This is a genomic window from Emticicia sp. CRIBPO, assembly GCF_009905725.1.
Classification (GTDB): domain Bacteria; phylum Bacteroidota; class Bacteroidia; order Cytophagales; family Spirosomataceae; genus Leadbetterella.
Genome location: NZ_JAAAKV010000004.1, coordinates 286850 through 499767 on the forward strand (window position 1 = coordinate 286850; position 212918 = coordinate 499767).

General features: G+C 43.6%; 190 protein-coding genes (1 of these 190 cut by a window edge). 73 read left to right on the forward strand and 117 right to left on the reverse strand.

Annotation, left to right across the window (positions count from 1 at the left end; genetic code table 11):
* From GVN16_RS10255 to GVN16_RS10305, 11 genes are all read right to left on the reverse strand, one after another.
* Window positions 1-1202: the start of a CusA/CzcA family heavy metal efflux RND transporter gene (locus GVN16_RS10255; RefSeq protein WP_166563788.1), read on the reverse strand. It extends 3145 nt beyond the left edge of the window; 1202 of the gene's 4347 nt are visible here — the first part of the coding sequence; its start codon is at window positions 1200-1202; its stop codon lies off the left edge, out of view.
* A gap of 85 nt (window positions 1203-1287) precedes the next feature.
* Window positions 1288-1683, reverse strand: coding sequence for a hypothetical protein (locus GVN16_RS10260; RefSeq protein ID WP_166563789.1), 396 nt, complete (start codon window positions 1681-1683; stop codon window positions 1288-1290).
* Window positions 1684-1817: 134 nt separating this feature from the next.
* The gene (locus GVN16_RS10265; RefSeq protein WP_166563790.1) at window positions 1818-2051 is read right to left on the reverse strand and encodes a (4Fe-4S)-binding protein; all 234 of its coding nucleotides are present in this window, start codon (window positions 2049-2051) and stop codon (window positions 1818-1820) included.
* Window positions 2048-2440: an OsmC family protein gene (locus GVN16_RS10270; protein WP_166563791.1), complete on the reverse strand. Its 393-nt coding sequence runs from the start codon at window positions 2438-2440 to the stop codon at window positions 2048-2050. Before GVN16_RS10270 ends, GVN16_RS10265 begins: the two co-directional genes overlap by 4 nt.
* 9 nt (window positions 2441-2449) lie before the next feature.
* Window positions 2450-2875 carry an SRPBCC domain-containing protein gene (locus tag GVN16_RS10275; protein ID WP_166563792.1) on the reverse strand — a complete coding sequence of 142 codons (426 nt, stop codon included), beginning with the start codon at window positions 2873-2875 and terminating at the stop codon, window positions 2450-2452.
* Between the two features lie 64 nt (window positions 2876-2939).
* Window positions 2940-4373, reverse strand: coding sequence for a S41 family peptidase (locus GVN16_RS10280; protein WP_166563793.1), 1434 nt, complete (start codon window positions 4371-4373; stop codon window positions 2940-2942).
* A gap of 111 nt (window positions 4374-4484) precedes the next feature.
* A complete protein-coding gene (locus GVN16_RS10285; protein WP_166563794.1) occupies window positions 4485-6002 on the reverse strand; it encodes a glycoside hydrolase family 32 protein in 1518 nt (505 codons plus the stop codon).
* Between the two features lie 123 nt (window positions 6003-6125).
* Window positions 6126-6677 (reverse strand): CopD family protein, encoded by a 552-nt coding sequence (locus GVN16_RS10290; RefSeq protein WP_166563795.1) that lies wholly within the window; start codon window positions 6675-6677, stop codon window positions 6126-6128.
* 72 nt (window positions 6678-6749) lie between these two features.
* On the reverse strand, window positions 6750-7139 hold the full coding sequence (locus GVN16_RS10295; protein ID WP_166563796.1) for a VOC family protein: 390 nt from the start codon (window positions 7137-7139) through the stop codon (window positions 6750-6752).
* Entirely contained in the window at window positions 7114-7818 is a 705-nt protein-coding gene (locus tag GVN16_RS10300; RefSeq protein ID WP_166563797.1) for a phosphoribosylanthranilate isomerase, read from the reverse strand. Before GVN16_RS10300 ends, GVN16_RS10295 begins: the two co-directional genes overlap by 26 nt.
* A 109-nt stretch (window positions 7819-7927) precedes the next feature.
* Complete coding sequence (locus tag GVN16_RS10305; RefSeq protein WP_166563798.1) at window positions 7928-9589, reverse strand: AMP-binding protein; 1662 nt, start codon at window positions 9587-9589, stop codon at window positions 7928-7930.
* Between the two features lie 123 nt (window positions 9590-9712).
* Here GVN16_RS10305 and GVN16_RS10310 point away from each other — a divergent pair, with 123 nt between their 5' ends.
* On the forward strand, window positions 9713-10360 hold the full coding sequence (locus tag GVN16_RS10310) for an acetoacetate decarboxylase family protein (RefSeq protein ID WP_166563799.1): 648 nt from the start codon (window positions 9713-9715) through the stop codon (window positions 10358-10360).
* On the opposite strand, the gene GVN16_RS10315 is transcribed toward GVN16_RS10310, so the two are convergent.
* Window positions 10357-11994 (reverse strand): amidohydrolase, encoded by a 1638-nt coding sequence (locus tag GVN16_RS10315; RefSeq protein WP_166563800.1) that lies wholly within the window; start codon window positions 11992-11994, stop codon window positions 10357-10359. The two genes, GVN16_RS10310 and GVN16_RS10315, sit on opposite strands and share 4 nt — an antisense overlap.
* A gap of 188 nt (window positions 11995-12182) precedes the next feature.
* Here GVN16_RS10315 and GVN16_RS10320 point away from each other — a divergent pair, with 188 nt between their 5' ends.
* Window positions 12183-13451 carry a replication-associated recombination protein A gene (locus tag GVN16_RS10320; RefSeq protein WP_166563801.1) on the forward strand — a complete coding sequence of 423 codons (1269 nt, stop codon included), beginning with the start codon at window positions 12183-12185 and terminating at the stop codon, window positions 13449-13451.
* On the opposite strand, the gene GVN16_RS10325 is transcribed toward GVN16_RS10320, so the two are convergent.
* The 13 genes from GVN16_RS10325 to GVN16_RS10385 all read right to left on the reverse strand — a co-directional run bounded on the left by GVN16_RS10325 (window position 13448) and on the right by GVN16_RS10385 (window position 25036).
* Window positions 13448-13987: a DUF5004 domain-containing protein gene (locus GVN16_RS10325; RefSeq protein WP_166563802.1), complete on the reverse strand. Its 540-nt coding sequence runs from the start codon at window positions 13985-13987 to the stop codon at window positions 13448-13450. The genes GVN16_RS10320 and GVN16_RS10325 overlap by 4 nt on opposite strands.
* 104 nt (window positions 13988-14091) lie before the next feature.
* Window positions 14092-14616: a hypothetical protein gene (locus GVN16_RS10330; protein WP_166563803.1), complete on the reverse strand. Its 525-nt coding sequence runs from the start codon at window positions 14614-14616 to the stop codon at window positions 14092-14094.
* Between the two features lie 118 nt (window positions 14617-14734).
* Window positions 14735-15262 carry a hypothetical protein gene (locus GVN16_RS10335; protein WP_166563804.1) on the reverse strand — a complete coding sequence of 176 codons (528 nt, stop codon included), beginning with the start codon at window positions 15260-15262 and terminating at the stop codon, window positions 14735-14737.
* Between the two features lie 211 nt (window positions 15263-15473).
* On the reverse strand, window positions 15474-15980 hold the full coding sequence (locus GVN16_RS10340; protein ID WP_166563805.1) for a lipocalin family protein: 507 nt from the start codon (window positions 15978-15980) through the stop codon (window positions 15474-15476).
* A gap of 59 nt (window positions 15981-16039) precedes the next feature.
* Entirely contained in the window at window positions 16040-16996 is a 957-nt protein-coding gene (locus tag GVN16_RS10345) for a glycosyltransferase family 2 protein (protein ID WP_166563806.1), read from the reverse strand.
* Window positions 16997-17023: 27 nt separating this feature from the next.
* Window positions 17024-17728 (reverse strand): tRNA1(Val) (adenine(37)-N6)-methyltransferase, encoded by a 705-nt coding sequence (locus tag GVN16_RS10350; RefSeq protein ID WP_166563807.1) that lies wholly within the window; start codon window positions 17726-17728, stop codon window positions 17024-17026.
* On the reverse strand, window positions 17728-18354 hold the full coding sequence (locus GVN16_RS10355; protein ID WP_166563808.1) for a viroplasmin family protein: 627 nt from the start codon (window positions 18352-18354) through the stop codon (window positions 17728-17730). The genes GVN16_RS10350 and GVN16_RS10355 overlap by 1 nt, the downstream gene beginning before the upstream one ends.
* A 6-nt stretch (window positions 18355-18360) precedes the next feature.
* Window positions 18361-20130 (reverse strand): D-alanine--D-alanine ligase, encoded by a 1770-nt coding sequence (locus tag GVN16_RS10360; RefSeq protein ID WP_166563809.1) that lies wholly within the window; start codon window positions 20128-20130, stop codon window positions 18361-18363.
* Between the two features lie 117 nt (window positions 20131-20247).
* Window positions 20248-20496 (reverse strand): NifU family protein, encoded by a 249-nt coding sequence (locus GVN16_RS10365; RefSeq protein WP_166563810.1) that lies wholly within the window; start codon window positions 20494-20496, stop codon window positions 20248-20250.
* 57 nt (window positions 20497-20553) lie between these two features.
* On the reverse strand, window positions 20554-21105 hold the full coding sequence (locus tag GVN16_RS10370) for a CAP domain-containing protein (RefSeq protein ID WP_166563811.1): 552 nt from the start codon (window positions 21103-21105) through the stop codon (window positions 20554-20556).
* A 40-nt stretch (window positions 21106-21145) separates the two neighbouring features.
* Window positions 21146-22249, reverse strand: a complete 1104-nt coding sequence (locus GVN16_RS10375) for an Mrp/NBP35 family ATP-binding protein (RefSeq protein ID WP_166563812.1) — start codon at window positions 22247-22249, stop codon at window positions 21146-21148.
* Between the two features lie 70 nt (window positions 22250-22319).
* Complete coding sequence (locus GVN16_RS10380; RefSeq protein WP_166563813.1) at window positions 22320-23306, reverse strand: GSCFA domain-containing protein; 987 nt, start codon at window positions 23304-23306, stop codon at window positions 22320-22322.
* Window positions 23307-23308: 2 nt separating this feature from the next.
* Window positions 23309-25036: an IlvD/Edd family dehydratase gene (locus GVN16_RS10385; protein WP_166563814.1), complete on the reverse strand. Its 1728-nt coding sequence runs from the start codon at window positions 25034-25036 to the stop codon at window positions 23309-23311.
* A 112-nt stretch (window positions 25037-25148) separates the two neighbouring features.
* Between GVN16_RS10385 and GVN16_RS10390 the strand changes: the two genes are divergently transcribed.
* On the forward strand, window positions 25149-26396 hold the full coding sequence (locus tag GVN16_RS10390) for an OmpA family protein (RefSeq protein ID WP_166563815.1): 1248 nt from the start codon (window positions 25149-25151) through the stop codon (window positions 26394-26396).
* Window positions 26397-26398: 2 nt separating this feature from the next.
* Here the strand turns inward: GVN16_RS10390 and GVN16_RS10395 are convergent, their stop codons facing one another.
* Window positions 26399-27106 (reverse strand): NrtR DNA-binding winged helix domain-containing protein, encoded by a 708-nt coding sequence (locus GVN16_RS10395; protein WP_166563816.1) that lies wholly within the window; start codon window positions 27104-27106, stop codon window positions 26399-26401.
* Between the two features lie 244 nt (window positions 27107-27350).
* Between GVN16_RS10395 and GVN16_RS10400 the strand changes: the two genes are divergently transcribed.
* A complete protein-coding gene (locus tag GVN16_RS10400) occupies window positions 27351-28313 on the forward strand; it encodes an ABC transporter ATP-binding protein (protein WP_166563817.1) in 963 nt (320 codons plus the stop codon).
* Window position 28314: 1 nt separating this feature from the next.
* On the opposite strand, the gene hpt is transcribed toward GVN16_RS10400, so the two are convergent.
* The gene (gene hpt / locus GVN16_RS10405) at window positions 28315-28809 is read right to left on the reverse strand and encodes a hypoxanthine phosphoribosyltransferase (RefSeq protein WP_305040899.1); all 495 of its coding nucleotides are present in this window, start codon (window positions 28807-28809) and stop codon (window positions 28315-28317) included.
* A 307-nt stretch (window positions 28810-29116) separates the two neighbouring features.
* On the opposite strand from hpt, the gene GVN16_RS10410 reads away from it, so the two are divergent.
* Window positions 29117-30337 carry a lipopolysaccharide assembly protein LapB gene (locus GVN16_RS10410; protein ID WP_166563819.1) on the forward strand — a complete coding sequence of 407 codons (1221 nt, stop codon included), beginning with the start codon at window positions 29117-29119 and terminating at the stop codon, window positions 30335-30337.
* A 44-nt stretch (window positions 30338-30381) separates the two neighbouring features.
* On the opposite strand, the gene GVN16_RS10415 is transcribed toward GVN16_RS10410, so the two are convergent.
* Window positions 30382-30852, reverse strand: a complete 471-nt coding sequence (locus GVN16_RS10415) for an Lrp/AsnC family transcriptional regulator (RefSeq protein WP_166563820.1) — start codon at window positions 30850-30852, stop codon at window positions 30382-30384.
* Window positions 30853-31216: 364 nt separating this feature from the next.
* Between GVN16_RS10415 and GVN16_RS10420 the strand changes: the two genes are divergently transcribed.
* Entirely contained in the window at window positions 31217-32191 is a 975-nt protein-coding gene (locus tag GVN16_RS10420) for a T9SS type A sorting domain-containing protein (protein WP_166563821.1), read from the forward strand.
* Window positions 32192-32430: 239 nt separating this feature from the next.
* Here GVN16_RS10420 and GVN16_RS10425 read toward each other — a convergent pair whose 3' ends face one another.
* From GVN16_RS10425 to rimP, 24 genes are all read right to left on the reverse strand, one after another.
* Window positions 32431-32727: a hypothetical protein gene (locus GVN16_RS10425; RefSeq protein WP_166563822.1), complete on the reverse strand. Its 297-nt coding sequence runs from the start codon at window positions 32725-32727 to the stop codon at window positions 32431-32433.
* A 101-nt stretch (window positions 32728-32828) separates the two neighbouring features.
* Window positions 32829-33416, reverse strand: a complete 588-nt coding sequence (locus tag GVN16_RS10430; RefSeq protein ID WP_166563823.1) for a hypothetical protein — start codon at window positions 33414-33416, stop codon at window positions 32829-32831.
* Window positions 33388-33891: a hypothetical protein gene (locus GVN16_RS10435; RefSeq protein ID WP_166563824.1), complete on the reverse strand. Its 504-nt coding sequence runs from the start codon at window positions 33889-33891 to the stop codon at window positions 33388-33390. The genes GVN16_RS10430 and GVN16_RS10435 overlap by 29 nt, the downstream gene beginning before the upstream one ends.
* Window positions 33892-33896: 5 nt before the next feature.
* Window positions 33897-34883, reverse strand: coding sequence for an RHS repeat-associated core domain-containing protein (locus GVN16_RS10440; protein ID WP_166563825.1), 987 nt, complete (start codon window positions 34881-34883; stop codon window positions 33897-33899).
* Window positions 34884-35056: 173 nt separating this feature from the next.
* Window positions 35057-35383 (reverse strand): hypothetical protein, encoded by a 327-nt coding sequence (locus tag GVN16_RS10445; RefSeq protein ID WP_166563826.1) that lies wholly within the window; start codon window positions 35381-35383, stop codon window positions 35057-35059.
* 526 nt (window positions 35384-35909) lie between these two features.
* The gene (locus GVN16_RS10450; protein ID WP_310587428.1) at window positions 35910-36851 is read right to left on the reverse strand and encodes an RHS repeat-associated core domain-containing protein; all 942 of its coding nucleotides are present in this window, start codon (window positions 36849-36851) and stop codon (window positions 35910-35912) included.
* Window positions 36852-36956: 105 nt separating this feature from the next.
* Window positions 36957-37442 carry a hypothetical protein gene (locus tag GVN16_RS10455; RefSeq protein WP_166563828.1) on the reverse strand — a complete coding sequence of 162 codons (486 nt, stop codon included), beginning with the start codon at window positions 37440-37442 and terminating at the stop codon, window positions 36957-36959.
* A 189-nt stretch (window positions 37443-37631) separates the two neighbouring features.
* Complete coding sequence (locus tag GVN16_RS10460; protein WP_166563829.1) at window positions 37632-38477, reverse strand: hypothetical protein; 846 nt, start codon at window positions 38475-38477, stop codon at window positions 37632-37634.
* Between the two features lie 134 nt (window positions 38478-38611).
* Window positions 38612-39004: a hypothetical protein gene (locus GVN16_RS10465; RefSeq protein ID WP_166563830.1), complete on the reverse strand. Its 393-nt coding sequence runs from the start codon at window positions 39002-39004 to the stop codon at window positions 38612-38614.
* A gap of 220 nt (window positions 39005-39224) precedes the next feature.
* Window positions 39225-39575: a hypothetical protein gene (locus GVN16_RS10470; protein WP_166563831.1), complete on the reverse strand. Its 351-nt coding sequence runs from the start codon at window positions 39573-39575 to the stop codon at window positions 39225-39227.
* Window positions 39572-39994 (reverse strand): hypothetical protein, encoded by a 423-nt coding sequence (locus GVN16_RS10475; protein WP_166563832.1) that lies wholly within the window; start codon window positions 39992-39994, stop codon window positions 39572-39574. Before GVN16_RS10475 ends, GVN16_RS10470 begins: the two co-directional genes overlap by 4 nt.
* A gap of 428 nt (window positions 39995-40422) precedes the next feature.
* A complete protein-coding gene (locus tag GVN16_RS10480) occupies window positions 40423-40656 on the reverse strand; it encodes a hypothetical protein (protein ID WP_166563833.1) in 234 nt (77 codons plus the stop codon).
* Between the two features lie 153 nt (window positions 40657-40809).
* Window positions 40810-41142, reverse strand: coding sequence for a hypothetical protein (locus GVN16_RS10485; RefSeq protein ID WP_166563834.1), 333 nt, complete (start codon window positions 41140-41142; stop codon window positions 40810-40812).
* 10 nt (window positions 41143-41152) lie between these two features.
* Window positions 41153-41842, reverse strand: coding sequence for a hypothetical protein (locus GVN16_RS10490; RefSeq protein WP_166563835.1), 690 nt, complete (start codon window positions 41840-41842; stop codon window positions 41153-41155).
* Between the two features lie 119 nt (window positions 41843-41961).
* Complete coding sequence (locus tag GVN16_RS10495) at window positions 41962-42228, reverse strand: hypothetical protein (RefSeq protein ID WP_166563836.1); 267 nt, start codon at window positions 42226-42228, stop codon at window positions 41962-41964.
* A gap of 6 nt (window positions 42229-42234) precedes the next feature.
* Complete coding sequence (locus GVN16_RS10500; protein WP_166563837.1) at window positions 42235-48597, reverse strand: RHS repeat domain-containing protein; 6363 nt, start codon at window positions 48595-48597, stop codon at window positions 42235-42237.
* Window positions 48598-48615: 18 nt separating this feature from the next.
* Window positions 48616-49620: a M43 family zinc metalloprotease gene (locus tag GVN16_RS10505; RefSeq protein ID WP_166563838.1), complete on the reverse strand. Its 1005-nt coding sequence runs from the start codon at window positions 49618-49620 to the stop codon at window positions 48616-48618.
* 362 nt (window positions 49621-49982) lie between these two features.
* The gene (locus GVN16_RS10510) at window positions 49983-50303 is read right to left on the reverse strand and encodes an MGMT family protein (RefSeq protein ID WP_166563839.1); all 321 of its coding nucleotides are present in this window, start codon (window positions 50301-50303) and stop codon (window positions 49983-49985) included.
* Window positions 50290-50859, reverse strand: coding sequence for a DUF3109 family protein (locus GVN16_RS10515; RefSeq protein WP_166563840.1), 570 nt, complete (start codon window positions 50857-50859; stop codon window positions 50290-50292). Before GVN16_RS10515 ends, GVN16_RS10510 begins: the two co-directional genes overlap by 14 nt.
* Window positions 50860-50934: 75 nt before the next feature.
* A complete protein-coding gene (locus tag GVN16_RS10520) occupies window positions 50935-53136 on the reverse strand; it encodes a LysM peptidoglycan-binding domain-containing protein (RefSeq protein WP_166563841.1) in 2202 nt (733 codons plus the stop codon).
* Window positions 53133-53780 (reverse strand): O-methyltransferase, encoded by a 648-nt coding sequence (locus GVN16_RS10525; protein WP_166563842.1) that lies wholly within the window; start codon window positions 53778-53780, stop codon window positions 53133-53135. The genes GVN16_RS10520 and GVN16_RS10525 overlap by 4 nt, the downstream gene beginning before the upstream one ends.
* A gap of 140 nt (window positions 53781-53920) precedes the next feature.
* The gene (gene infB, locus GVN16_RS10530) at window positions 53921-56953 is read right to left on the reverse strand and encodes a translation initiation factor IF-2 (protein ID WP_166563843.1); all 3033 of its coding nucleotides are present in this window, start codon (window positions 56951-56953) and stop codon (window positions 53921-53923) included.
* Window positions 56954-56997: 44 nt separating this feature from the next.
* Window positions 56998-58242, reverse strand: coding sequence for a transcription termination factor NusA (gene nusA / locus GVN16_RS10535; RefSeq protein WP_166563844.1), 1245 nt, complete (start codon window positions 58240-58242; stop codon window positions 56998-57000).
* Between the two features lie 35 nt (window positions 58243-58277).
* Complete coding sequence (rimP, locus tag GVN16_RS10540) at window positions 58278-58733, reverse strand: ribosome maturation factor RimP (protein WP_166563845.1); 456 nt, start codon at window positions 58731-58733, stop codon at window positions 58278-58280.
* Window positions 58734-59058: 325 nt separating this feature from the next.
* Here rimP and GVN16_RS10545 point away from each other — a divergent pair, with 325 nt between their 5' ends.
* A complete protein-coding gene (locus GVN16_RS10545) occupies window positions 59059-60024 on the forward strand; it encodes an endonuclease/exonuclease/phosphatase family protein (protein WP_166563846.1) in 966 nt (321 codons plus the stop codon).
* Window positions 60025-60027: 3 nt separating this feature from the next.
* On the opposite strand, the gene nadE is transcribed toward GVN16_RS10545, so the two are convergent.
* Together nadE and GVN16_RS10555 are read right to left on the reverse strand one after the other, a co-directional pair.
* A complete protein-coding gene (nadE, locus tag GVN16_RS10550; RefSeq protein ID WP_166563847.1) occupies window positions 60028-62052 on the reverse strand; it encodes an NAD(+) synthase in 2025 nt (674 codons plus the stop codon).
* A gap of 798 nt (window positions 62053-62850) precedes the next feature.
* Window positions 62851-63003 (reverse strand): hypothetical protein, encoded by a 153-nt coding sequence (locus GVN16_RS10555; protein ID WP_166563848.1) that lies wholly within the window; start codon window positions 63001-63003, stop codon window positions 62851-62853.
* 661 nt (window positions 63004-63664) lie between these two features.
* On the opposite strand from GVN16_RS10555, the gene GVN16_RS10560 reads away from it, so the two are divergent.
* Window positions 63665-64192 (forward strand): gamma carbonic anhydrase family protein, encoded by a 528-nt coding sequence (locus tag GVN16_RS10560; RefSeq protein WP_166563849.1) that lies wholly within the window; start codon window positions 63665-63667, stop codon window positions 64190-64192.
* Window positions 64193-64203: 11 nt separating this feature from the next.
* Here GVN16_RS10560 and GVN16_RS10565 read toward each other — a convergent pair whose 3' ends face one another.
* The 6 genes from GVN16_RS10565 to GVN16_RS10590 all read right to left on the reverse strand — a co-directional run bounded on the left by GVN16_RS10565 (window position 64204) and on the right by GVN16_RS10590 (window position 69705).
* On the reverse strand, window positions 64204-64926 hold the full coding sequence (locus GVN16_RS10565; RefSeq protein WP_166563850.1) for a carboxypeptidase-like regulatory domain-containing protein: 723 nt from the start codon (window positions 64924-64926) through the stop codon (window positions 64204-64206).
* On the reverse strand, window positions 64926-65759 hold the full coding sequence (locus tag GVN16_RS10570) for a phosphatidate cytidylyltransferase (protein WP_166563851.1): 834 nt from the start codon (window positions 65757-65759) through the stop codon (window positions 64926-64928). The genes GVN16_RS10565 and GVN16_RS10570 overlap by 1 nt, the downstream gene beginning before the upstream one ends.
* The gene (locus tag GVN16_RS10575) at window positions 65743-65961 is read right to left on the reverse strand and encodes a DUF2007 domain-containing protein (RefSeq protein WP_166563852.1); all 219 of its coding nucleotides are present in this window, start codon (window positions 65959-65961) and stop codon (window positions 65743-65745) included. The genes GVN16_RS10570 and GVN16_RS10575 overlap by 17 nt, the downstream gene beginning before the upstream one ends.
* 11 nt (window positions 65962-65972) lie before the next feature.
* Window positions 65973-66569: a gliding motility lipoprotein GldD gene (gene gldD, locus GVN16_RS10580; protein WP_166563853.1), complete on the reverse strand. Its 597-nt coding sequence runs from the start codon at window positions 66567-66569 to the stop codon at window positions 65973-65975.
* 208 nt (window positions 66570-66777) lie between these two features.
* Window positions 66778-68292 carry a hypothetical protein gene (locus GVN16_RS10585; RefSeq protein WP_166563854.1) on the reverse strand — a complete coding sequence of 505 codons (1515 nt, stop codon included), beginning with the start codon at window positions 68290-68292 and terminating at the stop codon, window positions 66778-66780.
* Between the two features lie 102 nt (window positions 68293-68394).
* On the reverse strand, window positions 68395-69705 hold the full coding sequence (locus tag GVN16_RS10590; protein WP_166563855.1) for a hypothetical protein: 1311 nt from the start codon (window positions 69703-69705) through the stop codon (window positions 68395-68397).
* Between the two features lie 277 nt (window positions 69706-69982).
* Between GVN16_RS10590 and proS the strand changes: the two genes are divergently transcribed.
* Together proS and GVN16_RS10600 are read left to right on the forward strand one after the other, a co-directional pair.
* Window positions 69983-71455, forward strand: a complete 1473-nt coding sequence (gene proS / locus GVN16_RS10595) for a proline--tRNA ligase (protein WP_166563856.1) — start codon at window positions 69983-69985, stop codon at window positions 71453-71455.
* Window positions 71456-71582: 127 nt separating this feature from the next.
* A complete protein-coding gene (locus GVN16_RS10600) occupies window positions 71583-72002 on the forward strand; it encodes a peptidylprolyl isomerase (protein ID WP_205748830.1) in 420 nt (139 codons plus the stop codon).
* 55 nt (window positions 72003-72057) lie between these two features.
* Here the strand turns inward: GVN16_RS10600 and GVN16_RS10605 are convergent, their stop codons facing one another.
* The gene (locus tag GVN16_RS10605; protein WP_166563857.1) at window positions 72058-73017 is read right to left on the reverse strand and encodes a methylenetetrahydrofolate reductase; all 960 of its coding nucleotides are present in this window, start codon (window positions 73015-73017) and stop codon (window positions 72058-72060) included.
* Between the two features lie 154 nt (window positions 73018-73171).
* Here GVN16_RS10605 and GVN16_RS10610 point away from each other — a divergent pair, with 154 nt between their 5' ends.
* Window positions 73172-74017 (forward strand): hypothetical protein, encoded by an 846-nt coding sequence (locus GVN16_RS10610; protein ID WP_166563858.1) that lies wholly within the window; start codon window positions 73172-73174, stop codon window positions 74015-74017.
* 66 nt (window positions 74018-74083) lie between these two features.
* Here the strand turns inward: GVN16_RS10610 and GVN16_RS10615 are convergent, their stop codons facing one another.
* From GVN16_RS10615 to GVN16_RS10670, 12 genes are all read right to left on the reverse strand, one after another.
* Complete coding sequence (locus tag GVN16_RS10615; protein WP_166563859.1) at window positions 74084-76387, reverse strand: TonB-dependent receptor; 2304 nt, start codon at window positions 76385-76387, stop codon at window positions 74084-74086.
* Window positions 76388-76562: 175 nt separating this feature from the next.
* Window positions 76563-78278, reverse strand: a complete 1716-nt coding sequence (gene lysS, locus GVN16_RS10620) for a lysine--tRNA ligase (protein ID WP_205748831.1) — start codon at window positions 78276-78278, stop codon at window positions 76563-76565.
* Window positions 78279-78460: 182 nt separating this feature from the next.
* Entirely contained in the window at window positions 78461-79567 is a 1107-nt protein-coding gene (locus tag GVN16_RS10625; protein ID WP_166563860.1) for a hypothetical protein, read from the reverse strand.
* Between the two features lie 147 nt (window positions 79568-79714).
* Window positions 79715-80899 carry a histidinol-phosphate transaminase gene (locus tag GVN16_RS10630; protein WP_166563861.1) on the reverse strand — a complete coding sequence of 395 codons (1185 nt, stop codon included), beginning with the start codon at window positions 80897-80899 and terminating at the stop codon, window positions 79715-79717.
* A 27-nt stretch (window positions 80900-80926) separates the two neighbouring features.
* A complete protein-coding gene (locus GVN16_RS10635; protein ID WP_166563862.1) occupies window positions 80927-81406 on the reverse strand; it encodes a hypothetical protein in 480 nt (159 codons plus the stop codon).
* A 27-nt stretch (window positions 81407-81433) separates the two neighbouring features.
* A complete protein-coding gene (locus GVN16_RS10640) occupies window positions 81434-82900 on the reverse strand; it encodes a SusD/RagB family nutrient-binding outer membrane lipoprotein (RefSeq protein WP_166563863.1) in 1467 nt (488 codons plus the stop codon).
* A gap of 34 nt (window positions 82901-82934) precedes the next feature.
* A complete protein-coding gene (locus GVN16_RS10645) occupies window positions 82935-86102 on the reverse strand; it encodes a SusC/RagA family TonB-linked outer membrane protein (protein WP_166563864.1) in 3168 nt (1055 codons plus the stop codon).
* Window positions 86103-87056: 954 nt separating this feature from the next.
* Window positions 87057-88826, reverse strand: a complete 1770-nt coding sequence (gene ggt / locus GVN16_RS10650; RefSeq protein WP_166563865.1) for a gamma-glutamyltransferase — start codon at window positions 88824-88826, stop codon at window positions 87057-87059.
* Between the two features lie 185 nt (window positions 88827-89011).
* Window positions 89012-90094 (reverse strand): hypothetical protein, encoded by a 1083-nt coding sequence (locus tag GVN16_RS10655; RefSeq protein WP_166563866.1) that lies wholly within the window; start codon window positions 90092-90094, stop codon window positions 89012-89014.
* Between the two features lie 104 nt (window positions 90095-90198).
* Entirely contained in the window at window positions 90199-90735 is a 537-nt protein-coding gene (locus GVN16_RS10660; RefSeq protein ID WP_166563867.1) for a hypothetical protein, read from the reverse strand.
* A gap of 15 nt (window positions 90736-90750) precedes the next feature.
* Window positions 90751-91311 carry an RNA polymerase sigma factor gene (locus tag GVN16_RS10665; protein WP_166563868.1) on the reverse strand — a complete coding sequence of 187 codons (561 nt, stop codon included), beginning with the start codon at window positions 91309-91311 and terminating at the stop codon, window positions 90751-90753.
* A 257-nt stretch (window positions 91312-91568) separates the two neighbouring features.
* Window positions 91569-93929, reverse strand: coding sequence for a M1 family metallopeptidase (locus GVN16_RS10670; RefSeq protein WP_166563869.1), 2361 nt, complete (start codon window positions 93927-93929; stop codon window positions 91569-91571).
* A gap of 398 nt (window positions 93930-94327) precedes the next feature.
* Between GVN16_RS10670 and gltX the strand changes: the two genes are divergently transcribed.
* Window positions 94328-95827 carry a glutamate--tRNA ligase gene (gene gltX / locus GVN16_RS10675; protein WP_205748832.1) on the forward strand — a complete coding sequence of 500 codons (1500 nt, stop codon included), beginning with the start codon at window positions 94328-94330 and terminating at the stop codon, window positions 95825-95827.
* A 15-nt stretch (window positions 95828-95842) separates the two neighbouring features.
* On the opposite strand, the gene GVN16_RS10680 is transcribed toward gltX, so the two are convergent.
* The 4 genes from GVN16_RS10680 to GVN16_RS10695 form a co-directional block, all read right to left on the reverse strand.
* Window positions 95843-96601 carry a hypothetical protein gene (locus tag GVN16_RS10680; RefSeq protein WP_166563870.1) on the reverse strand — a complete coding sequence of 253 codons (759 nt, stop codon included), beginning with the start codon at window positions 96599-96601 and terminating at the stop codon, window positions 95843-95845.
* A 495-nt stretch (window positions 96602-97096) separates the two neighbouring features.
* The gene (locus GVN16_RS10685) at window positions 97097-97879 is read right to left on the reverse strand and encodes a hypothetical protein (protein WP_166563871.1); all 783 of its coding nucleotides are present in this window, start codon (window positions 97877-97879) and stop codon (window positions 97097-97099) included.
* 3 nt (window positions 97880-97882) lie between these two features.
* Window positions 97883-98653 (reverse strand): hypothetical protein, encoded by a 771-nt coding sequence (locus tag GVN16_RS10690; RefSeq protein ID WP_166563872.1) that lies wholly within the window; start codon window positions 98651-98653, stop codon window positions 97883-97885.
* A gap of 415 nt (window positions 98654-99068) precedes the next feature.
* Window positions 99069-99833 (reverse strand): hypothetical protein, encoded by a 765-nt coding sequence (locus tag GVN16_RS10695; RefSeq protein WP_166563873.1) that lies wholly within the window; start codon window positions 99831-99833, stop codon window positions 99069-99071.
* Between the two features lie 196 nt (window positions 99834-100029).
* On the opposite strand from GVN16_RS10695, the gene GVN16_RS10700 reads away from it, so the two are divergent.
* The 5 genes from GVN16_RS10700 (at window position 100030) to GVN16_RS10720 (ending at window position 106043) form a co-directional block, all read left to right on the forward strand.
* Complete coding sequence (locus tag GVN16_RS10700; protein WP_166563874.1) at window positions 100030-100218, forward strand: hypothetical protein; 189 nt, start codon at window positions 100030-100032, stop codon at window positions 100216-100218.
* Window positions 100205-100984, forward strand: a complete 780-nt coding sequence (locus GVN16_RS10705) for a TIGR00266 family protein (protein WP_166563875.1) — start codon at window positions 100205-100207, stop codon at window positions 100982-100984. Before GVN16_RS10700 ends, GVN16_RS10705 begins: the two co-directional genes overlap by 14 nt.
* A 144-nt stretch (window positions 100985-101128) precedes the next feature.
* Window positions 101129-101959, forward strand: coding sequence for a sugar phosphate isomerase/epimerase (locus GVN16_RS10710; protein WP_166563876.1), 831 nt, complete (start codon window positions 101129-101131; stop codon window positions 101957-101959).
* A gap of 182 nt (window positions 101960-102141) precedes the next feature.
* Complete coding sequence (locus tag GVN16_RS10715; protein WP_166563877.1) at window positions 102142-104124, forward strand: DUF3857 domain-containing protein; 1983 nt, start codon at window positions 102142-102144, stop codon at window positions 104122-104124.
* Window positions 104124-106043 (forward strand): DUF3857 domain-containing protein, encoded by a 1920-nt coding sequence (locus tag GVN16_RS10720; protein ID WP_166563878.1) that lies wholly within the window; start codon window positions 104124-104126, stop codon window positions 106041-106043. Before GVN16_RS10715 ends, GVN16_RS10720 begins: the two co-directional genes overlap by 1 nt.
* Before the next feature lies 1 nt (window position 106044).
* Here the strand turns inward: GVN16_RS10720 and GVN16_RS10725 are convergent, their stop codons facing one another.
* Window positions 106045-106434 carry a VOC family protein gene (locus tag GVN16_RS10725; protein ID WP_166563879.1) on the reverse strand — a complete coding sequence of 130 codons (390 nt, stop codon included), beginning with the start codon at window positions 106432-106434 and terminating at the stop codon, window positions 106045-106047.
* Between the two features lie 181 nt (window positions 106435-106615).
* Here GVN16_RS10725 and GVN16_RS10730 point away from each other — a divergent pair, with 181 nt between their 5' ends.
* Both GVN16_RS10730 and GVN16_RS10735 read left to right on the forward strand, forming a co-directional pair.
* Window positions 106616-107773: a DNA polymerase III subunit gamma/tau gene (locus GVN16_RS10730; RefSeq protein WP_166563880.1), complete on the forward strand. Its 1158-nt coding sequence runs from the start codon at window positions 106616-106618 to the stop codon at window positions 107771-107773.
* 110 nt (window positions 107774-107883) lie between these two features.
* Entirely contained in the window at window positions 107884-108351 is a 468-nt protein-coding gene (locus GVN16_RS10735) for a hypothetical protein (RefSeq protein ID WP_166563881.1), read from the forward strand.
* A gap of 117 nt (window positions 108352-108468) precedes the next feature.
* Here GVN16_RS10735 and GVN16_RS10740 read toward each other — a convergent pair whose 3' ends face one another.
* On the reverse strand, window positions 108469-109194 hold the full coding sequence (locus GVN16_RS10740; protein WP_166563882.1) for a TIGR00730 family Rossman fold protein: 726 nt from the start codon (window positions 109192-109194) through the stop codon (window positions 108469-108471).
* Between the two features lie 83 nt (window positions 109195-109277).
* On the opposite strand from GVN16_RS10740, the gene rpiB reads away from it, so the two are divergent.
* Window positions 109278-109712, forward strand: a complete 435-nt coding sequence (gene rpiB, locus GVN16_RS10745) for a ribose 5-phosphate isomerase B (RefSeq protein WP_166563883.1) — start codon at window positions 109278-109280, stop codon at window positions 109710-109712.
* A gap of 154 nt (window positions 109713-109866) precedes the next feature.
* Here the strand turns inward: rpiB and GVN16_RS10750 are convergent, their stop codons facing one another.
* Both GVN16_RS10750 and GVN16_RS10755 read right to left on the reverse strand, forming a co-directional pair.
* Window positions 109867-110274: a hypothetical protein gene (locus tag GVN16_RS10750; RefSeq protein ID WP_166563884.1), complete on the reverse strand. Its 408-nt coding sequence runs from the start codon at window positions 110272-110274 to the stop codon at window positions 109867-109869.
* The gene (locus GVN16_RS10755; RefSeq protein WP_166563885.1) at window positions 110271-110522 is read right to left on the reverse strand and encodes a hypothetical protein; all 252 of its coding nucleotides are present in this window, start codon (window positions 110520-110522) and stop codon (window positions 110271-110273) included. Before GVN16_RS10755 ends, GVN16_RS10750 begins: the two co-directional genes overlap by 4 nt.
* 328 nt (window positions 110523-110850) lie before the next feature.
* On the opposite strand from GVN16_RS10755, the gene GVN16_RS10760 reads away from it, so the two are divergent.
* Window positions 110851-112326 (forward strand): glycine--tRNA ligase, encoded by a 1476-nt coding sequence (locus tag GVN16_RS10760; protein ID WP_166563886.1) that lies wholly within the window; start codon window positions 110851-110853, stop codon window positions 112324-112326.
* Between the two features lie 77 nt (window positions 112327-112403).
* On the opposite strand, the gene GVN16_RS10765 is transcribed toward GVN16_RS10760, so the two are convergent.
* Both GVN16_RS10765 and GVN16_RS10770 read right to left on the reverse strand, forming a co-directional pair.
* Entirely contained in the window at window positions 112404-112622 is a 219-nt protein-coding gene (locus tag GVN16_RS10765) for a hypothetical protein (protein ID WP_166563887.1), read from the reverse strand.
* 31 nt (window positions 112623-112653) lie between these two features.
* Window positions 112654-114000 carry a hypothetical protein gene (locus GVN16_RS10770; protein ID WP_166563888.1) on the reverse strand — a complete coding sequence of 449 codons (1347 nt, stop codon included), beginning with the start codon at window positions 113998-114000 and terminating at the stop codon, window positions 112654-112656.
* Between the two features lie 186 nt (window positions 114001-114186).
* On the opposite strand from GVN16_RS10770, the gene rbfA reads away from it, so the two are divergent.
* From rbfA to GVN16_RS10830, 12 genes are all read left to right on the forward strand, one after another.
* A complete protein-coding gene (rbfA, locus tag GVN16_RS10775) occupies window positions 114187-114564 on the forward strand; it encodes a 30S ribosome-binding factor RbfA (RefSeq protein ID WP_166563889.1) in 378 nt (125 codons plus the stop codon).
* 14 nt (window positions 114565-114578) lie between these two features.
* Window positions 114579-115796, forward strand: coding sequence for an FtsX-like permease family protein (locus GVN16_RS10780; RefSeq protein WP_166563890.1), 1218 nt, complete (start codon window positions 114579-114581; stop codon window positions 115794-115796).
* An 89-nt stretch (window positions 115797-115885) separates the two neighbouring features.
* A complete protein-coding gene (locus tag GVN16_RS10785; protein ID WP_166563891.1) occupies window positions 115886-116353 on the forward strand; it encodes a hypothetical protein in 468 nt (155 codons plus the stop codon).
* 30 nt (window positions 116354-116383) lie between these two features.
* On the forward strand, window positions 116384-118879 hold the full coding sequence (locus GVN16_RS10790; protein ID WP_166563892.1) for a M1 family metallopeptidase: 2496 nt from the start codon (window positions 116384-116386) through the stop codon (window positions 118877-118879).
* A gap of 183 nt (window positions 118880-119062) precedes the next feature.
* Window positions 119063-119212: a hypothetical protein gene (locus tag GVN16_RS10795; protein ID WP_166563893.1), complete on the forward strand. Its 150-nt coding sequence runs from the start codon at window positions 119063-119065 to the stop codon at window positions 119210-119212.
* Complete coding sequence (locus GVN16_RS26200; RefSeq protein ID WP_255490260.1) at window positions 119193-119675, forward strand: DUF6169 family protein; 483 nt, start codon at window positions 119193-119195, stop codon at window positions 119673-119675. The genes GVN16_RS10795 and GVN16_RS26200 overlap by 20 nt, the downstream gene beginning before the upstream one ends.
* A gap of 100 nt (window positions 119676-119775) precedes the next feature.
* Window positions 119776-120786: a radical SAM/SPASM domain-containing protein gene (locus GVN16_RS10805; protein ID WP_166563895.1), complete on the forward strand. Its 1011-nt coding sequence runs from the start codon at window positions 119776-119778 to the stop codon at window positions 120784-120786.
* A gap of 102 nt (window positions 120787-120888) precedes the next feature.
* The gene (locus tag GVN16_RS10810) at window positions 120889-121290 is read left to right on the forward strand and encodes a nuclear transport factor 2 family protein (protein WP_166563896.1); all 402 of its coding nucleotides are present in this window, start codon (window positions 120889-120891) and stop codon (window positions 121288-121290) included.
* The gene (locus GVN16_RS10815; protein WP_166563897.1) at window positions 121290-121889 is read left to right on the forward strand and encodes a GNAT family N-acetyltransferase; all 600 of its coding nucleotides are present in this window, start codon (window positions 121290-121292) and stop codon (window positions 121887-121889) included. Before GVN16_RS10810 ends, GVN16_RS10815 begins: the two co-directional genes overlap by 1 nt.
* Before the next feature lie 10 nt (window positions 121890-121899).
* Window positions 121900-122802, forward strand: coding sequence for a carbon-nitrogen hydrolase family protein (locus tag GVN16_RS10820; RefSeq protein WP_166563898.1), 903 nt, complete (start codon window positions 121900-121902; stop codon window positions 122800-122802).
* A gap of 186 nt (window positions 122803-122988) precedes the next feature.
* On the forward strand, window positions 122989-124656 hold the full coding sequence (ade, locus tag GVN16_RS10825; protein ID WP_166563899.1) for an adenine deaminase: 1668 nt from the start codon (window positions 122989-122991) through the stop codon (window positions 124654-124656).
* Entirely contained in the window at window positions 124653-125552 is a 900-nt protein-coding gene (locus GVN16_RS10830; RefSeq protein ID WP_166563900.1) for a serine hydrolase, read from the forward strand. Before ade ends, GVN16_RS10830 begins: the two co-directional genes overlap by 4 nt.
* Here the strand turns inward: GVN16_RS10830 and GVN16_RS10835 are convergent, their stop codons facing one another.
* Complete coding sequence (locus tag GVN16_RS10835; protein ID WP_229244123.1) at window positions 125553-126734, reverse strand: MFS transporter; 1182 nt, start codon at window positions 126732-126734, stop codon at window positions 125553-125555.
* 280 nt (window positions 126735-127014) lie between these two features.
* On the opposite strand from GVN16_RS10835, the gene GVN16_RS10840 reads away from it, so the two are divergent.
* On the forward strand, window positions 127015-128160 hold the full coding sequence (locus GVN16_RS10840) for a glycoside hydrolase family 88 protein (RefSeq protein WP_310587425.1): 1146 nt from the start codon (window positions 127015-127017) through the stop codon (window positions 128158-128160).
* On the forward strand, window positions 128157-130271 hold the full coding sequence (locus tag GVN16_RS10845; protein ID WP_166563901.1) for a hypothetical protein: 2115 nt from the start codon (window positions 128157-128159) through the stop codon (window positions 130269-130271). The genes GVN16_RS10840 and GVN16_RS10845 overlap by 4 nt, the downstream gene beginning before the upstream one ends.
* 100 nt (window positions 130272-130371) lie before the next feature.
* Here GVN16_RS10845 and GVN16_RS10850 read toward each other — a convergent pair whose 3' ends face one another.
* The 6 genes from GVN16_RS10850 to GVN16_RS10875 all read right to left on the reverse strand — a co-directional run bounded on the left by GVN16_RS10850 (window position 130372) and on the right by GVN16_RS10875 (window position 136928).
* On the reverse strand, window positions 130372-130821 hold the full coding sequence (locus GVN16_RS10850; RefSeq protein ID WP_166563902.1) for a VOC family protein: 450 nt from the start codon (window positions 130819-130821) through the stop codon (window positions 130372-130374).
* Between the two features lie 74 nt (window positions 130822-130895).
* Window positions 130896-133544: a hypothetical protein gene (locus GVN16_RS10855; protein WP_166563903.1), complete on the reverse strand. Its 2649-nt coding sequence runs from the start codon at window positions 133542-133544 to the stop codon at window positions 130896-130898.
* A 40-nt stretch (window positions 133545-133584) separates the two neighbouring features.
* The gene (locus GVN16_RS10860; protein WP_166563904.1) at window positions 133585-134856 is read right to left on the reverse strand and encodes a rhamnogalacturonan acetylesterase; all 1272 of its coding nucleotides are present in this window, start codon (window positions 134854-134856) and stop codon (window positions 133585-133587) included.
* Window positions 134853-136208, reverse strand: coding sequence for a glycoside hydrolase family 105 protein (locus tag GVN16_RS10865; RefSeq protein WP_166563905.1), 1356 nt, complete (start codon window positions 136206-136208; stop codon window positions 134853-134855). The genes GVN16_RS10860 and GVN16_RS10865 overlap by 4 nt, the downstream gene beginning before the upstream one ends.
* Before the next feature lie 35 nt (window positions 136209-136243).
* Window positions 136244-136558 (reverse strand): L-rhamnose mutarotase, encoded by a 315-nt coding sequence (gene rhaM / locus GVN16_RS10870; RefSeq protein WP_166563906.1) that lies wholly within the window; start codon window positions 136556-136558, stop codon window positions 136244-136246.
* 205 nt (window positions 136559-136763) lie between these two features.
* A complete protein-coding gene (locus tag GVN16_RS10875) occupies window positions 136764-136928 on the reverse strand; it encodes a hypothetical protein (RefSeq protein ID WP_166563907.1) in 165 nt (54 codons plus the stop codon).
* Window positions 136929-137141: 213 nt separating this feature from the next.
* On the opposite strand from GVN16_RS10875, the gene GVN16_RS10880 reads away from it, so the two are divergent.
* Window positions 137142-138125: a GntR family transcriptional regulator gene (locus GVN16_RS10880; protein ID WP_229244124.1), complete on the forward strand. Its 984-nt coding sequence runs from the start codon at window positions 137142-137144 to the stop codon at window positions 138123-138125.
* 68 nt (window positions 138126-138193) lie between these two features.
* Here GVN16_RS10880 and GVN16_RS10885 read toward each other — a convergent pair whose 3' ends face one another.
* Window positions 138194-139540 carry a Gfo/Idh/MocA family protein gene (locus tag GVN16_RS10885; protein ID WP_166563909.1) on the reverse strand — a complete coding sequence of 449 codons (1347 nt, stop codon included), beginning with the start codon at window positions 139538-139540 and terminating at the stop codon, window positions 138194-138196.
* Window positions 139541-139780: 240 nt separating this feature from the next.
* Here GVN16_RS10885 and GVN16_RS10890 point away from each other — a divergent pair, with 240 nt between their 5' ends.
* From GVN16_RS10890 to GVN16_RS10910, 5 genes are all read left to right on the forward strand, one after another.
* Entirely contained in the window at window positions 139781-140059 is a 279-nt protein-coding gene (locus GVN16_RS10890; protein ID WP_166563910.1) for a hypothetical protein, read from the forward strand.
* Window positions 140060-140183: 124 nt separating this feature from the next.
* A complete protein-coding gene (gene rluF / locus GVN16_RS10895; RefSeq protein ID WP_166563911.1) occupies window positions 140184-141215 on the forward strand; it encodes a 23S rRNA pseudouridine(2604) synthase RluF in 1032 nt (343 codons plus the stop codon).
* A gap of 35 nt (window positions 141216-141250) precedes the next feature.
* Window positions 141251-141664, forward strand: coding sequence for a VOC family protein (locus tag GVN16_RS10900; protein ID WP_166563912.1), 414 nt, complete (start codon window positions 141251-141253; stop codon window positions 141662-141664).
* 24 nt (window positions 141665-141688) lie between these two features.
* On the forward strand, window positions 141689-142090 hold the full coding sequence (locus GVN16_RS10905; protein ID WP_166563913.1) for a hypothetical protein: 402 nt from the start codon (window positions 141689-141691) through the stop codon (window positions 142088-142090).
* A gap of 249 nt (window positions 142091-142339) precedes the next feature.
* Entirely contained in the window at window positions 142340-143119 is a 780-nt protein-coding gene (locus tag GVN16_RS10910; RefSeq protein WP_166563914.1) for a DUF1080 domain-containing protein, read from the forward strand.
* A gap of 105 nt (window positions 143120-143224) precedes the next feature.
* On the opposite strand, the gene GVN16_RS10915 is transcribed toward GVN16_RS10910, so the two are convergent.
* From GVN16_RS10915 to GVN16_RS10925, 3 genes are all read right to left on the reverse strand, one after another.
* Window positions 143225-145078, reverse strand: a complete 1854-nt coding sequence (locus GVN16_RS10915; RefSeq protein ID WP_166563915.1) for a RagB/SusD family nutrient uptake outer membrane protein — start codon at window positions 145076-145078, stop codon at window positions 143225-143227.
* Window positions 145079-145109: 31 nt separating this feature from the next.
* Window positions 145110-148349, reverse strand: a complete 3240-nt coding sequence (locus tag GVN16_RS10920; protein ID WP_166563916.1) for a TonB-dependent receptor — start codon at window positions 148347-148349, stop codon at window positions 145110-145112.
* Window positions 148350-148611: 262 nt separating this feature from the next.
* Complete coding sequence (locus GVN16_RS10925; protein ID WP_166563917.1) at window positions 148612-148848, reverse strand: hypothetical protein; 237 nt, start codon at window positions 148846-148848, stop codon at window positions 148612-148614.
* A 429-nt stretch (window positions 148849-149277) separates the two neighbouring features.
* Between GVN16_RS10925 and GVN16_RS10930 the strand changes: the two genes are divergently transcribed.
* Window positions 149278-150054, forward strand: a complete 777-nt coding sequence (locus GVN16_RS10930) for a rhamnogalacturonan acetylesterase (RefSeq protein WP_166563918.1) — start codon at window positions 149278-149280, stop codon at window positions 150052-150054.
* 46 nt (window positions 150055-150100) lie between these two features.
* Here GVN16_RS10930 and GVN16_RS10935 read toward each other — a convergent pair whose 3' ends face one another.
* Window positions 150101-150505, reverse strand: coding sequence for a VOC family protein (locus tag GVN16_RS10935; RefSeq protein WP_166563919.1), 405 nt, complete (start codon window positions 150503-150505; stop codon window positions 150101-150103).
* 224 nt (window positions 150506-150729) lie between these two features.
* Here GVN16_RS10935 and GVN16_RS10940 point away from each other — a divergent pair, with 224 nt between their 5' ends.
* The 3 genes from GVN16_RS10940 to yiaA all read left to right on the forward strand — a co-directional run bounded on the left by GVN16_RS10940 (window position 150730) and on the right by yiaA (window position 152550).
* Entirely contained in the window at window positions 150730-151293 is a 564-nt protein-coding gene (locus GVN16_RS10940; RefSeq protein WP_166563920.1) for a hypothetical protein, read from the forward strand.
* 166 nt (window positions 151294-151459) lie between these two features.
* Complete coding sequence (locus tag GVN16_RS10945; RefSeq protein WP_166563921.1) at window positions 151460-152140, forward strand: TIGR02117 family protein; 681 nt, start codon at window positions 151460-151462, stop codon at window positions 152138-152140.
* A gap of 8 nt (window positions 152141-152148) precedes the next feature.
* Complete coding sequence (gene yiaA, locus GVN16_RS10950; protein WP_166563922.1) at window positions 152149-152550, forward strand: inner membrane protein YiaA; 402 nt, start codon at window positions 152149-152151, stop codon at window positions 152548-152550.
* A gap of 23 nt (window positions 152551-152573) precedes the next feature.
* Here yiaA and aat read toward each other — a convergent pair whose 3' ends face one another.
* Both aat and pyrR read right to left on the reverse strand, forming a co-directional pair.
* On the reverse strand, window positions 152574-153200 hold the full coding sequence (gene aat / locus GVN16_RS10955) for a leucyl/phenylalanyl-tRNA--protein transferase (protein ID WP_166563923.1): 627 nt from the start codon (window positions 153198-153200) through the stop codon (window positions 152574-152576).
* Window positions 153201-153259: 59 nt separating this feature from the next.
* Entirely contained in the window at window positions 153260-153799 is a 540-nt protein-coding gene (pyrR, locus tag GVN16_RS10960) for a bifunctional pyr operon transcriptional regulator/uracil phosphoribosyltransferase PyrR (RefSeq protein WP_166563924.1), read from the reverse strand.
* A gap of 65 nt (window positions 153800-153864) precedes the next feature.
* On the opposite strand from pyrR, the gene pth reads away from it, so the two are divergent.
* The 3 genes from pth to GVN16_RS10975 all read left to right on the forward strand — a co-directional run bounded on the left by pth (window position 153865) and on the right by GVN16_RS10975 (window position 156005).
* Complete coding sequence (gene pth, locus GVN16_RS10965; RefSeq protein WP_166563925.1) at window positions 153865-154425, forward strand: aminoacyl-tRNA hydrolase; 561 nt, start codon at window positions 153865-153867, stop codon at window positions 154423-154425.
* Window positions 154426-154667: 242 nt separating this feature from the next.
* A complete protein-coding gene (locus GVN16_RS10970; protein WP_166563926.1) occupies window positions 154668-155129 on the forward strand; it encodes a hypothetical protein in 462 nt (153 codons plus the stop codon).
* Window positions 155130-155450: 321 nt separating this feature from the next.
* Complete coding sequence (locus GVN16_RS10975; protein ID WP_166563927.1) at window positions 155451-156005, forward strand: hypothetical protein; 555 nt, start codon at window positions 155451-155453, stop codon at window positions 156003-156005.
* Window positions 156006-156014: 9 nt separating this feature from the next.
* Here GVN16_RS10975 and GVN16_RS10980 read toward each other — a convergent pair whose 3' ends face one another.
* The 3 genes from GVN16_RS10980 to GVN16_RS10990 form a co-directional block, all read right to left on the reverse strand.
* Window positions 156015-156848 carry an SDR family oxidoreductase gene (locus tag GVN16_RS10980; RefSeq protein ID WP_166563928.1) on the reverse strand — a complete coding sequence of 278 codons (834 nt, stop codon included), beginning with the start codon at window positions 156846-156848 and terminating at the stop codon, window positions 156015-156017.
* Window positions 156849-156979: 131 nt separating this feature from the next.
* The gene (gene clpB, locus GVN16_RS10985; RefSeq protein ID WP_166563929.1) at window positions 156980-159616 is read right to left on the reverse strand and encodes an ATP-dependent chaperone ClpB; all 2637 of its coding nucleotides are present in this window, start codon (window positions 159614-159616) and stop codon (window positions 156980-156982) included.
* Between the two features lie 295 nt (window positions 159617-159911).
* The gene (locus tag GVN16_RS10990) at window positions 159912-160760 is read right to left on the reverse strand and encodes a WbqC family protein (RefSeq protein ID WP_166563930.1); all 849 of its coding nucleotides are present in this window, start codon (window positions 160758-160760) and stop codon (window positions 159912-159914) included.
* A 647-nt stretch (window positions 160761-161407) separates the two neighbouring features.
* On the opposite strand from GVN16_RS10990, the gene GVN16_RS10995 reads away from it, so the two are divergent.
* From GVN16_RS10995 to GVN16_RS11015, 5 genes are all read left to right on the forward strand, one after another.
* Entirely contained in the window at window positions 161408-162610 is a 1203-nt protein-coding gene (locus tag GVN16_RS10995) for an acyl-CoA dehydrogenase family protein (protein ID WP_166563931.1), read from the forward strand.
* A 6-nt stretch (window positions 162611-162616) separates the two neighbouring features.
* On the forward strand, window positions 162617-163699 hold the full coding sequence (locus GVN16_RS11000; RefSeq protein ID WP_166563932.1) for a phosphotransferase family protein: 1083 nt from the start codon (window positions 162617-162619) through the stop codon (window positions 163697-163699).
* Between the two features lie 66 nt (window positions 163700-163765).
* Window positions 163766-165160, forward strand: coding sequence for a glycoside hydrolase family 140 protein (locus GVN16_RS11005; protein WP_166563933.1), 1395 nt, complete (start codon window positions 163766-163768; stop codon window positions 165158-165160).
* Between the two features lie 32 nt (window positions 165161-165192).
* Window positions 165193-166500, forward strand: a complete 1308-nt coding sequence (locus GVN16_RS11010) for a serine hydrolase (protein WP_166563934.1) — start codon at window positions 165193-165195, stop codon at window positions 166498-166500.
* Between the two features lie 54 nt (window positions 166501-166554).
* Entirely contained in the window at window positions 166555-168513 is a 1959-nt protein-coding gene (locus GVN16_RS11015; RefSeq protein WP_166563935.1) for a sialate O-acetylesterase, read from the forward strand.
* A 60-nt stretch (window positions 168514-168573) separates the two neighbouring features.
* On the opposite strand, the gene GVN16_RS11020 is transcribed toward GVN16_RS11015, so the two are convergent.
* The 4 genes from GVN16_RS11020 to GVN16_RS11035 form a co-directional block, all read right to left on the reverse strand.
* A complete protein-coding gene (locus GVN16_RS11020; RefSeq protein ID WP_166563936.1) occupies window positions 168574-169143 on the reverse strand; it encodes a hypothetical protein in 570 nt (189 codons plus the stop codon).
* Window positions 169130-169633, reverse strand: coding sequence for an RNA polymerase sigma factor (locus GVN16_RS11025; RefSeq protein ID WP_166563937.1), 504 nt, complete (start codon window positions 169631-169633; stop codon window positions 169130-169132). The genes GVN16_RS11020 and GVN16_RS11025 overlap by 14 nt, the downstream gene beginning before the upstream one ends.
* Complete coding sequence (locus tag GVN16_RS11030; RefSeq protein ID WP_166563938.1) at window positions 169630-170469, reverse strand: alpha/beta fold hydrolase; 840 nt, start codon at window positions 170467-170469, stop codon at window positions 169630-169632. The genes GVN16_RS11025 and GVN16_RS11030 overlap by 4 nt, the downstream gene beginning before the upstream one ends.
* 70 nt (window positions 170470-170539) lie before the next feature.
* A complete protein-coding gene (locus tag GVN16_RS11035) occupies window positions 170540-170998 on the reverse strand; it encodes an Lrp/AsnC family transcriptional regulator (RefSeq protein WP_166563939.1) in 459 nt (152 codons plus the stop codon).
* Between the two features lie 407 nt (window positions 170999-171405).
* Between GVN16_RS11035 and GVN16_RS11040 the strand changes: the two genes are divergently transcribed.
* The 7 genes from GVN16_RS11040 to GVN16_RS11070 all read left to right on the forward strand — a co-directional run bounded on the left by GVN16_RS11040 (window position 171406) and on the right by GVN16_RS11070 (window position 179696).
* Entirely contained in the window at window positions 171406-174216 is a 2811-nt protein-coding gene (locus tag GVN16_RS11040; protein WP_166563940.1) for a pitrilysin family protein, read from the forward strand.
* A 339-nt stretch (window positions 174217-174555) separates the two neighbouring features.
* Complete coding sequence (gene rplS, locus GVN16_RS11045; protein WP_166563941.1) at window positions 174556-174909, forward strand: 50S ribosomal protein L19; 354 nt, start codon at window positions 174556-174558, stop codon at window positions 174907-174909.
* Window positions 174910-175039: 130 nt separating this feature from the next.
* On the forward strand, window positions 175040-175807 hold the full coding sequence (gene dapF, locus GVN16_RS11050; protein ID WP_205748833.1) for a diaminopimelate epimerase: 768 nt from the start codon (window positions 175040-175042) through the stop codon (window positions 175805-175807).
* 239 nt (window positions 175808-176046) lie between these two features.
* Window positions 176047-177738, forward strand: a complete 1692-nt coding sequence (gene rho / locus GVN16_RS11055; RefSeq protein WP_166563943.1) for a transcription termination factor Rho — start codon at window positions 176047-176049, stop codon at window positions 177736-177738.
* Between the two features lie 123 nt (window positions 177739-177861).
* Window positions 177862-178407, forward strand: a complete 546-nt coding sequence (locus GVN16_RS11060) for an OmpA family protein (protein WP_166563944.1) — start codon at window positions 177862-177864, stop codon at window positions 178405-178407.
* A gap of 107 nt (window positions 178408-178514) precedes the next feature.
* Complete coding sequence (locus tag GVN16_RS11065; protein WP_166563945.1) at window positions 178515-178982, forward strand: hypothetical protein; 468 nt, start codon at window positions 178515-178517, stop codon at window positions 178980-178982.
* Window positions 178983-179177: 195 nt separating this feature from the next.
* The gene (locus tag GVN16_RS11070; protein WP_166563946.1) at window positions 179178-179696 is read left to right on the forward strand and encodes an HAD family hydrolase; all 519 of its coding nucleotides are present in this window, start codon (window positions 179178-179180) and stop codon (window positions 179694-179696) included.
* Window positions 179697-179744: 48 nt separating this feature from the next.
* On the opposite strand, the gene GVN16_RS11075 is transcribed toward GVN16_RS11070, so the two are convergent.
* The gene (locus GVN16_RS11075) at window positions 179745-180647 is read right to left on the reverse strand and encodes a hypothetical protein (protein ID WP_166563947.1); all 903 of its coding nucleotides are present in this window, start codon (window positions 180645-180647) and stop codon (window positions 179745-179747) included.
* A gap of 163 nt (window positions 180648-180810) precedes the next feature.
* Here GVN16_RS11075 and GVN16_RS11080 point away from each other — a divergent pair, with 163 nt between their 5' ends.
* A complete protein-coding gene (locus GVN16_RS11080) occupies window positions 180811-181479 on the forward strand; it encodes an FKBP-type peptidyl-prolyl cis-trans isomerase (RefSeq protein WP_305040900.1) in 669 nt (222 codons plus the stop codon).
* Window positions 181480-181548: 69 nt separating this feature from the next.
* Window positions 181549-183621 carry a carboxy terminal-processing peptidase gene (locus GVN16_RS11085; protein ID WP_166563948.1) on the forward strand — a complete coding sequence of 691 codons (2073 nt, stop codon included), beginning with the start codon at window positions 181549-181551 and terminating at the stop codon, window positions 183619-183621.
* Window positions 183622-183996: 375 nt separating this feature from the next.
* Here the strand turns inward: GVN16_RS11085 and GVN16_RS11090 are convergent, their stop codons facing one another.
* From GVN16_RS11090 to GVN16_RS11100, 3 genes are all read right to left on the reverse strand, one after another.
* Window positions 183997-186357, reverse strand: a complete 2361-nt coding sequence (locus GVN16_RS11090) for a M1 family metallopeptidase (protein ID WP_166563949.1) — start codon at window positions 186355-186357, stop codon at window positions 183997-183999.
* 25 nt (window positions 186358-186382) lie between these two features.
* The gene (locus GVN16_RS11095) at window positions 186383-186976 is read right to left on the reverse strand and encodes a HupE/UreJ family protein (RefSeq protein ID WP_166563950.1); all 594 of its coding nucleotides are present in this window, start codon (window positions 186974-186976) and stop codon (window positions 186383-186385) included.
* 201 nt (window positions 186977-187177) lie between these two features.
* Window positions 187178-188056: an AraC family transcriptional regulator gene (locus GVN16_RS11100; protein WP_166563951.1), complete on the reverse strand. Its 879-nt coding sequence runs from the start codon at window positions 188054-188056 to the stop codon at window positions 187178-187180.
* A gap of 140 nt (window positions 188057-188196) precedes the next feature.
* Here GVN16_RS11100 and GVN16_RS11105 point away from each other — a divergent pair, with 140 nt between their 5' ends.
* The 4 genes from GVN16_RS11105 to GVN16_RS11120 all read left to right on the forward strand — a co-directional run bounded on the left by GVN16_RS11105 (window position 188197) and on the right by GVN16_RS11120 (window position 195130).
* Window positions 188197-189027: a sugar phosphate isomerase/epimerase gene (locus GVN16_RS11105; RefSeq protein WP_166563952.1), complete on the forward strand. Its 831-nt coding sequence runs from the start codon at window positions 188197-188199 to the stop codon at window positions 189025-189027.
* A 2-nt stretch (window positions 189028-189029) separates the two neighbouring features.
* On the forward strand, window positions 189030-190151 hold the full coding sequence (locus GVN16_RS11110; protein ID WP_166563953.1) for a Gfo/Idh/MocA family protein: 1122 nt from the start codon (window positions 189030-189032) through the stop codon (window positions 190149-190151).
* Between the two features lie 20 nt (window positions 190152-190171).
* A complete protein-coding gene (locus GVN16_RS11115; RefSeq protein ID WP_166563954.1) occupies window positions 190172-193828 on the forward strand; it encodes a PVC-type heme-binding CxxCH protein in 3657 nt (1218 codons plus the stop codon).
* Between the two features lie 138 nt (window positions 193829-193966).
* Complete coding sequence (locus tag GVN16_RS11120; protein ID WP_166563955.1) at window positions 193967-195130, forward strand: MFS transporter; 1164 nt, start codon at window positions 193967-193969, stop codon at window positions 195128-195130.
* Here GVN16_RS11120 and GVN16_RS11125 read toward each other — a convergent pair.
* Window positions 195124-196035 (reverse strand): patatin-like phospholipase family protein, encoded by a 912-nt coding sequence (locus tag GVN16_RS11125; protein WP_166563956.1) that lies wholly within the window; start codon window positions 196033-196035, stop codon window positions 195124-195126. The two genes, GVN16_RS11120 and GVN16_RS11125, sit on opposite strands and share 7 nt — an antisense overlap.
* A gap of 290 nt (window positions 196036-196325) precedes the next feature.
* Here GVN16_RS11125 and GVN16_RS11130 point away from each other — a divergent pair, with 290 nt between their 5' ends.
* On the forward strand, window positions 196326-197300 hold the full coding sequence (locus tag GVN16_RS11130) for a polyprenyl synthetase family protein (RefSeq protein ID WP_166563957.1): 975 nt from the start codon (window positions 196326-196328) through the stop codon (window positions 197298-197300).
* 157 nt (window positions 197301-197457) lie between these two features.
* Window positions 197458-198285 (forward strand): serine hydrolase, encoded by an 828-nt coding sequence (locus GVN16_RS11135; protein WP_166563958.1) that lies wholly within the window; start codon window positions 197458-197460, stop codon window positions 198283-198285.
* A 1-nt stretch (window position 198286) separates the two neighbouring features.
* On the opposite strand, the gene GVN16_RS11140 is transcribed toward GVN16_RS11135, so the two are convergent.
* Window positions 198287-198745, reverse strand: a complete 459-nt coding sequence (locus GVN16_RS11140; RefSeq protein ID WP_166563959.1) for a sterol desaturase family protein — start codon at window positions 198743-198745, stop codon at window positions 198287-198289.
* Between the two features lie 108 nt (window positions 198746-198853).
* On the opposite strand from GVN16_RS11140, the gene pafA reads away from it, so the two are divergent.
* Window positions 198854-200470 carry an alkaline phosphatase PafA gene (pafA, locus tag GVN16_RS11145; protein WP_166563960.1) on the forward strand — a complete coding sequence of 539 codons (1617 nt, stop codon included), beginning with the start codon at window positions 198854-198856 and terminating at the stop codon, window positions 200468-200470.
* A gap of 22 nt (window positions 200471-200492) precedes the next feature.
* On the opposite strand, the gene GVN16_RS11150 is transcribed toward pafA, so the two are convergent.
* From GVN16_RS11150 to GVN16_RS11170, 5 genes are all read right to left on the reverse strand, one after another.
* Window positions 200493-201116 carry a PD-(D/E)XK nuclease family protein gene (locus GVN16_RS11150; RefSeq protein ID WP_166563961.1) on the reverse strand — a complete coding sequence of 208 codons (624 nt, stop codon included), beginning with the start codon at window positions 201114-201116 and terminating at the stop codon, window positions 200493-200495.
* A gap of 33 nt (window positions 201117-201149) precedes the next feature.
* Complete coding sequence (locus tag GVN16_RS11155; protein WP_166563962.1) at window positions 201150-202061, reverse strand: ROK family protein; 912 nt, start codon at window positions 202059-202061, stop codon at window positions 201150-201152.
* A 225-nt stretch (window positions 202062-202286) separates the two neighbouring features.
* Entirely contained in the window at window positions 202287-203036 is a 750-nt protein-coding gene (locus GVN16_RS11160) for a LytTR family DNA-binding domain-containing protein (RefSeq protein WP_166563963.1), read from the reverse strand.
* Between the two features lie 26 nt (window positions 203037-203062).
* Window positions 203063-204124 carry a sensor histidine kinase gene (locus GVN16_RS11165; protein WP_166563964.1) on the reverse strand — a complete coding sequence of 354 codons (1062 nt, stop codon included), beginning with the start codon at window positions 204122-204124 and terminating at the stop codon, window positions 203063-203065.
* 99 nt (window positions 204125-204223) lie between these two features.
* Window positions 204224-204862 carry a histidine phosphatase family protein gene (locus GVN16_RS11170; RefSeq protein ID WP_166563965.1) on the reverse strand — a complete coding sequence of 213 codons (639 nt, stop codon included), beginning with the start codon at window positions 204860-204862 and terminating at the stop codon, window positions 204224-204226.
* 67 nt (window positions 204863-204929) lie between these two features.
* Here GVN16_RS11170 and GVN16_RS11175 point away from each other — a divergent pair, with 67 nt between their 5' ends.
* A complete protein-coding gene (locus tag GVN16_RS11175) occupies window positions 204930-205352 on the forward strand; it encodes a hotdog fold thioesterase (RefSeq protein ID WP_166563966.1) in 423 nt (140 codons plus the stop codon).
* Window positions 205353-205397: 45 nt separating this feature from the next.
* On the forward strand, window positions 205398-206207 hold the full coding sequence (locus GVN16_RS11180) for a porin family protein (protein WP_166563967.1): 810 nt from the start codon (window positions 205398-205400) through the stop codon (window positions 206205-206207).
* Window positions 206208-206289: 82 nt separating this feature from the next.
* Here the strand turns inward: GVN16_RS11180 and ftsH are convergent, their stop codons facing one another.
* A complete protein-coding gene (gene ftsH, locus GVN16_RS11185) occupies window positions 206290-208320 on the reverse strand; it encodes an ATP-dependent zinc metalloprotease FtsH (protein WP_166563968.1) in 2031 nt (676 codons plus the stop codon).
* A gap of 25 nt (window positions 208321-208345) precedes the next feature.
* The gene (gene rsfS, locus GVN16_RS11190; protein WP_166563969.1) at window positions 208346-208744 is read right to left on the reverse strand and encodes a ribosome silencing factor; all 399 of its coding nucleotides are present in this window, start codon (window positions 208742-208744) and stop codon (window positions 208346-208348) included.
* Window positions 208745-208842: 98 nt separating this feature from the next.
* On the opposite strand from rsfS, the gene GVN16_RS11195 reads away from it, so the two are divergent.
* Window positions 208843-209607, forward strand: coding sequence for a biotin--[acetyl-CoA-carboxylase] ligase (locus GVN16_RS11195; protein WP_166563970.1), 765 nt, complete (start codon window positions 208843-208845; stop codon window positions 209605-209607).
* A 68-nt stretch (window positions 209608-209675) separates the two neighbouring features.
* Window positions 209676-212333, forward strand: a complete 2658-nt coding sequence (locus GVN16_RS11200) for an MGH1-like glycoside hydrolase domain-containing protein (protein WP_166563971.1) — start codon at window positions 209676-209678, stop codon at window positions 212331-212333.
* The last annotated feature ends 585 nt before the right edge of the window (window positions 212334-212918 follow it).

Here is a 212918-nt window from a genome sequence, read left to right on the forward strand (position 1 = left end):
TCCAGGGCTCCCAGACTCATCAGGTTGCCGCTGACGCCAAACTGGTTCATCAGGATAATGGCAAACAACATAGATAAAGGTATGACGGAAGCAACCAGCAGACCCGCCCTGAAATTTCCGAGAAACAATACCAGGATAAAAACGACGATCAATGCTCCTTCCAGCAGGTTTTTCTCAACGGTACCAATGGCATTTTCCACCATCTTGGTGCGGTCAAGGAACGGCTCGATGATTACCCCCTCCGGCAACGTTTTTTGTATCTGGGCCACTCTTTCCTTTACATTTTTGATGACCTGGTTGCTGTTGGCTCCCTTGAGCATCATGACTACCGCTCCGGAAACTTCTCCCTGGTCATTGTAACACAAGGCTCCGTAGCGGGTCGCATGACCGATGTTCACCTGGGCCACATCCCTGATAAAGAGGGGGTTGCCACCCCGGGTAGATTTGACAGAGATGTTCTCTATGTCTTCTTTGTTTTTGATCAGTCCTTCTGTCCGGATAAAAAGAACGGCGGGACCTTTTTCGATGTAAGCTCCCCCGGTATTCTGATTGTTCTTTTCCAGGGCTCCGAAAACGTCGGATATACTCAGGCCATAAGCCTGCAACTGCTGAGGATTGACGGCAATTTCATATTGTTTGAGTTTACCGCCAAAACTGCTGACTTCAGCCACACCTTCCACGCCGAGCAATTGGCGGCGAACGATCCAGTCCTGGATGGTCCGGAGTTCTGTAGCATCAAATTTATTTTCATACCCAGCCTTTGGTCTGACGACATACTGGTAGATTTCGCCGAGACCGGTGGAAATCGGCCCGAGTTCAGGTACACCGATGCCGGGAGGAATTTCCGTCTGCACTTTCTGAAGCCGTTCAGCCACCTGCTGTCTGGCCCAGTAAATGTCAATGTCGTCTTCAAACACAATGGTGACCAATGACAAACCGAAGCGGGAAAAACTACGGATTTCTTTGAGTCCGTGAATATTGCTGTTGGCCTGTTCAACCGGAAAGGTAACCAGGCGTTCGATATCCGTAGCTCCGAAAGAAGGGGCGATGGTAATGACCTGTACCTGGTTATTAGTGATATCAGGTACGGCATCTATAGGCAATCTGGTGGTTTCATAGGCACCATATCCTATCAGGGCCAGCGTAAACAGCCCGATGATGAGTTTATTCCGGATGGAAAACCCAATGATTTTGTTTAACATGTGTCTGTCGATTTTTGAGAATAGAAAAAATACACGAAATCACAAGCACCTTGTGGTGTTTGCCATCATGATCAGATCAAAAAAATCAACAGAACTTAGGAGGCTGCCAGATGTTGGAAGAGTAGGAAGAGGGGATAAATACCTTTTCATAAATGGTGCAGGTAGTTAAACCTATGGCAACGGCATCAGCAGGTAAATGCAGAATGGTGGTCACCGGCTCTGCAATAAAGGCCAGAATATTTAAGGTGATATAACCATCATTTGATTTGAAAGGAAGCTGCATATCTTTCGCATCATCATCGTCTCTGAGATCGTCACCAAAATAATGAAGGGTCATAAACTCCCAAACCGTAAGATTATGGTTAAGTCCCCTGTGTTCAATATAATGCTCGACAAAAAAAGGAATTTTAAGCAACTGATAGAGTTCAGTTGTAGAAATCAGGTAAACTGACAATAATGATATGGAGATCCATTTTTTCACCAGCTCAAAAATAAGGTGAAAATCATGTTTTTACAAGCGATAGCAGACAAAATAGCTTAGAATATGGGATCAAAACCCGGTGTCCGGAGTTTTGGTATCCGTAAAATGCAATGGGCAGCTATTTAAAAAGGGTTTTACTTATCTTCATTCATAAAATAACTCAAAGCCCCGCTCGGGCATCTTTGTACCTGGGTGATGATTTTCTCCGTGGGAGCACCTTCCGGCACGATCCAGGGTTTTTCTCTGGGTTTAAATACTTCCGGGAGGGCAGCTTCGCCTCTCCAGCAGATGGTCGAATGAATACACATGGAAGGTTTCCAGACGATGGTTACTTCTCCGTTGCTGTATTTTTTAGTGATGTCTTTCATTGCAGTCCGGTATTGATGAGTATGGGGTTACTGAGTGTTTTATGAATGAAACATTGATTGGCAATCTGGAGCAGACGTTCTCTTTGTTCGTCTGTCAGGTCACCTTTCAGGCTTATTTCACGGTTGATCCTTGAAATGTTCAGGGCCTGATCTCTTTCGAAAGTTACAATGGTTTCCACACTTTCCAAAGGAAAATTTTTCCGGTCGGCGTACATCCTCAGGGTAACGGAAGTGCAGGTGCCCAGGGCAGAGGCGAGTAGTTCGGATGGCGAAAATCCAAGGTCTGTCCCTCCGTTTTCGACAGGCTCATCGGCGATGAGCTGGTGATTATGGGCTGTGAGTGTCGTCTGATAATGTTCTTTACCGATGTTTGCTTTGATAGTGGCCATGTTTTTGGGTTATAAACTTTCTGATAATTCCTTGATTTTACGGGCGGAGGTTTCTGCAAATTCAACCGAGGCCTGGTGATACTCCTCTGCCTTGGGCAGGGGCGAAAAATCTCCGATGGTGATCAGCAGGATGGTTTCTCCCTGCCCGGCTTTTAACTCATATGCATAGGAAACGTCATAGGCTTCTGGTGCCAGGGCCACTTTCGGAAGATAAAGACCAAACTTCAGCAAATGAGGAGGCTCAAAAACTGTGACGGTCATTTTTGAATAGCCTATCCATTCAATCACCGAACCCAGGGCCACTGTCTCTTCCTCAAAATCTTCCGGAACCTCGTCCCATTGCCTGATATACTTCGTTTTTGACAATACTTCCCATACTTTATCTGCCGGGGCATGTATAATGATGGAATGACTTACGATCGATGGAGCACTCATGTTTTTGTCATTGATGATATCCAAAGATCGTAAAAAACAGGAACTAAGTAAAGAGGAAAAGGAGTTATTTCCGGCTCTGTAAATCCTTCACTATAAATTTAATCCACTGATCCTGGGGTAGATTGACTTTTACCTGCGGTGCAAACCCGGTTTGATCAATCGGATGGGTATCTGTCCAGTTCGATTTTGAGTTGGGAATGGTCAGGTAGAACTGTTTCAGCGGGAGTGGCGTCGGGACAGACATGCCCTCATAGTCCATCATGCCCACGGTATTGAGACCGTAGGTTGTGGTCTTTTTACTCTGCCTGGACAAATAAAAAAAGTATTCGGCTGAGCTTCCGCATAAGTCATCGACGATCAGGGCGATTTTTTTGGGATACCGGGTTATTGAATCCAGGGGAATCGTCACACCCGGGGTTTCGTAAAAGGTCTTTTTGGTTACGGGGATTTCTTCATAGGCTTTTGTGAGAGAAGCCATGTAGCTGTCTGTAAAATACTTTTTCATTTCTGCCGGAACGGGATTTTTGACTGTCGGTTCCATCTCTGCAATTTTCATTTTTACGTTGTCTTCCGAGATTCTCAGAAAACTGTTACCCTGAGCCACCGGGTTGGTCATAAAATAAGGGAGAAAGTAAATCCAGCCGGTATTGCCGCCGCCGTTTCCCCGCAGGTCCACAATCAGGTTTTCAGTTTTCCTGATCAGGGCATCATTTTTATTGACCAACGCTTCAATTTTATTGTCGTTGTTCATGAAAGTGGGAATTTTGAGCAAGGTCGTTTTCGCGTCAACCTGCTGAAAGTCAAGGCCGTTGTTGTTGTTCGCCCACAAGCTTAACTCTTTCTCTTCGGCGGCTGTCATTGTTTTCGGATATATCTTGCCCCAAAGTTCAAAATTCCAGAGCTGAAGCAGATTTCCACGTTGTTTGGCGAATCTTTCAGTACTCGTAAAAACATTGTACTGATTCAGTGAAAAACCTTTGGCGTGCCTGGTCAAAGTGAAATAAACGAGGCCCTGCTTCAGGTCTTTCCTGCTTGTTTCGAGAATAATTGCTTTGAATACGTCTTTTGAGGTTTTCTTAACTGCCAGCTGAATGGATGAGTCGGGGCTGATCCACACACCTTCCACAGGATCAAGGCCCTTCACATCAAAATAATTCCTGCTGATGGTGACAAACTCTTCAGTGGCATCTTCACGGTTCCGGTAATTAAATCCGAAGTGTTTGTCTTTAAAAAATTTAATGTATTCAGAAATGATGTAAAAGCATTTTTTGGCGGAGGTTTCCGGAGCGGCTTTTTCCTTCAGTTTCTTTACGAGGGTTTCATACGCCGGGCGGGTCTTGGTGTTTATTTTTGTCGGGAAACCTGCGTAGTTCAGTTCTGTTTTTTGTATCGTAATGTCAAGGTTTTCAAGGCATTGGCATTGAAGGTCTTTCTGGCTGTAGGCAGATAAAGTAAAAGTCAGACAGGCGAAAAGCATGCCGGTAAAGCGTAATTTCATATGATTTTTTTATAAGGTTGTACAACTGCAGGTGGCAAGATAGCAAAATGATGTAATTCTTCAAACGTCCGTTGAACGTTTGAAGGAGAGATTATTTTACAAAATGAGCTGTTACCATGTCCCTTTTAACTCAAAGCCTTCAGCTTTTATGACTTTAAGAGAACCGGTATTCTGAAGTAATTTCAGTGTTTTGAAATCTTCGTTCGGGAAGAAAATATCACTCATCACCACCGAACCGTCGTCAGCAAAAAGCTCGGCAGTGGAAGTATCGAGCAGCAGTCTCATTTTCATAATATTACTTCCTGAGACCCTTTTGGCGGTATGTCTGGCGGCAAAAACATCAGAAAAAGTCCTTTTGCCCGCTTCTGTCCTGTCTATATAAAACTGACCAGCCTTAACGTCAAATCCGACAATGATTTTTTCGCCTTTTTTATTGGAGATCTCAAGGCCTATATCGGTTGAGGTGGTTTTGGAAAGGTCTATTTCCAGTAAAACCTCCTGAAGGGCTGAGGTGGCATGGTATGGCTTCTTCATGTCCAGAACAAACCGCGATTTCCTTAGTTTTTCGACTTCTTTCACGGGTTTGGAAGCTAAAAGCGTCAGGTTGCCTGATTTGAAAAGGCTCAGTTCACGGGGCAAGGTCATCACACTCCGCCACTTTTCGGTGGGCACTTTCTGGGAATAAGCCCAATTGCTCATCCATCCAATAAACAGACGTCTGCCGTAGGGAGCATTGTTCCAGGTTACACCGGCATAATTATCGGTTCCATGATCCACCCAAAGTGTGGTAGAGGCCGGATTGTCGTTCTTGAAAGTCTTTCCGTCAAATGTCCCTACAAAATACTCTGTTCCCGAGCCGCCGTTTGGAGCACCGTTGCCCAGACTGACCAGCATCACCCATCTGGATTTGCCATCTGCAGTCAGTTCAAACAGGTCGGGGCATTCCCAGGGTTTGCCGGGGGCTCCTTGTCCCGGCCCGAATTCGCTGGCTTTTGTCCAGGATTTCAGATCGGGCGAGTTGTAAATATGGGCACGGTCGCCGGCTGCCAGGATCATTACCCATTGGCCGGAAGCTTCATGCCAGAACACCTTGGGGTCGCGGAAATCCCTGATGCCTGATTCATTTCTGATCACCGGATTGCCTTCATATTTGGTCCAGGTCCTTCCTTTATCGTTGCTGTAGGCTATTCCCTGGGTCTGAAAATCCGATTTACCTGCTTTTTCACCTTCCATGAGGTGATAGGTAAACATAGCGACCATAGGGGCATTTGGCCCCTGTTTAAATCCTGAAGTGTTTTTGGAGTCGATCACCGCACTGCCCGAGAAAATATAGCCGTGTTTATCCGGAAACAAAGCTATGGGAAGATTCTCCCAACGCAACAGGTCTTTACTGACGGCATGGCCCCAGTGCATGGGCCCCCAGACCGTGGCCTCCGGATAATATTGATAAAAAAGATGATATTCACCCTCATAATAGACCAGTCCGTTGGGATCGTTCATCCACTTGGCGGGTGGCGAAAAATGGAACTGCGGTCTGTGTTCTTCGCGGTAGTCGGCAGAAGGGCTGTTTTGAGCCAACACCTGGATCGTGATAAAAAGGCAAAGAAAAAGACAGGCTGAAATTTTCATGTTGTACCGGGTTGAATGATGAACCGCCGGGTTAAGGGGTTTAAGCTTCAATTTAGGACAAATTATTCAGCCGGGAAAATTTCTTGTGACGATATTTTTAAAAAATGAAACGGAGACGGGAGATCACTTGCGGTTCTTTCTTTCCCTGGAAATCTTGACCAGTTTAACCGCCGACATGATGATCACGGCAAACGCTATGAGCCCTGCGACTCCCCAGAGAAAATCGATGGTGTTTTTGAGGACTACGAGGAAAACGATGGCAAACAGCAGAATGGTAGCCACTTCATTAAAAAGCCTCAGCTGAAAGCCTGAAAACCGGAATTTGCCTTCTCTCACTTCAAAAAGGAGTCTTCTTAAGGTAAAATGGTAAGCCACCAGCCCGAGTACAAAGAGCAGTTTCAGATGCAGCCATGAATACGAAGCAAAGGCATCCCACCAGAGCCAGTAAACCATGATGGTGCCGGAAATCAGGGTCAGCCACATGGCAGGCACCATGATGGCGTTGAACAGCAACTTCTGCATCCTGATGTATTCTTTTTGCAGAATGTCTCTTTCGTTGGCGGGTCTGGCATTGCTTTCAGTGTGGTAAACCAGCAGACGGGGCAGATAGAAAAGCCCGGCAAACCAGCTGACAACAAATATAATATGGATGGCTTTGACGTGATCGTAGGTCATTAATTTACTGAGTTAGAAGTGCAAAAGTAGGTACTCAGAGGCCAAAGAAAAAGGCGTTAAGGTATTTTCTCATCATTGGCCGGCAAAGGGCAAATCAGAAGAGGGTCCGGTGCCGAATCTGAGCACGTGCCCGTCAGGGTCTTCAACCAGCATTTCGAAAGCCCAGGGGTAATTGACTGGCTCTTCCCTGATGATGGCCCCGTTGGCTTTTAATGCTTTATGAAGGGCATGAATGTCTCCGTCAAAACCTACCCAAAGCCAGGTGCCGGCTTGTCCCTGGTCGCCCTGGCACAGGTAAATACAAAAACCGTCGCGGCTGATGCAGGTGAAATCTACGGCATCTTTACCCCATTCTTCCTCTTCAAAGCCAAGAACGTTAAGGTAATACCCGCGGCTGATGTTCAGGTCTTTGACATTCAGCACCGGGTTGATGCATTCAAGCCGGATATTTAGCTTTTCCATGATGGAGATGGGTTTGGTCGTTTTCAACCGCCTCAAAAAACTTCTCGAGTTTGTAAGGATCAAGTTTCCCCTCCGTCCGGACGCTGCTGCAGAGATCGAGTCCGAATGGCTGAACATGCTCAATAGCCAGGCGGACATTCTCAGGATTCAGCCCACCGGCCAGGAAAAGCGGGATGTCTATGCTTTCCCTGATCTTTTTACTGAGGTCCCAGTTGTGTACGCGGCCTGTTCCGCCCAGCTCTTTTACCGCCAGGTTGGGGTTGCCGCTGTCCAGCAAAAGACAATCTACAAAGGCAGATATTCTGATGGCTTCTTCCACCGTTTTTTCGTCAATCACGTGGATCACCTGCACGAGTTTTATGCCCGGCAGGGCATCTCTTATCTGCTGGTAAGTGCCGTCACTGAGTTCATCCACAATCTGCACCGTATTGGTTTTTACCTTTTGCTGATGTCTTATAATGGCAGAGGCTGAGGTCTCACTTGTGAGCAGAAATGTGGCAACCGGCGGCGGAACAACGGCCGCAATCTCAGCAATCATCTCATCTGAAATAACGCCCGGACCGCTGGGCATACGACCCACAAGACCCAAAGCCGAAGCTCCGTATCTGATAGCGGTCAATGCTTCTTCCCGGCTGCTGATGCAGCATATTTTTACGCGTGGTTTCCTCGTGCCGTACATATTTTAGTAAGATTTATGCCCAAATATGTGACAAAATCTGAAACCGATCAAACGGCCATTGTTATTTTATTCAGGAAAAACAGGCCGGGTTTTAATTTCAGATCATTTTTTACTTAAAAACAACCTCTCCCGAAGCATTGTACCAGCTTTCGAATTCCGGACCGAATTCTTTTTCAATAACCCCCCTTTTGATTTTGAGGGTGGGGGTGAGTTTGTTGTTTTCTATGGTCCAGGGTTCGTTTAATACAATTATTTTATTCAGTTTTTCGTAGGATTTGAGTTTGGTGTTTAACGTCCTGAGGTTTTCTTCCAGGTTTTCTGTGATTTCCTGTTTCGACAACTTTTTACCGAGATCTGATAGCACCACCAGGGCCATGGATTGCGGCAGGTTTTCACCCACTACGCATACCTGCTCAATATTGGGGTTGATCGCAAAACCCACTTCAATCTGGGTGGGAGCCACATATTCACCTTTGGAGGTTTTGTATAATTCCTTGATTCTGCCGGTAATGGTCAGGTAATTTTCGTCATCCAGTTCACCCACGTCGCCCGTGTGGATCCAGCCTTCCGCATCAATGGTTTCGGCGGTCATTTTGGGTTCTTTATAGTAGCCGATCATGTTCCAGGGCGATCGGGTCTGTATTTCATGGGTGCCTTCAGCAATCCTGACTTCTATTCCCGGATAAATCTTGCCGACAGTGCCGTCTTTGATTTTGTCTTTAGGCATGATGCATACCACACCCAGGTTTTCGGTCATGCCGTAGGCTTCCTGTATAATGATGCCGAGTTTTCTGAACCATTTGATCAGGCTCGAAGGCATGGGAGCCGCCCCGGTTACGGCCAGTACCGTATCACTCAGCCCCAAGCCGTCCCTGATTTTCTTTTTGACAAGGCCATTGATCAGCGGAATTTTTAACAGGAAATCAAGTTTTTTCTGTGACATCTTACCCAGTATACCCAGCTGGAATTTTGTCCATATCCGGGGCACAGCCAGAAAGTGGGTTGGACTGGCCGACTTAAGGTTTCTGGCGAAAGAGTCAAGGCTTTCGGCAAAATAAATGGTGCCGCCTGAGGCGATGCCAATGGCTTCCACGATGTTTCGTTCTGCGATGTGAGACAATGGCAGATAGGAGAAAAAACGGGTCTGGGGAATGTCCAGTTTTGAAAAATCACGGGTATAGTAAATGGCCTCAGACATGGCTTTGAAGGCCAGCATCACACCTTTGGGGTTTCCGGTAGTGCCTGAGGTATAGATAATCGTAAATAAGTCGTCAAGCTGGGGATAATGGTTTTCGGTCAGTGGCTGATGTTTGCTCAGAAGATCATTCCATTGCCAGTGCTCCGTGTCCAGGTTATAGGTGGGAAAAGAAATGCATTGGACGTTTTCGGGGATACCAGGCTTCATGGCCGCCCAGTCGTCCAGTTTGCCGACAAACAGGTAGGTACATTCTGAGTGGATCAGAACCTGCCTGATCTGATCCCCGGCCAGGGTAGGGTAAAATGGCACAGACACATGTCCTGCCATCATGATGGCCAGGTCAGTGATGATCCATTCTGCACAATTTTTTGAAACCAATCCTATATTACTTTTATCCGGCAGTCCGAGGCTTTTGAGAAAAGCTGCTATCCGCCTGACCTGGTCTCCCGTCTCCTGCCATGTGAAATCTTTGAAAGTATCTCCAAAAGGCTGCCTGAGGAAAATATCCTCTGCTTTGTTTTTTTCAAAATGATAGAAATAGTCAAGAAAGGTCTTGTTTCGGGTAATTTCCATGGGGTTTATTATATGATTTCGTAAAATAATTATAAAATTCCGGGAAAATGCTCAAATGAAGGCATTATTTTATATTTTAACAGGATGAAGACTAATCTTTCCTGAAAAACTGAAACTCTTAAAATGAATAAACCGGATATTCTGGCCAAAGCCCCGTGGAATCTCAGGGGGCGGGGATATATATTTTTGTACTACTTTTCGAAGGAGTTTGTGAGGAACCACGGCTTTCTGGCAGACTATCAGAAAGACTCATTTAAGGGTGGTTTCGGTACCGTCATGCTGGTTGACTATGAAACCTCGGACGCAGGGCCTTACCAGGAGTTGCTTTTTGTGCCCGGGAAATTCAGCCTGGCCTCTCAAAAGCAATATTCGATATCCAAAATCTATGTTTCGACTTATAACAGCCTTTACAACGGCATCGAAAACTGGGGTATCCCCAAAGAGCTGGCAGACTTTAAATTCTCCCCTGATCAGAAAAATGAGGTCGTAGAGGTCAGTCGTGAAGGCAGGGTGTTTTTCAGGACCAAAATAAGAAAACCCGGATTTTTCATCCCGGTTTCTACGCGTTTTTTTCCGCTGGTCCTGATACAGAAATTACGGAACGTATTTCTGAAAACCACCTCTTCTGCTAACGGAAAAGGCGGTTTGGCCAGAGTGGAATCTTTATTTTCAGACCCCGGATTTTTCCCTGATATCACACAGGGAAAACTATTGGGGACGCTTTATGTTAAAGATTTTCAGATGAATTTCGGAGTGGCCGAAGTCATTTAAGGTTTGCTTTGGTAAACTTTCTCTCCGCCTACAAAAGTGAAGAGAACTTTGGTTTGTCTCATTTTCTCTTTAGGCATGGTCATCAGGTCCGAATCGAGGATCACGAAGTCGGCCATCTTGTTTTTTTCTATGCTGCCGCGTTCTTTTTCTTCAAAATTGGCATAGGCACTCCATATCGTCATGGCCCTTAATGCATCTGAGCGGGTAAGGGCATTTTCCATCTGAAAGCCTTTCGCAGGCCAGTTTTTGCCATCCTGACGGGCCACAGCGGCATGAAAACCATAAATCGGATTGACATGTTCTACCGGAAAATCACTGCCGTTGGCAATCAGGCCGTTTTGTTTTTTAAGCTCATTGAAAGCGTAAGCCGATTTTACTCTTTTCTTGCCCAGCCGTGCCTCAGCCCAATACATATCGGAGGTTGCGTGCGTACCCTGAACAGAAGGGATGACACTGTACTTCCCAAACTTATTCATATCGTCAGGATGAACTACCTGGCAATGTTCAATTCTCCATCTTCTGTCGTTTTTACCCTTCAGTAATTTGCCATAAAGATTCAGGATCAGCCTGTTGGCTGAATCTCCGATGCAGTGGGTATTGGCCTGGTAGTCAGAGTTATAAATGAGGGCAAGGTTACGTTCCAGTTCGGCAGGACTAAGCAGCAGAAACCCTGACTTGGAAGGTTCGTCGCTATATGGGGCCAGTAAGCTAGCTCCCCTGGAGCCCAAGGCACCATCTGCATAAAGCTTAAATGACCTGACGTTCAGGCGATCGGTTTTGATGATGCCTTTTTTGATAAAATATTCCACATTTCTGATGCCCAGTGACACCATCACGTAGTTTCTTATTTTCAATATGCCCTCCTTATTCATTTTATCGATCAGCTCAATATCATCCTGGCTCAGTCCGGCATCAGATACGGTCGTTAAACCATATTTAAAACATTCGGCCTGGGCGTCCAGTATCATTTTTCTTTTTTCAGTTTCATCAGGCTGGGGAATGATACGGTCCACAAAACCCATGGCATTGTCGATCAGGATCCCGGTAAGTTGCCCGTCCATTACTTCAACATCCCCACCCGATGTTTTGGTTGAAGGCGTGATTTTTGAAAGCTGGATGGCTTTTGAATTGACCAGGGCTGCATGACCGTCGATCCTGGTCAGGAAAACGGGTTTGTTGGGGAAAAGAGCGTCCAGCTGGTCTTTGTTCGGGAATGATTTGACGACCCAGTCATTCTGATCCCATCCGCGGCCTATGATCCAGTCATTGCCGGGGTTCTTTTTGGCAAACTCACCAAGTTTCTGCAATATTTCTTCAAAAGATCTGGTGCCGCTGAGGTCGCATTGGTTAAGCATTTCGCCCAAACCCAGGAAGTGGGAGTGAGGGTCATACAATCCCGGAAAAACAGGTTTGCCTTTGGCATCAATCTGGTTTTTTGACTGGTATTTAGCCAGGATATTTTTGTTGGTGCCGATTTCTACAAACACCCCGTTTTGTATAGCAAAAGCCTCTGCTTTTGAATATTGGGCATCTACAGTATACACAACGGCATTTTTGACAATCAGGTCTACTGTTTTCTTTTGAGCTGAGGCATAAAAACAGGATATAAAAACAAGAAAAATAATTCGTTTCATTTGGTTGATGTAATTTTCATCAAATATAATTAAAAATCTCGTGGGTCCGAGCCTCGAGGCTCGGACGTACAGGAGTTTGGTTTGAGGCACGCACCCACCGGCAAACATAATATTTTTAGCATTTTGGATGATTATTGGTGTGGGAAGGGATAAATGCAGATATTTGTGTTTATCAATCATCCAAGGCATTGAATCCAAACGCCCCCTTAGCAGAAAGACTCCGTCCGAGAAATCTCGATCAATACATCGGACAGGAGCATATATTGGGTAAAAACAAACCGCTCAGAAGAGCTATCGAAGCCAATCTTATTCCTTCGATGATCCTTTGGGGGCCGCCGGGTGTGGGCAAGACCACCCTGGCCCTGATGATGGCCGAACTGACCAAAAGGCAGTTTTACAGTCTGAGTGCTATCAGTGCCGGAGTCAAAGACCTTCGCGAGGTGCTGGCCCGCCCCTCAGGCCTTTTTCCCCCGGTTTTGTTTATTGATGAGATTCACCGTTTTAATAAGTCCCAGCAGGATTCTTTGCTGGGAGCCGTAGAAAAAGGACAGGTGACCCTGATAGGTGCCACTACCGAGAATCCTTCATTTGAAGTCAATTCTGCCCTGCTTTCAAGGTGCCAGGTCTATATCCTCGAGTCTTTTGGAAAGGCGGAGCTGGATAACCTGCTTAACAGGGCTTTGAAAGAAGACGTTATTCTTAAAGAAAAACCGATCAGGGTGGAGTCTGCGGATTCTTTGTTCAGGATTTCAGGCGGAGACGGCCGTAAGCTTCTTAATCTGCTTGAGCTGGTGGTTAATGCCCAGTTCGGACAGGCAGAAGTTGTGATTTCCGATGACCTGGTGGAGGACGTAGTCCAGAAAAACCTGGCCAGATATGATAAGTCAGGAGAGCAGCATTACGATATCATTTCGGCATTTATTAAATCAATCCGGGGTTCAGACCCCAATGCCGCCTTGTACTGGATGGCCAGGATGATTATGGCCGGTGAAGACCCTAATTTTATTGCCAGAAGACTTTTGATCCTGGCTTCTGAAGATATCGGGAATGCCAACCCTACAGCCATGATCATGGCCAACGCCTGCATGGAAGCCGTTAAAAAAGTGGGATATCCTGAATGCCGGATCATCCTTTCACAGACAGCCATTTACCTGGCTACTTCGCCGAAGTCCAATGCATCTTATGTAGCGATAGCCAATGCGATGGCTCTGGCCGAAAATACTTCGCATTTGCCTGTGCCTGTTGATTTAAGAAATGCCCCGACAAAACTGATGAAAGAAATAGGGTATGGAAAGAATTATAAATACTCTCACGACTTTGATGGCAATTTTGCCAAACAGAACTTCCTTCCTGATGAACTGAAAGGGCAGAAGATTTTTGATCCGGGAAATAATGCCAGGGAAAATGAAATCAGAAGATCATTGCAAAACTGGTGGAAAGACTGGTATGAGTATTAAATTCTCTCAAATTTATACGTCAGGTCGTAACGGATGATGTTGTCTTTGAACGTCTGGATGAGGGCCCTGGAGAACGCATCCACATTGCCTGATATCTGGTCAAGGGCTTTGCCAAAATTGTCCTTGTTGAAGAACAAAGTAAGGTTATTGCCGGAGAGTCCATAGATCATAAAACTCATTTCGGCTTTTTTGTCCATTTCTGCATCATAAAATTCCAGGACGGCCTGTTCTCCTTCAATTCTGAATTTTCCTGTAGTCTGAGTTTTGTTTTCAACAGCAATCTCTCCCACAGTGAGGGCAGAGCTGTACGTAAATGTACCATCCGGCCTGAAGTTAAAAACCAACTCTGCTTTCGACACATCAACGGTCTCTTTTTCAGGCTTTTGTCCTTTGATTTCCACATTGGATTCTGCAGAAACCATTTTCCACGAACCTTCCAGTTGCTTAGGTGTAACATCTCCTACTTCACATGAAGTGAATACAAAAAGATTGATAAAAGCCAGGGTAATACAAAAAAGTGATAAGGATTTTTTCATACAGCAGGTTGTTTTACTGTACAAAAATAATTATTTATTCTGATTTTGCAAGCATAATGTGTTGTAAGTTATTGACCTGAAGTGAGTTAGCCTGCACTCTTTTATCAGCTTTTTTCGAAATTCAGCGTCAGTTTGTATTGTTCAATGAGTGCCAGCAGTAAAGCTACCCTGGCAGCATCCTCACTGCTGACCGCAGTGGCTTCCACGGTTTTAATAAGGGCCTCTTTGTCAATCACGAGAACCAGTTTATTCTTAGATACAGAAGAAGCTTTGATAAAGAAATGTACGTCAGTTTTGCTGCTTTGATCTGCATATTTGAAGTCAAAATACCCGTCAGCGATCGTGTAAGTGCCTGAAACGGTATCTTTGGCAGAATAGTCTTCCAGCGACATGGAGAACAGGGAGTTGGAACTGAAACTTCCGTTGGAGTTCATGTCCAGGAACAAACCCTTTTTGGAAAGGTCCTCACTTTTCTTCTCAGCAGGTTTTCCAGCATATTTTAATTCAAGGTCGGTAGATTGAAGTTTCCAGGAGCCATCTGAATTGCCGGGTGTAACGTCGTCGCTTTGACAAGAAACGGATATCAGAGCCGCCATAAAAAAGGTAAGAAGTAATTTTGTTGTTTTCATGAGTCTGGTGTTTCAGGATTATCCCAGATAACGCATAAAAACATCAAAACGTGTAAACAAAAAGAAAACCGCTCCAGACCAGTTCTGAAGCGGTTTCCCCTTGAAAAATTAGCCAATATTATGCTTTCTTATACTTGAATGTAATTTCAAGTTTTTCAACCAATAAAAGGATAAGAGTGATTCCTTCAGCTGTTTCCGGATCTGTTGCGGAAGAAGCTTGTGCTGTTTTCAATAAAGCATCTTTATCGATAACCAATACCAGTTCGCTTGAAGTTGAGGTTTTTACTTTAGAGTAAAAGACAACATCAGCTTTTGTTTCAGGATCTTTATATTTCAATACAAGAAAACCATCTTTGAATTCATATTTTCCGCTTATAGATTCATTTGAAACTACATCTTCTACAGAAAATACCGAATTTGAAGTGAAAGTACCATCAGCGGCAAGGTTCATGAAAAGCTTTGAAGCCGATACATCTTCTCCGTCTTTTTCGCTGTCTTCTCCTTTAACTTTTATTTCAGATTCATAAGACTGTAATGACCATGAACCTGCAACGGCAGATGGAGCAACTTCGTCATCATTTTTACAAGAGGTGGCAAAAAAAGCGGTGGAAATGGTTAATGCAATTAGAATAAGTGTTTTTTTCATTTTTCTTTTTATATGTTTAGTGAGCTGCAAATATACGAAAATAAGCCCCCGTATACAAATGAGCTACTGAACAAGCAGATCAGGGAAGTGTTAATGAAATGTTAAAAGAGCCTTTTTGATGCTATCTGAGAGGGTTGTTAAAAAGTAATGAAGGTTTTGTAAGTGTTTTGCCGCCTTTTCAGACAAAAAAATGAGCGGACACCGTTATGGTCTAAAGTTTGCTTTTCTTGTATTTGAAGGTAATGTTTACACTCTCTGCAGATTCCAGGTAGAAGAGTAAAATCGGCTGGTCTTCGACGGCAGAAGCCTCTGTATATTTCGTGAGAGATTCCTTGTCCATGCTCAGAATCAGTTCATCATCCGTAGCCTTGGTGACCTTTATGAAAAATTTAACGTCCTTATATCCGTCATGGTATTTTTCAATCAGATAGCCGTCTTTGACTTCATAAGTACCGGAAATGGAATTTTCATAAATGAACCTGATGAGAGAGAATTCGGTGTTGGAACTGAACTTGCCATCCGGTGAAAAATCAATAAAGTAGTTGGCCTTACTGACTTCCGTTGTACTTTTTTCATTATCCGAGCCGATTAATTTGAAGTCGATATCGATCGTTTGGAGAATCCATGAGCCTTTGAGGTTGTCAGGGCCTATTTCGTCCTCTTTACAGGAGAGCATAAGAAAAGCAAGAAAACAAAACAAAGTAAAGGTAGTTTTCACAGGCTCAAGGGGTTATATAACCAAATGTAACTATTCCTTAGCCTGAAAACAACCTTTATTTATAATTCCTCTTCAATACCATAATCATGCTTTGAAACCGTCTGCTTGACAAACAATTCACCGAGGAATCCCGCCAGAAACAACTGAACACCAATGAGAACCGCCACAAGTGCCAGAAAGAACATCGGATTGTCTGTTACATTCCTGTATTTGGTATGGGTGTAGATGTGATAAAGTTTTTCACCGATCAGGTAAAAAGTCAGGAAAGATCCCAACACAAACGACAATACCCCGAACGTTCCGAAGAAGTGCATGGGCCTGCGGCCAAACTTGTTGATAAACGTAATAGAGAGCAGGTCCAGGAAACCGTTGATAAAACGCTCCAGGCCAAATTTGGTGTGACCGTATTTTCTGGATTGGTGCTGTACTACTTTTTCGCCTATTTTTGAATAACCGTTCCATTTGGCGATAACCGGAACATACCTGTGCATTTCTCCGTAAATCGTAATGTTCTTCACTACTTTCGACTTATATGCTTTCAGTCCGCAGTTGAAATCATGCAGATAAACATTGGAAATAGACCTGGTTACGGCATTAAAAAGTTTGGTAGGCAAGGTCTTGGAAATCGGATCGTATCTTTTTTGCTTCCAACCTGAAACCAGGTCGAAACCGTCTTCTTTAATCATTCTGTAGAGTTCCGGAATTTCATCAGGACTGTCCTGCAGGTCAGCGTCCATTGTAATGATCACATTTCCCTTTGCGGCATTGAATCCTGTTTGAAGTGCCGCTGTTTTTCCATGGTTTCTTGTAAAACGAAAACCCCTTACCTTCTCATTCTGCTTTTTCAGATTCCTGACGACCTCCCATGAATTATCCGTACTACCATCGTCAACAAATAGTATTTCGTAAGAAAAATTATGCTCGTCCATTACCCTTTTGATCCAGTCGTGCAGTTCGGGAAGTGATTCATCCTCATTATATAAAGGAATAAGCACTGAAATATCTATTGCGTCCATAGTGTCATCATTTGAAATGCAAATCTCTTAAAAAATTGTGTAATAATCCTTTAAAAGTGCTTTAAATCTTGGGGTATAGGTTTTATTATCTTCTTCATAAATCCTCAGTTCATCAGTAACCGTATGCTCAGCAGGCTTCCTTTTAAATGAAGCTATGGCCCTGAAAGGCTTTTTAAGGGCGTGGTGTCGCACTTCAAGTATGCTTTGTACATAAAGGGAGCGGTCACCGGCTTTGGCTGTAAATGTTTTCATTTCTTCAGGGGGAAGCAGAATCCATAAAACACCGTTATCATTCAGCAGTTTTTCAGCCACGGCCACAAGTTCATCAAAATTAAGATAGGTATCGTGGTGAGCCACATTTTTATCTGCCTTCGGAGATTTGAGGTCGTTCTGAAAAAAAGGAGGGTTAGAAACAATGACGCCGAATTTTGTGTCTGATTTCGCTGCAAAGTCCTGTACCGGTTCATTCACCAGCCTGATCCGGTCTTTATAGCTGCTGTTCTCAAAGTTGCGGGCAGCGTCCATGCAGGCCATTTCATCAATCTCAACAGCGGTGATGTTCAGCCCGGTGCGTTGGGCCAGCATAAGCGATAACAGGCCGGTCCCTGTCCCGATGTCCAGCATGTTGGTATGATTTTCAGGATCAATATAAGCTCCGAAAATACAGGCGTCGGTACACACCTTCATGGGTGTATGTTCCTGGTGTATTTCAAATGATTTGAATCTGAACATTATTTCCGGCCGAAATCTGCAGGGTTTTCACCCCAGTGTTCTGTCTCCCACTTGAGAATTTTGTTCGTATAGGTATTGGTTTTCAGCCAGCTTTCCGCCCTGTCAATCAGCTCAAAAAGCTCCTTGTTTCTTGGGGTCGGGTCCAGTTTGGTGTTGGCTTTTTTACGGCTCACCCAACTGATCGCTGTTTTTGAATCTGAATAGACCGGAAGATCGGATTTGTGTTTTTTGAGAAGGGCCAGGGCATGGACCACCGCCAGAAACTCGCCGATATTGTTTGTTCCGTCCTGAAAAGGTCCTTTTCTGAAGAGCAGGTTACCGGTCTTATAATCAAAACCCTGGTATTCCATATCGCCGCTGGCTGTATTCCAGGCGGCATCCACAACGATCGATTCTTTGATGGGAGGGGGGACTTTGCCTTTGAAAATGGAAACACTCTTTTCCTTTTTGGCTACTACCGCATAATAATTTTTAGACAGGGCTTCGTGTGCTTCTTTTTCTGTTTCGAACGACTTGTACTTTGCACCCTCAAAGCCGTCTATCTGTTTCTTGCATTTTTCCCAGGTATCAAATACCCCCTGCTCGCGGCCTTCCCATACCGCATAATATTTTTGCTTTTTAGCCATGAAGATCTATATTTCTATCGTCGTGCCGGTCTTGCTGTCGAATAACAGGTCGAAATTGGCAGACAGCGTAAGTTTGTCGAGTTTTTTTACTTCGAAATCAACCTCTCCAACATACTTTTCCCTGAGTGGTTTAGTGTTTTCTATGATACCGGCCACAAAAGGGTGTTTCTGTTTACCAACGGATTCACCAAACTCCTGGATACCGGCTTTAAACATCAGATTGAGGGGGATGCTGTACATATTGCCATTGCCTGCGGCACATACCGGAACCGGATTAAAGTCGGGATCAGCTCCCAGTTGCCCGTATTTTTTCTGGGCTACTTTATATTCCTCTTCGTTTTCACCGAAAACCACAGCCACATTCTTCTTTTTTGCTTTTTTACCTGATTCTATCAGCGAATCCGCCTTTTTGAGCAGTTCTCTGAGCAGGAAAGTTTCTTTACCGGACTTTATTCTTTCCCTGATCGATTGTCTGATCAGGTAAGTAATGGTATTGGTAATATTGAAACCGATCTCCGCCATTTGTTTGAAAATAAATGAAGTAGGAGACATCCCCGGTATGGTATTCGGGTCGTGGAGGATCACTTCGTCTTCAGCAGTCAGAAAGCCGTCAATACGGCCGATAACGCTCAGGCCTGTGATTTCAAAAACTTTGAGTATATTTTCGTGAATCTTGTTCAGATTCTCAAAATGAGTATCCACCGGAATCCTTTTCCGGGTAGCGGTTGACTGGTATTTAGATTTGAAGTTGAAAGTACTGATGTCGCCGTAAACTTCGGTAGGAGGGAGTGCGTACGCTTTTCCGCTGTCGTCCTGTATTACCCCACACGAAAACTCCTGGCCTGATATGTATTCTTCGATCATCACATAATCTTCAGAATGCAGAGAACTGACCGCCAGTTTTTCCTTAACCTGGAATTCCAGGTCAAGTTTTTTCAGCAGGTCTTGCGGATGGTAAATGACCTCATTTTTAACCACCACCGGAAACCCGATGCCTTCGTCCAGGTTGGACATTTTCTCCATCTGGTTCTTTTTCTGGCGTTGGGTCAGTCTATCCCATTCTTTTTTGTAGAAGGTTGTCTCAAAAAAACACTGACTCATGCCCTTTGTAAATTCTTCGAGACTCCTCTTTTTAATGATGGCCACACCGATGGAAGAACCCTGGTGCGGAGCTTTAACCACAAAAGGGAAACCGATGTCATTGATAAGCTCGCTGAAAAGGTCGGACTTGTCTTTCTTTTCCCATTCATCTTTGCTGATGGTACAGAATTTCTTTTTCTGACCTGTGGCAGAAGCCATCAGTTTGTTTTGTTTGGGTTTGTTTATGCCTACGGCAGAACCCAGCAGGCCAGGTCCCATATACGGAATCCCGTGCCACTCCAGCAAACCTTGTATATTTCCGTCTTCAGCATACGGGCCGTGCATGACGATAAACGCAAAGTCCATGATTTCATGAAACTTTTCGGGTTTTATCTGCGAGCCTATTTTGTAAATTAACTTGTATAACTGCGTGTCTCTCAGTTTCCCAAGTGACTCAATATATATTCTGTAGCCGTTATTGTGGTTTTTAGAAGGATAAAAACTCCTGATATCTTCTTCATAAAGGATTTCAGGGTCGACCTGGATGAAGTTTCCGATGCTGTCGACAAAAATAGGAATCGGATCAAATAATCTTCTATCGATATGCTCAAAGGCAGTTTTTCCGCCAAGAAAGGAGATTTCCCTTTCTCTGGATTGTCCGCCAAAAAAAATTCCGACTTTGATTTTTTTATCCATGGTCAATTGGACGTATAATAAATTAGTTTAAGGTACGATTTGGCCCGCAATTTAATAAAAAAGCCATTTGTTTTTTCAAATGGCCTGAATAATAAGGATATTTTTGACGTAAACAGGTCAGAAAGCCATATTTACGTTTACTGCTTCTACTTTAGTAATTTCCGGGACTGCCTTAAGTATGGCTTCTTCGAGTCCTGCTTTAAAAGTCATAGACGACATCGGGCAACTGCCACATGCTCCCAAAAGTTCTAACCTCACTACAAAATCATCCGTAATTTCAAGAACCGAAACGTTCCCGCCGTCAGCCTCAAGATAAGGCCTGACCGAATTAAGAGCTTGTTCTACCCTGTCTTTTATATTCTCCATCTTTATCGTCAAAGTGTTGTTATACAAAATTAAAAAAACTAATCTGAAATTACTAATTTACTGCATTTTAGTTGCAAAAACCTGCGTCCATTTCCCTTTATATTTTCCGATACCCATTTCTTTGAAGTCAGGGCTCATCATATTTTTACAGTGCGGAGGGCTCTTCTTCCAGTTATCGATCACAAATTCCTCCGTTGGTTCAAAACCCTCGCTGCTGAAAATGTTCTCGCCGTAAGCCGACCACTCGTAACCTTCTCTTTCAATCCTGTCCCCGGTATTTTTTCCTCTTTTGGAAGTATGTGAAAAATAATTATTCTTCTCCATGTCTTCACTATGCCTCAAAGCCGCTTTTTCAAGCTTCTCATCCCAGGTAAGGGGGGCTACAGGACGAAAGTACTGGTTGCCGCATTTGCAGCCTTGTTTCCTGATCGTGTTCACAAGACTCAAAAGATGTTCAGGGCCGGTCACATTTTTAGGGTTCACCTGCAGAGGAGGATTCACCCGTTCCTGTTTTACCTGCTCACGGCTTGCAGGCTGGCAAGCCATAATGAAGAGTATCAGCCATGCTGTCAATAGTTGCTCCAGTTTGATTTTACACAATGAAAACATGGCTTGACAGCTAAATATTGTTGATAATCTTCTTATTTTTTCAGACGATATCCACCTTCTCCGTTTTAGGGAGCTCCGCATTTCTGATGGCGATAAGTCTGGCTAAGGCCTCAGCTGCATTTTTAAATGCACTATTGGTGATTTCGTCGGAATCCATCACGATCGGACGGCCTTCGTCACCACCCTCCCTGATTTTCTGAACCAGGGGAATCTGACCGATCAGAGGCACATTGTATTTATCAGCCAGCATCTGCCCGCCACCTTGTCCGAAGATATAGTATTTATTATCAGGTAGTTCTGCTGGTGTAAAGTAAGCCATGTTCTCGATGACTCCCAAAAGAGGCACCTTGATCTGAGCCTGGTTAAACATCGCCATTCCTTTATTGGCATCTGCAACAGCCACTTTCTGAGGAGTAGTTACGACAATGGCCCCAGTTACCGGCACCGTCTGTACCAGTGTTAAATGGATGTCACTTGTACCAGGAGGTAAATCTATCAGGAGATAATCCAGTTCGCCCCAGTCCACATCTCCGAAAAACTGACGTAAAGCCTGACTGGCCATAGGCCCACGCCAGATCACCGCACTGTCTGCGGGGGTCAGAAAGCCGATAGAGATCATTTTAATACCGAACTGCGAAATCGGTGAAATCATGTTTTTGCCGTTCTTGACTGCAATCATCGGTTGCATGTCTTCGGCTCCGAACATGATCGGAATAGATGGTCCGGAAATATCAGCATCGATAATCCCTACCTTAGCTCCTGATTTTTTCAGGGCCATGGCCAGGTTAACGGTTACAGTTGACTTTCCAACACCGCCTTTTCCGGACGAAATGGCAATGATATTTTTTACACCTGATAACAGGGATGTATTGGTCCGGATAGACGTCACATCGGCCGTCATGTTGATGGTTACTTCAATATCATCTCCGCAATCCCGGTGAATGGCTTCAATACAACGGTTCTTAATGAGTTCTTTCAAAGGACAGGCCGGAGTAGTGAGCACCACCGTAAAACTTACCTGGTTCACTCCGACTTCAATATCACGAATCATGTTTAAGGTTACCAAATCTTTCTTAAGGTCCGGCTCCTCTACCGTTCCCAATGCCGCTAAAATCTTTTCTTTGTTAACCCTTACTTCTCCCATATATAAAATTTCTGATTCATAGTGTTGAACACCTTTTTCTGTTTTTAAGTTTTACCCTGCCGCAAAATATTCATGAATCAAGGTGTATTATTCTTTGATTTAAATCGTTGATCTCCGCTTCAAGGTTGACTGTATCGTTCAGATTTTTCATTTTGACCAGGATTTTCTTCAATAATTTCTGATGTGCCTCTCCTTCCGGGTTAAAAGGCCTGTGCGTAAGCGAAGCCCTGATTTTTGACCATTCAATGATGAAATCTTTCAACCCTTTGTCGAAGTAAGTTTCTGAAAAATGCTGAAGGATGTATTCCTCAGCCATTTCATTCGGATGGATCAGGTCGGATTTGTAAAAACGGTAATCCCGCAGGTCATCCATCATGATTTCGAAAGAAGGGAAATATTCCACGTCATCAAAATCACTTTCGAGCTCATGACACAGCCATCTGAGGGCCGATTTACTTGCGGCATTTAATTTAATGGAATCTTTGATATGCCTTACCGGGCTTACAGTCAGTATAAATCTGATGTCCGGGTTGAATTTTTTCAGGATTGACCGGATATTCCGGAAGGCCGCTTTTTGTTCTTCCAGGCTCAGGAGTCTTTTTTCGAAATGTTCTGCGGGTTGCTTGTGGCAATTGGAAACAATCGTGGCTGAATCTTTTAATGCATAGACCCAGGCGGTGCCCAATGTAATGATGAGATAATCTGCCGGCTTTAATTTCTTTGCGGCTTCCTGTTCAGCCGATTTTATCTTTTGCCGAAGGTCCGGAACGTCTTTTCCCCAAAAAGAAGAATGATATAGATAATGAAAAAACTGCCCGCTGTGTGCTGTAATGAGTGATTCATCCATGTTTTTTTCTTCCAGGGCATTGAGCACAAGGTCCTGGATCGAAACCAGGTTATAGACAGTACCAAACGGATTGGAAAGGCAGTCACGCTTATTTGAAACAAGGTAGTCCCCCAGAACATCAGAAAAACAGGAACCGATCGTTACGATTCCTGTTTTCAATCCTATTTTATGAGGAGAATGTCCGGATTCTATCTCGGTTCTGAATTTCATTCTTAATGTGATTCTCTCTTAACTTCACTGCCAGAGTGCCCGATAAGGAAATCCAGGTCGGCTCCTTCGCTGGCCTGGTTGACAGTTTCTATATACATTTTGGTATAGCCCCGGTTGTAGCCCAGATCAAGAGGCACCCAGGCTTTTCTCCTTTCTGCCAGCTCTTCGTCAGAAACATGCAGGTGTATTTTTTTGGCTCTTACGTCGGTTTCAATGATGTCACCATTTTGTATCAGGGCAAAAGGGCCGCCTACAGCAGATTCAGGGGAAACGTGCAGGAAGCAGGTCCCGTAGGCCGTTCCGCTCATTCTGCCGTCCGAAATCCGCACCATATCGGTCACGCCTTTGTCTATGACTTTTTTCGGCATTGCCATGTTGCCTACTTCAGGCATACCCGGGTAGCCTTTCGGTCCGCAGTTTTTCAGGACCATCACAGAGTTTTCATCAATATCCAGGTCAGGATCATCCACTCTTGCATGGTAGTCTTCGATCGTTTCGAAAACCACGGCTTTGCCTTTATGTTTTAATAAATGTTCAGACGCCGCCGATACTTTGATTACCGCTCCGTCCGGGCAAAGGTTGCCTTTCACAACGGTTATGCCCCCTTCCTCTATCAAAGGTTTTGAAGCAGGTGTAATCACCTCTTCATTCCAGTTACGGGCATTTTTAGAGTTTTCTACGATGGTTTTGGTATTGACAGAAATCGCATCGTTTCTTAATTTATCAGCTATTTCCCTGATCACTACAGGCAATCCTCCGGCATAGTAAAAATCTTCCATCAGGTATTTTCCTGAAGGCATCAGGTTGACTAACAGCGGTATACTGCTGCCAAATTTATCAAAATCATCAAGGCTCAGATCAACACCGACACGCTTGGCAATGGCCAGCAGGTGAAGGATCAGGTTCGTGGAGCCCCCTACAGCGGCATTTATTTTGATAGCATTTTCAAATGCTCCGGGCGTTAATACTTTAGAAATGGTGAGGTTTTCTTTGACCATTTCCACAGCCCTGATGCCTGACATGTGTGCCAGCATCTTTTTCCTCGAGTCTACAGCCGGAATCGCCGAAATGCCCGGCAAGGTTAAGCCGAGGGCCTCTGTCATGACAGCCATGGTCGAGGCCGTGCCCATTGTGGAGCAATGTCCTGCACTCCGGCTCATACACGATTCTGCTTCGTCAAATTCTTCTGCTGTCATTTTTCCGGTCCTGAGGTCATCTGCAAAACGCCAGACATGCGTTCCTGAACCAATGATGCCCCCCTGGAAACGGCCGTTAAGCATCGGTCCGCCGGGTACTACAATCGTCGGGAGGTCCACACTTGCTGCTCCCATAACCAGCGAAGGTGTCGTCTTATCACATCCTGTCAGTAAAACCACCGCATCAAAAGGATTGCCCCTTATACTTTCTTCTACGGTCATCGCAGCCAGGTTACGGTAAAGCATGGCTGTCGGGCGGATGATCGTTTCTCCGAGCGACATGACCGGAAACTCCAGAGGAAATCCTCCGGCCTCATAAACCCCGTTTTTTACAAATTGGGCAATCTCCCTGAAGTGCCCGTTGCAGGGTGTAGTTTCAGACCAGGTATTACAGATCCCGATCACAGGTTTTCCTTTAAACTGATGGGAAGGGTATCCTTGATTCTTCATCCAAGAGCGGTAGATCATACCGTCTTTGCCACCTTTTCCGAACCAATCCTGACTTCTTAAACTCGTTTTTTGATCATCTGACATTTCCTTCCTGCGTTTGGTTGAATAATATTAATGCCCTAAAGATAGGGAAATCGGTCTTTTTTTCGTTTTTTTGCAAAAAAATTTATGCAAAATATTAATTATAAATCGTGCTATGAACCTATTTGAAAGTTTTGATGAAATTGTTTCAGGCGATTTCTACAAGCAAATAGAACTTAATACAGAAGATCAACTGGGAGATTTCCCGGCCGCACTTAACGGAATCTTTTACACCCTGGTAGCTGGTTTGATCAGAAGGTCAAACAGTGACATGAGCTCCAGCATGCTCTTCAATCAGATACAGGAAAAGTACCAGAAAGTATCACAGATCGGTGAGCTGTCCGAACAAATAGAAAAGAAGGAAGGTTTTCAGAAAATCGCTGCTGAGGGTGGTAGAATCATCAGCCAGATATTCCCTGCCTTCAAAAGTCCGCTGGTGAGCATGATCAGTTCTTATGCCAACACCAGCAAGAATTCCACTGTTTTGTTTTCCGGTCTTACGGCTTCTATACTGATCAGTTTATTAGGTAAGAAAATCAAGAGTGATAAATTCGATAAAGACGATCTTGTTAATTTCCTCAAGCAGCATCACGAGCCTTTGTTTGCCAAAGCTCCTGCCAGCCTGATGGAAAAAATGATCCCGGCCCTGGGTCTTCAGGAATTGAGTCTGATGAAATATGCTCCGAGCAAGAAAACAGAGAGCAGTTCTAAAAATACAGAGAATAAGGCAGTAGAGGAAACGAAATATACAGACCATAGCCATGATTCTGACGGAGAATCAGCCGTCAGTAAAAAAGTGGTGATCATCGGTCTTATTGTGGTGTTCCTTGGTGTGGTAGGCTATCTTCTGTACAGCAAAGGCATCGTTAATTTCGACACTTTGTTCAGTAAGTCGGAAACCCCGGCTGAAACCGTGGATGAAGATGCTGTTGGGGAAGACTCCCTGGCGTTTCAGAGCTCTGTAGATACGTCTTTACTGGCTACCGACACCACCGCCAAGGCCGCTGTAGTTGCGACGCCTCCTGCGGCAGGTGCGGGCTTAAAAGAATACCTTCAGGATCCTGCTGCACCAGCTGGCAAAGAGTTTGAATTGAAATCGGTGAAATTTGCTCCGAATTCTTCAACACTTAATGAATCGACCAACCCTGAAGTATCGGAACTTTCAGGACTTATGCAAGCAAATTCGGGCATTGATATCAAAATCATCGGCTATGAGGAAAACGGCGATGCCAAGATTGCTTTAAGACGTGCTTTTGCCATCAAAAGAATCCTTCTGGCAAACGGCATTAAAAACATCAGAATGGATGCAGTTTCCGGCGGAGCCGGTAAATTCTCTCCGAAAGTGGTGGTTTTAAGAAAGTAATATCAGATCAGACTTTCGACATTCGGTACAAAATATAAGTTGTAAGAGGTGTTTTTCTCATATTTGGATTTGTCCAGGGTATAGAGGAAAGCACCTTTTTTCGAAAAGCCCCTCTGCTTCTCTTCCAGTTTAACCAAAAGCCCCGAAGCCAGTATCTTCCTGCTGAAATTTCTCTTATCAAATTTTGAATCAAAAATAGCCTCATAAAGGGTCTGTATCTGCGGAATGGTGAATTTCTCGGGAAGCAGTTCAAAGCCGACCGGATGAAACGCCGCCTTGCTCCGCAGCCTGTCTATGGCATGCCTGACAATTTGTTCGTGGTCAAAAAGCAGTTCAGGAAGTTTCTTCAGAGAAAACCATCTGGCCTGGTATTTTTCTGAAATATTGAGGTCGTAGTCAGATACATTGATCAGTGCTTTGTAAGTGACGGAAACGGTCCGTTCAACAGGGTCACGCTTCGGGTCTCCGAAAGTAGATAATTGTTCAAGGTAGATATTGTTAAGGCCGGTCAGTTCAAAAAGTATCCTTTCTGCTGCTTCATTCAGGCTTTCGTCGGGTTTCAGCCACCCACCCATGAGCGACCAGACATCTTTTTCCTGTTCAATACCTCTTTTTACGAGTAAAAGTTTAAGTTCTTCGCCGTCAAATCCGAAGATAATGGAATCCAAAGCTACCAGGCATTTGGTCTGTTTTAAATAAAGGTCGAGCATCTTTGTCAATTTGAGGGGCAATTTATTCAAAAATAAACAAATTCTCTGAAATAAGAATATTTTGAGAAAGTGTTTGACTTAAATTTCAATATTTAGATTTTTTCTCGATGATTATACGAGCTTTCAGGCATGACAGAAACAGAAACGAATCAGATGCTTGGGGTTCCTGAGGGCATTCCGGGATAAAATTGAGGTACTCTCAGTATGACCATGTATCTTTGTTTTTATTTAAGCAGAATTTTTGATGATAGAACTCCGGAATCTTTCTTATGAAATTGGCCCATTGTCAATTTTGAAGAATGTTTCTTTGACCGTCGGCAAAGGAAGTATTTTAGGACTGATCGGTGAAAGCGGATCCGGGAAATCGAGCCTGTTAAAGCTGGCGGCAGGTTTAAATGAACCTTCTTCCGGGGAAGTACTGCTTGACGGGCAGAAAATCGACCCGCCTTCAGAAAAACTTATTCCCGGACATCCTGAGATCAAGATCGTTACCCAGCATAATTCCCTGTTTCCCAATGTCACCATCCGGGAGAACGTGGCTTATGAACTGCGTTTTTTTAAAAAGGAATACACAGAAAAACGGGTAAAAAAGCTTTTGCAAATGACGGGCATCGCCCACCTGGCCGACAGGTATCCGCGTGAAGTTTCAGGCGGAGAGCTGCAAAGGGCCCTGATTGCCAAATCTGTCGCTGATGAGCCGAAGGTTTTATTGCTCGATGAACCCTTCAGTAACCTCGACAGGAATATCAAGCGTAAAATCAATATCGCCCTGCAAAAAATTATCAGGGAGGAAAACATAGCCTGTATTTTCGTCACCCACGAAATCGCCGATGCTTTCGGTATGGTAGATGAACTGGTCGTGCTCAGAAAAGGAAAGATCATCCAGAAAGGGAAGGTGGAGGAATTATATCATCATCCTAAAAACTTCTATGTGGCCAACCTCACCGGGGCAGGAAATTTTATCAAAAATAGCAGACTCAATAAAGATGAAGAATCCGGAAACCTGCTCATCAGGCCTGAGGATATTTCTTTATCAGATTCCGGCGAATTCGAAGGGGTGATCAAAAGAAATATATTTTTAGGCCCGTTTTATGAAGTCCACCTCGAGTGGGACGGAACTGAATTGTTTTTTTTCTCAAAAGAAAAACTGGAAGAAGGTGCTATCCTGAAGTTTGACATTCTGAAATCCGTCGGCCTGGGAGCCTGATTCAGTCGGCTTTGACCAGTATCTCTTCGCTGTTGCGGCCATAGCCATTATAATCGAGACCAAAGCCTACTACAAATTTATTTTCAATTTCAAACCCGAGATAATCGATTTTATGATCGAATTTCATGGCTGAAGGCTTATGCAGCAAAGTGATGGTCCTGATAGACGCAGGGTTGCCTTTTTGAAGGGTATTGATCAGAAAATCAAGGGTAAAGCCCGTGTCCACAATGTCTTCGACGATCACCACATGCCTTCCTTCAATGGGCGTACTTAAGCCGATCAGCTCCCTGATTTTGCCTGAAGAAGCCATGTTATGGTAAGAATTAACCTTAAGAAAACTCACTTCACAAGAAACATTGATTTGCTTGAACAGCTCGGAAAGAAACATGAATGAGCCGTTCAGTATGCCCAGGAACAAGGGATTCTGACCTGCCATGTCGTGATTGATCTGTGTGGCGAGCTCAGTTATACGCTCCCGGATTTGTTCCTTGTTCAAAAAGGTTTTAAACTTTAAATCCTGAATGGTGATCATCGATTGTTTTCTGAAGGTTTATTTTGGAGTGCAAATAAAGATAATATTTGTTAAAAGTTAATCTTTTGATGGAAAACTATCCCTTATCAGTTAATTTTGAGCCTGTTTCTTTGACTTAAGAATATTTTAACCGGGAAACGGAAACCAGGTGAATTACATTCCCCCTTTTTCTTTACTCCTCCGGAAGAAGTTTCTCTTAAGTAAAAATGACATTGAATTTTAAATCACAATTTCGGATAATCAAAAGCGTTTTTCATTAAAAAGTATAATAATGCCCAAAAGAATCATTTGGTTGGTGTTTTTTCTCTTATGTGTGAGTGTTCAGGGATATTCTCAGTTGTTTTCATGGCTCGGATCGGATAAAAACAAAGCAAAACCTAATTTTTTATTGATGGACAGGGGGATTCAGATTGAAACCACAGTGGCCATTAATAACATGTATAATTTCAACTTTTATGAAGCAGAAAAAGACTTCAAATGGTTGAAGCTCAAATATCCCGATCACCCCATCGGTAGTTTCCTGTTGGGCCTGAATGACTGGTGGAAGATCGTTCCGGATACAAAAAATACCTCTTTTGACGAATCGTGCCATACCCATATGGATGATGCCATTGATAAGGCTGAAGAGTTGTATGACGACAATTCGAAAAACAAGGAAGCGGCCTTTTTCCTGGCCGCTGCTTATTCTATCAAAGGCAGGCTGTATTCAGAGCGTGAAAGATGGGTAAAAGCCGCCTGGGCCGGGAAGCAGGCCCTGAAATACCTGGATTACAGCAGGGGAGAGGAAAATATCAATCCTGAGCTGCTGTTTGGTGACGGGGTCTATAATTATTACTCCAAATGGATCAACGAGAATTATAAGTCGTTAAAACCCCTGCTGACCTTTTTCAGAAAAGGAAACAAAGCTCTCGGGATCAAACAACTGGAGTACGTTTCCAACAATGCTTTTTATTCAAGAATGGAAGCCCGCTACTTCCTGGTACAGATATATTCGATGGAGGGACAGCCGGCTAAGGGCCTGACCATGGCCCGGCAGATGCATGCTTTGTATCCTAATAATGCTTTTTTTCATCGCTATGTGGCCCGTAATTCCTTTGCTATCGGTCGCCTGGATGAAGCCGAGACTTATGCCAGGGAACTGCTCGACCGCCTGGACACCAAAAGCTATGGTTATGGTGACGTAGACGGCAGGTATGCTGCCTACATCATTGCTTATATCAACGAGCATATGAGACGTGATTACGCTCAGGCCAAAGTATACTACATGAGGTGCATCAATTACGCAAAAAACAATAATTCAGAAGATTCGGGTTATTACCTGGGTTCTAACATGGCCCTGGGGAGAATTGCCGAGTCGGAGTCTGCCTGGGCAGATGCGGCGTCTTATTATAAGGAAGTAATGGACAAGGCAGATAAGAAGTCGGATAGCTACAAAGAGGCAAAAAAAGCGGCAGGTGAATTAAAAGCCAAGCAGAAGAAAAAGAAAAAGTAGGAGCGTTGCTGCCCCTACTTTTACATTCTTCCGTTCCGGATTTCTCAGGGAATAGGAAGTACCTTCGTGTTTTTGAAGGTCGATAAGATCACCATGGTCTGAGTGCTGGCCACTACCTCAATTTCATTGATAGTTTCCATGATCAGCCTTTGATAAGAGGCTATGTCTTTTGCTATAACTTTCAACAGGAAGTCGCAAGACCCTGTCACGTGATGACATTCTATAATTTCGGGTACACGCTCAATCGTATCTACGAAGGCCTCTGTGATCGACTTACGGTGACCTGACAAGGTTACCTGTACGAAGGTCATGACACCCAGTCCTACTTTCTCACGGTCTATCTGTGCATGGTAGCTTTCGATGATGCCGGAGTTTTCCAGTTTCTTTACCCTTTCGAGCGTAGGTGCAGGAGAAAGCCCGATTTCTTTAGACAATTGAGCATTCGTAATTTTTCCGTTGCTTTGGAGGATCTCGAGAAGTTTGTGATCTATCTGGTCTAGTTTATTAACAGCCATCTTTTTGAGTTATTTGTTGATATCAAAATATAATTTGGTGCAAATTTATAAATTTAAATTTTAATTCTACAATATGAGCCAATTATAAATTAAAATAACTGAAAAATTCTTTCTGTTTTTTTCTTAAAGAATGTTAAAATCCGGTGCTTCAGAAGCAATCTTTCCTGATTCTGAATACGTCTCCTTCTCTTTGTGTGCAATGCCTTCCCATACGTCATAATTTTTTGTCTTTTTTATTTCGTTTTTTATTATAAGATGTTTATTTTCGTATGTGATAAAAAGAAACAATAACTATGGCTGATCTTCAGCGTTATTGAAATTTTGATCTGTTACTTTTAAGTCTCAAACAAATCCATTTATTAACATGAAAAAATATTTTATTCTCCAACTGCTCTTCATTTTCTGTCTGTCTGCAAAGGCACAAATTTCTTATAATTATGATGCTTCCGGCAACAGAATAAAAAGGACTTCCGGAGTTGTCACCTGTCCCACACTCAGTTGGGTCAATGCGTCCGTATGTAATTCCGGTGGAACTACAAAGTACCATGCAGAGGTCAGTGGTTTGACTGCCGGACAAACTGCCGAGTTTTCGATGGATGGCGGAGCCTGGACTCCCGCAAATATCGGTAGCAATGGTATTGATTATTATAAACCCGGAACAAGCTCTACACCTGTTTCTTTTCAGGCCAGACCTCAGGGGACGTCTTGCACACCTATTTCCGGAGCTTTGTCCGGACCGGGAAGTACTTGCGGCACTCCGATTTGTGGTACACTCAACTGGATTAATGCGGCAGTCTGCACGACTGCCGGAGTTACCAAATTCCATGCAGAGGTAAGTGGGTTGGTTACAGGGCAAGTTGCAGAGTTTTCAATGGACGGCGGAGCATGGACCACAGCCAATTACGGAACCAACGGTATCGATTATTATAAATCCGGAGCGGGCTCAACCCCGGTTTCATTTGAAGCCCGTATCAAATCGACGAGTTGCAGTTCAATTTACGGTTCACTGGCCGGACCGGGTGGCAGCTGTTCAGGAGCACGTATGGCAGTAACAGAGATGGGAGTTGCAGAGAGCAAAGAAAACTTTAAATTGAAAGCATATCCAAATCCGGTCGAGCATATTATGTCTTTTGAGTTCGCCGCATTAAATGATCAGCAGGTCGAATTGAATCTTTTAAATGTCAGTGGTAAAAAATTGCTGACAAAAAATATAAAAGCCAATAAAGGATTTAATAAGATTCAACTGGACCTGGGCACTTACCCATCAGGTGTTTATTTTGTGACCTTTTATCTTAATCAGAAAAGAGAAAATATAAGAGTTGTAAAGTCAGGCGAATAAATCATTAATTACTGCATTGATGTTTTGTACTGGTCTTTCAAAGGAATCATTAAGATACCTTTTGAAAGATCAGTAGCAGTTTATGTAGTTGGACTGGAAAGAGGTTTGTCTTGAGATAGTAACTCCCTGTAAAAGAGTATATTATTATACTGATATCATTTGGGGTGTAAAACCACAATGTATTATTCAGCTGCTGGTCTTCCGTTAATAACAAGTCTGATTTTTCCGGGAAATGAGACTTAATCTTCCACATTCTCATTATTATATTTTTTTCTTAAGTATCTGAAGGCTAATAACCAACAGAATAAAAAGATGATGAACTGCACAAACAGCACAATATTGTAAGCATCCGCTTCTGCGTGCATAATGCCAAAACTTAATATGCTGACAGGGAAAGTAACTAATAAACCTATCAGAACCCAGTCACCGTAGTAGGGAGGATAAACACAAAGTACGGAAACGGTTCCCAGGCCCACATACCCAAGCGAAATAAGAAAGGCGTTTTTAAGGGCTCTTTTTTCTGAGTCTGACTTCATTTGATTTTTCTCATTGTTGGATTTCAGCAGTTGACATAACGGGGGTAGCTAAAAGCAAAGTTTTTTAAGAATTCCTGTGCCTATGTCAAATGCCTGATCTTTTAGTCATTATTTACGAAGAACTCATACCAGTAAGTTTCTTTTTTACTTTTAACCCCAATCTGCTTTTCAAGTTTGATTATGATTTCATTATAAAACCGGTCTTCAATTCTCTTTATTTCCTTATCGTTATGTTTAATATTTTCTGAAGTATTCCATCTTCCTTCCGGTGTCAGGTTATGAACAGCCCTTATAGCGATAGAAGTGGTTTTTGAATCTTTTTCATCTTCAAAACCTTCTACATAGGTGAAATACGAAACATAGTACATTTCTTCCGGATGATCTTTGAAATAAAAGATCTTACCATCAAGGAATCCATATCCTCTGTCTTCCCAGTCATCCAAGTCTTTCAACTCATCCGGAATCAGGTATTCCGGATGGTTTTTGAATAGAATATTAACTGCATGGTCCATTTTTATTTTCTGAACAGGGAATGTCCACTGCCTGAATGCCCCTAAAGTACCGGCAAGCATACCGCAGGAAACAAAGATTAAAGCTAAAATTAATATGGATATTTTTTTCAAATTAAACATATAAAGCCTTTTGTTGTTGTGTAGGCTATTATTCATACCAATGACTATACTTCTCACTTTTTACATTTGCCTGTTTCTCGAGTTTAGTAATAATCTGTTTATAAAAACGGTCATTAATTCTATGTATCTCTTTTTCGTTTTTTTCTAAATCTTCTACTGTGGCCCAGGCTCCTTCTTCTCCCAAGTTAATTGCTCTTACAGAAACTGTCGTTGATTTGGATTTTTTTTCGTCTTCAAATCCTTCCACATCTGCAGAATATGAAACATAATAAATTTCTTCGGGATGGCTGCTAAAATAAAAAATTTTACCATTTAAAGAACCATAACCGTTTTGCTTCCAGGAATCTAAATGTTCCCATTTTTCTGGAATAAGATACTGAGGATTATTTTTAAAAAAAGCATTGACTTCTGAATCAAATTGTTTTTGAGGAATCGGAAATCTCCATTTTTGAAAAGAACCTAGGGTGCCGGGGCTGAATGTATTGCAGCTCGTTAAAAGTAATACAAAAAGAGATATCAGGTTTTTTTTCATAATAGTTAATTTTTAATAGCTGAAGCCCCTTTTCCTATAGTTCTTGACATAGTTTTCAACCCTAGGAACATATAGTAAAAGCCAGTTTTTGGAGTTGCGGCTAATCCGAGACCTATTCCTAAAACTTTTGCTTCAAAACGTGAAATGGGATCTAGTCTTGGATCATAAGATAGAGAAATTTCTTGTGCAACAAAGGCCCAATCATCTTTAATAACTTTTGTATTAATCAAAAGAGAAGCCGCTCCTCTGGCTTCTTTACGATCGTAGGCTAAGTCATGAATCATTCCAGGATACTCAATCGGATTAGTTGGTAAATAAGAATAATCATCTTTACCATTATATTTTTTAGGATTTGATGGGCCTGGATAAGTTTTCCAAAAGATGTTATGTCCAATTGTTCTTGGATCAAGTGCTTCTGGAGTTAAATCACCTTGAACTTCATGCCATGCATTATCAACAGATTCTTTATCAAGATACCACTCAACTCCTCTTCGACTTGGATACCCGGTCTCTTTAATCTCCGAAATTAGCCTTCCTCCGTTACTAAGGGTTCCCAGGCCGGCTCCGGACATTTCTCCCTTTACAAAATCAGCCATTTGATTTGTTGAAGGATTATTGTTTAAAGCTTCATTTTCAAAGCTCATATAACTCATATAGCGTTTTATATCTTCTTTATCAGTCGTTGAATAACCGGTTGATGTAACTTCCCACAGTCCAAATGGGTCAATGTAACGAATAGGGTTATTTAGAACATATTGATAAGGTGACTGAGGATAATTACCAGCAGTTGCCGGATCCACTTCCCACCAACTCCCCATACCTGCATCATACCATCTGGCACCGTAGTCATAGAAGTTCAGGCCGAATTCTTCGTTGAGCTCTTTACCATTATAAAGATAACGGAATTTCGGTAAAACCGGGTCTTTGTACCAGGCCCCGTTCATCACTTTTCCGAAAGGATAGTAATGAGTTTCACTGATGACAGTAGTCATTTTTTAATAAAATATTTAACTAAAGCTTTAAACCTGTTGATTTAAAATCGTCAATACAGTGAAAATTATCTTAGTAGTTTCATTTCCTGGATTTGTACATCCATTATCGATTTTCAACCCGCTTTCCCACTATATACAAAAGGATTAAAATTAGAACTAAAACTACAGCGACTTTAATAACAGAAGAATTCGTATCTTTGGGTACATTGTGTCCGCTGGCATGAAGGGCAAACCAGAAGAGAACGTCCAAAATTAGCAAAATAGATGTCAACCATTTTAAAACTATTATATTTATTTTCATCGTCTTGATTCGTTTTGATATGTCCTTGAAAACACTGCTTTACTAACAAATTCAGAACTTGTTCAAGTTGCCCTCCTGACATACCAGTAACATTTAACTTATCTCCATCTTTTAAGTTAACTGGGTTTCTTTGTAGCAAATCTGGCACAATAAGAGCAGACTTAGGAAGATTTGATGCGTCCTGAATAGAACTGTACATATCAGTAAGCAAAGTTTGTTTTACGCATGTCTATCGTCTCGATCTATCATATTAACTGGATTGTCATTACTAAAGACCTATGGGCTGAAACTCAGAGTCTTCATCGCCAAAGGGTCAATTTGTCAATAAGAAAGCCCCATCCTTGGGGCTTTTTGTTACTATCTATTAAAAATTAGAATATATACAACTGCTGGAATTATAATCGTAGCCCAAAATACCCAGATCATTTTGTTCAAAATTTCGTCATTTTCATTATCATTTATAAATTCTTCTACTTGGTTTATTGTCCAGGTATATTTATTTAAAAAATAGAAAATCATAATAACCAAAAGAATGTAGAGCCACGTAAGAGAAGTTTCTAAGCCAATATTAAGGGCTATTCTTAAAAAATACAGTAATACATAAAACCATAAAAGTATTATTAAACTTACGGATATTTTTGAAAAATAGAAGTTGGATAGACTGGGTCTTATGTTACCGAATGCAAAATTGGCGTACAATTTACAAATCAAATAATTTATAGTTCTCATCGGATTCTGATTTTAGAGGTATCAACTTGTTGTGATTCAATTACTTTATTAGATTGATATTGTTCAACCTTATTATCCACTGCTTTAAAAATAGCATCTTTTGCACCTGTTACGCTCAATAATCCGTCAGCAATACCAATCGCTGCACCAGTTAAAGGATTTACTTTTAAGGCAGCTAAACCAATATCGACACCGGCTTTTAGCATATTTCCTGCCGTTGGGTTTTCAATGGCTTGTGCAGTAGAGATGATTGCTCCCGTTATTCCTAAGCCTTTTCCTATATCATCTAATACATTTATTACTGGGGCAGCAGCATCAAGTGCATTGCCAAGTTTTGAAGCCCCTCCAACAACACCTGTATTTAAGTTGTTGCTTAAATCAACAGCATTAATAAGATTATCTAGTGTACCTGATAAACTACTTCCTGATTTTCCCGTAACAGTTACCTCACTCAACATGGTTGAACTTGTAGCAGTACCATTGGCATTTAAATTTACCTGTTCCCCTTGCCCATTCATGTATGTGCCAGACTTTCCTATGTCAGTTGCACCATTTCCGTATTTGGCTGTTGCTTCGGCTTGGTTGTTTACAGAGAAGTCAAAGGTTACACTTCCGTTTTGCTGTTTTATCCAATCAAATGGTAATCTACCGTCGGGGTCTGTAAATCGAATCGGATTGTTATTTGAAAATACATAAGGCGAGAACCTTAATTGCTGTGGTTGATCCGCCAACGGATCCACTTCCCACCAACTCCCCATTCCTGCATCATACCATCTGGCACCGTAGTCATAAAAGTTCAGACCGAATTCTTCGTTGAGCTCTTTGCCATTATAAAGATAACGGAATTTCGGCAAAACCGGGTCTTTGTACCAGGCCCCGTTCATGACTTTTCCGAACGGATAGTAGTGGGTTTCGCTGATGATCTCCGAGTTGTCAATACAATCGCAGTTTCATTGGATATGTGTATTTTTTAATAATATAATATTAAAATGCTTATTGTATTCTCACAATTCATTGCATTTTTCAACAGGGTTGTCATAAGATTAAATAAGTCCAAAACTTCTCTCTAAAATCGTAGATTTTAAATCATCATCCAAAGTATAAACACACTCAAATCCAACAGATCTAATGAGTACAGAGATTTGGACCAGATTATCTTCTTTGTGCTTTATACTACATTCTATGTAGAACTTAGGTGATTTCCAATTTGATTTAAAACTATTTAAGTTACTAGAGTCAATCTTTGAATACATTACCTTTTGATCACGGTAGTGTAGTTCTGTTATTTCTTTTTTGTTCAAAAACTCATTTTCTACAACATAGGGGCGTTGATCTCTAACTACGGTAGACAAATTTTCATAAAATAATTTATCATTTAGTACCCTGTTAATTGCCTCTACTTTGTTGAAATTATGGCTATTACACCTCCAGAACAAAATGGAAATACAGAGTAAAAACAATATTGGTCTCATGTCTTGAAATAATTTCATTGCACTTTCTTTTTTGGTTTCAACATTATGCACAGGCATCTGTGTTGTTATTTTGTCAAAACACAATCTTAACTTAATATATACTGAGTAATCGTTAGCTTTTTTTCATCATCACCATCATTTAACCGGAGAATTTCTGCTACTTCAATTAGTCTTGATATAGAATGTTTATTAACGGATTCATGATATTATTTAACTGAAAAGTTGTTGTATTTAAGAATCGGTCATTTATAAGTGCCTAATAATTAGATTGTCCTCAATGTTTGTGATAATCTTCATTCTATTTCCTACTTCCTCTTTTAAGAGACCGTCTTCTACATCGAATTTAACATCTTTCTGATTAATTATTATCTTCCTTTTTATTGTATTCCTTTTTGCTGCACTTTGATCTATTACAATCAGGTGAATATCAATACTTAATTCGTCTCTTTTATCATTATACTGAAAATTATTATCACCAAACGATTGAAACGATCCATCTGCTATATAAGCATACTTTAAAATGCCTATAGATCCTATCTTATTCATTGATTTATCAAAAACGAAAAATAGATCCCTATCATAATATGTGTCATATAATTCTCTTACTTGCAATAAGTACAAATCTTTAAAATGAAATGACTTAATCAATGATTGATTCTTTAAATGAGAACCAAATTTAATTCCATCAACTTTGAATCCTGATTTATTAACTTTATTTAATAAGAGCAAAGAATAAGGATTTCCAAAAAGGAGGATGTTGTTGTTTTCCGAAATAATTGCATTGTCCTTGTCAAGAAATAATTGTTCCAAAGATTTTCCTTTGAAATAGCCTGTTTTATGTTTTTCTTTTTTTTGTACTGATTTAAATTCTAAATGATATTTTCTTAACACTTCAAAAATATTGTAATGAAGCTTGAAATTTAAAGAGCTATCTATTAAATCTAAATTTATAGACTTTGAATTGCCTGGGCTGCGGGCTTTCTTTTTCAAATCCGAACTCTCTTTTGCAATTTGCTTCGAATCGCTCGATTGGCTGCAAGAGTTTGAATTATAGAATAAGAAAAGACCAATAAGCAAAGTGATACTTTTCATATGATTAATCTTGTAATAGCTCAATACAGAAATACATTTATATTTTTCTGTATGGTTTTTTTGTAATAAATTGTACTCGAATCTCTATTATTATATTCATATATTTTCAATAACTAAAAATCAATGTTTTGCATTTAAAGGCTTCCTGCTATCTCATTTTGACGACCTTTTGATTCATATCCCAAGCTTGTTTCATTAAACTCAAGCTCGTTTTCAAAGATTTTCACAAAAGAGGCTGCTATATAATATTTTTCTCCTTCGCTTTCTATTTCAAATAAATTATTTTCTTCATAGCTCAGATATTTTTTTACAGCAGTATAGGTCGTAATACTGTTACTATTTACCAAGCGTATGGTAATGCCAGACAGCGTTGTAAATAATTGCATAAATGAGGTGTCAAAAAAAATTATATCGATATTTTCTTTACTTCCTTTTCTTTTGTCTGATCTTATTAAGAGTTGTCCATGACTAACTAAATAGTCAAAAACTGTAAAATAGCGGTCTGATTTGAAAATCTCTTTGCTCATTGTTTTTGTTTTAAAATGGACCGGGCACTACTTTCTGTTTTTAATAAAATGTTGTTCTTTTTAATGCTTCAGGATTAGAATACAACTATCCCCTTGCTGAAACCTTTTTGCACCCTGAGTAAATGCACTCTATGGACCACCCGGATAATCATGCAATAATCAGCTTACTTGAACAAAAGAAGGGATAATCATCAGAATATATTAGAAAATAGAATGTTCTTTAGCCCAAGTCAATAAGAGTTAAGATTGTATCCTCATTTATTTTATAAGGATAAGCTAAATTGGTAATAGTCTTGGATTTGACGTTTTTATCTAATTTTTCCCAACTGGTTATGTTTTTAATATGCCACCTTATCTTTTCTAAACTTTTAGGATATTTTTCAATATTACCCCACTCTGACTTTTGACCATTTCCAAATTCTTTTTCGAGCTCATCTGTGATTTGGTCTAATATCTCTCCAATATATGGGCTACTAGCAACTTCGGTGAAGAGATCTTCGTCCCCACCCCATTTAATAAGGATTAGAGCTTTTCTAAGAATAACAAGGTCTCTTATGTTTATTATATTCATTTTTTTTGCTTTGTTAAATTTGGGCCTCCGTAAATTACTTTTTCTAACTTAAGTGTGCCTTTTGGGTATACAAATTCAAGATATTCTCTTCCGTTGGTTTCTAGGTGGGCGACTTGATATGAATTAAGTCTAAATACTACCACATCATCACCACGATTTGCATGAGTAGCTTGTCCATTAAACAAATTTTGAAAAGCTTCAGAAGGAGCCATTGCTATGTTTGTTAAATAAACTTTGCCTTTATTGTTAGGTAATATTTTATGTGTAGCCATGATTCCTGCTAATCCAACTTGATCGGTGTAATGGTAAAAAGTATAACCATCGTCATTCGACTCTTTCCTTGGTGTATCTCCTTCAACTAAAGTGATTAAGGATAGTATTGACCCAGCTCTTAATGCAACACGACCTAAGCTTTCCAATATACTTTGCCATGACAGTCCTGTCGTTCATCCTATTGTTCCTGCAGTGCCTAGTAGCGGTACAGCTGAGGCAGATTTCTCTTTCGAGTTAGAAGCTTTTGACGATTGAGATTTTTGCTTTTCCTTTTCATCTTTTTTCTCTTTATCGCGATCTCTATTAGCAAACTCTATCTGAGCAGTCTCATGTCGACCGATCATATCATCAAAGGAAGTCATTCCACCGAAAGCCAGACTCTCTAAACTATCGGGGTCAAGAAAGTGGGCTATTGTTTTCGTATGTAATACTGCTCGCTTGTCTGGGTAACTCTGGTAAGAGATCGAACAAAATCAAACTTAGAAAACTCCTTATTCGTTTTTTATTTTATTTTTAATCATATATTCAAATAGCATCTGAATTGTAAGTTCCTCATTAATTTTCCGTTGTTTTTTTAAGTTAAATAATGTTTCCAGGTCATAGTATTGAGTTCTGCTTCCTCCAGAAAGTACTTTTGAAAATCAAAATTTTTAAAAGTTACGCCAAATTTTTTTGATAAATGCTCCAACAAATCAACGGCACCTATACCATCATCTATTTCCCTAATGACATATTGTGGGGAAAAGTTAAAATCATAAGGATATTCTTTTTCTAGAAATGAAATGAGGTTTTCAAGTGTTAATTCCATAACTATTCTTTTGTTTTATCATAAATGGCTTGTCCTTCACAAGGATTTACTAAAATGTAAGGAAGCATCGAGAAGTAGGACAGAATACCAAAAAGCACTCATTCTTTCTTATTAAGAAAGTTGCTCAAAACTGTAAGAAAAAAGAGTTTTTGCTTATAATAAGTTCAATGCGTTTGTAGCATACTCTCGCACTAAATTCCACGCATCATCACTTTCAAAACTTTCATCAGTTTGCATTTCTTCAATGGAAAGATTAAGTTCTATAAGGTTATTGCATTTCAAAATATCAATAACCGCTTCATAAGAAACAATTCTTGCTTCCATCAGACTAGGCAGTAATCTGAATGCATTATCAAAGTCAGAGATAACTTCATCAAATACATCAACATAATCAGGAAAAGTAGCTACTTGTTCCTCGTATGATTTCGACAAACAGACTAAGCTATTTTTCAAGAGAGATAATTTATTATTTATATCTAATGTCATAATTAAAATTTTAGTTTGCTGCTGGAAATCTGAATGTATTGGCACCATCAGATACTTTCCAATATGGAGCTCCTCCAAAATGCCTACGTGAACCTGGATGATATTGAATTAATCTACCTGTTTCTTCTCCTCGATTATTAACCTGACGTAACACCCACCCTTTGTCCGAACCTCTGGTTTTAGTCATAACGCTATTTACCCAGCCTTCTGACTTGCCCAACATATTGCGAACATATCCATAGGATTGACCTTGCAATAAGCTAGGATTAGTAAGAATATCATCGACACTTTCTAAAACGGATCCAACTTTGCGTATTGCTGTTGTCCCAGTCCTAGCGGCTGCTTTACTCGCTCTGTAGGCGAGGATTTTTCCAGATAAATATAAGTTAAGTTTTGTTACACCGGAGCCTATTGCTTTAATTCCAGAAATTAATCCGAAGGTTTCAAAGAGATTGGCTACCAGAAATTGTTTATCTACAGGGTCTATCCCATTTTCAAATGGACACGGTGGTTGACCAGGTCCGCCACATTCTACCGTCGCGTCAAAGGATTTGGCAGATTCATTTGATGTTGCATTTTGTTCTGTATCTTGTTGAGCCCGTATTTGGTCACCCTGAGTAACGAAACCAGAAGATTGGTTGCCAAAGTCTTTAATTTCTTTTTGACGAACCATACTCATTAACTCGTCCACGGACATCATACCATCCGGATCAACAAAGCGAACCGGGTTATTGTTCCCATATGTATAAGGCCCCCACCTTCTACCTGAGTCTGCTAACCCAGATAACCAGGCTATCAGAATGTACTTAATTTAAGGCGTCAAATTACTAATATTAATTTTAGTTTGTCTATAACTTTTTCAGCGTCGTAAATTTTTTCATCAGGTATATTGTCAAATCCAAGATTATTATCAGTTATTTCAGAGAAACCAATAAAAGTATTTTCAAATTGTAATACATAGAAACTATCATTATGCCATATATCTAACATAATGACCCCAGAAGGAAAATTATGTGTTTCATGTTTTACTCCTAGTTTGTTAAGAAGCTCAAGTGTTTGATTATATATATTTATTGTTTTTATCATTTTGCCTTATTTTGAGAAAAATAAATTACCAGTTTTTCTTTCAAAAATACTGAAAGCCCCATTGGACTGAATTTCAATTCGATGTCCTTTTGTTAAAGCAGTCACATTACCGTTGGGGTGATAAGTTACGTATTTGTCATCTAAAATTCCAAACATTCTATCATTTGCTCGAGCATGTACTCTCTCAATAGCATCGAGACTTTTATTGATTAATTTCAAAGCTTCTTTTGGATTTTTAGGGCTAGGAGCATTTTCTAAAGCATTTTTAAACAGAGACAATCTTTCTACACGAGAAAGTAAACTCTTAGCCGTAATTTTTAAGAATTTTGCATATTCAATACCTCGAAAAAAGGAACCCCAAGGGAAAGTTTGCCATGGGTCATTCCATGAAGATTCCAGGCTTGCTGTGAGATAATCTGAGAAAGTTGAATTTGAGAAACCGTTTACCACAGTTCTTATTAAGGCCTGTAAAGAACGTTCGTCTCTTTGTAAATTGACTACATTTTCATGAATTAACAAAGAACCTCTTGATCTCCAAACATTATTCCATAATTGGCTGTCGGTTCCTTCACCAGAATTGTTAGCACTCAGCTGAAAAGTTGGAACATCTTTCCATTCTATTTGATAAACATCATTTCTTCCGTCATTAGTATTGAGTAAAGTATGGCCAGAGGGGTCTACAAAACGTGTAGAAATGGATTCGCTTTGTTGACCATTTGGGTCGATATTTGAAACTGGATTATTTTCTCCATAATTGAAAGGGCTTGATTTATAGTACTCGTCGGCCAACGGATCCACTTCCCACCAGCTCCCCATTCCTGCATCATACCATCTGGCACCGTAGTCATAGAAGTTCAGACCGAATTCTTCGTTGAGCTCTTTGCCATTATAAAGATAACGGAATTTCGGCAAAACCGGGTCTTTGTACCAGGCCCCGTTCATGACTTTTCCGAACGGATAGTAGTGGGTCTCGCTGATGATCTCCGAGTTGTCAATGCTGCCGCTGCCGTTTTTGTCTGAAAATACCAGCCGGGTATTGCCCAGGTGGTCTTTCAGCGTGTATTCATACCTGAATGTCCCGGCATTGTTTACCGCCCGGCCTTCTTCATTATAAACGGCTTCCACCACATTATTATTGAGTTCTATTTCACCCAGGTAGTCCTGGGTCAGCGTTACGGTTCCGGCTGTTTTTACGGTTTTACGTAGCTTATTGCCTGTGGCGTCATAAAGTAATTCAATCGTGTTATTGCCTCCGAAATCGAATTTAGAGGGCAGATTCAGAAAATTATGAGGGGCGTCCATGTTCACCCTGGCCGGGTCAATACTCGTTGTGCCTGAGCTCCCCGTGGTTTTATTGGTACCCGAGGATATGGTCAGCGTCTGATTGTCTATCGTGGTGTTGGTAAAGGCCCCGCCGCTGCTTACCATGCCTTTGCGGTTAATGCTCTGGATGTTGCCCCTGGCATCAAAACTCCGGGTTTCGGTAAAATAGTCATTGTTGCTGATCGTGCCACCGGACGTGTAATCAGAATACCGGGAATTGGTGAGCCTGTCAAGGTGGTCATAGGTGAAACCATAAGCCTGTGTGCTGCGTCCTTTGACCTGCCAGAGCATCTGCCCGATGTTGCCGCTTTGCTGCACTGTGCCGTTGAGCCCGGCCGTGAGACTGTTGTATTGCAGCACTTCTCTGAAAAGATCATCAGTAGTGGCCCCGAAGCTTGGCACAGCTGTACTGCTCAGCATATTGCTCACAGCGTAGGTGCTGCTGCTCAGGTCGGAAGTACCGTTGATGTCAGACAGCAGACCGTTAGACAGGTAATTGTAATCTACCTGCTGAAGACCGTTCGTTCCAGGACCCAATTTTTTCCAGGCCAGCTGGTCTTTGGCAGTATAAGCCAGCCTGCTGACAGTGTTGGCTGAGCCTCCGTTAACAGACTGGGTGGTTTGGGTGAGTCTGCCCCAGGCATCAAACTGGCGTGCATTGACAATCGTCGTGGTGCCTGCACTGTGCGTACTGCTCCGGGTCTCGCTCAGGATATTGTCACCGAAATCATAGGTGTAACTTACGGATTCTGCCGTGGTGCTACCCAGTGCGGTATGGTTATTTCCTGTCTGGTTGCTTACCCTGCCGTAGCTGTCGTAATTGAAAGTACTTTGTAAAACACCGTTGGCAGCCCCGGGAGTCACTACAGGATCAGCGACATTCAAAACCATCGTTTTGCTCGTTTTGAGTTTATCGGTCTCTATGCCTGAGGTAGCGGTGCTGTAAATGTTTTCAATGATCTTGTTGCTGAGTGTAATGGCATCCCCACTTCCGCCGGCATATACTCCTTTTTCAGTTAATCTGCCGTAATCATCATATTTACTGGCCATCCACCTGCCGTTGGTTTGCAGAAAAGCATCCTGAAAACGTACGGGAAGGTCTCGGCTGTTGTATTCATACAGTTCGGCTGCCTTGCCCGGTATTTTTTTCTGAGAAATGAGGTCATTGTTCAGGTAAGTGTAGCCGAAGGTAAGGTCAGCATCACTCCATGAAGCTCCAGGCGGAATGACCTTCACGAGCCTGTCTTTATCGTCATAAACATAGTAGGTATCAGACCTGCTACCGGTTGATTCGGCCGCATCAGTTCTTCTGCTCAGCAGCATTCTTCCTTTTTTATCTGTAAACTGGAAGGTCTTGTTGCCATTGCCGTCTGTAACGGTGCTTTTGCTGAGTTCACCTGCTGCAAACGACGAAGTGCTTCCAGTGCTGAAATTGTAATTCAGTACACCATCTCCTGTTAGGTTGGAGCTGAACCCGTTGATGGTCGCAAACCACGAAGGCGGCGTAACTTTCCAGGTCCTGTTAAGGGAGTTGGCTTCGTATTCTGTCAGGGTATATGGGGTGGCTCCCGGGTTTTGATAGCTCCCGTCGGAAACTCCGCTGGCAAATGGTTCAAAAGTCTTGCTTACGCGTCCCTGAACATCATAACTAACCGCCATGACCTGGTCGAGTGCGTTGGCCTTGCCTTTGGCAACGGTTTCGATCACCCTGCCTAGCCCGTCAAAATATTGGAAGGATTCCTGCGTGCCCAACCCGCTGCCAGCCACTGTTGTGTAGGTAGTAGTTGATTTTATTTTGCCATAGCTGGTAATGATTCCTGAAACATTGACCGTAGGGTAGGTATAGGCATAATTGATTTTTACATTGGAGCTTCTGGCCTTAGACTCCTGGAGTCTCATAAGCGGGTCATAAAGAAAATCAGAGAATTGCCCGTCAGGCCCTGTGATTTTACTGACCAGGGGAGTGTTGGTGAAATACTCGTATTTCCAGAGAAAGTCTTTGAACTTCCGTTGTTTGATCAGGCCTGTACTGTACCATTCGTAGGTTTCCGGCAACCAGCCTGTTTTGGTGAACTGACGTGGAAGACCCGCCCTTCCTGTGACGGAGGAGGTGCCGTGATAACTGTCAATGCTGCCTTTGATTACCCAGCCGGCTTCGTAGTTTTTAAACTGGTAGGGTCTTAAAAACTGACCTGCAGATGGTCCGGAAGTGCTTACGAAATTGCCTGAAGCATTATCAAAAGAAGCAAATTCTATTTTGGAGCCTTTTTGCTGTATACCGGCTACTTTGATCCTGGTCTCAAGAGGAATGATGATATTCAGGCGGTTGAATTCTGCCAGTTGGCCGGAAGGGAGACCTGATACCTCCGCCGGATACACATATTCAGTTTCAGTGACTTTCCCATCTGAATTGGTCAGGCTTTCCTTGGTCACCATCAGGTGGTTGGTGCCGTTGTATTCTTTGGAAAGTGTTGTGATCTGACCATCTCTATAGGATTCAATGGTGGAATATCTGAAAGGAGTTGTTTTGATGGTATATAATTTCCAGAAAGTAATAGGTGTGCCATAGCCACCTGTTTTGTAAGTATTAAATTTAATGAATTTTCCCTGGACATTCTGGTAAACCTCTCCTCTGAGAGAATAGTTGTCATAAGAATATATATCTTGTCCGGTTACATCCCTGTGGGATTTTGACATCAGCTCTCCGGACTGAATTCTGGGTTGTGGTGGTACAAGAGGAATACCTTTAAATGGTTCGGGAGATTCATTATAATATCTGTAATAATTGTAATATCCGGTTGCCGATGCGTTGAAATATTCCCTGACGGCTGAATATCCGATATGATATCCTTCAAAGGAAGAGAGCGGAACCAGTGAGTTTTCAAAGAAAAAATGGTTGATATAAAGAAAACCTCCAGCATTACAATCCTCTGCAATCAGGTTGCACATTCCTATGCAACCTTTATGGACATAACCATAGATAGGCATATTATAAAGTATTGCACTTGATCTGGAAGGAGTCCAGTTGTCTTGATAAGTATAACTTCTTACCTGGTCGTTGGCTGAACTTATGCCGTCAAAATTGGTAATTTTCTTGATACGTAGTCCACCGGCTAAGAAATTACCAGTAAGTGTGGTAGAAGTGAGTTTGTTGAGTACAAACTTTGAGGCAATGTTGCCGCCTTTCATTTCAAACCTGAGAGCCACACCTACAGGCAGACTGGGGAACAGGGTCACCAGTTTTCCTTCTGCAGTGGTAATATTGTCATCTGTACAACCAGTGTTGGTGCTGGCCGAGCCTACCTGCGAGCCATCTGACACTTTGAAGACCCTGATTTCAATAAACGGTGTAGGGCTGCAGCAGGATGGACTGTACTGCGGACCCCGCTTTTTACTCCAGGTATAATAGAGGTTATTAAGATCCGTAGAAGAGCTGATAGTCAGGTTAAAAGTGGCGGTTGGGGTGCCATCTATCATACATTGCCCTCCCGGCCAGTATCTGCTGAGACTGTCTACCGGACCATAATTCAAAGAATCCCTTGTTCCCCAATAAGTGTTGGCTTCATATTCAAAGGATGTTGAACCTCCGGTAGGATAAGCAATTTTTTTGAGCGTACCGAGTTTCATGGAAGCTTCATTCGGATGGCGGTTAGAATTTCCCTCCACCTCATTTACCGGGGTTGAGAAAAACATGTAACTTACCCTTGTAGTGGGAATATTGAGGGCAGTGTTAGTCGGATTGGTGGTAACTCCGTTGTAAAAACCCCAGTGGTCGATACCCGAAGAAAAACGGTTGGGCAAAAAGCCTGTGTTGCCAGACAATTCGTAATACTCAAAGGTATATGGATTGGCGGAAACGGTATTGTCACAGGATTTTTCCTGAACGCTTAATAGTTTCAGGGTTTTGTCTGAATACATCCCCGATTTCTGAGCTGAAGCATCATCATAATAAGTTTGGGCCAGGTCAAAGACTTTACAAAATGAACCTGACTGCACCTGGATTTTGTCGAGCTCTTTAGACTCATAACCTGAAACATCATTTAATATATCACTCCTGTTTGCACCGGCAGTGAATGATACTGTAGCGGTTGAGCTTACAATAGAAGAAATCCTCCAGCCCATAATATCCACTACATGTTGGAGGTATCCTCCCGAGGTGGTGGAAGATGGGTAACCTGTTGTGGTAAGTCCCGCTGCAGCATAATTGGAACGATAGTTATAACGATATCTTTCTTCTGCATAATTCAGAGTAATGTTGAAAAGGTCATCAGGCGAAGAGATTTTCCTTAGATACCAGCCATTGGCATACCAGAACCCCACATCGTCTGTTTCCATTACTTCTATTCCATGATTATTGGCACTGTTATCAATGTTACCGAAGAGGTATTTGGTCCCGTCTGGTGTAATGATAGTAAACTTACTTAATCTGTAGGCATTGGAACAGTTAGAAGGGGCAGAAGCTTCATAGGTAATCCTGACATCCTGCTGCGGAATCAGAATAACCTTGCCATTGACAACACCATCATTTGTCATATCAGCTTCAATAAAGAATTTTCCGTTATATCCTCCTACAGAAAACGAGAAAATATCAGGCTCAGGGTCTTTGGTCCCATTTACAAAATCCTGATTGGTGTGCGGGCCAGTGATGCAGGAATCAGTAGTGGCCGCAATTTCACTGCCAATAGAAAAATATCCGTTACAACTTTCATCTGCTTTTCCCTGCACCGTCCTGCTGATCATTCCTCCTGCCTGCAAACTCCAGCCTGCTCCGACCCAGCTGGCGGTTTCAGCTACTTTTTTGCCACTGGAATGGTAAGAAAGTGCAACCGGAAGACTTACAGAGCCTTCTTTTACAGTGTAAATAGGGATACCTATGTTAGGTACGCCGGTGTAATAACTCACCGGGATATCTCCGAACTTGCCCAGACTGGCAGCATTGGGAGAGGGCATGACCACATCTTTGATCTGGCTGTTGACCGGTTGGGCCTGAACTAATCCTGCACAACATGTGAGGACTAACATGAGGATGGTAAATCTTTTATGCATGGTTTGGTTGTATTTATATTATTTCCGGATTTGATTTTTGATGTCATTGTTGAGTTTACCCCTCGGACCTTCCTGAGAGAGAACAGCTCGCATACGGGTAATCTGACCTTTGGTAAACAGCGAAAGCTGATGGTCCCTGGTGTTGTCCATAAAGTTCATATACATGGCTACCGGCGATCCCAGACAAAAACAGATCTGCCTGTGATTCTTTTCAGTTAAAACCACATCGCTCGGATAATCATGTAACGGGGTATCAAATACTTTGTCATCTTCACAGGGTGTGGTTTCATTCCATAATTCATAAAGGCCGAGATAAGTACCCATGAGATGAACCAGGGTTTTTCCCTGGCTGTAAGGAGATTTATCCTCCCGGGTTTCCGCCCACAGGTAATCAGGGTCTATAATGATGCCGTCAAGATGCTTCGGAGAACCTGGCATATAAGCAAAACCGGCATTGGAATCTCCCAGTTCGGCTATCCATATGTTGATGAACTTTTCCGGTGTTTCAGGAGCAGAACCACCTGCTTTGCTGTCCTGGATTTCATTTTTGATTCCCCATACATCCCTATCCGTGTTGACGATTTTGATACCTGAACTGACAAGTTCAGAACTCCCTAAATAGAATTGTATTCCCGGATTTCCTCCGGATTCAAGATAGCGTTTTACTTCTTCATTCGGCACGTCTTTATCTTCCGGAGTAAACACTCCAAAAGCCTGATTAAGAATCTCTATCTGCTTGGCTATTTGTTCTTTCCCGGGAACAGAGCCGTCTTTTTTTGCAAGAACGTGAAAGACCAGCGGGATATTAATGACGTTATTTTCTACAGCATTTTTATAAGAATATTCCGTGATGGTACTTTCTATATTCTCTTGTTCTTTGACGAAATCAGGAAATTCTTTTTTTAAGTTTTCCAGAACTACCTGGGTGATGTATTTCCTGCTTTGCCCAAAAATATCAGAAAGACCGGAGGCCATCAGGAAAAGTAGAAGTACTGTTTTAATGAAAAAAGTGCGTCTGTTCATTGTTGAGTTTGTTTGTGTTTGATATTGCGAATTTAAATGTCCGGTAAAAACTAAATAGCTGTTATGTCAAACCTGAAAGTTTGATAGCAGGAGTAAACTAGGCTTACGATAAGAAACAACCTCTTTCGAAGGGAATATTGTAAGGATAAAGCTTCTTTTCATATTGAAACTGGATTTAATAAGGTTCTGAAAAAGTGTGACGAATAAATACAGTCGAAATCTATAAAAAAGTTTTTTTATTCAAAACATTTTAATGAAATCTTTATTAAAGGGTGACGTTTATTAATGCCTGACACCTCAGGATAATCAGAAGTATGACCTTTTACCAGGTCTTTTGACGTCAATTTTGGAATATGATCGTATCAACCCAACTCCACCGAAGGATCCCAAAACACCTTATCGAAGTCCCGGATCTGGTCTTTTTCTATGGTGATGCCCTCTGATTCGAGGAGTTGCTGCATTTTGTCCGGGGTTTCGAAGAAGTTTTTGCCGGTCAGGACGCCGTTGCGGTTAACTACCCGGTGTGCAGGTACGTCGTCTTTGGTGTGGGCTGCATTCATGGCCCAGCCTACCAGCCTGGCTCCGCCTTTGCTGCCCAGGTAATTGGCTATGGCTCCGTAAGAGGTGGCTCTGCCGTGTGGAATTAATCTGACTACCTGGTAGACTTCATCAAAGTTTTGCATCTTCGATCTCTTTTTCCAATTGCTGATACCAGTTTTCACCATAAGCCCTGATGAGCGGTGCTTTCAGGAATTTATATACCGGTACCCCCAATGACTCACCCAACTCACAAGCCGGACTGCAGATGCTCCATCGGTCGTAATTGATGGCGTGGTAATGTTCATATTTGGTGATCCTGATAGGGTAGAGGTGGCATGAAATCGGCTTCTTGAAACCAATTTTCCCATCGTTATAAGCTTGTTCAATCCCGCATTTCAGGATGCCTTTTTCGTCATAAATGGCATAGGCACATTCTTTTTCATCAATGGTGGTGGTAGAGTAATCCCCTTCCCAGTCTTTGATATATTTGCCTTGCTTTTCTATGGCAGCAATACCCTCTCTCGAAAGGTAGGGTTTTACGGTTTCGTAGATTTCTTCCAGTACCGGCAGTTCGGAAAACTCCAGCGGAGCACCCAGGTCGCCTTCCACACAGCAGGCTCCTTTACATTTATCGAGATTGCAGACGAAAAATTTTTCGGCTATATCGTCACTTACACAGGTATCTTCTATAAGAATCATGATCGTAATTTTTTACAAAAATACAAAAAGGCAGGTCAATATTAAATTAACCTGCCTTCAATACTTCCGAATATTTTATTTTCTGATGATCAGCACATTGCCCAGCTGTACATTGCCGCTCTGCAAATCATTCAATTCTTTGATTTCATTCATCGTAACGCCGTATTTCTTTGAGATGCTGTATAAGGTGTCACCTCGCTCCACTTTGTGCTTTACAGGCCTGTTTGAGGCTTTGGTCGAGCCTTCATCAGAAGAAGAGTCGCTTCCGCCGGCATTGATTTTTAATTTCTGGCCCGCATCCACCGATTTCTCCGTCATGTTGTTCCATTCCATGATCTCTTTCATGGTTACGCCGTATTTCCTGGAAATACCGAATAATGTTTCTCCTCTGCCTACTACGTGGGTTTTGGTGGCATTGTTCCTGACTTCAGATGCCTTAGGCTCAATCACCCTCGGTTCAGCTACCCTTGGCTCTGGTTCTGCGACTTCCTCTCTGGCGGTTTCTTTAGGATATGGCTGTACACCACTCACCACCAGCGTCTGACCGTATTTCAAAACATCAGACGGGGTCAGGTTATTGAGTTTCCTGATTTCTGAAAGGGTCAGGTCATATTTTTTAGCGATGGAGAACAAAGTTTCACCTTGTTTTACCTTGTGTTTTTTTGCCGCAGAAGGTATCCTGGTTTCAGGGAAATTGTCGTTCCTTTTAGGATATAAAACTGGCTCTTCCACAGGTTTTTTCTCTACAATAACCGGTTTATTTGCCGGTTCGGAAGGATAGGTTCTTGCCGGTTTTTTATCTTCAATAACGGGTCTGCTCACAGGTTCTGCAGGTTTTTCATAGACAATCTCTGCAGGTTTTTGAGATACTACCGGTCTTTCAGGCTCAGGTTCCCTTCTTTCCTGTACGGGCTGAGGGGCTCTTGTCACAGGATCATAATTGTCTCTTACCGGAATTGGTGTTCTTTCCTGGATGGCATCCTGGATGATTTCAACCGGGGTGCTCTTAGGTCTTCTTTTTTGCATCCAGACGATCCTGCCCGTTTGAAGCGGCTCGTCTTTTTTCATCCGGTTGTATTTAAGAAGATTTTTGAGTCTTACGCCATAAATCTGTGAGATTTCCCACATGGTCTGCTGATTTCTGACCGTGTGAAAAGGTATTTCGGCTTTGGTGTTTTTCTTCTGAAGATAATAGATCTGCCCTTCACGGGTAATGTCCTTATCCGTCATATCATTGTTTTTCAGGAAACTCCTGATCTTAACTCCTGCTTTCTCCGACATCTGGGCTACTTCATCACCCGGCTGAGCCAGGATTCCTTTCTTCCCGTTGATCTCATATAAGATCGGGTCGTCAGGTGAGGTAGAAACCACCGTCAGTCTTTTCAGGACAGGGTAGCCCACGTCCACGCTTTTCAGGTCTGATCTTTTCTTGATTTTGGTGATGACATCTTCCACATCTTCCACCCTTACCGGAACCAGCACGAGGTATTCTTTTTCATCAGGGATGCTCGGTGCGTACAGCCAGCTGTTGTATTTCCTTAATTCGTTGATATCAACTGTAAGTTCCACGGCGATTTCGGCGAGCGATTTCCCTTTGGTGTAATACTCCACAAACTTTCTCGGAGAATCTTTCATCCTGTTCAGTCTGTGTTCGTACGCTATTCTGTGGGCTATGGCTTTGATCAGGTATCTCTGGGTATTGCCGCTGAAGCTGATTTCGTTGGCAAAAGACCATTCTACAGGCACCACATCTCCGGCACCGCCAGGTCCCATGCCGTGAGCCAGCATGCTGGAAACCCAGTTTTTGAAAAGGAGATTGTTCTTCTTCAGATATAAGGCCGCAGCTTTGGTAGAAAGGGAGACGTGTTTTCTTTCATCCACACGATTATCTACTCTCAATCCCAGGTCTTTTCCCGTAGCTTCTTTAAACTGCCAGAATCCAATGGCATTGGAGCTGGAGATAGATTCGGGAAGTAGTGAGCTTTCCAATACGGCAATGTACTTGAAGTCTTCCGGTACATCTTCTTCTTTCAGGATCTTTTCAATGAGGGGGAAATACAATTGCATCCGCTCAAGTTTCAGATCAAGGTAATTGTTCTGAGGGAGCAGCAAGGCAGAAATTTCCTTGTTGACCAAGGCCTGTGCTTCAGGGCTGAGTTCAACGATGATGTTGGCAAATTCTACCTTTTTAGGAGCTTCGGGAATACTGGGTTGTATCTGGGCCAGGGCTGTGAAGCTGGCCATAGTAAGCCAAAGGCAAATAATAATGTTTCTCATAAATCTTTAATTTTTCTGGAAATGAACAAACCATCCCGGACGGGTAACAATATTTTTTGTGTACGCCGGTCGTTTTTGAGGAATTCGTTAAATGATCTTATATACTTAGTGGTGGCGTCGTTAAGGTTTTCATTGTAAACTTTCCCATCCCACAGCACATTATCGCTCAGAATAACGCCGCCGATGTTCACTTTACTGAATACTTTTTGGTAATAATTCAGATAATTCATCTTATCTGCATCAATAAATACAAGATCAAATTGAATGTCCAGGTCATCAATGACTTCCAGTGCATTTCCGATTTTCAGATCAATTCTGTCAGATACTCCTGCGAGTTCAAAATTTTTCAGTATCCTGGTTTTGAATTCTTCATTGGCCTCAATAGTCGTCAGTTTGCCACCTTCTGCCAGTCCTTCTGTCATACATACGGCAGAATAGCCGGTATAGGTGCCTATTTCTAAAATATTTTTTGGCTGCAGGAGTGTAGAGATCATAGACAACAGTCTTCCCTGCAAATGCCCGGAGAGCATTCTTGGATGGAGTACATTGGCAAAGGTATCCCTGCTGATGGCCTGTAAAAAAACAGATTCCTCATCAGAGTGATCTTCGCAGTATTTTTCTGTAATTCTATTGGTTAGACTCATTGTGTTTTATTGTACACCCAAATTAAAAATAATATTCTATAAATTCCAAATATATTATCTAAATTATATTTTCAGAAAATAATGAAAATTAATTAACTTAAATAAGCCTGCTCGCTAAAGCAGGCTTATCCAGGTATATTTTATGCTAATTTACGCTTAACTTCTTTGATTTCGAAGCTTTCAACAACGTCGCCGATCTGTATATCGTTGAAGTTCTTGATGCTCAAACCACACTCATATCCGGTTTTAACTTCAGATACATCGTCTTTGAAACGTTTCAGCTGAGCAATCTCACCTTCATGAACCACGATACCTTCTCTTACGATCCTCACTTTGTTGTTACGTTTCACAACACCGTCAAGGACATAACATCCGGCTACAGTTCCGAGTTTACTGATCTTGAACACCTCTCTGATCTCAATGTTACCCATGATGATCTCTTCCTCTTTCGGAGCAAGCATACCTTCCATGGCGGCTTTGATTTCATTGATAGCGTCGTAGATGATCGAGTAAAGTCTGATTTCAATTTGTTCAGCATCGGCAATCTTACGGGCATTGTTTGATGGTCTTACCTGGAACCCGATCACGATGGCATCGGCTGCAGAGGCAAGCGTTACATCAGATTCGGAAATCTGACCAACGGCCTTGTGTATGATTCTTACCTGAACTTCGTCAGTTGATAGTTTCAGTAATGAGTCAGAAAGGGCTTCTACCGAACCGTCCACGTCACCTTTAACAATTACGTTAAGCTCTTTGAATGTTCCGATCGCTTTTCTACGTCCGATTTCATCCAGTGTGATGTGTTTCTTGGCTCTGATGGACTGCTCTCTGATGATCTGCTCTCTCTTGTTGGCAATCTCCCTGGCTTCACGGTCGGTTTCCATGACATTGAACTTGTCACCCGCCTGAGGAGCTCCCGGGATACCGAGAATCTGAACAGGAGATCCCGGACCGGCTTCTTTGATTCTTTCGCCGATGTCGTTCACCATGGCTCTCACCCTTCCGAAGTATTGTCCTGCAAGGATGATATCACCTACTTTCAGCGTTCCGTTCTGAACCAGTACAGTAGAGACATACCCTCTGCCTTTATCCAGCTCGGCCTCAATAACACTACCTACGGCAGATCTGTTAGGATTGGCTTTCAGTTCAAGAAGTTCTGCTTCAAGCAACACCTTGTCAAGCAGGTCATCAATACCTATACCCGACTTGGCTGAAACTTCCTGCTCCTGGAATTTACCACCCCAGCTTTCAACCAGGATGTTTTCTTTCGAAAGATCCTGACGTATTTTCTCAGGGTTTGCACCCACTTTATCAATTTTGTTTATCGCAAACACGATAGGAACACCTGCGTTCTGAGCGTGGTTGATAGCCTCCCTGGTTTGTGGCATCACACTGTCGTCAGCAGAGATCACGATAATAACAACGTCCGTTATTTTAGCACCACGGGCACGCATCGCAGTAAAGGCTTCGTGACCCGGTGTATCCAGGAATGTGATCGATTTACCTTTGTTGCTACCTTCTTTGATCTTCACAGAGTAAGCTCCGATGTGCTGGGTAATACCCCCGGCTTCGCCTGAGGCCACCTTGGTTCTTCTGATGTAATCGAGCAATGAAGTTTTACCGTGGTCAACGTGACCCATGATCGTTACGATAGGGGCCCTGTCTTTCAGGTCGGCTTCTTCATCAACAATTTCAAGGGCTTCAACATTGGCGTCTTCTTCTGCCGAAATGAACTCAACGTCATAATTGAATTCCAAAGCAATCATCTGAATGGTTTCAGCATCAAGACGCTGATTGATGGATACAAAAATACCCATTTTCATACAGGTAGAGATCACCTCGTTAACAGACACATCCATCAGTGATGAAAGTTCGGATGCCGAGATAAACTCGGTTACTTTCAGGATGCCGCTGTCGTCCAGGTCCTGCTGATCCTGCTGATCCTGCTGTTCGGCTCTGGTCTTTCTTTTCTCACGTCTGTATTTTGCACCAAAGTCAGGGCCCTTGCTTTGCATTTTGGCCATGGTTTGTTTGATGCTGTCTTTTACGTCAGTCTGAGAAACGGCTTCTTTTCTGTCTTTGCCTCCGCGTCTGTTGTTATTGCTGTTATTGTTCGAGTTGTTGTTATTATTGCCGGTGTTGTTACCTGTATTGTTACTGGTATTACCGGTTTGTGGTGTACCAGGCTTTCTGGTGTTGTCACCAGGTTTGTTAGGCTCAGGCTTCCTGTCTTTATTTCTGTCGGCAGGAGCAGCATCCTTAGCGTTTGGATTTACTTTCTCAGCTACAACAACCCTCTTTCTCTTTCTTTTTTTCTTCAGTTCTTCTTTGCTGAGCGGTTTTTTCTCAACCGGCAGCTCAATTTTGCCAAGTACTTTCAAGCCCTGGAGCTTTTCGCCCTGAGCTTTGATCAGTTTCGGAGGAAGTATCTCGATTAACTTATCGTCATCAATTTTAACCTTTTTCTCTTCGATGATTTCAACAGGTTTGACCTCATCTTTAACAACCTCAGGATGATTCACAACTTCGTTTTTAACGGGTAATATCTCTTCTTGTTTCGGCTCTTCTTTTTTCGGAACCTCAACAACAGGTTGTTCGGCTACAGGAGCAGGTGCTTCGGCCTGTGGTTCAGGCTTAACTTCTGCTTTCGGAGCCTGAACAGGTTCAGGAATTACTACCACAGGCTCAGCAGCCACAGGTTTTTCTTCGACCTTTTCTATTTTTGGTTCTTCAGCTACTTTCTCTTTTTCCGGTTCAATAACCACCGGAGCTTTTGGTTTAGGATTAAGATCAATCTTTCCTAAAACTTTCGGGCCTTGTAAATTGTGTTCGATTCTGATAATTTCAGGCTCCTCCGCTTTTGGTTCCGGTTTTGGTGCTGCAGAATGATCCTCTTTCACGGGCTGAGTTTCTCTGAAATAAAGAATATCATCATCCGAGGAAGAGAAACGCGTAGGCTCGTTCTCCGTGAAACCAGTACCTGTGGTTTCGCCGAGAAGGTCGCTGTTATTATATTCTTTAGCAAGTATACCTAACTGCTCAAGGGTTAATTTGGCGTTTGGATTACTATCGATACGATGACCTTTAGAGCCAAGAATCTCTGTAACTGTAACGATACTTACGTTAAGTTTTCTTGCCGCCAGGCTAAGTCGCATCATTTTTTCTTCTGCCATAAAATCGGTTTCTCCTTATTGTTTAAATTTTTGCGATCAGGTTCTTATTCAAATTCTTTGGTAAGAATCTCAAGTACCTCATCTATTGTTTCTTCTTCTAATTCTGTTCTTCTGACTAAGTCTGCTTTAGAAACTCCCAATACGGTTTTGGCAGTATCAAGACCTATTTTTCTGAATTCGAGCAATATCCACTCTTCGATCTCGTCAGAGAATTCCATTAAGTCTACATCTTCTTCTTCCACTACTCCGTCAATATCCCTGAAGACGTCTATTTCCATTCCGATCAGCTTGCTGGCCAGTTTGATGTTAAGCCCGCCTTTACCGATGGCAAGTGAAACCTGGTCAGGCTTCAAAAATACTGATGCTCTTTCGTTGGCCTCATCAATCCTGATGTTGCTGATTTTGGCAGGGCTCAAAGCCCTTGAAATAAACAGGTTGACGTTGTCTGTCCACTGAATAACGTCGATGTTTTCGTTTTCAAGTTCACGAACGATTGAGTGGATTCTTGAACCTTTCATACCCACACAGGCTCCTACCGGGTCAATCCTGTCATCAAACGACTCCACCGCTACCTTGGCTCTTTCACCCGGTTCTCTGACGATCTTTCTGACCGAAATCAGACCGTCAAGAATCTCAGGGATTTCCTGCTCGAACAAACGCTCGAGAAAGACCGGCGAAGTACGCGATAAGGTCAGTTTAGGATTACCGTTGTTGATTTCAACTTTGTGAATCACGGCCCTGGTGGTCGTTCCTTTTCTGAACTTATCTTTCGGGATCTGCTCAGTTTTAGGAAGTGACAATTCATTGCCTTCTCCATCCACACAAATGATCTCACGGCTCAGAATCTGATAAACCTCAACGGTCACCAGTTCACCCACCTGATCTTTGTACTGATTGAAAAGCATTTCTTTTTCAAGATCCTTAACTTTCTGGATAAGGGTCTGGCGTGCGGTTTGAACGATTCTGCGACCAAAGTCTTCAATTTTCACTTCTTCAGCCACCTCTTCACCGATCTCGAAATCGGGTTCGATTTTTCTGGCTTCAGTCAGAGGAATTTTATCGGTATCCCAAATGTCTTCTGAATTGTCATCTACAATCTCACGTGTACGCCACATTTCCAAATCACCGCTTTCGGCGTTCAGAATGATGTCAAAATTATGGTCATCACCGTAGGCTTTTCTGATCATCGTTCTCAGAACATCTTCCAGAATGGCGATCATGGTTGGCCTGTCGATGTTTTTTTCTCGGGCAAATTCTGCAAAGGATGCAACTAAATCTCCACTATGCATACGTACTTAAATTATCTTTTAATTCTAAATTCTTTTTATTTAAACGTGATCACCACTTTAGCCTCTTTGATGTCTGATTGCTCAATTTTAACCGGCTCCGGTGTGATCTTTTTTATTTTTTCGGGCTGAAGGACAATGGCTCCGTCTGCTACAGATACCAGGTCTCCTTTGATTTCTTTTCCATCGTTAAAAAGAACTTTCAGCTTTCTGCCAATATTTTTCACATATTGCCTTTCAAGCTTAAGAGGTGTATCTACGCCCGGAGAAGAAACCTCCAGTGTAAATGCCTCATCAACGATCTCTTCCAGCTCATCACCGAGATTTCTGCTGATCGTGCTGCACTCGTCAATTTTGATTCCCTCGTCAGAATCCACAAGGACAGTAATCTTTTTTCTTATTTTTGATTGGCTCGTCAATACGTCGACAATATAGAATGGAGACCCACTTAATTGATTTTTAAGAATATTTTCGACCGTATTTTTTAATTGCATTTCAAGAACAAGAATATTAGTTAAGACGAGTAATAACAAAAAAGGAGGATTCTGCCCCTCCTTTGTTTTTCAAAATCTTACGCAAAATTAAATTTTTTATTTTAAATAATGCAATTTTTGTTTATAAAAATGCTTGTAATATGTCAGAAATATTTTTTTTTGATTTATTATTGTAGTTACGATTAAATATTTCTCTGTGGCAAAAGTCATTCGTTTTATAAGGAAATTCTTTTTTCTCATCAATCTGATTTTTGTTTTATATTCACTATTAGTTTACCAGTTAATCCTTTCAGTAGATATAAAGCATTGGTTAGGTGGTTTTTTGATGCTTTCCTTCCCGGTAGTTCTCTTTTTTAATATTTTTTTTGTCTTTTGCTGGATTTTTGCAAGATCGTGGAAGTTTCTTGTTTCTGCCATTTTCCTCGCAATTACCTATCCGATCATTAACCGGACCATCAAAATTCTTCCTGAAAATATTGACCGTTCTCCAAGATTTTCTTTTTCGCTGACCAGCTATAATCTCATGTACAGTGATTATGCGGCCTTCGCCACGAAAAAAGATGACTGGAGTGCCGTAGGTATTCTGAAAACGCTGGATACACTCTCTTCGGATATCAAGTGCTTCCAGGAGCTGTATAATGATGAAAGAGAAGAGTCGTTTGATGTCCTGAAACATCTCTCCAAACGGTCGCCATATTATATTTATATGCACTCAAGTCCCGGCAACCTCAGAGGGAAGGGGGAAATCGGGCTGGCTATTTTTTCCAGGTTTCCAATCATCTCGAAAAAGGAAGTGTACTGGAAAATGAACAACAACGGCCTGCTTGCCGCCGATATCGTCATTGACCGTGATACCATCAGGGTGATCAATGTCCAGTTGCAATCCATGGGGATCAGGGTGCAGAAAGTGTTTAACTCGCACAAGGAATATAACCCGCAGGAAGCCCGGAACGTCCTGAGCCAGCTCAAACATGGTTTTGAAAACAGGGCCATCCAGGTCAATGAACTCGAAACCTGGATCAGTGAAAGCCCTTATCCTGTCATTGTAGCCGGTGATTTTAACGAGTTGCCCTATGGCTATGCCTACGGAAGAATCAGGAGACAGCTGAATAATGCTTTCGAAGAAAATGGCTTTGGCTTCGGTTTTACCTATCATAAAATCCTTGGTTTTCTCCGGATAGACAACCAGTTTTATGATCCGAAAAGCATCACCAATGTCACGTTCAATACCTACAGAAATGTTCCGTATTCAGATCATTATCCGATCAAAGCCTGGTATTTACTTCATTAAGTTTTAAAAACCTATCCTCTTTTTGGGTTTGCCTTCATGGCCTTCAAAGTAATCTTTGAGTTGCTGAAGTTCAAGGTCATAACCACCGCTCAGGATCGGGAACCTGCACCAGCTCCTCGGGTCAAGGTTGTGATCGTCCAGGTGAAAACCGGGTGCATAACGCTCTCTTTTCCACTGATTCCTGCTCCAGAGTCTGAAAAACCGCGTTACCCAGAGGTATAGTTGTTCCCTTTCGAAACGTTCTCCGTAAAGCACTTCAATATGGATAAAGGAGTCTTTGGGCGATTTTTTATCTTTCACAGCCAGTTTTTCAATGTCATTCAGCACTTCATAAGGCATAAGATCGGCTTCGTCGGTTTGTTTTTTGTCTAAGGGACGCAGTTCCGCAGTAGGAGCGAGCTGGTTTACCTTATTGAGGCCTTCTATCCTGATGTGCTTGCCTTTTACTTCACAGCCTGTTTTTTCCAGCCAGATCAGCCAGGTCCTCAGCCAGGATTTGTTGATACCGGCTATCGGGCTGATGCTTCCGGCGGTGTCACCATCCATCGTACAATAGCCTACAGCGACTTCTGAGCGGTTGGAGGTAGCCAGGAGCAGGTGATTGCTCAGGTTGGCCAGCAACCAGACGCCCGGGGCCCTTACCCTTGCCTGTATATTTTGCAGGGCAATGTCGTTTTTCTGCCAGGTCAGTTCTGTTCCCAAAGCTCCTTCGATCAGCTGGGTGTAAGATTCGACCAGCGGGTTGATATTTATCGAATAAAAACGGGCTCCGATAGAGTCAGCCAGTGATTTTGCCGAGTTCAGCGTGTCGGATGAGCTGTTTTCGGTGCCCTGATAGATCGTGGTGATCAGGTTGGCCGCCAATTCAGACTCATTTTTTGAAGCCGCAACAGCGGGAATATAGTCCAGTTTCTTTTTGAAATTTTCTAAGCCGATGCTTTCGTCACCCAGTCTGATCATCAGACCACACAAGGCCGTGCAGGCACAGGAATCTGCCCCTCCCGAGAGTGAAATGGTAAACCCTGCAGAACGTGATTTCCGCAGATAATCAAATAAACCAAGGCAAACTGCCCGTGCAAATTCTTCTTCTTTCAGAAAACCGCCTTTCTCAAAAGGTTCTAATGCAGCTTTCTGAAACGTAGGTTTTACCTGATCGTCAAACTCAAAATGGCCGTAAATATATTTTTTGTTGGAGGGTATCGGAGACTTGATTTTTGATTGTTCAATACGTGTATTCTCAATGTCGATCACGGCGGTCGTCAGAGTGAAGCTGGCATAACTGAACCTCGAGCTCGAGGCTAAAAGTTCTCCGTTCGAAGCAATCATGGCGTCACCGTCAAAGATCAGCCTGCCTGATTCATTTCCTAAGAGGTTTGTGTAAATGTATGAGCACCCGTAGGTCCTTGAAGCATCAATAACCAGTCTTTCGCGGGTTTCGAATTTCCTGAATGAAAAAGGGCTGGCACTCGGATTGAGGATCACATCTACACCACGGTCATAGAGTCTCACTGCCGGGCGGCTGGCTACCCAGCCATCTTCACATATCTCAAGGCCGATTTTTATGCCTCCCAGGTCAAAGATGAGGTCACCGACCGGGTACTTAAATCCTTTTATCTCTATTTCTTCCGCCACACCCGCAGGCCATCTCTGGAACCAGCGGTCTTCATAAAAAATGCCGTAGTTGGGCAGGCTTTGTTTACAGACAAAACCCAGGATTCTTTTGTCGGCGATCAGGCAGGAAGAATTGTATATTTTATTGTTAAACCAGATGGGCAAGCCCACTGTGGTAATGATGGAAGAGCATTCTTCCGCAATATCAGATAATAAATCAAGACAGGTCTTATAAAGATCAGGAGCATAAAACGCATCATCACAGCCATAACCTGATATGCATAATTCAGGCAGGCAGAGTATACTTACTTTTTCTTTCTGGGCCTGATGGATGGCATCGATAATATTTTGTTTGTTATTATTCCAATCCAGTGGTGTTTGGTTTAATGCGGCGGCTCCTGTTTTTATTAACTTCATTTTATCATTAATTTGAGGTCAAAATAAGGTAAAAGATTTAAAATTTGAAAGAGAAAGTACGCTTAAGGATTCTCAGCGTCATTTTACGGGAAACAGAGGATGGCAGTCTGGTAGTTATATTTATTTTAGTCAATTTAATCTTTTTATAATCCTTTTTTATGAAATGAAGAAGAATACCCTCTGATTGAGGCGGGCAATAATTTAAAATATGCGTCACAGAGCCATTCAAGGCCGGTTTTTTGTTATTTTTTCTTCGTTTTTTGTTTTTTACGGCCCCTTTGTGAAATGTCGGAATGTATCCATTTAATAAGTTTTTAGCTTGTTGATAAAAAATTATTTAATGGTATCATATTGTTGTTAATGTATTTATAACAAGTAATTTATATTTTTTTATTTGAATTGATTTATGTCAATTTTTAAAGATTCAGGATATTTTCATTTGGAGATAAATTATTAGATTTGCACTTGATTTAAATCAAGCGACTATCTATTCTAAATACAAAAAGTAAACAATCTAAACCTAAAAATTTCAATGCAAGTTTCTTCAAGTTTTTTAACCGGAACTAAAAAATTATCAGAAGTTCCTAAAGACAAGACCAACGTTTCTAACACTTCCACTACATTCGCCGGTTGTTACTCAGTTCACAAAATCCAGGAAAAACAGATCTGTCTTGTTTTCGACAGAGGATTTGTTTATTGATTTTCCTGAAATTTTAAGAGATAATTAACAGAAAGTAGTACCATCACCCTGCGGTATTCAGCAAGCCTTCCTAATTTTATTTAACATTTCTAATTGATTCAGATAACTTGTTTCAGGGTTTTATCTGTTTCCGGACTTACAGTATTCAGAAGGTCATTCCGGGTTACTGTAAACTGAGCTGACGTCATGTTGTTTTGCATGGAGATTGAGTCCGTTTGCAATGCAGACCTGGTATGCAGGGTCTGAAGCATTTTTTTGATTTGACCTCCCGCACTGTTTACTATTTGCCGTATTTTCTATTGAGCGAAAGAATCGAAAGAAAATTGTGCCGTTCCTGATAAATTTGAAACCAGTATAAAAAGAAATAAGGATAGAAAATCTACCCTTATTTACCGATTGCTATTGAGTGAAAAATTTACTAAAATCTTTGTGTTGATGTGAATTTCCGAGCTGTTTTAATATTTAGACGGGGCTATTGATCATTGGTCACTTTTATTAAAGAGAATTTCATGCCATTTAAATTCTCCTGATCTGTTTTGTCATCTGAAAATGGCTTTTTGTATAAGTATAATCGAATTTTTTGCCGGTAAAATGCTATTAAATGTCAAATTTGATACCTTTTAATCATTTTGATACCCTTTAATAAGTTTTCGGCGGGTAGACTTATTTTTTTGTGACTGCACTGAAAAAAGATTTTAATCCAAATTTTTTGTACCCTCTTAATAACTTATTTTTACTGATGTTATTTCTGGCATCATTGTTGTTGAAGTGTCTCCCGTTTTACGATGAAATCATTCACCTGCTCATAACGCTTTTTAGGTTACGAAGGATTTTTAATCGGTTTTCCTGACAAATCTTTTATACTTTTGTAGCATAACGATTTTGTCAAACCTTTATTTTTAAATTCCGATTATGTCTCTTATACTGCCCGTTAATGGCGTTCGTCCTTCTTATGGTAACAACTGCTGGTTTGCCCCAAACGCCACGCTCGTGGGCGATATTACCATGGGTGATGACTGTACCGTTTGGTTTAATGCCGTCGTCAGAGGCGATGTCAACGCCATTGTTATGGGAAACCGGGTAAATATCCAGGATGGGGCAGTGATCCATTGTACCTATCAGAAAACCAAAACGATCATCGGAAATAATGTGAGTATAGCCCACAATGCCATTGTTCACGGATGCGTGATAGAAGACGAGGTGCTGGTTGGGATGGGTGCTATCATCATGGACGGAGCCAGGATCGGGAAAAACGCCATCATCGCCGCAGGAGCTATTATTACGCAAAACATGGTTGTTCCTCCCGGAACTATTTATGCGGGTAATCCCGGTAAATATTTAAAAGATGTCAGTGAAGGGCAGGCCGAAGTATTTATGAGAACAGCCAATAACTATGTATTCTATTCGGGCTGGTTTAAAGATGAAGCAAAAGGTAGCTGACCTTAAGGCCGCTAATTGTTGCCGCCATTCCGGAATATATTGTCCCTGCTGCCACCTTTTTCGGTAGGTACGTAATCAGCTCCTTTCCATGATTTATCCTTGAGGGAGCCGTTCTTGACCGACTTGATAAAGTTAGCCCAGGCAAAAGGGTTGAGCAAAGGGTTCATGGTAGTCGTTCCCCTGGCCTGTAGCTGCATGAGTTGCTGGTCCATGGCATACCGGTAATTGGCCCCTGATCCCATGGCCTGCATGGACATTGATCTCTTGACACTTTCGCTGCTGAAATTCTTCTCCAGGTTTTCACGTTCCTTGGCATCCGGAAGCTCCATTTCAACGAGGGCAAGTTTAAATTCTTCTTCCGTTCTGAAAGGATAAACTTTAACTTCTTTTAACATTTTAGCATCCTCACTCAGCTCTACAACAGCAGAATAATTGAGGTCGACGTTTCTAGGTATGATATGGAATTGTTTCTTGAATCCGAGGTAGGAAAACAGGATGGAGTCGCCCGGAAAAACCTCTATGACGAAATAACCCTTGGAGTTGGTCAAAGTACCTCTTCCGGCCCTGTGATTGATGATGTAAGCCCCCGGAAGTGCCTCATCGGTCTTTCCGTCAATGACAAAACCTGAGAAAGTTACGAATTTTTCTTCGCCCTGGGCAAAGGCATCAGAGCTCAGCAGAAAGGATAATCCGATCAGTACAAGGCAGGTATATTTTATATTTTTAATAGTCATCACGAGAAAAATTTCAGAAAAGTAACAATAAATGGCATAGAAAGCAATAGGCCGTCGAATCTGTCTAAAAAACCTCCGTGCCCCGGTATCAGGCTGCCTGAATCTTTGATGGCAATACTTCTTTTGAAAAGAGATTCAACGAGGTCGCCCAATGTACCTGTTACAACAATAATTACGGCAATTGAGATCCATAAATAGAGATCATAAAAATCATGGTACCTTGAAAAAATAAACGCTGCAGCAAGTGCAAATATTGCCCCGCCGAAGAATCCCTCCCAGGTTTTCTTAGGCGAAATCCGCTCGAATAATTTCCTTCTGCCCAGAAACCTGCCCGCAAAATAGGCCCCTGAATCATTGACCCAGAGGATCACCAGGATGCCGATCACCAGGTAGGGCCTGTAAATGCCTTTCTCGATGACGATTTCGTTCAGCAGGGCAAACGGGATGGCTACATAGATAACCCCCAGGAACGTGTACCCGAGGTTTTCAAAGGGTTTATTGTCCTTTTTCTTGTACAACTTAATAAAGAAAGTGGCCGTAAGAAGCGGAATAATAAGATAATAGAATACAAACGGAACTTTATCGGTTTCAATCAGGAAAGTGAGGGCGTTGATGAAAATGCCACAGAAAGTGCCATACGATGAAAGCGGCAGGTTGCCGTTTAAACCCAGGAGTTTGTAAAATTCATATTGCGTCAATGCGGAAATCAGCAAAAAAAGGGCCCAGAAAGTATATGCATCGAAAAGTATACAAAAAATGATGAGCGGCACAGCCACCAGAGCGGCTATAATTCTTTGCGTAAGGTTTGAATACTGATCAATTTTTTTCTTCATTTTTTATAAAATCATTAATTATAGTTAGGGCAATATCTTTTTCGGTGACCGATACCATCAGTTCACTTAATCCGAAAACCGGATAGTTGTGATCTACTTTGTTGAGAATAACGGCCTGGATGTCGTGGTTAAGCAGCTCGTTTTTAATCAGTTCTACTTTGTACTCGTTGTTGTCGTGATAAATTTTAATCCAGTTATCCATAAGGTGGGCGTTTATTTGTTTTTCCAGTTAAGGGTTTCCATCAGGTGTATACAGTCTTTTTTCAGGTAATTGATAACAGGCAGCAGCGAATCATTCATTGTCGCTTGCTCAAGATAGACAGCTCCGCGTAAAAAATGCCTGGTGGTATCGGTCAGGTAAAACTGAAAGTGGCTCGGCACTTCGCCTTCCAGCTCAATCACGATGGCACTTTTACCGTTTTTCAGATTTATTTTCTTCTCTTCTTTATAGTTGGCCTTGACCAGGTGTCTGTAAGCCAGTTTGTAGGCATCTGCTATGTGGTGATCCAGTTTATCCGTATCGCCGTTGAGCGGTTTGTAGGTAAATTGTATCCTGGCGTCGAGTTCAGGATAATAGACAATGATCCAGTGAGGTTCTGCCTGCCCGACCGTATCAGGCTGGATAATGGCATGTTTTGAGTATTGGAAAGTATAGGGATGATCCTCAGTAAGTTGCTGATATTCATGTTTTGGCAACTCAATCCTGTTAAATCCCTTGGGCTTCGGGGTATAATCCGAAGAGCCGGTTGCACAAGAAATAATCAGGGCAGAAAATAAAATAAAATGTATAACCCTAGGCAAAATCCGCATCCTGAAAAGTATTTTAGATGGTAGCAAATATAATTTATTTTGACTTAATACACTAAAAATTTGCACTCCCCCGGAACATTAACACTTAAAATAGCTTAACGGCTTTTTGGATAAGCCCTGTTGACAAAAGCTAATGATCTTAATATTAAAGTAATAAAGCCTGGCAATCATCAGATTGCCAGGCTTTAAAATAGTGTTTTTATACTGCTCAGAAGAAAGTACCGACGGTTACCGATACCACACCCTGGGTTCTTGAAAGTGCTGCTGAAGCATAGTTTTCAGGATTGCTGATGGTGTATGGGGTAAAGGCTGACTTCGAGGTCATTCTTGAGTATCCCAGGTCGGCAAAGAAGTTCTGGGCCCTGTAGCCGGCTCCCAGCGACAACTGTACCGTTGATTTGCTGTTGGCTGATGATTCGTTTCTGTAAGGGGTGTTTAGCAGGTTTACTCCTCCTCTCAGACGAATGTTACTCACCCTGATTTCAGCCCCTGCTTTCAGGTTCAATACATCTTTGTAAGTATCCTGGATGCCGCTTTTCTGATCACTTGACCATCTTGCATCTTCAGAGTCTTTGATGCCCATTTGTCCGTATCCTATATATTCAGCTTCCACGTTGATCACACCCAGTTTGGAGGGAAGAAAAACCGCCGCTCCGAGGTTTCCTCTTAACGGAGAAGTCAGTCTGTATCTGAAGTCGTTTTCTACGGTGTACAGGGTTTTGCGGTCAACGGTAATTGTGCCAGGCAGCGGATCGATCGTAACTTCAGAACCGATAGATTCCCTGATTCTCATGGCAGTAGGAGTGGTAACGTTCAAACCGATACTGAGTACTTTAGAGGCTCTGATGATTCCGCCTAAGGTCAGGTTAATCCCTGTTCCGTTTACGTAGAGGTCGTCACCATATAAAAAGCTTCTGAAAAGCTCTCCTTTCGGGAAACTTTCAGCGTGATCGGTCAGCTGGTTGAAATTCAGGTTCTGAATCCCTACAGAAGCTCCCAGGTAGGTCTTATCGTCGAAATTGATACCGTAGCTGATGTTGAATTGTCCTAATGAACCGGTTTCCCGTACTTTTCCGGACTGGACCACCGGAACGCTCAGTTCGCTGGCTACATAGTTATTGTTTCCCGTATGATCGATCAGGTAGGCCTGATAATACATGGAGGTAGGGGTCTGGGCAATGCCGGTGCTTCCGTCATACTCATCTTCCAGCACCTGGGTGGAAACATTTTCAGAAGTGGCTTTTTCTGCAAAGTAATCAGAAATAGAGCTTTTGTTATTGCTTCCGTTGTAGACAAATTCGTTGTTGAAGTTGGCCAGGGTATTGTAAGACAAGCCGAAAGCACTTCTTTTTTTACGGGTACCTACACCGTTGTTACTGAATACAACTGCGGCCTGGCCGATATTCAGCCTGGAGCTCGAAAGTGGGCTGCTTTGTCCTATGTATTCTGATTTGACGTTCTGAGTGTTGTAAAGCGGTGTAATACTGAACTCAGATTTGTTATAAAACCCTAAGCCTGCTGGATTGAGAAAGATGTTGCTCGCATCTCCGCCCAGGGCAGAAAAAGAGCCTCCCATACCACGCGTTCTTGCCGTTCCGAAAGAATTATAGTTAGAGAATTTAAACGCATCTTCGCCGTAGAAATGACCATTGATTGATAACTGGGCATGGCTGTTAAAACTAAAGCCGAAGGCTAAAATTGAAAGAACGGTTATCCTTTTCATAATTGTAAACTGAAAATATGGTAGATTTTGAAAAAAGAATCCCCGCCAATACAATTTGGTAATCAGCGGGGAATAAAATTTTATTTCAAGCCGTTTAACGGATTATCTCGGACCTCTTGAAGAGCCACCTGATGATGATCCGCCGCCGGAGCTGCCTCTGCTACCTCCTGAACTTCCTGATGAGCTCGGAGAAGGAGATGAGCTTCTGCTGCTGTTCCAGCTGTTGCTGTTTGATGAGCTCGAGCCACGGCTGTTGCTGTTATCGTATGATGACGACGGACGGCTGTAGCCTGTTGAAGAACTTCTCGACGAGCTCGACGATCCTCTTGAGTAGGACGACTCAGAAGCAGATCTTGACATTCTTGACGGGTTCGAATAAGAACCGGCGTTTGAAGATGATGATCTGTTGTTGTCAAAGCTTCTTGAAAGTGAACTGCTGCCTGGGTTAGATGATGAACCTCGGGCATAAGAGTCGTAGCTGGCCGGTCTTCTTGACGAAGGATCGTAGCTGCTGCGGGTGTTGGCTGTACCTCTTGAAGATTCAGAAGTGCCGCCTGTCCACGAACCGTTTTTACGATCTGCAGGTCTTGAATTAGTGCCTGTGTAGCTATCTCTGCTTACACCGTCTGAATTTCTTCTGCCGCCGTTGCTGGCTACTGAAGGTCTCACAGTGTTGGTAAATCTGTCGTTATAAGCAGCGGTGTTTCTGCCGCCTTCTCTTGTTCCGTAAGTTCTTTTACCGGTGGTGTAACGGTTGTCACCCCAACTGTTGCCGTAATAAACCGGCTGGTATCCGTAATAAGGAGAACCATACCCGTATCTTGAGCCCCAACCGCCATAATAGGCCATTGAGTTGTATCCCCAAGGTGAATAGCCCCACGAATTGTAACCCCACGGAGAATATCCCCATGAATTACCGAAGAATGGATCCATCATACCCCATGACATGTAAATGCCGCTGCTCCACGGAGAGTATCCCCATGAATTGTAACCCATTCCACCCCAGCTGTTATATCCGCCCCAGCTGTTAAATGAATTCCAGCCGAAAGGAGAGTAAGCAAAACGGTTGAAAGGAGAATTCCAGCCCATCGGTTGGGTCCATGAATTGTCGTTCCATCCCTGACTGTAACCATCTGCATATCCGTCTGAGTATCCCGGAGTCGGCGTATTCGCTCTTTTCAGACTGCGGGAGGTAAGGTATTCTTCATCGAAGTATTCTTCAGAGCTTTCTGCCGGTTGTCCTCCGTAAACCCTGTCATAAGAATCATCATATGGAGTGGATTCAACAGAAGGAGATGCCTGTTTCGAATACGCCTGGGCGTAAAGAACCGGAGCATCTGCTGATGAAGCGTACATATCGTCATATTCACCTTTGGTGGTGATAGACTTGTTTGTACATGCAGAAAATCCCATTAACGCAACAATGGTTAAAACATTTATTGAATTCAGGCTTTTCATTATAATAGTATTTTAAAGTGTAATAAATTCCGATTAATACTTAGATACATTTTATAGGGCTAAGGTTGCATTGTGCACCCAAGTATTTTTTCATTTTAATAACGAACTTAAACGTTATTTAGTTACAAAACTAATGGAAAAACTTATATTTGCAAGATAATTCGGAAGTGTTAACATTTAAATTAACACATGAAATATTTCAAACTAATTCTTAAAAGGTATTCGATAAAAGATGGCAAAAGGACTTCCAACACGTAGTGAAAATTATTCAGAATGGTACAATGAATTAGTTAAAAAGGCAGATTTGGCTGAAAATTCGGCGGTAAGAGGCTGTATGATCATCAAACCGTACGGTTATTCAATCTGGGAAAAAATGCAGAGGGCTTTAGATGACATGTTCAAGGAAACAGGTCATTCGAATGCTTATTTTCCTTTGTTTATACCCAAATCATTTCTTTCCAAAGAGGCTTCCCATGTGGAAGGGTTTGCCAAAGAATGTGCAGTGGTAACGCATTACCGTTTAAAAAATGATCCGGATGGCAAAGGTGTGATTGTAGACCCGGAAGCCAAACTGGAAGAGGAGCTGATCGTGAGACCAACCTCTGAAACCGTGATATGGAGTACTTATAAAAACTGGGTCCAGTCTTACAGGGATTTACCGATATTAATCAACCAGTGGGCGAACGTGGTGCGTTGGGAAATGCGTACGAGGATTTTCCTGAGAACTGCCGAGTTCCTGTGGCAGGAAGGGCACACCGCACATGCTACCCAGAAAGAAGCGGAGGATGAAACCCGCCAGATGCTGGAAATATATGCCCAGTTTGCTGAAGAGTGGATGGCTTTGCCGGTGATCAAGGGGGCCAAAACTGCCAATGAACGTTTTGCCGGAGCAGAAGAAACCTTGTGTATTGAGGCGATGATGCAGGACGGAAAAGCACTTCAGGCAGGTACTTCTCACTTTTTGGGACAGAACTTTGCCAAAGCTTTTGATGTGAAGTTTCAGGATAAAGCCGGGAACCTTGAACACGTGTGGGGTACTTCATGGGGTGTGAGCACCAGGTTAATGGGTGCTTTGATCATGGCTCACTCGGATGATAACGGATTGGTACTGCCTCCGAAACTGGCTCCTATCCAAGTGGTGATCGTGCCGATTTTCAAAGGTGATGAGCAACTGGATGCCATCAGCGAAAAAATTGACCCGTTGGTGAAAGTACTGAAATCTAAGAAAATCAGTGTGAAATTTGATAAGGATGACCAGGCTCGTCCGGGCTGGAAATTTGCCGAATATGAATTGAAAGGTGTGCCTGTAAGGGTGGCTGTAGGGATGAGAGACCTCGAAAGCGGTACTGTTGAAGTAGCCAGAAGGGATACCCTCGAGAAAAGCGTCGTGCCGATCGAAGGTCTTGATGCTTATATTGAGCAATTGCTGGAAGATATTCAAACCAATATATATAAGAAGGCCCTGGATTTCAGGACGGAGAATATTTTTAAGATAGATACCTGGGATGATTTCCTTGTTCAGATTGAAAAAGGTGGCTTCCTGAGTGCTCACTGGGATGGTACTTCTGAGACGGAGGAAAAGATCAAGGAACTCACCAAAGCGACAATCCGTTGTATACCTTTGGATACTGAGGAAGAGGCCGGATCTTGTGTGTTTTCGGGAAAACCTTCTGCTCAAAGGGTGGTTTTTGCGAGGGCATATTAACAGGAGAAAGGAGAACGGAAAACAGGAGAAGGGAAAAAGGAGGACGGAGATCGGAACACGGAAAAACAGCAGGGGGAAGACCTGTCCGGCAAGTAAATTTTTTAGAGTAACAAATTAATAAATACATATGGTTAAGAGTGGCAACACGGTGTCGGTCCATTACAAAGGCACACTGAATGACGGAACTGTTTTTGATAGTTCAGAAGGAAGAGAGCCGCTTCAGTTTGAAGCAGGTAGTGGTATGGTAATCAAGGGATTCGACGAAGGGATTCTTGGCATGCAGGTAGGAGAGAAGAAAAATATTCATATTGCGGTGGAGGATGCCTATGGTCCGGTAAATGAGCAGATGCTGTTCAAGTTTGACCGCTCAGAAATTCCGGGTGATATTCCCCTGGAAGTAGGTGGTACCCTTAACATGCATAACGGAGAACAGGCTATTCCTGTCATTATCAGGGAAGTAACTGAAAGTGCGGTGTTGATGGATGCCAATCATCCGCTGGCAGGGCAGGAGCTCAATTTTGAGCTGGAGCTGGTAGCCATTTCATAAAAATCAAAAGAGGCTGTCTTTCCCAGGGCAGCCTCTTTTCTTCATAAAAAAGTCTTTAAAAAACTTTCCTCGCCACAGCCATGGTGGTGGTCGATTTGCTCATCGTGTAAAAGTGAAGAGCAGGCACTCCGAAAGAAATGAGTTCCTTACACTGCTGCACACACCATTCCACACCGATCTGACGGGCAGTTTTATCATCTTTTGCTTTATCAATTTCACTTCTGAATTCCTCCGGCATATCCAGGTAAAATAGCTTGGGCAGCACGTCCAGTTGTTTTTTAGTGGCCAGTACTTTCAGGCCTGGGATGATCGGAATATTAATGCCGTTTGAGCGGCATTTTTTAACAAATTCAAAGTAACGGTTGTTGTCAAAAAACATCTGAGTCACCAGGTAATCCAGTCCTGCATCTACTTTTTCTTTCAGGAATTTAAAGTCAATGTTCTGATCATCAGCTTCATAATGCTTTTCCGGATAAGCCGCTCCGCCTATACAGAAATCACTCTTGCTGAGATACTCAGACTCTTCGTGAAGGTATTTGCCTTGATTCATTTCCCTGATCTGCAACACCAGTTCGGAGGCATATTTATGCCCTTCTTTCATCGGTTTGAAATAGGTGTAAGGCTTGGCAATATCGCCTCTGAGGGCCATCACGTTTTCTATGCCCAGGTAATTAAGGTCTATCAGGAGGTCTTCTGTTTCGTCTTTGGTAAATCCGCCGCAAAGTATATGAGGAACAGGGTCAATATGGAATTTGTGCATGATAGCAGAGCACAAACCTACTGTTCCGGGTCTTTTTCGTGTTTTGATCTCTTTAACAGAGCCGTCAGCCTGTTCTTTGAGCAGGTATTCTTCACGATGATAGGTGACGTCAATAAACGGTGGTTTCAGCTCCATCATGGGTTCAATGGCATCCAGCAATTCGTCGATCTTTCCTCCCTTGGCGGGTGGGATAATTTCTATTGAGAAAATGGGTTTGCCTTTTGAAGCAGCCAGGTGTTCTGTTACTTTAGCCATAAAATTCGATTTACATAATACCGGTGGATTACCGATGTCTCCGCAAAAATAAAAAATTCAATAAGCTTAACAGAAATTATGCAGAAAGATTAAATCTAATTTTCTAATTTTAGAAAAATTATCTAAAATCAAACAAAAAAAACCTCCTTAAAAGATGAAAAAACTATTATTTGCACTGGCCATTCTGGCTGTGCCCATGTTAACTAAAGCCCAGGACCTTAAAAATTACGCCGGAACTTATACATTTGAGAATGCGTCTTTTTCCAAAGTTGAAGTGAGTGTTGAAAACGGAAAGCTTTTCGGATATGAAGAAAGTGCCGGAAAACACGAACTGAAGCCGGCGGGAACTGCCGATGTTTATAATATTGACGGCATGGACGGACAGTTCATTTTTGGCAGAAATCCTGCTAAAGTGGTTGTCAGGGCTACGATTAAGGTAGAGGGTAATCCTTTTGAAGGGAAAAGGGTATTTCCTGCCAAAACAGATTATACAGGCGTTTATACCATTTCGGGAGCTCCTTTTGAGAAATTAACGATTACGGTTGAAAACGGGGCTTTGCAGGCAGATGCTCCGGGTGTAGGTAAAGGTGAGCTGCTGGAAACTTCCAATATTGACGAATTCCTTGAGCCGAACAATGACGCCATTATTTCATTTTCAAGAGAGAATAAGGAAGTAACTGCCTTGGTTATAGCGGTTCAGGGGTCTTCGATTCCGGGGACAAAACAAAAAGCCGGTAGTAACACTGGTAATGAATATGCAGGTAAGTATGTCTTCGAGGAAGGCTCTCCGATTGACGCTGTAATGGTGGAATTGAAGGATGGTAAATTGTACGGAAGCACCTCTCAAGGGTCTGCCGAATTGAGACCAACCAGTACAAAAGACGAATATGATGTGATAGGATATGACGGCAAAGCCACCTTTAAAAGGGACAGTACGCAGAAGATTTCGGGACTGACACTGGCTGTTCAGGGGGCAAGTCTTAATGCTACCAAGAAATAAAGCCAATCCATAAGTAAAAAATTAAGAGGCCTGAAATTGATTTTTCATGGCCTCTTTTCTTTTTTATCAGAACTCTATCCGGTAATTCAGCATCGGTACGAGTCCCATCTGGTATTTGGTGATGACTTTTTTCTGGTAAGTGTCATAATAAGAAAACGCCACGTTTTTGTATCCGGCAACATTCTGGAGGTCAACAGACAGCGTACGCGAAAACTTAGTTCTTGACCTTTTAAAATAAACTCTCAGGTCGGGTCTGAAATAGTCGGGATTTTTGACGGTTAACGGACGAGTGTAATCAAAGCTTGTCGTCTGGTTCTGTTCAGACTTGGCCAGGTCTATGTTGTAATCCCTGAATCCTCCCAGCCATACGACGCGGCCGTTAATGCCCAATATTCTTGATTTAGTCCTGGCCCATTCTTTCCCCAAAGTGAGATTTACGATGTGGTTGCCGCTGAAACGGGTTTCGTAATATTTATCGTCAAATGCCAGGAACTGGGCTTTATACAAAGTGGTATTGATCAAGGCAAAGAAGCCTTTTGATAAGTATTTCTGGTAGGTAAGCTCGATGCCGAAATTGCGGCCTTTGCCTTCATTAACAAAAATAAAAGGTCTGGCAAAAGAAACCACCTCAATGTCATTCAATGTAGAATAGTAGCTTAACTGCGGAGCACTCGAAATAGGGTTGACCGGGTCCGGTACATTTGATATCCCCTGGTAATATAGCTCTGTTTTCAGAAAAGAAGCATCCTTGAAATCAATTTTATACTGCAAGACATAGTGCTGAGACTTGATTGGCTTGATATCTTTTGCCAGATAAAGTACAGACGCAGCAGGTGTCTGGCTGTGCAGGCCATAAGCCAGGTTAATGTTCTGGCTGGAAGTTAGCTGGTAACCTACAGAAGCCCTTGGCTCAAGGGTGGAGGTATTGTTATACGTGTAATTCAGGTTGTGAAGACCAACGTTGAGGCTCAGTTTGTCATTAAATGACTTGCTGAGGGATACAAACGGCTGAATGACGACAGATGAATAATCAAATGAGGCATTCATTTTATCGTAACTTAACTGGTCATATTGCCTTGTCAGGAAAAGCCCGGCTTTGAGGCTGGTTGAGCGGTTCAGTTTTCCATTGATGATTCCTGAATAAGATATCCGGGTTTTGATGGTCGAATCAAATTCTGCAGTTGGTTTTAATCCTGTGCTGAAACGGGAATTGTCCAGCCCTGACATGACCAGTACATTTTTAAGGTTCCAGTTTTTGTTCAGGTTTTTGCTTTGGGAAATACCTGCTACACCCATTTTACTTTTAAATGTGATGTTCTGAAGGTCTTTTTCTGATTCCCAGGTCGTGGCATCCGGGTCAGATTTGAAAATATTGCTGCTATTCCCGCCCATAGCAAAGACGGAGATTTCTCCCAGTCTTTTTGTAGGGAAGTTTAGTTTGAGAGAAAGATCTTGGAAAGTGATGCTCTCTCCGCCGAAATCAATGCCCATCAATCCCAGTAAACCTGTAAATGAATAACGGTAGTTAATGAGGTAGCTGCTGCCTTTCTGACGGTTTAAGGGGCCTTCAGAGGCGATATCCACACCCACAAGCCCTGCCTGGACGGTGTGCTCATATTTCTTATTGTTACCTTTTCTGAACCGCATGTCCATAATGCCGGAAAGGGCGTTGCCGTATTCGGCCGGGAAAGCACCGGTCAGAAAATTCATGCTGCCCAGCAACTGGGCCGATAATATATTGGTTCCGCCACCGGTTTGGGTAGCTCTGTCTCCGAAAGTTCCGGCGTTGCTGAGGTGATTGGGATTGACGATCTCAACGCCTTCGAGTCTCCACTGCATGCCGTTGGGCGAATTACCCCTGATAGCCATGCCGTTGGCCTGGTCGTTGGTGTTGGCTACACCTGCAAACGAAAATGCCAGCCTGGCAGGATCAAGGAAGGTTGCCGGAAAACGCTGCACCTGTTCCATCGTGATGGTGTTCAGACTCGTCAAAGCCCCGGAAAGGTTAGGGGAAGCCGCCTTCACGCTGATTTCGTTGAGATTGGTCAGCGAGGGGGTAAGGGCTATTTCTAAAACCAGTTCTTTCGATGACTCCAGCAATAATTCTTTGATGGTCTGCGGAGCATATCCGACAGAGGTAACCAGCAGTTCGAGTCTTCCAAGGGAGACTTCCGTAAAGGTAAAATTACCCTGGTTATCAGTTTGGACGGTTTTTCCCGTACCGGCAATACTGACGGTAGCCGATTCCACAGGAGAATGTGACTGGGCATCGCTGATCCTGCCCCTGATGGTTTGTGTCTGCTGTGAAAAAGCACAGAAGGTAAAAGTCAGGTAAGCGAGCGTCAGAAGTATTTTTTTTATGAACATCATCAGGGATTATTAAGATTGGCGACTATGGAAGTCAAAAAAACAAAATTATCGAATTATTCGGTTGATGCAGCCTTTTATGAGGATGATTGTCGTCATAAATCCGGTTTATGGCGAAAAAAGAAGGGTTTCTAAGTATGATTTAGAAACCCTCCGGATTTATTTAGGAAGAAATATCTCAGGCCACCCAGGCTTCAACTTCTTCTTTAGATGGCATTTTTTCGTCGATTTTCAGTTTCTTACGCATGCCACCCAGGTCATTGAATATCTTGTTGGGATTGGCTCCTTTCAGTCCTTCGATGGTCAGAAAGCCCATTTTCTGCAGGGCCGGAATCCAGACTTTAGGAACACCCACTGCTTCATAATCTGCTTCCGTGGCTTGTTCGGCTTTTTTCTCCGGTCTCATCTGAGGGAAGAACAATACTTCCTGGATGCTTGAATTGTTGGTCAGCAACATCACCAGGCGGTCGATACCGATGCCGATACCGGCTGTAGGCGGCATACCATACTCAAGTGAACGGATAAAGTCTTCGTCCATCGCCATGGCTTCTTCATCTCCTCTTTCGGCCAGTTTCAGTTGTTCCTCGAACCTTTCACGCTGATCAATCGGGTCATTAAGTTCCGAATAGGCGTTTGCCACTTCCTTACCATTAACAAACAATTCGAAACGCTCTACCAGACCCGGTTTGCTTCTGTGTTTTTTGGTCAGGGGCGACATCTCAACCGGGTAATCAATGATGAACGTCGGCTGGATCAGGTGAGCTTCCACTTTTTCGCCGAAAATTTCGTCGATCAGTTTGGCTTTGCCCATGGTGTCGTCGATTTCCATGCCCCACTCACGGCAATATTTTCTCGTTTCTTCTTCAGAAAGCGGGGTAATGTCCACGCCGGTATATTTTTCAATGGCTTCCAGGATGCTCAGGCGGGCAAACGGGCCTGCAAAATCAATTTCATTTTCACCTACTTTAAATTTGGTGTCTTCATGAACCGCCAGGGCTACTTTTTCAAAGATTTCTTCGGTGATCTGCATCATCCATTCGTAGTCTTTGTAAGCCACATAGAATTCAAGGGATGTGAATTCGGGGTTGTGGGTCCTGTCCATACCTTCATTTCTGAACATCTTTCCGAACTCATAAACACCTTCAAAACCACCGACAATCAGTCTTTTAAGGTACAATTCATTAGCAATACGCATATAAAGCGGCATGTCCAGTGAATTATGGTGTGTTTTGAAAGGCCTCGCAGCGGCTCCTCCGTGGATAGGCTGCAGTATTGGTGTTTCCACTTCCAGCCAGCCTTTGTCATCAAACATCCTTCTCATGGTGCTGATAACTTTGGCTCTTTTGATAAATGTATCTTTAACTTCCGGGTTAACGATCAGGTCAACATAACGCTGACGGTAACGGAGCTCCGGATCTGTGAATCCGTCAAAAACCTGTCCCGACTCGTCTCTTTTAACCACCGGAAGTGGTTTAAGCGACTTGTTAAGGATCGTGAATGAGGTAACATGCACAGAGATTTCGCCGGTTTGGGTAGTGAAAACATAACCCTTCACCCCGATGATGTCCCCGATATCCAATAGCTTTTTGAATACGGTATTGTACAAGGTCTTATCTTCTCCCGGGCAAAGATCATCTCTTCTGAAGTAAAGCTGAATGCGGCCTGTTGAATCCTGTAATTCGGCGAAAGAAGCCGAGCCCATGATCCTGAACCCCATCAGACGGCCTGCCATGCTGATGTCTTTATATTCTATCTTCTGCTTTTCGTAGTAATTGTGAATTTCACTGGTGGTAACATTTACCGGAAACAACTCTGCAGGGTAGGGATTGATACCCATCTGCATCAGTTCTTCTCTTTTTTGTCTTCTTAATAACTCCTGTTCGCTTAAAAGCATGATTCTGTTTTTTATGAATGAGATCAACCCGGATAAGCCATCCGTGTTTAATAAAATGCAAAATTAGCTAAAAGAGTGTAAATCATAAGGATGAATAAAAAAATAAACGGCGACAAACCTAAATTTGCCGCCGCTATCGGATCAGATAAGGGTTTTATGTGATATTCTTGAAGTTAAATTTATTAGTTTTTCATCATGGGGTCTGAGATTCTTACAAAAACACGGCCTAACAGGTTCGGAACAATACCCAGCAGGATCAGGATAAATCCTGAAGCTACAGTAACCGTCGGATTTACAAATAATTTACCGGCTGATAGAATGCCCAGAATTAATAAAGTCGAGAAAGGCAGCGAAAATGCCAGGATCAATACGGCCAGCTCCAGGTTGAAAGTCCTTTTTTCTTTCGGAAGTTCCAGGCTGTCTTCTTTGGCATTGAAGGCTGAAATGTGAGCAAACGGCCAGAAACTGGCAGAACTTTGGGGAATGACCGTGGCAATCAGCACCATGGTCGGATCTGTGATATGCAGCAACTTGATGACAATGGCACTGAAAAGCAAGGTGATTCCGGCCCTGAAAGCCAGGATGGAGAACACCATTCTTTTGTTGCCTTTTTTCAGCTGAACGGCCAGTCCGATAAAAATCAGCACCAACGGTGTCATCATGGCACTGGTTTTGTCAAAAAGGTCAGCTACAATGGGAGGGACAGACTTGTAGTTATAGCCGAAGCCCAGCAAAACAAGGGCCGCGATCATGATCAGGTTAATGGGCTCTTTGAAAAGGCTTATGATCAGACTTTTGATTTTCTCACCCACACCGCTGCTTTCTGATTTGGTGTTGCGTAAAAACATGTTCATAGCTACCAGGTACAGGAATATAAGCACGAAAAACTTATTTCCCACATCGGCCAGTGCACCCATGGCCAGGCTTTCTTCTCCTAAAAATTCAGAAATAAAAGGAAAGCACGACAAGCCGGGAGCAAGGGAAGGAACCAGCATGGTGACGGTTCTTCCGACAGAACTGTTTTTATCCACCCCAAAGAAACTGAGCAATGGCGGAGTAATAAAAAACATGAAAAAGTTGAAAACAATGGTCAGAACTGGCACAAAGATCATCTTCGAGTCGATATTGATCTTCATTAAGGCAATAAAAATGGTAGATGGCAGGGCCACCGATAAGACAATCTCCTTTATGCCGTTGGTTTGGTCTTTATTGCTGAATTTAGATTTTAACAGTAAACCTAAAACAATCAAAAGAATCAAAGTTATGGTTTTTTCTAGAGCACCATTCATTTTGTTATACTTTAATTTTCTTTGGAGGTTAATTGAAATTGGAAATAACCATAGCAAAGGTGGAACATGGATTCATACCTTCAGATTATTAAACAGGAAACCCGGGCTGCGGTGTAAAATCTGCCACAGCCCGGGTTAAAAACCTTATCAGCTGATTTCGCCGAGGCTTTTGATAAATAGTTTCATCTCGTCCATTGTACCGATACTTACACGGCAGTAAGTCTGGTTCTGGATATCAAACGAACGCACGCCGACGCCCTTCGCAGTCATTTTGGAAAGCATGTCCTTGCCGTTCATTTTGATCGGGAACAACACGAAGTTGGTATAAGAAGGAATGTAGGTGTATCCTAATTTACCCAATTCGGCATAGATATAATCTTTGGCTTCAGAGTTTAACCTGATGGTCATTTCCTGGAATGCAAGATCGTCGATAGAGGCAGTGGCAGCCGCTATGGAAGTATAGGCAATGCCCATTCCGCCACGGGTGATCTTGTTGATGCTCTCAAGGAACGACGGCAAAGCAGCGATATAACCGATTCTTAATCCGGCCATACCCATTACTTTAGAGAAAGTACGGGCGATGATCACATTTTTCTTTTTAGAAAGAAGAGAAACCATGCTTTCGGTACCTTTTCCGGCAGCCAGCTCAAGATAAGCTTCATCGATGAAAATAGGCACTTTTTCAGATACTCTTGAACAGAAGTCAGTCAGCTCCTGGGTAGAAGTGATGGCTCCGGTCGGGTTGTTCGGGTTACAGATATAAACCAGTTTGGTGTCTTTATCTATAGCCGCTTCCATGGCTTTCAGGTCATGCGACCAGTCTTTTTTACATGGCACAGCTTTCCAGGTAGCTCCTACAGATTCAGCCACACGGATCAATGACATATAAGTAGGATCAGCAGAAACGATATTGCCACCTTTCATGAAAAGTACCAATGCCACTTTTTCAAGCAAATCTGAAGAACCAGGTCCCATCATGATATGATCAGGAGTAACGCCCTCTTTTTTGGAAATTTTTCCGATCAGGTCGAACATTTCTTTCCAGGCATAACGGTTACCGCCACCTACGGACTCAACCACTGCTTTTTTAGCACTTTCAGGCGGACCGTAAGGGTTTTCGTTAGAATTCAATTTTGCTTTCATTACCGGCGGAAAAGGCTCAGCCAGGAAATGCTCTCTCACAAACGGACTGTAAATGATTCTGTTTTGTGCGTCAATCTGCACAGGTGCGTTTGAGAATGCACCCATACTAAGGTGAGGAGCAAGTGCGATACCGCCTAATGTCATCAGGCTTGATTTTAGAAGACTGCGTCTGTCCATTTTTTGGTTCATGATAAAAGAAAGATTAAGATTGATTTGTTAATTTGACCCTGCTATTCTGAAATATTTTGTAAAAGACACCCCTTTGTGGGTACCCGAAGCCATCATTAAAACGGAGGTGCTCGTTGTAGGTGTAGCTACTCCCAAAGCACTCCATGCCACTGTCAGGGGAGCCACGCCGTTAGCGTTGGTGCTCGACTGACCAACCGTCGCCCCTGTTGCTCTCAGTTTGTAGGTAATCTGCAATCCTGAAACAGGGATAGAATCAATACCCACTTTATAATCAAGCAAGCCGGTTTTGTCAAGTTCAAAGATCACCAGACCCACATTGGTTGAAGCAGAAATGGGAGAAGTGACGGACGGTTCGGTAGTAAGTCCTGAACTCAGTACACCGTTGGCACCTTTGACCAATACCAGTACCGGTGAAACTGTTCTGTCAACAAACGGGTCGTCTACTTTGCAAGACGCAGCAAGAGCAACCACTGCCAGTAAGAATAAGTATTTTATCGATTTTTTCATTTTTCTGTCGTTTAAATTTTTCCTTGATTACTCCACCCACCACAATTTAACCTGCATATTGTCTGTTCCGACCAAACTTATCGCTGCATCGAGCTTCGCTTTGTTCAGAGAATATTCACTGGTCGGGTAAGGCAACCTGGTTGGGATAACCCCGTTGTTTTCAAATACTGCACGCAGGTCTTTGGCCGGCATCACCGGAAGTCCGGTCCTGCGGTATTCTGTCCAGGCTTCTATGCCCTGGCCAAACAAAGCGATCCATTTCTGATCCATGATCTTGGCCTTGGTGACTGCTCCCACTGTGGTGTAATAATCAGCAGGCATCGTGGCTTTGAACTGGGCAAATGATGCTGCAATACCGTCTTTGAAGTAAGTTTCAGCACTTCCGGAAATGTCACCGTCTATTGCTGCTTCAGCCAGGATAAATTTAAGTTCAGCATAAGTCATGATCACACTTGGTGCAGCATCAGCTACAAAGGCGTTTCCGATAGTAGAAGCCGAACTCAGGTACGTAGTGGCAATGGCATCAGGCAATCCGTTTGGAATTCCTGTGAAAGATCCTCCGACAGGGTTTCCGAAAACTGAAAGACGGGTGTCTTTTAGTGCTGACAGCTTATCTACAAGTGTCTTACTGAGGTTCCAGTCAGTACGGCCGTCAACGATCATTACCTGGTTCCATACATTATTGCTCGGGCGTGTAGCCGTATTCTGAAGCAAAGCATTGTCGGCATTCGAAGTGAAAATAGGGTAGGTAGTAGGATTTCCCAGTATTTCCGCGAAGATGGCCTTTGATTCTGCACTTTTCTTGGCAGCCTGACGGTTAGCCAGACGAAGACGCAGCGAGTTCGCAAACTTTTTCCACTTCAGGATATCTCCGTTGAAAAGGATGTCTCCTGAAACTGTAGGGCCGCCCACTGTCAGTTTTTCGTTGGCACTTTTCAGATCTGCCAGCAAACCTGCATAAACCACTTCCTGAGAATCATATCCCGGAGTATAAACCGGCTCTGCTGAGGTACCTTTCAGGGCTTCTTTATAAGGAATAGGGCCATAAAGATCGGTAAGCAACGAGAATACCCATGAACGCATTACCAGGGCAATTCCCTCATAGTTGGTATTCACCATCGTACCACCGGCTTTTGACTGGGAAATGACCCTTTCAAGGTTGACCAGGGAATTGTTATAAAGGATTGTCCAGTTATTGGTATAAAACGCCGGGGTGATACCGTAGCTGTCGCCTTCGTTAGAATAGATGTTCCTGGCAAAATACTGTGTCCATAGCATCGCTCCGTCAATGTTGAGACGCTGAAAACGGGTAGTGCCACCCCAGTAGTTGTCAACACTTTGCTCAATGGCATAAGGCAGCAGGTACTGAGGGCTGATATTTGTCGGGCTATTCGGGTCTATATTCATTTTGTCGAAGTCGCCTGTACACGATATCGAAGTGAGTACGCCCAGAACAGTCACTAAAATCAATATTTTTATTTTTAATTTCTTCATGATCATTCAAAATTTAGTTGTTCAAATACCTTAATTAAAATCCAAGAGACAGGTTAAAGCCGATACTTCTTGAAGATGGCAGGTTACCATAGTCAAATCCCTGTGCGTTACCACCATAGGCATCCACTTCAGGATCAATATGAGGGTGGTTGCTGAACAGCATCGCCAGGTTACGTCCGACCACTGAGATCTTGGCATTCTGAATTTTCAGTTTATTCAATGCACTTTCAGGTATTCTATATCCGAATGAGACTTCTCTCAGTTTCACATAGCTCGCGTCAAAAATGGCAGCTTCGTGGTATCTTCTCGGGTTGTTATAGGCAATCAACTGGTTTGTTGCTACGATCACATCATTCGGTACGTAATTCGGGCTTTCAGCCGTTCCGATGTTCATCACACCCTTACCGATGATGCCTTCCTCGCGTCCAAGGGCTGTTTCCGCATACTGGCCTGTCCAGCGGGCTGTTCCGGTCCCTTCGTCAAACATATCACCGCCGATTTTGGCATCAATCAGTGCACTCAGTACAAATCTCTTATAGCTGAAGGTATTTGAGAAACCTCCGATCCAGTCAGGCTGAATATTTCCGAGTACCCTTGGGGTGCTGCTTACCATAGGAAGACCGTCTTTGTAAATGATCTGTCCATCAGGAGCATGTTCGAATCCGATACCGAAAAGAGAACCATATGCATCGCCTACACGGGCCAGAGACGATAGTCCCTGTCTTGTGACAAGGGTATAAGTCGTCAGGCCTTCTGCCAGTTCAACCACCTTGTTCTTGTTTTTGGCAAAGTTCAGACCGACTTCCCATTTGAATCCTGAAGAGATTTCAAGCGGCGTACCGGTTAATGAAATTTCAATTCCTTTATTCGTGATCTTACCTGCATTCAGGGTTCTTTGGTTATAACCGCTGGCTTTAGAGATTTCTACACCAAGAATCTGGTTTTCAGTCGATTTGGTATAGTATGTCACATCCAGGCCAAGCTTGTTTCTCAGGAATCTTAAGTCAACTCCGAACTCAACTCCGGTGGTGATTTCAGGTTTAAGAGTAGCGTTGGCAATGGTCAGGTTTTCATAATATTCAGGAGTAGATCCATTCCATGACGTTCCGGCGTTGAATGTCGGGGTCAGCTGATAAGGAGAGGCATCGCTACCCACCTGGGCCCAGCTGGCTCTCAGTTTACCAAAAGACAAGATGCCTGTAGGTACTGAAAGCAGATCAGTGATTACAGCACTTCCCGAAACCGAAGGATAGAAATATGACCTTGCGTTGGCAGGTAAGGTACTTGACCAGTCATTACGTGCTGTAACATCCAGGAACAAAGCATTTTTATAACCGAACTGAGCAGAGCCGTACACACTTTGTACTTCAGATTTCATAATTCTGCTGGCCACTGTGTTCTGAGAAGGGTTGGAGTTGGCCAGGTTGTAAACCCCGTCTACCACCAGTTGACCTACGTTGGTATAGTTCCTTTTGTAATAATTCAGACGCTGAGCACCACCGGCCTGTACCACCACTGAAAATTCTTTACCGAAAGTTTTGTCATAAGTAAGCAGGAAATCATGGTTGGTTTCCTGGCTTCTCAGGATTTCTTCAGAATAAGCACCCGGAGTCCAGTTACCGTTTCTTACACGCTCAAAGTTTCCGATGTTGATACGGGTATCAGACCATACGTCAGTACCGGTTCTGAGCATGGCATTCAGGTTTTCGGCTAATTTTATGTTCAGGGAAATGTTTCCAAGCAAACGATCCTTGTCGTTGTCATTCGGTAACATCTCGTTGGTATAGAATGGGTTGGTAAAGAAAGTATGCTGCCAGTTAGGCGGATCTGTGTCCGGTAATTTACCGGCAACTACCCTGTTGATGCTGATGCCAGTGTAATCTCTCCAGTTGGCCAGCTGATCCCACGAAACGTGTCTGTGCGACCAGATGAAAGTCTGGCTGGAAGCAAAGTTTCTGTTTCCACCCGACTTGATATATTCACCGGAGCCTGTCACCGTCAGGAATTTATTTACCTTATAATTGGTGTTCAGTCTGAAGTTATTTCTTTTAAACGTGTTGAACGCTGCAATACCTTTCTGATCCACATTGGAATACGCCAGTCTGAAGCTACCCTTGTCGTTGCCACCCGAAAGTGCCAGCGAGGTGCTCAAAGTCTTTCCTGTATCCCAGAACTCATCCCAGTTATTAGGCTGAGGTGTTAAAGGAGCTACATCTGTGCCGGTAAACCACTGTCTTACGAGTCTGCCGTCCATCGGGGCTCCCCAGCTTTCATCTGTACCGTCGGTACCTGTAGTCGAAGCAGACACTGAGCCGTAGGCAGCCTTGTATTGCTCATAAGCATCAGGCTTGATCACGCCGCTCCATCCGTCCGAATACCAGGTTCTGTAGCCGTTACCGCCACCGTAAGTATTCTGGAAATTGGGTTTGATGAAAGGTCTTTCAAAAGTATAGCTTGTGTTGAAGTCTATTCCGAGGCCTTTGGTTCCTGCACCATTCTTGGTAGTAACGAGGATTACACCGTTAGATGCCCTGGAACCGTACAGAGCTGCTGCGTTTGGTCCTTTAAGAACAGATATCTCTTTAATATCATCAGGGTTGATTTCAGACAGACCACCACCTTTGGTTTTATCGTATTGCTGCTGAAGAGGCACACCATCCACTACGTAAAGTGGTTCGTTGTTGCCTGAAACGGAAGAGGAACCCCTGATCTGGACTGTTGATCCGCTACCCGGGCCACCGTTTGAGGTAATTCTTACTCCGGCGATTTTTCCGGACAGGGCGTTCACAACGTTAGTCGAGCGTGACTCTGTCAAGCTTTCCCCTTTGACCTCTTGCTGTGAAAACCCCAAAGACTTTTTTTCGCGTGAAATACCTAAGGCTGTTACTACTACTTCACTCAATAGTTTGGTATCGGGGGCCATGATAACATCAAGCTTGGATTTGTTTTCAACTTTAATTTCAATGCCGGCATAACCGATGGCACTGAAAACCAAAACCGCATCTGAAGAAGGTACTTTGATCGTAAAAGATCCTTCGGCGTTGGTTATGGTACCGATACTGGTACCTTTAACAAGGACGGAAACTCCGGGTAAAGACCCTTCGCTGGCAGAACTTACAACTCCTGAAACCACTTTTTCCTGGGCGAAAACAAAAGAGGAAAAAGCAATCAGCATGTAAATCAACGGTACAACTCTCTTCATAATCATCTTTAGTTTAGTTTAATTCACGTTATTTTAGATTTACCACCAACCTAAACCATATTTATCTCCGACCGCTCAGATATAAGTCTATAGTTTAATGTCGGTGGCAATGAGAACGTCTCCCTGAACCTTTCTTCCGGAAACGCACATTAATTGTGGTCAAACGAAACCATCGCCAAAAACTACGACAGTCTCATCACTTAGTGCTTTGTTGTACTACCTTTTTACATTTGATCTTAATAAACAGGAATTTATCAAGTCCGCGTTGTGGCCGGAATCCAGCCATCTTATTTTGTATCAGCTGTTCACTTTTTGCGGTCGGAAGTAAACAGTAGAAGAATTCTTAATTGTATTATTTTAATAAATACAATTCAATGTTAAAAATAAAAATTAATTAATGGAAAATAATTTGGCAAAAAGATAAAAAAAATGAAAAAAAACATAATAATGTTAAATGCAAGATAGAAATTATGCAATTTTTTTTGATTTTGAAGAATTTTATACTTTTTGCTTTAAGTTAATTTTAAGTTTAAAAATTGCTAGTTATGTGTTTAAAAATTAAAATTTTGTTGATTTTTGGTTTAATATTATACGTATTCTTATGGTATTTTTATTAAAATGATAAAAATAAGTTTGAAAATAATTTTAAAAACTTGTTTGATAATTGTATTTATTATAGTTTTGCTGATGTATTTCATCAATCGCCTAAGAATCATTATTTGTTCCCTAAACTATAAGCAAAAAGAAAGCCCCGGATTTCGGGGTTTTTTCTTTTATACCCCTTTCCGTTTGTTTTGATCTGGTAATAATCCGTGAAACGGACCTTTGTGACAGAATGCCCGCAGAGCCGGTTTTTGCGGCAGGCAGGTCTTGACATAGTATAATGCTACCTTTAAATAAAAAAGCCGCTGATCTGTTCAGCGGCTTTTCAATGGTATTAAACAAAGGTGAGTCTCAATATCCTATACTCGTGTTGTCAGCCCGTGGGTCAGAGGCTCCTTCAAGGACGCCCCCGGGGTGTAGCATAATGCAATCCATACGGCCCAAAGTGCCTTTCTGGGCGTCAATGATATAGCCCCTGGCCCTCAGTTTCTCCACCGTCTTGTCTGAAAAGGCATTGGGTTCATAGACCGTCCTGTCAGGAAGCCACTGGTGGTGAAATTTCAGGGCATTTACGGCCTGTTGCATCGTCATGCCATGTTCTGTTACATTCAATATCGTCTGGAACACTGAAGTGATGATGGTAGATCCCCCCGGAGTACCTACGGTCATGAAAAATTTACCGTCCTTTTCAACGATGGTGGGTGTCATGGAAGAAAGCATTCTTTTCTCCGGCTGAATTTCGTTGGCTTTGTTGCCGATCAGCCCGAACATGTTCGGTACACCGGCTTTGATGCTGAAGTCGTCCATTTCATTGTTCATCAGGAATCCGCCGCCTTTTACAACTACTTTACTGCCATATCCCCCGTTGAGGGTGGTGGTGATTGAAACAGCGTTACCTTCCTTATCTACCACAGAATAGTGGGTGGTTTCATCTGATTCGTATCCCGGCACATCACCGCCGCCTACATCCTTGCTGTCTGAAGCCTTCGCAAAATTAAAATCGGCCCAGCGTTTATTCAGGTATTCATAACTGATCAGTTCTTTGATCGGCACTTTTACAAAATCCATGTCACCCAGCCATTTGGAGCGGTCGGCATAGACCCTTCTTTCGGCTTCTATCATCACCTGGACGGTTGAATCGGAGTTCCAGCCCCATTTTTTCAGCGGAAAAGGCTCGACTGTTCTCAGCAATTGCATCAGGGCAATTCCACCGCTCGAAGACGGTGGCATGGTAATGATCTTATAGTTTTTATAGGAAGCAGCAATAGGCTCTCTCCATACAGAATGATATTTTTTCAGGTCTTCGTGAGAGATGATGCCACCTCCGTTTTTCATTTCACTGACAAGTAGGTCGGCCACTTCGCCTTCATAAAATCCCTCACGGCCTTTTTTCTGTATCAGTCTCAATGTCTTGCCAAGGTCCTGCTGAACCAGCAAGTCTCCTTTTGCCCACGGTCTTTTATCCGGGTGTATAAAATAAGTGGTGTTGTCACCATTCACTTTCATGAAATTGCTTTTCTGGTTGTTTAGTCCCAAAGCTTCCCTGTCGGTCAGTACAATGCCTTTTTCTGCAAGGTCAATAGAAGGCTGGACGATTTTTTCCCAGGACAGTTTTCCGAATTTTTTATGCATTTCGGTCATCCCGTCTACAGAACCCGGCACACCGCTCGCGAGGTGTCCGAGGAGGCTCAGTCCCTGTATCACCTCACCTTTGGCATCAAGGTACATGTCCCTGCTGGCTTTTAAAGGGGCTTTTTCTCTGAAGTCCAGGGTGTAGGCCTTGCCGTTTTTATCCCTGATTACCGCAAATCCGCCCCCGCCAAGGTTACCCGCAAAAGGAAAAGTGACCACCAAGGCAAAATGCGTGGCGATAGCGGCGTCAATGGCATTACCACCGGCTTTGAGTATTTCTACACCTACTTTGGAGGCTTCGGGATGGGCTGAGGCCACCATGCCGTTTTCACCGGTTACTCCTTTTTTATCCGAAAAGAAGGGCTTCTGATCGGGGTCTTCAACAAACAGGGAGAAGAGGTCTTTTGGCTCAGAGCTTTTTACCGGTTTCTGACCTGTTTTACAGGATATTACAATAGACAGAACTACAAGGCAGGTAATTTTTTTCATAGTTTAGAATTATAATGATGAATGTACAAAATTTTCAGAAGACACAAACAACCGGGCCTTGTTTTGTCGAAAAAGTAAAGGTAAATATTAGAATAATTTAAAAACAGGAAAATGTCGGATTTTGATAAAAGCAAAAAAGCCCGGCTGGAGTTTTCCAGGCCGGACTTTCAGCGTATCTGTAACTTTTACTTTATTTTGACATCCCCGTAGTTCGAAACGATGGTGATCCTGGCGTCTGATGTTTTGGTGCCGATTTTGCCCACATAGTTGTTAGACATGCGTTGCACTACTTTTCCGGCTTTTTTAGCGTCCTGTTCAGTATTTTTTACAAATCTCACGGTTCTTTCATTGTTGATCTTCAAATCTGAATTTGTCATTTTGATGTCAAAGTCAGCATTGAAGTTCTCGCCGAAAGGCAGATCAATGGTCGTATAATTACATTTTATTTCAACATCCTTAACCTTGTCGTCAATTTTAGTGATCTTCAGGTCATCGGAATAATTCAATTTAAGTTTTACCGCTTCCTTGATCGTGCCGATGATGCCTTCGGAATAGTTGAGGATGCCCTGAATGTCGGTGATCTGCCTGATGTTCAGATTTCCGTGGTTATTATTCAGGATCAGGTTGCTGGCGTTATCAATGTTCAGAGAGGCGTAATTGGAGCGGAGGTCTCCGCCGTTCATAGAGTGAATATTGGCCTTACCGAAATTCACGCTCACTTTTGACAGCCCGTTGCTGATATTGTCGGCGTAAAGGACGCCGTAGCTTTGATTCAGATTAAGAACCGAGCTGAATTCCGGCAGGTAAACATCACCAAATGAGTTGTTCAGGTTCAGCTCGTTTTCCTGGGGCATATACACCACATAGTCAATCCTGAGGTTTGTTTCTTTGCTTTTATCTTTCGACAGAGCGTTTGACAATTTGAATTTTGAGTAAGACGGATTGATGTTCGTCTTGAAAATCACATTGCCGGCTTCCTTATTGTTACTTACCGACACAAGGTTCAGAAAAGAGCTCGCTTTTTCTTCACTGGGCGAATTCGCGATGATGGTGATGTCTACTTTTACGACATTCTTGTTCCAGAATTTAACCCTGACATCTCCAAACTGGTTGTCAATATTGATCCTGTCTCTTGAAGTGATGGTGTAGGAATAAGAAAGTTGTTTTCTTTTTTCCAGCATGGTTATCTCGGCCCGCTCGCTGGCCAGAAGCGGAGTCATACTGCCGCTTGCAGAGAATAACAACACCCATATGATTATTTTTTTCATCTTTGGTATTTTTAAAATTTGATATCTGGTGATCTTCTTCGTTCCTGCCTGCACATGTCCGGACCACCGTGAAATATGATCATTGATTATAACTGACGTTGCGTTTAAATCAGTCCCGGTTTTTCTTTTTCTTTAAATTTCTCACCTATCTGGTTTTGCTTGTTTAAAAGCTCAATCTGCCATTGAAGGTTTTGTATCATGGCCTTGATCAGCTCTTCCTGGTTCGGATTGTTCGGAAGCTCGGCTTTCAAAGTCTTATAGTTTTCTTCCAGCACTATCAGGTCTCCTAAAAACTCATTATAAAGCTCCGGAGCGGCGGTTTTGATAAATTTCAACTCATCTCTTTTCTTTTCGATCATCGAGGTATAAGAGATCAGTGTGTTGGCCGAATTCGGGTCCATGAGGGTATATTCGGGATTCTGAGAGGCCGGTTTTGCATATCTTCCCAACAGATAACCAATAGACAGCACAATAAGAATGCCCGCTGCCATACTGAAGTTAAACTGCATTTTTCTGAAGATTTTGAATTTGCCGGATTCTTTGGTTTTCATCTTCTTCTCCATCCTCGCCCACAGTTCTGCCGGAACTTCACGATCATCAAACGCACTTCTGTTTTCTTTTACGAAATCTTCTATTCTCATAATACTTACGGTTTATCAACCCATTGTTGACATAATGGACAATAATTTTTGTTTTGCTCTCAGGTACTGGCTTCTTGATGTACTTTCATTGATAGACAGTATCTGACTGATTTCATCGTGGTCATATCCTTCAAAAAGATAAAGTGACAGCACCACCCTGAAACCCTGGGGAAGCTGCTCCATTCCCCTTTTGATTTTTTGAATCGTTTCCTGCTTTTCTTCAAAAATGAACTCGTCATTTACTTCATCAGGCCTGCTCTCGATGATCTTGTCGTCTATTTCTGTCAGGCTGAGTTTCTGGCTCCTGAGCTGGTTGATGGCTTTGTTGATGACGATGGTCTTAAGCCACGCCCCGAACGCCGATTCAGCCCTGAACGAGTTGATCTTGGTGAAAGCATCCAGGAAAGCTTCCTGCAGCACATCTTCCGCTTCAGTTTCATTGTTTAATATCCTGATACATACATTATACATAGCCTTCGAGTAAAGCCTGTAGATTTCATACTGGGCTTTTCTGTCGCCTTGCTTGCACAATTCAATAAGCTCTGAATTTTTTTCTATGTATTCAGCTATTTTCAATTAATTGATAGTTTTAGGAACAATGCTGCTTAAAAATCTTATCGATAAGCGATTCAAAAAATCTGGTTTAACTTAAATTACAACTCAATGACAACATGCTCACCAAGATGTTGCATATTTCTTTTAAAATTTCTTAATTAAAGTGAAATTTATCACTATTTACTGCGTTGCCGTCTTTCAGGGCCGGTTCTATGCAAAAAAGAAGCCCTCTTTCCGGTTTAGAAAGAAGGCTTCTTTTTATATTCATCTGAAACAGCTTAGTTATTTCCACTGCTTTGGGTAGAGGCCGGCTGGTTCTTTCTGGCTTCCTGCATAGGGTTGGCCGGAGCGGTAAACGGTCTCTGCTTGAACAACTGGAATTTGGTCGGTTGTTCAGGCTCACGCGGGAACACGTTATTGGCTGTGTCAATATCTGCGATTTCATAGAAAGGATCCAGTTTGAATTTCTTCACTTTCTGTTTGGTAGAAATCGTTTTAGAAATTTCACCGTCGTTCATTCTCCAGATTTCTGCAGGGTATCTCAATACCTCTGAAGTACCATCTTCATATTCCAGCTGAATGATCACCGGCATCACCAGACCACCTTTGTTTTTAAGTTTGATGCTGTAGAAGTTCATACCTGAGCTCAGCAGTTTCTGGTCTTCTTCTGAAAGCGAGGCTTTGTATGCATCGAATTTCTTTTTATCGGCATCCGTTACTTCAAAAGGATCATAAGAGTTGTAGAAATCCTTCATGGTCGGATCAGCTTCCACTACCGACTGCGGAATATCCTTTTCGTTGCGGATATTGCTCATGGTTTTCTTTTTGGCTTCTGCTTCTTTCCTGGCTTCAGCTTTGGTGATTTCCGGATTCTGGGTGTCCAGGGCATACCATTGGATTTCGGCGATGTCCTGATCTACCGCGTCAACGGTATGGAACCAGCCTTTCCAGAACCAGTCAAGGTCAACGCCCGAGGCGTCTTCCATTGTTCTGAAGAAATCAGCAGGCATAGGGCCTTTGAATGCCCATCTCCTGGCATATTCTTTAAACGCCGCGTCAAACAGTTCGCGTCCCATGACGGTTTCACGAAGGATGTTCAAGGCCGTAGCCGGTTTGGCATAGGCATTGTTACCCAGCCCGATCACGTTATCAGAAGAGGACATGATAGGCACCTGCTGGCTTGGGTCTGTTTTCATATAAGCGACAATGTTCTGAGGCTCGCCGCGTCTTGAAGGATAATCTTTGTCCCACTCTTTTTCTGCCAGGTACTGACAGAAGGTGTTCAGGCCTTCGTCCATCCAGGTCCATTGTCTTTCATCAGAATTGACGATCATCGGGAAGAAATTATGGCCTACTTCGTGGATAATTACCCCGATCATGCCGTATTTTACCTGCTCAGAGTAGGTTCCGTCAGGTTGCGGACGGCCACCGTTAAAGCTGATCATCGGATATTCCATTCCGCCGCCCGCAGTGGCGTGGCACGAGATGGCTACAGGATAAGGGTACTCGATCGTACGTTTTCCATAAGATAATAAAGTATGCTCCACCACGCGGGTTGAGTATTTTTCCCAAAGCGGGTTGCCTTCTTTAGAGTAGAAAGACATGCTCCAGATTTTTCTGCCGTTGTTGTACACATCGGTTTGCATGGCGTCCCAGACAAACCTCCTGGAAGAAGCAAAGGCAAAATCCCTTACGTTTTTGGCGGTATAAATCCAGGTCTGCTTTTTAGTTGATTTGTTTTTCAGTTTTTCTTCAGCTTCTGCCTGGGTAGCAATGATGACCGGTGTTTTTGAAGTAGAAGCCTCCTTCATTCTCGCCTGCTGGGTTTTGGTCAGTACCTTGGCGTAGTTCTGACATTCGCCGGTAGCACCCACCAGGTGGTCATCAGGTACAGTAATTTCTACTTTATAATCTCCGAAAGGCAGGGTAAACTCTCCCTGACCCAGGAATTGTTTGTTTTGCCATCCGCTTACATCATCGTAAACGCACATTCTCGGAAACCAGTGGGCGATGAAATAGTTGTAGTTGCCGTCAGCAGCAAAAAACTCATACCCCGAGCGGCCGTAATAGGCGGTGATGAAATATTCCCAGTCAATTTTGAAAGAGAAAGCCTGGCCTGTTTTCAGAGCCACAGGAATGTCAACCCTCATCATGGTTCCGTTGATCGTAAAAGGAATATTAGCTCCTTTGAGGTCTTTGACCAGTTTGATGTTGTATCCGAATTCTTTTTCAGCCTGTCCCGTAATGGCTTTGATCTGCGTACCACTCATCTGGGTACTGATGTCTCCGGTTTTGGTCAGGTTACTGGTCGAATTGCCCTTAAAAAGGTTCTGGTCCAGCTGCAGCCACAGGTATTTAAGTTCATCCGGCGACTGGTTGGTATAGGTAACCACTTCAGACCCGATGATTCTCTGGTTGGCGTCATCCAGCTCAACTTTGATGTCATAGTCGGCTTTGTTCTGGAAGTAATCTCTGCCGGGAGCCCCTGAGGCCGTTCTGAAAGTGTTTGGGGTCGGTAATTCGGTCCCCATCTGTTCGAATTTGGTATTGGCATTGAAAGAGCCTCCTGCGGGCCTTTGAGCAAATGCTCCTGTAAAAATACCAAAAGCCAGGGCAATGGTGGTAAGCTTTTTAAACATTGTTGATCCTTTAAATGAAGTTTAGTTCAGGTAAAACCATAGGAGATAGGGATGTTTCAGACATCAGTTTCTCTGCGTTGCGAATTTAAATGAAATAGAGCAATTGACACTCATATTATAGACTATTTTGTTTATTCAGGCGATCAATATCCCGGACAAATCGCCGGCCGGCTTTTTTTGACATCAATTTCAGGTTTCCTGTATGCCTTTGCGAAAGAATTTCGCCGGTTTAAAGGCAAAAGCCCTTTTCCTTTCATCTGTTCTCCATTTTCCTTCGCAGCGAATATTTATAAGGGAAATACTGTCCTGACGCCCAAAATATTTGTAATTTTGCAGCCTCATTTTTAAAATTAACCATTGTTGCAACGTGAAATCCGCTGCGACAAACCATCAGCATCATGAGCGTAAGAGTACGATTTGCCCCAAGCCCTACAGGGCCGTTACACATCGGGGGAGTAAGAACAGCCTTATATAATTATCTTTTTGCCCGTAAGATGGGCGGGAAAATGCTTCTCAGAATCGAAGATACAGACCAGACCAGGTTTGTGGAGGGAGCGGAAAAATATATTCAGGAAGCCCTTGAATGGATCGGAATTAAAATAGATGAGGGTGTGACAGAAGGCGGGCCTCATGCTCCGTATAAACAATCCCAGAGGAAGGATATTTACAAACAATATGCACAGCAATTGCTTGACGAAGGCAAGGCGTATTATGCCTTTGATACGGCAGAAGAGCTGGACGCCATGAGAAAAAGCCTGGAGGAAGCCAAAGTAGACAACCTGTCTTATAATGCCGTGACCCGTATGCAGATGAAAAACTCCATCACACTCTCAAAAGATGAGGTGGCGGAGAGGATCGGATCCGGCGAACCTTATGTGATCAGGTTGAAGGTGCCTCTTAAAGAAGAGATCAGGTTCAAAGACATCATCCGCGAATGGGTGGTGGTGCATTCTTCTACCATAGATGATAAAGTTTTGATGAAGTCAGACGGAATGCCGACTTATCACCTGGCCAATATTGTGGATGACCACCTGATGGGCATTACGCATGTGATCAGGGGAGAAGAATGGCTGCCGTCTGCTCCGTTGCATATATTGTTATACAGGGCTTTCGGCTGGGAAGCTCCCCAGTTTGCCCATTTGCCACTTCTGCTTAAGCCAGAGGGCAACGGAAAGCTGAGCAAAAGAGATGGCTTACTGGGAGATTTTCCGGTGTTTCCGCTCGAGTGGAAAGACCCTCAGAGTGGCGAAACTTCAAGAGGTTTCAGAGAAGACGGCTATTTGCCGGAGGCTTTGCTTAACTTCCTGGCCTTTCTGGGCTGGAATCCGGGTACAGACCAGGAGTTTTTTGGTCTGGATGAAATGGTCGAGGCCTTTTCACTGGAAAAAATACATAAAGCAGGAGCCAGGTTTGATGTCAATAAAGCCAAATGGTTTAATCAGCATTATTTAAGACAGATGTCTGATGAAGAGCTGGCTGAACAGGTTTCGATGAAACTGGAAAATAAGGCCCTGGCACCAAAGCTGGTCAAACTGATGAAAGACCGCGTAACTTTCACGAAAGAAATCATCACGGAAGTTCCTTATCTGTTCAATCCTCCAATGGAGTATGACCAGGAAGTGGCTCAGAAAAAATGGGATGACCTGGCTAAAAAAGCCATCCCGGTTATCGCCGATATCCTGGGTAATATTCCTGATGCCGATTTTGAAGCACAGAAAATCCATGATACCTTGTTTGAAAAACTGGAAGCAGAAGGTATTAAACCCGGCAAAGTCATGCAGGCCTTCAGGCTGGCGGTCACAGGCGAAGGAAAAGGCCCGGACCTGATGCTGATCCTGGAAATTCTTGGAAAACAGACGGTGCTCGAAAGGATCGCCAAAGCACTCGCTACCTTATAATATTTTTAAAGCCGGTTAGTCAGACTCTCCGGCTTTATTTCTTACAATATCTTCGTTGGCAAAGCCCCACAGGAAAAACAGCGGGCTGAACATATTCAGAAAACAAATCAACGGGTAAGAGTACGGGATCTTCTCAATGAAGATGTTGTACGTATTGACCGCCGTCGTAAAAGACACCAGGGCCAGGGCCATCAGGATGATGGATTGACTTCGTTTGGTGAAATTCAGATTACTCCCCGTCAGCATCATCGCAATAAAAAATACGGTATAGGCGATCGTCAGGATAAAATAAGACCTGTTTAAAAGGGTCTGATAAACCACAAAGTAGTAATAGGCCAAGGGAATGCCGATATAAAGGAAGTAGCGGTTGAACAGTTCTCCGGGGCTTTTTTTTATGGTTGATATTTTCCGCTCCCTCAGAAAAACAATGATCAGTAAAATATTGGTAATAAAGGGCAGGATGATTTCAAGGTAAGTTTCCGTTTCCGGATCACCGAAAAACCGGGATTGGAAAGGGTAGGCGATCAGGACAAAAACCGAAATTAACATCAGGATGTTCCTGGTTGCAAAGGGGGCGGGTGACGCCCTGACAAACCACGCCAGGAGGATTAAAGTATGAACGGGCCTGAATATGAACTCCATCAGGGGAGTGGTGTAGTAATGAAAGAAAAGGTCGAGGACATAAAGCGGGATACTGAGGATAAAAATGGTGCTGAGGTCTTTAATTTTCACTCCGGGGACGCTGTCTGTTCTTTTTTTGAAAAAGGAATTCATTGTATGTCGTTTTAATAGGGTGGCTGATGGGTGCTGACAGGCATCAGCTCGAAATAAAGGCTATTTTTGGATGGACCGGAAGGTTTTTAATGACAAAATCACTCAGAATTAAAGACCGGTAAAAATAATGGAGACAGATCCGGAACGGCCGGATTTGTATTTTGAGGCCTTTTTGTAAGGCAAATATGCAATGGTAAAGAAAACAGAACGGAAAGGTCCGGTTCACTGATTTTTAACAGGGCAGCTGATTTTCTGTCAAGAGTTGATTCCATCCGACGAATAAATCTGAGTTATAAAGTTGTTGCGATTTTAATATTACACAACGGGTTGAAAAAGATAGTTTCTTGCTGGAAACAAAGGCAAAATGGGTGTTAACAGGGCATTAAGTGACTCACAATGAAATTGTTTACGTCACAAAGTTAATTAAGATTTGCTTTAAAAAAAATATAATGCAGATAGAAATGCTTTTGGACTTTAAGGGGAAGTTTGTTTTTTTCAGTGCAGAAACTCACGCGATTTCCTGTACTGGTCTTCTATCGCAAGACCATAGAAAAGAAGTACCCGTGAAAGCAGGGCCAGCAGGATGGTGAGCTCAACCCACCAGTCGGGGTGCTCAACAAAACTGTAGTAAGAAATGGCAATATTGGTGATGGCCATCACTGCCATACTGGCAAAGACCAGACTTTTGGATTCCCGGCAGAAATTGACCTCCATGCCATAGTAAAATACACCTACAAGTGAACAAAAGTAGGCCACATGCAGGGGAAGATAGGGGCTTTCAATGATGTAGGGATACAATACAAAGTAGGAGAAGAGTACAGGCAGGAAAATAAATATGAACAGGAACCTGAAAAAGTGAAAGAAACCTTTGTCTTTGATCTTCAGGTTTTCAAGCCTGAATGCAGTCAGCAGAAACAAAAAGCCGACGTTAGGCAAAATCATCATCAGGTAATATTCGAGTATCTGGTGTTGAAAAATATTGGACCAGGCAGGATAAATATGTGTAAAACTTATAGAAATCATGATCATGATGTTTCTTTGAGAAAACGCGTAGGGTGAGTTTCTGATAAGCCACCCGATTAAGAACAGGAAGATGATGAGCCTGATAATGAGCCTGCTCCACGGCCATTCATAACGGAAACACAGAGCATCGGCACACCCCATCAAAAGGCAGAACAGGCAATAGTAAAGAAAGCGGAGATCGTTTATCTTAAGTGGTCTTTTAGAATAGATATGTGATGCTTTTGGTTTTGACATCATCGCTTTGTTGGTAGTCATAGCTTAATGATAGTAGTTTGTAGCTTCCTTTTGTCTGAATATATCCTCACTGGCAAAGCCACAAAAAAGCAATACTCTTGAAAAAATAGATAAAAAGCAGACGATTTCGAACATCCAGTCGAAGTGCTCAACAAAAAAGTTATAGGCATTCAGCTCGTTTGTGAGGGTGATCAGGGCCAGGCTGTAGAACACCAGTTTTTTGCTGTTTCTTGAGAAATTAATGTTGATCCCGTAATAAATCATCACCAGCAAAACCATCAGGTAAACGATCACCATCAGCAGGTAATCATTTTTTTGCTGCAGGGCCTGGTAAAGCACAAAATAGAAAAACAACACCGGTACGAGGATGAAAGGAAACAGGAATTTAAAAAAGAAAGTGATCCTGCCCTCTTTTCTTTTGATCTCCCTGTTGATTCTGAAGGCTAGAATCAGGAGAAAATAAGAAAGCATGGGCAAAAGCATCGAAATTTTTACTTCCAGGTCGCGGTTGTTAAGGAAGCCGGAATCATAAGGATAAGTATTGGAAACCAGCAGGGAAAATATCAGGATGTAATTTTTGAGGTTGCCCGGGGTAGGAGAGACCCTGATAAACCAGAATATCATGACGAGCACATTGAGGGTCTTAAAAAGAAACTCATGAAGGATATTGTCGCCCTGATGGAGGCGGATTTCAACAAAATAAGAAACAAGATTAATCGAAAAAAGAAACACAATATCCTGAACTCTCAGGTTTAGAAATGTTTTCGACTTCTCAAAAATTGAAAAGGCTCTCATTATGGTTTTGTTGTAGGTTCTTTTTAGATATGGGTCAAATTTCTCTGTTGCCGGACAACGCTCCATTCAAGCAAGTGCTCCATTCAGAATACATACAATAAATGTACCTACATATTTAATGAGGGGAAAGAATCCTTTTCATTTAAAAATGCAGTGGTATTCTAAAATTTATGCTGGAATTTGCAGGATCGGTTAAAGTTATTTTCTTACAACCTTTTTTGTGAAGGTAGTTTACAGGCAATCAGATTTCATGACAAATGTATATTTTTTTTAGAAAAAATAAAAGAAGAGGGGCTTTTTATATCCTTTTTTGATATTTAATGTATATTTATTTGCAGTTTCTGGCTATTCAGAAGGGCATCAGGTACTTAATGATGTGTTAATTTTTTGATGACACTGCCTCAGCAATGAGAGGTTAATAGGAGTAAGGAGGGGTTAAGGTGTCTCTTCTCCGGTAAAGTTCCTCATTAACAAAACCGCCGGTAATCAGAATCCTGGATAAATGAGAAAGCAAACGGCTTACCGGGAAAACCCATGGTATGTGCTCTACCAGCAGATCATAGGTGTTGATTTCATTGGCAACGGTAATCATGACGAGACCCAGGGTGACAAGTAACCTGCTGTACCTGCTGAAGCGGAGGTGTGTTCCGTAAAAAAGCATAACCACTATGACAATCATATAGAAGGTCATGAGGTTAAAATAAGGAGAATGAAAAATTCCCTGAAAAACGATAAAATAGAAGAACAGGGAGGGTACAATGATAAAAATGATCACATTTAATACATAGTCCTGTCTTTTAAGGAGTTTTATATTTGACTTTTCATGCATAAAAACATAGGTCATCAGGATATAAGAGGCAGACAGCAGCAGCACAGGCACAATGATGCCTTCCGAATCTTTCATGTCGGTAGGATAATACGGAACGACATTGGCCAGTACAACAGAAATACCAAGCAGGCAGTTTTTAAGGCTTTTGGGCCGGGGTGACATCTTGATGAGCCACAGAAAGACCAGTAATGAATGCAGAATACGGACCAGAAAGCTGCTGAAGTATTCCCTGGAATAATAAAGGGTGATTTCGAAAACATAGAAGGAAAGGCAAACGGCCAGAAGAGTCAGGAGGTCAGTGTAGTGAATCAATAAATAGGTTTTTGACCTTTTATCTAAAAATGAGTCCATTTAGTTTAAAATGTTAAAGTTATTAGGTTATTTTGTTTAATGTTGTGGCCTTTTCAGGGTAAAGTAAAGGCCATTTATTTTCGTGAAGATTCCGATTTCATGGACAGGGTTAAAAGATTTTGAAAAAGTTTTTGAATTAATCCGAAGATTACTAAATATTTACCGGTTTTTCGAATATTTGAAAAAATAAATAAAGATGTCAAAGAAAAAAGTAGTTGAAAAAGATCTGCCTAAAGTGCATAAAGACCTCGAAGGTTTTGATATTAAAATCAATTCATTCGGTGAAATACAAATGTCCTATGACATTGAAAATATCAATACATTTTTAAACAAGAAAGTAGAAGACAAAAAACTAAAACACCTGAAAGACGATGAGAAGTCATGAAATTGATTACAAAATTATAGGAGAAGACATCCAGATTGTTGAAATAGAACTGGATCCTAATGAAACCGTTGTGGCAGAAGCCGGATCCATGCTTTTTATGGAGGACGGCATCATGTTTGAAACCAAAATGGGCGACGGTTCACAACCGGAGCAGGGGTTTCTCGGCAAAATGTTTCAGGCCGGTTCCAGGATACTGATGGGAGAGTCGCTGTTCATGACCCACTTTACCAACAGGGGGCACGGTAAGAGGAAAGTGGCTTTTGCTGCTCCTTATCCGGGCACGATTAGGGCGGTTGACCTTGCCCAGATCAATCAGAACACCCTTATCGTTCAGAAAGACGCGTTTTTGTGTGCGGCTTTAGGCACCAGCATCGCTATTCATTTTAACAAAAAATTCGGGGCGGGACTTTTTGGAGGCGAAGGCTTTATTCTTCAGAGGGTCCAGGGCGACGGCATGGCTTTTATTCATTCGGGAGGCGTTGTGATTGAGCGTCAGCTGAATAATGAAACCCTCAGGATCGATACCGGTTGTGTTGTCGGATTCGAACCTCAGCTGAGTTTTGATATAGAAAGGGCCGGTAACCTCAAGTCCATGGTGTTCGGAGGGGAAGGTATGTTCCTGGCTACTTTGCGTGGTACAGGTAAAGTATGGATACAGTCGCTGCCGATTTCCAAACTGATCAGCAGGTTATCTGTGGGTGGTGGAAATGCAGGAAAAGAGTCCGGATCTGTTTTAGGCGGTCTTGGAGACCTTTTTGAAAGGTAGTTTGTCGATAGAATCGGCAATAATGTCCACGGATTGGCAGTTTTGACAGATTAACGCTGAAAAACATACTGGCATTTTCTAGCTTTACTGCCGTATTATTCAACCTCTCTTTATCTTTTTTTACAAGAAAATATAAGTATTTTAATGAACAGAAGAATTTTTTTGCAGCAATCGTCTTCTTTAGCCCTGATGGCATTGCTTTCTCAGGATTTATTGGCAAAGGGAACGCTTAAGAAGTTTGGTTGTCAGCTGTACAGTGTACGTGACCTTATGCCTAAAGACGCGAAAGGCACCATGGAAAAGCTGGCGAAAATGGGATACAAGCAATTTGAGTCCTATTCAAAAGATCCTTTCTGGGGAATGAGTGCTTCTGAAGCCAAATCATTCCTTAAATCTATCGGAGTGGATATGGTAAGCACCCACCTGGGCTTAGCCGATATCACAGACGAAATGGCTGCTAAAGCCGCAGAAGTTGGTTTGAAATACCTGATCTGCCCTGCCATCGGTGGTCAGCCTAATGCTGAAGCCTGGAAGAAAAAGGCTTCTGAGTTTAATGAAAAAGGAGAGATTTGTAAAAAACACGGATTGAAGTTCGGTTACCACAATCACTCTTATTCATTTGAAAATAAAAACGGTGTAATCGGTCAGGACATCCTTCTGGCTGAATCTGATCCGTCCCTTGTTATTTTTGAACTGGACATTTTCTGGATCGAAGCTTCAAAAAACAGCAGCATCGAACACCTGACCAAACACAAGGGAAGATACGAACTGTGTCACATCAAACAGATGATTGCCAATGATCCTAAGCCGAAGCAGGGTGATTTGTCATCAGGTCTTATTGATTATTCCAAAGTTTTGAGGGTTGCCAAAGACACCGGAATGAAGTATTTCTATGTAGAGCAGGAAGAGTATAAAATTGATTCACTGACGAGTATGAAAGTGGACGCTGATTATATGAAAGAGCTGAAGTTCTGACAGAATCATCCTGAAAATCAAGATATATAGAAAAAGCCGGAATCTTCCGGCTTTTTTTGTGTCCGGAATTTGGTTCGTTTATAGGTTATGATTATTATTGCGGGTCAATAGTTTGTTATAGCCCAAATTGTTAAATATTAACGGACATCCTGTCAGGGGGAGGTCATATAATCATGTCGTTTATGTCTAAATATCTGCTTGTTTTGCTTGCTCTTTTTTCATTGAATGTATCCGGTCAGCAATATCCCAATCCCAAATTCGGGGCGGTTACAAAAGAAGAATTATCACAAAAAACATTCCCGATTGACTCTGCTGCTGATGCGGTGGTATTGTATGAAAAAGGGACTGTCAATTTTTTCTACAAAGACAACAGTACCGGGTTCTATATTGAAACCGAAGTACATGTCAGGAAGAAAATCCTTAAATCATCTGCACTGAGTTTAGGCGTAGTGGTGATCCCTTATTACATGGGAAGCGTGGGTGCTGAAGAACAGATTGTTGATCTGAAAGCCAGTACGTATAATATTGAGAATGGTCAGATAGTCAAAAATGAAGTAGATTCAAAGTCAACTTTCACCGAGAAAATACAGGATAAGTACTATCAGAAAAAACTGACCTTCCCGAATGTGAAAGAGGGGAGTGTTATCGAGTATAAATATCTCATCAGGAGCCCGCTGGCCGTCAGGGATAAGCCCAAAACCTGGTATTTCCAGGGGAGTATTCCTACCTTGTGGAGTGAGCTCGTTATGACAATACCTTCACATTTTTATTACCAGATGATCGTTGGAGGCTATCTGCCGCTTTTTGTCAGTGAGCAGGAAAAAGTCAGTGTCGGCATGGGGCACAGTCAGCTGGATACCGACGGAGTTAAATACAGGGTGGTTATTAAGGATGCTCCGGCCTTTAAAAATGAGCCTTATATCACTACATCGGAAGACTATCTTTCGAAAGTGGACTTTGAACTTTCGCAGGTTTCGATTCCGGGGCAATCCGTCAAAAGCTATTCTGTGAGCTGGGAAGATTTAGATAAAACGCTGCTTGAATCAGATAACTGGGGAATGAGATTAAGAAGGTCGAATTACCTTAAGGAGGCCGTAGAACAGCTCAAAACCGTGCCTGATATGAATGAAAGACTGGCCAAAGCTCATTCGTTTATGACCGGCAGATTTAAATGGAACGGGAACACAGGTTTATGGCTCAGGGAGGACCTCAAAAAGGTATATGATAACAAGACAGGATCAGCCAGTGAGTTGAATATGTGTATGCTGACCTTATTGAGAGAACTCGATTTTAAAGCACACCCGGTGATTCTCAGTACGAGGGAAAACGGAAAAATCAACCCGGCTTTTCCTTTGATCGACAGGTTTGACTATACCATGGTGATGGTTGAACTGAATGATGAGAAAATATTCATTGATATTACAGACGAATTATTAAAACCCGGAAGCATCCCGGAGGATTGTCTGAATCATATTGCCAGGCTGGTTAAACCCGGGGGAGGGGAGATTATTGAAATTATTGATAAGGACAAATACAAAGAACTGGAGTCTTTTACCATCAGGATTGATGCTGAAAATAATAAGGTTTCAGGCAATTATTCCAATTTCGGATCCGGACATTATGCACGTGATCTGAGGGCTTCATATATGGCTGTGGGAGAAGAGAAATTCAAAAAGGAACTTTCTGAAAGTGCAAACAAGCGATTGACGGTTTCTAATATTGAGTTGGCTGATTTCAAAGATAAGTTTAAAAATACGACCATCAAGTTTGATTTTGAGGTAGACGAAGAACCTGTTAATCCTGATGTCTGGTACATCGATCCTATGTTTTTCGGAAAAATTGAGAAAAACCCTTTTCTGAAAAAAGAGCGGGAGTTTCCTGTCGATTTCGGCCATCTGACTGAGCAAACGGTTATGGGAACGTACGTCATCCCTGAGGGCTTTGTAGTAGATGAACTGCCTAAAAGCCTGGGTTTGTCATTACCTGACGGAGGCGGCAAATTTACCTACATCTGTTCGCAGGCCGATGGTAAAGTCCAGCTGGTAAGTAAGCTGATCATCTCGAAGGCCATGTTTTATGCTGAAAACTATCACGAGCTGAAAGATTTTTACCAGAGGATTGTTCAGAAGCACGCCGAGCAGATTATTCTAAAGAAGAAAATATAATGAAAAGAATTGTTGTGTTGGTCGCACTGCTTTTTTCGGGCATGTTGTCATTCGGACAATATAATTTCGCAGTTTCTGAAATTCCGGAAGGTTTGAAAACCGGTGCAGATGCTGTGACGAGGTTTGATGAGACAGAATTTATTATTGAAGATATAAAATCGTCCGTTACCAAAAAGCATTGGGCGGTGACTATTTTCAATGAAATGGGAGAGTCGCAGCACAGTGTTTTCAGGGCTTACTACGATAAGTTTTCACAGGTGCGGAAAATAGAAGGGACTATATATGATGCCGGGGGAAAGGTTTTGAAGAAACTGAAAAATTCAGATATCAGAGACATCGGAATTGGAAGTATAGGCGATGAGATAACAGATACGAGGGTTAAAATTGCTGAATTTGATAAAAAATACTATCCTTATCCATATACCGTAGAATTCAGTTTTGACGAGAAATCATCAAACATGATGTTTTTCCCTACCTGGATGCCTGCTTCAATGGAAAGGAATGCCATTCAGAAATCGTCATTTATGATTTCTGTTCCTGACGGTATAAAGGTTCATAAACTGTCTCAGAATATTCCTACCCCCTCAAAAGTAACCAGAAACGGAACCCGTACAGACGAGTCATGGGAAATAGCGGACTTCAGGACCGGTGATTTTGAAAGCTATTCGAAGAACTTAACTGTCCCGAAGGTTATTACGGCCCCGGTTGACTTTCAGATCAACGATTATGTAGGTAAAATAACCAGCTGGTCGGATATTTCCTCTTTTTACTACCAGCTCAATTCCGGGAGGGACAAGTTGCCGGAATCTTTAGTGTCTGAATTAAACAATATGCTTAAAGATGAGAAAAGCATTGAGGCCAGGGTAAGGAAAATCTACAGCTATGTTCAGGCCAGAAGCCGCTACCAGAGCATTCAGCTTGGTATCGGAGGATGGCAGACCATTCCGGCTTCTGTAGTGGCCACCAAAGGTTATGGCGACTGTAAGGCCCTGACAAATTTTACACTGGCCCTTCTGAAAACAGCAGGCATTGAGGCTTATGCCGCTTTGATTAAAGCAGGCGAAGACGCTGTCTGGGATAATCCTGAGATTCCGAGAATGAATTTTAACCATGTGATAGCCTGTGTGCCTGTGAAAAATGACACGATATGGCTGGAATGTACTTCGCAGGACAATTCCTTTGGTTATCAGGGCGATTTTACGGGCAACCGGATGGCTTTGCTGATTAAACCTGCAGGCGGAGGCCTGGTTAAAACAACAGCCTATGAACCGGAAGCTAATTTTCTTTACAGGACTGCGGAGGTAAGTGTCTCAGAAACCGGAAACGCGAGAATTAAAACGAACACCAGTTTCGGAGGGATTCAGCAGGACACCCGGGCGTATCTTTACAAATCTATGAATGTGGAGGAGCAGAAAGACTGGCTGATGAAAAGGATACATCTTCCTAATTTTAAAATACTTACGGTGGGTAGCTCTCTGGATAAAAAGAGAAATCCGGTGTTAAGCGAGACCCTTGATATCGAAGCTACTAATCTTTGTACTTTCAGTGGTAAAAGGATGTTTCTGAAGCTCAATCTTTTTGGAAATTTCATAGACCCAGACGGAGCAACCGGCGAGCGGAAAAGTGAACTTTACCTGAACCCGAACATGTATAATTTCCTGGATACAGACTCTCTGGTGTTTGAAATACCGGCCCATTTTGACCCTGAATTTTTACCTAAAGAGCTTAATCTTAAGTTTGCCTTTGGAGAGTACCAGACCAAAGTGGTGAAAGAAGGAACAAAGTTAGTCTACCTCAGAAGAGTAAAAGTCAAGGGAGGGACATATCCTAAGGAAACCTACAAAGACTGGGTCGCTTTCATCAAAAAGATCAATGCCAACGACAAACAAAAAATAGTTTTTGTGAACAAAAACGGCTGATTTATTGAACCCCTGATTTCTCACATAACTCTATCCAGTAGCCGTCAGGATCTGTGACAAAGATCTGGATGGCCCCGTCCGGTCTTAGTTTGGGAGGATTGAAAGTGGCTTTCATTCGGGTGAGGTGTCTTTCAGCGGCCTCTGGATCTGTAATTTCGAGGGCAAAGTGTGTTCTCCTTGAAAAAGAGTTAACGGTTTCTGTTCTTCCCACAATCAGGTGGAGCTCCCTCGCTTCGCCCAATCCGAACCATGCCCCGTCAAAGTCAAACGCAGGTCTGGGAATCTGCGGCAAACCGAGGGTTTCACCATAAAACCGGATGCTGGCCGCCAGGTCAGAAACATGAAGGGCAATGTGATCCAGGGTTTTTACAGACAAAGGGTTATGAGCCATATTTTTAATGGTTGTTAAGAAGGAACCTGGTGCAAAATTACGGTTTTTAGAGCTGATTTCTTCAATGATTTTTTAAGAAAACCTCATTGTTTTTTCTGGGGCTGCAGCCGGTAAAGAAAATTTGTCAGTAAAAAAATGAATAAATCCGGCACAGTTTCTTATTCTTTTTTATCTTTGCCACATGGAAAAATTCGTAGTTTCTGCACGAAAATACAGACCCGTCACATTTGATTCTGTGGTTGGACAATCACACATTACCACCACCCTTAAGAACGCAATCAAGACCAATCACCTGGCTCAGGCTTTCCTTTTCACAGGACCCAGAGGAGTAGGTAAAACAACCTGTGCGAGGATTCTCGCCAAGACGATCAACTGTCTCAACGTCAACGAAGAAACGGAGCCTTGCAACGAATGTACTTCCTGTAAGAATTTTGACCAGAACGCCTCTTTTAACATACATGAGCTGGATGCTGCTTCCAACAACTCGGTGGAAGACATCCGTAACCTGATTGACCAGGTGAGGTTTCCGCCTCAGGATGGTAAATACAAGGTTTATATCATAGATGAGGTTCACATGCTCTCTCAGGCGGCCTTCAATGCTTTTTTGAAGACCCTCGAAGAACCGCCTTCCTATGCCATTTTTATCCTGGCTACGACCGAAAAACATAAGATATTACCCACGATCCTGAGTCGTTGCCAGATTTTTGACTTCAACAGGATTCAGATCAGAGATATGGCCGACCATCTCTCCAATATTGCCAATAAAGAAGGTATTGGTTTTGAATATGAAGCCCTGGAGCTGATTGCCCAGAAAGCAGATGGCGGACTTCGCGATGCTTTGTCGATGTTTGACCTGAATGTGACTTTTTCGGCTGACAGGCACCTGGCGTTCAAACAGGTACTGGACAACCTTCACGTGCTGGATTATGATTATTATTTCAGGATAGTTGATGCCATCAATGAGTCTGATTTGTCTTCTACCTTGCTGATATTCAATGAGATTCTGACCAAAGGTTTTGACGGACACCAGTTTGTGGTGGGTCTTAACGAGCACATCCGTAACCTGCTGGTTTGCAAAGACCCGCAGACCGTAAGCCTTATGGAAGTGTCTGAATCTACCAGACAAAAATACCTGAATCAGTCGGCCAAATCTTCTATGGGCTTCCTGATGTCTGCTTTGAGTGTTGGATCACAGCTGGATCTTAATTTTAAAGCATCCAAAAATCAGCGTTTGCATGTAGAGATCGGCCTGATGAAATTGTCGCAGATCAACGCCGTATTGAACCTTGCGAACCTGCCTGGCGGCGACGCTGAAAAAAAAAAGCTGATGCTCCAGTAAACACCGCTCCGCCTGTCAATAGCCAGGCTCAGAATCCTGCTCCGACCCCGGCTGCTTCAACGGCTTCGGCGGCTCCTGTCAGTTCATCCGATAATTCGCCTCGAAAGCCTATGGCATTTAAATCGTCCCGGTTTAAGTCTGTGGTGGCTATGGAAGAGTCTGTTGTCCAGGATGTTCAGAAGCAGGAAGGCCATCAACCTTCTTCAGACCAGTTCGGAAACAGGTCATTTACAAAAGAAGAAGCCTCCGATGCCCTCAGGGCTTTTGCAGATCAGCGTGATTCGACGACCGAAAAGATGATTTTCCAAAGTGATTTTGAGCTGAGAGACCAGTTTACCATTCATTTCAAGCTTTTGAATAAACTTAAAGAGGATGTTCTAAATGAGCTGAAACAGGAAATGCTGGATTTTGTCAGGAAAAGGCTGCAGAATTCATCGATCCAGGTAAGCTCCGAAGTGACTGCTGAAGAAACAAAAGCCAAACCAAGAACCGAGCAGGAAAAATTTGAAGCCATGGCCAAAAAGAACCCCGCCCTTAAGGATCTGAAGGAAAGACTGGGATTGGATTTGGTGTATTGATGGATAGGAGGAAAAAGGAGGACGGAAAAAGGACAACGGAGGTTATTGGGATATAAAAATTGAAATGGAGTAAGGATAAGTCTTCAGCTTTCTCCTTACTCCATTTTCCGATAAAAATTAAAAATTCGGCTGCAGCATATATTTTCCGTAGAAATCATCAATTACCTTAATGGCTTCGTCGGCGGTGTCTACTACCTGTATCAGGTTCATGTCTTCCGGGTTGACGTTGTGTTCCTGTTCCAGCATCGTTTCCCTGATCCATTCCAGCATACCCGACCAGAACGATGATCCCACCATAACGATAGGAAAACGCCCGATTTTCTTGGTTTGAATAAGGGTCAAAGCTTCAAAAAGCTCATCCAGGGTTCCGAATCCCCCCGGCATTACGATATACCCCTGGGAATATTTCATAAAACAGACTTTGCGGGCAAAGAAATAATCAAAATTGATGCTTTTGTCAGGGTCAACATATTTATTCGGGACCTGTTCAAACGGAAGTTTGATGTTAAGTCCAACTGATTTTCCACCTTTTTCGCGGGCACCTTTATTTCCGGCTTCCATGATACCCGGGCCACCACCGGTAATTACGCCATAACCTTTGGTCACAAGTTTAGCGGCTATTTCGTCGGCCAGCTTGTAATATTTGTTGTCGGGTTTGGTTCTTGCTGAGCCGAAAATCGAAACACAGGGTCCGATTTTGGCTAGTTTATCATATCCTTCTACGAATTCAGAGATAGCTTTAAAAATTTGCCAGGAGTCCTGACTTTGAATTTCATTCCAGTTGCGTTCTACAAATGCTTCTTTAATAATTCTATCCTCATCTATGATTTCTTCTTCTTTCATATTATAATTTTTAGTTGTTTTTTTTATTCATTAAGGATTATAACAACGTATCTTTGCCCAATAAAGTTTAAAACGAGTATAACATGTCACTACGTATTGCCATCGGAGGCGACCACGCCGGGTTCGAATATAAGCAAATGATTTTGAATTGGATGCAGGAGCAGCAATTTGTTACTGCAGATTATGGTCCGTATTCTACCGACTCTTTTGATTATCCTGATGCGGCCCACCCTTTGTCTTCTGCCGTTGAAAACGGAGAATACGACTATGGTATCCTGATTTGTGGTAGCGGAAACGGCGTTTGTATGACTGCCAACAAACACCAGAAGATCCGTGCAGGATTGGTTTGGACTCCTGAAGTAGCCAGACTGATCAGACTTCACAACGATGCCAATGTGATTTGTCTTCCTGCCAGGTTTATTTCAAAAGAAATAGCTTTGGAATGTGTGCAGATTTTTCTGAATACGGCGTTTGAAGGCGGAAGGCATGGTTTGAGAGTAGGAAAGATTTCTTGTTGATATGGTGCCCTGGCCTGAAGGCACAGGGCAATATGAGGCGTTTCGGCCCCGATGTTCAGGGTAAACTCTGAAGGCCGTTGAGAGACTATAAAATCTTATGTTCTGACTATTGATGCCCCGAAAGGGGCATTTCTTTTTAGCTAACAGCCAACGGCTAAACAGCTGTCTCCATTTTTCCTTCTCCTTTCTCCAGGAAATCCGCCACAAAAAGCGGACAGATCTTGCAGGCTGAAATTCCTTCCTGGAAAAACCACCGGCATTCATTTTTGATCGGGCACCGCTGTACTTTTTGCTCCATTTCTGACAAATCCAGTTCTTTTAATTGATGGATTACTCCGCAGGCCGATCCGGTCCATTGGTTGCATCCTGACTCCACGCATTTGGACGTGTATCTGAATTTTGATTCGGCTGAGCCTGACTGATTTCCGAGTTCAATCAGCTCTTCGGTGAGTTCGACTTTTTCGGGCAGAAAACTGACCACGCCATGGACATTTACGACCCCAAAAAGCGATGCCCCGCTGCTGTTGGTTGCAGAGGGGCATGCCAGTTGTTGCTTTTTCATCCCAGTTGGTTGATCTTAATGACATCAAACGTTTTGGCCCTCTGGATAAAAATATCTGCTTTGAACTTTTTAAGCCAGATGCCCAGCCATTCCGGGTTTTTGATGATCTTTTTCCCGATCGAATTTCCGGATTGGGCCCCGATAAGATGTTTGGCTACCACACCGTGCAGCTCTTTTTCAAGGGTGTCGATTTGTTTTTCGCTGAGTCCGAAATCTTCCAGTACAATTTCGAATTTTTGATTTTTCATGGCTATATCATTTTTGTTTGATCAAAGGTAGGCCAATATTTCTTTCAGTAACAGCGTGGAAATACTGATTTTAAGATGGGTAATTGGCCCTTTTTTTAAGGGTGTGATTGACTGTATGACAGTAAGCAAACAAGGTTTTTTAACGGTGCACTCATCGAAGAAACCTGCTCCGGAGCCTGTTTTATGCCCTATAATTTTTGAGATGAGTGATTAATCATGAAATTTCAGTTTAACAAACCCTCAGTTTGTTTATATTTGCACTCCATTTTCCTATGGATTAGCTTTTAAATGCTATTTTAAATTGATTTAACTAAAGAAAACAGAATAAATGAGTCAGCAATCCGGACCTGCTACCAGCTTACAAGACATTATCGCTCATGCCAAAGAGTATGGTTTTGTGTTCCCTTCTTCTGAAATTTACGATGGTTTACAGGCTGTTTATGACTATGGTCAGAACGGCGTGGAACTGAAAAATAACCTTAAAACAGCCTGGTGGAAATCCATGACCCAGCTGTATGACAACATTGTCGGGATCGATGCTTCTATCTTTATGCATCCTACGACCTGGAAGGCTTCAGGACACGTAGACGGGTTCAATGACCCGATGATCGATAACAAGGATTCTAAGAAAAGATACCGTGCCGACCAGTTGCTGGAAGGCAGGGCAGAAGAATATGCAGCTAACGGACAGCAGGACAAGTCTGCGGCATTGCTGGCTGAAACGGGTCGTTTGCTGAGTGCAGAAGACCTGGATGGAGTAAGGGAACTGATCATTTCTGAAAATATTGTTTGCCCGATCTCTAAAACAGCCAACTGGACGGAAGTGCGTCAGTTTAACCTGATGTTTTCAACCCAGGTGGGTTCTGTGGCCGACGAATCGAGCACCATTTACCTGAGACCTGAAACAGCACAGGGTATTTTTGTCAACTTTCTGAATGTCCAGAAAAGCGGCAGGATGAAAGTGCCTTTCGGTATTGCCCAGATCGGTAAGGCTTTCCGTAACGAGATCGTGGCCCGCCAGTTTATTTTCCGTATGCGTGAGTTTGAACAAATGGAAATGCAATTCTTTGTTCGCCCCGGCACTGAAAATGAATGGTATGAATACTGGAAAGAAACCCGTCTTAAGTTTCACAAGGCGATCGGTTTACCGGCAGAAAAACTGAAATACCACGACCACGACAAGCTGGCCCACTATGCCAAAGCTGCGGTGGACATTGAGTACCAGTTCCCGTTTGGTTTCAGAGAAATGGAAGGAATTCACTCCAGAAGTGATTTTGACCTGAAAAATCACCAGGAATATTCTAAAAAGAAACAACAGTATTTTGATCCTGAGCTTGACGAAAGCGGCAAGCCTTACGGAAATTATATTCCTTACGTGGTAGAAACCTCAGTTGGAGCTGACCGTTTGTTCCTGGCTACCTTGTCCAACGCCTTTGTACAGGAAACCGGCGAAAAGGAAAGAACTTATCTGAAGTTGCACCCGGCACTGGCCCCGATCAAAGCCGCGGTGTTGCCGCTGGTGAAAAAAGATGGTCTGGCTGAAATTGCCCAGGATATCACCAAATCACTGAAGCCTTACTTCAGGACGGTGTATGATGACGGAGCGGCGATAGGAAAACGTTATACCCGTCAGGACCTGATCGGAACTCCGTTCTGTATTGCGGTCGATTATGAAACCAAAGATGACAACTGTGTGACCATCCGTCACCGCGATACCATGGAGCAGGAGCGTGTGCCGATTGCTGCCCTTAAAGATAAGATCGGAGAGCAGGTGGCGATGGAGAGGATTCTTGAATCTATTTGATTGCCAGGTTAATGAAATATATTCTGTAACAAAAAAAGCGAAGTCTCAGACTTCGCTTTTTTTGTTGACTTAAATCCTCAGTTGGGATTATCGGATGATTGCACGCCATCATAAACAGACTTGATAGACGATAGTTCTTTGATCAGGAAGGTCTGCAATTGCTCATTAAATTCTTTCTTGTCGTCTTCACTTAACGAATCGTACAAATCCTTCAGCTCCTGGTTTATCTTAGCTTTTTCGGCTTCATCAGCATTCATGCCTCTGACATGAAACGCCCTGAAATCAAATTTTTCCATATCGTAATTACTTTTATCTTTTTTGAAGAGGTTATTTCAACACATAAACGCCTTTGGAATGCACCTCATATTTTTTCTCCAGTTCGGGTATGGCCTTGAATATTTTCGGAATGACTTTCTTGTTATCAAAAATTACTTCCGGCATGTCCTTTTTGAAATTCTGATAGATATTCACCACACTTTCATAATTATTGGGATGCTGCAGATCGGATTTTGAGAGATTCCAGTTCAGGTATCCTGTAGCCATTCTGGCATTTTTATAGGCATCGGTCCTTTCGCCCGTCACCAGCACCGTCTTGCCTTTCAGTTTTTCCGGGATGACGATGTCTTTGGTTTTAAGATTGGACAGCTGGTCATAACCGGAACCGAGGAATGGTCTGACGCCCTGGAACTGAATCGCTAAAATGATCAGCATGAAAATGATAAAAGCCACTTCAGGCAAAAACATTCCCTTCATGTGCAGGTAAAAGCCGCTGATAAACAGGGCAAGCATAGGGATAAGAAAGCAAAGGTTATAAGGCGTGAAATTATTCGAAAGCAACAGGCTCACAAAAGCGAAGATCCCGAAAAGGATGACGATCTGATGGGAGCGGTTCTGGAAGCTGTTGTACCGGTTACCCCTCAGAACCCGGAATATACCCAGCACGGCAAAGAACAGGGGAACTGAGTAAGCGATAATGATGCTGTCGAGTCCTTTGAATGAAAGGTTGCTGAAGGTAATGATATTGAACAGCCACACCGTTTTGAGGGCTTCACTGGTATCTGAGAAATAGAAAAACAGGAACGTGAAAAACACCGGCAGTATAAAGGCCAGCACGACGAGGAACATTTGCCGGAGATTGACGCCGGTATAAAACAGCAAGGAAATACCCGCCCATAAAATATAGGGGAAAGAGGGTAAATGGAACAATGTTGCTATCCCGATAAACAGGCCGACTTCAAAGACATCGTCGCTGACCCCTGTGCGGCTTTCAATCTGCCTGAGCAGGATGTTGAGGGCGATCAGCAGGAAGGTGAGAGCCAGCAGGGCCGGAGAGGGCTTGCTGAGGTCAAAAGAGATGTTCATCAGCAATAAATAGATCAAACCGGGAACGTAATTCCTTTCCGTGAATGTTTGACGGTTATTGGTAATGAAGACAAAGAATAAAGACTGGATCAGGATGATCAGATAAGCAAAAAGCTCGTAAGCCAGCTGGTTTCTGCCAAACCAGAAGTCTATCATCTGGTAGAAAAGGGCTGAAAACGGCCCGACTTCGGTGAGGATCCCTTTATAGAGCGGAATATCCTGGTTGAGTTTTTCGCCTACAAGCACCCACTCAAGTTCCGGTATCAGAACAGGGAGTGATTGTGTGATAAACGGCAGTTTCAGTAATAACATAACTACGAATAGTGTTATTATCTGAAAAAAGGAGTTAATTCTGAAAAAAGTAAGCAAACGGGTGGCGTTTAAGTTATTTTAGTGCAAAAATATAATTTGATTAAAGGATTAACCAAAATTAGTGCGGATATTTGTAATATTAATTTAGAAGACACACATTCTTAACATAAAAAAATCAGAGAGATCATGGAAAATAAGAGACAAAAACAGGTAGCAAAGCAGATTCAGAAAGACCTGGGGGAGATTTTTCAAAGAGACATGAGGTCGGTTTTTGAAGGTGCTTTCGTGACCATTACGGACGTGAAAGTGAGCCCTGATTTAAGTATTGCCCGCGTTTATCTCAGCTTTTTGCTGACCAATGATAAAGAAGGCCTGCTTCAGAACATTAGAGAAAATACAAAAAAGATCAGAAGTATATTTGGTAACCAGGTAAGACACCAGTTCAGAATTATCCCTCATTTCCAATTTTATATTGATGATACGGCCGAATATGCTCAGAAAATTGAGAACCTATTCGCAGACCTTCATATTCCCCCGCTTGACGAGGAAGCAAAAGACAGTTAATTAATTACCGCTGAATGAACATACCTTTTTTTATTGCCAGAAAGTATTTCTTCTCTAAGAAAAAAAGGAGCTTTATCAACTTCATCTCGATAATCTCGATGGTGGCCGTGTGCATCGGCACCATGGCCCTGGTTATTGTATTGTCGGTTTTTAACGGACTGGAAGACCTGAACCGTCAACTGTTCAAGACCTTTGACCCCGATCTGAAAATCGAGAGCAATGCAGGCCGGTCGTTCAGCATCAGCCCGGAAAAACTTCAGAAAATCAAAAACCTGCCCCAGGTCAGTTTCGCGACGGAAGTGATCCAGGACAAAGCCCTGGCCAAAAACAAGGATGCCCAGATGATTGTTATCCTGAAAGGCGTCGACAGCACTTTTCAGCAGCACAGCTCCTTGAAAAAATCGGTGGTAGACGGCAGGATGATCCTGGAGCAGGGTACCAAGCGATGGGCTTTTGTCGGCGGAGGCGTGTACAATATCCTGAGTTTGCAGGTAGATGACTTTTTCAGGCCGCTTGAACTGCTTTATCCAAAAAATCAGAAACTTAATGTGCTCAATCCTGAAGAAAACATCAACAGGATGGCTTTGCTGGTTTCGGGTGTTTTTATCCTGGAGCAGCAATACGATAATTATGTATATCTTCCGCTGGATGTGGTGGAAAAACTCACGGGGCTGGAAGGCAAAAGAACTTCTATTGAACTGACGCTGAAAGATCCTTCGAAAACAGAAGAAGTGAAGAAAGCCCTGGGAAGCCTGATAGGAGATACTTTTACGGTTAAAAACAGGGACGAACAGAATGCTCCCCTGCTGAAAGCCATCAAAATAGAAAAGCTTTTTATATTCATTGCCCTCTTCTTTATCATCGGGATTGCGTCTTTCAACATCTTTTTTGCCCTGACCATGCTGGTGATAGACAAGAAGGATGACATAAAGGTTTTGGCGGCCATAGGGGCAGACAAAGCTTTGGTAAGAAATATTTTTGTGAGTGAAGGAGGGATCATTTCACTTTCCGGGGCCGTTATCGGCATGGTGGCCGGTTTGTTTGTCTGCTGGCTTCAGATAAAGTTCGGGTGGCTGAAATTAGGGATGCAATATGCCCTGGTAGACGCATATCCTGTGAAAATTCAGTGGGAAGATGTCCTGTTTTCAGTGATTGGCGTGGTTGTGATCGCGTTTTTAGCTTCGATATTACCAGCCAGGAAAGCCATCAGGTTTATGGAAGTAGACCGGTAAACGATCTGAATATTGATAATTAGGTTTTTAATAGAGTACTTTGTGGTTTAAATTTTCGTTTTATTGTTTTAATTGCCCATCCCGATTTAATGAAAAAACTTATTTTAATGGCCCTGGTCTTTGCTTTTTCGAAGGTGAGTGCCCAATCTCCGGAGCTTTTTGATAGTTCAAAACAGTGGATTTTAACCACCACCAATATCAAAAAGAATGAGCTGAGGTTTGTCGAATACAATGTGAGTAAGTTGTCGCTCAACACCATGATCTGGAATTTCAGGAAAGGTGGTAAAATTGAGTACGACTACCAGTCGAGAGAAGGCATTGATGCCTGTGCAGGTGTTAATTTCCTGGACCTGGATGTGGATGAATGTTCCTGGACTTATAATCCGGCCAATATGAAACTGACCATGACGTTGAAAGGAGGCTATGCCAGTATCGATGATTTTGTTTTAAAAAGAGAGTATACAGTGAGTGTTTTGGATGATGGGGATGGTTACGGCTACAAACTGACCAAAACCCGGGAGTACTTTTTTAACGACCTGACAAGAGGCGGTAAGTAAAAGTGACCTGAAAACTATAGTTAAAAGCGTATGAATATTAAGGGAGTTAAACCATTTCTGGTTGTTTTTTCGTGGCTGGCCATACCGGCTTTTTCTTTTGCACAACAAGTTTCTCTTCAGCCTTCCAATGAAAGAAAGTTTGATTTGCTTCACACAGAACTGCATCTTGAACCCAACTGGGCTACCCAGCAAATGCCGGGGAAAGCTACTTTGAAGTTAAAACCGCATTTTTATGAGCAACAGAGCCTGGTACTGGATGCCAAGGGCTTTGATATTAAAAGCGTTAAGGTGAAAGGACAGGCTCAGAAGTTTGACTACGACAAACAGAAGATCAGCCTCGTTTTTGATAAGGCTTACACCCGTAAAGACACGCTGACCATTGACATTGAGTATGTCTCCAAACCTAATGAAATCAAGGTAAAAGGCAGCGACAATATTGTGCAGGACAAAGGCTTGTATTTTATCAATGCAGACGAAAAGATCAAAAATTATCCACGGCAGCTCTGGACACAGGGTGAAACCGAGGCCAATTCATGCTGGTTTCCGACCATTGATTCTCCCAATCAGAAGCATACCCAGGACATTTACCTGACGGTCGAAGACAAGTTTGTGACTTTGTCAAACGGCCTGCTGAAAGACTCGAAGAAAAACGCCAACGGCACGAGGACCGATCACTGGCAGCAAAACAAGCCCCATGCAGTTTACCTGACGATGATTGCTGCCGGAAATTTCAAAAAAGTGGTGGATTCTACTTTCAAGGATTTTGAGGTCAGCTATTATGTAGAGCCCGAATATGAAAAATATGCCTACGGGATTTTCGGAAGAACACCTGAAATGATCAGGTATTTTGAGAAACTGACCGGTGTGAAATATGCATGGGACAAATACTCCCAGATTCCGGTCCGTGAGTATGTTTCAGGGGCTATGGAGAATACCACGGCTACGGTTCACGGGCAATCTGTCCTTAAAAACGCCAATCAGCTGATTGATGCCAACGACGACGGGGTGATTGCCCACGAGTTGTTTCACCATTGGTTCGGCGACCTGGTGACGGCTGAGTCCTGGTCGAATCTCCCTCTGAATGAATCTTTTGCAGATTATTCGGAATACCTTTGGGCTGATCATAAATACGGGAAAGACGAAGGTGACCTGGTGGCTTTTAATGCTTTACAACAATACCTGTTTGAATCTGCCGAAAAACAGGAGCCGCTGATCAGGTACTACTATGCCGATAAAGAGGATATGTTTGATGCTCATACCTATCAGAAAGGCGGGCGGATATTGCATTTGCTGAGACAGGAGCTGGGCGACGAAGCGTTTTTCCAGGGCTGGCAGAATTACCTGAAAGCCAATGCCTTTAAGAATGCAGAAGTCAACAACCTGAGGATGGCTTTCGAGGAAGTCAGCGGGAGGGACCTGAACTGGTTTTTTGACCAGTGGTTTCTGAGCCCGGGCCACCCGAGGGTGATTGTGGATCATAAATACGAAAATGGAAACCTGCTGATCAATTTCAAACAAGTGTCCGATTCGCTCAATACCAGGATATATGAAGTGCCGCTTACCTATGAATACATAGTAAATGGTGTAAAAACAAGGAAAGTGGTCAGGTTAAAGAAAGCCTCAGAGCAGGTGGAGATTAAAATGCCTAAAGCTCCTGATATGGTTTCGGTTGATCCAGAAGGTTATTTTTTAGGCGTAATTGATCACAATAAATCTGAATCCGAACTTATCGAACAATTCAAAAATTCGGGGGATGTAGTGGCCAGGATCACGGCTTTTGAAAAACTTACTTTTGTGGAATCGGAAGATGAGAATTTTCCGAACAACCCATTAAAGAACAAGAAAATCAGGGACCTGACGATATTGGCTACGAAAGATCCGTTCTGGAGGGTCAGACAACTCGCTGTGCAGAAGTTTGCGGATTATGACGGTGAGGATTTCCTGGATGTGGAAAGGGCCCTGCAATATGTGATCAAGAATGATAAAAAATCTGCCGTAAAAGGAGATGCCATTCTGGCAATGAAAAACTTCCTGAACCCTCAGAACGACCTCTTGTTCAGAAACGCCCTGAAAGACAGTTCCTATATGGTAAAAGCCGCTGCCCTGGAAGGGTTGCTGGTCAATAAACCCGCTGATGCACAGGAGCTTGTCAAAGCTGTGGAAGAGATCAAAGACGTTAATATTTTTGCAGTAGTGGCTAATTACTATGCCTCAATCCCGACTCCTGAGCGATATGACTGGTTCATGACCAATTTCGAAAGAATGGATAATGGGGAATTGTACCAGACATTGGGTATATTTGGTACTTACCTGGTTCAGTCGGATGCTGCTACACAGGAAAAGAGCATTCCGTACCTTAAATCGTTGGCGATGGACAAGCCGCAATGGTTTGTCAGGTTCTCTGCGGCACAGGTGCTGTATCTTTTGACTGAATCCGAAAAAGGCAAAAAAGCCATGAAGGAAGTGATAGCAGCCGAAAAAGACCAGAGACTGAAGAATTATTACAGTCAGTTGAGGTTGGAGTGATTATCAGCTGTTTAGCTATAAGCTTTTAGCCGTTAGCCCCGGTTTGTCAGATATAATTGCTACGCAAAAAAAGCTAAAGGCCGGTAAAATTGAACTTTGACAGTTAAGCCTGGAATATTTTTAACTTAAAAATTGTTGATTGCTTATAGAGTACTTAATTTGTGCTGTTAAATATTTTCAATCATGGAAAATAAGAAAGAAAAAACAATTAAGGTCAACGGACCTGTACCTGAGAGAATAAGGAAAGCCCTTGAAGAGAAGAGGGACTTTATGAATAAAGTACAGTCCGGAGAAATAATTTTTGAGATTAAGAATGCAAAAAGAGTTTTATAAAACGTACCCGGTTTTTATAACTCATGAATCCCACAACAAGCATATTTATTCTTTCACAACTGATTCTGATATTGTTTACACGGTAGTTTTTACCAGGGCAAACTATCTTTTTAAAGAGGAATGTACAGCTTGTCATGAAGTTCACGAGATATCTTTTGTCCCGAACGGGGACAAATCCAGGTTTGACCAATCAATAAGACATACGATCATTGATCTCATGCAAATCTTTATAGATAAACATGAATGTCCTGTGTTGTATGTTTGTGATAGTTTAGATCTGAGGGCAGAATGCAGGTCCAGGCTTTTTAAGAAATGGTTCGAAACCAGCAGGTTGAAATCGGGGTTCAAATATGATTTTAAAAACCTGGTTTTTGACGATTTCAGTATGAAAGTTGAAATCATATCCAGAGAATCTGATCAGAATTTTAATGATTATTTTCAGCAACTGGAGGTGTTTGGTTAACAGAATGAAAATGATGATGAAGAGATATTTGAAGGGAACAGATTACGAATTAAACACAAAACAGCTAAAAGCCAGCCGCTAAAAGCAAAAAAGCAGACATATGAACGATTATCTTAATTTCATGACCAAACTCAGCTTCAGGCGGGTGCTTAATGCCTTCCGGGTGATTTTCGGGTACATGTATTCCAAGATAACCGGTCAGACTTATAATTCCGGCCTGCCGATGGCCATTGCTTTTGAACCGACTACGTCCTGCAACCTTCGTTGCCCGGAATGTCCCAGCGGGCTGAGGTCATTCACCAGGCCGACCGGTATGCTGCAGAAGGATTTGTTTTTTAAGACCATCAACGAACTTTCAGATACCTTACTTTACCTGACCTTCTATTTTCAGGGGGAGCCTTACCTGCATCCTGATTTCCTGGAGATGGTACAGCATGCCTCAAAGAAAAAAGTTTATACAGCTACCTCTACCAATGCACATTACCTGAGCATGCAGAATGCCTACAAAACGGTCAATTCGGGTCTTGACAGGCTGATTATTTCCATCGACGGCACCTCGCAGGATACTTATGAGCAATACCGCGTAGGAGGTAAGCTGGAAAAGGTAATAGAAGGAACCAAAAACATCATCAGGGCCAAAGAAGAACTGGGCTCATCCACGCCGCACATCATTTTCCAGTTCCTGGTAGTCAAACCCAACGAACACCAGATTGATGAAGTTAAAAAACTGGCCAAAGATTTGAAAGTAGATGAAGTAAGGCTTAAAACCGCACAGATTTATGACTATGAACAGGGCTCAGACCTTATTCCTACCATAGATAAGTACTCGCGATACAAACAAAAAGAAAACGGGGACTACGAAATCAAGAACAAATTGCTGAATCACTGCTGGAAAATGTGGCACTCATGCGTCATCACCTGGGACGGTAAAGTTGTACCTTGTTGTTTTGACAAAGACGCCGAATACCGCATGGGAGATCTGAATGAAAACAGCTTTGCGACCGTCTGGAATTCAAAGCCTTATCTGAACTTCAGAAAAGCCCTGGTCACCTCACGGACACAGATCGAAATGTGTAAAAACTGCACGGAAGGTACAGAAATATGGGGTTAGTCCGCAAACTTAAACCTTAACCATCCTTTTTGCTTCATATTGGGATATATTATAGTTTGATTATATTTGTTGTTTCTAAACATTACTTCAAAAATCAAATTCATGACTTCACTGGAAATTGTTCAGCACTATTATCAATGTTTTAATCAGAAAGACTGGAAAGGAATGCTTGCTCTTTTGCATCCGGAAGTCAGGCACGAATCCAATCAAGGGGAAGTGAGAACCGGGATAGAGAAATTTACGGAATTTCTTCAGAAAATGGACGAGAGCTATGAAGAAACACTGACCGACATGGTGTTTTTTACAGAGCCTTCCGACAACAGGGTGGCGGTTGAATTTACGGTGAACGGGATCTATAAGAAAGGAGAGGAAGGTTTGCCTGAGGCTCACGGACAAAGCTATGTTTTGCCTGCCGCAGCTTTTATCGCTTTAACGGATGGCAAGATTTCAAGGGTAACGACTTATTACAATCTGCCGCTCTGGATTGAGCTGGTGTCTAAGTAATGATAAACGAGGCCCTCAGATTTGTAAAAAAGACCGGGGCAGATACTGCTGCGATCTTCGATGACCTTGCCCGGCTCAGAATCGCGGTTTTCAGGGATTATCCTTATCTTTATGAAGGCTCGGTAGCCTACGAGAAGGAATATCTCAAAATTTATTCTGCTTCTGAAAAGTCCTTTATTTTCTTGGTTTACCAGGAGGAGGTTTTGGTAGGAGCTACCACCTGCATTCCGCTGTCGGACGAGAGTCCTGAGGTGGTTGAACCCTTTCGTTTGAACGGCTGGGATATTGATTCCGTATTCTATTTCGGGGAAAGCATCCTGTTGCCTGAGTTCAGGGGGCTGGGCATTGGTAACCGTTTTTTTGACGAAAGGGAAACCTTTGCCGGGAGTTTTGAAGCAATCAGGACGCTTTGCTTTTGTTCGGTAGACAGAGGAGAGAACCATCCGATGAAACCTGAGAATTACAGATCAAATGAAGCCTTCTGGCTCAAAAGAGGTTACAGGCCGGAACCGTCCTTACAGGCGACTTTCAGCTGGCCTGATACCGGAGAAACCGCGTCAAGTGACAAACCCATGATTTTCTGGATCAAAAATATTTAAACCCTGTTCTGTGATCAATCCTACATTTGCTTCAGCACAATATCCCATCAGTGAGCATGCCGATTTTGCCGCCTGGGAAAAGCACACCAGCCAGTGGATAGCCGAAGCCGTAAGCAGCAATGCCGATGTGCTGGTTTTCCCCGAATACGGCTCAATGGAGTTGGTGAGTATATTTTCTCTTGAAATCCGCTCTGATATCAGAAAGCAGGTGCTGGAAATGCAGCTTTTGCTGGACGACTTTTGTGAAGTATTTTCAGAGGCTGCCATCAGGCATAAAATCATTATTGTAGCTCCCAGTTTTCCGGTCCAAATTGACGAAAAGATCGTCAACAGGGCTTTTGTTTTTTCAGCTAAAGGACTTTGCGGTTACCAGGATAAATTTTTCATGACCCGATTTGAAAACGAGGAATGGGGCATTCAGTCCGGAGAGAGACAGCTGACTTTATTTGAGGCTTCCTGGGGGAGTTTCGGCATACAGATTTGCTACGATGTGGAGTTTGGTGTCGGCTCACAATTACTATGTGCGGCAGGAGCGTCGGTGATTATTGCTCCAAGCTGCACGGAGACCATCAGGGGAGCTACCCGGGTGCATGTCGGTGCCAGGGCCAGGGCCATGGAAAACCAGGCGTATGTGGTGGTGTCCCAGACGGTAGGAAATGCATTATGGTCGCCCGCAGTAGACATCAACTATGGTTATGCGGCGGTGTACGCTACGCCTGACAAAGGCTTGCCGGAAGAGGGAATCCTGAACCAGATGCCCCCTCAGCTCGAAGGCTGGCTGATAGAAGAACCCGACTTTTCGCTGATTGAAGAGGTCCGCCGTGACGGCCAGGTATTCAATTTTAAGGATCAGCAGACGCTTATCACCGGATTGAAGAATGAAAAAATAAGAGTGGTACAGGTTTCTGTCTGAGCAGGTTGCCGGAGTGGTGTTAATTGAGAATTGGTATTTCCTTCCCGTTAAATCATTAATATAAGATTTTTAGAAGACGATTATTTGTGTAATACATTTTGCATGCATATTTTTACCTGACGTTACTAAATCGTTAATTAAACAAAAAAAATTGGCACTCGTGAATGGTGCAACTGAATACCCGATATGGAAACGATTCAATCCAACATTGTAAACATTTTTGACAACACAATTTATTTCGGAGAGCTGGTCATCAATCAGGGACGTATTTTCCAGATCAAAAGACTGGGTGAGAGCCGTCCGGATACCCCTTTTCTTGTTCCCGGCTTCGTAGACGCCCATGTGCACATCGAAAGTTCGATGCTGACCCCTTCGCAGTTTGGCAGGCTGGCCGTTACACACGGTACCATTGCCACGGTTTCTGATCCACATGAAATTGCCAATGTTTTGGGTGTGGAAGGTGTGAAATACATGATAGAAGACGGCAAACGCATTCCATTTAAGTTTTGTTTCGGAGCCCCGTCGTGCGTTCCGGCAACCACTTTTGAAACTGCCGGAGCCATTATTGATTCCCAGGGTATCAATGAATTACTTCAGTTGTCTGATGTAGGCTATCTGGCTGAAATGATGAATTTTCCGGGGGCCATTCATGGTGACGAGGAGGTATTGAAGAAAATTGATTTTGCAGAAAGATACAATAAACCTGTCGACGGGCATGCTCCCGGTTTGAGAGGGGAAGAAGCCGTTAAGTATTTCCAGAGAAATATCACGACGGATCATGAATGTTTTGAATATGAGGAGGCCAAAGAGAAATTGGAGCTGGGGGTTAAAATCCTGATCAGGGAAGGCAGTGCCGCCAAAAATTTCGATGATCTGATTCCGCTGGCAGGGTCGTATGCCAATCAGATGATGTTCTGTTCAGACGACAAACATCCTGACGACCTGGTCGCCGGGCATATCAATAAACTGGTCAGCAGGGCGGTTAAGGGCGGGTTGAATGTGTTCAAAGCCCTGAGAATGGCTTCATTAAATCCCGTCAGGCATTATAATCTCGACATGGGTCTGGTAAGGGAAGGAGAGCCTGCCGATTTTGTCCTGGTCAATAACCTGGAGGATTTCCAGGTGGTAAGTACCTATATTGACGGTGTCAAAGTGGCCGAAAAGGGTATTTCGCTATTGCCGAACCTCGAAAGCCCGGTCATCAATAATTTCAAGGCACAAAAAATAAAACCGCAGGACCTGATCGTCAGAATGCCGGAGGGTACTACCAATATCAAAGTCATCAAAGCCCTTAACGGACAGCTGGTGACGAGGTCGTTTGTGCATTTACCTATCATGGTCAACAGGATCGTGGAAATTGACGATACCCTTGACATTCTGAAGCTGGTGGTGTACAACCGTTATGAAAACAAACCCCCGGCCGTGGCATTTATCCAGGGTTTCGGATTAACAGAAGGAGCCATCGCTTCGTCTGTAGCCCACGATTCGCATAATATCATTGCGGTGGGGGTAGACGACGTGGCTATTGCTGATGCCATTAACCTTGTTATCCGTGAAAACGGAGGGGTTTCTGCTGTTTCCAATCAGAAAATGGGCGTTTTACCGCTTCCTATTGCGGGATTGATGAGCAACAAAGACGCCTACCAGGTGGCGGAGGATTATACCCAGATAGATAAATTTTCGAAAGAGGTGCTGGGAAGCAGGCTGAAATCGCCGTTTATGAGTTTATCGTTCATGGCTTTGCTGGTGATTCCTTCCTTAAAACTTTCTGATCAGGGATTGTTTGACGGAAACACCTTCTCCTTCACCGATATGTTTGAATACCCCGAAACGACCTTAAAGAAAGAAATATGATAAAGTTTTCGCTGTTGCTTCTTTTGGTTACCCAACTGGCTTTTTCACAAACGCCGGGGCAGGACCCGAAACTTCAGCGATTACTGGAAAATACCCTCAAAGGATTTAACGGGGATGCCGGGGTGTATGTTCATCACCTGAAATCAGGCAAATTTGCAGCGATCAACGCAGATACGACCTTTCCTACCGCCAGCCTGATCAAGGTGCCGATCATGGCTGGGGTTTTTGATGCCATCAGAAATAACAAACTCAGCTACAAACAGGATCTGGTTTACCGCGATTCCATCAAATATGACAATGGTGTGGTCGGTTCGCTGAAAGACAGCACCGTGATTTCGGTCAGTAAGGTCATCATGCTGATGGAGACCATCAGTGACAATACTGCCAGTTTATGGTTGCAGGGCATCGTGGGAGGCACCCGCATCAATGAACTCATGGATTCTCTTGGTCTTCAGAAAACCAGGGTCAATTCGAGGACCAAAGGCCGGGAAGCTTTCAGGTCGGTTTACGGATGGGGGCAAACCACACCCCGGGAAATGGCCACCCTGATGGAAAAAATAAGACTGGGGCAATTGTACAGCCCTGACGCTTCTGATAAAATGTACAGGATACTCGGACGGCAATTCTTTGAAGAGGAGGGTTTGTCGCAGATTCCTGCCAGCATCAAAACCGCCTCGAAAACAGGGGCCGTTAATCAATCCCGGTCTGAAGTTACTTTTGTGCATGCTCCGCATGGCGAATATGTCTACTGTATCATCACCAAAAATCAGAAGGATGCCTCGTGGGTAAGAAGTAACGAAGGCTACGAGCTGATCCGCAAAGTGTCATCGGTGCTTTGGCATTACTTCGAACCGAAATCCGGCTGGAAGCCTGTCGAAGGCTACGAAAAATGGTGATCAGATGAATTTCCAGCTGTCTCTTCTTTCATAACAAACCAGGAACGCCAGGGCTGAAACGGCCATGATGAGGCAGGTGTAATAAGCGTAGGGTAAGTTTGAAATGTTATTTCCGTAGATCAGTGATGGAAAAAACGCCCCGGTTCCGATACCGGTTTCATGAAAAATATACATAGTGGCTATCGCTCTGCCGCGGTGGTGTTCTGATGCCAGGTCTATTGTCCACGCCTGACAAACCGGCGAGACTATCCCGATCGTGATGCCGTAAATCAAAGCAGAAATGACCAAACCGCTGGTTGTTTGTACATTAATGTTGATGATCATGCAAACGATCAGGGCAATTACCCCGATTTTGATGACAGGCGTTCTGCCGATCTTGTCCGACCACTTGCCTGAAAGCAGGCGGATGGCAATGGCCCCCAAAGTATAGATCAGGAAATAAAACCCTTTGTTTTCCACGCCCAGGGCCTTGCTGTGGTCAGGAATGAGCGTAATGACTGCCCCGTGACAAAATGCTGCCAGGAAAACGACCACAGCGGCAGGCAGTACATTCTTGTCAAAAAACTCAGATTTTTTAAGTTTGAAAAATGAAAGAGTAAGTGGTTTTCTCCTGCTTTCGGGCAGTGTTTCTCTGACATTAAACACAATAATGAGCGATAGAAATGCCAAGAACGAGGAGGTATAAAACAAGACCGGGTAATCAAAATAAATCATGACCGTTCCGCCGATGGCCGGACCGAAAGCCATGCCGAGGCTGCCTGCCATGGCGTGTATGCCCATGGCCTCGCCCCTTCGGTGAGGCATCACGATATCGGCAATGTAAGCTGCGGTGCCCGTAGGGTTAAACCCGGCCGAGAAACCATGAAAAAAGCGGATGATCAGAAAAGGCAGGACGGTGGTAAAAAATGGATAAAGAAAGCTGGCCACCAGGCAAACCACCACACCGATGATCATCACCGGAACACGCCCGATGGTATCGGTCATTTTACCGCTGAACGGTCTGGACAGCCCGGCTGTGACGGTAAACAACGCAATAATAAGCCCTTTGTAATCTTCTCCGCCGAGGCTGCTCAGATAATCAGGCAACTCAGGCACCAGCATATTAAAACTGGAGAAAAACAAAAAAGAGCCGGTACAAAGCAGCCAGAACTGTGGCGTATATATTCCTTTTTCTTTCTCCAAAATCCGATGTTTTTATAAAGGAAACACCTGGAAAAGAGATGAATTCACTATTTTCCCGGAAAAATAAGTTATTCCACAAAATGTCAAATTTTATCTTTTTATATGACAAATTGAAAGCCAGGGCTGACTTTATGAGGGGCTGGTCAGGACAGGAGAATAATTATGCCGGCTGATTTAAACCTCAAACAGGATAGAACAGGTCACTCCCAAAAGATTCGCGTTTTAATTTCGGATTGTAAAACGTTAGATTAGCTGTTTATTTAAGATTTCAACCTTACTGATGATGAGAATTAATCCGTCCTTTCTGAGAATTTTAACCTCTGTATTGATCCTTGGCGGCCACATGATGGCTTCCGGGCAGACTCTTCCTGACAAAGCCAAAGTGCTGAAAGACATGGAGCTGGCTAATGCCTATTTCGTGAAAAAGTGGCCTGATCCGGGTTTGCCAATTGTGATGGACAAGGTCAGGACCTCTAATTTATGGACAAGAGCCGTTTATAAAGAAGGCCTGATGGAGTTCTATAAAATCACCAAAAATCCGTCTTACCTGGCTTACATGACTGAGTGGGGGGAGCGAAACAAATGGGGACTCTGGTTTGGAAAAGAAAGCCGGCATGCCGATTCCCAGCTGGCAGGGCTGACTTACCTGGACCTGTATCTCATTGACCAGAAACCGGAAAGGATCGCAGACATCAAATACAATATCGACAAAATGGTCAATTCGGACAAGAAAAACGACTGGACCTGGATTGATGCCATCGAGATGTCTATGCCCGTTTTTGCGAAGCTGGGTGTGATGTACAATGATAATCGCTATTTTGAGAAAATGCACGAACTCTACCTGCATTCGAGAGACGTAGAAGGCGGAGGCCTTTACAATAAAACAGAGAAACTGTGGTGGAGGGATAAGGATTTTGTGCCGCCTTATAAAACCCCCGATGGAAAGAATTGTTACTGGTCAAGGGGCAACGGCTGGGTGGTAGCCGCTTTGGTGAAGGTCATGGAGATTATCCCGGAAAACAGCCCGCACTACAACGAATACAAAAAGGATTACCTGGACCTGATGGCGGCCCTGCTACCATTGCAAAGAGAAGACGCCTTCTGGAATGTGAGCCTGGCCGATCCGAACCACTTCGGAGGAAAGGAACTTTCCGGAACCGCCCTGTTTTGCTATGGAATGGCCTGGGGAATGAACAAAGGCTGGCTGGATAAAAAGAAATACCTGAAACCTACGGTAAATGCCTGGAACGCGATGGTGAAGGATGGTCTGCATACCGACGGGATGCTGGGGTATGTACAGAGTACGGGTAAAGAGCCTAAAGACGGGCAGCCCTTGTCGTATGATAAGATTGCTAATTTTGAGGATTATGGCCTGGGATGTTTCCTGCTGGCAGGGACCGAAATCTATAATCTGAAGAAGAAATGAAACGCTTAAGCCTGGTTTTTCTAATGCTTGTACAGGTGGCTTACGGCCAGAAAATCAACCGGAAATCAGTGGTGGACCGCCATAAAGTAAAGGTGTCGGAAGTAGATACTCTCGGCTCATTATCAGTAGGCAACGGCCGTTTTGCTTTTACGGTGGATGTGACGGGTCTTCAGACTTTTCCGGAATATTACCACAATGGCATTCCGCTGGGTACACAGTCGGAGTGGGGCTGGCACGCCTGGCCGAACAAAGAGCATTACAAGATTGAAGAAACCATCAGGACGGTAAAGGCCAATGGCCGGGAGGTGCCTTATGCTGTACAATGGAAAGAAGGCAGGGCCAAAGCCGCAGCGGATTTCCTGAGACAGAATCCGCATCGTTTGCAACTGGGAAACATCGGGCTGGAATTGCTTAAAAGCGACGGGTCAGTAGCACAACCCGCCGATCTGAAGAATATCCGTCAGCAGCTCGACCTGTGGACGGGAGTCATCACCAGCTATTTTGAGCTGGAAGGTAAAAACCTGGAAGTGGAAACACTGTCATCTCAAATCACCGACAAGATAGCAGTTAAAATGAAAGGCAGTCTGCTCGCCTCCAAACAGGTGAAACTGAGGGTTCGTTTTCCTTATCCTACTGATTTATTCCTTGACGACGGGGTTAATTATAATCCCAAAGCAGATCATTCAACTTCAGCCGCCTGGAAGCTGGCGGGCCATTCGGCGGTGATTACCCATGATCTCAGGACTTTCTCTTACGACCTTCATCTGGAATCGGGCGTGGCATTGAAAAATCCTGAACAAAAGCAGAATGAACTGATTTACGAGCCTGTGGCTGCTGCTTCTGTATGGAGTTTTACGGCAGAATTCGCCACGAAAGAGAAAAAGATAAGCAAGACAAGTTTTGAACAGGTAAAGGCGGAGTCTGTTGCCCGGTGGGCAGGATTCTGGAACTCCGGCGGGATGGTGGATTTCGGAAAAGTGGCCGATCCCCGGGGAAAAGAAATAGAAAGAAGGATGATCCTGTCGCTTTACCTGACGAAAATACAATGTGCCGGAGACATGCCGCCGCAGGAAACGGGTCTGACCCAGAACTCCTGGTTTGGTAAACCCCACCTCGAAATGGCCTGGTGGCATGGTGTGCATTTTGCCCAGTGGGGGAGACCTGAAATTCTCGAAAACCAGATGAAGTTTTACCTGAAAACCATCGGAGAGGCCAGGATTATTGCTCAGAGACAGGGTTTTGAAGGTGTCAGATGGCAAAAGATGACTGATCCTGACGGAAAAGAAGCCCCGTCATCTGTCGGAGCTTACCTGATCTGGCAGCAGCCGCATCCGATCTATTTTGCAGAACTGATCTACAGGGCCAAACCCAACGCAGCCACCATTGAAAAATACAGGAATATGGTGTATGAAACCGCGGACTTTATGGCTTCCTATGCCTATTTTGATCCTGAATTGAAACGTAATATTCTCGGAAGGGGTGTGATAGCCGCCCAGGAGCGGTTTAATCCTGATGAAACTTTTAACCCGACCTACGAGCTGGCGTACTGGCATTATGCCCTTGAAACCGCCCAGCAATGGAGAATAAGAGATAAAAAAGGCCGGAATAAACAATGGGACGAGGTCATGAACCAGTTGTCGCCTCTGCCTAAGCTGGGCAATGTTTACCTGGCCGCCGAAAGTGCCCCCGATTCTTATACCCGGCCTGCTTACATGACGGATCATCCGAGCGTGCTGTGTGCCCTGGGCATGATTCCGGCCACCAAAAACATGGAAACAGAAGTGATGAATAATACTTTTGAGAAGATCTGGACGGATTGGGACTGGGACGATACCTGGGGTTGGGATTTTCCGATGGTGGCCATGACTGCTACGAGGCTGAAAAAACCGGAGAAAGCGGTGGAGGCCCTGCTTATGCCGATCAGGACCAATAATTTTCTGATCAACGGCCATAATTACCAGGACAAGAGACTCAGGTTATATTTACCGGCCAATGGCGGCGTACTATCAGCTATCGCCCTCATGACCGTTGGATTTGACGGCTCCGGCACCAACCCCGGCATCCCTAAAAACTGGGAAGTAAAATCCGAAGGCCTGAAGAAGATGCCTTGATATCCCCAATATAAAAATCCCCTGTCTGATCGATTCAGACGGGGGATTTTTGCATATATCTATGGCTATCGCTTACAGCTTATTGCTTAAAGCTCACTGCCTACAACTTCTTCGGCTCATTCAGCTCAATCACATAACCGTCCGGATCTGTCACATAAATCTGGAACGCCCCGTCAAACCTCTTCTGGCGGTGATACGGCACCTCTTTTTCCTTTAAAAAGGCCTCTATGGTATCCGCGGAATTGGCCGGGATCGTCAGTGAAAAATGGGCTGAGTTTTTATCGTTGTTCGTCACAGGGTCTTTTCTGCCCAACAAAAGGTGAAGTTCCTGTCCCGGAGCGATCCTGAACCATCGTCTGATAGCAGCCAGGCTTTCCGGCACATCGAGGTAAATGAGGCCGATGATGTCTTTATAGAATCTGGCACTTTCCTTGAGGTCTTTCACGGCTAGTCCCACGTGGTTATAGCCCTGGATTTCTATTTTGCTTTGAGCAGAAACGGCCGCAGTAAATAATAAACTGAAGGCAAAAAGACTGATGATTTTTTTCATGAATTAAGGTTGATTTTGGGCAGTAAATATACAATTTGCCCGGTATATTTCTTCTTTAATTATGTTTTCCGGAGTTATTTTTTCCATAAGTCATGCTGCTCCGGCATCTGGTCTCCGATCAGCTCCAGCAACTGGATCGCATTGAGGCTCCACTGGGCTGTATTATTGGTGGAAATCCCCTTGATTTCAGTGGTTTCTCTTAACACGTCAGGGGTGGGCACTTTGGTGGTCTCGAAGACGTGGTACCACGGATGATTCCTGACATTGAGCAAAATTTCCCAGGCTTTGGCGGCTTTTTCTTTGCTCCCGGTGGTTTTGGCGTCGTAGGCCATCAGCCGGGTGTAGTGCGGCGACATATCCCCCAATTTCGCTTCCCTTCCCAGTTCCGCACTGATCGTTTCTTTCGGAGCTCCGTAAAGCCGGCAGTATTGCAGCCATAATTTATCAAAATCTTTGTTTTTTAGTATTTTACTCAACTCGAAAGCCACTTCTCCGCCTCCCATGATGGTGGCGAGAGACGCTGCCCCGATCTCGTTTTCAGCCAGCTGGTTCAAGGTGGCGTCTTTCGGATCATAGCCAAAGGCCCCGTCTTTGCCCGAGAAGAATCCATAGGGCATTTTGCTGAAGCTGTTGACACCTGCAAGAATTTTGTCTTTCCACTTCGTATCTCCCGTTCTTTCCCATTCCGTCATCCAGTTGCCTACCAGGGCGAGCCAGTCCGGGCCCATCCTGGCATGGGTGGGATAAGCCGATTTCGGAAGGATCAACCGCAGCGGGTCCGTCTTGACCAAAGCTTCGTCTGCGTCAATCGTTTCTCTGATCAGCTCACCGGTTCTTTCGTCGGTGGTGAAGTAGTAAAAAAAGCGTTTCAGGGCCGCCTGACTGATCCTGACCTCCTTCGCTCCGCAGCCCCAGTGCCTGACGTTGTGCCGGGAACCCAGCCCCTGGAATTTACCCAGGTGATACACGTCCACCTCCGAGGTGTGGCGGGTCATGGCGGAAGCCATTTTGAAGATGTCTTTCCGGCCTGTCCTGAGATAGCTGTACCACAGCCACATGTCGGGCACCAGCTCGGTGTTGGCCCAGGCAAATCCGCCGACATCATATTTCCATTCGTGGCGGAGCGGGTCGTAGCTGTGCATCACGTCGCCGTAGTTCCAGTAGCCGTACCATCTGCGGTCGTCTATTTCGTTCTTGTAAAAATCAAGGCCTGCAGTGAGTTGGTTTTCAAGCCACTTTTTTCCTGCCGTGCTGGTGTCTGGCAAACTCCAGACTCCGAAAACCCCGGTTTTATGCAGGTATTCAGGCGTGCTCACAAGAAGGTTGTTTTGCTGTACATGATCTGCCAGCTGACTCAATACGGCATTGGAAGGCACGGATTCATGTAAAAACAGGGTGATTTCTGAGGTCCTGGCTACCCCGTTGGCGGTGCTGAAACCCGGTTGAATGTCTTCATAACTGGCTTCCAGGCCGTGGCCGTAGGCCAGAGTGTCGTAATGCCGCATATCCATTACTTCCGCATAAGGCGACCACATCCAAGCCCTTAAAGTCGCTTCCCTGCTTCCTGCTCCTGTTACTTCCAGGGCAGCCGGGTAAGATTGCCAGAAATCTTTCAGACCCAGCGATACACCTCCTGAAACATCCCCGGTAAACGTCAGCCCGCGGGCCCGGCCTCCTGAGTTGGCGTCTATCCAGGCCCCGTTTTTATGGGTTCTTTTCTGAATCCTGAAACCGTCCGAAGTGTGCTGGGTGAGCAGAAAATCATTCCAGACCGCCCAGTCTTTGATCAGGGCCTGGCCTTTGGCATCATATTTTTCTTTGTCCGGAATCCTGAGACCTCTGACCTGGTCTTCAAAGACGTTCCGGTTGTCATACATCAGGTTTCGTCTTCCGTTAACGGGCTGCACAGGCTCTGCCCAGATGCCGTTTTCTTCCCCGCTGAACCGGATGTGGTGGTTGAGCGTCTGCTCTCTCATCGGCACTTTAAGGCTCAGGGCCAGGCCTTTGATGAAGTCTTTTTCGGGTTCGCCGTCATAAATGACCGTTTGCACTACCCTGATATGATCGGTGTGGGCGTAAAGGTAAAACCGCAATATAAAATGTAAGACCTGGCGTTCTCCGGCTTTCAGTACACCGGAAATTTTCACGACCGACCTCACTTCGCCGCTTTGTTCAAGTTCCGTTCTGATGATCTCACAAGCCAGTTTTTCTTTGCTGACCTGGGCCAGGACGTCGTCGGGCTGGTCCTGCAGGATAGCCTCAAGCCCCAGGCCTGTTAAAATGGTTTTTTGGTTAACGACCACCGAATCCAAAGCAAACGGCCCTCTTTTAGAGAAAAAATAGCTGTTGTTGCCGGAACTCAGGATGATCTGAGAGTAGGTTTCCTTTACATTTAAACCTAGCTTAACTTTCGAAATGGCCTTTGCCGGAGAAAGGGAGAATGACTGGTCCGACGAATCTGCCGTAGTGGCAAATCCCATCCATTTGATGCTGCCGTCAGGCCAGTAAGCCATTGGCCACTGTTGTATATCAAGGGGTTTCTCAGATTGGTTTTTCAGGCCAAACTGCTGGGTTTTCCTCACCGACCCCTCCGTAAAAGGCACACCCCAGCTGATGCCATGGCGATAAGGGATCGTGTTGTTTTCCAGCCTTTTGAGCGTCACTTTCTGGGCATAAGCCGTCGACGTGACGAGCAGCATGAAGTATAAAAAGTATCTTTTCATCTTTTTTGAGATTAAGCTTTCCGGAATGGGGATTTGCCTGTCAGTTGCCGTCAGGTTTGATGACTTCGGCGACAGGACTCAGCGGGAAATCGAACGTTTTGGGATCGTCAGGGTGCTGAGGATCAAATGTTTTGAGGTCTTTTAGCAGCAAGGCTGTCAGCTCGGGAATGTTCTTTTTAATACCCTCGACCATGCATTTGGCCAGTTCATAAGCCCCGTAATTGCTGAAATGGGTATTGTCTTCAATCGGCTTGGTTTGGCCGGGAAAGACGTTGGCCGGATAATGCACAAAGGCCAGTTTAGAAGTTTCTTCTCCCAGCGACTCCCATAAGACCCCGGCCATTTCATTCAGGTCAATCAGCAGGGTGTTCTTTTCTCTGGCTACACCTCGCATCGCCTCCGGAAAATCCCCCAGGGTGTTGATAATCTTGCCGTTCTGATCAAAATTCCGGCGGGGCATGGAAGTCACCAATACCGGAATGCCCCCTTTCTCACGAATGCCGTCAATGTATTTTCTCAGGTAATCAGCATATTTGCCGAATGCGTCAAAATCCTTTATTTTCTGATCGTTATGGGCAAATTCTATGAACAGGTAATCGCCTTTTCTGATCTGGCTTTCAATCTTGGCCAGTCTCCTTTCTGTCACAAAACTCTGGATAGATTCTCCGGATTCGGCATAGTTGGCTATAACCACTTTCCCGGGAGCAAAAAAACGGGGAATCATCTGCCCCCATGAACTGTATGGCTCCAGGGCCTGGTCAACTACGGTGGAGTTTCCTGCCAGAAAGATGGTCTTGACCTGTGTTTTCGGCTTGATTTCTATCCTTGCTATTTTCGGTTTCGGTCCGGTAAATTCAAAGGTCAGTTGCCTGTCCCATTGCAGATAGGTCATTTCCCTGGGTTTTAGTCTGACGGAATCCTTCCCCGAAATCAAAGGTGAGCGGACGCTTACGGTAATGTTCCGGGAAACCGTTTTTCCTTTCGGAGCCAGCACCTTCTCCAGCATCAGACGCCTGTTTTCTACCTTCAGCGTCGTTTCAGAATCTTCTCCGAAAAGTAAAGTAATATCATAATTGCCTTCAGGAATGTCGACCGTAAAAAATAAGGGTTTGCCGGAAGAAATAAATCCGCGTCCGGCAACAGGTGCAGATCCTTTCATCCAGCCGAAACCTGCTTTGGCTGTGTAAAAACTGCCTGCGTCTACTTTGGTATGGCCTTTGGCCGTTTCACCGCTTCCGAAATCAAACTTATTGGTCTGGGAAAAAGCAGTGAAACACACCAGTGGAAGAAAAAACAATGCTATTTTTCTCATTTCTTCAGTAACAGCTGCACAGAGCTGTCGTTGATCTCAAATTTGTTCTTGTTCAGGAAATTGATGATCTCAGCACCGGCCAGCAACACCGGGCCATAGCCATGTGCCGCATAAGGGCTGATCGGACGGTGATAATAAAACGCCGGGTCAAAGCTCATGCCTGTACCCACGCAGGTGCCTTCCACCTGGCCTTTGTCGTTTACTTTGGTAGAAACCGCCTGCCAGGCCAGCAAAGTAGCCGAGGTATAGGCCAGTTTATCAATCCATCCGTTGTTCATCGCTTTGGCCAGCGAGTAAGCATAAATAGCCGTAGCGGAGGTCTCCAGGTAAGAATCATGCCTGTCAAGCAGCTGGTGCCAGAATCCGTCTCCCGACTGATAGGAAGTCAGTCCCCTCACATGAGCCTTAAGCAGGTCAAGTATTTTTTGTCTGTCCGGATGATCCGGTGGCAACACTTCCAGTAGCTCCACTTTAGTCAGGATCGCCCAGCCGTTGGCCCGGGCCCAGTGAAACTGCGGATGTTCTTCCATGCCTTCCACCCAGCCGTGCATATACACGCCTTTTTCTTTGTTAAACATCCTTTTGGCAAACTGAAGCACCTGTTTGGTGGCTTCGTCGTAGTATTTTTTGTCGCCGGTCAGCTTACCCATCTGGGCGATGGCCGGAACAGCCATAAACATATCGTCCAGCCAGAGGCTTTTATTCTGGGGCCTGATGCGTGACAGCGTACCGTCCGAAAGGCGGTGTTCTTTGTTCATGATGTAATCGATGTGGATATCAATCAGCGGCCTCAGTTTCGGTGTGCCGCCATCTCTCATCGACTTGATCATGGCCATGCACATCGCTCCGCAGTCATCCAGGGCATGCGGATTGAGCAGGTTTTTAAGCGGCCCTTTCGCTCCCCAGTCAAAAGTCTGGCTTTTCAGATTGGAAAAATAAGGAGCAGACTCGGCGATGAAATTAAGACGTTTATCAGAATAGTCCTTGAATTTATTGTCGCCCGTAATCTGGCTGATCTTGTACATACCGGCATAGGTAACCCCCCATTCATAGCTCACGAGCCTGAAATCCCCTTTCTTGAGGGTGATGTTTTCGTCAGATTTGGTGAGGTCGGTGATCGTTTCCCCCGTTTTTGAATTGACAAATTCGTACGGCGTGGTCGTATTCAGGTAATTATAAATCCTGTCTAACACGGTTTTGACATCTGCCTGAACGGGGATTCCGTAGGGTACCGGGTAGTCGGGTTTCAGCAGGTGCAGGGGTGTATTGGAATCGTTGGCGTTGGTTACATTTCGCTGGGCGTAGCCGGTCAGGGAAAACAATAAGGCGGTCAGAATTGAGGCGTATTTCATCGGATATAGTTTATTTTTTAGCATTTTAAGCCGGGTTAAGGTAAGTAGAAAACTTCTTTCAGCGGAATGCTGACAGGTGAATTGTCGGGATTACTGGCCATGATATCACCCATATAAGCCCACCAGCGTTTCATGACTTCCTGTTTGGGCAGGTCGTCCATTTTAAGCTCGTCGCTCACTTTCATAACGCCGAACAAAGAAAGCGTCTCTTCGTCCAGGAAAATGGAATAATCTTCAATGCCCGTATTTTTGAGCAATTCAACGAGCTCCGGCCAGATCTCGTCGTGTCTTTTTTTATACTCTTCTTCTTTTCCTGCGAAAAGCGTCATTTTAAATCCAAGTTTTTTCATTTTTTCATTTTTTTGGAGAAGGGAAAAAGGAGAGGGGAGAAAGCCGGTCCCGACTATTCTGCCAGTCGACGAAACTTTCCCTGCCTGCATCAATCCATTCTCGTATCATTCATACAATATTACAAATCATCGTTCAAAATTCTATCATTCATCATTGGCCCACGTCAGCATTGCGGACAGACGTTGCCTGCAACGCTCCACTCACTTATTCATCACTCACACCCGCCCGGGACAAGCCCAGGTCGGGCAGGCACTCAAAATTCATCATTCTCCCTCCCCCCGTCATCCTGTACTTTCCTGCATTTGTTGCCGGGTGTAAATAGGCGTGATCGCGGTGGTTTGCCGGGAACGTTCCCGATAACGATTGCATAAATTTATTTTAACTATTCCTGTCTTTAGCTGTATTATATCGATAATTTTATAACAATAAGACAAAATATTCTTAGAATATTTCAGTCACATTCCAATTTTAATCTTAAAAGACATGTATCCTAAAACCTCAACCTCACCCTTTTTTTCATTTCCCGAAAGTCTGATTAGGAAAAATAATTTCCATAGATTAGATTTGAATATGAATGACCGGATGCCTAAGTACAAGCAAATCGTCAACTCGATCATCAATGACATCGAGAGGGGGTACTACAAAAAGAATGACCAGCTGCTTTCCATCACGGAATTGAGCATAGAGTATCTTTTATCAAGAGATACGGTCGAAAAAGCCTACAGAGAACTTAAATCAAAAGGTTATATTGATTCGGTTCAGGGCAAAGGATACTTTGTCAAAAGCAAAAGAGAGCAGAAGATCAAAGTGCTTCTGATCCTCAATAAATTAAGTTCGTATAAGAAAATCGTCTACTACTCGTTCATCGAAGCCCTGGGTGAAAACGCCAGCGTCGATCTGCAGGTGCATAATTATGACCTCGAAACCCTGGAAGAAATACTGGATAAGAACCTCGGAAGGTATAATTATTATGCCATCATGCCGCATTTTGCGAAAGGCACCCCTGCTTCCGAATACCTCGAAATTCTGAACAGGATACCTTCCAACGAGCTGATTCTGCTGGATAAGCAAATACCCGAACTGAGAAATAAGTCGATCTGCATCTACCAGGATTTTGAAAAAGATATATTCAATGTGCTGGAGGATAACCTCATTTGTCTTAAGAAGTACCATCACCTGACGCTGATTTTTCCGAAACTGGGCAACTACCCTGAGGAAATCGTCAAAGGATTCAGTTCTTTCTGCAATCTGAATAATTTCAATTTCAGCATTGATCACTGTGTGAAATCCGTGATGGAAGACTTTGAAGAAAAAACCGCCTACATTGTCATCGAAGAACCCGATCTGGCTGAACTGATTAAGTTTTCAAGGTCCGAAAACCTGACGCCCGGCGTAGACATCGGCCTGATATCGTTCAATGAAACTACTTTGAAAGAAGTATTGGGCATTACCGTGATTACCACTGATTTTGAAGCCATGGGCCGCCTGGCAGCAGAAAACCTGCTGAGCAAAACCATCGTGACCCGGAAAAGTCCTTTTTATATGATCGACAGGGGTTCTGTTTAAAATCTTACCTGGATCAACCCGCTAAAAAAGCCCTTCCATACCGGAAGGGCTTTTTAGCTGGGCTTTGGTCAGCTCTTTATCGCTCTGGGTTTTAAATCCGTCAGGTCTTTTATCTTCACCGGCATGCCGCTTGATACACTTTTTCTGGCCGCAATGCCCACCAGGATAGCCATCGCCCCGTCACGGCTTCCGGCAGACTGCCTGTGCTTGTCTTCAGTGTCCGGCGACTTGAAAATGCGGTCTCTCAGGATCGCATCTCCGCCACCGTGGCCCTCAGATTGAGGTATTCTTACATATTCAATGCCCCCGAAATTCTTATTGATCATAATTTCGTCATAGTCAGGCATGTCCATTTTTCCTGATTCCCTGATCCAGGCATCTATCCGGCCTTTGGTGCCGTTAAAGGCAATCCTGTAACCTTCATACGGAGAATAGGTCGTCAGGGAATAACTCACATTGACGCCGCTGGCGTACTTGATCGTGGCAGCCATTTTATCATAAATATCGATATCTTCCTTAAAAACACAACCGTCACGGTGATAACCGTCATACTGCTCATTTTCTACATACAAGCTCATGTAGTTCTTGTTTTTGGTGATGTCAAAGTAAAAATTGCAATCCGTTTTATGGTCACAGGTTCTGCAGTTCGTACCTCTTATCCTGCCGTTTTTACCGTAGTGGTCCAGCGATGCCTGGGCAAAAACAGATTCAGGCTCTGATTCCAGCCACCAGTTGAGCAGGTCAAAATGATGACTGGCCTTGTGAACCCACAGCGAACCTCCCTTGGAGGTCAGTCTGTGCCATCTTCTGAAATAATCTGCTCCGTGCTTCACATCCAGGTACCAGTGAAAATCAACGGAGGTGATATCCCCGATTTCGCCTGCCCTTAGCAGTTCATAGATTTTCTGGCGGTGAGGTGAGTACCGGTAATTGAACGTAACCGTCACTTTTTTACCTGTTCTGCGTTCGGCATCCAGTATCGCCTGGCACTTGGTTTCATCAGTTGTCATGGGTTTTTCAGTGACGACATCAGCCCCTAGCTCCATTCCCCTGATGATGTAGTCGCTGTGTGTGGCGTCTACGGTGGTCACGATCAGGATGTCCGGTTTTTGTTCTTTCATCATTTTCTCAAAATCAGTGTAAACCGGGATATTACCGCCCAGAAATTTCTGTGCCGTTCTGACCCTCCCTTCATTGATATCACATAAGCCCGCAAATTCAATAATGTCGGAGAATTCCCGGATAACCGGCCGGCCCCACATGCCTGTTCCACGCGACCCGGTGCCTACCATAGCCACCTTTTTTTTAGCTACGGTTTCTGTAGCAAACAATTCATGAAGGCCGGTGGTCATCAGTCCGGCAGTGGTCAGAGAACTCCTCTCTAAGAATGCTCTCCGGTTAAGGTTGTTTTTCATTTTCTGATTTTGGTAAACTGGAATAAAACGTTGCTGATTTTTGATAATAAGGTAGTTGCCCACCGGGTGTTCAACATGGATAAAAATAGAAAACGAAATGATCCGATCCCTCCTGCACTGTTCTGTAGTAAAGTTGTTTAGAATAATTCCAGGAATACCACTAAATAAAATTCTAAAATATTCCTTTAAATAGCCATACCTGATGGATAATTTTGGCTAAAATTAAATCATATACAAACCATGAAAAACAAAGCTACGTCCATTATCCTTCTTGCTGTTTTCCTATCTGTTTTCTCAGGCTGCAAAAAAGGGGGAGATATTGTAGAATCCAGGTGTGAAGACCTGAGCAATGATTACACTGCTAAACTGAACGCTTTCGTGGCGGTTCAGAACAAAGCCAACTGCACGGCTTTTATAACATCTCTGGATGTTCTCGTTGACAAATGTGCCATTCTTACGGCAGCAGAGAAAAAAGAGTATAAAGAAAGCAGGGATGCCATTGATTGTTCAGATTTCTGAGCATGAAACCACACTTATTTGAATCCGGTTTTACTGCCGGATTCAAGTAATTTTACCGGCTCCTGCCGGGTTATGAAAACATATCTTTATTTTTGTATTTAATTTCTTATCAAAAATAGATAATATGTTCGAGGATGAGTCAGGGTTTTCAAGGCTGAACAAGGCCATAAGTGATACAGGTTACTGTTCCAGGCGTGAAGCAGACATGCTGATCACAGAGGGAAGGGTGACGATCAACGGCAAAAAAGCCACCATGGGCGACAAGGCCCGTCTCACCGATCACATTAAAATTGACGGCAAACTCCTCAAAAGGCAAAGTAAACTGGTTTACATCGCCCTCAATAAACCCAAAGGCATTACCAGTACTACTGAAAGACACATTCCGGGAAACATTATAGATTTTGTCAATCACGCTGAAAGGATTTTCCCGATCGGAAGACTGGATAAGCTATCTGAAGGCCTTATCCTGCTCACCAATGACGGAAACATTGTCAATAAAATCCTCAGGGCGGGTAATAACCACGAGAAAGAATACATCGTGACGGTCAATAAACCCATTACGGCTGAGTTTATCCAGAATATGCGGAAGGGTGTACCGGTGCTGAACACCATCACAGAGCCGTGTCATGTGGTCAAGGAAACCACCAGCGTGTTCAGGATCATCCTGAAGCAGGGTCTCAACCGCCAGATCAGACGCATGTGCGAATACCTGGGGTATGACGTCATCAAGCTGAAAAGGGTAAGAATCATGAACATTACCCTCGACAAAATCCCGGTAGGGGCGTGGAGGGACCTGAAGCCGGAAGAACTGGAAACTATTTCCAAACTGATTTCCGAGTCGAGCAAAACAGAGGAAGCTTCCAGGTCTAAAGTATCGACGAAGTTTTACCCTGCCGACAAGCTGGGAATAGCAGGTAAGCCAAAGGTGTTTGAACGTTTTAAAGCCGCCGGAAAACCGAAAGCAGAAGACCAGTTTAAACCGGGAGATAAGCCAAGGCCAACCGGTAGGGCTAAGTCTCCCGAAAAGGCTAAACCTGCAGACAAAGCCAGACCAACGGGTAATTCGAGGACCGGCAGAGACCGGACTACCCCGAAAGCCGGGCCTTCAAAGCCTAAAAAAGCGGAGCTTCCTAAAAAGAATCCGAGACAGAGATAGTATATTTGAAGATTCGCTTACCTGAAATAAAAACTATGAAAAGAGTTACCGGAGTCGGAGGCATTTTCTTCAAATGCAAAGATCCTGACCAGATGAAGGCCTGGTACAATACCCACCTGGGCCTGGATACGGATCAGTACGGCACCAACTTCGAGTGGAGGCAGTCTGACGAGCAGGATAAAAAAGGGTTTACCCAATGGAGTCCCTTCAAAGATACCACCACCTATTTTGAGCCTTCTCCCAAAGAATTCATGATCAATTACCGGGTAGAAAACCTGGAAGAGCTTGTTGAAATCCTGAAAACAGAAGGAGTGACTATAACAGACGAAATTCAGGCTTTTGAATATGGCAAATTCGTTCACATCATGGACCCCGAAGGTAACAAAATAGAACTCTGGGAGCCTAACGATATTGAATACGAAAAGCTGGTCATCGGCAGGACCAAATAATAAAGACTATTCCGTGCTATCTGTATGAAATCAATCGCTGTGTATGATTATCCGAAGCTGCTTTCGGGGTTTATTGCCCTCGGAGTCCTTTCCGGAGTAGCCACCATCTTCTGGTTACCTTCCGGCCGGGAATGGCTCCTCTGGATGGTCCTCGTCTTGTTTACAGGCCTTTTCGTTTCAAAAAACTGCTTTCAGAATTACTTTGCCGGCGGATTTTATTTTGCGGTCATTCTCGGTATGGCTATTACTGCTACTCACCTGATGTTTTTGAAGGAATACCTTCAGACCCACCACGAGGAAGCACAGTGGATGAAAAATCACTATTCTCCATACCTCACCCTGCTGCTCACAGCACCCCTGTACTGGCTGGTTTTAGGCTTCTTTTCGGGCCTGTCGGCAATGGGATGGAAGAAGGTAGTGGGCTGATATCTATAATATTGTTGTCGATATTTCACCATCTTACCCAGGCCTGAAGGCCGGGGCAAGTGTCAATCATTGTGGCAGAAAGCGGACTTTGGGGCCTGAAGGTCCGGATGTAGCCCGAAAAAATCTCCTTTCTCTTTCTCCCTTTTTCCCTCCTCCTTTGTCCAGCCATTCCCTTTTCCTTTGTCCAGCCTCCTTTTTCCATTTATTATTACTACTTTTAAAAAAAAATATTCAACCAAATCAATGATAATGAAAAGAAAATCTAAATTTTACCCGGTTGCAGCAGCACTTGTGCTTACTTTTTTTATGGCCAATAAAGCCCACAGCCAGGTTGGTGTGGGAGTGAAGGCCCCCAAAGGATCCATCGTTTTAATGGATGGTTCACGCAAAATGCTGGACGATAAATGGACTTATTGGGATGGCCCGAGACTGGCCGCCACCCTTCCGATCAAATGGCAGGTTGTAAGCGACCCCGCCACAAAGGGAACGGCCGTGAGCAGTAACGACCCTTCAGGAGCAGGTGGTTTATACGGGGCAGCGGATATTGTAACCAAACAAAAATTCAAAGACTTCAGGCTTCATGTTGAATTCTTTATCTCAGAAAAAGGCGGGAATAGCGGCGTTTATCTTCAAAACCGTTATGAGATCCAGGTACTGGACGGAGATTCCACTTCGCACGGTCTCGGAGCAGTCATCAATGAAAGTAAATCTCCGTATTTCGCTTACAACGGCATCGGCAAATGGAATTCTTATGACATCGTTTTCAGGGCTGCGAGATTCGAAAACGGCAAAAAAGTAGAAAACCCCCTCGTGACCATGTATTTTAACGGCAAAAAAGCCCATACCAACCAGGTCATTACGCAGGTCTGGGGAGGCCCTAATTCAGGTATCGACGGCGGCAACGACGGCGGAAAAGGCATTACCGACACCCCCGGCGGATTGAAACTACAGGCCGAAGGTCACAATGTTCTGTACCGCAATATCTGGATCAAAGAAATGGACATCAAAAAAGCCGACACCGATTTTTAATTGTGGCCCCATGCCTCCAGGCATGGGGGAGAAAAAAAACCACCGCCGAAAATCAGCGGTGGTTTATCATTGTTCCAATTCTAACCTTTTTTTGTGATTAGTGCCTTAGTAGCCAGGATTTTGCTGACTGGCATACTGATCTTTGGGAAGCGGTGCCCCGTTTTTCCAGATTCTTTCAATGTGAGCCAGAGGTATAGGCCTCTTCTGGTGGAACTCCTGCACAGACCCCGCCGCAAATTCATTGGCTTTTTTCACCCTTTCTACCAGGGTCTCAGTCCTGGCCAGCTCATTCCAGCGTTGCATTTCACCATAGAACTCACGCACTTTTTCGTTCAGAATAAAATGGATAAACCTGGTGTTCTTACTGGTGGCCGAGGCAGGATATTGCTCAACAGCCTGGTCTTTATCCCAGTAACTTTCCGTGATTATCATTTCATTTTCCGTTGATTTTTTCAGATCGCTTACGCCGTCAAACTTAGCTCTTTGTATGTAAGGATATTTGTCTGTGCTCTTATATCCGGCTCTTTTTCTTACGATATTGACCAGCTCTGCTGCTTTGGTGTAATTCCCTTTGCGTCCGTATGCTTCTGCTGCGATCAGGTAGGTTTCAGCCAGGCGGGCCGCCACAAAATCACGCACACCAAACTCCGACTGGAAGTTATCCCTGTTCGGATCGAAATACTTAGACACAGGAGGAAACGTTTGCAGATCCCAGGTGTTCTGCGGATAATAGCTGTATTTCGCCCTGTCTATCGCCGCCGCGGATACGTTTTTCTCCGGCGTAATGAAAATCGCCGTATCGCCTACCGCCCATTTTGGTTGTCCTACCAGGTTCGGGCTCGGGGCATTCGCTGCCGTCCATTTGGTGATACTCGCTGCATTATTGGAGTAATAAACCCAGTTAAATGACTTATAAAAACGTGAGTCATTGGCCTTGTCCCAAAGATTAAAAGCAAATTCTGTCGGTCTGATCCTCCTGAACGGACGACCATTCTGCAAATCTCTCAGCATACCGGGCCTCGTGTCATACACCATCCCCCAGTACAGGTGTATCCTGTTGCCGAAGCTGTTGTTGATGAGTGACAGGTTGTTGTTAAACTGGACATTGAAGATAAATTCAGAACTTCTTTCATTGGTAAAAGCATGATCTTTGGTGTCAGGGAAAAGATTGGCATAATCAGCCTCCAGTTTATAAGCCCCTGAGTTGATCACCAGCTCGGCATATTTGATGGCATTGTCCATGTCATCCGCCTTCTGGCCCCTCTGGTCTTTCACGGCACTGCCCCTGGTCAGGTAGACTTTCGACAGGAAGTGGTTAGCTGCCCCTTTGGTGGCTCTTCCCCACTGGCTTTGATTTACAGGAAGGTTATCTGAAGCATAGGTAAGGTCCGCGATGATCTGCTCATACACCTGTGGCATCGGAGCCCTTTCAAACTCCAACTGAACGCCCACTGTGCCTTTAAGAGGCAGGGGAACCGCACCAAATTGTTGTACCAGTTGAAAATAATAATAGGCACGTAAAAATTTCAGCTCCGCTTCGCGGATCTTTTTCCCGGCATCATCTTTCAACACACCGGTGCCGCCCGTTACACCCGGCACTTTCTCAATGCCGAGGTTACACGCATTGATAGCCCGGTAGTAAGCCGTCCACATGGCATGCAGGAAACCACCCTGGTCAGAAGGGTTGAGCAATGAACTGTAGGAATCGTAATGCTTGTTCAGGCCATCAGCTGCCTGGCGTACCTCATCGGTTCCGTATTCATTCAGCGTAAAAGACTGCTCCCCGTTGGCCAGCCAGCGTAGTTCGCTGTAAGCCGAGTGAATCAGGTCTTCCATGCCTTTTTCAGTATCGTAGTATGAGTAAGAAGCCTGGGCTACAGGAACTTCCTCTAAGAAATCCTTGCAGGAGCTCGAAAAAAGGCCCAGTGCGAGTGTTCCGATTAATAATTTATTTTTCATGTTTTTCATCTTCATCATTTAATGTTATTGATTACAATCCTGCCCTGATACCAAACACAAGACTTTTCTCTGTCAGGTTAATTCCGAAAATCTGGTCATTGAACGTTCTGCTCGAACTCGTAAACTCCGGGTCGCTCACTTTGAACTTGGTGAATAACAGCGGGTTGGTAGCCGTCACGTAGACATTCAAAGTGCTCAGTTTGAGCTTGGACAAGATGTTGTTCTTGAAATTATAACCCAATGAAGCATTTCTCAACTTGATAAATGACCCGTCTGCATACAGGTAAGCATCCGCATTTACCGGCCTTTCCGAATCCCAGTTGGCCATCGGATAGGTGTTCGTAGGATTTTCAGGCTTCCAGCGGTCATTCAGGAATGAAGGCTCAGGATAACGGCCCGTCAGTGTCGGTCTCAGGTAGCCGTTCAGTACCGTTTGTCCGAGACGGCCGAAGAAAAACAGTGAAAGATCAAAACCTTTGTAAGAGAACGTGTTGGTGATACCGCCCTGAAGCTGAGGAACATTGCTTCCTACAATCTGACGGTCGTTCGTGGCGTCGATGATCCCGTCATTGTTCAAATCCCTGAATTTTGGACGTCCCACGCCGGGCTTGCCCAGCGGGTTTTTGGTATCTGATGGGTAATATTTGGCAGCAGCCTCAGCTTCACCCAGTTGCCATACGCCGTCAACCACATAATCATAATAGCTGATCACCGGGCTTCCGATAAACCACCTGTTACCGATGTCATCGTTCGTTCCGCCATATAGTTTTACAATTTCTTCCTTGTTTTTGGCCAGCGAGATGTTGGTTGTCCATCTTAACCCGTTGCTCCGGTCTATGTTGACCGTGTTGACGGTCAGTTCAATTCCTTTGTTCTGGGTAGAACCGATATTCGCCTGGATCAGACCGAAACCTGAGGCCGTCGGCAATTGCCTGTCCATCAGAAGGTCGTCGGTTTTGGCCTGGTACACATCCAGTGAGCCTGAAATACGGTCATTGAAGAATCCGAAATCAATTCCGATGTCGATTTGTCCCGTTGATTCCCATTTAAGATCCGGGTTAGGGATCAGGTTAGGTACAAAGCCGATGGCCGGCGTGGCATCCCAGGCATACAGGGTTTTGGATATCCGGCCACCGGTGGTGTAAGGTCCTACAGCGGCGTTGCCCGTACGGCCGTACCCGATTCTGACTTTCAGTTCATTGATTGAGGTCAGGCCTTTCATGAATGCCTCTTCGTTCATTTTCCAGGCTACAGCAAAAGACGGGAAGAAGCCCCATTTTTTGCCCGGTGCCAATACCGAAGAACCGTCATAGCGGCCCGTGGCCGTGATCAGGTACTTGTTCATCAGGCTGTAGTTCACACGGCCCATCCACGACATCATCTTGATCTGGGAGAAGTCCGAACCAAAGCTTTTGGCACCCGATCCCACCTGGGAACCTAAGTTGTACCATAGCTGAGAAGGGTAAGGCAGGTCCTGTGCCTCGATATCGGAAAATTCATAACGGTCGCTCTGCACCGACTGCAGGGCCGTAAAACTCAGGTTATGATTCGTTCCGATGCTTTTATCATAGAATAAGAGGTTTTCCATCACATAGTTAAAGCGGTTGCTCTGACGGTATCTTCCCGTAAATGAAGCCGCCGTTCCTTTGCTCGCTGCCGGGCTTAGGAAATTACCCTGGCGGTTCTGAGACATATCCGGACCGAAGTTCATACGGTATCTCAGTCCCTTTGCCAGTTTTACCTCGGCAAAAAGACTCGCCATGATCCTGTTAGTGCGTCGGTTGTCCAGTTCACCTTCGATCTTCGGGATCGGGTTATACACCTGCGGGTCACCACCCGGTTGTGAAATCAGGATACCGTTGGCATCATAAGGCTGGGCCAGTTTATAGTTGCCCAGGGCCTCGGCATATAAGTTCGAACCCCAGTTTTGTTCGTTCAGGTTCAGGTTGACCGATCCGCCCACTTTCAGGAATTTGGTTGCCTGAAGCTCCACCGCCAGCCTTGAACTGTAACGGGTAAAGTCCTGGCCCAGCTGAATGCCTTTTTGATTAAAATAACCTACTGAAAATGAAGCACTCAGGTTTTCAGACCCACCCTGGAAACTCAGCTGGTGGCTTTGCTGGAAGCCCTGACGCATCACGTAATCTTCCCAGCTCGTATTGCCCACGTTGGCAGCATTATAAACAGGCACCTGGTCTACCACGGGATAACCGTAAAGGGCCATGTTGGCTTTTTCCTGGGCTGTAGCCGGACGGTATTTCGGGATCAGGTTTTCTTTGTTATCCCATTCATATCCTTTCGAAACCTCAGCCCACTGATCGGTGCTGAAAATGGCTTTATCCTGTACCGGGTTAGGGAAGGGAGTCGTATAGTTGGTCGGATTCCCATCCCCGCGGTAGCCGTCGCGTCTTAATTCGGCAAAGTCGGCACCGCTCAGCATTTCAAGTGGGGCCAGTGGGGCAGAAATACCCGCAAAACCGTTATAAGTCACCTGCGTTTTACCTCTTTTGCCTTTTTTACTCGTCACGAGGATGACGCCGTTGGCACCACGTGAACCGTAAATAGCAGTTGCTGAAGCATCCTTCAGGATTTCGATAGATTCGATATCATTCGGGTTGAAATCGTTAATTCCCGAGCCTGGGGCCAGTGGAATGCCGTCCAGTACAAACAGCGGATCATTGGAAGCGTTCAATGAACGGTTACCACGGATCCTGATGGCCGGGGCAGCACCCGGTCTGGCGTTGGTCTGGGCAATGTCGACCCCCGCAGCCCTTCCCTGCATCGCCTGTGAAAGGTTCTGCACCGGAACAGCTTCCAGTTGTTTGGAAGAAATAGAAGACAAAGACCCGGTTACGTCACTTTTTTTGACGGTACCGTATCCTACCACCACCACTTCCTGCAGAGCCTGGTCGTCAGACTCCAGGACTACGTCTATCACCGATTTTGAACCCACGGTTACTTCCTGGGTTTTATATCCAACAAATGAAAAGACCAATACCGCACTCTTATCCGGTACGGAAATCTTATAAGAACCGTCATTACCGCTAACAGTACCCGCAGAGGTACCTTTAAGCACAATACTCACACCTGGTAATAAATCGCCCTCTGAACCTTTCACCGTACCGGTGACAGCAAGAGCGGCTACAGTAGAAATAGAAATTTCCGGGACAATTTTACCCCCGCCTGCGATGGCCGGAAACTGACCGAACGTAAGGGCCAGCAACCACAGGGGTATGATGGAGCCTTTAATTCTGAGTAATTTTTTTAACATAGGAATGTTCAAGTTTTAGATTAGATAGAATAAATAATTACAATTAATTATCCGAAAGTTTATATTTATCAATTCCGATAGCATCCTGCAGTCGCATGCAGGACACTGCCTGTGAATAAAAAGCGAAATAAAAATGTTGATTACCGGCTCAGAACGCCATTTATGTTTTAAATTATTATTGAAAAGCAGGAGAGTGTTTCCGACCCCTCCTGTCCCTCCAGGAATCCTGTCGATAAAATCGGGCACCCAGCTGTCCAGCGTCTCAGACGCCCCGGACGGTGTTACACGGTCTTCGACCGCATCCTGTCCATCCTGAAATCCTGTCCATAAAAATATCAGCACCTTTGGCCTCGCGTTCAGTTTTTCTGGTCACTACTTCAATTTTTCTGGTCACTACTTCAGTTTTTCTGGTCACTACTTCAGTTTTTCTGGTCTCTACTTCAATCTTTCCGGTCACTACTTCAGTTTTTCTGGTCTCTACTTCAATCTTTCCGGTCACTACTTCAATTTTTCTGGTCGCTACCTCAGTTTTTCTGGTCGCTACTTCAATCTTTCAGGTCTCTACTTCAATTATTCCGGTCGATATTTCAATTATTCAGGTCTCTGCTTTCCGGTCCCGGCTGTCCAGCGTCTCAGACACCCCGGACGGCGTCACACGGTCTCCGACCGTATCCTGTCCATCCTGAAATCCTGTCAATAATGAAAACCGGTCTCTGCTTTCCGGTCCCGGCTGTCCAGCGTCTCAGACGCCCCGGACGGTGTCACACGGTCTCCGACCGCATCCTGTCCCTCCTGAAATCCTGTCCATAAAAAAAATCCTGTCCATCCTGAAATCCTGTCCATAAAAAAATCAGCACCCACCCCTCATTACAGGACACCCAAACCCACCGGAATTTTTAAATTGCATAAAAATCAATCTTATTATTACATGAAAACCAAACTGTTGTTATTCTTCATCCCTCTTATTCTTGCTTTTGCCTTCACTTTAAAAGAAAGACCGGTATTGTATATCATAGGCGATTCCACCGTCAAAACCGGGGCCGGGAAAGGTGAAAACGACATGTGGGGGTGGGGGAGCTATCTGCCTGATCATTTTGACACCACCCGTATCCACATCGAAAACCACGCCATCGGAGGCCGCAGCAGCCGTACTTTCCTGACCGACGGCCGCTGGGACAAAATCCTGCCCCGTCTGAAAAAAGGAGATTTTGTGATCATGCAGTTCGGGCATAACGACGACTGGGCCATCAACGACACCCTCAGGGCCCGCGGAACCATTAAGGGAATCGGCGAAGAAAAAGAAGAAATCGACAATGTCATTACTAAAAAACATGAAGTGGTACACACATTCGGTTGGTACATGCGGAAATATGTGACCGAAACACAGCAGAAAGGAGCCACGGCCATTATCTGCTCGAGGGTGCCCGGCAATAGTTTTGAGAATGGTAAATTAAAAAGGAAACAAGACTATTATCCTTTATGGTCTGCCCAGGTGGCACATCAGACAGGGGCTTTTTTTATTGACCTGTTCGAACTTTCAGGAAAGGTTTATGAAGAAATGGGCACAGAAAAGGTGAAAGCAGAGTATTTTACCCCGAAAGACAACACCCATACCAACGCTGCGGGAGCGAAACTTAACGCAGCCAAAGTAGTGGAAGGGCTGAAGAGTTTAAAGAAATGTAGGTTGACAGGATATCTTAAATAAGCGAAGTAAAAGGTCCCGGAGCTGAATTCCGGGACCTTTTATGCTGTTAATCACAATTGATCATCCACCGGATGCCGAAACGGTCGGTGAAGTTACCATGCCAGGCACCCCAGAATTGTTTGGTAAACGGCACGTGTATTTTGCCTCCCGCAGAGAGCTTCTCAAAAATCTCCGTGCCTTTTTCCGGGCTTTCAAGGTTGAGCGATAAAGCCACCCTGTTGGCTTGTTTTTCAGGATCCATATTCAGATTATCTGCCGCAAAGAATGCGTTGCCTGCAAAATCTCCGTGGGCATGCATCACTTTTTGTTCCAGGCCCGGGGCTACTTCCATAAAACCGTTGTCATATCGCTGAGCTATCGAAAAATCTCCTCCCAGTACTTCCTTATAAACCGTGAGGGCCTCTTCACAACATTTGTCGAAAAAGAGGTAAGGTGTCATCGTTACTTTCATTTTGTTATACTTTTTGAGGTAAATCTACTGAAATATTCCCACCCGGTCAAAAAATATGCCCCGCCGCTGATAAGGCCTATTGCACCACTCTTCCCTTGAAAGCTTGTTATCAATTTCTGATTGTATTTATTTTGAAGACAGGACTTGATAATGAGATAACGTCAGTTTTATATTGAATAAAAAGACCCTTTTTCCTTTTTTCGTTCTCCTTTTTTCCGTCAAATATGAAAAAAATACCCTTTTATCTGGAAATCGCCGCCCGGTGGTATGTCTTTTTAATGATCAGTGTCTATGGCTGGGCAAAGTTGTTCGGTCATCAGTTTTACAGACGAGGTCATCTGCCTGAGGCGGTTAAACTCAAAACCCTCGAAAGTCTTTCCGGTTTTGACCTGGCCTGGGCTTTTTTCGGCTATTCTTATCCTTATATTTTGTTCATAGGCGTGTCGCAGGTGATCGGGGCTATTCTCCTGCTCTTTAACCGCACCAAGCTTTTAGGGGCTGCCATTCTTATCCCCATCCTGCTCAACATCATCGTTGTCGATATCTGTTTCAGTATCCACACCGGGGCCATGCTCAACGCCTGTTTCTTTTTACTGATGACCTTGCTCATGCTCTACCTGAATAAAGAAAGGGTAGTGGAAGTATTTAAATTGCTGACCATCCCCGGTGAAAGACTCCGCCTAAATTTTATGGAGGTATTAAAAACAGGTGGCCTGTTTCTGCTGATGATTGCTGTCGGGATGGGCTTTATTGAAGTGTTTTCCTATCTGATCGCCCTCATTCCATAAAGCAGGATGAAAACGCACTTACAGTCGGCAGCAGGATTTTTTCAAAATTCCTGACTGATTTGAATAGTTGAAATTTAATTTCATATTTGCCCGGTCAAGTATAATGTACCTGGTAACAGAGCATTGAACGGGACAAAGATACATCCTTAACTCTTTAAAATTCTTAATGAAAAAAATCCTCAGAATTACTTTGTACACCATACTCTCCCTGGTGCTTTTCGTTGTACTGTATTTATCTTCAGCATATGTACTATCCCGGATCGGTGTCGATGAAGAGGCCAATGCCCCTGATGAAGTGGAAATCTATCTGCTCACCAACGGTGTGCATTCCGACCTCGTGATGCCTGTCAGAAATGCCCAGATGGACTGGAGTAAGGTACTGCCGTTTCAGAATACAGTTTCAGGAGACACCACGCACCGCTTCGTTGCTTTCGGCTGGGGCGATAAGGGATTCTATCTCGACACTCCCACCTGGGCTGATCTGAAGTTCAGTACGGCCTTTAAAGCGGCTTTCAGCCTGAGTACTTCGGCTATTCATGCTACTTATTACAAATCTTTGACAGAAGGCGATGACTGTAAAAAGATCATCATCAGTAAGGAGCAGTATGCAAGACTGATCACTTATATAAACGACAGTTTTATCAGGGACACTTCCGGCCGCCCTGTTTTTATCAGAACCAATGCCGTTTACGGGAAAGACGATGCCTTTTATGATGCCAGGGGTAGTTACAGCCTGGTGCATACCTGCAACACCTGGGCCAACAACGGCCTGAAAACCTGCGGACAGAAGGCATGCTTATGGACTCCGTTTGACACAGGAATTTTTTATCAATATACCAAAAAATAGAAATGATTATGAATCAAAAACCATCAGGTGCTTTTATTATCGCATCCTGGGTTGCTTTGGGTGCCGGTATGGCCGGTTATCTCATAGGGCTCTGGAAAGCTGAAATGCTGCTTAATGAAAAAGGCTATTATTTTACTTTACTGATGTTCGGGTTGTTTGCAGTAGTATCGGTACAAAAAAGTGTCCGCGACAGGCTGGAGGGAATTCCCGTGACGGATATTTATTATGGTCTGAGCTGGTTTGCTACGATTCTCGCCATTATTTTATTGGCAGCCGGCCTTTGGAACGCCACTTTCCTGCCCAGCGAAAAGGGATTCTATGCGTTTTCTTTTCTGCTGGGTCTTTTCGGGGCAATCGCCGTGCAGAAGAACACCAGGGATATGCAGAACTTCACAAAGAAAGAAAACTGATAAAGAGGACAGATCACCGGGATTTACCCGGTGATCTTACTTAATAACTGGTCCACACGGCCGTCTGTAAATACCGCTTTCTGATGAATCGCCTTTTTGAGCAGGCTCAGGTACTGCTTCTTCGGGATTTCTATAGCACCGTATCGCTTTACATTGTCATTGATAAACTGGGTGTCCAGCAACTGGAAATGATTATCCTTCAGTTTCTGTATCAGGTAATGGAAGGCCACCTTTGACGCATTCGGAACTTTAAAGAACATAGACTCTCCGAAAAAAGCAGATCCGATGGTCACACCATACAGTCCGCCGGCCAGGCAGCCATCCTGGTAAGCTTCAACAGAATGGGCCAGTCCCATGTGGTGCAGGTCTGTGTACGCTTCAATTAATTCTTCGGAGATCCAGGTCTCGTCTTCCAGCGTCCTGGGCAGGGCACAATGACGCATGACACCTTCAAAATCTTCATCTATCCTGATTTCAAACTCGTTCCGGTTAAGCACCGGCCTCAGCGACTTCTGGGGTTTGTAAGTATCTATAGGAATGATGGCCCTGGGGTCAGGTGAATACCAGAATACACTGCCGTCCTGGTCGGCCATCGGGAATATGCCACTTATATAGCCATAGATTAAATCATCTGCCGTGATTTTCGTCATCGCACGTTGTCTTATTATAACGATAATATTAATAAAAAAAACGAGGATTCCAAAAGAAATCAGTCAATTATCCAAATATTGTCTTCGGCATTTTGCTGTTCTTTCCATTCTACGAGCACCCGCTGGGTTTCCAGGGTATTAACCCGTTTGCCCACATAATCAGGCTGGATAGGAAGGTCGCGGCTGTAGCTGCGGTCTATCAGGCACAGCAGCTCCACTTTTTTCGGACGGCCGAACGCCTGCATGGCATCTATGGCCGCCCTGACCATGCGGCCGGTGGCCAGCACGTCGTCAATCAGGATGACGTTCTTATCTTCTATAATAAAGGAGATCTGTGTGGTGTTGGGAGTAAGCAGGGTGCCTTTCCTTCTGAAGTCGTCCCTGTAGAAGGTCGCGTCAAGATATCCCGGTCTGATGTCTTTATTCAACTCTTCACTGAGGGCCTTGCAGATTCTTTCGGCCAGAAAAATACCTCTGGGTTGCAGACCCAGAAAAACGACATCGTCCAGTAGCCCATGATTTTCAATGATTTGCTGGCAAAGTCGCTTAAGTGTAATATCCAGAAGAGGCTGGTTAAGTATTAATCTCTTTTTATTCATCCCTGTATTTATTGTCAGCAAAAATATTAGTTATTTTGTAAAAACACTAATTAAGGAATATTTAAATGAAATATCTGATTGTAGGGTTGGGTAACATTGGCCCCAAGTACGCTTTCACACGTCACAACGCCGGATTTATGGTTCTCGACAGGCTTGCTGCCAGGGAGGGACTCACCTTTAAAATCGAAAAACTGGCCTCTGTAGCAGAATTTAAACATAAAGGCCGCTCGATTACACTGATCAAGCCCACCACTTTTATGAACCTGAGCGGAAAGGCCCTGAATTACTGGATGCAGCAATTGCAGGTACCCATTGAAAATGTCATGGTGATCGTGGACGACCTGGCATTGCCTTTCGGAAAACTCAGGATCAAGCCGAAAGGATCGAGTGCGGGACACAACGGACTCAAGGATATTGAGGCTGTGCTCGGAAATAACCTCTATCCCCGTCTGAAATTCGGCATCGGAGACGATTTTCCGAAAGGCAGGCAGGTGGATTATGTATTGGATAACTTCAATGAGGATGAAATGGCGGGTTTGATTGACCGGCTGGATAAGGCTATTGAGATGGTTTTGAGCTTTTGTACCATAGGAATTGAACGTACTATGAATTTTTTGAACGAATGATTGTACTTTTCAAAGAATTTTACATTTTGCTAGAAATAAAAATATTATATATACTTTTTAAATTAACACAGAATATTATTCTTAAACTTTTCCTATATGTCTGACTTAGTCGCATGGTAAATTTTGTTTTCTGTTATATTTTCGAAATATAATTTTGTTTTGTGTGCAGAAGAAAATTTGGTGGTTAAAAAAGTTTCCTGCAAATTTGCATCATCAAACAAGAAAATAAAACAGACAAAACAATGAAAAGCTCAATAAAATTAATTATCTTTGCACTTGTATTCGGATCGATAACTGGTAGTGCACAAACAGTAGTAGCAAGAGAAACAAAACAATATACTCCGTTAGTAGCAAGTTCAGGAGTTGAGTTCTCAAACTTCATGAACAAGAAGGCTAAAAAGTTCATCAGTCAGAACGACACAGATTGGAGAATATTCACAGCGGTTGTTGATCTATACAATAACTCAACTGTAGGTTTCTACAGCCTTGATGAAAGTGTAAGAAACGACTTCTTCGCTTCTTCAGAAAGAATCACTGCCAAACTTAACGGTATGAGAAAATCTGAAGCTAAAGAATGGGCTAAGACAGTAAAACTTACCTCTTCAGTGTTCAAATTTATCTGGGACAATAAAGCAAATGCTTTACCGGTTAACGAAGAAATCATAGTTCCTGCTTTGAATCCGGTTGCTCAACAGAGCATCTGATTTCAGCTGAGGACTTTAGAAATAGCATTAAAGTTTTCATAGTTTAATAGGTTAGGGTTGAATAGATATCTTACCCCGCTTCCTTTGGAGGCGGGGTTAAGTTTTTTATAGGGGTCTGGTTCCTGAGTGACGGGCCTTCGGGCTGATTTTATTATGATAAAGTTATCTCATGAGAAGCGGGTGGCCGACGGTCAATCGCCTGAAGGCGATTGCTTCTGGTTTTTAGGGTGCACTATTTCAAAATATTTCCGATCTTTACGGCATATTTTCCGGATTTTTACGGTTAAGTAAGAAGCGGAGGCTCAACAAAATTTTAGATTAATGCGATTTTCTTTCCTTTTCGTTCTTTTAGTCGTCATCATGTCGTGTCAGAAAGCAGAGAAAGCTTCTGAATTAAAGTATTTTGATCTGGCCGGTCTCATGAAAACCCAGATAGAATGGTTGAATAAAAGCAAGCCTGCTGTAAAAAAGAGCATCCTGCTCGGTAAAGACACGGAGAATATTAAAATGGACAGCCTGGATTGGGACAAGGAACTGGCCCTGTTTGTGCAGGCCGATATCAATAAGAAGGCTTATGTTAAAAGTTATACCATCAAAGAGACCGGAAATGAGGTGGAGTATGTGCTGAATTCCGGAGAATCGCTGCCTGTCAAGACCATGAAAGTGTTTTTTAATGCTGAAAAAGAACCGCAAAGTGTCATCATAACTACTGAGACCTCCAATTATCTGCTGAATGCCAAAAGAAAGCTGGAGCTTCGTCTGCAAGGCAGCCAGTTAAAGTCCTACCACATCAGGTCTGAACAGAAACTTTTCGTCGGAGAGCCTGAAAATATTGAGGTGTCAGGTGAAATCATTTCGGGGCAGGCGATCAGGTAAGCCCTTGTTTCAGAACCCTTTTTCGTGCAGCATCTGCTCAGAAATTTCCCATAATCTCGCCGCAGTTTCTTTCTGATAAGTAATGGCAGACGAAGGCGTTACTTTGAATTTTTTATAATATTCCCCGTTTTTGAGTGTTGTTTTGGAGGCTGTGGCCAGGTAAACGCTGGTTTCTGCTCCCTGTTCGGGCGTCAGTAAAAACGGCAGAGAAGAGAAGAATCTCAGTAATCCGGTGTTATTGGCTCCGAATCCGGTGCGGACCACGCCAGGGTGGAGTGAAAATGAAGAAATATTTTTATACCTGTTTTTAAGTTCTTTCGTAAAAAGTACGTTCATCAGCTTGGTGGCTCCGTATTGAGGCCAGGTTCCGAAGCTTTTCTCACAATTGAGATTGCCGAAATCTATTTTACCCATTCTGTGTGCTTCCGAAGAGAGGTTGATGATTCTCAGATCTTCCGACTGCTCCAGTTTTTTAATCAGCAAGCGGGTTAAAAGAAAATGCCCGAGATAATTGACCTGGAAAGCCCATTCAAAACCATCTTTTGTTTTTTGAAATTTATCGAACACCCCTCCGGCATTGTTGATCAATACGTCAAGCCTGGGATATGCAGCTGTAAATGTTTCGGCTGCTATCCGGATGCTTTGGAGAGAAGAAAGATCACCGGCAATAAAACCCGGATCAGCACCAGGTATTTTTGTCTTGATCTCATCGATAGTTTCCAACGCCCGGGCTTCATCGCGGGCCATCAGTACGACTTTGGCTCCCAGGGCCGACAGTTTGATGGCAGTAGCCTTACCCACGCCGGAAGTTCCCCCGGTAATCAATATGATCTTGTTTTTCAATGTTTTAGGTGTTTATGAGATAACAGGGGAGAGGCCTTAAAAGTTTATACCCCGACCCCGGCGAACCGGAATCGGGGTATTTATATTGGTCCGGACCTGAAGCTTAAAGCTGATTGCCTACAGCTCAAAACTTATTCTGCCAGCTTTATATCTTCCATATTTTCAAACGTAAAGCCGCCTTTTTCATCCAGCTCCATCATGATGATCTGGTCTTTATTGATTTTTCCGGCCAGGATCAGTTTGGATAGTTCGTTAAGGACGCTTCTCTGGATCACCCTTTTCAATGGCCTTGCTCCGAACACCGGATCGTAACCCTCTTCTCCGAGCTTGTCAAGGACCTCAATGGTGGCTTCCAGCATGATGCCTTGTTCCTGGAGTCTCTGTTTGATCTGGTTGAACTGTATTTCCACAATTTTCCTGATCTCTTTTCTGCCAAGCGGGTCGAACAACACAATCTCATCGATCCTGTTCAGGAACTCAGGTCTTACACTTACTTTGAGTAGGTCCATCACCTGTTCTTTGGCTTCCTCCTTGAAATACTTGTGCCAGGCATCATCAGAGCCTTTAGAGGCCTCCAGGTATTTTTCCTGGATAAACTGGCTGCCGATGTTGGAAGTCATGATGATGATGGTGTTCTTGAAGTTGGCTACCCTGCCTTTGTTGTCTGTCAGACGGCCATCGTCCAGCACCTGCAACAAGATATTCCAGACGTCGGGGTGGGCTTTTTCGATCTCATCCAGCAAAATAACACTGTATGGTTTTCTTCTCACCGCTTCGGTCAGTTGTCCGCCTTCATCGTAGCCTACATAACCCGGAGGGGCTCCCACCAGACGGCTTACGGCGTGTCTTTCCTGGTATTCACTCATATCTATCCTCACCATGGCATTGTCGTCATTGAAGAGGTATTGTGCAAGGGTCTTGGCCAGTTCGGTTTTACCCACCCCGGTGCTACCCAGGAACAGGAAGCTGCCGATCGGTTTCTTAGGGTCCTGCATACCGGCCCTTGACCTCCTGACGGCATCGGAGATCAGGCCTATGGCTTCTTCCTGTCCGGCTACGCGGTTTGAAAGCTCATTTTCCAGGTGTAGTAATTTCTCACGGTCGCTCTGCAGCATTTTTGAAACCGGGATACCCGTCCATTTGGCTACTACCTGGGCTATGTCTTCTGCGGTAACTTCCTCATTGATCAGCCTGTTGCCTTTTTCTCCTTCTGCGTGCGGGGCCTCAGACAATTCTTTCAGCCTGCTTTCGGCTTCAGGTAATTTACCATACCTGATCTCGGCTACTTTGCCGTAGTCACCGGCACGCTCAAACTGCTCTGCTTCAAACTTGATCTGTTCAATTTTCTCTTTGAGTGCCCTGATTTCATCCACCACGCCTTTTTCGTTATCCCATTTGGCTTTGAGATTGTTGAAAGATTCATTGAGTTCGGCGATTTCCTTGCTCAGTACACTCTCTTTTTCCTTGTCGTTCTCTCTTCTGATGGCTTCACGTTCGATTTCCAGCTGCATGATCCTCCTTCTCAGCTCATCCATTTCTTCCGGCATGGAATCCATTTCAAGTCTGAGTTTTGAGGCAGCCTCATCCATCAGGTCAATGGCCTTGTCAGGAAGGAAACGATCGGAAATGTAACGGTTTGACAGTTCAACTGCTGCGATAACCGCATCATCCTGGATCCTTACCCCGTGGTGTACCTCATATTTCTCCTTGATTCCCCTCAGGATAGAGATGGCATCCGGTACATTCGGTTCTTCTACCAATACGGCCTGGAAACGCCTTTCGAGGGCTTTGTCTTTCTCAATGTATTTCTGGTATTCCTTGAGGGTGGTGGCACCGATGGCGTGCAATTCACCCCTGGCCAGGGCCGGTTTCAGTAAGTTGGCGGCATCCATAGCCCCTTCGCCGCCGCTGCCGGCACCGATAAGGGTGTGGATTTCGTCAATAAAGAGAATGAGCTCGCCTTCCGAGTCGGTCACTTCCTTGATAACCGCTTTCAGACGTTCTTCAAATTCACCTTTATATTTGGCTCCCGCCACCAGCAAACCCATGTCAAGGGAGATGACGGTTTTGGACTTAAGGTTTTCAGGTACGTCACCCTGCACAATACGCTGGGCCAGTCCTTCCACAATGGCGGTTTTACCGACACCCGGTTCACCCAAAAGGATCGGGTTGTTTTTGGTGCGTCGCGACAATATCTGCAAGACCCTGCGGATTTCTTCGTCACGGCCGATGACCGGGTCTATTTTACCTTGCTGGGCCAGTTCGTTCAGGTTTTTGCTGTACCGGGCCAGGGCCTGGTATTTGTTTTCTGCGTTTTGATCTTTCACTGGATTATTTTTTCCTCTTAATTCTTTAATGGCGTTCTTTAGTGCAGTTTCTTTAAAGCCTGCTGCTTTCATCAATGTGGCGGTCGTATCTTTTCCCGAAATAAGACCAAGGAGCATCAGTTCGACGCTCACAAAATCGTCGTTGAATTCTTTCAGGTAAGATTGCGATTTGGTAAAAACCTGCAGCAGATCATTGCTCAGATAAGGCTGGCCTCCCGATACTTTAGGGTAGCCTGTAACGATCTGTTCCAGTTTATTTTCAAGTAAAGACTGGTTGATTTCCAGTTTTTTCAAAAGGTAAGAGCTGGTATTGGGTTCTTCCTCAAGCAAGGCCTTGAGCAGGTGGCCCGGCTCCACCGCCTGCTGGGCATTACCCTGGGCAATCTGAGCTGCCTGCTGGATAATCTCCTGTGCTTTTAAGGTATATTGATTAAAATTCATGTTCTTAATATTTGTTTTTGGTGGTTATTGATATATTTTATAATTTTCGGATCAAATTCTGTGCAAGTGTGCAAATCCGGAAAAATTGACATATTTTTAAGGAAGTGGTATTGAAAATAATGTCATACTGGCTTGATCTTGAGATGGTGTTTTATAATAACATACCAAATTTGACAAAAAATCCCCGTAACAAAAGAAACTAGTCTTTTAAGATTAGAATTGGAATAAAAAATTAAAAACCATCCCTTTTGGAGATGGTTTTTTTATTGATGAGGATATGATTTCGGAGACTGAATCAGATCATGGCAAACTCCAGTACCTCAGGTCCCAGGAATTCCAGGAGATTAGGGTAGAAGAACAATGACTGGTAGAAAGAAGGGGTCTGGGTCTTTTTAGCTATTTTTTCGATGTTGACTTTTTCAACACTTGCTCTTTCGATTTCATAGAGTTTAAGCATGCTCCTGATCTCTCTCGGAGAGTTGAACATCATGACATCGATGATGGAAAGGCCCGGCTCAAATACGTCAGATCGTTTTTGCGAATAAGGTTTCAGATCTGATTTAAGGAACGACAGCTTTATGTTATTCTGAGAGAACTTCCACGGTTGAAAAATGTCTTTGCCGCCTACTGGGTTGATGTACTCCACTCCCCTGAGCTGCTTACATATTTTGAGAGCCCATTCACCCGCATCGTTCACTTCAGAATAATCGAGGTTCAGTTCAGATGAAATACTGATACTAGTTGAAATGTTCAGATATTCACATACATGTAGAAGGCAGTCCCGGTTGAAACGGCAGATGTCGGCTTCATCGGTATCAAAGCACTTCTGCAGAAGGGCAATGACGCTTTCGTAATGAGGGGCTCTTTTTTTATAATGTACCATCTGCCTCAGGATCCGGTCTTTCCAGTCCTGCATCTGATTTTTTACCCTGATGTCCCTGATAAGGGTTTTCTGACTATGTGATTCAAGAGGAGCTACAATATATTGCCAGCCCGCTTCAGGCTTAAGTATTCTGTTCCGGTTTATCCAGCCATGTCTGATGTATTGTACGTCATCAAACAGCACAAATTTATCCACGGTATTGATGAGCTGGAAATATCCCAAATAGGGAAAGAAGTAGGGTTGCATGATTCCTATTTTCATATTTCTTAGTTTTTGGTTAACTGAATAACCGGTTTTGGCTTGGTTTATCCTTATTATTAATGGATTAGAATACAATTTGTATACCATAATCATCCAAGAGATTATAAAGATATTCAATTTCCAGGGGTTCGCAATTCATAGTGTTGATTTTTAAGGGGAATCTTTCCCGTTAAAAATACCGAAAGTTATGTTTCCAACTGCCTCCTTCTGTCAATAATAAAGTCCTTACGTACAAAAGCTATTAAAAAAGCATCAATGATTTTAATAAATTTTATATCTCCCGAAGTGATTAATTAAACGTTCAAATCACAAACTTATCCGTACTTTTTGAGTGTATCGAATGGCAAAATAAGAAGAAAATCATTAAAATCAAATGAATTGGTGCATTTTAATGGCCGTATTTTGCCCTGTTTTTTATTAAGCGGTAAATTGACCGGTTTCTTTGTCTTTTTTCGTTATTTAGTTGTATTTTATATGGGATTGACTCATTTTGATAATTTTCGGACGGGATTTTCCGGGAAATATCCGGATGTCGGGAAACGGGGAAAATTATTTACGGAATTTTATTAGACAATCTCTTGAAAAAATATCATTTTAATGGTAAACATCTCGTAGTTTTACTTTTATAAAATCAACAAGTATTATCTATGGAGCCGTTGTTTGTTACCGACAAGATCAGAAACATATTGCCAACTATTGAAGCGTTTGTAAAAAGAGAATTATTTCCACTCGAAACTACAGAAAACCTTACGCGGAATTTCTCAGAGATAGAACCTGAACTCCTGAAAAAGAGAGCCCTGGTAAAAGAAGCCGGACTCTGGGGACTTCATTTGTCTGAAAAGGAAGGAGGACTGGGTTTGTCTTTATGCGAGTTCGGGCAGATTTCAGAAGTACTGGCTTCTTCTCCTTTCGGTCATTTTGTTTTTAATACCCAGGCTCCGGACATCGGTAACACGGAATTACTTCACAAATACGCTTCTGAGGACCTGAAAGAAAAGTATCTGAAACCCCTGATGAACGGGGAGATCAGGAGTTGTTTCAGTATGACCGAACCGGATTTTGCAGGGTCTAACCCGGTTCGTATGGGAACAACGGCTATCAAAGACGGAGACGATTATATTATTGAAGGACATAAATGGTTTACTTCTTCAGCTGACGGGGCGGCTTTTGCGATCGTTATGGCCGTGACCAATCCCGAAGCCGAACCCCATAAAAGAGCAAGCCAGATACTGGTTCCGCTTGATACACCCGGCTATGAAATGGTCAGGAATATCCCGATCATGGGGCATACCGGTGACAGCTGGGCCAGCCATGCCGAAGTGAAGTATCACCAGGTACGTGTGCCCCGGTCTCACCTGATCGGTGAAGAAGGGGCTGGCTTTAAACTGGCACAGGAGCGACTGGGGCCCGGGCGTATTCATCACTGTATGCGTTTTATCGGGATAGCCGAGCGGAGCTTTGATCTGATGTGCCGTTATGCTGCCTCCCGTGCCCTGGATGAAAACAAGTATCTGGGCGACATGCAGTTTATACAGGGATTTATAGCCGAAAGCAGGGTCGAAATTGATGCTGCACGCCTCATGGTTTTGAGGACCGCCAGAAATATTGATGAAACCGGTGCTTCACAGGCGAGGGACCAGATTTCGGGAATTAAGTTTTTTACCGCCAATATGATGCTCAGGGTGATTGACAGGGCCATTCAGACCCACGGGGCCCTGGGAATTACGAACGATATATTACTTTCTTACTGGTATGCCCACGAAAGGGCGTCAAGAATATATGACGGAGCGGATGAAGTACACAAGTCTGCATTGGCCAGAAGTATTTTGAAAAAGTATAAAACGAGTTGATGAGTTATGCATAGTCCCAGAATAGAAGCAGATAAGCCTTCGGAAGTAAAAGCCGGGGAAGAAATAAATCTCGAGAATCTTAATCATTATCTCAGAAGCAAACTGGATGATTTTCCGGAAATCACCGGGGTGCTGCAATTTGGTGGCGGGTATTCCAACCTTACTTATTTACTCAAAGCCGGTGACCGTGAGTTTGTGCTCAGGCGTCCGCCTTTCGGTGCGGGCGAGATCAAGGGCGGCCACGATATGCAGCGGGAATACTCGATTCTGGACAGGCTCAGAAAGGCCGGTTTCGGGAAAATCCCTGAAACCATTATTTTCTGTGATGAAGAACAGGTCATCGGCAGCCCGTTTTATGTGATGTCGAAAATTAGCGGGCTGATCCTGAGAACGAGCCAAACCGCAAAAATCAGGGAGAGCTTCGGACAGGATGACATGAACAGGCTTTCCAAGTCCTTATGCAGTAACCTGGCGGCCTTACACAAAATTGATATTCAGAGTACCGGGTTGGTTAACATCGGCAAACCTGAGGGCTACATAAAACGGCAGGTTGAAGGTTGGTTTAAACGATACCTGGCTTCGCAGACCGATGAAATTCCTGAGATCGACAGTTTAATCAAATGGCTGGAGACTCATTTGCCTGAGGAAATGACCCCTGCTCTGATCCATAATGATTATAAGTTTGATAACGTGGTTTTTGACCAGGATGATCTGAGTCTGAAGGCTATTCTGGACTGGGAGATGACGACCGTCGGTGATCCGAGAATGGATGTGGGAACGGCCCTTTCTTACTGGTCTGAAAAAGGAGACGGGGACTTTGAAAAAAGCTTTAACATCACCTGGCTTGACGGCAATCTTACCAGGGACGGTTTTGTGGATTTTTACCAGGAACAGAACGGGACAGACCTTGGCAATATCCTTTATTTTTATGTCTTCGGATTGTTTAAAAATGCGGTGGTCATGCAGCAGATTTACGCCAGATTCAGAAAAGGACTGACCAAAGACCACAGGTTTGGGGGGCTGATTCATGGTGTGAAGAGGTTGTCGGAAAAAGGAATTAGCTCGATAGAGGCAGGCAAAATGAGGTAAGGGTTTTTGAACACTTGGAAAGGTGTAAAAAAAGATATATTTTCGAACCGGCTATTCAACCATGAAATGAAACTAAAATTATTCTTTTTGCTTGTCCTTTTATCAGGACAGGTCTCTTTCGGGCAACTCAGCCCCCTGAAAATTTCAGAAAATCAGCGTTTCCTGGTTAAGTCTGATGGTTCTCCTTTCTTCTGGATGGGCGATACAGCCTGGGAGCTTTTTCACAGGAATGACAGGGAAGAGGCAGATTATTATCTCAAAAAAAGAGCCGAACAAGGTTTCAATGTCATCCAGTCAGTGGTGATGGCAGAAATGGACGGTCTGAACACCCCGAATGCTTACCTTGAAAAACCACTGATCTCCATCTCTCCGATGGTGTTTAATGAAAAGTATTTTCTGCACGTAGACTACATCATCAGCAAAGCCGAACAATATGGTATTTATGTAGCCCTGTTGCCCACCTGGGCTGATAAATTGTTTAAAGACCGCTGGGGAGCGGGGCCTGAGATATTTAACCAGACCAATGCTTTTCAATATGGGAAATGGATAGGAAACCGCTACAAAGACCGTCAGAATATCATCTGGGTATTGGGAGGGGATCGCACACCCAGGAAAAACACGGATGATGTGGAGGTGTGGAGGAAAATGGCTGCGGGTATCCAGGAAGGCGTGGGAGGAAAAGACAAAGCCCTGATGACCCTGCACCCTCAGCCTGCCAGTCCAGGGGGTTCTTCCAACTGGTTTCACCAGGACGAGTGGCTGGATTTTAACATGCACCAGACCGGACACTGTCCGAACGAACCTACGTACAAGAAAATATCGCATGATTACAGTCTGACACCCGTTAAGCCGACGCTGGACGGGGAGCCTCTTTACGAAGACCACCCCAACTGTTTCAATGCCAAGGAATTTGGCTACAGCGTTCCCGAAGACATCAGGAGGATCATGTACTGGAATGTTTTTGCGGGGGCTTTCGGACAGACTTATGGCTGTCATGATATCTGGCAGATGTATAAAACGGGGCGTGAACCTGTAAACGGCCCTTTGAGGCCATGGAAAGTGGCCCTGGATCTTCCGATGGCTAACCAGGTGAAGCACCTTAAAAACCTGATGCTTTCCAGGCCGTTTTTGTCGAGAGTCCCGGATCAGGGCATGGTCATTACGCCTCAGGAAGATGATCAGCATTATATCATAGCCACCCGCGATGCCGGCGGTTCTTACGCCATGGTGTTTTTTCCGACCGGTAAAACCGCCGAACTTGACCTCAGTGCTCTCAAGGGAAAAACGCTGAATGCAAACTGGTTTGATCCCAGAACAGGGGCGACATTTGCCGGAGGGAGTTTCGACGAAAATAACAGAAGAATCAGTGTCAGTCCCCCGTCCGCAGGAAAGGGCCAGGACTGGGTGCTGGTCATAGACGATGCGGCCAGAGAATTTTCAAAACCGGGTCAGATCAGATAATCAATACAAACTCAATCATATCAATATAAAAGATGAAAATTAAACCTTATTTACTTTTAGTTTCAGGACTGTACCTGACCGTGCTGACCACCCTGGCTCAGACGAATTCCATCAAAAAAACACCGAATCTTCAGGAGGCTACGCCCGAGAGCGTGGGCATGTCGTCTGAACGTTTAAAAAGAATCGATGTGCTGCTGGAAAATGCCGTAAAAGACAAGATGATTCCGGGAGCCACGGCTATTATTTGCCGTAACGGTAAAATAGTCTATTACAAAGGATTCGGGAATTCAGACAGTCCGGGAGGAAAGGTGATGAAAAAGGATGATATTTTCAGGATCGCCTCCATGTCAAAAGCAATCACTTCAACAGCCATCATGATGCTTTGGGAAGAGGGCAAGTTCTTTCTTGACGACCCTGTTTCGAAATTTATTCCTGAGTTTAAAAATCCGGTGGTATTGGATAAGTTTTACATGAAAGACTCTACTTATTCCACCCGCCCTGCAGGGAAGGAAATCACGATCAGGCATTTGCTGACCCACACTTCGGGACTCGGTTACGGGGTAATTGATGGAGACGAATCATTCAAAGCCATTTACAAGAAAGCCGGAATTGTGGATTTGTTTACGACAGAACCTGTCAAAATAGGCGATAATATTAAAAAACTGGCCAAGCTGCCCCTGCACAATGTGCCGGGAGATAAATATGTTTACAGCGAAGGCCTGGATGTATTGGGCTACCTCGTAGAGGTGGTTTCCGGAATGACATTTGACGAATTCCTGAAAAAGAGGATTTTTGAGCCGCTGGGCATGAACGATACGTATTTTTATCTGCCGGACAGCAAGGCTTCCAGGCTGGTGAAGGTACAGACCAAAAAGGATGAGCAGTGGGTTCATTTTTCCGATACCTTCTATGATATTGATTATCCTGCCAAAGGGGCGAAAGCATTTTATTCAGGCGGAGCCGGATTGTCCAGCACAGCCCTGGATTATGCCCTCTTTTTGAATATGTATGTCAACGGCGGTGAAATAAACGGGAAACGGCTGTTAAGCAGAACGACGATCACCAGTATCATGTCAAACCAGGTGGGTGAGTTGCTCGGCGGAGAAAAGGCCGATAAAGGATATGGTCTGGCTTTCGGGTTACTGACATCGGCCGGACAAGGCAAAGGAGGGCAGGGCAGCATCGGCTCTTTTGACTGGGGCGGATATTTCAACACGTCTTACTTCGCTGATCCTAAAGAAAAAGTCATTGGTGTGATCATGAAGCAGACCCAAAAGGTAGGCGGAGACATCACAAGTGGCATGTTCAGACAGCTGGTGATGCAGTCGATCGACGATTAATGCTTGTAATTCAGATTGTTAAGGCGTAAATTAAAATATTGACCGGGTGTTTTTATGAAGAAAATAGCGATTCTATTATTCCTTACAGGCTTGCAGTTCACGGCCCTTGCCCAGCTACAGGTGGCCAGGGTTTTCAACAGCCACGCGGTGTTGCAAAGGGACAAGCCGGTTAAAATCTGGGGTTGGGCCAAACCCGCCGAAAAAGTAAGCATTCAGCTGGACAAGGGGATAGTTTCGGTTAAAACATCTGCTGAAGGCAAATGGGAGGCCGTTCTTCCTGCCATGCCCGCAGGAGGGCCGCATGTTATTGAAGTAAGCACTAAGAAAGAGAAGGTTCGTTTTGAAGATATTTTGTTTGGGGAAGTCTGGTTGTGCTCGGGCCAGTCAAATATGGAGTGGAGGCTCAAGTCTGCCGACAACGCCAAAAAAGAAATAGCTGAAGCCGATTATCCCAACATCAGGCATTTTGAAGTGGCCCATGAACTGGAGTTTGAAGTACAGAAAGACCTGAAAAAAGGAGAATGGAAAATCTGTACGCCTGAAACAGCCGGGGATTTTACGGCTGTAGGTTACTTTTTTGCCAGGGAGATCAGTAAGAAACTCAATGTTCCAGTGGGGCTCATCCATTCTTCATGGGGCGGCTCCCAGGTAGAAAGCTGGATCAGCCGGAAAGCCATGGAGGAGTCTGAGGTCCTGGGCTATTATCCTCGTAAAATGTCAAAAAACTGGGAGGAAGACGGAGCTAAATGGGAGAGAAAGCTCATTAAACAGGTATATGGTGCTGACAACTATGACATTACCAAAGTAAATGAAAGCGAATACCTCAATCCGGGTTATGATTATTCCAAATGGCTGAATGTCAACCTCGTTGGGCAGTGGGACTGGCAGGGCATCTGGGCGTTCAGAGGTGATGCCTTTATCCAGAAGACACTCGAGGTCCCCGCGGAACTGGCCGGAGAAAAAGCCACCATCGATTTTGGTTTTAATACGGGAGATTTGATTTTCTATTTGAACGGTAAAGAGATATTTAAAGGAAGAGGCAAAGACAAGATAAGTGTGGAAGTACCCGCCGGGGTATTGAAAGCCGGGGCTAATTCGCTGCTGGTCAAAACCGGGGAGAACCAGGACCCCACCTGGAGAGCCATGGGTTTCTGGGGAGCCAATGATGATTTTGTCCTTAAAATAAAGAATCAGAAAATAAGCCTGGCAGATAAGCAATGGAAAATGAGACCGTCCTGGCAAACCAAAAGACATTATGAACACTGGATGAACAACGACGGCACCTTACTTTATAATGCGATGATCGCTCCTTTGATTCCGGTGGGTATCCAGGGTGTTTTATGGTACCAGGGTGAAAGCAACGCTTCAAGGGCTTATCAGTACAGGGCGTCGTTTCCGTTGATGATCAATAACTGGAGAACAGACTGGAAGGATGAATTCAATTTCCTTTTTGTGCAATTGTCGAGTTACGGGCCAAATCAGAGCAGCAATGAAGGCAGCAACTGGGCTGAACTCAGGGAAGCACAAACCATGACCTTAAGCCTGCCGAAAACCGGGATGGCCGTAACTACCGACATCGGAAACCCCAATGATATTCACCCTACCAACAAGCAAGACGTAGGGCACAGGCTGGCGATCAATGCTTTGAAAAACGTTTACGGACAAGACCTCGTTTTCAGCAGTCCGATGTACAAAAAGGTGGATTTTGATAAGGGAAATGCCGTTGTGTCATTTGATCATGTAGGCAAAGGTTTCCAGGTGAAAGACAAGTATGGTTATGTGAAAGGTTTTGAAATAGCCGGAGAAGACCGCAAATTCTATTATGCCAAAGCCGAAATCAACGGAGACAAGATCATTGTGAGTCATCCAGGTGTTCCAAATCCGAAATCGGTCAGATTTGGCTGGGCCAATGCCCCGATGGATTGTAACCTGTTCAATTCGGAGGGGTTACCTGTTTCGCCGTTCAGGACAGACACCTGGGACGGAATTACCAAAGGTGTTAAATTTGAATAGACTTTTTGATAGATATTGAGATAAAGCCGGCTGCTCACAGATCAGCCGGCTTTATCTGTTTTACTTAACTCCCTTCAGAAACTCAAGGGTTTTGATTTCTTTCTTTGCTTCCCTGAAAATGTAAAAGGCAAAAACCACACAAAATAATGTCCCGCTGATGATAATGTACCAGTACATTCCTTTGGAAACATAAGGTTCCAGTTCAGGAAGTGCGATGACAAAACCGGAAAAGTAAAGTACATATATAATCGGAGTGAAAATAAAGTGGATTTTTTTTCTCCAGGTATAAAAACTTTGCATCTTTTCGGTGTAATCCAGTAAAGTCAGGTTCGAATTTATTTTACCCATTCTGACATGACTCCACCATTCCACCGCTGAGCGGAGCAATAAAACGCCGGCCATCATGCCCAGTCCCAGGGCAAATAATTGGAGCCTGTAAACAGAGAACCAGAAAAAATAGGCGATCAGGATGGCCGAAGTAGTGCAAAGTACGGCGATGGCCCATAAATGCTTCTGACGCACTTTTTTAATGGTAATTTCTGCTTTTTTAATGATCTCTTCAGATGAGAGACCAGCCCCGGTATCAGCTTGTTTGTTCCAGAGGTTTTGTAAATCTTCAAATTCTTTCATGTTGAACACATTTTGTCAGGTTAATTTTGATACGATGGATCCGGACCCTTACATTTTCCTCACTGATGCCTACTACTGAGGCAATTTCAGGATAACTTACCCCTTCCAGCATCATCAGGATGATGAGTTTACCGGTTTCGTCAAGCTTTTGTATGCAGGCATACATCAGTTTTAATTTTTCTTCCTGCTCTGCCGGGTAGGTTTCAGCCGGGAGGTCAGGGAATTTGTCTGTTTTGATTTCTCTGACCGTGGAAGCTTTCCTGAGGTACATCAGGCAGGTGTTTACAGCGATCCTGTATATCCACGTACTCACATTCGATTCCTGTTTGAACGAATCCGAGTGTTCCCAGACCTTTAGGAAAACTTCCTGTGCAGCGTCTGAGGCAACCGCTGAGTTGCCGTTGAAATAACCCCTGCACAGCCTGAATACTTTGGCGTAATACCGGTCAAATAATTCGTTGAACTCGTCTGTCTTATTCTTTCTGTTCACTGGGCTAGTATTTCTTTTACATTACTGACAAACCATTGAGGCTGATCAAACATGAGGAAATGAGAGGCATTGTCCGCATAACGGATCTTTACTGCGGGCAGTGTCTTGTACTGGTCGGCATAGGTCTTGCTGACCATTTCTTTGCTTGGTAAAGTAGCCGCCAGGATATACACCGGGACCCTGATTTTTGCCAGGTCTTTTCTCAGGTCAAGGTTCAGCATGTCAATATACCCGTAAACATAGGTTTTCCGGTCGGTTTTGTACATCCATTCCGCTATTACCTTTTGTTTTCCAACATTTGAGCACATGTATTTTACAGATTGGTCGATCATTTTTCTGAACGAAGCGTCATCCATGTTCAGCATCATTTTACTTTGAGGGTTTTCGTATGCAATCTTTTCACCGTTGTAATTAGGGATCATCAGCTGTGCAGACGCCGGCAGGGCATCAACAAGAATGGCCCGCTTAAAAAGATCAGGCTCGGAAGAAACTAGCCACAGGCTCAGGGTGCCGCCGAGGCTGTGCCCCAGCAGGGCCGGATTTTTAAGTTTACGGTCTTTGACGTAGGCGGTGATTTCATTTTTTATCGTCAGAAACCAGTCTTTTTCAACAGGAGGGACTCCGCCAAACCCTGCAAATGTAAAAACATGGCATTCGTTTGTTTTAGACAATTCCGAAACGGTCTCGTCCCACATCTCACCAGGGCAGCCAAATCCGGGGAATATCAGCACAGGGTCACCTTTGCCCTTCACCTCAACCCGGAAAGAAGTTTGTGCCTGAAGCGGGGTGATACATAAAGAGACGAATAAAGCAATGATCAATAATAAAGTTCTCATAGTAATTATTTTTAGTTTGGCTTTTGATGCACCATCTTAAAAATTGTTACAGAACTTTTTATTTTTTTTATCAGGGTATGATAGTAGACTGCTTTACCTCCGTAACCACAAAATGCGACTGGGCATTACCGATGTTGGATAAGGCTGCCAGTTTGTTGAGGATAAAGTGGCGGTATTCATCGATATCGGCTACGATGACTTTTAACAGGAAGTCGGATCCGCCTGAGATGCAATAACATTCTACGATCTCAGGGACCGTTTGTACATCCTGCTCAAATTTGGTCAGAAACTCCTGGGCGTGTTCTTTCAGCGACACGTTACAGAAAACAGTGAGGTTCTTATTAAGTTTTTTCTTATTGAGGTCAATGGTGTATTTATTGATATAGCCGTCGCGTCTCAGACGTTTGATGCGTTCATGTACCGGGGTGGTAGTCAGATTCAGCTCCGCAGCGATCTCTTTATTGGTCATTAGCCCGTCTTTCTGAAGGAGCTTAAGTATTTTCAAGTCAACCGGATCTACACCATTCATAGAAAATTATTCTTTAATTTGGTTTTATTGTCTCAATAGTAATCCAAATATAATTAAAAAGTTTATTTTCTTAGAATTTTATGCTGTTTCCTGATTTATTTAATATGAATTCTTAGCAGAGTATAAAATATACGGCTTAAGTCCCTGCTCCAAAGTTACTTACTCCCTCTGATCGCACAGTTCTTCACAAATCAGCCGGAGTTGATCCCATTTTCTTTCACAACAAAGGCTTTACACGTAGTTTTGATGCGTCAAAGTATAACAACATCCGGCTTTTACCGATGGGTGTTCAGATTATTAAGGGCACTTTCAATATGTGAAATTTAATAACGTTAAATGCTTATACTTTGGAAAAAATACTTTTCTTTGTCCCAATTTTTTACACAATAAACATGTTAATCGATTCTATGAAAAAGTTATTGAATCTGATGCTACTGAGCCTTGTCTTGTTCAGTACACCCCTCTATGCCCAGACTAAAGCAGACCTTAGCCAGAAACTCCCGATGGATCCGGCCGTTAAAACCGGGAAACTGAAAAACGGGATGACGTATTACATCCGGAAAAATACCGAGCCTAAAAACCGTGCACAGCTGCAATTAGTTGTGAAAGCCGGTTCTATCCTCGAAAATGACAATCAGCAGGGCCTTGCTCACTTTATTGAGCACATGCAGTTTAACGGAACTAAAAATTTCCCGAAAAACGAGCTGGTTAACTTCCTGCAAAAAAGCGGTCTGAAATTCGGAGCAGACTTAAATGCCTATACCAGTTTTGATGAAACCGTCTATCAGCTTCCGGTGCCTACAGATACGATGGCCCTGTTCGAAAAATATTTCCTGGTCCTTTCCGACTGGGCAAACAAAGCCACTTTTGACCCTACCGAAATAGACAAGGAAAGAGGTGTGGTGCTGGAAGAGTCCCGTCTTGGCAAAGGAGCCAGCTCAAGGATCCGCGAGAAACTATTGCCTGTGATCTTCAGAGGTTCATTATATGCCAAAAGATTACCGATAGGCGTTGATTCTATCATTGCCAAAAGTTCTTATCAGACCATCAAGCAATTCTACCAGGACTGGTATCGCCCGGACCTTCAGGCAGTTGTGGCTGTGGGAGACTTCGATCCGGCTGTGGTTGAAAACCTGATCAAAAAATATTTCGGTGATATCCCAGCCCCTAAAAAAGCAAAGGAAAGAGTACAGTTCAGTGTGCCGTTGAAAGGTGGAACAGAAGCCATCGTCATTACAGACAAAGAGCAGCCTTATCATATTGTACAGTTATATTATCTGCAGCCGGAGAAAAAAGAAGTAACCGGTACAGACCGCAGAAACCAGATCATGGTTAACCTGTTTAATGCGATGATCGGTCAGCGTCTGCAGGAGCTTCTGCAAAAAGCGGATCCGCCTTACCAGTACGGAGCCAGCAGTTACAGCGGATTTTTAGGCAACCTTGATGCCCTCACCGTGTTTGCCGTCGCTAAAAACGGGGACGTTGAAAAGGCCCTGAAGGCGGTGCTGGATGAAAACGAAAGAGCCAGAAAATTCGGATTCACGGCTTCAGAGTTGGGTAGGGCTAAAGTTCAGTTCATTACCGGTGTGGAGAAGCAATTCAACGAAAAAGATAAAACCAATTCAGAAGCCTATACCCAGGAGCTGGTAAGCTGCTTCCTGAACGACGTGGTCATGACAGACATCGGGTATGACCTCGAGTTTGTAAAGCAATATTTGTCAGGCATCACGCTGGAAGAAGTCAATGCCCTGGTTAACAAGATGATTACGAAGGAAAACCGTGTACTGGCCCTGATTGCCCCGGAAAAAGATAAAGATAAGTTGCCTTCTGAGGCTAAACTGAAAGAATGGCTGGATAATACAGGTTCAAAAGTAGAGGCTTATGTAGATGAAGCGATTGACAAACCTCTGATTGAGCCGATCAAAGCGGTGGGTAAGATCACTTCTGAGAAATCAATTCCGGAAGTAGGTGTGACAGAACTGGTGTTTGATAACGGCCTGAAAGTGGTCTTGAAACCGACCGACTTTAAAAATGACGAGATCAAATTCAGAGGGACCAGCTGGGGAGGTACTTCATTATATTCTGATGAAGACTTCGAAAACGCGAGCTTTGCGTCGGCAGTGGCTGAAGTAAGCGGACTGGGTAATTTCAGTGCCACTCAACTGCCTAAATTCATGACAGGGAAAATCGCACAGGTGAGCAGCTTTATTTCGCCTAACAGCGAGGGTGTGGCTGGAAGTTCATCGGTAAAAGACTTCGAAACGGCTTTGCAGATGATCAATGCCCGTTTTACAAAAAGCAAGGTGGATCCGCAGGCCGTTAAAGGGTTTATGACCAATCAGAGAGACTTCATCGCCAGCATGAACAAAACCCCGACACCTGAAAAAGTATTCAGAGACACCCTTCAGTATATTCTGGGAGGCAGCAAATACAGGGCCACCCCGATGACGGCTGAGAGAATCGATAAGGTAAATCCTGACAAGGCCATCAAAATTTTCAATGACCGTTTTGCTGATGCTTCAGATTTTACTTTCACGTTTGTCGGTAATTTCAAAGTTGACCAGATCAAGCCTCTGCTGGCCAAGTACCTGGGAACTCTGCCTTCAAAAAACACAAAGGAAAATTACAAAGACCTGGGTATGTACCCGCCTGCCGGAGTCATCACCAAAACGGTTAAAAAAGGAACCGAAGACAAAGCCCTGGTGAGCCTTACTTTTGCAGGTACCTATGTGCCTTCCAATGAGGAAGACGCCAACATCAGTGCCCTGGGAGATATCCTGAGCATTAAACTCATCGAAAAACTGAGAGAAGAAGAAAGCGGTGTTTACTCGCCGAGCGTATCGGGCTCTTCCAACAAAGTGCCTTCACCGAGATACCAGTTCAGGATCACATTCGGATGTTCGCCTGCCAATGTGGAAAAACTGGTCAATGTGACGCTGAGAGAAATAGAGAAAATCAAAAAAGAAGGAGCTGCTCAGTCGGATATTGAAAAGTTCAAAGCCGAAGAAAAACTGGACGTCCAGGAGGGGCTTAAAAACAATGACTTCTGGCTGAGCCAGATCGTAAGCAGCTATCAGCTGAACGAAGACGTCAGGGAAATTCCAAACCAGGAAAAACTGATCAATAAAATTTCAGTGGAAAGCACCAAGTCGACAGCCAATAAGTATCTGAAAAACCAGGACTTTATCAGGATTGTACTTTTGCCTGAAAACAAATAAGAACTGGGCGTTAAAAGTGTTTTTACAGAACGGAGTAACAGGTTTGTTAAGAGCCTGTTACTCTTTTTTTAGAGCAATAAATAACGAAGATTTTAGTTAAAATGTTGAGGTGAAAAAAAACTTTCAAAAAACAGGCTGGTCTTTTGGATTTTAAAAAAAATCACTAAATTTAAATCCAGAATAGATTAGTTCTGAGAAGATTGTCAGATTAACTTTGAAATAAATAAATTAAAAGTTATATTTGCACCCTATTTCGGCAAATGCTGCATTTAGCCTTAAATGTAGCCGCTTTGGGAATATTATTTTAAAAAGTTTGGTAATCAAGAATTAATTTAAAAAATGGACTTAATTAAATTTGTAGAATCAGAGTTTGATGGCAAGCGTACCAGCATTCCTGAATTCAAGGCCGGTGATACAGTAAATGTACACGTAAAGATCGTTGAAGGAACTAAAGAGCGTATTCAGTTGTTTCAAGGTGTTGTGATTCAGAGAAAAAACGGAAACTCAACCGGTGAAACTTTTACCGTAAGAAAAATATCAAATGGTATTGGAGTTGAAAGAATTTTTCCTATCTTGTCACCAAGTATCGAAAAAATTGAAGTTTTGAGAAGAGGTAAAGTGCGTCGTGCGAAACTTTATTATCTGAGAGGCAAGCATGGTAAAGCTGCCAGAATTAAAGAATTGAAAAAATAAGTAGCAATACTTTAAAGAATATAAGTAATAGCTTTTTCATAATTTGTGTAGAAAAGGTCATCTCTCTGAGATGACTTTTTTTTGTTACCGATTTAAGTTAATTTTGTGTTTTAAAAATCAGGTTGAGCCAATGCAGAAATTTTATAAATATCAGGGTACGGGAAATGATTTTGTGATGATCGATAACCGTGACGGCAGCTTTGAGGCTTCTCAGCAAAGAGTGGGCTCATTGTGTGATCGCAGGTTTGGCATCGGAGCAGACGGGCTCATCCTGATTGAAAATGCAGAAGGCTTTGATTTTAAAATGGTTTACTTCAACGCCGACGGTAACGAAGGCAGTATGTGCGGGAATGGCGGAAGGTGTGCCGTGAAGTTTGCCAGCGACTTGAATATATTTGATAACGAAACACTCTTTATAGCTGTTGACGGACCGCACCAGGCGAGTATTGAAAACGGACTGATCCATCTCCGCATGATGGACGTAAACGGTGTGGAGGTAACCCCTGAATATGATTTTCTGAATACCGGCTCACCTCATTATATACAGTTTGTCGAGGATGTCCGCAATTTCAATGTAAAAGAAGAAGGCAGTCGTATAAGATATGCAGAAGAATGGGTAAAACGGGGTGGGACTAACGTTAATTTTGTAGAGCCGGTAGACGACGGCCTGATCGTAAGAACGTATGAGAGAGGGGTAGAGGATGAAACGTTCTCCTGCGGAACCGGTGTTACGGCTGCTGCACTGGATGCACATGTCAAATATGGACATTCGTCTCCTGTCAGCATTACCACCCTGGGAGGCAGTCTTAAAGTAAGCTTTAAACCAACTGGAATTCACAGCTTTAGCGATATTTTCCTTATCGGTCCTGCAGAAAAAGTATTTGAAGGGGAGATTTGAAATATTTTTTGGTTTTTTTTTGCGTTTTGTTTTTTTTAATTATAAACTTGCATCGAAAATAAAAATCGCCTCTTAGATTTCTTCCTAATCAAAGGCAACGCCGATTTAGTCATTTAATCAAAACAATCTTATTAAACGTTCTATGTCTTTGATTGCAGATTATTCTGTCAGGATTTATAAGTTCCCGAAACCTACCGTTTTGTTTTCATAACAGAAATATTATCATTATTAATTTATTTATGTATAACCAAGAAGATTTAAAGATTAAACTCCTTTCTGAGTTGAAATCTATTTGTGGCGAGCTGGGCATTGAGGTTGATAAAGGCCTTACTAAAAAAGACTTACTTCAGAAGATTATAGATAAGCAATCCGAAAATCCACAAAACAACACCGAAACTAAAGAAGAAATGCCAACAGAATCAAACGAAAGCAGCCATTTACCTTCAAGCGTTACAGAAGATAAACCACAACGTACCAGAAAAAGAATCAACAGACCCGGTGGAGGTTTTGATTCAGACTCACCTGCCCCCGAATCACCGAAAGTACAGTCAAGACCAATGCCCAGGATGGAAGCCCCGGTTGAAACGGAAGACTTCCAGACCCCTGATTTTGAAGATTCTATAGGGATTGTCGTTAACGACGAAGAAATTGATTTATCTGATCTTGAAGAAGAAATCCCGGACATCACCGACGAAGACCTTGGTCTGATTGCGGACGATTTCGGAGCGACAAGAGAAGATACGGCAGAAACAAAAAGAAAAGAAGATTACAGCAGAAGCATCAAAAAACAGTTCAATACACTCGTAAAAGAGTTTGACGGATTGATCGAAAATGAAGGTGTGCTTGAAATCATGAGCGAAGGAAGCTATGGTTTTATGCGTTCTGCAGATTATAACTACCTGGCGAGTCCGGACGATATCTACGTTTCACCTTCACAGATTAAACTGTTCGGGCTTAAAACAGGGGATACCGTAAAAGGCTCTATCAGACCTCCGAAAGAAGGAGAAAAATATTTTGCCCTGCTTAAAGTACTTTCTGTCAACGGCAAAACCACTGAGGAAATCAGAGACCGTATTCCTTTTGAATATTTAACACCGTTGTTCCCGCAGGAAAGACTGAAATTGAGCACCAAGCCTGAAATCATGTCTACCAGGGTTCTTGACCTGTTCGCTCCGATCGGAAAAGGACAAAGGGGTATGATCGTGGCCCAGCCTAAAACCGGTAAAACGGTTCTGCTTAAAGAAATTGCCAATGCCATCACCCGTAACCACCCCGAAGTTTACCTGATTATCCTCCTGATCGACGAACGTCCTGAAGAGGTGACAGATATGCAAAGGAGTGTAAGGGCTGAAGTAATTTCCTCGACTTTTGATGAGACCGCTGAAAAACACGTGAAAGTGTCGGGTATGGTGCTTGAAAAAGCCAAAAGACTGGTTGAATCAGGTCATGATGTGGTTATTCTGCTCGATTCGATCACCCGTCTGGCCAGGGCTTACAACACCGTTATGCCTTCTTCAGGTAAAATACTTTCCGGTGGTGTGGATGCCAATGCCCTTCACAAACCGAAACGTTTCTTTGGTGCAGCCCGTAAAATTGAAAACGGAGGCTCACTGACCATCGTAGCCACCGCCCTGATCGATACCGGTTCAAAAATGGACGAAGTTATTTTTGAAGAATTTAAAGGTACAGGTAACATGGAGCTTCAGCTGGACAGACGTCTGGCCAACAAAAGAGTTTTCCCATCTATTGATATATTAGCTTCAGGAACAAGACGTGAGGACCTGCTCATGGAAAAAGACGAACTGCACAGGGTCTGGTTGCTGAGAAAGTACATGGCCGATATGAATCCTATGGAAACCATGGAATTCTTACTGGATAAAATGAAAGGCACCAGGACCAACGAAGAGTTTCTGCTGACCATGAACAGATAAAAATTTTTGGTAGCTTAAGTGACTTTTTTGTTAATCTTGAGTCAAAATTCTTGTGGATATAAATAATTGTTTTTATTTGCATAATAATTTTGATATGAGAAAATCAGAAACCTTAAGTCTACCATGAACAGATTCACTCTTTTCGCCCTGATTTTTATTTGGTCTCTTCTTTATAGCTGGTGCTGGAATTGTTATCGTAAACCCGAATGTTCAGGCATTGAAGTAGTGGCAGAACATACCATTTCTGCGGATACCATCAAGGCCGTAGTTCCCCCGCCAGCCCCCGTTGATACCACTGAAGAGGTCCTGACTCCTGAGGAGCAACTGCTCTTTACTCCGATTGATATCTATTTTAATGTGGCCAGTACCAACATCGTACGTACAGCCGAGATAGATACATTTCTGACTACTGCGAAAAAATACCTCGAAAAGAATCCCGGCGAAAAACTGATGGCTACCGGATATTCCGACTCAGACGGTTCTGATGAACTGAACCTGAAATTGTCGGGCAGACGTGCCGATTCGGTAAAGGGTATTCTGATCAAAGGAGGGTTCAAAGACGGACAGATTGATGTCACCGCCAAAGGTGAGGCAGATCCGATTGCTGAGAATACTACTCCTGAGAATAAAGCAAAAAACAGAAGAGTAACTTTAAGACTCATAAAATAAAGTAAACCAAAACCTCATAATGATTTTCAATGATGGAGAATTTAAAATGCCTTTTCACTAATTTCCCCCTGGATATTTTTCTATTTTGGTTAATCCCGTTTTTACTGATGGCCTGGTGGCTTTGGAACAAAGTCAGCCGTTATAAAGCCCATGTCATTGACCTGCAGGACAGGATCAACTTCCTGGAAGGAGAACTGGATGCCTGCCGTAAATCTAAAATAAATAAACCGGTTGAAGTCAATATCCAGGAATCGGTAGTGGAAACGGTAATTCCTAAAGTTCCCGTTGCGAAAATCGCCGCTACAAAACCTAAACCGGCTAAAAAAGACGACCTTAAGATTGTTGAGGGGATCGGGCCGAAAATTGAAGAACTTTGCCATACTGCCGGAATTTATACGTTTGCAGAGCTGGCAGATACCTCTGTCGAAAAACTCAGGAGCATACTGGAGCAAGCCGGTTCGAGATTCCAGATGCATGATCCGACCACCTGGCCTGCACAGGCTGAACTGGCCAGAGACGGCAAATGGGATGAGCTGAAGCAATGGCAGGATGAGCTGAACAAAGGAAGGCAATAAACCTTCGTATCATATATCCGGAGAGGGCAGAAAAGTTAATTTTCTGTCCTCTTTTGTATTTTATAAAATCATTAATAGAAGGAAGTATATCCGCTGTGACCCTGAATTTTGTAAATAATAGGTATCTTTGCCCGTGGGTTTGCACCCGGTAAATTTCAGATCAGAAGAATACATTATAACCAACTCAGTTTTAGTATGGAAATTAAGTTAAAGGCAAGTCTTGAAAAAATCACCACTTTTATTTTTGATGTTGACGGCGTATTTACGGATGCTACCCTGCTGGTGGGAGCAGACGATGTGCAACGGGTTTTCAATGTGAGAGATGGTTATGCCGTTCAGATGGCTATTAAAAGCGGGTACAGGATTGCCGTGATTTCCGGAGGAAAACAAAAGAGCATTGCCACAAGGCTTAATGGCCTTGGTATCAGTGATGTTTTTCTGAATGTGGGAACCGACCAGAAACTGGGTGTTTTTGATGACTACCTGCTTAAGAACGAGCTTTCAGCAGAGGAAATCCTTTTCCTGGGAGATGATATCCCGGATTATCTGATCATGTCGCAACGCCGGGTACTGGCTGCCTGTCCGAAAGATGCCGTACAGGAAGTGCACGAGGTTTGTCAGTACCGTTCTGAGGTGATGGGAGGTAAGGGCGTCGTAAGGGACGTTATCGAGCTGGTGATGAAATACCAGCATAAATGGATGAAAGTATTCTGAAATATAAAATGCCGGAAATCAACTTTTGATCTCCGGCATTTTGCTTTGTTATAGTTGTTCAAGTCCTTTTTTATATTTCCGCGAAACTTTCACCACGTGATTTACTTTGGCAATGCCGATTTCGTAACCCCTGGCTGTTCCGCTTACATTTTTAATGCCGTTGATGTTGACAAAGTATTCAGGATGAAACTTTTTGAACTGAGGATGGCTTTTCAATTCTTCGTTGACCAGTTTTTCGCTGACCGGCAACACGGTGCTTTCAACCCCGAAAAAGTTCTGATAAAAGAATTCACTCTGATTTTCCCCGGTTTTTACATAAATCAGCTGGTTAGGCACCAGGCTTAGCTTTTCATTTCCTGTTTTGAAAACCAGGACGTTCAAAGGGTTTTCTGCACTTACCACACCCTGACCGGAAATGCTGTTCATGATAGAAGCTGCATTGGTCTCAAATTTCCGGCTGAAAAACGTTTCCAGTGAAAATGATAATATGAGGATGGGCAGAACGCTGATCAGAAGAACGCCCGCCAGCAAAGTGGCGGCACCAGGCCTGGAAAGGTTAAGGAAGAAAATGATGGCTCCGCCGGTGAGCAAAACGATCAGGAGATTCTGGATAATCTGCTTGCCGACAGTCCATTCGTGTTCATCATAAAAACCCTTTAAGGCCAGCGGCAAAACAAACAGGCAGAAAATCATTCCCGCAAAAGCTATACCGGCTATCTGGCCGGAAAGTGCCGTGTTTGAGCGGGAAGCGAGTTCAGCCGGGCCGGCTATAAAAAAGGCCGTGAAAACCGCCAAAGCTACTAAACTGCTATAAACCAATCCTCTTACAGAAAGGGTAGCTGAGTGGGCAGGTTGCTTTAATTTTATCGTAAACCACTGTAGAATTTTCTGAAAACGGGAGAATAAAGATTGTGCAAAGGCTATGGGTAAATTTATTAGCGATTTGATCATTTGAAATTATTTTAATTAGATGTTTGTTGAATTATTCAAAAACTATACCAGAAAACAGACGTTTGAATTGTTAATAATATTGTTAAAAAAACAAAATATATTATGTTATTTTTATATTGTTGACGTTATTGCACCTAAAAAATCAAAATTTAAAATAATAAACATGAAATCATTCTCGGCAGCAGTGTTGCTTTTTTTATTACTTATCGGTTCTCAGGTGTCGATGGCACAAGTCAAATTAAAGAATTCAATTGATTCACTCAGCTACGCAATAGGACTGAATGTCGGGGAAAATCTTAAAGCTCAGAAAGTTAACGCCAACGCAGACTTGCTGGCACAGGCCATAAAGGATTTACTGAGCAATTCTAAAACGCTAATTACGTCAGAGTCGGCCAATACTTATATCCAGAGCTATTTTCAGAACGAATACATGAGAAAGGCTGAAACGAATAAGAAAACAGGAGAGGCGTATCTTGCCGCCAATAAAGTAAAACCAGGCATTGTAACCACAGAAAGCGGACTTCAGTATAAGATCCTTACCGCCGGAACAGGAGCCAAGCCTTCAGCGACGGACAAGGTGAAAGTACACTATCACGGTTATCTGATAGACGGTACGGTTTTTGATAGTTCTGTGAACAGGGGCGAGCCGGCCAGTTTTGGAGTAGACCAGGTGATTCCGGGTTGGATCGAAGGACTTCAGCTGATGCCTGTAGGTTCAAAATGGCAGTTTTTCGTACCTGCTGATCTGGCCTACGGACCACAGGGGCCTCCGTCGATAGGACCTAACCAAGTTTTAATATTTGATGTCGAATTGCTCGATATTATAAAATAAATCTGACCATTCAGGGGTTATACTTATAAAAATACTCCGAAGTGTCAACTAACCATTTATTTAGAGATTATGAAAAAGACGTTTTTGTTCTTGTTTTTGGCCTTTTCGGTAAGCTGGTTTGAAAATATTGCCCAAAATACTCAGCCTAAGTATGGTTATGCAGATTTGACACCCAATCAGACCGAACAAAAAGTGGAGCAGTTTGTTACCCAGTTTCTGAGTAACTACCATTATAAAAAATTCAGCATAGATGATTCCCTTTCTTCCAAGGTCTGGGATAAGTTTCTGACGGATGTGGATGGCTCTCATGCTTATTTTACGGATAAAGAAATCGCTTCATTTGAAAAATACCGTTACACGGTGGATGAGGCTTTGCTTACCGGTGAACTGGGAGCTCCTTTCGAGGTTTTTAACCTTTACAGGAAGAAGTATAAAAAACGCCACGATTTTATCAAAGCCTATCTTGATAAGCCTCTGAATTTTAATACCAATGAGACTTATGAGGTAAACAGGACGAAGGCTCCCTGGGCTAAATCTGAAGCTGAGCTGGACAATGTCTGGAGCAAGATCATTCTGAGCCAGGCCCTGGGTATGAAACTGAGCGGAAGCACGGACAGTGCCATTGTTTCGACTTTGAAAAAACGCTACGATATGTATGAATCAAGGGTATCGAAGTGGAGAGCGGATGATGTGTTCCAGATCTACATGAACGCTTTTACCGAGGTGATTGATCCTCATACTTCATACATGATCCCAAGTACTGCTGCCCAGTTCAATATTGACATGAGCCAGTCACTGGAAGGGATCGGTGCCTCACTGAGAAATGAAGGAGATTATGTCATGATTGCAGAGGTGATTCCGGGTGGGCCGTTGTTCAGAAGCGGACTGGCCAGCAAAAATGATAACATTGTAGCTGTAGCACAGGGTGATGACGGAGAGTTTCAGGATATCATCGGGTGGCTGACCGACGATGCGGTAAAACTGATCAGAGGTAAAAAAGGAACCGTGGTAAGACTGAAAATACTGGCCGGCGATGCCCCTACAGGTTCAGAGCCTAAGGTCATCAGACTGGAGCGTGAAAAAATCAAACTGGAAGAAGCGGTAGCTACTTCAAAAGTCATTGACTTTAAATACGACAAAAAAGACTATAAGCTGGGTGTGATCGATATCCCGATGTTCTATCGTGACTTTGAAGATGCCAGAAAAGGCGGAGATTTCCAGAGTACTACCAAGGACGTGAAACGCTTCCTGGCGGATTATAAAGCCAAAGGAGTGGATGGGGTAGTGATTGACCTCAGAAACAATGGTGGTGGTTCGCTGACTGAAGCGATTACGCTGACCGGCTTGTTTATTTCCGAAGGTCCGGTGGTTCAACGCCGCACCGGAAGAGGCAAGGTGGATGTTGAAAATGATATAGACAAGGACATCTCTTATGACGGACCCTTACTGATCCTTCAGAACAGGTTCAGTGCTTCTGCTTCTGAGATCTTTGCCGGAGCTATCCAGGATTATAAGAGAGGGCTGATCGTCGGAGAGCAGTCTTTCGGAAAAGGTACTGTACAGCAATTGGTAGACCTTGACCAGTTTCTTCTGGCTCCGAGAACGGCTTCACGTGGAGAAGTTAAAAAGCCGGGTGTGGGATTTGAAGAGAAAGAGCGTTACGGGCAGTTGAAACTGACTACCGAGAAGTTTTACAGAATCACCGGAAACAGCACCCAGCGTAAAGGTGTGGTGCCTGATATCAACCTTCCTTCTCCGTTCAGTCCTGACGAAATGGGTGAAAGTTCTCAGCCGACTGCACTTCCTTATGATGAGGTAGAGAAATCCAATTTTGTAAAAGTAAACGACATCAGTGATAAATTAGTCAATAAGATCAAAGCCAAATATGAAAGCAGGCTTAAAACAGATGAGGATCTTAAAGAGCTGGTTTCTGATCTTGACGATTACAAAAGCATGAAAGACAAAAATGTTTATTCTCTTAATTATGAAATAAGGAAAAAAGAGAAAGAAGAAACAGAACAGAAGAGAAAGTCTTTGAAAAAAATAAGCAAATCGAACGGTAAAGACGGGAAAGAAGATGAAGATGTTCTTCTGATTGAGTCCCAGAGAATCCTTGCCGATCTGATTAACGCGGGTAAATAATTCACAGATGATATATGGAAGGTCCGGGCTCACAGCCCGGACCTTTTTTTGTTACTTTATTCCTGAACTATCATTTCAGTATAGGCCATAAAGCAAAAGCTCTGAATTGGATATTTCCAATACAGAGCTTTTTTGGTTTAAACAATCATAGGTAAGGTTGCTGGATTTAGCTTTGGGAAAAGCCGGGACATCGGATTAAGGCATACACGCTAGATTTCAAATTAGTTGCCATTTTGCTTTTGTCATAACGATGATAAACTTATCTCGAATAATTAAGACGAAACAACTTGTTAAAAGTCACACCAAAATGGACAATAAATATAAAAAAAACAGGAAATATAAAATATTCCCTGTTTTCTGAATGCTTGGTGATAATTAGTTTCTTCCGCTTGAACCGGTAGAGGCAGGTTTGTTCTTCTGAGCCTCTCTCATCGGGTTGGTAGGCGAAGGAGCCTGGTTTTGTTTGAATAACTGGAATTTGGTGGGTTGTTCAGGTTCTCTCGGGAAAACGTTATCTGAAGTATCAATGTCCGGTATTTCAAAATAAGGGTCAAGCTTGAATTTCTTCACTTTTTTAGTGGTGGCAATCGTCTTCTTGAAGTCCTTGTCGTTCAGTCTCCATATCTCAACCGGATATCTCAGGTCTTCTGTGGTGCCGTCTTCATATTGAAGCTGGATGATCACCGGCATCACCAGGCCGCCTTTGTTTTTCAAACTGATGGTATAATAGTTTTTACCTTCCTGAACCAGCTTTCTTTCATCTTCCGTCAGTGATTTCAGGTAAGTGTTGTACTTATTTTTATCGGTGTCTGTAACTTCAAAAGGATCGTAGGAGTTATAGAAATCACGCATGCTTGAATCCGCTTCCACGACTGACTTAGGAATGTCTTTTTCATTGCGGATATTGCTCATGGTTTTCTTTTTGGCAGCAGCCTCGGCTCTTAGCTGGGCTTTGTTGATTTCAGGATCCTGAGAGTCAACAGCGTACCATTCCACCTGTGCAATAGACTGATCTGCGGCTTCCACACCATAGAACCAACCCTTCCAGAACCAGTCAAGGTCTACACCGGAAGCATCTTCCATCGTACGGAAGAAATCGGCAGGTGTCGGGTGTTTAAATGCCCATCTCCTGGAATATTCCTTGAAGGCATAATCAAAAAGCTCGCGGCCCATGATGGTTTCTCTCAGGATATTAAGGCCTGTGGCAGGCTTGGAATAGGCGTTAGGGCCGAATGTGCCCGGAAGGATATTGTCAGAGCTGCTCATGATGGCGTTTTGCTTTGAAGGCTCTGTTTTCATATACTGGGTGATGTACTGTGGCTCAATACCGGTGGCAGGGAAGTTTCTGTCCCATTCAAGACAGGCAAGTCCTTCAAGGAATGAATTGAGGCCCTCATCCATCCAGCTCCACTGACGTTCGTCGGAGTTGACGATCATCGGGAAGAAATTATGGCCGACTTCGTGAATGACTACCAGGATAAGGAAGTTTTTAGTGCCTTCGGAATAAGTGCCGTCTTCCTGAGGACGGGCCCCGTTAAAGCTCATCATCGGATATTCCATTCCGCCTACCGGGCCGTGAACAGAATAGGCAACCGGATAAGGATAGGCTACACTTCTTTTAGAGTAACTCACCAAAGTATGGGCAACTACCCTGGTAGAGTATTGTCCCCAAAGCGGATTTGCTTCTTTCGGGTACAATGACATAGCCCAGACTTTCTTGCCTTCCACATCCACCTGCATGGCATCCCAGATAAATTTACGGGAAGCTGCAAAGGCGAAATCTCTTACATTTTTAGCATGGTAAATCCAGGTTTTTTTACCGCTTGGTTTACCTTTCTCAGCTGCCGCAGCTTCGTCCTGGTTGACGATCACCACAGGTGTCTTGGAGGTTTCTGCTTCTTTCAGTCTTTTTTGCTGGGAGGCTGATAAAACAAGTTTGGCATTCTGCAGTTCGCCGGTAGCACCTACCACCATGTCATTAGGGGCAGTGATTTCAACTTTATAATCACCGAATACCAGGGTGAATTCGCCCTGGCCTAAAAACTGCTTGTGCTGCCATCCGTTTACATCATCATATACGCAAAGACGTGGAAACCATTGGGCGATTTCATAAAGATAGTTACCGTCTTTCGGGAAAAACTCATAGCCGCTTCTGGCTCTTTGCTCGTTGGCATCGACGATATTGAAGTTCCAGTCCAGTTTAAAGCTGAAAGACTGGCCTTTCTGAAGCGGTACAGGCAGGTCGATACGCATCATCGTCCCGTTGATGGTATACACCAGGTCTTTGCCGGTCAGGTCTTTTACAAGCGTTATTTTGAACCCGAAGTCCTTCGGGGTTTTTCCCAGGATGCCTTTAACAGCCGTTGTACTTAGGCCTCGCTCCGTATTGATAGAGCTGGAACGCATCTGGTTGCTGGCCGAGTTTTCGTTGAAAAGGTTCTGGTCCAGCTGAAGCCACAGGTATCTCAGTTCATCCGGGGAATTGTTGAAATAAGTAACTTTTTCGCTTCCGGTCAGTCGCTGGTTGACGTCATCCAGCTCCACTTTGATGTCGTAATCGGCTTTTTGTTGCCAGTAATCTCTTCCGGGGGCACCTGAAGCAGATCTGTAGGTGTTGGGGGTGGGTAATTCTGAGCCCATTTGCTCAAACCGCGTGTTGGCATTGTAATTAGCCCCTTGCTGTGCCTGTGCACCCAATGTGCAGAAAATGGCAAAAAGCAGTAACAGTTTTCTCATAACGAATAGTTTGGTTTGTTTGATGTTAAAAATACCATTTCTCAAGAAGTAAAGTAAAAGTCATACCTGCCACAAATCCTGATACGATGAGGTTCCAGGTCCTTTTGTGTACTTTGAAAAGGCTTACTGTAATAAAGGTAAGGATCATGAACAAAATTACAATGATGATCTGTCCTAATTCCAGTCCGATGTTGAACGCCAGCAGCTGAGGCACGATGTTGCTGGATTTCCCTAAAAGACTTCTGAGGTAATTAGAAAAGCCCATACCGTGTATCAGCCCGAAAACTGTGGTGATCAGGTACCTCGTCCACAATGATTGCTCCTTGTCAAAAATGTTCTTAGGCATTTTGTGGGCAAAATTGGTGAAACAGGTAACCAGGATGGTAATGGGTATCAGGAATTCTATGAACGCGGAGCTGAACTGGATGACGTTGAGTGCGGCTAATGCCAGCGTAATGGAGTGGCCAATCGTGAAAAAAGTAACCAGGATAAGGATCTTCTTCCAGTTTTGAGGGTTGTAAATAGCACAAAGGGCAATAATGAATAAAATGTGATCATACCCTCCGAGATCGGTTATGTGCTGATAACCGAGCTGAAGGAAAGCGAAAAATTCGGACATACTTTGGGTTAGAGTTTAATGCTTGCGAATTTAGGGAAATTATTTTTTACAAGCTACAGGCACCTGCATTTGTTGGGGCGAATGCAGGAAAAAGATCCGGATAAGTCTTTAAAAGATGCCGGATTGTACAAAAAAAGGTCTTTTTCGGTGTCAGAAAGCTGCGACAGAACTGATTTTCTTTTTAATTCTTTAAAAAAGGCTTCAGACCTTCCTGATGGTGAAAAACTCTTTCTGGTAATCGCGGGGTGTTTTGCCGGTGATTTCCCTGAATTGCTTATTGAAATTAGAGAGGGTGTTAAATCCGCTTTCATAACAGGCCTGCGAAACCGTCACTTTTTCTTTGGAAAGTATTTTGCAGACATTCCCTATCCTGATTTCACTTACAAACTCCGAAAATGTTTTATTGGTCCTGTTCTTAAAATACCTGCAGAAAGCAGATTCCGACATGTTGACCATATCCGAAATCTCAGACAGGCGGATTTCTTCCCGGAAATGTTTCAGAACATACTCATTGACTTTCTGCATCCTTTCGGTCTCTGATACCTTGTGGGTATTGGTGTAATTGACACCGGTGATGTAGTCGAAATCATCCGCATGAGACAAGTAGTGGAGCAAATTGAGAAACCTGAGTACTTTTTCAAACCCTTTTAAGCGGGTCAGGATTTTTATTTCTCCGATAAGGTGCTCTTTGACCTCATTTTTATACTGGATTCCCCGCATGCTTTTATGGAGCAGGGACTTGAGAGAAAACATTTCAGATTTCTGGAAAAATCCTTCTCCCAGGAAATCTTCCGTAAAATAAATCACAATACCGTGCGTAAATAGCTGAGAGTATGGCTCAAAATATGCTTTGTCGCTACGCCACAGGTGTGGAAGATCGGGACCCAGAAATACCGTATCTCCCGGTTCGAAATGCTGAATGCTGTCGCCGATCAGCCTTGTTCCGACGCCTTCAAGTACCGTAAATATTTGATAATGAGGATGAAAGTGCCAGTTGGGGTCAAAATGAGGCTCTTTCAGTTCAATGACAGAAAAAGAAGCGGTAGAGCTTTCAATGTTCTTTTCTATAACAACTCTCATATTGTTTTATTTTGCCCAAATATACGATAAAAATAAAAAATATTGTCAAAATAAAGTCAGTATTGGAAAAGACAAAGGAAGTTAGTAGCACTATTTTTAGATAATTTTGTATTGATGAAAAATCTCCGGAAATAATACATATGAAATTTGGAATGAATCTGCTCCTGTGGGGCACTGAAATTGATGAATCCCTTTTCCCGGTTCTCGAAAAGATAAAGGAAATAGGATTTGACGGGGTGGAAGTCCCTCTTTTTGATGTTAAAACAGAAAACTGGAAAAGCTGGAGAAAGAAACTGGATGAACTGGGATTGGAAAGGGTGGCCGTGACGATCAACGGACCTAACTTCAATGCCATCAGCCAGGACCCTTTGATGCGGATCGCTACTCTGGCCCAGAACAAAAGGGCTTTGGACTGTGCTGCCGTTTTAGGTTCCAAATTTCTCACCGGGCCTTATCATTCTGCCCTGGGTGTGTTTACCGGTAAGCCGGCCACCGAAGAAGAGTGGGGCTGGGCCCTGGACCACATCCGCCAGCTGGCAGATTATGCCGCCACCCTGGATATTACCCTCGGACTGGAATACCTGAACAGATTTGAAAGTTACCTGTTTACCTGTACCGACGATATGCTGAGGTTTGTGAGCGAAGTGGACAGGCCGAATTGCAAAGTGATGTTCGATACTTTTCATGCGAACATCGAAGAGAAAAGTATGCCGGAAGCTATTAAGAAATGCGGAGATACGCTGATACATGTGCAGCTGTCTGAAAATGACCGGGCGACGCTGGGTCAAGGACATACCAGTTTCCCGGAGATCGTCAAGGCCCTTGATGCCATCGGTTATGACGGAATGCTCAGTATTGAGGCTTTCAGCATGAAACTTACTGCCGCTAATATCTGGAGAAAGATGTTTGAATCGGAAGAGCAATTAATGAGAGACAGTTTAAACTACCTGAAAAATATAACAACAAAATAATCATGAAGAAAATAAATATTGCCATTGTAGGTCTTGGTTTCGGAGCAGAATTTATTCCTATTTATCTGCGTCATCCTCATACCAATATGTATGCCATCTGCCAGAGAAATGTTGAGAAACTCAACCAGATCGGAGATGCTTTCGGAATAGAAAAACGCTATTCTGATTATGATGAATTATTGAAAGATCCTGAGATTGATGCAGTACATATCAACTCTCCGATCCCAAATCATGCTGAGCAGAGTCTTAAGGCCCTTTATGCAGGCAAACACGTGGCATGTACTGTTCCTATGGCAACTTCTGTTGAAGATTGTATGGCTATTGTAAAGGCTACACAGGAAACAGGCAAGAAATACATGATGATGGAAACTGTGGTGTATGCCCGTGAGTTTTTGTTTGTCAAGGAGTTATATGAAAAAGGTGAGCTGGGCAAGGTGCAATTCCTGAAAGCCTCTCACCAGCAGGATATGGAGGGATGGCCTGATTACTGGCCTGGTTTGCCTCCGATGCACTATGCTACGCACTGTGTCGGGCCGGTTGCCGGTTTATTAAGACTGGATGCCGAATATGTTTCATGTTTCGGTTCGGGTACGATCAGCGAAGACCTGGCTAAAATCCATAATTCTCCTTTTGCGGTTGAGTCAGCTCATATCAAGTTCAAAGACAGTGACCTGAGTGCTTATGTTTACCGTTCGCTTTTTGATACTGCCCGTCAGTACCGTGAAAGCTTTGAAGTATACGGTTCTAAAAAATCATTCGAATGGCCTCTGATTGAAGGAGAGCAGGCGGTGATTCATACGGCGAAGAAAGAAGAGCATGAAATCCCTGAGAAAGTAACTGTGCCTGATTTTGCTCATTATTTACCGGCAGAAATCCAGGGCTTTACCACCAAAGGCGTTTATGATGAAGATGACAATACACACCTCAGCTTTACGCAGGGAGCAGGTCATGGCGGTTCACACCCGCACCTGGTCAATGAGTTTGTGATGGCTTTGGTGGAAGACCGCGATCCGTTCCCGAATGCTGCCCAGTCGGCCAACTGGACTTCGGTAGGTATCCTGGCCCACGAATCGGCCCTGGATGGTGGCAAGATCAAGTTTTTACCAGATTTCAAAAATATATAAGCTCCCGTAAATAATTAAAAATGAAAAAAATAATCTTATTCCTGACCTTGTTTGCCGTAACGACGGCATTCGCTCAGAAAGGTCGCAGACTGGAGATTTTGTTTCTGGGTGACAAAGGACACCACAAACCTGTTGAAAGGGTACCGACCATCATGGCGGCACTGGGAAGCAGAGGGGTCAACTTCACCTACACAGATAAACTGGAAGACATCAATCCAAAGAATCTGGCCAAGTTTGACGCGTTGATGATTTATGCCAACTGGGACGAAATCACCCCGGAAGCTGAAAAAGCATTGGTAGACTATGTCGCTTCAGGAAAAGGATTGCTTCCGATTCACTGTGCTTCCTATTGTTTCCGTAATTCACCTGAATATGTGAAGATGGTGGGTGGCCAGTTCTGGCGTCACACCATGGATTCGATCAGGACCAATACCGTACAGCCTAATCACCCGATTATGCAGGGGCTGAAGCCTTTTACGGCGTATGACGAAACGTATCTTCATGACAAATTACAGGACGACAACAACGTGCTGGCTGTTCGTGAGATCAAACCTGACCAGTTCAAAGATAAGCCAAATCAAAAAACAGAACCTTATACCTGGACAAGAACCCATGGGAAAGGCAAGGTTTTCTATACGGCTTACGGACATGATGAAAGAACCTGGAAGAACCCTGATTTTCAAGAGCTGATTTACAGAGGTATCATCTGGGCGGTAGATGAAGAGGCACAAAAGGCCCATCAGGCCCTGAATCCTCAGCCGTTTGCTTTTAAAGAAGCGAAATTGCCGAATTATGAGCAAAGACCGGGTGTGCAGCTGCAGCAATTGCCGCTGACTCCTGAAGAGTCGATGAAGCACATACAGGTGCCGGTTGATTTTAACCTTGAGTTATTTGCTGCCGAACCGAATGTGATGCACCCGATCGCTATGACCTGGGATGAAAAAGGACGTCTTTACGTACTGATTACCAGAGATTATCCCAACGAAAGAAAAGAAACCGGAGGTAGTGATTATATCCTTTTGTGTGAAGATACCAACGGAGACGGAAAGGCTGATAAATTTACAAAATTTGCTGACGGACTGAGCATTCCTACGGGTATGGTGTTCTCTAACGGCGGTCTGATTGTGTCGCAGGCTCCTCATATGCTGTTTATCAAAGATACCGATGGGGACGATAAGGCTGATGTGAAGAAGACCTTGTTTTCAGGTTTCGGAACGTATGATACCCATGCCGGGCCTTCCAATTTGCATTACGGATTTGACAACTGGATCTGGGGTAGTGTAGGCTATTCGGGATTTGTAGGTAAAGTAGGTACGGCTGACACGCTTAAGTTCGGGCAGGCTCTCTTCAGATTCAAACCTGACGGAAGCAAAGTAGAATGGATGACCACTACTTCCAACAATACCTGGGGAATGGCTTTCAATGAAAGCAATGATGTGTTCGGGTCAACCGCCAACAACTCACACGGCTGGTACATGCCGATCCCTCACAGGTACTTCAATTCTGCCAATAATATTGACAACGGTAGCCGCAGCACGGATTCTCATAAAGACATGAAGCCTATTACCGAAAAAGTAAGACAGGTAGACGTTTTCGGAGGATTTACGGCCGCCGCCGGACATAATTTCTATACCGCCAGGGCATTCCCTAAAAAATACTGGAACAAAATTGCCTTTGTGGCGGAGCCTACGGGACACATCCTGCACCAGAACGTCATGACCAAAAACGGTACGGATTATAACGATGTGGAAGGCTTTAACCTGATGGCCGGTGCTGATGAGTGGTTCTCCCCGGTATTTGCCGAAACCGGCCCGGACGGAGCCGTTTGGGTAGCTGACTGGTACAGTTACATTATCCAGCATAACCCTACACCGAAAGGATTCGGTAACGGCCCTGGTAATGCCTATGAAACCAACCTGAGAGATTTTACAAGAGGAAGGATCTACAGGGTTTCGTGGAAAGAAGCTCCGGCTTATCAGCCTGTGAGTTTGTCTGCTGACCGCCCTGCCGAATTGGTAGCTAATCTTAAAAATACCAATATGTTCTGGAGGTCAAATGCCCAGAGACTATTGGTGGAAAGAGGCAAAACAGACGTGGTACCTCAGCTGGTTGAAATCACCAAAGATAAATCTGTGGATGAAATCGGATTAAACACAGGGGTTATTCACGCTCTGTGGACTTTGAAAGGCCTGAATGCGGTTACGCCTGCTGTGCTTAACAACGTCATCAAACACCCTTCTGCCGAGGTGCGTAAAAACGCCGTGCAGATTCTGCCTGAAACTGCCGAGTCGGTTCAGTTTATCCTGAAAAACGACCTGTTGAATGATGCAGAGCCATTGGTGGTTTTGAATACCCTGCTGGTACTTTCGAAATCTCCGCTGACCCCTGTGGCAGAAGCAGCCATCCTGAGCAGACTTCAGAAAGCAAAGGAATCTTCTGACCGTTGGTTACCTGATGCATTTGCCTGTGTTTTGACAGCCAATAAAGGAAAGCTGATGAAAGGGCTTCTGGATGGTAAAGTGAAGAAAGCAGCTACCCAGCCAAAAACAGCGGCTGCCCATGACCATGCTGCCATGAATCACGGAACTGCGGGTACAGGTGCTACGGCGAAAGTAGCGGAGGTACAGCCTAATTCAATTGACCTTGTGATCAAAGATATCCGTTTCGATAACCCTAATCCGGGTGTAAGAGAAAGAACAGGTTTTAAAATCGAACTGGCCAACCAGGGGAGTGTAGCCGTTGAAAAAGGGACCAATGTAACGGTTAACATAAGAGTGGAAGGCAACGGAATCCTGGAGGAATACGCCACCCGCGAATTCCTTGACGGTGTGCCGGCTGGAGAAACCGTGACTTTGGTTAACCGTAAAAACGGACCGTGGACAAGTCCTATGGGCTTCAGCACAGATATCCCGGGTGTATACACCTTTACATTCAACGTGGATGTGGAGAACTTTGTGAACGAGTCAAACAAGAAAAATAACTATTTCTCGAAAAAACTGACATTCGCCGCTCCAAGCAGTCTTTCTGACTTTGCTTTGCACCGTGCTATCAGAAGTTATTCGTCTGCGAATACACCTGACCAGATCGTAGTGCTGATCAAAAACGCTCAGAAAATGACTACTGAAGACAGAAATATGGTTTACAAAGCCATTTCAGAAGGAATCAATTACAGGAAAGAAGTGAAGCTGACTCCTCAGGACCTGGCTTATCTGCAGACCCTGAATTACTCTGGAAGCGACAGGCTGGAAAGGGTCTTGAGAGCCTGGAAAGTAATTTCTGCTGATAAAGTGGATCCGAACGTGCAGGTCATTAAAATCAAGGCAGTCAGAGAAGCGATGAAATTTGACCTGAAGGAGTTCAAAGTGAAAGCCGGTGCAGCCGTTGAAATCGTTTTTGAAAACCCTGATGCGATGCAGCATAACCTGGTGATCGGTGCTCAGAAAAGCATGGAGAAAATAGGTCTGGCAGCTGATAAAATGATCACTGACGAAAAAGGAGCTGAAAAGAACTACGTTCCGGATATTCCTGAAGTACTTTTCTCTACTCCGCTGGTTAATCCTGATCAGACTTACAGACTTAAGTTTACTGCTCCTGACAAGGTCGGAAACTATCCTTTTGTCTGTACTTTCCCGGGTCACTGGAGAATCATGTTCGGAACGATGAAAGTAGAAAAATAAGATTATTTCAATGATATTTTAGATAAAAAAGAGTCCCGGGTTTTAATTCCGGGGCTCTTTTTTTTGAACCCTTTTTTTAAGTGAATTTTAAGAAAAGAAAACTTTACATTTGCAGATCATTAACCTATCATAAATTACATGTTTTCTCACCTTACAAAAGACTTTTTTGGGAACAGATTAAGCCTCGGTATCGGAATGGCCTTTATTTCACTGGGGCTTTTATTCGGAAGCTGGGCCACTTTTATTCCTTTTGTTAAACAAAAATTCGATCTGGATGATGCTCAGCTAGGGTTGCTGCTGTTAAGCATGCCTGTGGGTTCTATCACCATGAATCCTGTGGCGGCTTTCCTGGTGCACAGGTTCGGGATGAGAAACACCACTTTATTCGGTCTGGCTTTCATGATCTGTGCTTTCGCTGTGCCTCTGAATGCCCCCAATATCTACCTGGTTTCGCTGGGTATGTTCCTTTCCGGTGCGGGTATTACCATCACCAACGTGGGCATGAATACCTGCGTTACCTCCGTTGAGCAGCACGAAAAAGTAAACATTATGTCTACCTGTCATGGAATGTTCAGTTTAGGCCTCATGTTCGGTTCGCTGATTGCCAGTTTTGCCAGGGGGCTCGACGTCGTTCCCGGCTATTACATGATTTCTGTAGGGATTTTGCTGTTCTGTCTGCTTTTCATCATCAGGCCGGTCATCCTGAGTATTTATGATGACCACCATGAAGACGAAAGTCCCCGTCCCAAGTTCAGTTTTCCAACAGGGGCTCTTCTTATTATGATCATCGTAAGTATCTGTATCAATATCACAGAAGGTTCTATGGCCGACTGGACCGCCGTTTATATGAGAGATGTGGTCAATACCAATCCATATTTTGTAGGCTGGGGTTTATCCGGATACTCTTTGTTTATGGCTTTTGGCCGTCTGGCCGGAGATAAGATCATTCCGCTTTTCGGAAGTAATAAGGTGTTGGTTTACGGTGGATTACTCAGTATCTCAGGCATCGTCACTGCGGTTGCTTTTCCTTACACTGCTTCAGCCATTGTCGGTTTTGCTTTGGTAGGGGCGGGGGTTTCCTGCGGGGCACCTATTCTTTATGCCAGTGCGGCGAGGGTGCCCAATATGGCCAAGGGGGCCGGTCTGGCCCTGATGAATACCTTTGCCATGGGCGGCTTCCTGTTAGGGCCGGTGGTCATAGGTTTTATTTCTGATGCCATCAGTCTGCCGTTCGCCATTTCGATCCTGGCCGTTCTGGGTGGTTTCTGGGTGTTTTATTCCAACAGGGTAAAGCTTTACTGACGCAGTTTGGTATAAGTGTAAGAATAACCCTGTTTGATGATTTCTTTGATGTCGGTAGTGTTGAAACTCGTCAGGTTGATATTCAGAGGTTCTTCCGGCCTGATCATCTTCAGGTTGATCTTTTTGTTGAGCGTAAACCCCCCGATTGACATCAGGTTTTCATTATAATTCTCTGCCCAGTCAATGTCGTTGTTTTCCAGCTGATTAACTGAAATGTCCTTGATCCTCTCAATCAAAGCGAAAAAGCTTCTGTAATTGATCGGTGCCATTTTTCTTACTTTAGGATGGGTCGCAATGGCATAAATCTCGGTCGCTCCGTCTTCTATCGCTTTTCTTAAAGGCACTACTTCCCTGATGCCGCCGTCAAGATAAACTTCTTTATGATCGCCCCCGATCTGGATACTCGGCATAATGATGGGTAAAGAGCTGCTGGCTCTGAGAAAATCGAGGAAATACTGTTCCAGGGGGTCTGCATAGTGCATTTCCCCGGTGTTGACATTCACGGCCCCGACTTTCAGCCTCACAGGACTTCTTCTGAGGGTGGTGAGGTCAATGTATTTTTTGAGCTTTTCGTGAAGCGGGTTGGTGTCCAGCAAGCCGTCAAACCTGCTGAGTATCGTATCAATGCCCAGGCTCCATCTTGACCTTAGTAAGCCGATGTCCGACGGTTTAGTGATGTTTTCAACCCAAAAGCTGATCAGTTTTTTGTTGACAAGATCCCAGTTGATGTCCCCGGTTTTCTGAAATTCTTTTCCGGCTTCATTCACCATAAAAGAGGCATTGAGGGCACCGGCAGAAATTCCGTAAATCATGTCCGGTCTGAATCCGGTTTCGAGAACAGCCTGAATAGCTCCTACCTGCCATGCTCCTTTGAGTGATCCTCCTCCTAAAACCAATGCTTTCATTCAATCGTACTTATATATATGCTTCAAAAGCATAAATATAAAGGATTATTTTATAAGTCTGAAAATAAAAGCAGAGTTTGTGCAGAGCCTGCAGCATTATATAATTCAATGGGAGAAATTCCGGATTTTATCAGGTTTATCATCTATTTTCATTTTTTATTGCATTTTTTTGTAAAAAAATTATATTTATCCAATAGATTTTGTTGAATACAGATTTTGAATCGTAAAATTGTAATTAATATATGATCGGTCAAAATTCACGTAATTTTGCTTTCCGAATCCAAAACTTAATGGCCTTATCAATTAAAGAAATACAAGCCCCGATAGCTCATGAAATGAAGGAATTTGAAAAAAAATTCCGGGATTCCATGAAAACCAATGTGATGTTGCTTAATCAGATCATGAAGTACATCATTCATAGAAAAGGAAAGCAAATCCGGCCTATGTTTGTGTTTCTTACGGCGGGGTCTCTGGGCAATATTTCTGAAGCCACTTATCGCGGAGCTGCTCTCATAGAACTGCTGCATACCGCCACCCTTGTCCATGACGACGTCGTGGATGATTCCAACTACAGAAGGGGTTTTTTCTCAATCAATGCTTTATGGAAAAACAAGATAGCCGTTCTGGTTGGAGATTATCTTTTGTCCAGGGGTATGCTTCTGAGTATTGACAATCAGGACTTTGTGTTGTTGAAAATCGTTTCTGATGCCATCAAGGAGATGAGTGAGGGAGAATTACTTCAGATCGAAAAGGCCCGCAGACTGGATATTACAGAAGAAATCTATTTTGATGTGATCCGTCAGAAAACCGCCTCGCTTATTGCTTCATGTTGTGCGGTAGGAGCGGCTTCGGTGGGTTGTGATGAAAAGACCATCGGTGAGGCCAAGCTTCTGGGGGAAAAAATAGGTATGGCTTTTCAGATCAAAGACGACCTTTTCGATTTCGGGGATGATGAGATTGGTAAACCTACCGGGATCGACATCAAGGAGAAGAAAATGACGCTGCCCCTGATTTATGCCCTCAACAATGCTTCCTGGTCGGATAAAAGACATTATATCAACATCATCAAGAACGAGTCTAACAAGCCCTCCAAAGTGGCTGAGGTGATTAAATTCGTGAAAAGCTCGGGTGGAATTGAGTATACCACCAAAGTCATGCAGACTTACGTAGATGATGCCTTCCGTATCCTGGAAACCTTCCCGGAGTCAGAATACAGGAATTCCCTTCAGAACTTAGTACAGTTTACCATAGAACGTACCAAATAAGCATTCTTTTTTCGTTATCGTCATAGTGATCCATTTTGTGATTTTATTTTATCATAAATTCAGTAAATTTAATTTATATAGTTATTTCAGAATTTATTGAAAATATATTATTCTGTAAATATTATATATATTATTTTGATTGAAATTTCAATAAATAATGAAAATATTATTCCTGCCTCTTTTCCTGATGATTACTTTAAATGCTGCCGGGCAGAATGAAGCTTTTGATGCTTATCTGAAGGCCCTCGATCCTGATATTATCGTGTCTGTCACCGTCCTGGATAAATCCGGGGAAGTCAGGTATGCTAAGAATGAGAAACTCAGAGTGCCTTCTGCCAGCGTGATTAAAATACCGGTCCTGATCGAATTATCACAGCAGGTGGATGAAAAGAGGGTGAAATGGAAAGAAAAAATAAAACTGCACACAGAAGACAGGGTAGGGGGATCCGGAGATCTGCAATATGAAGCAGCCGGCAAGAAATTTACCATAGAAGAACTTGCGGTCAAGATGATTGCCGTAAGTGATAACGTAGCCACCAACCTGCTGATTGACAGGATCGGGATGGAGAATGTCAATCTGGGACTTGAAAACTGGGGATTTGATGAAACCCGTCTGAATCGCAAAATGATGGATTTTAAGGCCATACAGGAAGGCAAACAGAATTATATCACCTCGTTTGAAGTCAGTAAAATGCTCTGGGGTCTGCTCACCAAAAGAATTCTTAAGGACCAATCTTCCAAAAAAGCTTTAGAGATATTGCTGAAATGTGAAGATGTGACCACTATCCCCCGTAAAATTCCGAAAACAGTCCCTGTTGCCCACAAATCAGGAACACTGGATTATGTACGGGGCGATGCCGGGATCATCTTTTCCAGGGAGCCGGTTATCGTTTCGGTATTTGTTCAGAATTTCGAAAGCCAGGAACAGGCCGAAAAGATCATCGGCGAACTGGCAGAGATTGCGTATCAGACTTACGGTAAGTGACTTATACCTTCTTCTTAATGTCGTATTTTTTAGGAGCAAACAGGAAACCAAAAGCCTGGGCACCCTCTTTGGTGTGTACCTTGTGATGCACGTAGTGGGCATTCATGATCCTTTTCATGTATCTGCTTTTGGCCGAATATTTGAATTTTATCCTGCGGTGAACGATCAGATCATGAAAAATAAAATAGGCAATGCCGTATAAAGTCACACCGAAGCCAAAATAGGTCAGAAACCAGTATTGCGGATCAATGTTACCGTAAATGATGGTAGAAGAGGCAATAATGCTGAAGAAGACCGCATAGTAATCATTTTTCTCAAAGAAACCCTTGTGGTGGTTATGGTGGTCTTTGTGCCAGTTCCACCCGAATCCATGCATGATATACTTATGTGAAAACCACGCTACGCCTTCCATGAAAGCGAATGTTCCTGCAACAATTAAAATTTTATACAACCAGAGCATTTTCTGTATATTTGTTTTAGGGTTAACACAAAATAAAAAGAGATTGTTTTAAAATCCTATGTAATGTGTGCCTTATTTTTGTCCATTATTAATTCAATCAGTTAAATTATGAGAGTCAGAATACTTGCAGTTCTAGTCTTATTGTCTTTTAGTGCTTTTTCGCAAAAGAAAAAAGAACCCCTACCGGATAAACCAAAGCTTGTCGTGGGAATCATTGTCGATCAGATGCGGTATGAATACCTGTACAGGTTTTATTCAAGATATTCAGATAAAGGTTTGAAGAGGTTAATGAATGAAGGATTTAACTGCCGTAATAACCACTATCACTATGCTTCTACCATCACAGGCCCTGGTCATGCCCATGTGTATACAGGTTCTGTTCCTGCCATCACCGGGATCGTCGGGAATGACTGGTACGAAAGATCCCTCAAAAAATCAATGTATGTGGTTTCTGACTCCACCGTTTCTATTGTAGGAGAGGGTAACCCTAATGCCGGGAAGATGTCGCCTAAAAACCTGAAGGCCACTACCATCACAGATCAGCTGAGAATTGCTTCGCAGTTTAAGTCTAAGGTGGTTGGTGTGGCTTTCAAAGACAGGGGAGCCATCCTGCCTGCCGGACACACCGGATCAGCATATTGGTTTGATACTAAAAATGCCAACTGGATCACCAGTACTTATTATACCAAGGAGTTGCCTAAATGGGTGAAGGATTTTAACGACCGTAAATTACCTGAGTCGTACACCAAGCTGCCATGGGAGACCTTGTATCCGATTGATACGTACACAGCCTCTGAAGGTGATGATCAGCCTTATGAAAGCCTGATTGCGGGGGATGTTAAACCGGTTTTTCCTCATAAAGTAACCATCGGAAGTTTAGCTTCCACACCGTTCGGTAACAACCTCACCAAAGAATTTGCTATTGCGGCTATCGAAGCTGAGCAACTGGGAAGGGGTGAAGCAACAGACTTTTTAGCAGTCAGTTTTTCTTCTACTGATTATGTTGGCCACGCTTTCGGTCCCCAGTCTAAAGAAATTGAAGATGTTTACCTTCGTTTCGACAAAGATATTGAAGACCTTCTGACCCACCTGGACAAAACCGTAGGGGCAGGCAAATACACGGTGTTCCTTTCAGCTGACCATGCTGTGGCGGAGGTTCCGGCATTTTTGAAAAAACACAATGTGCCTTCCGGATTATTTGTAGGGGGTGAGCTGGAGAAATTTGCCAATGCGGCCATCAGCAGTGTATTGGGTGAAGGCAAATGGGTAACCACCGAAGACAACTACCAGCTATACATGAACGACGCCCTGCTTACTGAAAAGAAAGTGACTATTCCTCAGATCGTGGATATCCTGAGAACCAAAAGCATTGAGCACGAGGGTATTTACAACATCGTTGACCTTCGCAATGCCAATATGCACTCCGTACCGCAGTATTTCAGAGAAAAGATCATTAATGTGTATAATCCTAAAAGAAGTGGTGACATCATGATCCTTCCGGAGCCAGCCTGGATGGCCGGTTACGTCAAAGGAACAACCCACGGCACCATGTACAATTATGATACGCACGCACCGCTGTTGTGGTTTGGATGGGGAATTAACAAGGGTGAGACCACTCAGCCGACTTATATCTCGGATATAGCCCCTACATTGGCCATGTTGCTTAAGATTCTTGAGCCGAACGGTTCGGTAGGTAAGCCGATACAGGAAGTGTTGAAGAAATAAACAGGGAATCCGAACCGGGGTTTCAGAATCCCGGTTCGAATAAACCATCTCCGAACGGCTTGTCAATAAATATCTTCTTGTCTCTGATCAGTTTCCTGTTTTCATTGAGAAACTCTGCGAAAAGCTCCATTTGGTGGAGCATCAACCCGAAATCATACTCGCTGGCATAGTAGGTTTCCACATAGACCTCCCGGAAATCATAAATGATGTAATCCATCCGGTCGCATCCCTCATTTCTTAAAGCATACAGGTACAGGTTCTGGAAATTAAACGCAAACTTATTGGGCTGGTAGCTGGAAGTTGTTTTAAGGTCAATGACTCTTCTTTCACCTACAACATCGGCATACCCGTAAAACCTGATGTTTTCATGGGTAAATCTTATTAACTTTTGGGTGACCCTCCTTTTCGGAAGCATGCTTCTGACTTTCTCCAGCAGCACAGGGTCGTAGGACGAAGGTTTGTTTTTAAGCACGGCATCTTCAAAAGACATGCCTTTCTGGAATCTTTTCAGTGTTTCTTCATCAAAATCAGGAACCCGGTTGATCCTGTTCAGGAGTTGCCTGAAATGGGTCTCATCCGGGTTCCGGATATACCTGCCGAATTCATTCAGCAAAGTCGGGTAAAACTGAAATTCTAAAGTCTGCATGAAATAGGTTTTAGCCTGTCGTTTCAGGATGATTTATCTGACGAGCTCTGCCGCACCAAATACCCCCGCACTGTCGCCGAGTTTCGGTTTCAGAAACAGGGTTTCCACTTTACGGTTATTGAAAATGCTGTTTTCTATTTCTTTGACTCCCTCGGTATAAAGCAGGTCAATGTTGCTCACCCCGCCACCCAGCACAATCACATCAGGGTCAAGGACATTGATGATAGAGGCTATGGCACTTCCAAATGACTTCATCAGGTGCCTGATCGTGGCGGTCGCATGAGCGTCTGTTCCGGCCAGATGCAGGTCGAGGATTTCTTTCAGAGTCAACTGTTTACCGCTCAGCCTGGTGTAATATCTCTGCAGGGCAGGACCTGCAAAAATCGTTTCGTTACAACCTTTTTTGCCACAGTAACAATCTTCCCCGTCGGGATCAAGGACGATATGCCCCCATTCTCCGCCGATGCCATGACGGCCGTTAATGACTTTGCCGTTGACGACCACGCCACCACCCACACCGGTACCCAGGATAACCCCGAAAACCACATTGGCATCAGGCATCACGTCTTTCACTATACCCATGGTGGTTTCTGCTAAGGCAAAACAGTTGGCGTCATTGGCCATTTCAATCCTGACGGCCAGGACTTCCTCCAGGTCTTTTTTCATAGGCTGGCCGTTCATGCAGACTGTATTGCAGTTTTTCATGGTCTGGCTGCCCGGATCCAATGTGCCGGGTGTACTGAAACCTATGGCTTCAGGAGTTATCCCGGTTTCTGATTTGAGAAGATCAATAAGTTTTTTTATCTGAGAAAGGATATGCGGATACCCCTGGTCAGCTTCCGTCGGGACCCGCTTCCTGATAATAATCTCGTTAGAATCTTTTTCAATGATTATCCCCTCTATTTTGGTGCCCCCCAGGTCAACACCCCAAAGATATTTGCTCATTATTGCCTTAATTGTCAGTTTTGTATTCAGACGGCAAGATAATAAAAAATAGGAAAGTAAGGCGAAAGGAAGAAGGAAAAAGGAAAACGGAGGAGGGAAAATGGAGTGGGTGGAAAGTCAATTACAGAAAAAAGAAAACAAATTAACCCCGGGCCCTCAGACCGGCGGGGGTATAAAAGAATAAAACCCGGCAGACATAAGGTCTGCCGGGTTTTGCCCTGATCATCAAAGACTCATCAGGTCTTTAAATTTGATGGCTTGTCTTCTTGAAATCTCTATTTTTTCTATCTGGGTATTCTTATCGCCGCTTTTAAGGGTTACCAGCAATCCGCCGGAAAACCATGGTTCTATTTTATCCACCCATTGAAGATTAATGATGTGCTTGCGGTTGGCTCTGAAATAGATCTTGGGATCAAGTCTTTCTTCCAGGCTGTTCAATGACTTCAGGATCATCGGTTTCTGGTCTTCAAAATGCAGCCTGACGTAATTACCCATGGATTCGAAAAGTCTGACCTTACCCAGTTTAACAAACCAGCATTTTTCACCGTCTTTGACAAACACCTGGTCATTTTCAGATAAATAAACAGCTGAAGAGGCGTTTTCTGTGGTAGTAGTGTTTTTCTTGAGTTCTTCTTCAACCCTCTGGATGGCTTCTGCCAGCCTTCCTGAGTCGATAGGCTTCATCAGATAATCCAGGGCATTGAAATCGAATGCTTTCAGGGCATATTCGTCATAAGCCGTGGTAAACACCACCTCCGGAACTTTATCCTCAATGGCTTCCAGCAACTCAAACCCGTTTTTTCCAGGCATCTGAATGTCCAGGAACAAAAGATCAGGCTGAAGTTCATCTATCATCGGGATGGCTTCTTCGGCATTGGCAGCTTCACCAACTATATTTATTCTTGGGAATTCTTCCAGAAGACGTCTCAGCTCGTTTCTTGCCAGACGCTCGTCATCAATAATAATTGCCTTCATAGGGTTAATAAGTTTACATGTTGTCTTTAAGTAGTGACCAGGACATCCAGCGGAATGGTTATTTCGGCACAAACCGTCAGTTCATCCTGTTCATAAATCCTGAAATTGGCCTTTTCACCATACAATAGCTTCAGGCGTTTAATGGTATTGATCAATCCGAAACCGCCGGCTTCAGATTTTGATTCTGTTGTGTAGAGGCGTCCTGTATTCCGGATCTTGATATAAAGAAAATCATCAGATTTACTGGTATTGATTTCCACAAAACCCCATCTCAGGGCCTTCTGAACACCGTGTTTGATGGCATTCTCTACCAAAGTCTGGAGCATCATCGGAGGCACCTGAACACCCAGGGTATTCTCGTCTATGTCCCATTTGACCTGCAGACGCTCTTCATACCTTACTTTTTCAAGCCCGAGATAATCTTCGATGGTTTTAAGCTCTTCCTTGAGAGAAACCGTAGTCCTCCGGTCTGCCACAAGTGAACTCCTCAGGATGTTCGAAAGCTGGGTAATGCCCGTCTGGGCTTTCTGAGGGTTTTCTACGATCAGGGCCCTGATGCTGTTAAGGGCATTGAACATAAAATGAGGGTTCATCTGGGCCCTGAGGATTTTGGCTTCAGAGGCTTCAACCGAAGTCTGAAGTTTGATCCTTTCGATGGCGTCGTTTTTACGCTCGTTGGTATAAGCGTAGGACACATACAGCAGAATCCATATCGTAAACGGCTTGCTCCATGTCACGATATAAGAGATGTCGATCAGTGCCCAGTGCATTTTTTCAGTGTTGATGATTTCGCTGTCAAGCGGAATGTTGATGGCAGTCATGACAAAAGCCATCAGTAATATCACACCAAAACACCTGAAGATCAACTGAAGAATGGGGAGTTTTATCCAGTTATACTTCTTGAATATCATTCTGAAAAAATGAGTGAGCGATATACAGGCAATGATATTGACCACACAATTGCCGATAAGATCACTGAACTCATCATAATTGAACGAAAACATTGCAATATGATTGATCAGAAAGGTGAGGAGATAGAATGTCCACCCCATGATCTGAGAAAACCAATACGCCTGTTTTTGATTCATAATGATGCCATCACTTACGATTTTTCAAAAATAACTGATAAAACCCAAAACACCCCGATTATATGACCAGAGGTAATCTGGTTTTTTGAATGGACAAAATCACACTTTCAACATTTCCAGGTGACTTACATCATTATGGAGCAGTATGCTGAACTCGGATGTTTCATAATTATACGATAATTTATAAAGACAAACATTCTGATGCTCAAACCGGTCCATTTCTGATAGCGGAAGACCACTGATGTGAGCCAGCAATATTCTCATGGCCCTGCCGTGCATCGCAATCAGGATAAGGCTTTCGTCGGTATTGGCCAGAATCTTTTTTAAAGCCACTTTCTGTCTGACAGCCACCTGTTCAGGACTTTCACCGTCTTCTGCCGGTAAATGGGTGTCTCCCTTTTGCCAGCCTTCAAGCAACTCCTTATAATATTGATCGTCCACAGGGTTGGGTGTTCTTCCTTCCTTGCTGCCCCAGCTGATCTCATTGAGTTCAGCCAACTCCTCATGAGGAATACCGAGCTTTAAAAAATTTTCAACAGTCTGATGTGTGCGGATTAAAACGGAAGTATAAACCTTTTGGAACGGAACGTCCTGATAAGCGTCAAAAAAAGCCTGAGCCTGAGCCCTTCCTTTTTCATTCAGCTCGGAGTTAACCCCGCTGCCCTGAATAATTCCCAACCTGTTAAATTCTGTTTCACCATGTCTGATCAGATAAATTTCTTTTAGAGAAGAATGCATTTTTTTCCTTTGGTTTAAATCATTTATGGTTTATTTGTAACAAAATTTTCACAAAAATACGAAACACATGTTTAATAAGACCATTGCCTTACAAAAATTAGCAGAAATCGATGAATATTCACTTCCAAGACACATCGGGATTGAATATATCGAAATCGGAGAGGATTTTATCACGGCAAAAATGCCTGTGGATCACAGGACGAAGCAACCTTTCGGTATTTTACATGGCGGGGCTTCGGTGGTCCTGGCTGAAACGCTCGGCAGTGTGGCTTCTTACCTTTGTCTTACAGACCCGGTGAAGCAAAGGGCCGTAGGACTGGAAATCAATGCCAATCACCTGCGTCCGGTAAGTGAGGGATGGGTGTATGGTAAAGTAACTGCAGTGCATCTGGGTCGCAAAACACACCTCTGGGACATCAAGATCACCAATGAAGAAGGCAAGCTGGTCTGTGTCAGCCGTATCACCGTGATGATTGTTGAGCAGGTATAAATGGCTCAATTTTTGCTTTGAACTAATGAAAAATTTACCATATTGATGAGAAAAATTTATATAATAATGATGCTTTTGGGTGCTTATCTCTCAAAAGCCCAGGTAGTCACACCTAAAGATTCGAGTACCTTAAAAAAGGACACTGCAAAAGAAGTTTACAAGCCAGCCATTCCGGTAGAAATAGATACCCTGTCATATGCCCAGGAATATAAAAGAGGGGTCTGGCGGACCACCTGGGGCGTGCGTGGTGGTGTCAGCCAGGGCAAATACAAAATCGGGGAGGCACAGGTCATTCGTGTCAGCAGCAGCGGGACACCTTTGCTGGTAGACGGTAAGGTAGTCAGGGATAACCTGGTGATCAATGAGGATTTTGCGACAGGATTTACCGCCGGGTTCTTCATGAGATTTGTCAGGGGCTCATTCTATATTCAGCCGGAGGTCAATTACGCACAAAAGGCCGGTAAATTTGATATCATTGCCAGCAACGGAAACCTTTTTAAGCGGGTAGACGGATCTTTTTCTTCGCTGGACGTTCCTGTATTGCTGGGTCTCAGATTCAGAAAAACAAGGATATTCTTTGGCCCTACGGCTAATTTCGGTTTAAAGCTCAACAAAAATATGAAAGAAGCCATCGGGCTTTATTCTGTAGAGAACCTTGACAAGTCGTTCTTTGAGAAGCCTAAATTCAATATTCAGACAGGGATCGGTTTTGAGTTCGGGAAGTTTCTTGTTGATTTCAGATATGAAAAGAGCCTGAACTCTTATACTTCAATTAAACTCGGGCCGTCAAATTCCCCTCAGGCTTTTGAATTGTTTCCGGATGCCTTCCATTTCTCTATCGGGTACATTCATTAAAATGTAATAACTTTTACCGGCTTCATATAAATCAGAAAGGCCACCCGTCGGGTGGCCTTTCTGTATGATTAAGCATCTGAGATCAGTCTTTCTTTTCTTCTTCTGCCACTTCTTCTTTCTTCTCTTCTTCCGGTTCAACGTCTTTCTTATCAAGGAACTCCTGATAAACGGTCGGTCTGTCGAAAGGTCTTTCACCGATCATCTCAACCAGGTCATGCTGATAGATAATCTCTCTTTTCAGAAGTTCTTTAGCCAGGATATCCAGCAGGTCTTTTTTCTCAATCAACATATTCCTGGTGCGAAGGTAGGCTTCATCAATCAGTTTTTTAACTTCCTGGTCAATGATCTGAGCCGTCTGATCAGAATAAGGTTTGGTGAATGAGTATTCAGATTGTCCTTTTGAATCATAGAACGAAAGGTGTCCGATCTTGTCGTTAAGACCATAAATCGTGACCATGCTGTAAGCCATCTTAGTTATTTTTTCAAGATCACTCAAAGCCCCTGTTGAGATCTTACCAAATACGACGTCTTCAGCGGCACGGCCACCTAAAGCCATACACATTTCGTCAAACAATTGTTCTGTACGATAAAGATACTGCTCACGCGGTAAATACTGGGCGTAACCTAAAGCGGCAATACCTCTCGGTACGATACTCACTTTAACCAAAGGGTTGGCATGCTCAAGGAACCACCCGGTGATCGCATGTCCGGCTTCGTGGTAAGCAACGATTTCTTTCTCTTCCGGTGATATAAGTTTATTTTTCTTTTCAAGCCCTCCGATCTCACGATCAATAGCATCCTGAAAATCTTTCATTTCAATTTCTTTCTTGCCTCTTCTGGCAGCTAACAAAGCAGCTTCATTACAAACGTTGGCAATTTCAGCACCGGCAAATCCCGGAGTCTGAGCCGAAAGTTTCTTGGCATCCACTTCAGCCGCCAGTTTTAACGGACGCATGTGTACTTTGAAAATCGCTTCGCGACCTACAATATCCGGAACATCCACGCTGATCTGTCTGTCGAAACGACCCGGACGAAGCAGGGCAGGATCCAGAACGTCAGGACGGTTGGTCGCTGCAAGAATGATGATACCTGAATCAGAGCCGAAGCCATCCATTTCCACCAAAAGTGAGTTCAGGGTGTTTTCTCTTTCGTCATTACCACCAGGCATGGCACCACGCCCTCTTGAACGGCCCACAGCATCAATCTCATCAATAAAGATGATACAAGGTGCTTTTTCCTTAGCTTGCTTGAATAAATCCCTTACACGGGCAGCTCCCACACCGACAAACATTTCTACAAAGTCTGAACCGGAAAGAGAGAAGAACGGCACGCTGGCTTCACCTGCAACAGCCTTGGCCATCAAGGTTTTACCTGTACCCGGAGGGCCTACCAGCAAAGCACCTTTCGGTATTTTACCACCCAATTCCGTATACTTGCCCGGCTTTTTAAGGAATTCAACAATCTCTGTCAGTTCTTCTTTGGCTTCGTCAAGACCGGCAACATCCTTAAATGTGATTTTTACCTTATTATCTGCATCAAACAGAGCCGCTTTAGACTTTCCGATATTGAACAGGGCACCACCAGGGCCACCGCCACCGGTCATACGCGTCATCAGGAAATACATAAGACCGAAGAAGAAAATCAGCGGCAGCCACTGCCATACCATACTCATGATGTCTTCACGGTGTATAGGCTCAGGATAAAGGTCGGCTTTCTGATTTTCTGTAAGAGTAGATGACTTCAAAAATGTTTTGAATTCATCCATAAATGAGTTTTCTGAAACGATATCCACCTTCAGATGAGGTCCGGCTGCATATCGGTTATTTCCTAATAGCTTTTTATAATCTGTTTTCTGAAGAGCGGCTTTATTTAAAGTTACTTCTACGATATTATTTCCCGAAACAACAGATACTTTTTCAACATCACCTGCCAGAACCATTCTCTCAAGATCCTTATATTTGATCGGAGAGAGTGAATTTGACCGTGAGAACACCAAAACTCCGATGATCCCCATGATCAAAGCAGCGACTATCCAACCCTGAATACCACCTGAACCAGGATTTATGTTCTTCTTGGGTTTGTTTGGTGTCTGGTTATTATTATTGTCTGACATATTAATTAATAAAAAATGTTCAAAATTAATTTAAAGGTGTTTTAGACGGCACAAGGTCCTCACCATAATATGTGAAATCCGCATCTCCCCAGAGCGATTCAATATCATAATATTCCCTTCTGTCTTTTCTGAAAACATGTACTACTACATTAACGTAATCTAAGAGGATCCATTCTCTGTTTTGCTTTCCTTCTCTGTGCCATGGATTTTGTTGCGACACCTTAAAAACTTCTTCATCAACAGAGGTTGAAATTGCATCAATCTGAGGGTCGGTATTTCCCGAACAAATAACAAAAAAATCAGTTATGGCATTGTGTACTTTTCTTAAATCCATCACGACTATGTTGTTGGCCTTTTTTTCCTGCATTCCATGTACTACCAACTTGCACAACTCTTCACTTGAAATTTCCTTTGTTTTTTTCATTCAATTCTTTTTAAGATTAAATTTGCGAGCGGTTTGGGAGTGAATTTAAATCCAAACATCACAGATTTAGTTTTATTAAAACGCTAATTTAAGATATTTTGAACAAAATTCAGCCCAAAACATTATTTGTTGGTAAAAATATAGTTTATCTGCCAACTTGTCACTCTACCAACGATATTGCCTCTGAAAAAATTCAAAATGGTGAAGGAATTGATGGAACAATTGTCATTACCGACCATCAGACTTCCGGCAGGGGCCAACGCGGCAATACCTGGGAGGCCCTCAAAGCCCAGAACATCACCATGTCACTTATTTTAAAGCCCTCATTTTTAAGGCCTTCCGAACAGTTTGACCTGAGCATGGCGGTTTCGACGGGCATTTATCAGTTTTTTAAAGCAAACGGGACAGAAGGGGTCAGTATCAAATGGCCCAACGACATCTATATCAACGATAAAAAAGCCGGAGGTATATTAATAGAGAGTACAATTTCAGGAAATAGCCTGAATTACTCGGTCATAGGCATCGGGCTTAATATCAACCAGAACTCATTTTCAAATCCCAGGGCCACTTCTCTGTCTGTCGAAAACGGTGGCGGAGAAATGCCGCTTGACAGGCTGGTGGAGCAATTGTGCTTTTATCTTGAAACGGCTTATCTTTCCTTAAAAAACGGTCATAAGGACGAAATAAAGAAAAAGTACCTCGAAATTATGTTCAGGGCGGGCCGGCTCTCCCGGTTTAAAGATGAAAGCGGAACGTTTCTCGGAACCATCCGGGGTATTGACCCGGCAGGAAAACTTATTGTTGAAGGCGAAATAGCCGAAAAGTCCTATGATATTAAAGAAATTGAATATCTCTTTGATTAATTTTTGTGAAAATGTTTGGGGCATTGAACCCAACCTATATTTTTGTTTTTTAGTAACCAAAGCGACCTATGAAGAATAACAAGGAAAGATTAAGGCTGATTGAAAGAACAGACAACAAAGGATGGAAAAAATGGGGGCCTTATCTTTCTGACAGACAATGGGGTACCGTCAGAGAAGACTACAGTGTTTACGGTAATACCTGGGATTATGTTTCACACGACATTGCCAGATCAAGAGTTTACCGCTGGGGAGAAGACGGCATCGGCGGAATTTCGGACAACAAACAACACATATGTTTTTCATTCGCTTTCTGGAATCACAAGGATAATATCCTTAAGGAGCGTTTTTTCGGACTGACCGGAACTGAGGGAAATCACGGGGAAGATGTTAAGGAGTTATACTATTATCTGGACAGCACTCCGACGCATTCCTACATGAAGATGCTGTATAAGTATCCGATCGGGCCATTTCCTTATGAAGAACTGACGGAAGAAACCAGGAGCAGAACCCGGAAAGACCCTGAATATGAGCTTATTGAAACCGGGGCCTTCGAACTCGATAACTATTTTGATATCTTTATAGAATACGCAAAAGCCGGACAAAATGACATATTGATGAAAGTCACGGCTTTTAACCGGAGTAAGAAAACCGCACCGCTTACGATCTTACCTACTTTATGGTTCAGAAATACCTGGTCATGGGGATATGAGGAATTTGCCCAGAAACCCATGCTGACCGGAGTGACTAAAAGCCAGGTGGAGGTTTCGCATAAACTGTTCGGAAGAATGAAGCTGTATTGTCAGGATGCTGATGACCTGCTTTTTTGTGATAATGAAACCAACATGGAGCGGGTTTTCGGTAAAGAAAATACTTCTATGTATGTAAAGGACGGTATCCATAACTACGTTGTTAACGGCAAAACCAACGCTGTCAATCCGAATGATATCGGCACAAAAATGTCGGCCTGTTATAATAAGGTAATAAAGCCCGGAGAAAGTGCTATCATCAAACTGCGTTTTAGTGACAATACACAGCTTAAAGAGCCTTTCGGAGATTTCGATGAAATCTTTGAAGAAAGATTAAAAGACGCCGACGAGTTTTACGGAAAAATACAGACCAATATTGCTGATCCCGGAGAAAAGGAAATCCAGAGACAAGCCTTTGCCGGAATGCTGTGGAATAAGCAGTTCTACTATTATAATATAAACCAGTGGCTCAACGGTGACCCCAAAATGCCTTTTGAGTTCAGAGGCAGGGCCTTTCAGCGGAACGCTCCATGGAAACACGCTTATATGGCCAACATCCTTTCCATGCCTGATAAATGGGAGTATCCATGGTTTGCAGCCTGGGATCTTGCTTTCCATACGATCACACTGGCTAGGATTGACCCGGATTTTGCGAAAAGACAACTGGCCGTTGTACTCAGGGAATATTACATGCACCCGAACGGGCAGATTCCGGCTTATGAATGGAATTTTTCGGATGTCAATCCGCCAGTTCATGCCTGGGCTACCTGGAAGGTGTATGAAATAGAAAAGGAACTCAACGGCGGAGTAGGTGATGTGAAATTCCTTGAAAGGATATTCCATAAATTATTGTTGAATTTCACCTGGTGGGTAAACCAGAAAGACGAAGACGGAAATAACATTTTTGGCGGCGGATTCCTGGGCCTTGATAATATAGGTGTATTTGACAGGAACGCACAAATACCTGGCGTTAAGCTGCAGCAGGCAGATGCCACCGGTTGGATGGCCATCTTTACATTAAATATGCTGAGAATTGCGTGCGAGATTTCACTGGAGCGACCGGCCTATCAGGACATGGCTTCCAAGTTTTTTGAGCACTTCCTTCATATCGCCGCCGCCATCAACACCAAGATGGACGGAAGTGAGATGGGACTCTGGGATGAAGAGGACCAGTTCTATTATGATAAGATACATACCCCTAGTGCACATACCCTTTTTCTGAAGATCAGATCCCTGGTAGGTCTGATTCCTTTGTGTGCTGTTGAGGTGATCGATGAAGAATTGTTGAATAAACTTCCGGACTTTAAAAGAAGGCTGGAATGGATACTGAACAATCGCCCCGACCTTGCTGCCCTGATCTCAAGATGGCACGAGGCCGGTAAAGGAGAAACCCATATGTTATCCTTATTAAGAGGGCACAGGATGAAGATGGTATTGAAGCGGTTATTTGACGAAAGTGAGTTCCTGTCTGATTATGGAATCCGTTCGCTTTCCAAGTTTCACAAAGAAAACCCTTATACCTTAAACCTGCATGGGGAAAACCTGAGTGTATCCTATTCTCCTGCTGAATCAGACCTGGCCATTATGGGAGGCAATTCAAACTGGCGTGGACCGATCTGGTTTCCGCTGAACTACCTTATTATAGACTCGCTTCATAAGTATGCTCAATATTATGGTGATGACTATGAGGTAGAGTACCCGACAGACTCCGGCGAGATCGTTACTATAAAGGAAGCGGCTCTGAAGATATCGGAAAGGCTGGTCAGTATTTTCAAACCAGGCAGCGACGGGGAGCGTCCGGTTTTTAAAGGAATTGAGAAATTCAACCAGGATCCTCATTTTAAAGATTACTGTTTATTCTTTGAATACTTTCACGGCGACACCGGCCTGGGTTGCGGAGCTGCCCATCAAACCGGCTGGACCGGCCTCGTGGCTGACCTTATTCATGAAACCAACATTCCGGAAAACCAGATCTCCTGATTATTTTAATCATGTTATATAAGGAATGTCAGGTCTGTTATCCAGGCCTGACATTTTTTTGTACTTTTTAACTATCCCTTATTCCTTTATATAATAGAGAATTCGGCCTTCTGTGAGTTGTTTGAAGATATTTTATCATTAAAGTTCACGCTTGTGTTTCTTATGAAATTGAATTTTCACAGGAATCTGATTTTTTTTTCTAATTTTTTCTATTGTTATTTCTTTGGTACAGAGGGTGTTATGGGGATGTGTTAAAATATTCACAAAAAAGTTTGTGGGAGGTTTTTGGAATTGCGGAAAAAGGTTCTACCTTTGCAATCCCAAACGGCGAGGGAGATAGAGAGAAGCGGTTTAGAGGGGATAAAGTTCATTGCGATTCAAAAAATATTTTTCTTTTTTTATTTGGATTTAGAAAATTTATTTCAGACCTTTGCAGCCCGTTACGATTAACAGAAACGGATAAAGCGACAGAGAGGAAGAGCAGGGATTAGAGATCGGAGAGATCACAAGCCTACGAGAGAGTAGGATAAAGTTCATTAACTTGTTGGAGATATAGACGGACTTTCGAAAAGTCAGGAACTTGCA

Coding starts and splice junctions, on each gene's coding strand:
- GVN16_RS11175 (WP_166563966.1), top strand. CDS start 204,930: ATGTTTAATAAGACCATTGCCTTACAAAAATTAGCAGAAATCGATGAA.
- GVN16_RS10325 (WP_166563802.1), bottom strand. CDS start 13,987: ATGAAAAAATCCTTATCACTTTTTTGTATTACCCTGGCTTTTATCAAT.
- rluF (WP_166563911.1), top strand. CDS start 140,184: ATGTTCGAGGATGAGTCAGGGTTTTCAAGGCTGAACAAGGCCATAAGT.
- GVN16_RS10805 (WP_166563895.1), top strand. CDS start 119,776: ATGAACGATTATCTTAATTTCATGACCAAACTCAGCTTCAGGCGGGTG.
- GVN16_RS10415 (WP_166563820.1), bottom strand. CDS start 30,852: ATGGCTGTTAATAAACTAGACCAGATAGATCACAAACTTCTCGAGATC.
- GVN16_RS11200 (WP_166563971.1), top strand. CDS start 209,676: ATGAAGAATAACAAGGAAAGATTAAGGCTGATTGAAAGAACAGACAAC.
- pafA (WP_166563960.1), top strand. CDS start 198,854: ATGAGAGTCAGAATACTTGCAGTTCTAGTCTTATTGTCTTTTAGTGCT.
- GVN16_RS10900 (WP_166563912.1), top strand. CDS start 141,251: ATGAAAAGAGTTACCGGAGTCGGAGGCATTTTCTTCAAATGCAAAGAT.
- nadE (WP_166563847.1), bottom strand. CDS start 62,052: ATGAAGTTAATAAAAACAGGAGCCGCCGCATTAAACCAAACACCACTG.
- GVN16_RS11095 (WP_166563950.1), bottom strand. CDS start 186,976: ATGTCCGAATTTTTCGCTTTCCTTCAGCTCGGTTATCAGCACATAACC.
- GVN16_RS11060 (WP_166563944.1), top strand. CDS start 177,862: ATGAACAGATTCACTCTTTTCGCCCTGATTTTTATTTGGTCTCTTCTT.
- GVN16_RS10735 (WP_166563881.1), top strand. CDS start 107,884: ATGGCATTTAAATCGTCCCGGTTTAAGTCTGTGGTGGCTATGGAAGAG.
- GVN16_RS10495 (WP_166563836.1), bottom strand. CDS start 42,228: ATGATAAAAACAATAAATATATATAATCAAACACTTGAGCTTCTTAAC.
- GVN16_RS10885 (WP_166563909.1), bottom strand. CDS start 139,540: ATGAAAAACAACCTTAACCGGAGAGCATTCTTAGAGAGGAGTTCTCTG.
- GVN16_RS10750 (WP_166563884.1), bottom strand. CDS start 110,274: ATGAAAAAGCAACAACTGGCATGCCCCTCTGCAACCAACAGCAGCGGG.
- GVN16_RS10795 (WP_166563893.1), top strand. CDS start 119,063: ATGGAAAATAAGAAAGAAAAAACAATTAAGGTCAACGGACCTGTACCT.
- GVN16_RS10290 (WP_166563795.1), bottom strand. CDS start 6,677: ATGACCTACGATCACGTCAAAGCCATCCATATTATATTTGTTGTCAGC.
- GVN16_RS10410 (WP_166563819.1), top strand. CDS start 29,117: ATGCCCAAAAGAATCATTTGGTTGGTGTTTTTTCTCTTATGTGTGAGT.
- GVN16_RS10850 (WP_166563902.1), bottom strand. CDS start 130,821: ATGAAAAAAATCATCAGTCTTTTTGCCTTCAGTTTATTATTTACTGCG.
- GVN16_RS10585 (WP_166563854.1), bottom strand. CDS start 68,292: ATGAAAAGGATAACCGTTCTTTCAATTTTAGCCTTCGGCTTTAGTTTT.
- GVN16_RS10440 (WP_166563825.1), bottom strand. CDS start 34,883: ATGACTACTGTCATCAGTGAAACTCATTACTATCCTTTCGGAAAAGTG.
- GVN16_RS10455 (WP_166563828.1), bottom strand. CDS start 37,442: ATGCCTGTGCATAATGTTGAAACCAAAAAAGAAAGTGCAATGAAATTA.
- GVN16_RS10390 (WP_166563815.1), top strand. CDS start 25,149: ATGAACCTATTTGAAAGTTTTGATGAAATTGTTTCAGGCGATTTCTAC.
- GVN16_RS11160 (WP_166563963.1), bottom strand. CDS start 203,036: ATGAAGGCAATTATTATTGATGACGAGCGTCTGGCAAGAAACGAGCTG.
- GVN16_RS10400 (WP_166563817.1), top strand. CDS start 27,351: ATGATAGAACTCCGGAATCTTTCTTATGAAATTGGCCCATTGTCAATT.
- GVN16_RS10575 (WP_166563852.1), bottom strand. CDS start 65,961: ATGGATAACTGGATTAAAATTTATCACGACAACAACGAGTACAAAGTA.
- GVN16_RS10590 (WP_166563855.1), bottom strand. CDS start 69,705: ATGGGATTTTCTGCATGTACAAACAAGTCTATCACCACCAAAGGTGAA.
- GVN16_RS10630 (WP_166563861.1), bottom strand. CDS start 80,899: ATGAACCAAAAAATGGACAGACGCAGTCTTCTAAAATCAAGCCTGATG.
- GVN16_RS10905 (WP_166563913.1), top strand. CDS start 141,689: ATGAAATCAATCGCTGTGTATGATTATCCGAAGCTGCTTTCGGGGTTT.
- GVN16_RS11070 (WP_166563946.1), top strand. CDS start 179,178: ATGGAAATTAAGTTAAAGGCAAGTCTTGAAAAAATCACCACTTTTATT.
- GVN16_RS11005 (WP_166563933.1), top strand. CDS start 163,766: ATGAAACTAAAATTATTCTTTTTGCTTGTCCTTTTATCAGGACAGGTC.
- GVN16_RS26200 (WP_255490260.1), top strand. CDS start 119,193: ATGCAAAAAGAGTTTTATAAAACGTACCCGGTTTTTATAACTCATGAA.
- GVN16_RS10510 (WP_166563839.1), bottom strand. CDS start 50,303: ATGCAAAACTTTGATGAAGTCTACCAGGTAGTCAGATTAATTCCACAC.
- GVN16_RS10570 (WP_166563851.1), bottom strand. CDS start 65,759: ATGAAGAAAAAAATTGATCAGTATTCAAACCTTACGCAAAGAATTATA.
- GVN16_RS10485 (WP_166563834.1), bottom strand. CDS start 41,142: ATGACATTAGATATAAATAATAAATTATCTCTCTTGAAAAATAGCTTA.
- GVN16_RS10315 (WP_166563800.1), bottom strand. CDS start 11,994: ATGAAACGAATTATTTTTCTTGTTTTTATATCCTGTTTTTATGCCTCA.
- GVN16_RS10555 (WP_166563848.1), bottom strand. CDS start 63,003: ATGCTTCAGACCCTGCATACCAGGTCTGCATTGCAAACGGACTCAATC.
- GVN16_RS10310 (WP_166563799.1), top strand. CDS start 9,713: ATGAATAAACCGGATATTCTGGCCAAAGCCCCGTGGAATCTCAGGGGG.
- rhaM (WP_166563906.1), bottom strand. CDS start 136,558: ATGAAAAAACTTGGATTTAAAATGACGCTTTTCGCAGGAAAAGAAGAA.
- GVN16_RS10680 (WP_166563870.1), bottom strand. CDS start 96,601: ATGAATTCCTTTTTCAAAAAAAGAACAGACAGCGTCCCCGGAGTGAAA.
- ggt (WP_166563865.1), bottom strand. CDS start 88,826: ATGAAAAAAATTACCTGCCTTGTAGTTCTGTCTATTGTAATATCCTGT.
- GVN16_RS11010 (WP_166563934.1), top strand. CDS start 165,193: ATGAAAATTAAACCTTATTTACTTTTAGTTTCAGGACTGTACCTGACC.
- GVN16_RS10670 (WP_166563869.1), bottom strand. CDS start 93,929: ATGTTTAAAAAGCTTACCACCATTGCCCTGGCTTTTGGTATTTTTACA.
- GVN16_RS11170 (WP_166563965.1), bottom strand. CDS start 204,862: ATGCATTCTTCTCTAAAAGAAATTTATCTGATCAGACATGGTGAAACA.
- GVN16_RS10945 (WP_166563921.1), top strand. CDS start 151,460: ATGAAAAAAATCCTCAGAATTACTTTGTACACCATACTCTCCCTGGTG.
- GVN16_RS10695 (WP_166563873.1), bottom strand. CDS start 99,833: ATGGACTCATTTTTAGATAAAAGGTCAAAAACCTATTTATTGATTCAC.
- GVN16_RS10940 (WP_166563920.1), top strand. CDS start 150,730: ATGAAAAAAATACCCTTTTATCTGGAAATCGCCGCCCGGTGGTATGTC.
- GVN16_RS10865 (WP_166563905.1), bottom strand. CDS start 136,208: ATGAAATACGCCTCAATTCTGACCGCCTTATTGTTTTCCCTGACCGGC.
- GVN16_RS10355 (WP_166563808.1), bottom strand. CDS start 18,354: ATGGCTAAAAAGCAAAAATATTATGCGGTATGGGAAGGCCGCGAGCAG.
- GVN16_RS10845 (WP_166563901.1), top strand. CDS start 128,157: ATGAAACGCTTAAGCCTGGTTTTTCTAATGCTTGTACAGGTGGCTTAC.
- GVN16_RS10280 (WP_166563793.1), bottom strand. CDS start 4,373: ATGAAATTACGCTTTACCGGCATGCTTTTCGCCTGTCTGACTTTTACT.
- GVN16_RS10840 (WP_310587425.1), top strand. CDS start 127,015: ATGATGAGAATTAATCCGTCCTTTCTGAGAATTTTAACCTCTGTATTG.
- GVN16_RS10395 (WP_166563816.1), bottom strand. CDS start 27,106: ATGCTCGACCTTTATTTAAAACAGACCAAATGCCTGGTAGCTTTGGAT.
- GVN16_RS11015 (WP_166563935.1), top strand. CDS start 166,555: ATGAAGAAAATAGCGATTCTATTATTCCTTACAGGCTTGCAGTTCACG.
- GVN16_RS10480 (WP_166563833.1), bottom strand. CDS start 40,656: ATGGAATTAACACTTGAAAACCTCATTTCATTTCTAGAAAAAGAATAT.
- GVN16_RS10490 (WP_166563835.1), bottom strand. CDS start 41,842: ATGATGTCCGTGGACGAGTTAATGAGTATGGTTCGTCAAAAAGAAATT.
- clpB (WP_166563929.1), bottom strand. CDS start 159,616: ATGAATTTTAATCAATATACCTTAAAAGCACAGGAGATTATCCAGCAG.
- GVN16_RS10275 (WP_166563792.1), bottom strand. CDS start 2,875: ATGAGTGCTCCATCGATCGTAAGTCATTCCATCATTATACATGCCCCG.
- GVN16_RS10385 (WP_166563814.1), bottom strand. CDS start 25,036: ATGTCAGATGATCAAAAAACGAGTTTAAGAAGTCAGGATTGGTTCGGA.
- GVN16_RS10765 (WP_166563887.1), bottom strand. CDS start 112,622: ATGGAAAAATTTGATTTCAGGGCGTTTCATGTCAGAGGCATGAATGCT.
- dapF (WP_205748833.1), top strand. CDS start 175,040: ATGCAGAAATTTTATAAATATCAGGGTACGGGAAATGATTTTGTGATG.
- yiaA (WP_166563922.1), top strand. CDS start 152,149: ATGAATCAAAAACCATCAGGTGCTTTTATTATCGCATCCTGGGTTGCT.
- GVN16_RS10465 (WP_166563830.1), bottom strand. CDS start 39,004: ATGAGCAAAGAGATTTTCAAATCAGACCGCTATTTTACAGTTTTTGAC.
- gltX (WP_205748832.1), top strand. CDS start 94,328: ATGAGCGTAAGAGTACGATTTGCCCCAAGCCCTACAGGGCCGTTACAC.
- GVN16_RS10610 (WP_166563858.1), top strand. CDS start 73,172: ATGAAAAAACTATTATTTGCACTGGCCATTCTGGCTGTGCCCATGTTA.
- aat (WP_166563923.1), bottom strand. CDS start 153,200: ATGACGAAAATCACGGCAGATGATTTAATCTATGGCTATATAAGTGGC.
- GVN16_RS10715 (WP_166563877.1), top strand. CDS start 102,142: ATGTCTAAATATCTGCTTGTTTTGCTTGCTCTTTTTTCATTGAATGTA.
- GVN16_RS10880 (WP_229244124.1), top strand. CDS start 137,142: ATGCCTAAGTACAAGCAAATCGTCAACTCGATCATCAATGACATCGAG.
- GVN16_RS10890 (WP_166563910.1), top strand. CDS start 139,781: ATGAAAAACAAAGCTACGTCCATTATCCTTCTTGCTGTTTTCCTATCT.
- GVN16_RS10435 (WP_166563824.1), bottom strand. CDS start 33,891: ATGAAAAAAAACCTGATATCTCTTTTTGTATTACTTTTAACGAGCTGC.
- GVN16_RS10445 (WP_166563826.1), bottom strand. CDS start 35,383: ATGTACAGTTCTATTCAGGACGCATCAAATCTTCCTAAGTCTGCTCTT.
- lysS (WP_205748831.1), bottom strand. CDS start 78,278: ATGCTTTTAAGCGAACAGGAGTTATTAAGAAGACAAAAAAGAGAAGAA.
- GVN16_RS10975 (WP_166563927.1), top strand. CDS start 155,451: ATGCGATTTTCTTTCCTTTTCGTTCTTTTAGTCGTCATCATGTCGTGT.
- GVN16_RS11020 (WP_166563936.1), bottom strand. CDS start 169,143: ATGAAAGAATTTGAAGATTTACAAAACCTCTGGAACAAACAAGCTGAT.
- GVN16_RS10350 (WP_166563807.1), bottom strand. CDS start 17,728: ATGTTCAGATTCAAATCATTTGAAATACACCAGGAACATACACCCATG.
- GVN16_RS11155 (WP_166563962.1), bottom strand. CDS start 202,061: ATGAGCAAATATCTTTGGGGTGTTGACCTGGGGGGCACCAAAATAGAG.
- GVN16_RS10910 (WP_166563914.1), top strand. CDS start 142,340: ATGAAAAGAAAATCTAAATTTTACCCGGTTGCAGCAGCACTTGTGCTT.
- GVN16_RS10640 (WP_166563863.1), bottom strand. CDS start 82,900: ATGAAGAAATTAAAAATAAAAATATTGATTTTAGTGACTGTTCTGGGC.
- GVN16_RS11110 (WP_166563953.1), top strand. CDS start 189,030: ATGAAGAAAATAAATATTGCCATTGTAGGTCTTGGTTTCGGAGCAGAA.
- GVN16_RS11125 (WP_166563956.1), bottom strand. CDS start 196,035: ATGAAAGCATTGGTTTTAGGAGGAGGATCACTCAAAGGAGCATGGCAG.
- GVN16_RS10345 (WP_166563806.1), bottom strand. CDS start 16,996: ATGGACGCAATAGATATTTCAGTGCTTATTCCTTTATATAATGAGGAT.
- GVN16_RS10295 (WP_166563796.1), bottom strand. CDS start 7,139: ATGGAAAAGCTAAATATCCGGCTTGAATGCATCAACCCGGTGCTGAAT.
- GVN16_RS10525 (WP_166563842.1), bottom strand. CDS start 53,780: ATGAGTCTAACCAATAGAATTACAGAAAAATACTGCGAAGATCACTCT.
- GVN16_RS11140 (WP_166563959.1), bottom strand. CDS start 198,745: ATGCTCTGGTTGTATAAAATTTTAATTGTTGCAGGAACATTCGCTTTC.
- rho (WP_166563943.1), top strand. CDS start 176,047: ATGTATAACCAAGAAGATTTAAAGATTAAACTCCTTTCTGAGTTGAAA.
- rsfS (WP_166563969.1), bottom strand. CDS start 208,744: ATGAAAAAAACAAAGGAAATTTCAAGTGAAGAGTTGTGCAAGTTGGTA.
- GVN16_RS10790 (WP_166563892.1), top strand. CDS start 116,384: ATGAATATTAAGGGAGTTAAACCATTTCTGGTTGTTTTTTCGTGGCTG.
- GVN16_RS10970 (WP_166563926.1), top strand. CDS start 154,668: ATGAAAAGCTCAATAAAATTAATTATCTTTGCACTTGTATTCGGATCG.
- GVN16_RS10830 (WP_166563900.1), top strand. CDS start 124,653: ATGATAAAGTTTTCGCTGTTGCTTCTTTTGGTTACCCAACTGGCTTTT.
- GVN16_RS10335 (WP_166563804.1), bottom strand. CDS start 15,262: ATGAAAAAAACACTTATTCTAATTGCATTAACCATTTCCACCGCTTTT.
- GVN16_RS10515 (WP_166563840.1), bottom strand. CDS start 50,859: ATGATTCTTATAGAAGATACCTGTGTAAGTGACGATATAGCCGAAAAA.
- GVN16_RS10770 (WP_166563888.1), bottom strand. CDS start 114,000: ATGTTATTACTGAAACTGCCGTTTATCACACAATCACTCCCTGTTCTG.
- ade (WP_166563899.1), top strand. CDS start 122,989: ATGGAAACGATTCAATCCAACATTGTAAACATTTTTGACAACACAATT.
- GVN16_RS10725 (WP_166563879.1), bottom strand. CDS start 106,434: ATGGCTCATAACCCTTTGTCTGTAAAAACCCTGGATCACATTGCCCTT.
- GVN16_RS10780 (WP_166563890.1), top strand. CDS start 114,579: ATGAACATACCTTTTTTTATTGCCAGAAAGTATTTCTTCTCTAAGAAA.
- GVN16_RS11030 (WP_166563938.1), bottom strand. CDS start 170,469: ATGAGAACTTTATTATTGATCATTGCTTTATTCGTCTCTTTATGTATC.
- GVN16_RS10270 (WP_166563791.1), bottom strand. CDS start 2,440: ATGGCCACTATCAAAGCAAACATCGGTAAAGAACATTATCAGACGACA.
- GVN16_RS10370 (WP_166563811.1), bottom strand. CDS start 21,105: ATGTTTTCATTGTGTAAAATCAAACTGGAGCAACTATTGACAGCATGG.
- GVN16_RS11115 (WP_166563954.1), top strand. CDS start 190,172: ATGAAAAAAATAATCTTATTCCTGACCTTGTTTGCCGTAACGACGGCA.
- proS (WP_166563856.1), top strand. CDS start 69,983: ATGGCAAAAGGACTTCCAACACGTAGTGAAAATTATTCAGAATGGTAC.
- GVN16_RS10520 (WP_166563841.1), bottom strand. CDS start 53,136: ATGAGAAACATTATTATTTGCCTTTGGCTTACTATGGCCAGCTTCACA.
- GVN16_RS10500 (WP_166563837.1), bottom strand. CDS start 48,597: ATGCATAAAAGATTTACCATCCTCATGTTAGTCCTCACATGTTGTGCA.
- rimP (WP_166563845.1), bottom strand. CDS start 58,733: ATGCAATTAAAAAATACGGTCGAAAATATTCTTAAAAATCAATTAAGT.
- GVN16_RS10300 (WP_166563797.1), bottom strand. CDS start 7,818: ATGTACGGCACGAGGAAACCACGCGTAAAAATATGCTGCATCAGCAGC.
- pth (WP_166563925.1), top strand. CDS start 153,865: ATGAAATATCTGATTGTAGGGTTGGGTAACATTGGCCCCAAGTACGCT.
- GVN16_RS11080 (WP_305040900.1), top strand. CDS start 180,811: ATGAAATCATTCTCGGCAGCAGTGTTGCTTTTTTTATTACTTATCGGT.
- pyrR (WP_166563924.1), bottom strand. CDS start 153,799: ATGAATAAAAAGAGATTAATACTTAACCAGCCTCTTCTGGATATTACA.
- rbfA (WP_166563889.1), top strand. CDS start 114,187: ATGGAAAATAAGAGACAAAAACAGGTAGCAAAGCAGATTCAGAAAGAC.
- GVN16_RS10420 (WP_166563821.1), top strand. CDS start 31,217: ATGAAAAAATATTTTATTCTCCAACTGCTCTTCATTTTCTGTCTGTCT.
- GVN16_RS11035 (WP_166563939.1), bottom strand. CDS start 170,998: ATGAATGGTGTAGATCCGGTTGACTTGAAAATACTTAAGCTCCTTCAG.
- ftsH (WP_166563968.1), bottom strand. CDS start 208,320: ATGTCAGACAATAATAATAACCAGACACCAAACAAACCCAAGAAGAAC.
- GVN16_RS10660 (WP_166563867.1), bottom strand. CDS start 90,735: ATGAGAATAGAAGATTTCGTAAAAGAAAACAGAAGTGCGTTTGATGAT.
- GVN16_RS11040 (WP_166563940.1), top strand. CDS start 171,406: ATGAAAAAGTTATTGAATCTGATGCTACTGAGCCTTGTCTTGTTCAGT.
- GVN16_RS10645 (WP_166563864.1), bottom strand. CDS start 86,102: ATGAAGAGAGTTGTACCGTTGATTTACATGCTGATTGCTTTTTCCTCT.
- GVN16_RS10740 (WP_166563882.1), bottom strand. CDS start 109,194: ATGAAAGAAGAAGAAATCATAGATGAGGATAGAATTATTAAAGAAGCA.
- GVN16_RS10615 (WP_166563859.1), bottom strand. CDS start 76,387: ATGATGTTCATAAAAAAAATACTTCTGACGCTCGCTTACCTGACTTTT.
- GVN16_RS10690 (WP_166563872.1), bottom strand. CDS start 98,653: ATGAGAGCCTTTTCAATTTTTGAGAAGTCGAAAACATTTCTAAACCTG.
- GVN16_RS10305 (WP_166563798.1), bottom strand. CDS start 9,589: ATGGAAATTACCCGAAACAAGACCTTTCTTGACTATTTCTATCATTTT.
- GVN16_RS10760 (WP_166563886.1), top strand. CDS start 110,851: ATGAGTCAGCAATCCGGACCTGCTACCAGCTTACAAGACATTATCGCT.
- GVN16_RS11180 (WP_166563967.1), top strand. CDS start 205,398: ATGAGAAAAATTTATATAATAATGATGCTTTTGGGTGCTTATCTCTCA.
- GVN16_RS10560 (WP_166563849.1), top strand. CDS start 63,665: ATGTCTCTTATACTGCCCGTTAATGGCGTTCGTCCTTCTTATGGTAAC.
- GVN16_RS11150 (WP_166563961.1), bottom strand. CDS start 201,116: ATGCAGACTTTAGAATTTCAGTTTTACCCGACTTTGCTGAATGAATTC.
- GVN16_RS10285 (WP_166563794.1), bottom strand. CDS start 6,002: ATGAAAATTTCAGCCTGTCTTTTTCTTTGCCTTTTTATCACGATCCAG.
- GVN16_RS11130 (WP_166563957.1), top strand. CDS start 196,326: ATGGCCTTATCAATTAAAGAAATACAAGCCCCGATAGCTCATGAAATG.
- GVN16_RS10425 (WP_166563822.1), bottom strand. CDS start 32,727: ATGAAGTCAGACTCAGAAAAAAGAGCCCTTAAAAACGCCTTTCTTATT.
- nusA (WP_166563844.1), bottom strand. CDS start 58,242: ATGCATAGTGGAGATTTAGTTGCATCCTTTGCAGAATTTGCCCGAGAA.
- GVN16_RS10375 (WP_166563812.1), bottom strand. CDS start 22,249: ATGGGAGAAGTAAGGGTTAACAAAGAAAAGATTTTAGCGGCATTGGGA.
- GVN16_RS10860 (WP_166563904.1), bottom strand. CDS start 134,856: ATGAGAAAAATAGCATTGTTTTTTCTTCCACTGGTGTGTTTCACTGCT.
- GVN16_RS11165 (WP_166563964.1), bottom strand. CDS start 204,124: ATGAATCAAAAACAGGCGTATTGGTTTTCTCAGATCATGGGGTGGACA.
- GVN16_RS10635 (WP_166563862.1), bottom strand. CDS start 81,406: ATGAAAAAATCGATAAAATACTTATTCTTACTGGCAGTGGTTGCTCTT.
- GVN16_RS10810 (WP_166563896.1), top strand. CDS start 120,889: ATGACTTCACTGGAAATTGTTCAGCACTATTATCAATGTTTTAATCAG.
- GVN16_RS10470 (WP_166563831.1), bottom strand. CDS start 39,575: ATGAATATAATAAACATAAGAGACCTTGTTATTCTTAGAAAAGCTCTA.
- GVN16_RS11065 (WP_166563945.1), top strand. CDS start 178,515: ATGGCCTGGTGGCTTTGGAACAAAGTCAGCCGTTATAAAGCCCATGTC.
- GVN16_RS10460 (WP_166563829.1), bottom strand. CDS start 38,477: ATGAAAAGTATCACTTTGCTTATTGGTCTTTTCTTATTCTATAATTCA.
- GVN16_RS10685 (WP_166563871.1), bottom strand. CDS start 97,879: ATGACTACCAACAAAGCGATGATGTCAAAACCAAAAGCATCACATATC.
- GVN16_RS10855 (WP_166563903.1), bottom strand. CDS start 133,544: ATGAAAAGATACTTTTTATACTTCATGCTGCTCGTCACGTCGACGGCT.
- GVN16_RS10545 (WP_166563846.1), top strand. CDS start 59,059: ATGCTTTCCTTCCCGGTAGTTCTCTTTTTTAATATTTTTTTTGTCTTT.
- GVN16_RS10600 (WP_205748830.1), top strand. CDS start 71,583: ATGGTTAAGAGTGGCAACACGGTGTCGGTCCATTACAAAGGCACACTG.
- rpiB (WP_166563883.1), top strand. CDS start 109,278: ATGTCACTACGTATTGCCATCGGAGGCGACCACGCCGGGTTCGAATAT.
- GVN16_RS11000 (WP_166563932.1), top strand. CDS start 162,617: ATGCATAGTCCCAGAATAGAAGCAGATAAGCCTTCGGAAGTAAAAGCC.
- GVN16_RS10360 (WP_166563809.1), bottom strand. CDS start 20,130: ATGGATAAAAAAATCAAAGTCGGAATTTTTTTTGGCGGACAATCCAGA.
- GVN16_RS10720 (WP_166563878.1), top strand. CDS start 104,124: ATGAAAAGAATTGTTGTGTTGGTCGCACTGCTTTTTTCGGGCATGTTG.
- GVN16_RS10505 (WP_166563838.1), bottom strand. CDS start 49,620: ATGAACAGACGCACTTTTTTCATTAAAACAGTACTTCTACTTTTCCTG.
- GVN16_RS10785 (WP_166563891.1), top strand. CDS start 115,886: ATGAAAAAACTTATTTTAATGGCCCTGGTCTTTGCTTTTTCGAAGGTG.
- GVN16_RS11135 (WP_166563958.1), top strand. CDS start 197,458: ATGAAAATATTATTCCTGCCTCTTTTCCTGATGATTACTTTAAATGCT.
- GVN16_RS11100 (WP_166563951.1), bottom strand. CDS start 188,056: ATGAGAGTTGTTATAGAAAAGAACATTGAAAGCTCTACCGCTTCTTTT.
- GVN16_RS10935 (WP_166563919.1), bottom strand. CDS start 150,505: ATGAAAGTAACGATGACACCTTACCTCTTTTTCGACAAATGTTGTGAA.
- GVN16_RS10815 (WP_166563897.1), top strand. CDS start 121,290: ATGATAAACGAGGCCCTCAGATTTGTAAAAAAGACCGGGGCAGATACT.
- gldD (WP_166563853.1), bottom strand. CDS start 66,569: ATGCGGATTTTGCCTAGGGTTATACATTTTATTTTATTTTCTGCCCTG.
- GVN16_RS10995 (WP_166563931.1), top strand. CDS start 161,408: ATGGAGCCGTTGTTTGTTACCGACAAGATCAGAAACATATTGCCAACT.
- GVN16_RS10265 (WP_166563790.1), bottom strand. CDS start 2,051: ATGAAAGACATCACTAAAAAATACAGCAACGGAGAAGTAACCATCGTC.
- GVN16_RS11090 (WP_166563949.1), bottom strand. CDS start 186,357: ATGAGAAAACTGTTACTGCTTTTTGCCATTTTCTGCACATTGGGTGCA.
- GVN16_RS11075 (WP_166563947.1), bottom strand. CDS start 180,647: ATGATCAAATCGCTAATAAATTTACCCATAGCCTTTGCACAATCTTTA.
- GVN16_RS10875 (WP_166563907.1), bottom strand. CDS start 136,928: ATGCAATCGTTATCGGGAACGTTCCCGGCAAACCACCGCGATCACGCC.
- GVN16_RS11120 (WP_166563955.1), top strand. CDS start 193,967: ATGTTTTCTCACCTTACAAAAGACTTTTTTGGGAACAGATTAAGCCTC.
- GVN16_RS10930 (WP_166563918.1), top strand. CDS start 149,278: ATGAAAACCAAACTGTTGTTATTCTTCATCCCTCTTATTCTTGCTTTT.
- GVN16_RS10730 (WP_166563880.1), top strand. CDS start 106,616: ATGGAAAAATTCGTAGTTTCTGCACGAAAATACAGACCCGTCACATTT.
- rplS (WP_166563941.1), top strand. CDS start 174,556: ATGGACTTAATTAAATTTGTAGAATCAGAGTTTGATGGCAAGCGTACC.
- GVN16_RS10625 (WP_166563860.1), bottom strand. CDS start 79,567: ATGAATGGTGCTCTAGAAAAAACCATAACTTTGATTCTTTTGATTGTT.
- GVN16_RS10380 (WP_166563813.1), bottom strand. CDS start 23,306: ATGAAATTCAGAACCGAGATAGAATCCGGACATTCTCCTCATAAAATA.
- GVN16_RS10365 (WP_166563810.1), bottom strand. CDS start 20,496: ATGGAGAATATAAAAGACAGGGTAGAACAAGCTCTTAATTCGGTCAGG.
- GVN16_RS10710 (WP_166563876.1), top strand. CDS start 101,129: ATGAACAGAAGAATTTTTTTGCAGCAATCGTCTTCTTTAGCCCTGATG.
- GVN16_RS10915 (WP_166563915.1), bottom strand. CDS start 145,078: ATGAAAAATAAATTATTAATCGGAACACTCGCACTGGGCCTTTTTTCG.
- infB (WP_166563843.1), bottom strand. CDS start 56,953: ATGGCAGAAGAAAAAATGATGCGACTTAGCCTGGCGGCAAGAAAACTT.
- GVN16_RS10700 (WP_166563874.1), top strand. CDS start 100,030: ATGTCAAAGAAAAAAGTAGTTGAAAAAGATCTGCCTAAAGTGCATAAA.
- GVN16_RS10990 (WP_166563930.1), bottom strand. CDS start 160,760: ATGAAAATAGGAATCATGCAACCCTACTTCTTTCCCTATTTGGGATAT.
- GVN16_RS10705 (WP_166563875.1), top strand. CDS start 100,205: ATGAGAAGTCATGAAATTGATTACAAAATTATAGGAGAAGACATCCAG.
- GVN16_RS10755 (WP_166563885.1), bottom strand. CDS start 110,522: ATGAAAAATCAAAAATTCGAAATTGTACTGGAAGATTTCGGACTCAGC.
- GVN16_RS10565 (WP_166563850.1), bottom strand. CDS start 64,926: ATGACTATTAAAAATATAAAATATACCTGCCTTGTACTGATCGGATTA.
- GVN16_RS10605 (WP_166563857.1), bottom strand. CDS start 73,017: ATGGCTAAAGTAACAGAACACCTGGCTGCTTCAAAAGGCAAACCCATT.
- GVN16_RS11105 (WP_166563952.1), top strand. CDS start 188,197: ATGAAATTTGGAATGAATCTGCTCCTGTGGGGCACTGAAATTGATGAA.
- GVN16_RS10655 (WP_166563866.1), bottom strand. CDS start 90,094: ATGAAAAAAATAATCATATGGGTGTTGTTATTCTCTGCAAGCGGCAGT.
- GVN16_RS11085 (WP_166563948.1), top strand. CDS start 181,549: ATGAAAAAGACGTTTTTGTTCTTGTTTTTGGCCTTTTCGGTAAGCTGG.
- GVN16_RS10330 (WP_166563803.1), bottom strand. CDS start 14,616: ATGAAAACAACAAAATTACTTCTTACCTTTTTTATGGCGGCTCTGATA.
- GVN16_RS10920 (WP_166563916.1), bottom strand. CDS start 148,349: ATGTTAAAAAAATTACTCAGAATTAAAGGCTCCATCATACCCCTGTGG.